We start from the raw sequence: 230,686 nt of genomic DNA, 5'->3' as shown, positions 1-230,686 counted from the left end.
TTTAAGCGTCTTATTACATTTGCAGAAGGATTAAAATCGTATTCTGAGGCGGAGTTGTCAAGTCCGATTGCACCAGGGAAGTGGTCTCCTAAGGAGATCATGGCTCATATTATGGTTTGGGATCAATATTATTTCGAATACGCGATTACTCCAGTAGCAGCGCGTCAGGAAAAAGCGGTCATTACATCAAGTGATTTAATAGAAGTCGACAGTTTTAATCACAACTCTATGCAAATTGCCAAGGAGCGAGCTGCTAATGAGCTTTTTGAGCTTGTAATTGAAACAAGAGAGCTGTTCATACAAAAGCTGAACCAAATTTCAGAGCAAAGTCTAAGGCATTCTTTCGTGGACGCAGATGGGACAACCTTTGTTATTTTTGATTTTGTGGTTGGTTTAATTGAGCATGATCAGCATCATATGGACCAGATTGAAAATTTATTAACGTCAAACACAAGCCACTTGAAATAGCTGTCCCTAATTTCTATCTTATTCCCCGTGGGTTGTGGCGAGGGATGTGAATATAGATTAAGGCCCAATTGTTCATCCGTGCGTTAAGAAACTGGAAAGGCATCGACGCGTGTCCGTTTCAATAGGATGCATCGCGGAATGAAGTTTTTGTTTCTTATTTATCCCTTTTTTTATATAATGTAATTAATTTACTAGTTATTCCATCGACGAGCGCGCTGATTTCTTTATGATTACCCTTCACAGAGAGGAGGTGAGAATAATGAAAAAGGTAATATTAATGGTCCTCATTGCTATGTTTGCTTTCTCCAGCTCGGCTTCTGCCGCTTATACTGCAGAATCAGTAGATACAAGATATGGGCTGCCAGATCACTCTAAGTATTCCTATTCAGTGACTCTTTCGGGAGAACCGAATACTCAAGTGACCGTCACTTTGATGTACAAAGGACCTTGGGGGCAGCGCGAACCTGTCTACGGCTCCACCCTTACCGTCACGCTCAACGCCGGCGGATACGCTACGGTTAACAGTCCCGATCTTTATTGCTGTTCAGCAACTCATACTTTTCCCTATGGTAATCCTGTAGTTATACAAGCCCAATTCCAAGGTAGCTATGGATCTGTTCCTATGTTTTATTTACAGCCAAAATATTAATATTGTCGTTGCATCATATGCGAGTTTGGGGCTGCGACAGGCTGCTGAGAGGCAGGCTGTTGCAGTCCTCTTTGTTGTTCCTTTTTCAAGTGCCTAGCAGTTCCAAAGGCATAAAAGCGTAGTCCCCATTTTTAATGGATACCTTATGAGGAGAATCCGGTTTCGGTAGGGGACGAAGAGAAGCGTTAATCGTTGCTGTTACATCTGCATATGAATCGCTCCCCTCAATATGAATGAAAAAATGCCGCCAAAGGATGGCGGCAACAAGTAGGTTTATAGTAAAGAAGCGAACAAGTATGACTATAACTCATATAACGAAGATCAGCGTTTAGAAGGTTATACTAATGTCGGCTAATTTCCTTTTTAATCTCATTGTCAGCTTTAATAATGCCATACACTTTGGCTGTTTCAACGACTTTTCTAAACAAGTCTATGGAGACAGATGGTTCGACGATAAGCATACCAACGACCTTGAGATTAAGTTTCTGGTCTTGCTTTAAAAGGGATTCAAGGTGGTCATTGGTTAGAACCTGAACACCAATAGTTATGGCTTTTTGTTGAGTCATTTGCTTAATTTCATGGGCATGCAAGTTGATTTGGTTGCGTATTCCAGTTCTTATCAAATCTGTTCGATTAGTATAAAAGCCTTGCTCCACCAGTAGGTCAATCTGACCTAAATCAACAGCACCTAGATTTAGCGTAATTTTCTCGGTCTCCGACATGAAAGCACATCCTTCCAAATATCATCTATATACCATCCATATGGATGGTATCATGGTATTAATTGGATGTCAAACCTTTTTGGTGCAGACAACTATCAACAAGCCGCAAACAATACGTCGCCAGCAATTCATCGCTCTCCCTTCCATGTACACAGAGAAGGCCGGTTAGCCCCTTCACTGGAGAGAGGCTGTAACCGGCCTTTCATATTAAAAAGTCAACCTATCAGCATTTTTCTGAACTGTCTTTTCTCTTTGGACGTATCGATTCATTGCTTAATTGGATTTCTCATAGTTGATCAAAGGAGATGCAATGTCGATCAGATGTTCGCGAGACAATTTTTCCACAGAAAGGTCATCAAGGCGATAGTAACTTTGGTTATCATTTTCTCCCCAAATAAGACGTTGAGCGGAACTATGGAGTCCTTTTAAATAAAAGGCTTCTGTTACGCCGATTTTGATCTTCTCCACCTCTAAATCATTCATTTCGGTCGAAAAAATGGTCTGGTCAGGTACATGAAACCATACTTTTAGAGATACTTGTTTTCCGTAATCATTTTTGTAGTTTGCTTGATAGCCGACCGCTTCACCAAGCACCTTCAATTGATAACTAATTTCACCTATGGTGATTGAATTTTTCCATGAAGTTACGTTTGGTATCTCATCGTTCAAATCATGGAACAACAAACCCGATTGAAATACAAAGCTGTCTCCAATCTCATTTAATGGTGCTCGGTCGCCAATTTGCGAGGAAAAAGGTTTATAATCTGTATAGAGTCGTTCGTTTGCCAGGCTGATGTAACGATTTTGGTCCTTTATGTAGAATGTAGCTGCTTCACCTTCGGCAAGCATATTTTGCAATGCAGCGATATCTAATGTAGAATCAGACTCTTCGTTATGAAGAAGACTTCTAAGCTCTACAGTAACCGCGCCATCCGGAGTGAATAGTTTCCAGGATTGTGCCGCCGCGAAGCCAAAGCCGCATGCAAACAACATCGTTGCCCCAATCAAGGAGATATACCATACTTTTTTTCTGTTCAGGCTTTTGATCGAAGTACTCGTATGCCGTTGCCCGCTTTGGCTATTATATCGAATCGCAGCCATAATGCTTTCTGTTCTATCGATCTGGGGTAATTGCTCTTCCAATAATGTCAGATTCGTGTGCCAATCTGCGTGTGTGCGGTTCTTCAATTTCTACTCCCTCCAGTTCCTTCCAAATTTTCTTTAGCTTCGATAAGGATCGTCCTGCTTTTTTGCGTAGTGCCGTGGGCGACTGGGGAAAACTCTGGCTAATCTCGTCATAGGATTGTCTCTCTATCACTCTGAGCACAATTAGCGATCTTTCTACTAACGTTAGTTGCTGTAGCGCAAACTCCATTTGGGTTAATACTTCCTTTTGCCTTGCTATTGCATATCCATCATCTACATTTTCATTACCAAGTGGTTTAAGCAGCTTCATCATCAAGGTGGTCACTTTCCGTTTTCTAAGCAAGTTAAGGCAATGATAATAAGCAATCTTATATAGCCATGCTGAAAAAGATTGATTGTACGTATACAAAGACAGCTTCTCATACCCCTTAATAAGTACGTCCTGCACAGCATCTTCTGCTTCCTCTCTTTGCATAAGCAGATGATAGCAGTATACATATAATCGCTGCTGATATCTTTTAATGAGCGCAGCATATTGCTCTAATTGTCCGTCTCGAACTGCACGAATTAATGCTTCATCAGAGTCTTCGTATGGTTGCTCTTGCACTAGCATTGACTCTCCTTTCTTTTTGATTCTATTTATTAAACACCGCAATGTATGTTTTGTGACAGCTCGTATTAAAATGCAGTAAGTATGGTTGCTTGTAGCCTATTATTTAATGCTTTAATAGTAGAATCAGCTGCAAGTTCCGTCCACTCTAAGTATTATTATGCTGGAGCGATGGGATCTCGTATAGAGAGAATCTGGTAGCGACAGGGGAAGAGTAGAGGGCATAAGGACGCGTCGGACGCGGGTTGGAGGGCTGTGACAGGTTGTTGAATGGCATCGTACGTTTCCGATATTTTTCTAGAATGTCGTTAACAACTCATTAATTTTATTTAGTTCATCCGTTATTCTATGTAAAAGTGCAAAGATGGTCTCAATGTACATTTTGTGAAAGATGAAGTAGATAACCATATGTATAACGATTGCTGCAACTATAGTTATATATTTTATTATTCGCTCATCCCCGAAAAACTCATTAAATCGATTAAGCCCAAGGTCATTTATTTTTATTGCAGTGTATAAAGTTGCAATAAGGCTTACTACTCTTAGTAAGAATTGTTGCATGTTACTAATAGTAAGACCTTGGTTAAGATGGTCGAATATAAATAAAAAATCAATTAAAGTGAGTAGCTCCCCCAAAACGGGGATGTTACTTACAACACTGTTGCCTACTAAACCAACATTAATAAATTGTAGTATAATCGCAACTACAATGATTCCGCCAAAAATAATAAATTTTTTATTCAAATCAATCGCTCCTAGTGTGATGGGAAATATTTAGATTATTAGAAGTGTTTACGCTTGGAGCATCATATCCGTTTCAAAGCAATTTATCTCCAAGTGGGAGCCAGAACAGATCACTGCCGTCAAGCAGGCATGGGCTGCTGTTATAATTGTTCTAAAGCTTCAGTTGCTGAAGATATTTATTTGGGAAATAGGAGGCGGATTTCTTGCATTCGAATGAAGACAGCGAGACGCGGAATCAAATGTCTGCTGATTCTGGGATAGGAGAGAGAACTTATCTGATTGGTGAAGTAGCTAAAATGATTGGATCTAAAGTTAGAACGATTCGTTACTACGATGAGATTGGGTTAGTAAAGCCGACCAGTCATACCGAAGGAGGGCATCGGCTATATACGGGGGAGGATACTTGGCGTTTAGAGCTTACGTCAACGTTGCGATATCTGGATTTCAGCATTGAAGAAATCAGTAAGCTCTTATCCGGAGTTTTATCCGTCGATAAAGCGCTTGACTGGCAGATTGAATCTCTTTCCATACAGGTAAGTGCGCTTACCAATATGATCTCTATTTTACAACAAGCCAAGCAGCAACAAGGGGATTCCATGCGACACCTCTATGATTTTGTCCAAGCTAAAGCATCAAATGTCGAAAAACGAAACCAGTTTATTGCCGAGAAGGTGGTGGCAACAGGTCTCTTTGACGAAGTTCCTTCAGAATGGCAAGATCCTATGCTGCATTACTTTAACAAATATATTGTCAATCAAGAAAAAACGACAGCTCAACAAATAGCAGCCTGGAATGAACTGCAAGAGATCATAAACGACACTCAATTCATTCAGGATGTAAAAAACACCAATTTTTCATACTTTACTAAGGAGCTTCAACCCCGCTATGACGCAGCTACATGGATCAAGAAGCTGGATCATATCTATGCTCGATTGACACAAGCGTTGGAGGCCAAAAAGTCTGCCGACAGTCCTGAGGTTCAGGCAATTATTGAAGAGACAGTCTCGTTATATGCAATTACCGAGCAAACCATCTATAACGCTGATTTTCTTAAAGCTTTTTTCGAGCATGCCGAGCAGACTCGGTCGCCTCTTATTGAGCGCATCAATAGGCTGTGTGCCATTATGAGTCCGCAATTAAACTTGCTCTCAGAAGGAAATCACGTTTTTTTCGAAAACCTGCAAAGGAAGTTGAATTCGTAACCTAAATATGTGAGCAGCCCAAAGGCTAAGGCCTTTGGGCTGTTCACATGTTTATTCAGTCTTTTATAAGTGTAAAATCCGAATTTTCTCCAATATGTTGCTCGATTAGCCGGAATGGCTGTTGTTTTAAATAATGATCAAAGAAGTCCTGCGAATAATCGTTAATGAGGTTAAAGCCCTCTTGAATATCACGTCCCTGCATCAATTGGAACAGGGGGGAGAACAGAACAAAGTCGGTGAAGCTGATGTGTGTCGTCTCTTTTAGGATCATCCAGTAGTTGCCGCCTTTGGTGATATGATCGAACCGTGGCAGCACTTCCTTCGTCATATCAATTGGGCTGCCTTCTGTGGTTTTCTTCATATTCTCTACACTGGAATCAGCACTCATCATCATAAAAGGTTTGTTCAGCCCTTCTTCGGGAATACGCAGTTCACCATATAATGCGCCATCCATATTGAGCGCTGCCTTTACTCTTGAATCCCTCATTAATACTTGCATGCTTGTCGCCCCGCCGAAGGAATGACCGAACATCCCCACATGATCCATATCCATTCGGCCGGTAAAACGCTGGTCCGGGTCATTCGCTGCCAGCTCCTCGATCTGATCCAGTACGAATTGGATATCTTCTACCCATTGTGCATTAGCCTTATCCAAGTCGGCGATGGACGTAATGTCTGGCATCATTAAAGGGGCTACACGTCCATCCGGGAAAATGGAGGCGGTGCTGCTATAGGTATGGTCGATGCCGACTACGATGTAACCCTGGCTGACCAATTGTTCGACCTGGAAGGTGTTTTGCATTTTATTCCCCGTGAGGCCGTGTGAAAAAAGAAGCACCGGATAGGACGGCTCCTCCTTGGAGATATCTACATTTACTATAGCGTGTGTCTTGACGTAGCCGATAGAACTGAACAACAGCTTAGGGAAATTGAGCATCTGGCTATAGCCCTCGGCAAACACATTGATGTCGGAATGATAGGCTTGCGTCTTTCCTTTTGCCTTTGCGTCAGCAGGATACCAGATTTGTACCATTAATTGACGCTTATCGTTTGTATCAGGTGTAAAGATTTCGTCCCTTTCTTGATCGGTCCAGTCATAGGTGACGGTGCCGATTTTGTAGGGACCTGCTGGCTTCTCAAAAGTGAATACCGGAAGCAAGAGCGGCAATGCTACAGCGACGGCTGAATAAATAACGGTCATTGTCGTCGCTAGAATGCGCTTCAACAGCTGGACTTTTCGTCCCGTCCGTTTCTCATCTTTTTTGTCTCTGCGCACCCATATGGAAGCGGCGATCAGAAGCGGCAGTGCCGTTATAATATAAGCAGGAATCATCGGCCAGCGCATCCCATCTATGACTCCATGCAGCAGCATCATAATGGAAGAAACGCCGAAACCGATGAGAAGGGAGCGCCGCCGCTTGTTTTTGGCGAACAGAATCCACCCCAGCATTACAATATTGAAGACTAGTAACAACATTTCTAAAGACCTCATCATCATTAAACCTCCATGTTCAGTTAACTGCTAGCTGCTAGCTATTTCAAAGCTTACAACCTCCAGTAGGTGAAGATTCAAGTCCTAGTCGTACAACTATTTCTTCCATACGAAAAAAAGGCATATCAAGCTGTTGTCATGACTGCTTGATATGCCCTCGCTTATTGTTTATCCAGATGTTTCATTACTATTTTCTTCGCTTGTTTATGACGGATAATTTATGCCATTTATCCTTCTCACGAAGGTAGGCAGCTTTATTGGTTACGAACAAATTTTCCTTCTTCAATTGCAAGTAGCGCTGCCAACGATCCTCATTAAGCGCACCGTTTTGCATAGATTGCTTGACTGCGCAGCCTGGCTCTCTCTCATGTGTGCAATCAGCAAATTTGCATTGTTGGAACAGTGCTTCCACATCAGAGAACGTCTCGCTAATTCCGCTATCGGCATCCCACAGCCCTAGCTCACGCATGCCGGGTGTGTCGATCACCATCACGCGATTGTTCAGCAGTGTGAGCTGGCGGTGGGTCGTGGTATGGCGGCCTTTGGAGTCTTCCTCACGAATGCCGGATACCTTCATAATTTCTTCCTCGGCTAGTGCATTAACCAGGCTGGATTTGCCGACACCGGATGAGCCAAGAAATACAATAGTTTTGCGCGGCTGCAAATAGCCTTTCAACTCGTCAAGTCCGTCGCCAGTCTTGGAGCTAATGGCAAATACGTCTGCACCGATTGCAATCTCTCTGACCTGCTGAAGCTGTTCGGATACTTGATGGGACAGATCGGCCTTGGTCAGCACAATAACAGGCTGAGCTCCACTTTGCCAGGCCATCGTCAGATAACGTTCAATCCGTTTCACGTTAAAATCATAATTGAGCGAAGCCATAATAAATACATAATCGAAGTTTGCCGCAACCAGTTGTTCCAGTATGCTCTTCGCATAGGCTGCACCGTGACCGGAATAATCACTGCGGGAAAAAGATGACTTGCGTTCACCGGTTTTTACAATCAGGCTGTCACCGCCGGAATTATATTGAAGCAGGACATAATCTCCAACTGTAGGAAACCGTTCATCTGCAGTCCCGCTAAAGTAAATACCGGATTTGAGCCTTGCTCCAATTTCTCCATGCTGACAGACAACCTCATAGCGCTCCCTGTGGACAGCGGTAATTCGTCCCGGAATGAGACCGGAGGAAGCTGTTGTTTCATCAATAGGGGAGATACCGTAATCTTCAACGTTCGTGTTCATGTTTTTTTGCCTCCACATCGTTAATTTCGTATTCATGCGTAAGTGCTCATGGTTGGTTTCATACAAATTCATGGCCATGCTTTAAGGAAAAAAGCATGACAAAAAAGCGCAGCAAGCAGCCATTCCTATGCATAGGCTGCTCTGCTGCGCTTCATTGGGAAAAACAAAAAACACACCTCAACGAGTGTGCCTGCAGTTAACAGTATTCACGAAAGGTTACTTTGACAACGTGGGCATACATGCAAGCTCAAATAGACGCACACACAACTCCTGAAAAACTAGCTGGAGCCGGAACGCAAAGATGCTGCCTAAAGGCGCATGCTGCCCGTATTCGGTTTTAAGAGTTTATCACCATTACATGAATTGTCATTTGAGAAACAGCTCCCTTCAATAACTATAAAAAGTATGGAAAAACGGTGCAGACAGGTAAAATCTTCTGCTATTCAAAGGTATCATATGTTTCCAAAGTTGGGAATAAAAATCCGAGCCGACACATGGTTTAAACCAAACTTTACCATGCAACTGACATTTGCAAAATAAGAGTCGATCGAACGTATGAAGAGCAGAGGGTAGAGCTCAATTCAAATGAAGGCGAATATGGATCTGAACTCCATTCAGCCGCACTTGTTAAGGGAAAGCTGCAGAACGAAACCTTGGATGTTCTTATCTACAATGTAGTCATTTGGGAGAGGGAAGGTTTTGAGGATCACTATACCTTCGATAACGATGAGCTGTGACGTGTATAAATCCCGGTGAACTGGCAGCCGAAATTCCGTATGAAGACGGGGCTGACCACGACAATTTTATTCTCTAATAAATTCCCCGTCTATGTATCGTCCCCGAGTACTTTCGCCATTCACGTAATTTGCGACTACAATGCCCTCAGCAGTATGTTCGTACCATTCACCATACCATTGCCCTGTGTAGGTTGTGCGATTTATGTCTGTCAGCGTTCCTTCTCCGTTTTTCTTGCCTGCCATCCAGACTCCGTCGAATAGAGTGCCATTCCGATAAGTATAAATGCCCTTTCCGTCAAACAGCCCGGATTTATATTCACCGACATAATGATCGCCGTCCTCAAAAAATTCCTTGCCCGATCCGGATTTCTCCCCGTCTTCCCAATATCCGGAGTAGATGCTTCCGTCTTCGTAGATATAAGTGCCATAACCGTTTCGTTGACCGTCATTCCAAGTACCGATATATGCATCATTGCTCGTTAAAAAGAGGGCACCCTGACCGCTTTCTTGCCCTCGCGAAAATTCTCCATAGTAGAAGTTTCCTCTCATGTCCCGGCGTATGCCGACCTCATCATGTTTGCCTTCCGACCACTTTCCGATATAGTAGGCTCCATTTGGGGAGAGCGCTTGTCCAAATCCGCTGATGGCATCGTTCTTCCATGTGCCTGTGAACGTTTTTCCATCCGGATATTGTTTTTCTCCGATACCGTTAGCCTGCTGCTCGCGTATTTGGCCAGTATAGATAGATCCGTCAGGATAAGCTTTGGTGTAATCGGCAATATGTATATTATCATTCATGTTAACTTGAAATGGAACCAACCATATTTCTTGCCGTCTTGCATATGTTTATGCTATATTTGGTCTACTTCAAGTATAAGGAGGGTTGTTCTAATGTTGGGTGCTTTGACTAGAAGAATTCGTTTTGTTCCTTTGTCCCACTAAATTTCATAGTGAGCAAAGGCTCTGCCTGCGTGCGGAGTAAAACGGAATCAGTCTGCCCATTTTAGGACATCCCCGATCGTATCGGAGAACAAGGGACAGCCAGTCTGTCTCTTTTTTGCGTGTGTAAAAGTGTATAGGTGCATGGGAAACGTCTGCCCATTTTCGTATTGTGCCTTACGTTTGTTTACATGCGCACTATTTAACTTTTTTCTTCCGTTTTTTCGCCGCAGGCATATGCCTGCGTTTTTTTTGTTTTGCGAAAAATTAACGAAACGGGAGAATCATATGCGAAAACAAAATAAGAAGCAAGGTAACGCAAGAGCACATAAATCCGGCCCCAATTTCTCTGCACAGCATTTGCTGCATCATCCAGAGACGATTCGGCAATTCATTCGTTCTGCCCGATTAAGCTCATCCGACACTGTGCTTGATATCGGCGCAGGCAAAGGAAGCTTGACCTTCCCGCTTGCTGATCAAGCGGGGAAAGTGATTGCAGTGGAGATGGATGCGGAATTTGTTCGCTTTCTCCGCGCAAAAGCGGAAGGAGATCCCCGCATACGGATTATCCAAGGGGACATCAGATTGCTGCGGCTGCCGAAGGAAGCATTTCATGTGGTAGCGAACATTCCGTTTTCCATCACAACGCCTATTCTTGAGAAGCTGCTCGGTCCCGAGGGAAGGGCGTTTCAACGGGGAATGTTGATTATAGAAAAAGGAGCAGCACGCAGGTTAACGCAGACCGAGATGGTGGATCCTCGTTTGTTATTGTGGAGAATGCATTTTGTATTGGAAATGCGATCGGTTATTCCCCGCACTCACTTTGCTCCGCCGCCGCGGGTGGATGCTGCCGTGTTGCGAATTGAGCGAAGAGAGCGTCCGCTGATTCCCATCCAGCAAGGTGCCAGGTTTGTGGGATTTGCCAAGCTCTTGCTGCGCGAGCCCCGAATTGCAGCGGTTCATGCGTTAAAGGGGATTTTCACGCCTGCGCAGATCAAAGCTTCTTTGAAACTGGCAAACGTTGACCGAGAGCAAACCGTTCTTTCATTATCCATGGAACAGTGGGCATCCCTTTTTTGCAGTATGCTGCAGCATGTCACGCCTCATCGTTGGCCGAAAGGATAGAAAGAAGAATAACTCGTCATGTCACTAAACTGATTCTGGGCATGCACAACACACCAGTACTACGAAAAGATGGAACTACCTGTACAGCGCCTCATCAGCGATTATGGATGATATATCCATAACCTATAGGAGGTGTGCAGGATGAACGACGTTTATGTGACAAGCATGGGGAAGTTTCTGCCGGGTGAGCCTATCGGAAATGAAGAGATTGAAGATTACTTGGGCCGAATTAACGGCAAGAGCTCCAAGTCCATGCGACGCATCCTTGAGCAAAATAAAATTCGCTATCGCCATTATGCTATCGATAAGGAGCAGCGCAGCTTGTACAGCAACGCCGAGATGGCGGCTCTAGCGATCCGCGATGCGCTGAATCGCAATTCGAATGTAGAGGAGAACGATATCGACTTCCTGGCGGTGGGCACGACACAGGGTGACCTGCTTGTTCCCGGCTTCGCGAGTATGGTTCATGCCGAGACCGGCTTGCCTGTCATGGAAATCGCAACCCATCACGGCGTATGCGCCAGCGGCATGCAGGCGATGAAGAATGCCTACCTGCAAGTGCTGTCAGGCGAGAGCCGCATAGCCATATCCTGCGCAAGCGAGTTTCCCAGCCGCACTTTCAAGCATACGAGATTCGAAGCGCAACAGGCCTACCGGGATAGCGCGGTACCATTCGATACTGACTTTCTCCGCTTCATGTTGTCGGATGGCGCAGGAGCGGCCATTTTGCAAAATAGCCCTGCTCCTAGCGGCTTGTCGCTTCGCATCGAGTGGATCGACAACAAGTCTTATGCGAACAGCTATGACGTATGCATGTACGCAGGGTTTAACAAGAACAACAAAGAGCATGCCAATTGGCATGAATACCAGTCGGTACATGACGCAGCCGACGACGGCGCAATTAATCTGAAGCAGGATATCCGGCTCGTGAACGAAATGCCGAAGGTCGGAGTTGATCGCTTCTTCGAGCTTGTAGAGGAAGGCGTGGTCGATCCGTCTTCGATTGATTGGATGGTATGCCACTATTCCTCGCACTTCTTCCGTGATGAAATATTCCGCCTGCTGAAGCTTGGAGGCTTAACGATTCCGGAGGAGAAATGGTTCACCAATCTGTATACGCGAGGCAATACGGGAGCGGCATCGATCTACATTATGCTGGAGGAACTGCTTGTCAGCGGCAAGCTGTCGCCCGGTGAACGCGTATTGTGCATGGTGCCGGAGAGTGGCCGATTCCAGACATCGTATATGATGATGACCGTTGTTGGCTCTAAGGATGAAGTGCCTCGGGTTTCTATCGAGGAGCGGGTGCCAGAAGCGCCGAAATTGAAGTACGACAGCACAGATGATGTACAGGCCCAACTGGTTCGCCAGCTTGTGCGCGTATGGATCGACTTCGAGCAGAAGCTTGCCCGTGTTCCCGTTATTCATAAGCTATACCAAGGGAAATTCACAATAAACGATTATAAGTCGCTAATGGAAAATATTCGCCAGCAAGTCATCGACGGCTCGCAATGGATCGCGCGCGCAGCGTCCTACATACCGATTGAGCATATCGATCTGCGTTCGATGTTCATTGCCCATGCCAGCGACGAACACCGCGATTTTCAAATTTTGGAGCGCAATTACGTTTCAGTCGGGGGTGATCTGGCAGCCATTCAGGCAGGGGAGAAAAATATCGGCAGCGAGGCGTTGTCCGCTTACCTATTCCAGCGTGCGAGCCGCGATAATCCCGTCGACCTTATCGGCGCTATGTGGATTATCGAGGGACTGGGCTGCCGGATGGCCCGTTATTGGGGCGAAATGATTCGCGATCAGCTTGGGCTGAACGACGAGCAGGTGTCTTTCTTGCTTTATCATAGCGATTCCGACGAGCTGCACTTCGAACGGTTGGAGGCTGTTGTACAGCACCCGCTGTTGACGGCAGAGATTGCCGCCCGAATCGTCAAGACGGCCAAGACGACCGCACGGCTGTATTTACTGCAATTAGAGGAGTTGAACTCTGTATGAGCGAGTCGGACTACTTTCGCAATATGACGCATGATCGGGATGACCCGAATCCTTTTCTCGCCATTTATCTCGATCAGAGCATTCCGTTCAATGAAGAAGCAAAAGCGGCCTATTTGAAGGATTGCTCCAGCCGGTCACGGCAGTTTCTGCTTCCGCTGCTTCGTCCGCTTGCCCGTCTCATGATCATTTTACTGCAAGTCTATAAGATCATCGTACCAAAGGCGTTCACCTCTTCCCGATTGCTGCACCGAGTGCTGCATGGGGGCATGAAAACATTCGTCAGTCCGAGCGCCAACTATATGATCCTGCGTCACTTCTACCTTGGATCGGAGGTGCTGCAGTTCATCCGTGACAATGTGCCGGGCGTGACTATTACGATGAATCCGCTTAAACCTACGAATCTGGAGCCAGTGAAGGATGATCTGTTCCTTATCCATGACTTGAACTTATACAACTTCGTTATCAATTTGAACAAGGAATTGCGGGAGAAAGGAGTAGAGGTCACCAAGCAAGAACGTCTGAACTTCGCAGCCATTACGTCTACGCCTCTGCCTATGGAGCCTATGCCGAAGCGGTGGACGAACTTCATGGACCTCACGACGGCAATCGAATGCTTCACGCCGGTGTACCAGTTGTTTCTGTCCGACAACGACTTCTGGCGTGCTACGAATTCCTTGCAATTAGACGAAACGATTGGCATTCTCGCTTCGAAAATCATCGGCAGCAACGACCGGCTCGCGCTCATTAACAACAAGCATCCGATGGTGCCGATGACGACGCTGAGCGCAGGCTTCCGGCTTGTGCTGCATGGACTCGCGACGGAGCAATTACACGCGCTGCTCGTCGAGCTGAAGCACAAGCAGGAGCTTGCTGCTTGATGCATGGCTCACTGCTAGGGTTGAAGAACTAACGTTAAACTTTATATGAGAGAATTAAGATAATATGGAAAGATGACGACTAACTTCTGAACGAACGATATCTCATTAAAAAATGATGAGGAATGTGAATCGGAAATGGTTAAAGCAGTCGATAGTCCCTCCTAAAATACAAACATTTTAGGAGGGTGAACCATGAAAACCCTATTTTGAATACTATTTGAATCAGGTAAGATGCACCTACAGCATGACCGCTAATATCGACATTACAGTACTGCGCGCAGAACTCAGCAACAGGGGAATGAAGGTATATCCAGCCCTGATCCAAGCGAACCGCTGAATACGTTCCCGATTTCCAGCATTCCTTGGGTTCACTTTACGGGATTTAATCTGAATGTTTATAGCGTGGGAACCTACTTGCTGCCCATATTTACGATGAGAATATTCGATCAACGGGACGGAAAGGTACTGCTGCCTTTATCCGTACACCTCCATCATGCGGTCTGCGATGGCTACCATGCCGGCAGGAGAAAACTGATCGTCGTGTACGGGCTTCTTGTTTAACCGCTGCGTAAGCAAGGGCGGGTAATAAATGAATGCTAAATACAGAGCACAGCTAGTTAAAGGCTGCGGCTCTGTATTTTTTTTATTTATTTAAGAGACTATACGACTAAAGACTTCAATGTTGATAAGACAGATAACCTCAATTCCTTCCAGCCTCTGTCCACGCATATCTATCGGCTATTTACACATGATTTCATTGAGAACTATTATCATTTATGATAGGATGTAGAAGGAATTAGAAGGAGCGAGGACAACATGAGGGTAGATGAGTATACGACGATATGGAACCATATAGCTGTCAAAATATCTGATATTCGCCACATAAGGATGAACGATGGGGAAGTGATGGAGGGCTACCGTCTACCAGCAAGCTGTTTCATATACAGTACGCGCGGTTCTGCTAGTGTGGCACTTAATGATGTGACGCACCAGGCTGAGCCATTCTATTTATTGCATGGCGCCAAAGGCATGAGGCTGGATATAGAAGCGAAGGAAGCATTCCATTATTATTTGCTTTTCTATAGAACAACTCTCGTATTCTCACGCTGGAAGGAAATAGGAAGACTGCTTGAGCGCAGCAACCCATTCAACATGCAATACGGATTCCGACCTGATGAGCCCCTTGGCTTGTATAGCTGCCTGAGTTCGTTGGAGTGTGCATGGAAGAATGGAGATAAGCTTGGCAGAATTCAAGCTACAGGGTTGTTCTATCAATTCGTACATGAGCTGTTGTGGCTGCTGAAAAATAATGAAGGAAAACTCGTCAAACCGGATTTCGTTACAATCGCAACCCGTTATATGCATGATCATTATCAGGATGTCATTACGCTTCAATCCCTTGCTGAGCAATTGAACTATAGCGTTCGGCATTTAGCGGTCAGCTTCAAGCAGCAAATCGGCATAAGCCCGATTGAATATTTGATCCGAATTCGAATCAGCCATGCGTGTAAGCTGCTGGTAGAGACGGACGCATCGCTGCGGGAGATTGCGTCGCAGGTTGGTTATCCCGACGTGTACTATTTTAGCCGAATCTTCAAGAAACAAACCGGCTTGTCACCCGCTCGTTATCAGACGCAAGAGCGCCAGCAGCCAGGAGCAAAGGATCGTCCATTTATTGTATCAGAATTGCACATTGGCACAAAGAGAACTCTGCGTTACACTAATCGTGGTAATGATAATCATTATCAATATAACGCTGGAGGGTCTATTTACATGAAAAGGAATTCTAAATCAGCCATACTGCTCAGTATGCTTATAAGCTTGACGGTGGTGCTTAGTGCCTGTATGTCAGGGGGAGGAGCCGGAAACAGCACGAACTCAGCTGCGATCACTCCGTCTGCGTCACCAACCGCCGTCGTAGAAAACGCAATAACAAACAAGACTACGGTGAGAGTCATCTCAACTGAAAAAGGCGATGTGGAAGTTCCTCTTAATCCTAAACGGGTAGTTGTTATGTATTTGATTGGCGATATTGCAGCTCTTGGCATTAAACCAGTCGGTATTTCCGAAATCTACGAAGGCGCTGCGTTTACGGAACATTTGGCCGATGCGGATTCCCTTGGGCCCGAATATGAGGTTAATCCTGAATCCGTTATGGCGATGAAACCGGATTTAATTATTGTGGCAACCGAGTTTACCTATGATAAGTTGAAATCGATCGCCCCTACAGTATACGTCCCTTACGATAAGCTAACTACGGAACAACGTATCGAGATGCTGGGTAAAGTATTTGGCAAGGAACAAGAGGCAAAGGCTCTACTTGAGGATTTTCAATCTAAGGTCGAAGCAAGCAAGCAGAAGCTGAAGGAAGCGGGCTTAATGGATAAAACGGTTACGATTTTGGAGGGAGGAGCCAAGGAAATGTTCGTTACTCAATCGACACATTTCGGACGGGGTTCCCAGGTGCTCTATGAATATCTCGGCATGAAAGCTCCAGACATTATTCAGAAGAATATGAACGCTTCAGAAACTGAAGCTGGTAAATCTGTATCTATGGAAGTGCTTCCTGAGTATGCTGGTGATTTCGTAGTTCGTTCTTCATGGGAAGGGATGGACGATTTATCGAATAATAATATCTGGAATAGCATAGATGCGGTGAAAGCGGGTCGTGTTATTGAAGCAGAGTTCGGCTTGTTCTTCTATACCGATCCATTGTCGCTCAATAAGCAGCTTGATGTGTTGGCCGAGAAAATGTTGGAAACAGCAGGGAAGTAAGGATGAATACGATGATGAAGGACAAATCTGCCTCGGTTAACCGGGGCAGTTTCATTTATATGCTGTTTCTACTACTCGGATTTGTACTGCTGCTTCTATGTGCAGCCGCCTCGATTTCGTTTGGAGCCGCCCGAATTAATATAGTTACGGCATGGGAGGCTGTCTTCGCATTTGACCCTGCCTTAACGGAGCATCAGATTATTCAATCTGCGCGAATCCCCCGTACAATTGCAGACGTTATGGTGGGTGTAAGTCTCGCCATAGCAGGAGCGATTATGCAAGGTACTACCCGAAATGCACTCGCTGATTCTGGATTGATGGGTGTCAATTCGGGCGCTGCATTTGCAGTTGCGCTTGCTTTTGCGTTCTTACCTGGAAGCAGTCACACGCAGATGCTGCTCATTGGTTTTGCTGGGGCTGGACTTGGAGCGGGCACGACCTATTTGGCTGCGGCACTCAATCGACGGGGCATGACACCGGAGCGGCTTGTCCTTGCAGGCATATCAATTACTATGCTGTTCTCCGCTCTTGGTACGTTCGTATCCATGAAATTCAATATAGGCAAGGCACTTGTTTACTGGACTTCGGGCAGCGTAGCAGGAGCTTCATGGGAAGAGCTTCTTTTTGTCTTTCCATGGTTTGTTGCAGGTGTTGTTCTCGCACTCTGCTTATCTCCATCAATAGCCATTCTAAGTCTTGGAGACGATATTGCGGTCAGTGTCGGACAACGTACAAAACTAGTGAAGCTATTGTCCCTACTCGCCGTGTTGTTGTTGGCTGGCTTGTCCACCTCGCTCGTCGGGCCTGTCAGCTTCGTCGGACTCATTGTCCCTCATATGATGCGATTCATCGTCGGCATTGACTACAGACGAATTGTTCCGGCATCGGCCATCTATGGCGGAGTATTCATGCTGTTGGCAGATGTGACAGGACGGATTCTTGCTCGTCCGAATGAACTGGCGCTCGGCATTATATTTGCCATTATCGGAGTGCCATTCTTTCTGTTCATTTCCCGTAGAGAGAAGAGGGCATTTTAATGAGAAACTCATCCATATCCATTATAAGCGGACTATTAGTATTACTAATAGCTGGTGCCATTATCAGTATTAATCTGGGCAAAATGGCGCTTAGTCCGATTGAAGTTATCACAACCTTATTCGGACAGGGGACAGCCGATAATCAACTGGTGCTGTTCGAATTTCGCTTGCCGCGCATCGCGTTAGCTGTGCTGGTTGGGATAGGAATGGCAACGTCAGGCACGGTACTCCAAGGGCTTCTCCGCAATGATCTTGCTGATCCCGGCATTCTAGGCATTAGCGCGGGATCTGGCCTTGTAGTGCTCACGTTTATATCGGTAGCGGGGGTGGGGAGTCTATCCTCTTCCATCATGCTCCCGCTGCTGGCATTTATCGGAGGGTTGTTTGCGGCACTCTTAATCTATTTGTTCTCATACCGAAAAGGAAAATTTCCATCCTCTACTCGACTCATTTTGACCGGTGTGGCGATTAATGTAGGTTTAGGTGCAGTGTCGCTATTTTTGACACTTAAGCTTGATGAGAATCAATATGCGTTCGCCCAAAAGTGGCAGGCAGGTTACTTATGGGGCGATAAATGGATTTACATTGCGATTCTCGCGCCATGGGTTCTGCTGTTATTCGGCTATGTCTGGTATAAATCGCGCACACTGAACACGATAGGAATGGGTTATGAAATTGCGACAGGCGTCGGTGTACCCGTAAATCGATCGTTTGTCGGTCTTACGCTCGCCGCTGTGGCAATTGCCTCTGGAAGCGTAGCGCTCGGCGGCTCGATTTTTTTCATCGGACTAATTAGTCCGCATATGGCGCGCAAGCTAGTGGGTCCCGATCACAAATTACTGCTGCCTACAGCCGGAATTATCGGGGGGATGATCCTTCTGGCATCGGATACGATTGTCCGTACAGCAAGCTTTTTCATGGGCATACCGGCTGGCGTGATCGTGACCATTGTAAGTGTGCCTTATTTCATCTATTTGTTGATGCGATCTTCTTAGTACTCGTCTGTAGAAATGTCTTATACCCCTATAAACTCCTCTTTAATCATGCTTTGAAGCATGTGTACGGAAGATTCAGCCGCGTATTCTCGGTGTCGAAGCTGCAGAAGGCCGATTGGAATACGCGGCAAATCCAGCTTTACTTCAATTCGCTTGACTTCAGGAATCAAAGGAGTAGACTCCAGCACGAGGCCGATAGCGAGCGTTTGTTTGAGGAAATAGGGGATGGTTGGAATTCGATTAACGATATGGTGCAGAAGGGGCTCCCCCTTGAACCGGGATAGATATTTGGAGAATTGAAGATGATACAGGCAAGTGCTCCCCCCTGTAGCAATCGGATACGCCAAGATGTCCTCAAAAGAGACCAGGCTTCTTTGGCACAACGGGTGATTGTGATCCGCGATGAGAACGGTATGCTCATGATAAAAAGGCTCGAAGTAGAAGGCCGTATGATCAGAGGGTTCTCCGCAGATGGCAAAATCCAGCTCGTCATTCAGAAGTGACTTGGCCAAGGAGTCGGTATTACCTGTGACGATCTGGCAAGCCATGCGTGGCTTTTGCTGCTGGAATCGGCGTACAGAATCAGCAATCACGGTCTCCATTACAGATTCAATTCCTCCCGCGCGCACAAGCCCGACTTCATCGTGTTGAAGTGCTCGTGCTAGCCCAGCAACATCGTTCCAATGCCGAATCAGGTTATCCACCTGCGACGCGAATAACCGCCCGGCACTTGTCAGTTGTACATCCCATCGTCTGTCAAACAACTGCACGCCCAGCTCCTTCTCTAACCGCTGAATCTGATTCGTTACCGTCGATTGGGCATAGTTTAATTTTTCTGCTGCTCGAGAGAAAGTTCCTTCCTGAACAATGGTTTGAAAGGCGGTCAGTTCTTTTAAATCCATTTACATCACCTCAATCGAATAATTTGATTAAGTTCATCATCTTATTCCATTATACAGATGGAGAATGGAGAGGTACAATGAGACCAACACAAGCAAGGAGTGGTTCTGATGCCTTTCATTCGAGTCAGCTATATGGAACAGCAGTATGAATCCCGTCAGTTGGAGCAGATTAGTCAAACTATCATGGAGGCCTTGATTCAACATTTTCATGTGCCGGAGGATGATTTGTTCCAAGTCTTTCATGCTCACAAACGAGAGGAATTCTTCTACAACAGAAACTATTTGAATATAGAGCGGAGCAACGGTTTGTTGTTCATTCAAATCACTTGCAAGTCCGGTCGAACAGTCGAACAAAAGAGGAGTCTCTACGACACGTTAGCAACAAAGCTGTCAACGGCTGTTCCGATGAGAAAAGAAGATGTGTTTATTGTGCTACTCGAGACGGAATTCGAGGATTGGTCGTTCGGGAATGGAGTCGCCCAGATGCTTCAGAGAAGGGAAGGGAGAGAAGTAAGCGATGGAGCATCGGAAGATTGAATCTAACGCAAGGAAAGCGTATGGAGATTTCGCTTCGGCATTCGTCCGCTATTCGGAAGAGATGTTATTCGGGGACGTGTGGCGAAGAGAGGAACTCTCTCTGCGAGATCGCAGTCTGATTACCGTGGCGGCTTTGGTCGCGGGGGGCATGACTGAGCAACTTCCGTATCACCTTCGTTTAGCTGAGGAAAATGGACTGAAACCAGAAGAAATGGTGGAAGCCATCACGCACTTGGCATTTTACACGGGGTGGCCGCGTGCAGCCTCTGCGATATCGGTTGCAAAGAGCGTCTTTGAATAAAGAATAGTTGGGTTCAAAAGCATTCTATACACCTACAGATGAATGAGATATAGTAACAATCGTATCATCCACAACAAACCGTCAGGGAATGTAAGTTTCCTTGACGGTTTGTTTTGCTGTAGGGGACTCCCTATGTCTCTTAAGAGGCCGAAGTTTTGAAAGCTATCAAAAAATAACAATCGTAGGTATAAATCCACGCAAAGTAAGCATATTCGGCATTTCATATGTAAAGGAAACTATTTAATAAAGGAGTTGCTCTGCATATGGGATGCAAGAGTTCTTCATCCTCACTGTATTGTTGCCCCGACAGGAAGTATGTGCAAGACAAAGTGTGCAACCCCTGGAATGGAAGCGGCGCAGCGGCAAACGATGTAGTCGTTTATTCCAATAACATCAATCGCAATATTGTCGGAACAGGATATCTTCAGTATAATACCGGACCCGCTAATATCACTCTCGAAATTCTCGATAGCGCAGGCACGGCTTTGGAAACGTTTATTCTTTCTCCCGGACAGAGTACTTCTTTTACGAGTCGCCGTTTCACGTCTATACAGGTTGCTATTCCGGCTACGGCCGGAGATTACCAGGGAGAGTTTTGCATCACGACTCGGTACCCCGTCGCTTAGTTTTTATATCTGACTAAAATGTTAGGGAGTGGATTTTAAGATGGCATGCAACTGTTCAAGCGGATCATTGACATGTTGTAAGGATCAGGAATATGTGCAAGACAAGGTGTGTATGCCTTGGGCGGGGGAGGTCCCCACTGGTGCGGCGGCAGTCGTTACGGTTAGCGTGTATACCAATAATTTCGGTCAGAATTTGGTTGCCACCGGGTATTTGCAATATGATTCTGGCCCGGAACCCATTACGGTTCAAGCGATCGGAGCAAATAATACTGTTATTGGCACTCCCATAACGCTTACACCGGGCACGAGCACTTCATTTACCTTCCGTAGATTTAATGAATTGCAAGTCATACTCCCCGTGGCTGCTGCTGGCGAAGGACCCTTTGCAGGCGAGTTCTGCGCGACGGTCCGTTATCCGCTTGCTTAACGGCTTAGCCTTGCTACGCTTAAAACGCAATAGGGGCACGCTTTCGCCTAAGCGGCATCTTCCGTTATTTTTGAACGGCTTAGCATGATCGGCCCCTTTTGTGAGCTCTAAGCTTGAAAAATGAGGTAATCAAATATTTTCCTTCAATTTGGTCAGAAGGGTTGTTTGGCGCTGATACTTGAATCGAGCTGACATTACGTGCGGTCAAGGTTCCGGTATTGCCGGGGTGGACCTGCATGCTGGATTTATTCTGTCCCGTTACGACGACCTCCATATACCCGGAACTTGATCGCTCATTATAAACTGACACTTGCGTAAGCGCCGCCTGAACAAGGGGGGCGCTTTTCCATATTTGCTGCGGGACATACTGGTTTTCCTGAAACAAGAGATTGCCGCAGCATTCCTTTTCGAGTAATCGACTTGACGGAGCAGCTTGCTCAATAGGCGGGTCGACTGGAGGGAGTGTCCAAGCCGGGGGATCGAAAGGGTGCTGGCGGCAGGGTACCTTTTTGGTGCAGCGGCGCCTTGGCGTTTTTTTTACGGGTACAAACATAGGCCAATGGGAAGTCTGGTTTCTTTTTCTGCGTCTGGCAGATATGCGAGATCTCCTCGACTCCAGCAGGGATAATAAAATGATGAGATAAACAAGGTTTTTTTTTGGAGAGCGCCCGAATTGTTTCAAGCCTATTCACTTCCTTTCCTGCCCGATTTGCAGTATCCCTGACTATATTAGATGTTTGGATGGGGTAATTGGTTATTCGTTTAAAGGATAATGGTCATAATTGTGTCATCCGCCTATTCTATTAAATTACGGCTGAAGGAGGTCAATGGCATAAGCAACATGTCAAGTTTCAACATGTAATGATAATGGCTGTCCATGTGACTTGAAAGAAGGAGGGTCGCATATGAAATCATGCGGGTGCAAGACGGGCTGCAGCTCTGGATGCGGTCCGGGCTGTGAATATGGTGTCGAGGGGATTGCGGATGGGACCAGTAAAAGACATAACAATTGTTGCCCTTTATATTGCGATGGAACGGACGAAAAGGTTTGTCCGACCGGCCCGACGGGTCCGACAGGAGCAACGGGAGCAACAGGTGAGACAGGTGCAACGGGACCGACGGGTCCAACGGGAGTAACAGGAGCGACAGGTGCAACCGGCCCCACGGGTCCGACAGGTGCAACCGGCCCTACGGGTCCAACAGGAGCAACAGGAGCAACGGGAGCAACGGGAGCAACAGGCCCAACAGGCCCGACAGGTGCAACCGGTGCAACGGGCCCGACAGGTCCGACAGGTGCAACCGGTGCAACGGGCCCGACAGGTCCGACAGGTGCAACCGGTGCAACTGGCCCCACGGGTCCGACAGGTGCAACCGGCCCTACGGGTCCGACAGGTTCGACCGGTGCCACAGGAGCAACAGGCCCCACTGGCCCGACGGGTCCAACCGGTGCAACCGGCGCCACAGGAGCAACAGGCCCCACTGGCCCGACGGGTCCAACCGGTGCAACCGGCGCCACAGGAGCAACAGGTGCAACAGGACCGACAGGTCCGAGTGGTGCAACCGGCCCAACAGGCCCGACAGGAGCAACAGGCCCCACTGGCCCGACGGGAGCAACCGGGGCCACAGGAGCAACGGGCCCGACAGGTCCAACCGGAGCAACAGGTGCAACGGGAGCGACCGGCCCGACAGGTCCGACCGGTGCCACAGGAGCAACAGGCCCCACTGGCCCGACAGGAGCAACCGGTGCAACGGGAGCAACCGGCCCCACTGGCCCGACGGGTCCAACCGGCGCCACAGGCGCAACAGGACCGACAGGTCCGAGTGGTGCAACGGGAGCAACCGGGCCGACGGGCCCAACAGGCCCGACAGGTGCAACGGGAGCAACCGGCCCAACAGGCCCGACAGGTGCAACGGGAGCAACAGGCCCCACTGGCCCGACAGGTCCAACAGGAGCAACCGGCCCCACTGGCCCGACAGGAGCAACCGGTGCAACGGGAGCAACAGGTCCCACTGGCCCGACGGGAGCAACCGGGGCCACAGGAGCAACCGGCCCGACAGGTCCAACCGGTGCAACGGGTCCCACAGGTCCCACCGGCGAAACAGGAGCAACCGGACCTAATTTTGCCACGACGGGTTTTTCGGCGCTAATTACGAGCCTGACTGTGAACAACACTACGGTGTTAAATAATTGGTCTGTAGCAAGTCCATACTATGGAAATGCAAGCTTTAACCCAGTTACCGGCATATTTACCGTTCCGAATACGGGAAGATATTCTATTAAAGCTACGATTAACTATGCAACAACAGCCACTATTAATGTGCAGTTGGGAGCAGGGATTTTTCCGTCCTTCCGTATAAGACGAACCGCTCCGGGCCCTGTCATTACGGATGTTCTTAACGGAGCGTTGTCTATAGTGGATGTAACCTTATTGATTTTGACACTTAGAGTTATTCTTGCTTCCGGAGATGTTGCGCTTGCTGGCGATCTCGCATTGAACGCTGGCGATCAGATTACTTTAGTGTATGTTACCGGCGGTCTCACCTTGAATTTGAACTTGGGTGGTCCTTCAGGTCTAGGTATTGTATGGTCTATCCACCAAATCGCCTGAATGGCTCACGAATGCTCCGAGCATATGATTCACTGCTTGTCGAGACGATACGCTGATTCTTGCCTGCTGGCAAACATACATTCCCTGCGCTTTCTTTAAGCGGTCAGGGATATTTTTTTTCAGTCTCCTCACAATGTTGCATGCATTCAATTTGAGAAGCTCCGCTTCATTACAAAGATACGCTAACAGGCTATGGGCAAGCGACCTATCATGGTCTTTTTTGTTTTCTGTTAAAGCCTTCCGTTGTAATTGATAATAGTTATCAATTATAATTTACTAGGATGGAGAAGGTGAAACCAGCGATGAAAACAGGAGGATTGCCTGAGATGCTTATCAGCAGAAGGGCTGCAAAATGTCGAATACCGTAAAGGGACTGAAATTGGCAGCAGGATCTTCTTTTTAACGTTTCGGATGAATTTTCTCACACGCTGGAGATCTGAGAAGACGTGACTGATGTAAGGATAGGGGCTGTGACAGGTTAAGAGCAGAGGCCTGCTGCGGCCCTCTTTGAGCATATGAAAGTTGGATTAAAGGAGGTTATGCATGTTGAACGTGGGAGAACCGCAGCTGAATGCGGGACAATGGATTGCCCAATGGGAGTCGACTGCACCACTAACGGGTAAATGGATGACTGTGGGCGCTATTCATCATATGCCCAGTCCCACATTGGTCTTAATTACCGATGGTCAAGCGATCTGGAATATAAATGGGCAACATGTTCATGTGGCACCTGGACATTTAATCGCGATGGAGAGGGATTTGGTTATCGAAGTAGTAGAAGGGGGAGATTTGGATTTAGCGGGCTGGCAAATTCAGTTTCATACTTATACGTTATTTCATAAAGAAGGAGGAGGCCAGAGCTTCGAATGGCGTGTACCCGATGGAAATATGGTTATGAAAATCGGGCTGACAGGCGGTTTCTTATCCAGCATCAGTGATCGGTTGAATGAAGAATGGCTTGAGGATAGCAGCGGCAGGATGGTTGAAAACCAGCATTTTCTCTATGGATTATTAAATCAATTATATCAAAAGCAACCTAGCGAGCAGCAAACGATCGAAAAAGGTATGATGCGTTCAATCGCTTATATGCAAGAGCATTACGATAGGGTGATTACCCGCAAACAATTGGCCCAAATCGCGGGAATCAGCCAGTGGCATTACTCTCGAAAGTTTAATGAGCGATACGGCAAGCCGCCCTTGGATTATTTGGCTAACTATAGGATTTATCGCGCACAGGAGGAACTGCTGCTAACCTCAGCGAGAACGCAAGAAATCGCGAAAAAAGCAGGTTTTGAAGACGCTCCTTATTTCAGTCGTCGTTTCAAACAATTGGCGGGCGTATCGCCGAGAAATTACGCTCGAACGTTGAGCGAGCGCAGACTGATCTCTCTTTCACCACTTTGCGCTGAAGTGTTGATCGGACTCGGCGTCATTCCACATGCTGTAGTTGTAACGCCCTTGCTATTAGCTGATCATCAACGACAGCTCTTTCATGAACATCGTATTAAGCTGCTGGAAGTTCCGCAATATGTCATTCATTTCGAATGCATGGAGCAAGAACAGCCTGAATTAATTATTGGGCATTTTGTAACGGAAGCCATGAAGAAGAAGCTGCGCACAATCGCACCGGTTATAACGGGATTATCCCGGGATATCGAAGTTCTGCTGAATCAACTTGCGACTTTATTTAATAAAGAAGAACAAGCAGCCATGCTCCAAGCTCAAGTCGGTCATGAATTGGATACGGCACGGGATCAGCTAAAAGCTTTGGCGGATTCCTCTGCTACCGTCATGGTGTTGCGAGTAGAGCCTTTCGGGTACCGGTACTTAGGCGGGAACTCAAGCGGCATGTCTCAATTGCTTTATAAAAAGTTGAACTTGTCGCTTCCAGTGCCCTTGCAGACGGGGGAGGCGTGGTTTAACCCTTGTCCCATCGAGTTGCTGGAGAGGGCCAATCCCGATTATTTATTCATAGAAAAACGCGTGATGGAACATTTTAACTCAGACGACTATATGGATAAACTGTTAGAGAGTCATCACTGGAAAAAGTTAAAGGCGGTACATCATGATCGAGTTTTCTACATGGATACGCGCCTTTGGGTGGATGGCTGCGGAGTCATCGGGCATACGAAGATGCTAGGCCAAGTGATTAGCAGCTTACTAGGACGTCAGAATGAGTGAGCACAATAATGCAATCGAATATGCACCATCCGCTATGGAACGTTGTCCTCTTATTTGATAGTATTTGATAATGATAATTATTTTCAATAAGAGGAGAGAAAGCAAGATGGTTAAACGATTGATTATTTTATTGGGGACGGTAGTGCTGGCTGTTATCCTTGCGGCTTGTTCCAGCTCATCGAATACGAAAGAGGGAACTTCGGCGATAGAGGGGGATAAAGGGAGCAGTGCAACAAAAGTGGTGACAGATCTATTTGGAGAGGTGACCATTCCTGCGGAACCTAAAAACCTGTTCGTAACAAGCTCCACCTATGCGGAGTATTTAATCGAGATGGGAATTAAGCCAAAGTATGTTCTGGTCGTGCCTGAGCTTGAACCTGCCTACCGAGCATCGTATTTTGAGGAAAACGGCGTTGAAATGATTCCGACTGCGCAGTATATCTACAATTTTGAGCAAATCCTCAGTTTGGCGCCAGACATGATAATTGTGCCGGGAGGAGGCTTGGAAGCCACAGCGTATGAAGGGTTGTCCAAAACCGCGCCGACTGTTGCCTTGAAAGGAAGCAATGCCATGCACAGCGAGATGCATGAGTTGGCTATCCTTTTCGATAAAAAGGAAGAGGCTAATAAGATATTGGCTGCATTTGACGAAAAGGCGAAAGCGGCAAAAGAGAAAATAGCCGAAGCCATCGGGGACAAATCCGTGCTTGTGCTAAGAGTAGAGCCGGAACGTTACCGTTACTTAGGGCCAAAAGCGGATGACGAAATCAGCAGATTCTTCTACGAAACGCTTGGACTGAAGAGTCCCGAAATTTTCAAAGATTCGACAGATTGGTTCACACCGTTCTCACTCGAGATCTTGCCGGATATTAAGGCGGACTATATTTTCCTGGAGAAAAGAGCGATGGAGAACTATGACAGCACCGATTCCTTGAAGCAATTGGAAGGGAATTCGTTGTGGAGAAATATGGCCGCGGTTAAAAACAAGCATGTATTCCCGCTGAATACGAATGATTATGTTCAAGCGAAAGGTCCAATTGGAACCAGCCTGCTCATTGACTACATTGTAGAAAAGTTGGTGTCTTAAATGGAGGCGAACGAAAGGGATATCTATGATGTCACCATCATTGGCGGAGGACCTGCCGGGATGTATGCCGCGTTCTATAGCGGAATGAGAGCGATGCGAACCAAATTAATCGAGGCGAAAGAGGAGCTAGGGGGATTCATGCGTACCTATCCTGAAAAGATGATTTGGGATGTTGGCGCAGTGGGGCCGGTTCGTTGCGAGAAGATGATTGAGATATTGGAGGAGCAAGCGAGAACATTCGATCCTACCATTGTACTGGGTCAGGAGATGGCTCATGTCAATCGCCAGGAGGATGGCATCTTCGAATTGACATCCAAAACGGGCGAGCGCCACTACACGCGCACGATTCTTTTATGCGCAGGCAGAGGCATGACGCAAGTTCAGAAGCTGGATATTGAAGGCGCGAATCGGTACGAATTGACGAACCTTCATTATACGATTACGAGTTTGGCGAGATTCAAGGATAAGCGCGTCCTGATTTCCGGCGGAGGAGATTCTGCGGTAGATTGGGCCAACGAAATTGCGAAGTTAGCGAAACAAGTTATCGTCGTTCATAGGCGTAATGAATTTTCGGCACACGAGCAGCCTGTCGAGCAAATGAAAGCAACCGCTACAATTATGACTCCTTATCGAATCTTCCGTCTGCACGGCGCTGGGGATCAGCTTGAAAGCATCACGCTGGAACATGCAGAGACCGGTGAGCTTGTACGTATCGAAGCTGACGAAGTGGTCGTGAATCATGGATTTGATCGTGATTTTGGCGCTTTGCTGAACTGGGGATTAGCCAAGGAAGACTATGGGCTGACGGTTGATCAGCGAATGCGGACCAACATTTCTGGTATTTTCGGAGCGGGAGATTTCATCACTTATGGCAGTAAAGTACGATTGATCGCTGGCGCATTCAACGATGCGGTGTTGGCCGTGAACAGCGCGAAGCTCTATCTGGACCCGGCTGCTTCGGATATGGCCGGCGTGTCTTCTCATAATGAACGGTTTAATGAAAAGAACAAAAAGATTACACAAGAGCAAATGAAATAGATTGGCTCTGCCACACACTGAAAGTCCGCTCCTTATTGAACTGCACCTCCAATTTTCAATCTAAAGGAGCAGTTCATAAGGAGCGGCTTTTGTTGTTGTACGGTTAACCAACACCATCGCTCTCCAGCAAGTCATAGAAGTTATCGCGGTCTTCATTATCGAATTTGCCCAACGTCTTCACCTTGATTACTTCATGTCCGCCATTCATGTCCAGTTCCTCGCCATGCTTATTAAAGAGCGCAATCAATTGGCCATCCGAGTTCATCTCCATATACCCGTAACAAGGTTCCTCAAGCGGTTTGCCGAAAAAGAGCACAAATTTGATCTTGTCCACTCGGTGCATCTTCATTCTCCTTTTGAATAAAGTCATATCTAATGCAAATTTTACGTGAAACCATGTGGATTGGAAAATGCGGTATGGCTCCTTATACGGGCATATACATGCTCCTCTCGAAGAAAAAGAGGGGCTCCTCCCGCATTGTCGCATATTTGCAAAAAATCTCTTGACGGGATGAGATTTGGGCATTATGATAGCGTGCCGGTCAATTGAGCGTGGATAATCCATTAAAATACTCTTATTTCCTATTGTTTTACTGGGGAATATAGAGTATTTTTTATTTGAGATACTCTGCTCCTTTCAAGGGTTATGAGTCGGCGATAAGGCAAAGGGAGAGTGCGGAATGAACATAAGAATAAGGCATAAGCTGGTACTGTTTGTACTGATCGGTGTTCTGTTCACGAGCAGCATTAGCCTTTTATACGTGCAAAAGACGCATAAGCTGTATGAGCAGCTTGTCTATGAGCAAACAAGCGAGAAGCTGTACTTATATGCCGAACGGATCGAGGATAAGCTGGCAGCGATTGACCGAATGACGCAAGCGATCGCAAGCGATATTGACATTCAGCAAGAGCTGGAGAAGATCAAGAAAGGCACGAATAGCAGTGAAACCTATTATGCGATTAAGGCCATCGAAGAGAAGCTGTTCTCGTATCGGATCTTTAATTATACGATTCGCTCTGTGGCGATTATCGATTATTGGGGCAATGACTATTGGCTCGGCACTACGAAGGATGCGGCTGCGCCAGCCTATATTAAGCAATTTATTGATATGGCGACTGAGAAGGAGGGCGGAAGTCTGTGGAAGGGCGGGGAACGCGACTCCAAAATTTTCACTTCTTTAAGGGAGATTAGAGGGCTCAAAAGCATGGATTTCCCTAGACTAGGGACGTTCATTGTTCGAGTAAATGCTGATGATTTGATAGATTCCATCGGCTCTAATCCGCCTTCTTCAAGCTCCAACAATTCATTGATTATCTATGAAGATCATGTGCCCATCTACTGGAATGATGAGCAATGGAAGCAGGAAATGATGCCAAGCTCGCTAATTCAGAATGAACGGTCAGGTCAACGCTATGAGATGCTGACATTGGATCATCATAAGTATTTGACCACCTTATCGACGATGAGCTTCACAGGCTGGACCTTAGTGAATCTAGTACCCTATGAATCCTTATTCCAGAAAGCCATTCTGATGAAAAATGTATTGCTGCTTCTCTATACGTTCATTTTGGTATCGCTTATATGGATCGGCTTTATTTTTGCCAGAAGCATTACGCGTCCGCTTGAGAAGCTGGCTAACCGGATGAGCAAAGTGGAGCAAGGAGATTTTGTTATCCATCGTGAACTGCCAGCGAAAAATATGGATGAAATCGGCTGGTTGACGAACAACTTCGATAAGATGACAGCTTCATTGGACCGGCTGATTAAGGATAACTATATTAAGCAAATTCATATCAAGGAGTCTCAATATGAGGCGCTCAAGGCCAAGCTTAATCCTCATTTTCTCTACAACACACTGGATTCGATTAATTGGCTGGCTCGGCGCAACAGGCAGGAGCGCATCTCCAGCATGGTCAAAGCGCTGGGCGATATGCTGAGAAGCACAACTAGCAAGAAGGAAATGGTCATGCTCCAGGAAGAAATTCAGCATGTGGACAATTATTTGCTGATTCAGAAATACCGTTTTGAAGAACGGTTGCACTGTGAGATTAATATCCCCGATGAGCTTACGAGCTGCTATATTCCAACGATGATTCTGCAGCCGATTGTGGAGAATGCCATTAAGTACGGCATGGATGAGCGGACAGGAGAATGCCATATTACGCTTAGTGGAGAACGCTTCGGAGAGCAGCTCGATATATGGATCGCAGATCAAGGCCCGGGGATGGACACGCATTACTTGGAGCAAGACTCTGGAGACGGGATTGGTCTCAGAAGCATTCATGAACGGCTTCAATTGCTCTATGGCGAGCCGTATGGCATTGCCATATTGGAAGGCATCGATCAAGGAACGATTATCCGAATTCGAATTCCTGTTTTATTAAAGGGGGAAGATCATCATGAGTAGCTATCGGGTATTAATTGTGGACGATGAACGAATGGCGAGAGAGGGGATTGCGGAAGCGATTAACTGGACTTCTCTTGGCATGATATTAGCCGGAACTGCTGTTAATGGGCAGCAAGCTTTGGAGATGCTTCAAGAGCTTCAGCCTGATGTGGTTATTACGGATATTAAGATGCCGATTATGAATGGACTTCAATTGATCGAGCAGGGGTTACAGCTTTACCCCCATACCGTGTTTATTGTGTTGTCCGGATTTGGTGAATTCGAGTTGGCTACGCAGGCGATGCGCTTTGGGGTACGCCGATATTTGCTCAAGCCAAGCGACGAAAATGAGATTACAGAGGCGCTGCAGTGGTCCAAGCAAGAGGTAGACGCTGCCCGCAGCCATTATAAGCATCAAACACAGCCCGTCAAAGCAACAAAAGCAGCACAAGCAGATCAACAAGCCATCATTTCTTCTTCCGTACCTAGTGATTTGCTGCAGGCCATTGTTCAAGCGGATGAAGCTCAATTAATAAAGGTATCGAGAAGCTGGATCGAGCAATTGCTGAGCGAAGGCGTGCCAATGAGTGCCATCCAGGTAAATAGTAACGATGTTCTGGCCTATATCTGCCATCAGTTGAATGCAGAATATAGCGTCCGCATCGCACATACGGATGTAGAAGGACAGGACCTGCAAGCGTTCCAGCAGGAACTCGGCAGGCTGTATGCAAGCTATCATTTCCGCAAAGTGGATAAAAAAGCGATGCTCGTTCTCAAAATAAAACAGTTAACCGTAGAGCATATTCAGAATAGGCAGCTTTCCTTGCAGTGGCTTGCCCAGCATTATTTGTTCCTGAACTCCGAGTATTTGGGGAAGCTGTTTCGTCAGGATACAGGAGAGAAGTATACCCAGTTTCTGACCTCTGTGCGGATGAAAAAGGCAAAGGAGCTGCTGCGTTCATATCCTGCATTAAAGATCTATGAAGTCGCGGATCAATGCGGCTTTGACCAAGATCCGCAGTACTTCTCCAATGTATTTAAAAAGTTTTCCGGATGTACTCCTAATGATTATCGCAAACAGCAATGTGGCGAGGACTAGTTCGGTTTTTTACAATAAAAAGCTCGGTTTTTTTATCTTTTATTAGGAATGGAATGCGATTACTATAAAACAAAGTAAACCAATGAGGTTTATAAGAAAGGCGTTGTTCATGGTGACATACTCTGATCCTTCTGATCGCTTTATACGAAATGAACGGGAAGCAAGCATTGCAGCGAGAGCAGATCGTTTAGCGGCGATATTTGCAGAGCGGGCTCCTAAGCATGATCTTGAAGGAGCATTTCCCTTCGAGAATTTCGATGATTTAAGAGATTCCGGCTATCTGGCTCTTACCGTACCGAGGGCATATGGAGGAGAGGAAGCATCCATCTATGAACTCGTTCTATCTCAAGAACGTCTGGCTAGAGGAGACGGCTCCACAGCACTGGCGATCGGCTGGCATATTGGTTTATTGAAGCAGCTTCATCTATCGGGCGCTTGTCCGGAGGAGTTGTTCCGCGAGCTATGCCGCGAAGTTGTACAGGATGGACTTATTCTGAATGAATTGGCAAGCGAGCGGGCAACAGGCAGCCCATCTCGCGGCGGAAAGCCTCAGACGAAAGCGGAAAAGGTGGACGGAGGCTGGTTGATTTCAGGCCAGAAATCGTTCTGTACATTAAGTCCGATTCTGAGGAAGTTTATTATTTCTGCAACGATGACAGATAGCGATACGGTGGGCTCTTTTCTCATCGAAGCGGGAGAAGGGGTTCAGATTCTGGAGACATGGAACACGCTTGGCATGCGTTCTACCGGCAGTCATGACATCGTCATGGACGGGGTATTTGTCCCGGATCGGCATCTGATTCGCGGCGGAGCCAATAGCCAGTTGCGCAAACCGGTGCCAACGGATGGGAATATGCTTCATATTCCGGCTTGTTATCTGGGGATTGCGCATGGCGCCCGGGATTTCGCGATTGCCTTCGCAGCCAAGCATAAGCCTAATTCGTTGCAAGTTCCTATCGCGGAGCTTCCTCATATTCAGCGGCAAATCGGCGAGATGGAGCTTGATCTCATTACGGCAAGAACTTACCTGTACCATACGGCGGAGCGCTGGGATAAGGAAGTAGAGCATCGAGCGGAGTTGAAAACTGAGCTGGGGGTTGCGAAGTATATTGCGACGAATGCAGCCGTGCGTATCGTAGATCAAGCTATGAGAATTGTAGGAGGGTTAAGCCTGTCGCGGTCTTTTCCGCTTGAGCGCATGTATCGCGATGTTCGGGCTGGGCTTCATAATCCGCCAATGGACGATGTGGTCATTACGAATTTGGCTAATCGTGCATTAGGGAGATAAGCGTTATAGGTGCAAATAAACAGCTTAAAGTCAGGGGAGATAGGGATGAAAAGAAGAACAAAACTATCCATTATAGCGGTATTGCTTGCTTCATTGGTGATGACCGCTTGCGGCAAAGAAAGCACGCCGTCTAATAGCGATAACGGCAAGGGCGATGTGGTCAAAATTGAATTTTTCCAGCAGCAGGGTGAAGAAGCGATTCAGAGCGCCTATCGCGAGGTTATTGCCGACTTCTCCAAGGAATATCCCAATATTGTGATCGATATGAATACCGTGCCGGATCCCGTTAAAGTGTTAACCGCTCGCTTTGCGACGAACGATATTCCGCCCCTCTTCACGGATTTTCCGACGCAGCTTCAGTTCAAGGAAAAAGTGAAAAACGGATTTATCGAAAACCTGAGCGATCAACCATTCATTAAAAACGTTAATCAAAAATATTTGGATATGACACCGGCAGATGACGGCGGCTACTATTCTCTGCCCTATGCTCGCAACTACATGGCCGTCTACTATAATGTCGATCTATTTGAGCAAAACAGTGTAGAAATTCCAACAACCTATGCCGAGTTTATTGAGGCGAGTAAAGTGTTCCAAAGCAAGGGCATTACGCCGCTGTACCTTCCGCTGAAGGATGTAGGCCATATTTTCCAAGCGACGAACATTGCCTTTGCGCCTGGCGGCGTTGAAGAGATGGCCAAAGTAGCCAAAGGCGAAGGGCAAATTGAAGGCAACACGGTGTTTCTGGAGTTTGCGAAAAAGCTGAGAGAGCTAACGGAGTATGCCAACAAGGATGCATTTGGCGTGAGCGCTCAGATGATGCAAGAAGCATTCGCGAATGGACAAGCTGCCATGATTATTTCCGGCTCCTACGGCCGCGGCAATATTAAGCTGGCTAATCCTAATTTGAAGTTCGGCGCATTCCCGCTGCCGAATGATACAGCAGATACGACAACAGCTCTGTCGGGCGTTAATGCTTCTCTATCCATCTCTGCGAAAGCTAAGCCTGAGGAGAAGGAAGCTGCGCTTACGTTCCTGAAGTATTTGGCCCGCCCAGAGGTGGCTCAGAAGTGGTCGGATCTATCCGGTGAACCGTCGATCATTAATGGTACAACCTATGAGGATAAGTATCTGCAGCCGCTGCTGGATTTTATCGATAATGGCAATGTCCATGACTGGATGTCTTCTACGCTTCCAAGCGCCATCGTCACTGAATTGTATGGTACGACTCAAGGTTATCTGATCAATAACGAGACACCTGAGCAGTATTTGAAAAACATAGATGAGACGATCAAGCTTAACGCAGTTAAGTAAATTCAATAGCATGAATCTGAACGGCAATTTGAGTCCATCAAGTTGTCGTTCAGCTTTGTCCCCCGTTCAAGGCATTATGAGAGGAGGAAGGTGCAGCATGGCAAGCAAATTTCTGGAACGCTCGACTTACTTCTTATTCACTCTTCCTGCTGTCATTCTGTATACATTGTTTTTTGCTTATGCAGTTTTTGTAGGTATTCAATATAGCTTCACGGATTGGAATGGGATCAGTTCTGGCTATAATTATGTAGGCTTCAGCAACTATGTGGATCTATGGAACAACCCCAACTTCAAGCAGTCCTTAATCGTCACTGGCCAATATGCCATTATGCTTGTAGCCGGCGTCATGATTCTATCGCTCATTCTGGCGCTAAGCCTAAACTCGTTAAAGAAGCTTCAAACTTTCGCCAAATCGGTGTATTTCTTGCCGGCTATGATTAGTGCAGTCACGATTTCATTAATTTGGGATCAGCTATTCGTCCGGGTTGTTCCTCTCATTGGCGAGGCGTTCGATATAGCAGCATTTTATCAAAGTCCTCTAGCTCATCCGAAGTATGCTCTGATTGCGGTCGTGATCGTCAACATCTGGCAGGCTGTGGCACTGCCAACTCTTATTTTTATCGCGGGTCTGCAATCGGTTCCTTCTGAGCTGTACGAAGCGGGAAGGATTGATGGAGCGAGCACCTTCAACCGTTTTCGTTATATTACGTTTCCGTTTCTCATTCCTACGATTACCGTGAATATGGTGCTTGCGATTAAAGCAGGCATTACCTCCTTCGACTATGCCTATACGCTGACAGGCGGAGGGCCGGTGAAATCTACGAATGTGATTGGCATTATGATCTATAATGATGCGTTTCAGAACTTGAGATTTGCGATGGCGAATGCGGAAGCCGTCATCTTGTTTGTCATTATCGCAGTGCTTTCCTTCGTTCAAATCAAGCTAGGTCGCAAAGGCGGTGTTCATTAAGGATGAATGTATCGATACGACAAGAAGGACTCGGCTGGCGCATTCTTCGAAACCTTATTTTGCTTATTGGCATCATCATCATATTGGGACCGATGTATCTGGTTGTCATTAATTCCCTTAAGTCATTGGAGGAAGCGGGTCAAGGCTTCTTCAACCTGCCTCGAGCTCTAGATTTCTCCAATTACGCAGAACTGTTGTCCAAAGGCAACTACTGGAGATATGTATGGAATACGACGTTCATTACGATTGGATCGATCGTGATGGTTCTGCTTATTAATCCTACCGTCGCTTATGCGATTGCCCGCAATCGGCACAAAAAATATTACAACTTTGTATACCTTTATATTTTGTTAGGACTGTTTGTCCCGTTCCAGGTCATTATGCTTCCTCTGACGAAAATCATGACCAATCTCAGCCTGCTTAATCCTGTGGGCCTGATCTTATTGTATGGTGCGTTGAGCTTAACGAGAGGGGTATTCCTGCTTGTCAATTATATTGAAGGCATGCCGATGGAGATCGAAGAGGCGGCTAGAATTGACGGCTGCAGCACCTTCCAAATCTATTATTCTATTATTTTGCGATTAATTATGCCGATGCTAGTGACGCTCATTATTATGGATGCGTTATGGTTTTGGAATGATTTTATGCTGCCATTGCTCATTTTGAATAAATCGAAGGAATTTTGGACGCTGCCGTTGTTTCAATATAACTTCAAGACGGAGTATTCCTTTAACTATACAATGGCGTTCACTTCTTACTTGATGGCGATGCTTCCCATCATTGTGGTGTATGCTGCGGGACAGAAGTACATTATTGCTGGATTGACTGAAGGGGCTATTAAAGGCTAAGCCGGAGTTCGGGACAGGAGGATCAAGATGAGTGACATCGTGATTGATGAGAAGATTGGGCAATGGATCCAGGAGCATAAGAGCGCGTTGCTAGAGGATATTGCCGGATTCGTGAACATTCCAAGTGTAGCTAGCTATGATCCATCCTCTCCTTATCCGTTCGGAGAACGTTGCGCGGAAGCGATTCAATATGTATTGAATTTAGGTCAACGCTTTGGCTTCCAAACCATTAACCGTGAGTATTATTGTGCAGAAATTAGCCTAGGAGATGCAGCGAAGCGCTCGGTTGGCATATGGGGCCACGCGGATGTCGTGCCAGCAGGAGAGGGCTGGATATATCCTCCCTTTGCTTGTACAGTCAGGGATGACTTTCTGATTGGCAGAGGGGTGCAGGACAATAAAGGGGCAGTGATTGCTGTGCTCTATGCTCTCAGATTCATTAAGGAGCTAGGCATCCCCTTGAACTATCATCTTCGGCATATGATCGGCAGCGGTGAGGAAATCGGCATGCATGATGTTGCGTACTATCGCAAGCATTATACGACTCCCGACTTTAATATAGTTGCGGATAGCGGCTTTCCGGTGTGCTATGGAGAGAAGGGAATGCTCTCGGTAACGTTAGGCTGTGACCTATCTGATCCTTCAATTCTTCGAATGCAGGGAGGAGAAGCCTCCAATAGCGTGCCTGGTTACGCTGAGCTTGTAGTATCACGTGATGGTGATGCGACGGCAAAGCTAAGCGCTCTGCCGGCTTCTATTCCTTACAGCGAGAGCGAAGAGACGATTATATTATCCGCTGTCGGCAAAGCGGGGCATGCGGCCTTTCCTGAGGGCACTCAAAATGCGATAGCGGTCCTTCTGGAGCCTTTGCTCCACGGTGCATGGTTTGGGGAGCCTGCACGCAAGCAGCTTGAGCGAATTTATGAAATTTGCAAGTATCATGATGGCCGGGCATTAGGCATACAGTGCGAGGATACGATCTCTGGAGCGTTAACATGTATAGGGACGAAGCTGCAAGGACAAGAGGGGAGACTCGAGCTGGAATTAAATATTCGTTATCCGATTCAACAGTCCTCCGAGATCTTGCTGAAGCAGTTGGAGAAGAGCGGATTTACACTGTCTCATGTGCATGTCAGTGAGCCGAACTACTATAATCCCGATACACCAGAAGTTGGCCGACTCACGAACGTCTACCGGGACGTTACAGGAGAGCAAGCGGAGCCTTTTGTCATGGGTGGCGGTACGTATGCCAGAAAGCTGTCTCATGCGGTTGGCTTTGGACCGGGATTGCCGACGGACTTGTCACCGCTCCAATTGCCCCAAGGTCATGGACATATTCACGGACCCGATGAGGTGCAGTCCATTCCGAATTTATTAACCGCGTTAAAGATATATATTAAAGCCTTATTAGAGCTTAATGAGCTGTATCAGTCGGCGGATTACGCGTCTTAACGTTGCATACACTGGCATCTCTGCCCATGATCTCATGAATGCTTGCCATAAGCTCGGCAGATGCCTTCCCATAGGAACGGCAAGAACAGCCAATTACCAGAAAGCCGCCTCCATGGCTGGAGGCGGCTTGATGCTGAACTTCGATTAGTCTTTACTATCGACATAGAAATTGTTATCACCAATCTGAATACTGCCCAGCTCTCCCCGTTTCTTATCCTCATGAAGGAAGAACAACCGATTGGCGACTTTACCGTCGCTATAAGCAAGGACGATCGTATTGCCTGTAATACGGTATGACCCGGAAAGGTTTTTGCTGGATGTGCCCGTAGTCGTACCTCCCCCTTGGACCGTGCCGAGCATCAAACGATTGCTTTTGAATGTGCCATTGGCATAGAAAGTGATTTTTTCGGTCCAGGAGGTTGAGCCACCGGTAATGCCGATCAATCCCCAATAACCTCTGTAGACATATTCTTTGGAAAGCTTCAGATTATTTGTTGATGTCTTCACCCTTAATAAGACAACATCGTCGATGACCAGGTTTCCATCTTTCTTACTGATGCTATAGGTATCACCATTGTCGAGTGTCAAAACATTATTCTTGATCGTATAGCTATTGCATTTGTCCTTCGTACAATCAATCGTCTCCGGTCCGCCATTGCTTGGCTCGCCGATTAATAACTTGCTGTTAGGCAGAAACGTGTACAGATCCCAGCAGATTCCACCGCAATCATAGCCGCCATAATCTGAACGGAATCCATAGTACATCCCTTGCAGTTTGCTTAAATCAACCGTATCCGAAGCGGCGGGCTTGTATTCACCACTTCCCTTGGGAACAGGGGGGACGGTTACCGGCTTCACAGGAGCATTGGCTTCCTGCTCAGCTTCATACTCGGCTTTGATCCGTTCCAGTTCTTTATCAATTGCGGCTTGGACCTGTTCTTTCGACAAGCCGACGGAATCCAGGAAAGAGGCTGTATAAATCAAAATTTGGGGCTTATACGGATTCCAGGCGACCAGAGCATCGGTCGCTTCGCTAACAAAACGAAGCGGTACCATCGTATGACCATTCTGAATTTGTGGTGCTTGCAGCAACGTAACGGGTGTCCCATTTACAGTCGCTTGAGTGCTGCCAATTTTCAAAACAATGGCTAGACCGTCTTTTGTCCCGGTAACCATCCGATTGGCACTGTCCCACTCCACGTCCATCCCCAATGCTTCAAATAGTGGGCGGAACTGAACAAGTGTGGTTCCCTCGATTTTGAAGGGGTCTTTTTCGAACGTAATCACTTTTTCATCCAGTTGAACTTGTATGGGATTAGCAGTTGCTTCAGCCGCTGCACGGCCTTGCCATGCGACGAGAGAAATTATAATTACGAGCAGTGCTATGGTTCCCATCCATAGACGGGATACGCCAGCCGAGTGCTTGTAAGCTGTCATCGTCTTGATCAAGCCTCCTTATTGTGCAGTTTTTAAGAATATAAACGATATCGCTATTTTGAAACAGGGTCATATGGAATAAATTTAAAATCAATACTTTAGACCTGTTTATGGACATTAATCCATTTAGCGAAAGTTGTGATTGTAGATCTGAATGTCGGCAACTCGAATGATGCCACAGGTTGAATATACTTGATTTGTAACAACTTCACGAAAGTGAAGCTGTATGCGGGTAGTTGAAACGATCGGAGTTCTAATAAGAGCGGAAAAGCGAATAGTATTGTGTGAATTCTTATACAGAGCACGGTAAGAGTAATGCCAATGCTCTGTATTTTTATGCGTAGAAAGTCAACGTAGAGTCAACATATGTATTTAAAATTTATATTAGTATTATATTATAACTATCACTAATTGAAGAACATAAACAAAATAGTTTGAAGTAGATATCTCTAAGTTTGAGTAGGAAAAGAAAACCTTTAAAGGTAAACGAAATAAAATTATGTAATCATTTTATTTATGATTATAATTATATTGAAAATTTATGGTATGTAAATATACAGAATTGAGTATGCTGAACCCGCTGTCAAAACTCTAATTATTTAATAATAAATTGTCAGTTTACCAATTCAAATGATATATTATATTGTATAAATTTTGGAGATTGAGGGTGGAGTACTAATGGATATGATTACAAAAGGCTTTGTTAACGAGTTTATTAAATTAAATGAGCTTAATTCTGTAAACGAATCCACTGATTTCGAAAAATTCGGAACTCATTGTGTGATTATGAAAGAGTATAATGCCCTTTTTGATGTAGAAGACTGCTTAACAGATCCTGGAACTATCGGAATTGACGCGGTTGGTATTATTGTTAATGGCAAACTAGTTGATTCTATTGATATAATTAATGATTTAGTTCGCAGCAATAACACGATTGAAGCTACATTTGCCTTTGTTCAAACAAAGACCTCAGGCAAATTTGAAGCGACAGAGATTGGACTATTTATAGAAACGGTAAAAGCTTTTTTTTCGGGGGATACTACCATTTTCAAAGGCGAACGTATGAAAGCATTTATTAATTTGATGACATACATCTTTGAAAACTCAGCTTTCATGACAAAGGGAAACCCTATATGTAAGCTTTACTATGTGACAACGGGTAATTGGCAAGATGACACAACACTTACTTCTATTGTTCAGCGAAGGGTGGATGAACTCGTTGAAACAAATCTGTTTTCTGACGTTGTGTTTGAACCATGTGATGCAAGAGTGATTCAAAAGTATTATCGGAAAACAAAAGAAAGTGTCCAAACAACATTTCAATTCGAAAAAAGAGTTACTATACCTACAATTGATGGTATTCAAGAGGCATATTTTGGTATAACACCATATAATGAATTTTTAAAGATTGTTTCATCAGAAAACGATGTGATCAGAAACATCCTATTTTACGAGAATATCCGAGATTACTTAGGGGAGAATGATGTAAACACGAGCATTGACCAAACGCTGAAAGAAGGGAAATATGATTTTTTTAGTGTCCTAAATAATGGCGTTACGATCGTTGCTGACAAACTTGGGGCTACAGGTGACCGGTTTACAATTTTTAATTATCAGGTGGTTAATGGTTGCCAAACAAGCAATGTACTCTTTAATAACCGTAATTTAACGGGAATTGACAAAGTAAATGTACCGTTACGGTTAATTGTAACTGAGAATGATGATATTAAAAATGAAATAACAAAAGCTACTAATAATCAGACTGAGGTAAAGCAAGAGCAACTTGAGTCGCTTTCGGATTTTCAGAAAAGCCTAGAGAAACACTACAATACAATTGAAGGTGATAGCAAGCTTTTTTATGAACGACGTACCAATCAGTTTAATTCTGATAGCACAATTATTAAAACAAAAATCATATCGATTCCAATACAAATCAAAGTTTTTTCGGCAATGTTTCTTGAAAATCCACACGCAGTTACAGGATATTATGGAACTATAGCTAGCAGATTGAGCGATAGAATCTTTAAGAAAGATCATAAATTCTCCCCATATTATGCTAGTGGATTGGCGTATTATAGACTTGAAACCTTGTACCGTACTGGTGGCTTGCCAAGCAAGTATAAACAGGCAAGGTACCATCTCTTGATGATGTTCAAATTGCTTGTTGACAATGGGATTCAACCAGAACTGGGAAGTAGACAGATTGAAAGATATGCGAATGCCATCATATCTGCACTGAATAATCCAACTAAATGTTTGGAGATATTCACTAAAGCAACTGAACTTATTGATAAGTCTGGAATTGATGTGAGTGATAGAGACCAATTAAAGCGGAAGGAAGTTACTGATAGCATAATTGCGATTGTCCGCACTGTCGGCGGTCGTTAGTAGGGAAGGCGAATTACTTGACACGCCGAGTAGAAGGTTTGATTGATCTAGAAGCAATCTGACAACTGGAGCGATTGGATTTCGTTATCGGTGATAACACCGTTGGCTATGATAGCGCAGAAGCTATACAAGGAGGGCTAGGACTGATCGACCCATAAGCGAGTTCGCACTTCAATTTAAGAAAAATTTTAGGTTTGACCCCATTTCTTTTTTAACAGTTTTCTTTATCCTTCAATCATACGAAGGATAAGGAGGAAGCTGGAGCATGAAGAAATGGGTTTTTTGTCTTTTTGTTTTGTTGCTGATGGGCTTTGGATTGACAAAGTTGAAGACGGGTATGACTCTGCCCGATGAACTGAAGCTTCGCACGGAGAGCATAGAAGTGCCAGAAGCGACATCGCACGCGGACGGGCTTACGATAAAAGTAACGAAAGACATGATAGAACAGGGGGATCTGCTGCTAGTCAACAAGGACCATCCCGTCCCGGATAGTCTAAAGCCTGAATTGGAAGCTGTGAGTTTGGTCCGGAACTCCGAGCTGATTGATGGTTTCAGCGTGCTGGATAATACGGTTCTGTTATCGCCTCGATTAGTAGACAAATTCCGTACCATGATTAAGGACGCGGCAAAGGAAGGAGTCGTCCAATTCATGATCAGCAGCGGTTATCGGAACAAGGAAAAGCAAGAAGAGCTGTATCGTACGATGGGAGCAAAGCTTGCCCTGCCAGCGGGATATAGCGAGCATAACCTTGGGTTATCGATGGATATCGGCTCCTCACAGGCCGAGATGAATCGCGCCCCGGAAGGAAAGTGGCTGAAAGATCATTCTTGGAAGTATGGGTTTATTCTGCGTTATCCCGAGGACAAAACAGCGGTGACGGGCATTCAATATGAACCATGGCATTTCCGTTACGTCGGTTTGCCGCATAGCGCGATCATGTGGGAGAAGAACCTCGTTCTGGAGCAGTACCTGGATTTTTTGAGACAGCAGAAGTCGGTTCGTACAACAATTGGCAAGGAGAAGTACCAAGTCTTTTACTTTCCAGTAACCGAAAATCACACGATCGATGTGCCGGCACAAGGACAATATGAGATATCCGGAAATAATCAGGACGGCGTTATTGTTACGGTACGCGAATAAGCGGGACAAGGAGGGTGACGAGGCAGAATGAATACAAAAATAGGGACGGTGACATCAACCGAGATAAAGAGGAATGTAAACGACAAGATAAACGATAGGGAAGGGAAGCAGTGGGGGCATCTGAGCAATCTTAGCCTCAGAGCTCTTCTCGTCCTTTATGTATATATGTTAGTCAAAATCATTTTATTGAAGTTTCATTCTGTAGATTTGGCTTTTCTTTGGGGACGACTGATGTCTGGTCTGCAGCAGCCCAGCTTGCTCTCCCAGTGGCTGGATACAGGCAATTTGGTTCCATTCCGGGAAATCTCCAGATCGCTGCATTCATTAAACGACCACAATCTCTATAATCTGCTTGGCAATGTGGCGATTTTTATGCCGCTTGGTATTTTGCTGGGACTGATGTTCAATCATGAGGGGATGTCAGGGCTGAAAATAGGGGGCTATGCGTTCTTCCTAAGTCTGGGCCTCGAGACCGCACAGCTTCTGTTCATGATCGGTCAATTTGACGTTGATGATATTTTGCTCAATACCTTGGGAGGATGTCTCGGCTTCATCATATACCGAATAATGATCGTCCCCTTCCTCAGGACTTCGAGTTGAACAAGCATTTGAAATCGCAAGCGGAACTCGGTTATGCTTGTCCTTGAAAAGGAGAGAATGTCATGAAATCGATCACCATTCTAATTGCGGATGACGAGGCCGAAATTGCCGATCTGATCGAGCTGCATCTGGTCAAAGAGGGCTATCGTTGCCTAAAAGCTGTTGACGGACAAGAAGCACTCGGCATGATCTGGACACAATCCGTGGATTTGGCGATATTGGATATTATGATGCCCAAGATCGACGGATACGAGCTGACTCGGATAATCCGAGAGAAGTTTCATCTGCCGATTATTTTTCTAAGTGCCAAGACGACCGATCTGGATAAAATCACCGGTCTGGTTCGCGGTGCTGATGATTATATGACCAAGCCGTTTAACCCTATGGAGCTGGTAGCTAGAGTGAACGCTCAACTGCGTCGCTTCATTCAGCTGAATCCGTCGATGGCTGCTCCAACTGCGGATACGTCCATGCTGGAGGCCGGAGGGCTTGTGATCTATCCCGAGCAGCGTAATGTGTTCTTGTACGGTAATCCGGTCGAGCTTACGCCCAAGGAGTTCGACATATTGGTACTGCTGGCCAGTCATCCGAAGAAGGTATTCAGCTCGGAGCATATTTTTCAGCGAGTGTGGGGCGAGGCGTATTATGAAAGCGGGAATACGGTGATGGTGCATATCCGAACGTTGCGTAAGAAGCTTGGGGAGGACCAGCATAAGAACAAGTTGATCAGGACGGTTTGGGGAGTAGGTTATGCGTTCAATGGCTAAACCCAATTTCCGAAGTTTCCGTTTCCAAATGATCCGTCTATTCGGGCTCAGCATGCTGCTGTCCGCCGCTACAACCTTTCTGATCTACTTGGTGCTGCAGCAATATTATTATACGCTCCCGCGCGAAAACCCGATGTTCCAAATCCGCGAAGTGATGAGAGATATCGGCGATATTAACGCATTCCTGATCCTCTTTTTCCCGATTTCGTTTTTCTACTTCTATCTGTTTACCCGGCGCTACGTTGCATATTTCCGAGAGATTTCTCGCGGGATTAATCAATTGGCCGGGGGCGACTTCTCCCATCGGGTCCATATTCCATCCAAGGATGAAATCGGCGACATTGCTCGGGACATCAACTTAGCCAGCGAAGGGCTGAGGCAGGCGGTGGAACGGGGGGATTTCGCGGAGAATAGCAAGGAGCAGCTGGTGCTTAACCTTGCCCATGATTTGCGCACTCCGCTGACTTCCGTCATCGGGTATTTGGATTTTATCCTTCAAGGCAAGGATTTGACTGCCGATCAAATGAAGCACTACACGATGATCGCCTATACGAAATCGCAGCGGCTAGAGAAGCTGATCGACGAGCTATTCGAAATTACACGGTTGAATTACGGCAAGCTGAATATCTACCGCAGGCCCCTCGACCTGAGTGAGCTGCTGACTCAATTAACGGAAGAGATGTACCCGGTATTCGAAAAAAGTGAGCTGACCGCACGACTTGACATTAATCCAAATCTGATGATTTCCGGTGACGGAGACTTGCTCGCACGCGTGTTCGAGAACCTGCTGTCCAATGCCGTCCGTTACGGCCAAGACGGCGAATACATCGATATTCGCGGCAGTCGGGAGGAGGGGCACGTCGTCATTCAAGTCATCAATTATGGCAGACTCATCCCTCCTGATGAGGCTCCTCATGTGTTTGATATGTTTTTTACCGGGGATCGTTCGCGAACCCATCAGGAAGGGAGTACGGGGCTTGGCCTGTTTATCGCCAAAAATATCGTAGAACAGCATGAAGGTGTCATATCCGTGCAAAGCGATATCATCCGTACCGAATTCGAAGTGCGTTTGCCTTATTTGTCATAAACGAAAACAATCCATTTTAGGAAAAGTTAAGAATTACCCTACTTCTTATTTTAACAGTCTCGCCTATGCTTAGAGCATCAACGGCAGGAGGACTGGAAGATGAAGAAGTGGGGTTTTTTGTGTGTTCCGCTGGGCTGGGCCCGGTGGATGCGCCGGGACGCTGCGGCGGCATGGCTGTTTCTCGCTCCAAGCGCAGCAGGGTTTGCCGTGTTTTATTTGATCCCCTTTGTCATGGGGGTGATGTATTCGTTCATGAGCAACACCTCCGGAGGACAATTCGCGGGTCTAGCGAATTACCGGGAGCTGCTGGCCAGTGATTCCTTCCGGAAAGCGGCTTACAACACCTTTTATTTCAGTGCGGTAAGCGTTCCGCTTATGTTGGCGTTGTCCCTGGGGCTAGCGTTATTGCTGAATCGGCAAATCTACTTCCGGAAATGGTTGCGCACCTCTTATGTATTGCCGCTTGTTGTTCCAGTGGCCTCTGTCATTATCATCTGGCAGATGATCTTTGATTGGAATGGGGCTTTGAACTACATACTCAGTTGGTTCGGCATCGATCGGGTGGACTGGATGAAGACGGAATCGGCACGGAATGTGGTGATAGCGGTGTATCTATGGAAAAACATCGGGTACAACGTCATCTTGTTCCTGGCGGGACTCCAGCAAATCCCGAAGGATTATTATGAAACCGCTCAGATCGAGGGTGCCGGGCGCTTCCGTCAGTTCTTTGGAGTTACGCTGGTCTATTTGACTACAACTACGTTCTTCGTGGTCATCATGTCAATCATTAATTCCTTCAAAGTGTTCAGGGAGACGTATTTGATGGCTGGTGATTATCCGCACGACAGCATCTACATGCTGCAGCATTACATGAACAACATGTTCATATCGCTGGATATACAGAAGCTGACAGCGGCGGCCGCTTTGATGGTGTGCGGCATTATGGTGATTGTCTTCGGACTGTTCGGACTGGAACGTCGGTACCGGCAGTTTATGGAGTAGGAGGTGGCGTCTTGCGAGTCATAAGGATGATACAAAAAGGTCTGCTAACAGCGTTGATGGGGGTCTTTGGATTGCTGCTCCTGTTCCCGATTGTTATTACTTTCACCAATTCGCTGATGACCGAACAGGAATTAACCATCAACTACGGGGTAATCGGAAAGCTCACAGAGGTGACGTCTTCGGGTGCCGAAACGTTCGTCAATCTGAAATGGCTGCCGGATAAGGTGACCCTGGAGCAATACGGCGAGTTGCTGGTGTATTCTCCTAATTATTTGCTGCTATTTTGGAACTCGGCAGGTCTGGTTGTACCGATTATCATCGGACAAACGGTGGTCGCGGCGCTGGCGGCCTATGCGTTTGCGAAGCTGAATTTCCGCGGTCGCGATTCCCTGTTTCTGGTGTACCTGTTGACGATGCTGATGCCTTTTCAGGTCACTCTGGTTCCTAACTATATCATGGCAGATAAGCTCGGCTTGCTGCATAGTACGGGGGCTGTAATCCTTCCGGGCGTCTTTGCTGCTTTCGGTGTATTTATGCTGCGTCAATTCATGTTGCATATTCCGTACGCCTATATAGAGGCAGCCAAAATGGACGGGGCCGGTCATTTTAGGATCTTCTTGACGATTATCCTTCCGATGGTCAAATCGGGTCTTGCTGCACTGGTTATTTTGTTATTCGTCGATTATTGGAATATGGTCGAGCAGCCGCTGATTTTCATAAACGATCCGTTCAAGCAGCCGCTATCGGTGTTTCTGTCGAGATTAAGCGGCGAATGGGATACGGTTTTTGCAGCATCCATGCTATACATGGCTCCGATGGTGCTGTTGTTTCTGTATGCGGAGACGTATTTCATCGAAGGCGTTCAATTGTCCGGGATCAAGGGGTAGGAGGAAAAGTGAAGGATATGGAGCTGTCAAAGGAGCAGGTTGATCGTAAACGAAAAAAATGGATATCCGCCGTGTTATTGCTGTTGATCGGATTGCTGTTGTTCTTTACGTTATTCAGCAATACGCTGCAGTCGGTTACTTTGCCGAAGGTAAGGGCAGAGCCGGCCGCGAGCGGAGGAGTCACTTATAAATTGGAGCGCAGCGGCGTATTGCAGCCGGTCAATCAGGCGGATCTGCTGAATCTGGCCGGCTGGAGGATTCAGAAAGTTCTTGTGAAGGAAGGGGAGGCAGTCAAGAAAGGACAGAAGCTCGTCCTGTACGACAGTTCATCTGCTGAGAGGGAACTGGAGGACGAGATTGCACAATTGAAAAAGCAATCCATCGCGTTGGAGAACATACAGGACCAATTTAAACTATCGATGGTCGACGGGGATGAGTCTGCTATCCGGTCGGTTAGACGTGAATTGGCAACGCGGAATATCGATATATCGATGCAGCAACGCAAAATCGACGGGCTGCGGGAGCAGTTGAACCGGCAAAAGGAACTCACTGCTCCGTTTAACGGAATTGTGATGAAATTGAACGCAGTAGAAGGTCTTGCTTCCAATGGTCAGCCGGATATAGTGGTCTCGAATCTCGACTTAGGTTATCAGCTGACTTTCGTGGCCGATGGGGAGCTTGTTGACCGCTTCACGCTTGTGGTCAGGCAGCCTATTGAGCTAAGAGTTGCATCGGAGGAGGGGAATCAACCGGCTCGTTCGCTGGAGGGTACAATCGTTGAGATTACTGATGCGGACTCGCGAATGGTAGACTCGCCGGAGGGAGGCGCGGGAGCAACAGCGACAGTTCGGCAGAAGCAGCTGCGCATCCATGTAGCCGATGCTGACCTGAAAGGGGGTGAGCAGGTTACGGTCAAGCTGGAGCGGGCATCGTCCGGGAGGGGATGGCTTGTCCCGAACGAGGCGATTCATCGGGAAGGCGAGAGGCGGTTTATACTCAAAGTGGAACAGCAGCGGGGGGCATTGGGCAATGTATTTGTAGCCCGTAAGGTTCTAATCGAGGCAATTGAGGCAACGGAATGGGAGACGATGATTCCGGCGGATCGGCTGTACGAAGGGGATCTGATCATTCTGGAAAGCAGTGAGCCGCTGCAGAACGGGAACCGAATTCGTCTGCAATAAAAAACAAAACAAAATGGAGAGGTATGGAGGTACAATCTATGTTCAAAAGATCAGGTATGACAATGGTAGTGGCAGTTCTCATATTAATGGCTATGTCCGCATGCAGTACCGGAGGCAGCGGGGCCGAGACGGGAGGGAAAATAGTAACGGAAGACGGAAAAACCGTCCTCACTTTGTCTATTATGCAATCCACGCCCTATTATGAAGCGTTGGAGAAAAAATTCGAGGCCAAGTATCCGGACATCGATTTACAGATTCAGGCTTATAAGCAGGCTGGGGAAGAGACGAAATACGAGGATTGGGAGGAATACCGGAAGTCGATGAACACCGCTTTATTATCCGGAAAAGGTTCGGATGTTCTCGAATTGCAGGACGGATTGCCTGCTGACGAATATGTCAAGAAGGGGCTTCTTCTTAACATGGATCATTTGCTGAGCCAAGATGACACGTTGAAGCAAGACAATATGCACATGAATGTATTACAGGCTATGAAGCAAACAAGCGGAACGTATGTGATTCCATCCGGATTTTACTTAAGGGCGTTCATTGGGGATGGAGATCTGCTCAAGGATGCTGCCATTAATGAGCAGACCTGGACGTGGCAGCACTTTGCAGACATGGCTAAGGGGTTGACGCAAGGCAAGGATGGCTTGTATGCGATGGCTGATTATACGCCGGATATGCTCATGCAGGAAATGACGGTCGACAATTACAGCTTATATGTGGATAAGGCAGCAAAAAGAGCAAAGTTCGATTCCCCAGAGTTTGTGGCCTTGCTGAAACAAGTGAAGAACATGTACGATGACGGCGTGATGACCGCAGAGTCGGCGGAGCTTGATAAGCAATTATTTTATTCTGCCGTATTGCGCGAGCCGGCCGACGTCATTAATGTAACGCATATGGTATTTGACCGTCCTCGGCTAATGCAAAAGCCGCATAGCGCAGAGCAGTCCGGCATGATGCGGATTATCCCGTCCGCCAAGTTCGCCATTCGGGCGAATGCGCCCGCGCAGGAGGAGGCATGGAAGCTGCTGAGCTTCCTCCTATCCGAAGAGGGACAGTCGATGCCGGAACGCGGGGGATTTTCGCTGCTCAAATCGGTGAACGAACAGAAGCTGGACGAGATTAGGGGGCAAATTAAAACGGGTACCTATCAGCTGCCTGACGGTCAATCCGTCCAGGCGGAGGATGAAGAATTTACCCGGTTTACGCAGCTTCTGGACATGGCAGATCAATACTCGGTTCTCGACGGGAAAGTGATTGCGATCGTGGGGGAGGAATCCCTCGCTTACTTCAGCGGCCAGAAGTCTGCGGAGGAAGCAGCCAAGCTGATCCAAAACCGAACCACTACCTTTTTGAACGAATAAGACATGCTTCACAGCTATGGTTATAAGAAAGTCCTGTCTCCTTTCGAGACAGGACTTATTGTGCGTTGGCTGATCATTTTTCTGGACAGGTTTATCTGAGCTTTATATGCGCGGAGACGAAACCTTGCAGCAGAGAAAAAGCAAGTCTATTGATTTTCACTCTGTTTTTGCTAAGCTGTCTACGACAAATTTAAGCTGGGCTTCCAACGAAATGGGGTCACTAAATACGAAGCCGCGGCTGTTCTCGCGATAAACGTGATTATTTTGGACAGCAGGGAGGTTATCCCAGATACTGCCTTCAAAAACCGAAGCCGCGTTTTGATCGCCAGTCCACCCACTAATAAAGATATAATCTCCTGCGAATTCCGGCAACAACTCAAGCGATAACTTGGCCCAGCCCTGGCCGCTGTCGATGGCTTCCTTCTGAATAATGGGCGGTGCCTTCAGACCGAATTCGCCATAAATAATATCTCCTCCTCTGCCAAAGCTGCCGTAGGCATAAAGCTCCTTGGCACTTCCCGAATCGAAGATCGAAACGGTGCGATCACCTACTGCTTGCTTCACGAGTGGTTTGTATTCGGCAATTTTAGCGTCCCACTCTGCGATCCAGGCTTTCGCCTGCTCTTCTCTGCCTGTCATTTTACCGAAATCCATTAATTGCTCCCGTAGAGGGACTCCGTATTCAACAGCTACGGTCGGTGCGATTTTGGACAGATTTTCGATAGTGGCAGAGTCGTTCCAGACTACAATTAAATCCGGCTGCAGCTCCATGATTCTCTCGTAGGGTACATCGTTGCCGATGTTGACAACGTCGTCCAGTATTCCTTCTGTATAGTTGTTAAAGGACTCATCACCGGTTCCGACAGGTTTTAGGCCTAGTGCTAGCAAATGCCCAGTGAAGGCTCCTGCCACCATGACGATCCTTTGAGGGTTTTTGGGGATTTGCACCTCGCCGTTAACAGCGGAATAGGTTACCATCTCCGAGCTGCCGGTTGTATTTCCAATTGCTGCATTGCCGGAATTGTTGGCATTACTCTCCGTGCCTACAGTTGGGCTTAACGCAGTTCTTCCGTTCGTGTTCGTTGGTCCGGAGCACGCGCTAAGTAATAGAGTCAGGCACAACAGCAACGTAATTCCAACAGGTAATTTGCTTCTATACATCTGTAAATCTCCTTTTTCGCCATATTGATAATGATTATCATCTCTGATATCAATATAACGACGAAGCCTGCGCGGAACAAGGGATGATCGAAGCCTAATGATAGGACGATGAGAGCTTCTTGCTGCTTCTAAAGACTTATCCTTGAATTGTTTGGGTGTCACTCCGGTTTGCTTTTTGAACATTCTGATGAAATAGGATACGTCTGCATATCCGACGCTTGCTGCTATTTCTTGCAGAGATAAATCGGTCTGTTGCAGCAGCACTTCTGCTCTGTTCATCCTAATGCGGATTAAGTAATCGATAATACTTGCGCCAGTTTCGCGTCGGAAATGTTTGGACAGATAGGGCACGCTGTAATGGAACGTGCGCGCCAGTGATTCCCGGGTCAGCGGCTCTGCATAGTGCTCCTGTAAATAGCGAGTAAGCTGAGAGCTAAGGTTAGGCCTAACGATGCTGACCTGCTGTTGATCCATTTGTCGAAGCAGCTCATATACAAATTGATAGAATAGTGTTTTGGTATGGAGTCGCTCCAATCGTCCCTCTACAAGCCATTCGCCCAGCATTCGTTCAGCCAGTTCGTAGAGGATGGCAGGGTGAAGCGGAATAAAACCGTACTGGAGATGGAAGGGCAATGATTGATCCATATGTCGAAGTGTGTGCTGCTTACCAGTCTGCGGCAAGGAGGCTTTATAGAGGATCAGGTAATAATGAAAGGATTCGTCCGTTAGGATAATGTCCAGACGGGTACCTTTGCCACCATGAAGGATATAGAATCCTTTTGCAGCATGCTTATTTCCGTCCAACAGAAGAGTTGCACTGCCATGCGTTACGTACAGAAAGGCACTCGTTGGAAACAAGTAAGGAGGCACGCACTCGCCGGCTTGTATGTCGATATGTCGTACATCTATGATGTGGAGTGTAGCATCATTCCAGATCAGTATGTGCTCTTGTACATTCACGGTTGCTTTCAATGGAGAGTTGTCTTCCTTCCGTGAGCTGCTGAAGCCAGCCTATTATGTGGTGAAGATATTATAATAATATTACTTGGCTTTTGCAAAAGCTTTGTCATAGAGAATGACTTGGTAATACAATTGGCAGGAGACATAATAGCGGTGTTGTCTGATGATGATGTATGAAGTATTGAACTCAACGTATTAGAAGTGAGGCTATTACGCATATAAGGGAGCGATCTATATTAAAATCCGCATTATTGGGGCTTGTGGGAGTGGGAAGTCTTATATTGCAAAACAATTATCGAAGACGTACGGCATAAAATACTATGAGATGGATAACTTTGTTTGGGATAGAACGGTAGAGAATACAAGATATCCGGTTGAAGTTCGAGACCTCAAATTGAATGAAGCAGTACTGACAGAAGCATGGATTATAGAAGGCGTACATTATAATTGGGGAGTGGAAAGCTTTAAGCAAGCTGATTGCATATTTTTAATTAACCCTAATAAATATGTAAGAAATATGAGGGTAATAGCAAGGTTCATTAGGACAAGACTAGGATTAGAGCCAAGCAATTATAAGCAAACATTCAAGAATTTATACGACATGCTGTTCATATGGAACAGAGGATTCGATAACGAAGGAATTAAAGAAATCTTGAAATTAACAGAGGAAGATTCAGAAAAAAGAACAATCGTCAAAAATAATAAAGAAATTATGACATTTATGCAGAAGTATCTTTAAGCAGCCGGTTGCCGATTTTAATCAGAGTCCGGTTTTCCAATAATAATCTAGATAAACAATAGAAAAAAACCTTTTCGCTTGATTCGGGCCCAATTATACTACAAGTAGTATAATTATTTAGCGCCTTATGATGAAGGGCGCTTGTCGATGCTTCTGCCAGTTCATCTACGACCGAGGAGAATTCGCATGGTGCATAAGCTAAAGGTTTTTTTGACACGCATTCAAACAAAGCTCTTGTTGTCCTTCCTAATCTTAATTATGATCCCAATCCTAATTGCGGTCATGTTGTATTATGAATCCTCCAATCGCCTCTTAATGACGGAAGTTCATCAATCTAGCGCCGAGATGCTGGCTAAGTTAGCCGATCGGGTGAATACGACTGCTGAACGGATGTACCAAGCCTCGCATTTGATGATTAATGATCCAGAAATGATTGAGTTCCTGCAATTACCGGATAAAAGCTGGTTAGTCGAGTACGACACCTTTCAAAAATATAAAGCCTTTTCAAAAAAAATGATCAACATTAGAGACTTTTTATTGGAAACGGAAGCCTATGTGGCTGTTTTCGATTTCAGAGGTCATTTGACCTCAACCTGGACGATGCAGCAATCTAATCAAATCTATGAGCAGATGCAGCTGGAACCATGGTTCGAGGCTACGAAAGCTATGCAAGGCGTACCGCTATGGAATATCTTTAACGAGCAGGATATGAGTATTGTACAAGGCTCTAAGACGGAAACCTATTTAACGATGACAAGACTGGTAGCGGGCAGTACAGGCAAGGGTTACGGCATTGTTTTGATAGCGGTTCCAATTTCTTCGATGCTGCCTGAGATGATAGCGGAGCTGCCTGCTGAGGAAGGGACCGGCATTAAGCTGTTTTTAGTGAAGGATCAGGAACTGCTGCTAGGGAACAAAGGGGCATATGCGGCGCTGGACCAACGTTTTTTGATCAATGAGCAGCACATCAATCAGTTGGGCTGGAGCTTGATTGAAGCTACACCGAGCAATCTGTTTTCCGAAAAGCTACAATCCTTGCGCAATCAATCTATGTTTTGGCTTGTTCTGTTGTTAGTGTGCTGTTGCTTTATCTTTATCATGATCATGCTGCGAATTATGAAGCGGTTAAAGATGCTGCATAGCTCGATGAGCAAGGTAGGCATCGGGAATTTTACTCCGATTCCAATCGGTGCAGGCGATGATGAGCTTGTATTGCTTAGCCGTAAATTCAATGATATGGTCTCGAATTTAAGTGTACTAGTCAAAAATGTCGCGGAAGAACAGAAGAAAAAAGAAGAGGCTAAGTTTCAAGCGCTACAGGCCCAAGTGAAGCCGCATTTTTTGTTTAATACCTTAACATCGATCAAATGGTCGGCCAAGTTATCAGGCGCAGAGCATGTTAGTGAGATGATTACTTCTCTAGGAAAGCTATTAAGCTACTCGATGAAAAATGATAAGGAGCAAGCTTTGCTGTCAGAAGAGATCGATTTTCTCAGCAGTTATGTATCCTTGCAAAATCTTAGATTCAATAACAGTGTGCGCCTGGAGGTAGATCTCTCATCGGAGCTTCTGGCGGTGCCCATCTTGAAGTTTACTTTGCAGCCCATTGTAGAGAACAGCATTATTCATGGGCGAAACGACCCGTTATTGATTTCGATTCATGGGGGCATTAAAGATGGGATAGTTACGATCTCGATTCGAGATAACGGCGGGGGAAGTCTTAGCGCAGGGGATGGAACCGGCGAAAACAGTGTGGAACATCATGCATCGATTACAGTTTCCAAGTTTAGCGGCATTGGACTGAAAAATATCCATGAACGCATCAAATTGCATTTTGGAGTAGCCTATGGTTTAACCGTTCGGAACATCAAGAATGAGGGATTTGAAGTGACACTTCAATTGCCTTTGCAGAGAGGAGAACAATAAGGTGATCAAGGTGCTCATAATTGAAGACGAATTCTTAGTTAGAGTAGGCTTGAAAACGTTAATAGCTTGGGAAGAGGAAGGGTTTGAATTAATCGCGGAGGCAGCCAACGGGGTGGAGGCGCTTGGCATCTTGGAGCGTGAGGAATGTGACTTGTTGCTAACGGATATTCAAATGCCGCAAATGGATGGGTTGACGTTATTGCGCCGAGTGAAGGAATTGTATCCTTCTATTAAAAGCATCATTTTATCCAATCACGATGACTTTGAAATGGTACGAACAGCGCTTCAGCTTGGGGCGATGGATTATGTCCTGAAGCTGACTATGGAGCCGCAAGAGCTTATCCATAAGCTTCGCGCGGTACAGGCGCAAATTGAACAGGAACGCTCTGAACTAAGCCAAGTGAAGCGATTGAACTTCAAAATCGAAATGTTTCAAAAGGAAATTCGCGAAAAAAGATTTTATGACATCATTACGAAAGCTTGCAGTAAACGAGAAATTGCGGAGGTTCTGCAGGAATTTCAATTCCCTGAGAGTGAAAGCTACCGCAACGTGGTGCTTCAAATCGACAACTATCAGGGGGTGCTGGAAACGAATACATTAAAGAGCGAGAAGCTCCTTGTTCAATCCGTAGCCAATATCATGATGGAGCTCATGAGAGGCAGAGGAGGCGGGGAGCTGATTCTGCTGGAATCAGGGAGATTCTCCCTGCTGTTAGGGAGCTTTTCTGAGAAGCTGCTGGAAGAAATCAGAGATAGCATGAAAAGGTATTTGAAGCTGGCCATAAGCTGCGGCGTCTCGGCATCTTTTTCCGATATTTATAAGGTGCATAAAGCTTTCACTGAAGGCGAATATGCGCTGAGCTTTAACTTTTATGGTGGTGACGACAAGATTATTTATGTGGATTCGCTAGCTGTGTCGGGGGAAAGCCCAGAAAGAATAAGCTGGAGCGATGAAGAGCTGTCGAGATTGCTGGAGCAACGCAATCAGGATGCCGTTCAGATGTTTATTAACGGGATCGGTGTGCGAATGTCGCAGTATCGAGCGGTGGAGCCAAGCGAGGTTAAGGAGCAGTGGATCAAGATTATTCATACGTTCTCACAATCGCTAAGCGAAGTTGGCGGGGATATCTATTCGATTGCGCCGTACCAAGGCAAATTTCCATTCCAGGCTATTCGCAATGCAGAAACGATGGATGAAATCGTGTCTTGGCTGAAGGGGTGGATTGACGTTTATTTTCAATATCTGAATCATTGTGTGAATCATCAATGGCGTCCGGAGATCAAGCTAGTGGCGCAGACGATCAAGGAACAATACGCGACTAATATTAAATTGATGGATTTGGCAAAAGCCGTGGGCTACTCGGAATCGTACTTAAGTGTACTGTATAAGAAGGAAACCGGTGAAACGATTATGGATTCCATTACTAGATATCGGCTGAAAAAGGCGAAGGAGCTGCTAAAGGATAAAACGTTGAAAATCTATGAAATTTCCGAGGCGGTAGGCTATACGGATTCCAATTATTTCGGTAAATTTTTCAGGAAAATAGAGGGGATTTATCCTCAAGAATATAGAAAAATCTATTTTAATATATAAGTGAAAGAGACGGATTTATAGGGGAATATTCCCTTCAAAGAAGGAAACCGGCTTGGTATTCTTGACATGTCGATGGACGACAACCAATACAGCCATATGGAGGGGACTAACTTTGAGAAAAAGCATGTTGTTAATGATGCTTGTTGGTGTGCTCGCACTAAGTACGATATTGAGCGCATGCTCGAGTAGCGGTAATGGGAAAACAAATACAGGCAGCAATGGATCGGGCACTAAGGAACAGACGACGGAAAATGGTACGGATAAGGTTGTAAAGCTGAAAATTTGGGGCGGCGTACCAGAGGAAAGCGGCCCAGGCGATGTCGTTGCGAACTGGAATGCCAACAATCCAGGGATCCAAGTCGAGTATGTACGCTATGTAAATGATGATAGTGGGAATACGAAGCTGGATACGGCTTTGATTAGCAGTACCGATGCGCCAGATATCTTTATCAGCTATGGCGAAACGTATTTCAACCGCAGAATGCATGCGGGCATGACGGCTTCCATGGATGAGCTGATCCAGAAGACAGGTTTTGATGTAGAAGCAGTCATTGGTGAAGATAATGTCATTAAGCATGATGGTCAAATCTTCTATTTGCCGGCTATGAAACAAATTGCGATGGTGCTAATGAATCAATCAGCCTTGACATCGGCGGGAGAGGAATTGCCGGTAGATTGGACATGGGATGATTATGTGGCGCTTGCGGGCAAGCTGACTACGGGGAATGTATTTGGCAGCTTTATTGAAGCGCCGGGAGAAATTTTGCCGAAAATTTTGTTGACGTTAAGCCAGCCACAGGACTCTTATTATGACGCAGATGGCTTATCAAGCTTTGGCAGCGCCGCTGTTGAGAAAGGCATGCAGCTTCAAAAACAGCTTTATGACGAGAAGTCGATGATTAGCTGGCCCGAGTCGATCTCCAATAATCTTAAACCATATAGTGAATTATTTACTGGCCAAGCCAACATGATTCTGGGCGGCACGCATTTGATGCGTTATGTGAAAAACACGGAAGAGTTCCCGCGTGACTTTAAGGTCGCTTTTGCGCCAAACCCTCAATTTGAGAAGGGTGGAAACGTAAATATTGCGGGCTTCAATGATCTAATGTCCATCAACAGCAAGAGTGCGAATAAGGAAGAAGCGATGTCATTTATCTCTTGGTATTTGACAGAGGGCAATACGGCGATGATTCCAGGCGGACGTATTCCGACCAATAAGCAAGCGGATATGGACAAACTGGTGGAGTTGTTCGTAGGCGAAGCAGAGGACTTGATTGATGTGGAGTCATTAAAGCAAGTACTGAGCATAGATTATGTGTTCCCTAAGCAAGTGAAATCGGTAGCTTATGCGGAGTTGACGAAAATCTTGTCGGAAGAATCAGAGAAATATATGATGAATGCACAGCCGCTGGATAAAACGATGGAACGAGTGAAAGCGCGAGCGGATCAAGCGATTCAAGCTGAAAGTAAATAATTCATCCCTTAATGAAAAAAAAGCATCTGCTTTGACAATTGTCATAAGCAGGTGTTTTTTTATGCTCGAACTTTCATGTACTAGCTAAAAAAAAGACGGAAAACCCCTAAAATACTACGTTTCATTACAGGATCGAAGTCATTAGTATAAAGCCTATATTCAACATGAGGAGTGGATAGGCATGCTTAATAAAGCAACAGCGAGGCTGTTCAGAGAGGATATGAAGGAAAATATCGCGGGATATTTATTTATATTGCCTAATCTATTAGGGGTATTCTTTTTCATCGTATTGCCTTTGCTGTTCAGTCTGTATCTCGTATTTATGGATTGGGACTACTTAAAGGGATTTGGCGGGCTTACGTTCGCCGGACTCGACAATATTATTAGAATGGCAAAGGATGAATATTTGGCTAGAGCATTGATCAATAATGCGATATTTACAGCGGTTACCGTTCCATTAGCTATGGTGATGGGGCTGATGCTGGCAGTCGTCATTAATCGGTTTGTGTATTTGAAAAATATGCTAAGGACGATCTTTTTCCTGCCGTATGTGAGCAGCTTAGTGGCGGTATCCATCGTATGGAGCGTGCTCTACAATTCCAGAAGCGGTCCGATCAATTCCTTTCTTCGCGATATCGGCATCGAGAATCCGCCAGGCTGGCTAGCCAGCCCGCAATGGGCATTGATCGCTATCATCATTCTCGTCGCATGGACGTATATCGGCTATACGCTCGTTCTGTATATGGCGGGATTACAAGGAATTCCTAAGGATTTGTATGAGGCTGCTTCTATTGACGGGGCGAATCGCACGACTCAATTTTTCAAAATTACGGTGCCTATGCTGAAGCCTACAAGCTTCCTTATCGCCATAACGCTGATCATATCCACCTTCCAAGTATTTGCGGTCATTAATGTAATGACGCAAGGCGGACCGCTTAATTCAACGATGGTGATGGCTTACCATATTTACCTGCAGGCGTTCCAATATTACAAGATGGGCTATGCCGCAACCTTATCCTGGCTATTGTTCTGTATGATCTTCATCGTAACTCTCGTGCAATGGAGAAGTCAGAAAAAATGGCAGCAGCATTTTTAATGAAGGAGTGAACTAACGACAATGACAAAACTACGACTGAACTCCATGTTTGTGAAAACGGTCATAACTTCCGCCATGCTGCTGTTAGCCGTTGTCATACTATCACCATTTCTATGGATGCTGTCCGCATCCTTCAAAATTCAGGCGGATGTATTCAATTATCCAATCGAGTGGATACCGAAAACATTCAATTTGCGCAACTATGCGACGGTGTGGGGAGAGAAATATCAATTCGCCCAATACTATTGGAACACGATCAAAATTACGGTGATCACTGTAATCGGCTCATTGCTGACCAGTTCGCTTGCGGGCTTTGCTTTTGCCAAGCTGAAGTTCAAAGGCAGAGATGTCCTGTTCCTGCTTTATTTGGCCACGATGATTATTCCATCACAAATTTTGCTTGTTCCGCGCTTTATCGTATTTGACTATGTAGGTCTGGTGAATACACATCTATCTATCATTTTGCCGGGTATCTTTTCGGTTATTGGCACCTTCCTGATGCGGCAATTTTTCATGACGATTCCTGGTGAGCTGCTGGAAGCGGGCAAGGTAGACGGAGCGGGGTATTGGCGGATCTATTGGCAAATCTTTATACCGCTCGCGAAGCCGGCATTAGTTTCCCTGTTGATATTAACGTTCACATGGACATGGAATGAGTATGAGAATCCGCTGATTTTCCTGCGCGATACAAGCTTGTACACCTTGCCGCTGGGGCTAACCAACTTTGTGGATGAGAACGGAACAGATTATACCTTGATGATGGCTGCTTCCGTATCGGCGCTCGTTCCACTCATTCTGATCGTCGCCTTCTTCCAAAAGTGGTTTGTGGAAGGCATCTCGAATACTGGCTTGAAATAAATTTCCCGAAGGAGTGTGCGAGTTATGTTCATTAGAGTTCCTGAGCAATCTATTGAAGTGATAAGAGAGGCGGAGGTTGTTGTTGCGGGGGGCGGGCCTGCCGGATATGCTGCCGCCTTGGCAGCAGCCAGAAGCGGGGCCAAGACGCTGCTGATTGAGCGCTACGGTTATTTGGGCGGGGTAGGCACGAACAGTCTTGTCTCCGGATTTTCCAGCGGGTTTCATGATGGGGAGCGAATGATCATCGGTGGACTCTATCAGGAGATGAGAGAGAAGCTGTATCAGCAAGGCGCGTTAGTGAAGACAAATAATTATGAGCCGTTCGATCCCGAAGCGTTAGCTTTTTATTATATGAAATCCTTGCTGGATGCCGGTGTAGAGCTATTGCTTCATACCTGGGTGGTGGATGCGGTGATGAAAGGGGATCGCGTGGAGGCGCTTATCGTAGAGAGCAAATCCGGTCGGCAAGCCATTCGGGCCACGACTTATATTGATGCAACGGGCGATGCGGATGTGTGCGCGCGTGCGGGTGTTCCCTATGATATTGGCAGAGCTTCGGACGGCTTGATGCAGCCGGTTTCCTTGATGTTTGCCGTCGGAGGCGTGAATGCGGACCGTCTCATTCGAGAGATTGAGCAAATTGAGGGAGCGCCGTTTGATGGTCATATCTCAGGTATGCATCATGTTATTTTCGGCGGTCAGGAGGAGAGAGTGGCAAAGGCGAAGGCAGATGGCTTCCTGTTCAATGTACCTCGGCAATCGATTGCCATCGCTTGGACGTTGCCTGGCAGACCGGATGTGGTGTATTTGAATATGACTCGCATTCAGGGAGTGAACGGCACGAAGACGGATGACCTGACCCGGGCAGAAATCGAAGGACGCTATCAAATTGAAGAATGCGTGAAGTTTCTGAAGGCGTATATTCCTGGGTTTGAGCAAAGCTACTTGCTAAGGGTCGCCACACAGGTAGGCATTCGCGAAAGCCGCAGAATAAGAGGAAGCTACACCTTAACCGAGATAGATGTTGTTCAGTTGAAGCAATTCGACGATGTGATAGCTCAAGCGCATTATATGATCGATATTCATGATCCGACCGGTCAAGGAACTCATTATGTAGAGCTAAGCAAGGGAACCTCCTACGATATTCCGCTTCGCTGCTTGCTGCAGGATAAGGTAAGCAATCTGATCACCGCAGGCAGATGTATTTCCGCTACGCATGAAGCGTTCAGTTCCCTGCGGGTTATGTCTATATCGATAGCGCTGGGCGAGGCAGCAGGCGTTACGGCCGCGTTGTCCGTCAAGCAATCAATGTCGCCGGGTGAGGTGAAGGCAGGACTTGTTCAGGAAGAGCTGTTGAAGCGTGGCGCCATCTTATACTAACAAGTATAAGATGGACTTTGTTCAAGGGGGTGAGTGTGGGATCAGGAGCAAGCTATAGCCTCAATAGCAACGTAAAATGATCATAAGGAGGAACATAAGCCATGGTTAAACGCAAGGTTATTTCTGTGGTACTCGCCGTATGCTTACTGTTTGGATTCGAGAGCTGGGGAATCGTTTCGACAGGGAATGTAGCGCATGCGGATTCTTTGCAGATTGTCCAGAAGGTTACGGGCAATATCTTTTACAGCACGGATGTGAAGAGCTTCGAAATCAACACCTCAGGAGATGAAATAGATTGGGTTTATTATGACTACTGGGGAGTCAAGGTGGAGGACGGCCAGCTGGCGGTTACCGGTGGAACGGCTGAGCTGACGGTTGATCCGGCACGCAACGGCTGGTTTCGATTGATCATTACGTCCAAGCAAAGCGGCGTTGTGTTGACGAGCAAGGAAACGTCATTTGCAGTCGTGGCTCCTTTCGATATCAGTACGATTGAACAATCGCCATTTTCGATTCAAACTCATGCCGCACGTACCGACATCATTGCTCAAAGCTCGGAGGCTCTGGTTCCAATTGCGGCTAAGCTGGGTGTAAAATATTTGCGTGATGCCTTTCGTTGGGAAGACGTAGAGCTGTCGAGGGATGTGCATGTGTTTCAAGACTTTCACGACAAGTATCTCAGCCTGTTAGAAGCTTATGGCATTAAGCCTTTTATGACTCTGGCTTTATACAATGCTCTCTATGATAACGGCTTGTCGCCTACCAGTGAGGAAGCTAGACTGGCATTTGCCAACTATGCGAAGGCACTGCTGCAGAATTATCCTGAAGTAACGTGGGTCGAGGTATGGAATGAGCCGGATATCCCATCATTCAGCAAAGGTCTGACGACAGATGAAGAGAGAACGGAATTTTACTTTAATCTGCTCAAAACAACGTATGAAGAGTTGAAACCCCTGTACCCGGATGTTATTTTCTCCGGTATTGATATCGGCGAGTTTGGCGACGGTGCATTTTTGGAGGACTTGTACGAGAAGGGCTCGCTTGATTATATGGATGAGTATTCCTTCCATTCCTATGTTCGAGTGCCTGAGCAAATTATAACCGAAATTGAGAAGCATAAAGATTTGATGAAACAATACAACAATGATCAGGTCATTCCACTGAATCTATCGGAAACCGGGTTTACCAATTTCAATTTCGATGAATATGTTCAAGCCAATTATACAGCTCGCAGAGTGGCGTCAGCTCTGACACAAGGCATTAAATCCATCAACATTTATAATTTGCAAAATCGATCGACGATTCCGAATGACTTTGAAGGATCCTTCGGTATGATCCGTCATCCGAATGATGTGAAGGGCGCTTATGTGCCTAAGCCGTCATTTGTTTCGTATGCTTCAATCATTAGACAATTGTCGGATGCACAGTTTGTTGAAATCGAGGATGTTGCTCCTGGCATCGCTTACGTGTACAAGTTCAATAACGGCACTGACGATATTCGCGTCATGTATGCGCCATCCGGCACAGGGGTTGAGCTGCATACGACAGAAGCTATTCAAGTAACGGATATGATGGGGAACAGTACACAAGTGGAGCCAGTAGATGGCGTAGTCACCCTTTCTTTGACGCAGGATCCCCTCTATGTGAAGGGGCAAGTGACGGAAATCAATGACGTTGTGCCTGAAATGGAAGAGCCTGTTTCTTTGCTTTACAGTTTCTTTGACGGTGGTTATGCCGAGGTGAATGGCACGCTAGGCACAAATACAAACAAATGGGTCACTTCTTCTGTATTGAAGGGATATGACGGGCGCGGTTCGAGGGCGGTTACACACCCAACCGGCGCTTCGGTGAAGTGGCTGCCGGCCATCTCCGTACCTGGACCTTATCGGATATCTGTCTATTTGCCAGGCAATCCCGCAGCGCCTGCACATACGACTCAACAAGCGATGTATTCGATATATGTGAATGACGTGAAGGTTGATGAAGTCGAAATCAATCAATTTAAAGAACAAGGGAAATGGCTGGAGCTTGGCATTTATGATATGCCGCGGGGAGCAAACAGCTATATCGTTCTCGAAGATAGCAGTCAACTGCATGATAGACCGTTACGTGCGGATGCGTTAAAGCTTGATTTGATTCCGGCTACAGACATAGAGCTAGAGGTACAGTCTCTTACTATTCAAGCTGGAGAAGAATATAGCTTCTTGCCGATCTTTACTCCGGTTGATGCAACGAATAGGGATGTCGTGTGGACAAGCTCTCATCCAGAAGTAGCAGCCATTGATGCTGCAGGTAAATTGAAAGCGCTTCAATCCGGCGAGACGACGATTCTTGTTGTCCATCCTGCAACAGGCAAGTCTGCTGAAGCAGCCGTTAAAGTAGTCGATCATCCCATTATTTCTCCAGTCACCATAGACAGCCACTTCAATACTACCGGGTATTCGGAGCAAAATGGCAGCTTGGGTACACCGACGAATAAATGGGTCACTTCTACTGTATTAAAAGGTTATCATGGGGGTATTTCGCGAGCAGTTACCCATCCTACTGATGCATCTGCAAAATGGACTCCAGAGCTGACACAGGCGGGCGACTATCGGATTTCTGTGTATTTGCCAGGCAATCCAGGAACGCCGGCACATACAACGACGGCAGCCCGATATTCGATTTACTCGAATGATGAGTTGATCGATCAGGTAGAGCTGAATCAATTCTCGCTTCAAGGATCATGGCAGGAGCTGGGCATTTATCAATTGCCGGCTGGATCCGCTAGCTATGTGATACTGGAGGATGCTAATCCGGCTCATGATCGTCCGTTGCGGGCCGACGCAGCTAGATTCGAATTAACGCCAATAACAGAAATCGATATAGAACCAGAGCAAGTAAAGCTATCGATTGGTCAAAGCTCCGTGTTGCAAGCGACTTTCGCACCAGTACATGCAACGGACATTGGACTAGTGTGGAGCAGCAGTGACTCCGCTATTGCAACGGTTAATGAAGCAGGTGAAGTAAAAGCGCTGAAAGCGGGCGAGGTAAAGATTCGTGCCTTGAACGCTCTGACAGGTCTATATGCGGAAACGGTCGTGATCGTTCAGGCCCCGGTTGTAGTCCGCCCTAATCCAAATCCGTCTGATGACAACGAGCAAACAAATAGCGAAGAAGAAAAAGTGGACGAAGAGGAAGTGGATACAGAACAAGGTAATGAGAACCAGACAGATACGTTCAAGCCTACAGATATTACTGCACACTGGGCTGCAGCCTCCATTAAGCGGGCTATCGAGCAGCGCATCGTGAGTGGATATCCGGATGGAACGTTTCGCCCTGACAGAACGGTGACTCGAGCGGAGTTTGTTCATATGCTCATGAATCTGCTACAGAAGAAGGAAACCAGCGATGCTTTGCAGGTTGCGTTTTCGGATGAAGCTGCGATTGGGACATGGGCTAAAGCTTCTATAGCACAAGCTGTTCAACTTGGTATCGTGAACGGCAATGAGAATGGCAGCTTCCGTCCACAAACGCAGATTAAACGAGCAGAGATGGCAACCATGATCGCAAGAGCGCTTAAGCTAGCTTCTCCAGGGGAGACAACTCCGTTCGCTGATGAGCAGGACATTCCAGCCTGGGCTCAGCAAGCGGTACACGCGCTGCGAGAGTTGGGCATTGTTGAAGGACGGAATGGCAATCAGTTCGCGCCTAATGGAGCGATGACTAGAGCGGAAGCTGCGGTAGTCATGTTGCGAATAAAAGAGCAATAAGCGATAAGTATTTCATATAATCCCCTTTGAGTAGACAAGTGCTTAAGAAGAGCACTAACGTTTGCTTGGAGGGGGTTTTTCTCATGGACAAATAGGGTTGATAATATCTGGTAAATTAATGCTGCAGGCACCCTGTCAAAATGATACGATTGGGAAAAATCCATATGAAGAGGTGAACTAAGTATATGAGTTATACAAGTCCGAATTGGAGCACTTCTGTGTTGATTACGATTGACACGCAGAATGATTTCACCTTGCCGAACGCTCCTGCCCGAATCGAAGGAACTGCTGAGGTATTACCGAGAATGAAGAGTCTGTTAGAAGCGTATCGTGCACAAGGTCTGCCGATCATCCATGTCATTCGCTTGTACAAAGAAGATGGCTCAAATGTTGATATCTGCAGGAGAGAAGTTATTGAGCAAGGCGCCAAGATTGTTGCTCCAAATACGATTGGTGCCGAGTTGGTCAGCGCAATCCACTCATCTAATTATAGTTTATTGGATGCTGACAAGTTGCTAAATGGTGAGTTTCAGTTGGTTGGAGAAAATGAGTGGATTATGTATAAATCACGGTGGGGTGCTTTTTATAAAACCAGTTTAGAATGGTTTCTCCAAGAGCGTAACATCGACACTACTGTATTTATAGGGTGCAACTTTCCGAACTGTCCACGAACGTCCATGTACGAAGCCAGCGAACGTGATTTCCGTGTAGTGATGGTAGCTGATTCGATGTCGCAAGTTTACGAAAAAGGTATTCAAGAAATGAAAAATATTGGTGTTCATGTTTGTAATGCAGAGGAACTAATGAGTGACATCATATAGTTCCGGGTTGAACTCTTTGATGATTCAATGGGATGGTTGCGTTCGGTTGGACTAGCTTTCACGTGCTTAAGTTGCGCAACAACAACGATGCAAATAACCATATAAATATTGAAGAACATATCGCTTTGTAGGCTTGCGTGCCTTGGGCGATGTGTTTTTTTGTTATGAATAACTTGAGAGTTCATCCTGCACTCACGCGAAATCAGAGATCCATACGTGCTTCAACAATTTTGCACTTAAAAAAATAATGTATGAACCATTATATTGTGTTATTTACAATAGTGTGCGACACACAGTATAATGTTGTCAGGAGTTGATCATATGACGGAAGTAAACGAGGTTCTAGGCGGTCTGTTGCAGGAGCTTCGGCGGGGCACTCTTATTATTAGCGTGTTAAGCCAACTGTCTGAACCGCAATATGGCTATTCACTTGTCACAATGCTGGAGTCAAAGGGTATAACGATTGATCCGGGAACTCTATATCCGCTATTGCGCAGACTTGAGAAGCAGGGACTTCTACAGAGCGAGTGGGATACCCAGGAGACACGCCCCCGCAAATATTATTTGCTCAGTCCATTGGGGACTGAGGTATACGATCAGCTTTGCAAGGAATGGAGAGCAATGGTGGCAAGCATGGATCAAATGATCCGTTCAGAGTGAGCTGATCTTAATAGGGATGAACCAAGGCAAAGGGGGAGAAGCATATGGAATTGGTAGCAAGGTATGTACATGCGGTGATCAGCAAATTGCCTTCAGAGCAGCGTGATGAGATTGAGAAGGAGCTGCACGGGCTGATCGAGGATATGCTGGAGGAGCGGACGGGGCTAGACAGCCGGTCGGCAGACGCTGAACAGATTGAAGCTGTACTGATTGAATTAGGTTCTCCAGCGGAATTGGCAGCCAAATACAATGGCGGCGGACGTTATTTGATTGGACCGGGGTTATTTGATACGTATATTCGCGTGCTAAAGGTTGTAGGCATGGCCATCTTTATTGCGATGAGCGTTGTATTGATGATTGGCCTGTTGAAGCCGGATGGCACCGACGTTGCCGTGTCATTCGGCAGCATATTCACTAGTTGGATTGGTTCGCTGATCGAAGCGGGAATGCAGGGTTTTGTGTGGGTTACCGTTATTTTTGGCTTGCTCGAATATAAAGGAATTAGAGAAGATGGACTATCCTCGGGCAAAAAGGCTTGGCGTCCATCGGATTTAGCGCCGATCCCCCATTCTGAGTTGCAGATCAAACGGTTGGAGCCCGTCTTCAGCATTATATTTACTGTACTGTTTGGCATCGTGTTGATTAGCTCTCCTGAATGGATAAGTATATATGTTTCGTATTATTATTCCCATCCTATCCCAATCTTTGATGTAGAGATATTAGCGTCTTATGCTCCGCTAATTTGGGGCTGCATAGCCCTTGTAGTATTGAGAGAAAGTCCGAAGTTTGTTTCTGGGAAGTGGTCGAAACAGCTAATGACTTCCCACATCATCATCAACGTACTTCTGTTTATTGCGGCTTTAGTCATGTTTTCTGACGGTACAATTTGGAATGAACAATTGACTGTTCAATTGCAAGGGATTGCTGAGCAACTGGCGAACGGCAAAGATTTCAATACGGTTCTGTCGATGTGGAACAACGTAACCAGCTATTTTATTTATCTCATTGTATTGATCTTTCTTTTTGAACTGGTTCTGTTTTTATTCAAAGTTTACAAGCTTCGAAAGTATTTATAGGAGATTCATTGGAACGAGAGAAGCGTAGACTCAACAGAACGAAGTACCGAATAGGCAGTTGGAATACATCGTTACAAGGGTCCTTTACCTTGGGCGGTGTATTTTTTGCGTGAAAACCAACAGAGAATCTAAAGGAATGACACCAAGTACCAATTGACAAAAAAGGCAACCTGCCTAATACTAGGGAGTATAAATGATAATCATTATCAATTATAGGGGTCATAGAATAACCCCTTGGGATTGTGGAGTAGATCGGAGTGGTATGGAAAGATGAGACTGGAAGATCATATAGCTGCATGGAATCATGCCGCTGTTAAAGTGCTGGATATCCGGCACGCTGTGATGAATCCTGGAGACAAGCTGCATGCCTATGTACTGCCGGCAAGCGGGTTTATCTATGGTGTGCGCGGTTCGGCTAGTGTGAATCTGGATGGCATAGATTATGATGCTGACCGTCATTATATTCTGCATGGCGGCAAAGGCATGCGTCTGAACATAGAGGCGAAGGAGATGTTTGAATACTTTCTGCTATTCTACAGAACCTCTCTGCCAGGCAGAAAGGATATAGCAAGGCTGATAGAACGAAGCAATCCCTTTCGGATGCAATATGGCTTTGAGCCATCGGAGCCTTTGCCGCTGCATTATCATCTCATTGCAATGGAGCAGTTTTGGGCACAGGCGAGTCCGCTGGAGAGAATCCAAGTAAAAGGCTTGTTCTACCAATTCATACATGAGTTGATGAAGCAGTTCAAAAACGACAGAGTCCATTCTCGCAAGCCGGATGTCATCCAGCAGGTCGTCCGCCATATACATGAACATTATCGCCAGAATCTATCATTGGAGTCGATTGCGGAGCAATTCAATTACAGTCCTCGTCATTTGTCGATGCTCTTCAAGGGGCACACGGGATCGAGTCTGATCGAATATTTGATTCGTTTTCGGCTTCATCATGCAGAAGAGCTGTTGCGTAATACGGACGCCTCCCTGCGGGATATCGCAGCAGAGGTTGGATATACGGATGTGTATTACTTCAGTCGAATGTTCCGCAAATATATGGGGCAGTCTCCAATCCGATACCGGAAGGCAAGCAGACAACAGGGTAAGTCGGACAATTCTCCATTTAGCATCTCCAGATTCTCCATTGGCGAAAGCAGGGTCCCTCGTTATAATGTTGTTGAGTATGATAATCATTATCAAAACAAAACAGTCGGAGGGTCTTCACCAATGCAAATAACAAAGAAATCAAGTTTTATCCTAGCCATGATGCTCAGCCTTGCTTTACTTTTAAGTGCCTGCGGGTCAGCGAATGTAAGCTCACCTTCTGTAGTCACATCAGAACCAACCAGTTCGTCGTCCGTAGAGGGCGGTGCCAATAAGGAGAGTGGGACGAGAACAGTGTCTACCGTCAAAGGAGATGTGGTCGTTCCAGCTAACCCGGAACGTGTAGTCGTTCTTTATTTGCAAGGGGATCTTATCGCACTTGGTATCAAGCCGATAGGCACTTCTGATGTGTATGAAGGAGCAGCCTTCGCAGGAGCCCTGGAGGGAATAGAAGATTTGGGCGTTTGGTTCGAGCCTAATCCGGAAGAAGTCATGGCATTAAAGCCGGATTTGATACTGGTTCCTTCCGAGGAGACTTACGAGAAGCTCAAGGACATTGCACCAACGGTGTTGGTTCCATTCGACAAGATGGCGACCGATGAGCGTGTGATGATGATTGGCAAAGTATTTGGCAAGGAGCAGGAGGCAACAGCGCTGCTGGACAACTTCCACGCGAAAGTGGAAGATAGCAAGAAGAAGCTTGCAGAGCAGGGAATTCTGGATAAGACCGTAACCATTATCGAGGGCGGTAAGAAAGAGATGTCGGTCATAGAGAGCAAGCTGTACGGACGGGGCTCTCAAATTATCTATGAATATTTGGAGCTGAAGGCGCCGGAAGTCATTCAGAAAAAGATGGATTCATCCAAAGAGGCGACAGGCAACACCGTTTCCTTGGAAGTGCTCTCTGATTATATAGGCGACTTTGTATTCCGCTCGGTATGGGATGGGGCGGATGACCTGTCGGAAAACCCAGTCTGGAATAGTATTCCGGCTATTAAGGAAGGCAGATTGATCGAGATTGGATTTGATTTCTCGTATTACTCCGATATCTATTCTCTCGATAAACAGCTGGATTTTATAGTCGAGAAGTTGCTGGAAGCCAATGGGAAGAACTAAGGAGAATAGCAATCTGGACGACAGGGAAGCCGTTATACGTCCTTTAGGCAGCAGGTCATACTTTGGTCTGTTTATGGTAATCGGGGTGCTGTTGCTGCTGCTTGCGGCAGCAGCTTCTCTTTCTTATGGAGCTGCTCGCATGAACTTGGCAACAGCGTGGACTGCCGTATTCCATTTTGACCCTAATCTAACGGAGCATCAAATCATTCAGTCTCTTCGTATTCCGCGCACGGCGGCAGATATGATTGCTGGCATGTGCTTAGCGGTAGCTGGGGCCGTTATGCAAGGTTATACGCGAAATCCGCTGGCTGATTCGGGATTAATGGGCGTAAACGCAGGAGCAGCTTTTGCCATGGCCATCGCACTGGCCTTCCTGCCGGGCCAATTGCAAACGTCAACCCTGCTCATTAGCTTCGCCGGCGCGGGATTGGGAGCAGGGCTGACTTATCTTGCTGTGTCCATGAGCCGCCGGGGGATGACACCCCAACGTCTTGTACTGGCTGGGCTGTCGATTACGATGCTATTTGGTGCTCTAGGTACATTTATATCGCTGAATTATGGGATTGGACATGCCCTTGCTTACTGGACATCGGGCAGCGTAGCAGGAGCGACATGGACGGAAATCAAACTCGTGATCCCTTGGTTCTTAGGCGGTCTTGGGCTATCGCTATTTATCGCGCGATCGATCACCGCGTTAAGTTTGGGCGAGGAGCTGGCGAAGGGCTTTGGACAACGTATCGTTCTTGTGAAATTGCTAGCTACGCTGGCCGTGCTCTTGCTTGCAGGAGTGTCTGTTGCATTGGTAGGCCCTATAGGGTTTGTAGGACTTATCGTGCCCCATATGATGCGTTTTTTCGTTGGCGTAGATTATCGCTATATTATTCCGGCATCAGCCCTTTACGGAGGCGTACTCATGGTGGTGGCGGATCTAGCGGGCAGGTTGATTAATCGTCCGTCTGAGACAGCACTTGGCATTATCTTCGCCATTATTGGCGTTCCCTTCTTCTTGCTGATTGCCAGCAGAGAGAGGAGAGCCTTCAAATGATTATGTTTCGAGCTTACAAAGCGAGGCTGCTGATTCTATTGCTTTTCGCTCTGCTTATCGCTGGTGCTATCCTCAGTCTTAACATGGGGAAAATGTCACTGCGACCGATGGAAGTGCTTCAGGTGCTGCTGGGACAAGGTCCGGAGGATCATCATCTCGTCGTCTATAAGTTCCGTCTTCCTCGAATTGTACTGGCTGCTCTTGTTGGCTTCGGGATGGCCCTAGCAGGCTCTGTTATGCAGGCTTTGCTTCGTAATGATCTGGCTGATCCTGGTATGCTTGGCATAAGTGCAGGCTCCGGTCTCATGGTGTTGGTGTTTATCACAACAATAGGTATTCAAGGTGCTGCCATAGCTTTCCTTCTGCCCTTAATGGCATTCGGCGGCGGCTTGCTGGCGGCTGTCCTGATTTACCTTCTGGCCTACAGAAGGAACCGTATACTGTCCTCGACCCGATTAGTGTTAACTGGTGTTGCCATTAATGTCGGATTAAGCGCACTGACGTTATTTTTAACGTTAAAGCTGGATAGTGACAAATATGAGTTTGCACAGAGATGGCAAGCGGGTTACTTATGGGGTGACAAATGGTCCTATATCGGCTTATTGGCTCCTTGGGTTTTGTTGCTGTTTATCGTTATTGTGAGCCATGCCCGGACATTGAACACGCTGGAATTGGGACACGAGATATCAACGAGCTTAGGAGTGGCCGTTAAACGAAAATTCCTGTTGCTGGCTATTGCGGCTGTGGCGATAGCTTCTGGCTGCGTAGCACTCGGAGGATCTATCTTCTTTATAGGACTCATTAGTCCGCATGTGGCACGCAAGCTGGTTGGTTCCGACTATAAGGTGCTGCTGCCGACTTCAGCGCTAATTGGCGCACTGCTGCTGCTGGCAGCGGATACGATAGCCCGCACAGTCAGCTTTAAGGCGGATATCCCGGCAGGTGTTATTGTAACTATGCTGAGCGTACCGTATTTTTTATACCTGTTGATGCGTTCGAAGTGAGGGATATGGAAAAATTAATTATAGTGAAAAAGTATAAATACGATATAGGTTTTATTAAGTAAAATGGAGTCATGTCGATTCAGTTCCAAGGCAGGTTGCTTAGAAAGGGGAACCAACATGATCTCAATTGAAGAAGTGGGTTACGAACAAAAAAGTGTTTTGCAAAATTTGCTTGAACTCTATAAATATGATTTCAGTGAGTTTGATTCTGATGACGATATAAATTCAAATGGTTTATATGGTTACATGTTCTTAGATCATTATTGGACGGAGGACGGCAGGTATCCATTCTTCATTAAGGTAGACGGGAAACTAGCGGGTTTTGCGCTTATTAGAAATATGGGAGCCGCCGAAGAGAATAACGTCGTATATTCCATGGCAGAGTTTTTTGTGTTGAAGAAATACAGAAGGTTGAAAGTCGGGCAGACGGCTGCCCATCAATTGTTTGATCAATTTCCTGGCTCCTGGAAAGTGGCCCAAATGGAAACGAATATACCCGCACAAGCTTTCTGGAGAAAGACTATTGATAGGTATACACATGGCAATTACAATGAAGCAACAGAAGATGGCTGGGAAGGCCCGATTCAAGTCTTTTTTTCAGCATCTAGAGGATGAGCTAGAACACAGGCAGGAACATATATTGAATTGGAGAACATCGCCAAGTTGCGGGGGTAACTTGGCGATGTTTATTGCCTAAAGTTAAAAAATTAAAAAGAAAGGGTTTACAAATGAATGTATCCGTCATATACTTCGATAAACAGGTTAATTTAGGTTGTCAGTAAAGAATAATTGCTGATTTTTTTACTAAATATTATTTCGAAATCGATTTCGATTTACTTCTGGGGGAATTCGTGTGGTAACGATTTATGATATTGCTAAAGCATGCGGATTTTCTCCGACAACAGTGTCTAAGGCGCTAAATGGATATTCGGATGTTAAAGAGAAGACAAGAAGGCTTATCAAACAAACGGCAGATGAGATGGGCTATTACCCTAACTCTCAAGCCAAAGCATTAATCAAAAGAAAAGCATGGAACATTGGTGTTTTATTTCAAGATGGCGAGAATATTGGGATAACGCATCCGCTGTTTGCGGAGATTTTGGAGAGCTTCAAAAAAGTGGCTGAATCTCATGGCTACGATGTCACGTTTATTTCAAACAAAATAGGTGATACAAGGCTATCTTATCTAGGTCACTGCAAATACAGACAAGTAGATGGGCTGGTCATTGCTTGTACTGATTTTTATAGTGATGAGATTAATGAGTTATTGGATAGCGACTTGCCGATCATAGCGATTGATTACTCCGACGAGAGGGTGAGTTGTGTAACCACAGACAGTATGGCAGGAATGACTTTGCTTTATGACCATCTTTATGATTTGGGGCATCGGGATATCGTTTACTTGCATGGTGAGTTGACCTACATTACATTGGATAGAATTAAAGCCTTAAAGAAAGCAGCAGAAAAAAGAGGAGAGAGCTTCAATGATGAGCAACTAATCGAAGCCAAATATTATTCTGTAAAAACAGGCTACAGTGTAATGAAGGAACTGTTGCAGCGTGATGAAAGACCGACAGCGGTCATGGTATGTGATGACTTCACAGCATTAGGAGCTATTAACGCATCCATTGATAGCGGTTTGAGTATTCCAGAAGATATTTCAATCGTTGGTTATGATGGCATACAAATTTCTCAATTATTAAGACCGAGGGTTACAACAGTCAAACAAGACGCTGAGAAAATGGGTGCGTTGGCGGCAGAGAAGCTGGTTCGTTTGATTGAGCAAAAGGACGAGGAAAGGGAAACATTAGTCATGCTTCCTAGTATCATCATAGGGGATAGTTGCAAAAATAAAGAGTAAATTGCTTTATATTCAAAATCGAAATCGATTTCGATTTTCAAAAACTATTCGTTGCGGGGGTCATTGTATATGAAAAGAACCAAAAAAATGAGTCTTCTTATTCTAGCTTTGATCATGTCAGTATCCATTTTTGCAGGCTGCGGCAAAAAGAACGAGAAAAAAGAACTGGTTGTCTGGACATTTACAGACGAGATCGAAAAGATTGTAAACAACTACTATAAGAAGGATCATCCGGACCTTCCTTATGACATTGTTGTTCGAGTTATTCCGAACGAGCAATACCAGACGAAGCTTGATCCTGTGTTCAGTACAGGAAAAGGTGCTCCTGATGTGTTTGCGCTTGAAGGCGCTTACGCAAAGAAATATATAAACTCCGGTCACCTCGCAAGCTTGTCGGCCGACGGTTTGAATCTTGAAGGTGAGCTTGTTGAAGAGCAATATCCTTATGTAGTGGACATGATGAGGGGCAAGGACGGTGTTCTTCGAGGTGCTACCTTCCAGGCTACTCCGGGAGCATTCTATTACAGAAGGAGCTTGGCTGAACAATACTTGGGGACTTCCGATCCGGCAGGGGTTCAACAGTATGTGAAGGATTTCAGTACTTTTATTGCTACTGGCGAACAATTAAATATTCAATCCAACGGGAAAGTGAAAATTGTCTCCTCCTTCTCTGATCTGTACAAAGTGTTCTATGCAGCCAGAACTAGCCCTTGGATCGTTGATAACAAGCTGGTTATTGATCCGAAAATCGATGAACTCATGGAGACAACCAAAGCGTTGCAAGAGAAAAAATTAACAAACGAAACAGTCGAGTGGTCTGAAGGATGGTTTGCAGACATGTCCGGTGATTCGGCTTTCGGATATTTCCTTCCGACTTGGGGACTTAGCTATGTGTTGAAACCAAATGCCAAGAAGGCTGATGGCTCGACAACATCTGAAAATGATTGGGCAGTAACCCAAGGGCCCGCACCTTATTTTAGCGGTGGAACATGGCTCAGTGTGTATGATAAGTCCAATATGAAAGAAGAAGCAAAGGCACTGGTAGAATACATTACTAGCAATGAGGGTTTCTTAAAAAGCTGGGCAAAAGACACCGGGGATTTCCTGTCCAATAAGAAGGTAGTAGAACAAATCAAGGGTGACTTCAAAGAGGACTTCCTTGGCGGACAAAATCACTATGAGCTCTTCGCGAGCCATGCAGGCGATATTGATGCATCGATTGTTAGCGGTGATGATGGAACGATAGGCGGGCTATTATCTGAACAGGTAATTGCTTATGCACTGGGCGAAAAACAGAAAGAACAAGCGATTGAAGATTTCAAATTAGCGGTCAAAAACGCATTTCCAGATTATCAGGTGGAGTAGCGTTAGGAGGTAAAAGTTCATGAAGTCGCGCAGTTCAAAGCTTAATTATGATCGTTACGGCTATTTCTTCATCGCTCCTTTCTTTATCGTGTTTCTTGTATTTGGATTATATTCAATGGTCTACACGTTTAATTTGAGCTTTACGGATTTAAAGGGCTGGAACAGGGATTACAATTACGTTGGATTCAAAAACTTCGTGGATTTATTTCATAATCCATTGTTTATGAAGTCATTCTATAACACCTTCATTATCTGGATTATGAACTTTGTTCCTCAAATTACATTAGCGATTATTTTGGCGGCGATGTTTACGAATCCTCGACTGAAGCTTAGAGGACAGGGAATATTCAAAGTGCTTTTCTACCTGCCCAATATCATTACCGCCGCATCAGTGTCTGTACTGTTCTATGTATTGTTTAATCATCCTACCGGGCCAATCAATCAATTGCTTGTGAACTTCGGCATTTTGGAGGAGCCTTATAACTTCTTTAGAGATAAGCTGGCGTCTCGCTCCATTGTAGCCTTCATTCAATTTTGGATGTGGTATGGAAGCAATATGTTGATTCTGATTGCTGCGATGCTTGGCATTAGTCCTTCTCTCTATGAGTCGGCAATGGTTGACGGTGCGTCAAATACAAAAATCTTCTTCAAAATAACATTGCCGTTAATCAAACCGATCTTATTGTACAACTTGATTACTTCGTTAATCGGGGGAACACAAATGTTTGATATCCCGTTCCTATTGCTGGGAGGAGCTCCGGACTACAGCACAGAGACCATAGCTATGTTTATTTACAAACAAGCCTTTACAGGCGCTAACAACTATTACATTGCTTCTGCTGCCTCTGTTGTTCTATTCCTTGTTGTAATTCTGTTAAGTGCCATTATATTTAAGTTCTTTCACATGGAACCCGAGAGAAAAAGGAAGGGCGTCAAATGAACAATAACCTGACCGCACGAAGCCTGTTCATTTATCTGTTGTGTTTGGTACTTTGCGCCGCAAGCCTAATGCCATTCTGGATCATGATTGTTAACGCTACCCGATCAACGGAGCAAATTCAGCAATCTTTTTCTTTAATCCCCAGCCACTATCTATTAACCAATTGGGATGTGCTGGTCGGTAAAGGGTTTAATGTCATCACTGGTTTTTTAAACAGCGCATTTATTGCTTTCTCTAGTGCATTGTTAACGATTTATTTCTCAGCGATGACTGCATATGGATTTGTCACCTATCGTTTCAAAGGAAATCGTTTTTTGTTCGCGGTTGTTCTTGGTATTATCATGATCCCCGGACAGCTGGGGATGATCGGTTTCTACCAGTTTATGCTCAGATTGAATTTGACGGACAGCTTTATTCCGCTCATTGTACCTGCTATCTCTACAGCAACAGCTGTATTCTTTTTCAAGCAGTATCTGGATGCTACCTTACAACCGGAGATCATTCAAGCGGCAAGAATGGATGGCGCATCGGAATTGGCGATCTTCCATCGAATCAATCTCCCTTTAATGAAGCCGGCGCTTGCTACAATCGCTATCTTTAGCGTTGTCGGTTCTTGGAATAACTATCTTATGCCTTTGATCCTGATTAACTCGCAAGAAAAATATACCTTGCCGATGATGGTTCAACTATTAAAAACAGACATCTATCGAACGGAACTGGGAAGCATGTATCTTGGAATTATGCTGACGGTATTGCCTCTGCTAATCGTATACTTCAGCTTGTCTAAATATATTATATCCGGTGTTGCTTTAGGTGGAGTGAAGGAGTAGACAACATGCTTAAAATAACTAACCCAATCTTACGAGGCTTTAATCCAGACCCCTCTTTCTTGCTAGTTGGAGATACGTACTATATTGCGACCTCTACGTTTGAGTGGTTTCCTGGTGTACAGATTCATGCATCCACAGATTTAGTGAATTGGGAAGTCGTTGCCAGACCGTTAAATAGACCGGCTCATTTGGATATGAGGGGAAATCCGGCATCAGGAGGCATTTGGGCGCCATGCTTATCGTATGCCGATGGAAAATTTTATTTGATCTATACGGATGTAAAGGCATGGGGCAGCCATCCGTTTAAGGATACGCATAATTATCTTGTTACCTCTGAGAGTGTGGAGGGGCCGTGGAGCGATCCGGTTTACTTGAACAGCAGTGGATTTGACCCTTCGCTTTTTCATGATGAGGACGGAAGAAAATGGTTTTTGAATATGGAATGGGATTATAGATATGCAGGCGGGGATCAATTCTCGGGTATTCTATTGCAAGAGTACTGCGAAAGAGAGCAGCAGCTAGTAGGGCCTGTTCATAAAATATTTAAAGGTTCTGAGCTGAGCTTGGTGGAAGGCCCTCATATTTACAAAGTGGGGGATTATTATTATCTGTTTACTGCCGAGGGGGGAACCTCCTATGATCATGCAGAAACGGTTGCAAGAAGTAAGAATCTTACAGGCCCTTATGAGATGCATCCCAACACGCATCTGATTACTTCCAAAGGATATTCGGGCAAGATCCAAAAAGCAGGACATGGCAGTCTGTGTCAAGGAAAAGACGGTAAATGGTATTTTGCGCATTTATGCGGTAGACCTGTTAATGCCAATTTACGATGTGTACTGGGACGTGAAACGAGCCTTCAGGAGGTTGTATGGAGAGAGGGTTGGCCATACCTGGCTAATGGAACTCTGTTCCCAAGTGATGAAATCGAAATCGATATCGACGCGCAACCGTTACCCCGGAATCCGGAGACGCTCTACCCATTTCACAATGATGATTATTTGAGAGATTTCCAAACCTTAAGAATCCCGCTTGGTGCTGAGATTATGAATACAACGGAGAGACCAGGGTATTTGCGATTGCATGGCAGGGAATCCGTTGTTTCGATGCATACGCAAAGCATGGTCTGCAGAAGACAGGACACTTTCGTATTCCAGGCCGAGACCAAGCTTGATTTCCACCCGACAAGCTTTCAACACATGGCTGGACTCATCTATCGATATAACGAAGATAATCTTTACTACCTGTATGCATCCTATGATGAAGGGGCTTCTAGCAAGGTACTCCATGTCATGTCGATGGACAATGGGAATTATCGTGTATTAACCCCGGAGCATTCCGTTCATTTCAATTCCGATATTTATCTCCGACTTGAAGTCAATTATGAATCCGGTCAGTTCTACTATTCGACCGATGCAACGAATTGGAATAAGGTAGGGGAGCAGTTCGACACTACCATTCTTTCGGATGAGTATGCGAATCCATTGGGTTTTACAGGAGCATTCGTCGGAATGTGCTGTCAGGATCTGAACAATCAAACGATGTATGCTGACTTTGAATACTTCAAGTATAGCGGTGATTAAGGAGGAGGAATGAAATGACTAGACAATCAGGCTTACTCATCATACTTGCCCTTATGCTCGTAATCACTGCATGCTCGGACAGCTCTAAAAGCCCGACTAGCTATAAGACCTCAGGCGACTTGAAACGGTTGGAGCCAGCAGGCAACAAGGTGCTTCATGGTGCAGGTCAGGACATGGGAGCATTTGCCGAGTACAACATGGCCATGGGGGACGATATTAAGCCTATCCTCAGTATGTATTACGTAGGACTGAAGGATAAGCTGGACCACTTTTTCAAAGGTGTCCAGAGTGATCTGTATGATTATGGCGATGACGTTATTCCACAGATTGGCTTATATATGACTATGGATGGTCATCCGGAGAAAGCTTTTGATCACGAAGTCGCGGAAGGCAAGGTTGACTATAACATTGAGATATTGGTAAATGAGCTGAAGGCGCTGAACAGACCCGTATTCTTAAGAATTGGCTATGAATTTAATGGCGAGTGGAATGGCTACAAGCCGGAATCCTACAAGCAGGCATTCATCCGAATTACGAAGGCGATCAGAGAAGCAGGGCTGGATCAAGTAGCAACGGTGTGGAACTATTCGCCAGATGCGAATAACAAGGACTTTATGTCCTTTTATCCAGGTGACGAATATGTCGACTGGTGGGGCGTTGATATCTTTGAAATTCAGAGAACGACCCAGCAAGATACCATCGACTATATGAATGAGGCTGAAAAACGTGGGTATCCGGTTATGATCGGCGAGGTTACTCCAAGATTTGTGGGAGTTACAGATGGCATGAAGAGCTGGGATACTTTCTTTAAGCCATTCTTTGAATGGGTAGATGCCCATAAGGGGATTAAAGCCATTTGTTATATCAATTGGCAATGGAGTAAGTATCCGAACTGGAGCAACTGGGGAGATGCCCGCTTACAAACCAATGAGGTTGTTCTGACCAATTATTTGAAGGAAATGCAGAAGGACAAATATATACATTCCAGATCCAAGTAGTCATCCAAAATCATGGACGGGGGTTTTGATCTATGAAAAATTCACTATCTTTGATGATGATACTGTTACTGTCTTTGGGCCTGAGTATGAATAGTTTTGCTGCTGCTGAAAGTGTGAATGGATTTACTCCGCTTGAACAGGGAGGATTTTTGAACGGAACTTATTTTGAACAAAGCGTAGAACAAGCAGGGGATACCGCGGTCCAGGTAACAGGCAAAGGAGGCCTCAGTTGGCCGGATACTGGAAACATAGCGGAGCCTTCTGCAGTTGGAGTTAAGAGTGTTCATCCCTATGACCTGAAGGGTCTGAAGTGGAAGTTCTCTATTGATTCTCCTATGGAGTATGCGAGTGATCGCTGGATCGTTGTTTCTTTTGCTGATCAACCTAGATTGTTCAACAACTGGGACGGTCAAGATCCGGTGAAGGCAGGCTTTATTCTGTTCTTCTATAACCAGGCAAGCCATACCCTCCAAATTATGCCGCATACACATGCTGCACCAGGGGATTGGACCTTTATTGGCAATGCTGAGATTTCGTATAACGTTGGAGACGAGTTGAAGTTTACATTTACTAAAGTCAACACGGGGTATGAACTCAGCTTGAACGGCCAAAAGCTTGTTTTCAATCGTAATGGACAAGACATTACAACGATCAACTGGAGCGCTTTGCTACCGAATGATGAAGCCTATATCGTAACTGGAGCGAACATCGGGAATCCCGGAAGTATTCTTTATGAAGAAGAATTTGCTTATACCATTGGTACTGTACCACAAAAGCGATTGGAGCCGGTGGGGGACAAGGTGCTGCATGGTGCAGGTCAAGACACGGAAGCCTTTGCCGAGTATAACATGGCCATGGGGGATGATGTTAAGCCGATCATCAGTATGTATTACGTAGGACTTAAGGATAATCTGGAGCACTTCTTCGAGTGGCTCCAGATTGACTTAAACCAATATGGCGACGATGTTATTCCACAGATTGGTTTATACATGACGAAGGACGGTTACCCGGAGGAGGCCTATGAACAAGAGGTCGCAGAGGGTAGGGTGGATGCTAACATTGAGGTATTGGTGAATAAACTGAAAGCGCTTAACAGGCCGGTATTTCTGCGAATTGGCTATGAATTTAATGGCGAGTGGAATGGCTATAGTCCTGAATCCTACAAGCAGGCATTCATCCGGATTACGGAAGCCATTAGGGAAGCGGAGCTGGACCAAGTGGCAACGGTGTGGACCTATTCACCGGATGCGAATAACAAGGACTTTATGTCCTTTTATCCAGGCGATGAATATGTCGATTGGTGGGGAGTGGATATCTTTGAAATTCATAAAACGACCCAGCAAGATACGATCAGCTATATGAATGAGGCTAGAAAAAGAGGTTACCCGGTCATGATCGGGGAGGTTACCCCCAGATTTGTCGGAGTCACGAACGGTATACACAGCTGGAATGCCTTCTTTAAGCCTTTCTTTGAGTGGGTAGACGCCCATAAGGAAATTAAAGCAATCTGTTATATCAATTGGCAATGGAGTAAGTATCCCCATTGGAGCAACTGGGGAGATGCCCGCTTACAAGAAAATGAGATTGTACTGAATCATTACATGATGGAAATGCAGAGGGATAAATATATACATTCGACTGCTAATGAGAATGAATAAAGGGGTTTTGATCTATGAAAAAATTATTATCTTTGATGGTAATACTGTTATTGTCTTTAGGTCTGAGTATGAGTAGTTTTGCTGCTGCTGAAAGCGTGAATGGATTTACTCCGCATATGAAGGGAGGATTTTTGAATGGCTCTTATATTGAACAGAGTGTACAACAAGTAGGGGATAGTGCGGTCAAGGTAACAGGCAAAGGAGGCCTGGATTGGCCGGATACCGGAAATATACCGGAGCCTTCAGCAGTTGGAGTTAAGAGTGTTCAAAAATATGATCTGAACGGCTTAAAGTGGCAGTTCGCTATTGATTCACCTATGGAATATGCGGATGATCGCTGGATTGTTGTTTCTTTTGCTGATCAACCTAGATTGTTCAACAACTGGGACGGTCAAGATCCTGTGAAAGCGGGTTTTATCCTATTCTTCTACAATCAGGAAAGCCATACTCTCCAGATTATGCCGCATACCCATGCTGTGCCAGGGGACTGGACTTTTATAGGAAATGCTGAGATTCCGTATAACATTGGAGACGAGTTGAAGTTTGAATTTACAAAAGCCGACACGGGGTACGAGCTAAGCCTGGATGGTCAGAAGCTTGTTTTCAATCATAATGAGCAAGAGATTACGACGATCAACTGGGATACGTTTTTAACGAACGATGAAGCTTATATTGTAACTGGAGCGAACATCGGAAATCCTGACAGCACTCTTTATACCGGTGAGTTTGCTTATACGATTGGCTCACTGGCAGCTGCTGTAGTTGAGCAACCAGAGGAAAATGCTACTAATCATTCAGATGACGCTGGATCGGAAGAGCCTACTAAACCTTCGCCTAATCCTACAGAATCTTCAAATAAAGAAGATAATAGCAGCAGCGGTTCTAGCAGCTGGATGATGTATGTTGGAGCTGCAATTGTTTTGTTGTTAGTCGTAGCAGCTTTTTTAGTAAGGAAAAAGAGAGCTTAGCTAGATTTAAAGCAAGATAAAAAGGAGGTTGGACATGAATTCAATGTGGATTTGGATGAAATCCAAGCTAGGCCTCTCCATTATGATTTCAATGGCTGTCATTATTTCAATATTTTCAGTTGTTACGATCATGTCCCGCGATAATAGCAATAATATTGAGCCAGCCGTTTCTGAAGTCAATACGGATAATAAACAGATTCCGCAGCCTGTGCCTGTATCAGCAACGGCGCCTCCACTCGAAGAGGAGGTTCCCTTAACGGAGCAACATGTTGGCGAATGGATTAATGAGGCGGTATGGACAGGGTATCATTTATCTCCATCTGAAGAGGGAGAAGTTTCGATCAAGTTTGATCATACAGCAGATTATGCAAGCGTACGGCGGAAAATGAATATAGGAAATGAAAATCAGTTAGCTCTTCAGTTTGTGAATCTGAATCAGAGCATTACACATTTGGAGTTATATCTTAGAGGCGATAAAAAGCAATTTGTAGATGATGCTAACGGCGGGTACTGGCTTTATCATGAAGCATTTGTAGGCGACTATAAGGCAGAGGGTAGTCAGAAAGAGACAGTCCGACTCACTTATGATATTTCGGGAGCGCTATCAGAATTGCATGGCAATCTGTCCGATGGTGTTCAACTCGTCATGATGATAGAATCGCATCCGAATTCTACGGCTAGTTATGACAGAAAAGGCGAAATGATCGTACAATCCGTAACTTTAACAACAAAAGCAAACGAAGCGAAAAGGACAGTATTTCATGAGAATACCATTATGCCATGGCGTACAGATGGCGGATACAAATTGTCTGTCCAAAATGGACGAACGCTAATTTCTTATGACAATCCTACGGATTACGCTAACGTCAGCGCTGAAATCAAGAATCACAATAAAGCCTATTCATTCTTAAAGCTTGTTCTGGAGCGGGGTGATAGAAGCACAGAGAACATCACAGTTAAGCTTTTAGGAACTAATGGACAAGAGGGCTACGATGTTATTGATCTTACAAAGATCAACACCGATACTTTCGTTTACGAGGTGGATACGATAGCTGTTAATACGATGATCGGTAAGCTTGCGAGAGTTGAATTATTTATTGATAGTAATCCGCTTAATGAGCCGACCAATCGGAAAGGGAAACTAACCATTGCCTCTGCTTCTCTTATGAAGGCTGCTACACAGCAAGCTGCCGAAGTATCAGTACCACCTTCTAAAGGGAAAGGTGTCACTATTGATGCTTGGAACACGGCTGGCGGATATACGATACAGCAGAAGGATGGCTCGACACATGTCAGCTATAAAAACGATGGGCTCAGTGATTATGCCAATATTTATACGACTGTAAATCATCATGCGAAAGAGTATGGCAACCTGACCATTACGTTTGATCGTCTGGATCACAGTGCTGAGAATGTATTGGTTAAATTATTGGGTGCTAATGGCGAAGAGGGATATGGAGTAATCAATCTCATGGACTACAAAGAGTCAGTTGTAAACTATGAGATGGATATATACGCGACAAATCCGAGAATCGACAGGGTTGTAAAAATGGAATTATTCATTGATTCCAGTCCTCTGCTTCCAACCAAAGATCGAACAGGGGAACTGAAGATTATCTCCGTATCTTTTAGTAAAGTAGGCTCGCAACCACCTAAGAAACCGCAGCCTTCAGATGAAGAAATGGAAAGCAACGAGGAAATGATAGGAATATGGAAGACAGATGGAAGCTATACATTAAATCCAAGGAAAGATGGAACAATCGAAATTTCTTATAAAAATATGGGACGCAGCACTTATGAGAATGTGTACAGTACGATTAGCGGACATTCTGCGGAGAAAAAATATCTCCGGTTCACGCTGAAGAACTTGGACAGTGCGTCCAAGCATGTATTAATTAAGACGATTGGCAAGAACGGTCAAGAAGGCTATGGCTTAATGGTATTAAAGCCGAATGCAACAACAGATTATGAAATGGATGTGTATAGCGCTAACCCTGATATTGATGTTATTTCTAGAATCGAGCTGTTTATTGATACCTCGAGTGAGGCAGGGGCAGATTTAAATGAAGGAAAGCTTGAGATTTTAGACGTGAGCTTTGACGAGAATTCTAGAAATGACAATGAAGAAGAAGTCAAAGAGCTGACAATCGGCGAATGGAAAACAGATGGAGAATACACGCTAAACGCAGGGAAAGACGGCTCAATCGACATTTCTTATGAAAGCATTGGTCGCAATACGTATCAGAATGTATACAGTGCAATTAGCGGCCATTCGAAGGAGAAAAAGTATCTTCATTTTACGATGAAGAACTTGGACGGTACCTCCAAGTATGTATTAATTAAGATCATTGGCAAGAATGGAAAAGAAGGCTATGGCTTAATGGTCTTAAAGCCGAATGCAACAACCGATTATGAAATGGACATCTATGGAGCTAATCCCGATATGGATATCATTGCTAAAATCGAGCTGTTCATTGATTCATCTGGGGAAGCTGGTGCAGACGTTAACAGGGGCAAGTTGGAATTGCTTGCTGTGACCTTTGCTAATCATTCGTCCTTAGAGGAGGAGGAAGTGCCAAGCACTGATCTAGAGCAGCACCATCCTGGGCCAGGTACGTCTAACCCACCGATAGTAGATTTAAAAGGATGGGGTACTGACGGGAAATATGCTCTGAAAGCAAATTCGTCAGGACATATTACAGTCACTTATTCGAACGTTGCCAAGAACTCGTACGCCAATATTAATAGATCCATCGACAATCATACGGCTGCCAAAAAATATTTACAGTTCTCCATTCGCAATAAAGACCATACCTCCAAACATATTCTGGTCAAGTTAATTGGAGCCAATAATCAAGAGGGCTACGATGTGATGACCTTGGAGCCTGATGCTGTGACTGATCATGAGATTGACGTATATGCAACTAATTCAGATATGGATACTTTGAAAAGAATTGAATTGTTTATCGATTCTTCCGGCGATGCAACGGCCGATACGAATGCGGGATCATTAGTTATCGAGTCATATGCGCTTGCAGAAGTTTCGAATACGACCCCGCCTGTCGTTCAGCCAGGACTGGATTTGGGAGACTGGGCAACACCAGGAGGCTACATCATAACTAATGGTGAGAACGGCTCTGCCAGTGTATCCTATAGTAATGTTGGCAAGAACACGTATGCCAATATCTACAGCACAATTACAGGACATTCAGAGACATTCAAATATTTGCAGCTCTCCATTCATAATCACGACAGCAGCACCAAGCATATTCTGATTAAGTTAATTGGAGAGAACGGACAGGAGGGCTATGGCGTTATCCGTCTGGAGCCTAATTTGATTACAGACTATGAATTGGACATATATGCTGCGAATCCTGGTATAGACAGGCTGCGTAGAATCGAGTTCTTTATTGATTCTTCAGGAGATGCAACGGCTGATGCCAATAGTGGTTCGTTAGAGATTGTTTCCTATGCCATCTCAGAGGACTCTAACACCCCGCCTCAAGTCGATCCATTGGAAATGGACTCAGCACAATTAGCGGATTAGATAAATGCAAAAGGCTTTTACTGAACACATGCAGCACAGCATGTACAGTAAAAGCCTTTTTTGTCCTGTCTGGTTACTCTTGTGAGGGAGGGTCAGTTTGATTTCATTTTTGTGAAAAAATGATGGATGGCATAATAAGCAGCTCCCCGCACGGCGGATTGTTCTTGAAGCTCAGCAAATAGAATTCTCAGCTTGTTGCGATGGTGTGGCAGTGTCCGACGAGCGACTGACGCTTGAATGGCCTCCTCCAGCCAAAGCTTGGCGCGACTCATTCGGTTGCCGATGATGACTAGCTCGGGATTGAATATATTCACGATGCTGGAGATGCCTATTCCCAGAAAATCGCCAACGGAACTAAAGAGCGCGCGTACTTCTTCGTTTCCTTCTTGGGCTGCTTGCAGCATGTCATCCAAGCTATCAAAGCCGAGGGGCTCGGCCATTTGGAGAAGGGCGTTTTCCGAAGCGTACAGCTCCCAACAGCCATCATTTCCGCAGCTGCATCGTTTTCCTTTATATTCAATGGAGAGATGTCCTAGTTCCCCGGAGAATCCGGACGCACCCTTATACAACTCGTTGTTCAAAATGATACCCGTACCGATTCCGATTCCTACGCTCACATAAATTTGATGCGCTACACCGCGGCCTGCGCCATAATTTTGCTCACCTTGTGCTCCAGCATTGGCTTCGTTGTCGATAGTGACTGGCAAGTTAAACTTATCCTCCAGCATGCGCTGTAGCTCAAGTTGTCCCCATTTCAAATTAGGGGCGAAAAACATCGTTCCATGGTCGTCCACAATACCAGGCACGCCCACGCCTATACCAACAATGCCATATGCGCTTTCGGGCGCTTTATCGATTAAAGTGGAAATGCAGTGAACAAGCTTGTCGAGAACAAAATCTTGTTGTTGATTCTTGAGAGTCAGATTAGTCTCGGCTATGAGCGCTCCCTCTAGATCCGTTAACACTCCTCGAATATAATTGACGCCCAGATCAATGCCAATTGCATATCCTGCTTGTCCGTTAAATAGTAACATGACTGGTTTGCGGCCGCCGCTTGATTCGCCTGTGCCAATCTCCAGCGCGAGGTTGCTGTTGATCAAATCTTGAACCAAATTGGACACGGTCGCTTTATTAAGGCCTGTTAGTTCGGATATTTTCGCTCGGGAAAGAGGAGCGTTCTTCACTAATGCTTCCAACACAATAGCTGTATTTATCTTTTTAATTAGCGTTAGATCGCCTGTCGTTGTCACTTTCAAAAGCTGCAGCCTCCGTCAACTTTATTCTTGTACAGTCATTTTACCATGATTAGAGCGTTTAAATCATAGAAGCAAGCATAACACACCTAAACTTAGTTTGTTTATTAGACAAACTAAGTTTAGGTGTGTTATGCTTGGGGTGAGCGTTTTCATTTGAACTATTTCCCTACTATTAAGGAGGCTATTCAACATGAGTTATTTCGCAAATATCGGTAAGATTCAATTCGAAGGTAAGGGCTCGGACAATCCGCTGGCATTCAAACATTATGATCCAACCCAAGTCATTATGGGCAAAACCATGGAAGAGCATCTTCGCTTCGCGGTTGCTTACTGGCATACCTTTAACGCAAACGGTACAGACCCATTCGGAGCACCTACAATGGTACGGGGATGGGATCAGTATAGTGGACTTGACCGTGCGAAAGCGCGTGTTGAAGCCAACTTTGAATTTTTGGATAAATTGAATGTTCCTTACTTCGCGTTCCACGATGTCGACATCGCTCCAGAAGGAGAAACGCTGCAAGAAACGAATAAAAATCTTGATGTTATCGTTGCTCTTATAAAGGAGAACATGAAATCGTCTGGCAAAAAACTGCTTTGGAATACGGCTAACATGTTCTCGAATCCGCGCTTCGTACATGGTGCAGGAACGGCAGTACATGCTGATGTGTATGCTTATGCAGGCGCACAAGTGAAAAAAGGTCTTGAGGTCGGTAAAGAGCTTGGCGCGGAAAACTATGTGTTCTGGGGAGGCCGCGAAGGATATGAAACCCTTCTGAACACAGACATGGGCTTCGAACTGGACAACCTTGCTCGCCTATACCATATGGCGATTGCTTACGCGAAAGAAATTGGCTTTGATGCACAGTTCCTGATTGAGCCAAAACCGAAAGAGCCAACGAAGCATCAATATGACTTTGATGCGGCCACTACGATCTCTTTCTTGCAAAAATATGACTTGAAAGATTACTTCAAGCTAAACCTTGAAGCCAACCATGCTACGCTTGCAGGCCATACGTTTGAGCACGAAATTCGTACGGCTGCGATTAACGGCATGTTGGGCTCGCTTGATGCGAACCAAGGGGATCTGTTGCTCGGTTGGGATACAGATGAATTCCCGGTTAACCTGTACTCCACTACACTAACGATGTTTGAAGTATTGAAAGCTGGCGGTATCGGCCGCGGTGGTATCAACTTTGATGCGAAATTACGTCGTGGATCCTTCGAATTGGAAGATCTGTTCTTGGGCCACATTGCAGGTATGGACAGCTTCGCATGGGGGTTGAAAGCGGCTGCGAAATTGACGGAAGAGAAAATACTCGACAGCATCGTAGAAAATCGTTACCGCAGCTTCAAAGAAGGCATTGGCGCGGACATTGTTTCGGGCAAGGCTACCCTTGCTTCGCTGGAGCAATACGCACTGCAAAACAATCCGATCAAAAATGAATCGGGTCGCCAAGAGCGAATTAGCCTTATCTTGTCCGAAGTTATATTCAGCGTTTAAGTCCGGGAGGATGGCAGGCAAATGAGCTATGTTATTGGTGTGGATTTAGGAACAAGCGCCGTCAAGGTACTGCTCGTGGATAAGAACGGTACAGTAGCGGCAGAAGCAACGCGCAGCTACCCGATGTTTCATGAACAGACAGGCTGGAGCGAGCAGCGAGCGGATGACTGGGTAGACGGAACAATTGCTGCGCTTCGCGAGCTTACTGAAGCAGAAGGCATGGATGCTGCTGTGATTGAAGGGATCAGCTTCTCTGGACAAATGCATGGACTTGTATTGCTGAATGGCGAAGGCAATCCGATCCGCAATGCCATTCTATGGAATGACACTCGTACAACGGAGCAATGCCGTGAGATTGAGCGGACGCTTGGAGAGAAACTGCTGAGCATTACACGAAACCCGGCGCTTGAGGGCTTTACACTTCCCAAGATTTTGTGGGTTCGTGAGAATGAGCCAGAAGTTTTCGCCCAGGCAGAGCTATTCTTACTGCCGAAGGATTATGTCCGTTACCGCCTCACGGGCGAGCTCCATATGGATTATTCCGATGCAGCCGGCACATTGCTGCTCGATGTGGCAGGCAAAGCGTGGAGCGGAGAAGTGCTGGATGCATTCGAGCTTCAGGCTAGCTTCTGCCCATCGCTCGTAGAATCGCATAGTCTTGTCGGCATGCTGTTGCCGCAATATGCGGAACGCACAGGCTTATCGGCTGCAACAAAAGTATTTGCAGGCGGGGCTGACAATGCTTGCGGAGCAATCGGCTCCGGGATCTTGTCCGAAGGGCTAACGCTATGTAGCATCGGTACTTCGGGAGTCATTCTCGCATATGAGAACGATAAGTCGAAGGACTACGCAGGCAAGGTGCATTTCTTTAACCACGGGCAAGAAAACTCCTTTTATGCGATGGGGGTAACGCTTGCGGCGGGCTACAGTCTGAGCTGGTTCAAAAAAACATTTGCGGCTAATGAGTCGTTTGACGAGCTGCTTGCAGGTGTTGGCGAAGTGAGGCCTGGAGCCGGCGGTCTGCTGTTCACCCCTTATCTGGTTGGCGAACGTACGCCATATGCGGATGCGGCCATTCGCGCGAGCTTTATCGGTGTTGATGGAGCGCATGAGCGTGTTCATTTTGTCCGAGCCATTATGGAAGGAATCACGTTCTCATTGAATGAGTCTGTTGATTTATTAAGAAGCTCCGGAAAGCAGATCCACACGATTGTATCCATAGGCGGAGGTGCGCAAAGTCCGGAATGGCTGCAAATGCAAGCCGATATCTTTAACACAACCGTTGTAGCACTGGAGAATGAGCAAGGTCCGGGCTTAGGCGCAGCTATGCTCGCTGCCTACGGTTGTGGGTGGTTCGATAGCTTGTCAGAGTGTGCGGAGGTATTCGTCAAGCATGCGGAATCATATGCGCCGCAAGCAGATGCGGTTCAGACGTACAAAGGGCTGTTTCGAGTCTATCAACAAGTTTATACTCAAACACGTGAATTAAATCAAGATTTGATGCCTTACCGTCTCTAAGATTGGCGACAACGACATATTTAAAAATGATTAAGCAGTCTTAGCTCGAGCTTCCATCGGGCTAAGGCTGTTTCATTTTTTCTGTAGCCGCACGTTAATCCCCTTTAAGTGAACGAAACTATGTTTTAGAAATGGGACAATTTTGGTTAAACGATACAGACAGAAAAAAAGACTGGACAAGCCTATGCTTGCCCAGTCTTTTTGCAAAAGCTATTGCGAGAAAGAGGCTTCGTTTATAGCACGCCATCCGGTATTTTTTCGTAGGCAATTTTTTTAATGACTTCGTGATGCTCAGGGTATTGAGCCAGCAATTGTTCCTGTGTAAATAGTTCGAAATCCTGAAAATCAAATCCGGGTGCTACCATACATCCGACAAGCGAGAAGGTGTCTGGCTCTAGAACGGAAGAGCCGAAGATGGAGTTTTTCGGAACCAAATATTGAAGGGTTTCGTTGTTTTCTAAATTCGTTCCTAGTTTGACTTCTTCATAGGAGCCGTCTTCGTGAATGACATGGACCGTTAACGGACTTCCTGCGTGATAGTACCATAGTTCATCCGATTTCAAGCGATGGAAATGCGAAATATCCTGTGAGCGCAATAGAAAATAGATGCTGGTGTAGAGCCAACGATGTCCATCGAATTGAACGGATAGTTCCTGGTCCGTAATTTTTTCCTCGCCTTGGTAGGTCCTTTTATAATATCCACCCTCGGGATGAGCGTTTAATTGAAGTTTAGAAATCCAGTATTCAGCACTAGTTGGCAGCATGTGATCATTCCTTTTTCATTATTTTGAATTTATTTATAATACCACTGTTTCGATGGTTTGGCGATATTGGGGGTTGTGATAGGTAGGGACAAAGGTTAGACAATTCCGAACTCCTTAGCGAGCTTTGTGTCCGGTGTTTGTGATCGTAAGTACACAACTATTGCATGCAGAGGATTTTGATCTTGAGGCTTATCTTAAGTTGAAGGAACAGCTGTCTTTATTTGTGGAAGAACTGCCAGGTGGATATAAAAAAAGGGAGCAGATTAGCTCCCTTTTTAGCTCACCGAATTTTCGTGAGTAGCCCAGCCCTCATGAGCGAAGCTTAGTCTTCCTTCACCTTCATGTTTCTCGCCAAGTATAGTACCGGCGTGGCCAGGAAGGAAATGAGCAGCTTGAGCAAATAAGTGGTCAGGAAGATTTGAATCCAGATATCGAATGTATGCACCTTGTAGAAAGCAATCGTGCAAAACACAAGGGAATCGAGAAGCTGGCTGACAAGCGAGCTGCCGTTAATCCGAATCCAGAACTGATTGCGCACTGGGAACTTTTTCTTCAGATAGCTGAATACCCGTACATCCAGGAACTGACTGACAAAATAAGCGCATAAGCTTCCTGCCGCAACCTGCGGTAGAAAACCGAAGATGGCTGTCAGCGGCTCATGGGCAAAGTCCTCTGCTTGCGGAATGAACCCAAGCGTCATCTGCATCAATATATTCGAAGCGATGAGCGTGAAGAAGCCGAACCAGACGGCTTGTTTGGCCGCTTGCTGGCCGTACCTTTCATTCAGCAGGTCCGTCGTCATATAGATGGACGTGTAGATCGTATTGCCCAGCGTCATCACAATAGCAAATGTGCCGATGGACATCTCAATCGTTTTGGTAACCTGGATGTTGGCGATAACCGTCGCAAAGCCGATCCAGGCGTACAGCCCTTTTTTGCCAAACATGCGATAGCACAGCAAAAAGAGGCCGAAGTGGACGAGCATAAATAGCACGCCCCACAGCAAATTAAACATAACAAAAAATCCTCCTTAGTTTTGGTAACGCGGGATGGTTACGAACCGCGGCTGCCGATACAGACAGCCATTATCATAACAGCTTTTCCTTTTGGTGAAAAGTTAAATCTAAGATTAGCGCAAGGAAATATGTCCGAATGATTCAGATAGATGTCCAGATCACGCATGTTCGATCAGTGATCAATCTGCTATACTAGCTTAATTGGGAATGATTATCATTATAAATTAAAGGAGTAAGCACATCATGAGATTTCATTTTTTCCGTATAGCCGTTTTAATTATGTCCGTAACATTGGTGTTAGCCGCTTGCGGAAACACTGGGAATACACAAGGCAATGGAAATCAACCAGGGAATGAAACAAAGCAAAGGGAGGAAGCCGCAACCACACGGAAGTGGACGGATGGCAGTGGCCGTGAAGTGGAAATCCCGGTTAATCCGCAACGTGTTATTACGACACAATATTTGCCGGAGATGCTTGCTCTGGGTGTAAAACCGATTGCTGCCCCTAGACACTTGCTTACCAATTTTGCATCTGTACGTGATAAAATTGATGGTATTGAGGATCTGGGTGCGGTAAACGAACTAAATGTGGAGAAGGCATTGGCACTGAATCCGGACCTAATCTTGACGATGGAAGATGATCAGGAGCTTATTGATAAGCTAAGCAAAATTGCCCCGACCGTTGTCGTTACATGGAATGGCAAGGACGCATTTGATCATCTCAAAGATACTGCCGATGTATTGGGCCTGTCTGATCAGGCAGAGCAGTGGATCGCAGATTACAAGAAGAAAGTGGCAGAAACAAAAGAGAAGCTTGCTCCGTCTGTATCTTCAGATGAAACATTCGGCACGGTTGTGATCGGCGGGTACAAAGAAGCACAGCTTCGGGTTTATGCGGATCAGAACGTAGGTTACACTTTCTTCCATGCACTAGGATTTCCAATGCTTGATTCCGTGAAATCCGAGTGGGAGAAGGAGAAGCGTCCATTAGGCATGGATATTTCCATGGAATTGCTTCCGGAATACGCATCCGCAGATCGACTATTCGTCGTGAAATTTGATAATGACCCTGGCTTCTTGGATCAGGTATTGGAAAGCAGCTTGTGGAAGAACCTTCCCGCTGTCAAAAACAACAGGGTGTACGTATTGGAAAGTGCACTGTGGTTCCCGCTTGATGCATTGTCGCTTGATCAACAGTTGGATGATGTAGTTAAATTGTTGACACAAGAGTAAGGGTTCGGGTTAAAGGAGTTTCAGGTATGATGGTGCACCGTATATATGTATGGACGGATATTGCTCTTGTTAAGGAAGGGGAATATCGCTGCCCTGACTCTCCAGCGCTGCTCTTGCCTCTATCAGGAAAAGCTTGCTGGCAGTTGAACGGGCAGGATTCAGAAAAGATGTTGGCAGATGCATATGTACTGCCTTCTCATACCACAATGAGCTTCGAGAACGCTTCAGGACATTCCTGGAGCGCTTTTCTCATTTCTTTTAGAAGTGTGGCTATAGTCGATCATGAGGGTCAACATTTGGACGATTGTTTAACGGCAGATGGGGTGCATGAGCTCTATACGTCATCCGGCAGCAGAATGATTCGTCTGGCAGAGCAATTATATGAGCGACGTCATGAGACGAATGAGCCTGAGGCTTATAGACTGCATACCCTTTTTCAGAAAATGATGCATTTGGTGCTCTTAGCGGTAAGTACGAGCGATGAGAGTCACGATGATGGGGCGATGTCGGGTGTGAGAAGAAGCATTGCCTATATCAATCATGCGTATGCTGAGCCGATCGATTATGTTGATTTGGCGAATAATTGCCGACTTTCTCCGAGACATTACTCACGACTATTCAGGAAGCTGACAGGTTTAAGTCCAATGAATTATATTATTCGCAGTCGGATTACGGCGGCCAAGAAGCTGCTAACCTCTACTTCGGAATCTGTTCAGCAGGTTGCGGTAAAAAGCGGCTTTACCGATCCGTTTCATTTTAGTCGTACCTTTAAGCGGCATGTAGGCATGTCCCCTCGTCTGTATGTGAACCTTCACAGAGAGCAGAGTCGTGTGGCGGTCTATCAGTATCTGGGCGAGCTGCTGGCATTGGGCGTGAAACCGGTCGGCGCTCCTAAGCTGTTATTGTCCGGCAAATATGTGCGTCACTTGGTGGATGGTATCGTCGAGACAGGAAGTACGGTCGTTATGCCGGATATGGAGCGGCTCAGGGGAGTAACGCCTGATGCCATCTTTACATTTGACGGTTATCACTTTGATCAATATAGCCAAATTGCGCCAACCTTGAATATTGAGTGGTCGCAGCCGGCTTTTAGCCGCTTCAAGCAAGTTGCATCTCTAATGGGAAGGGAGCGGCAGGCTGATGAATGGATTCAGCTCTACGCGGATCACGTTCAGGATGTGCGCCGTCAGTTGAAGAAGTCGTTAGGTGCGGAGAAGACCGTGTCCTTCTGGTACATTCGAGAGTTTCCGAATCAATTTGATGTGTATTATGATCGGGAAATGATGTATGACGATCTGGGACTAAATCCCCCTCCTGCTATTGAGCGAGCGAGGAAGGAGCAGCCGAAGCTTCCTTTTAAGCAGAGCAAGGATGTCTCGGAAATGCCTTTATATGCAGGTGATCATATGTTTGTCGTGGTTGATAGCAAGGCTAGGCGGCTGTTCGAACAGTTGCGTCAAAGCTTCATTTGGCGAAATTTGCAAGCGGTACAGGCAGGGCGCGTCTATCTGCTGACAACAGACTGGCTGTACGTAGACCCGATCTCAAGATTAGGACAGCTTAAGGAGCTGCCGCAAATGATAAAGGCATGAGCAAAGCCTATTAGCTAGATGTGATAGTTGGAGCGATTGGAGTAGCAGTGAGGAGAACCGGGTGGCAGTGGGGGACGAGGAGAAGGCGTAAACGGGGAAATAGTCTGTGACTTGAAGTACATCGGAAGTGTGGCGATGTACTTCTTTGCGTTGTGCTTAAGGACGACGAAGTCAACAGGGAGTCCATGCTCGACTTTTGAAAACATGTTTATGCGGCCCCGAACCGAGTCCGGGCCGAGCTTTAGCTCGACCTTGCTCGATACATTGCGCAGACCACCAGGACATGAGCTTCCTTGACGCTGTATGCACACAGAGAAGGCCGGCAGTTTTCGCTTTGAAGCGACTGTCGGCCTTTGTGTATCTGGTGAGAAAATATATGTCGAATGCAATGATGTACTAGACTCAAATCCCATTAAGGGCTTAATAGATAGGAGCCATACAGCTATCACGGAACGGCTCCTATAATTCCATACGAAATTCATTCATTTAACCTATCAATCTTAGCGGCAATTTCATTGACTTTCTTCTCAATGCGTTACTTTTTGGAAATATAATTGTATCAAAGAAAATCTGTCAATGACACTTGCATACCAGAGAAATTAAAATAAAGAAAGAAGTGAGTAAGCTATCAAAAATGATCGCCTACTCACTTCATCCTATATTTATTTGTATACGATCGAACGCACTGTAAACGTGATAGTTCCGCCACAGCATACTATGTGCTTGTATTGCGAGAAGCGTGGAGCCACTTTGAATGAAGCCAGAACCTGGATTTCCGCCTCGCATTGCCCCCTGAAATCGGCAAAATTTGACGAATCTATATAAAAGTTATATAGAAGGAGTGAATCACGATAGTGAATAAATATAAACGCTTCATTCAGAGTCAATACGAAAAAGCGAAGTCTACCGCTTCCGGATTCATAGCTTCAAGAAATGAAGAAGAAGAGGGTACTATAGAGCTCAATTCGCAATATTATGTTGAGTTGAAAGCAATCGCCGATAAGCAAGGTACGAACGTGCAAGCTATCGTAAATGAAATCATTGTCCAGTACCTGGTAAGCGTAAACACCCAGAATAAATCAACCCCCATCACACTGGAGCAAAAGGAAGATAATCCGCTTCTGTATTTGGATGGTATTTGCAAACTAGAGGATTAAGGAGTACTGACATATGAATAACCATTTGAACGTTCAGAATATCATTTTTCTGGATGAATCAGCTTTAGCGGCTTTTATGAACCCTGAAGACCCCCGCTATATGAAAGCTCGTTCCCTGTTTCTGGATTTGCATGATCTTGAACGTAATTTTGTGACGACCAACGCCATTATATTCGATCTTCACGAATGGCTCTGCAATGAATACAGCTATCAGCAGGCGGAATTTTTTCTGAATGCAATTGATAAAGCAGTGAGTAATGGCAAGCTTGAAGTCATCTCCAGCGGTCCCGAATTTGTGAGGGAATCACGCAGACTGCTTATAGACAGACCTGAGCTTCGTTTCTCTCTCGGTGAGGCATTAACAGCTGTCACTATGTCCTATTATCAGGTAAAACGCATCTTTACGTTCAATCGCAATTACATGATGCTTGTTAATTTGGATAAGGATATTCGAATTATTCCATCCAATTAAAAGTTTGTTAAAATGAAACTATTCCCAAAATCGTGAAAGGCGACCCCGATAGGGTCGCCTTCTTGTGTATTTCGGATTTGCAGGATTATGAATGTGGAGCTAGGAACCGTACCGGCGTCCATTCATGTAGAAGTTGTCCTCGCGGCCAACCCGGAAGGAGAGCTCCAGATCGGGTATGCCGAGTGACCGGACATGCCTATCGATGGCCTCGGCCATCTTATCGCGCACTTCGTCCCCGCGTTCAAACCACCATACGTCGATGAAAGGGTACGAATCGGTATATTTTCCGTCAAATATAGCGGTGACATGCAAGCACTCTAAGGTGAAATTATCCGTTCCGCATTGACAGATTGCGGCCATCTCCTCTACGAGAGGTATGCTGATTGCACGTATGCCTTCGGCTGGAATTCCTCTAAAAATTAATTGCGGCATCTAATATCCTCCTGTCGATATGACTTTAGCCTTTGATATTTTCTTATTGTATATGTACAAGTCTATCTATGGCAAACGGAGAGTAAGTTTCTCGGGATAAGATTACTTGATTCTGAGGAAGGTTGGATACCAAAAGAAAACTTAAAACCGATAGACGAGTAAGACTTTCCAGATAGCGACTCATATCGGGTTGAGAGAAATATTTGAAAACAGGGAATAGGGAGCCCACCGAGGTCGAATACTTGCTTATAGCCAAACCAACGAGAACGAGGCCATCCTTTCCTTGATGGCCTTTTCGCATGGATAAGAAGGCGAAACCGATCAAATCTTCCTGGCTACAATGTAATACTCCTGTGAGCTTTTCCGCAAGCCATTTGTTTCGATAATGGAGAAATGGCCTCCCTCAATGGTATCGATCAAATGGGGGAGTTTAAATGATTGTATTTTCGGCGCAAAGCCAACTCTGCCTGCAAAGGACAATAAGCTTTTTAGAAATATCTTTTCTCCGACGCAAGGAGTTGCCGTAATCAGTAATCCGCCCGGTTTCAACAGTTCATTCATTCTTTGTAGAGCGATAGGTGCATCGTCCAGCAAATGCAGAACATGAAAGACTAGGATCACATCAAATGTGCCTTCCTTATACCGTTCATCGAAAATAGTTGTATGAGCATAGTTAATATTCGTAATGTTGCTTTCTTTTGCTTTATTTTCCGCAATTCCGATCATATTAGCTGAGGTATCAATCCCGTGAATCTCGGTCACATACTTCGCCATTTCGTTGGATATCCGTCCAGTTGCACAGCCGAAATCCAAGACTACATCGCTTGTTTTGAGATGGGTTTTCGTACTTTCAATAATATGGATGTAAGTCTGTTCATCCTTCTTCTCTAATTGATCATAGTTACTCGCTGTTTTGTCCCAAAACTTTTCAGATGTACTCATTTCTGTTGCACCTCTTTTCTTGAGCATTCATCTTAAGTTAGATGAGGAATTCTTTGTCGTAGAATTGAATCCTTTCCAGATTAGCCATATGGCCAATACCAATTGGTGGAGGGCTATCAGAAGGTTCAACATCATATAGGTCGCATTCAGATCAATGAAGCGAATCATAAATAGAAGGCTAGCCAAAATGGACAATGCAGATCCAATAAGACCCCAAAGCGACAACCAACGTGGAACTAATTTAGCTTGATAAAATTGGAAGTTGAATAAGAACATAGCTACAGCAAAGGCCAGTGTCGTTGCCACATGGTTCACCAGATCGCGTCCTTCTCGTAACAATCCACCCAGTGTCTGAAAATACGATGCATCGAGAACACCAAACTTCGCAAATTCATGAGTTAATGTCAGTAACAGAAGAAGAAGGATTACGCCGATTATAATGAACACACCCGCTATGATGCCGAAAGCAACAGATCCAAGAGCGAAACCTTTATTATGCCTGCTTAATATCGGATACATCAAAACGGGAATGCCAACATACGAAACCACCATCAATAACTGGAACAACGCTCCTAGCAGCACCTGATATTCATTTGTAGAAGCCTGCATAAGGTAATCTGCTCCATCGATGACAGGCACGACACTAAAGATACCTGTAACTAATCCGGCTATTAATAATAAGCCAGTGGCTGTTGCAGACATTCTATCTACGTTGACACTCTTCCTCATCCTGACCCACCTCATTGCTTATCATCGTATTGAAAGACTTCTTCAAGAGGCTTTCCGAAAACACGTGCGATGCGAAAAGCGAGCTCCAATGAAGGTGAATAATTGCCTTTTTCGATAGCAACAATCGTTTGTCTGGTTACTCCAGCCTTATCCGCTAATTGCTGCTGGGTCATCTCATTATGATGAAAGCGAAGATTTCGTATTTGATTGCTGATCGCATCTTTTCCCATGTCAAACTCCTTTTCTGTAAAAGTATAATTGAGCGATTCGTCCCATGAGATCGGATAAAAAACCGAAGCAGATTAACAACAGAAACGTGAAGTACGTTGGGAAATCGGTCACGAGAGGGATCATGGCAAGGATAAACCCGATAGAAAATACATAAAGCGAAATGCGGTCTGCCTTCAACTCGACCATTTTATCAAACTCATCTTCAATAGAGGGCTCATCTTCATTGGTGGCTATTTTATTGGAAATGACAAAGACGATATGAATGATAATCTTAGCTACAATGGACACCGGGAGCAACACTAGAATAAAGGAACCCCAAAAACTAAAGTCGTTAGCCGAAGTGATACTGCCTTCCTCGGCATTATTAATTGCATATAACGTGTAGAGGGTAAAGATGAGTATACCGCTGATAATGGACACGATCACTTTTTTCTCTTGATAAGACATACGGACCTCCTAATGAATATGTGATTCACAACATGTAAAATAAACTATACATAATGTAATGAAAAATAGATCCATTGTCAAGTTTATTTTACATAGAGGCTGTCCATATCTAAATATAGAAAAAGGGAGCCGTTTGGCTCCCCTAGTCTAGCTTAGCGGCCGGCTAAAATCGCCTCGGCCAGAATTTCCACCTGATTTTCAATTGCGATAGGGTCATCATTATACAAATAATTATAGTCAATGACATGGACATTTCCTTTTTTGACCGCATCAAGATTGTTCCAGATCGCACTATTTTCAAGATCTTGCAACACGGTCGAGGTGCCCTCTGGATCGTAGGTAGTCAAGATGATATGATCACCAGCGTATTCGGACAGAACCTCGAATGAAACTTCGCGATACCACTCCTCCGAATTGCGGAACTCCTTGTCTACCTTCGGAGCGGGCGTTACTTGCAGCGCTTCATATAGAGCATAGCCGCCCATATTAACGAATCCGTATACGCGCAATTTATCTTTCCAGATGTTAAAGATGGTGAAGGTTTCTTCTTTACTGATTTTGCTGGCCACCTTTTCCCGAGCAGCTTCTACTTTTTGATCAAATTGCGTAATCCATTGCTCGGCTTCAGTCTCCCGGCCAAGAATATCGCCAAAGATGCGGACGGAATCTTTTGGCCCTCCGCTTAGCTCAAGTGGAATCGTGGGTGCGATTTGGGAGAAGCTATCATATTTTGAGGCCCCCCACGAAATGATCAGATCGGGCTGAAGATCAATGACCTTCTCCAACGATTGCCCAATGCTCTCCGTTCCGGCTTTTTCGATGAAAGGATGGTTGTTCAGTACATAATCGTCAGTCCCTATCGGCTTAAGTCCAAGGGCGACAAGCTGGCCATAATACCAATCCGTTACGACACGCTCTGCCTTGACGGGAATCTCTGAACTGCCTGTCATATGTTCATATAAGCGAGTAGCTGCTTCCTTACTCGGTTTATCCGTTTCTGTGCTTACGGGTGTGTTGCTGGCTGCCGATGTTTCTTCTTTCTTGTCTGTTTCCTCAGTATTGCTGCAAGCAACCATTCCTACAAGCATTATGATTGCCATGAAGCATACCAGTATCCTTCTCTTTCTATCCATTCTTAATTGCCCTCCCGAATATAATGATTCTCATTATCAGTAACAATGATAACAAGTTCATTTATCCATGTACATGTCAGATTGAACGATGTTTCTTTGGATATTTGGGCAGAAGGCAATTCATCACATCATCCAACTGCGCATCTAATGCAGCGGGACCGTAGCCATACCATTTAGTCATATCAACCTGATACACACATTGCTGCTTTACGGCAGTTCGGGCAAGCCATTCTGGACTGTTCATCATCGTCATGGCACGTAGTCTGGCTGCTTGATTATTTTCAATGGATACAAAATAATGATCCGCATCATAATGGACCAACTCGGGAATAGAAAATTCCGGGTGCTCTAACCCTTGAATGCGCATGGATGTAACGGCCTGAGGGGGTGTGAGCTGCAAAGTATCGTAGAGCAAATCAGCTCCCATGTAGCCATAAGCATAGATAAGCGTGCGGTCACTGCGGACATTAATAATGGCAACTGTAGCGCGCGGGTGCAGCGTTCGACGGAGTGCTTCCCGTACCTGTCCGGATCTATGATCGAAATAGTCCAGCCAATTGCGGGCTTGCTGTTCCATGCCCGTTATGTCAGCTATACTCATAAAATGCTGCTTCCAATGAATGCCGCGCCACGGAATTTGGATAACCAAGCCCACATGGCGATATGGCTCAATTTGTTGGTACTCATCATCCTCTACCATAGGATGAAGAATAATATCAGGTTTGATATGCTGAAGTATTTGCAGTCTTCTGGAAGGCTCTGTCTGCCAATAGAGGGGTTGGAACGAACTTGCCGATTGTGGCAATCGAAACCGATTATTCACCCAAGTATCTGTAATAGCCGCACATGGTGTAACACCCAGCGAGAGTAAATCCAGAGTATACGCATGATCCATGGAGGCAATTTTATGGGGCTTTCGCAAATAAATAGTAGGGGACATGCCCGTGACTTGCTTGAACTTGCGGCTTAAATAAAACTCATCGGAATATCCTACCTGGCGCGCAACCTCGTTTAGCGAACTTCGGGATTGCAGCATAATAGCCTTCACCTTATCGATCCGTATGCGATTGAGATATTCGTTAAATGTAAAGCCGGTGCGCTGCTTGAAGCTTGCTGTGAATTGTCGAAGGCTTAATCCAGATATGTCTACTGCATCATCTCTCCCAATTTTACGATCATAATGATTATGCAAATAAGTAATGACCTGCTCCATGCCGTCTAGCTGCGGGACAAAAGAAACAGACTGGGGTTGTTCCAGTTCCCAGCTTGCATCCGCAAACAGGGTCAAGAATTGTGCTTGGATAGGGAGACGCTGAGAGAGGCTGTTATATAACTTATTGTCGTATGCATCAAATAGGGCTGATGCCCGGTCAAACAGATTGGAATGGCTAAGTTCAGCTAGCACTGGCCCGGGAGGAGTATCCGTAGACGCTTCCTCGCAGATCCATTCGTAGCTGCAGGCATATAGACAAAGCGGTTCCAGAGTTACTGGCTGATTGTTGGTTATATCCCATTGAATCGTTACGGTTGTACTTTGCGGCAGAAACAAACAACCGAAATTCTTTAGTGCGTGGGTCTGGTCGTTTATCGTGAGAGTCACCGCATGTGCATGTATGAATACTAAACTAGGTGTAGCTTGGTGATAGCTATAGTGCCCGGTTTCCATTGAGTCCGCATATATAGACATGTTTTTGAGAACAGGATAGCCGGAATGGTTCATGTGAGTGTCAGCTCCTTCTACGATGCCTTTCTACATTAAAGTATAAAGGAGAGGCGTTTGTTCAGGCAAAGGGATTTGTTTTTAGAATGCTGTATAGTTTCCATCTAACTGAACAGCCTTGGAGCATATATCTGCATGCAAAAAGGAGCCATTTGGCTCCTCTGTCAGGCCTATCATTCTATTGGCCTTCTCTCTTCTCACACCACATCTCATACACGATATCCAACTCATCGCATATTAGCTCATAATTGTCCCAAGTATCCGGAACATGATAAACGGATTCGACTTCTTCTAGATTCAGAACGTAGAGATAGTCGCTCATATAGCTGTCGTATTTGCTTTCGGCAAATGCATTTCCTACCTCATTCAGCATATCGGAGGCTAGTACGCCAGCCGCTTTTTTAAAGAGCTGTGAGCTTAGTAACTTCCTTGCTTTGAAGTCTTTGATCTCTTCTTCATAATCCTCCAGAAATTCTTCGCTGCAAAGATTTCTATCAATTAACCACCCTAAGAAAAAACCGCTATGCACATAAGCTTGATCTCGAGATAATTCTTTAGGGAAGTCGTTATCATAGTGATATTTTGCTTTATCATAGACTGCCATCGTATATCTCCTTTGTCTTTGATCACACCTATCATTTTACTGACCACCAGTTTTTCTGTCCAATCAAATGGGGGTCAAGCTTCCTCTAGTCACTAAATGATTTGGTGAAACCTGCAATAATTTGTAGTATTATGTAGTTGAGATAATAAGGAATAATTCACCATTGATGTTGAGGAGATAATATGAAAATACTAGAAAAAAATCTTGAGATTCTGAACAGCCTCACTTACGATAACCTGACGAAAACTTTAAAAAAGCTGAACAAACGAATTCATATTAAGCTGTATGCGCTAGTATATGACAATAATCAAGCTTTGGTTGAGAGAATCCGTATTAAAAAGACTGTTTCTAATGGGGAAAACATACTTTCGACATCTCAGGATCAGCTACAAACAATAATGAATGTTTTTGCGGAGCTTAAAATCGATACTGCGGATGCTGGCGATACCTATGAATCTATTAAAGATTATGTGAACAAAGTTTGGTACAAGCAGCAGCTAAAGTCAGAATTAATTCATAGCGAAGTTACCTCAGCGTCTACTCCTGCTGATTCCAAGGGGCAGACATTAAGCGTTAAAAATCAAGTTAACGATAACCGTTTGCTATACGTGAATCAATTCCCTTTTCATGTTAATCAAACTTCTTATTCTGTCGTGTACATACTAGAAATGCGAAATATTGAGCACGAGACCCGGAAGCTGTTTTACACAAAGCCAGAAATCTCTTTTTTGAGAATGGCATTGGACTATTTCTTCAGAGACTATTTTGCGACAACCACTAATGGGGTTGAGATAAATAAAGACGATACGATTACGCGAAAATACAACGAGGACAGCATCCAGTTCAACAGAAGGCTAACAAGGCTGTTTTTCGGGAAAATGCAAACATTACTCCAGAACAACACCAAATTTGATGATTTTGGAGATGAATTTGATAATGAGCAACGCAATGAATATTACGTCAATAGTTTGCTCGAAAAATTGGACGATATCTCTTGCCTGACTTATGAAAATGCCAGCCCCTTTGGTTCAATCTTATTCATTAATAAAGACATCATAGCGGAGCGGACATTAATTCACTTTACAATTACATTTACAGAAGAGGATCGCATACGATTAGAGGATGCTAAGCGGATACGAAAGTTGTTAGAGCTTACGAATGTGGATAAGGACTTGTATCTGATAGCAGATGAAAACGAAATATACGGTTTAGGCGAAGTGAACTGGAATATGCAAAGAGATGCACTAGCGCTGAGGTTCGATTTCACGGGACTGTCAAAATATAATTTCGTTCTTGTGCGGACAGAGGCTGAGCCTTTGAGTGGCGGCAAGCTCTTTATTCAAAATGACAAGAAGTATTATCGTTCTGATCTTAACTTCGTCGAGTTGAAGCTCGTATCCGTCAACTTCAAGGATCCCAGAATGGGAGAGGAAGGCTACAGTGCTGAGAAATTCACACACCTCTTAAAGAAGACATTTTGGGAAAACGATGCAGATGACCATCAGGTTAATCGAAAAATAGAAAGGCTCGAAAAAATTGTAAGCAAAGCCCGGGAGCAAAAGCACGGTACAATGGTGGTTATCACCGAAGAGTCGGTAGCCAAGCAAGAATTGAAATTGCTAAGTAAACAGTCAACGCTCATAGAGCCCGAAGTTATAAACTCAGAATATATCAAATTTTTAACGGCAATTGATGGTGCGATCTATTTCGACACGGATGGAAATTGCCGCGCCATTGGGGTGATTTTGGACGGCATAGCCAAGGAGGATGTTGGAGATGCTAGCCGAGGGGCAAGGTATAATTCCGCACACCGTTATTTGCATAAGCTAAAAGACGATAATGAAGAAGAAAAGAAATGCGTCATTGTCATCATTTCAGAGGATGGTATGGTAGATCTGATTCCGGAATCCGAGCACGAAGATATGCTGTTAGCGATAGCGGAATATATTATCGATACGATTAATGAAGAAAATCCTGATTCTGACAAGCTGGAAGGGAAGGAGAATTTTATTCTAAATTCCAAAATTGTCGACTGCGATTGGTTGTTTAACATTGCTGAAGAGTACGTTAATAATGGGAACTACGAAAGAGCGATCGATTTCTTCGAATATGGAAGAATACGAGCGGAAAACAGCTACATTCTTCCCCGAAATTATTATATGTTAGGGGATTGCTACAATGGTATAGAGAAATATGAAGATGCCATTAAGATTTATGAGACAGCTCTTAAAGCAGAAGGAAATGATAAAGTTAAATGTAATTATATGGGTAGAATAGGGATGAGCTACCGTTCGCATGCATTGCAATTGAATGAAGAGAATGAATTTAGAAAAGCAATAGAATGGATGTCCCAAGGGATTGAACTAGCAAAAACCTGCTCTTATAACTCGAAAGCTTTCTACAATAATAGAGGCTTATGTTACATGGAATTAAGCGATTTAAAGAAGAGTCAAAATAAAACAAACCTATTAGAACAAGCGATAGAGGAGTTTAATCAATCTATTTCAATAGAACACAATAATATATATTATTGGAACAGACATTTATCCTACAATAGACTAGGCCGTGCAAAGGAAAGTATCGAGGATTTAATTCAAGCCGAATTTATAGAACATACTGATCACTATATTGAAAACATAACTGTCTTTTTAAAGAAACAGCCAAGTATTATTACTGAAGCGATCGAGTTTTATAAAAGGCTATGTGAACAAGAAGAAGGGCCGCCACAGCTGGCTGAATTGCTTAATAAGTATATGGCGAAGAGTGAAGCAACCAAACAGGCTGAAGCTGCAGCAGGTGAAGAATCTGATGTGGACAAAAACAAGAAATAAGGAACTTCATATAGGATTGTTAACTTGATTTTTTTGAAAGAAGCGCACAGAGTCATTCCATGCAAAATAAAGGGAGCCTAGTTTAGCTGAGACGTAGCTACATTAGGCTCCCTTTTTATCGTTTAGCGACTGCGATCTTACATCTCGTTTTAAACTAACGATGCCAAATCAATCGAAAGCTGATGGACCGGCCGTTGAACTTGAGCTTCCAACTGATAGAGAAATGAAGGGCGAGGTTCCTCTAAAAGCTGCTTGCAGATTAACCTGTCATTGTGAAACTCTTGCAAACGCATGGATAATATTCGTGGTGTGATACCGTCCAGCGATTGACGAATTTCTTGAAATCGGCCGTGTTCAAAGCTTAGTGTCAGCAGGATTGGCATCCCCCATGTCTTGTCGGAAAGCCTTCCGTGCCCAATCTGCTCTTCACTTAGTTGAACAGCTCGGGCTGCTTGGCGGTGGAGCTGCCCTTTTTCTGTCAATACATACTCGGGCAAGAGTGGGTGTCGTCGTTCTTGTGGTGTAAGATGGATGAGTAAACCATCAGACACCATTTTCTTCAGATTAGCGCTAAGTCGAGAGGGGGCTATGTCAAGTTTGTTCTGAAGAGGTGTGAACCGTCCGCCTTTTTCGTCGAGCGATAACAGGATGGGAAGAGTCCATTGTCCGTCCAGCTCCCGACTCAATCTCAACACTCGTTCTTCTTTGTTCAAAGCTCAGTAATGGATTCAGCTAACATCAGATTATGCCCATCAGGATCCACAAATGTAGCTAATTTGACCATGTCAGGAATATGTTCTACCTCTCCAATAAATGACACGCCTTTCTCCTCCAACTGCTTCATTGCTTCTTCAATATTATGTACTTCAAATACAGTTGAAGAAGTTGAGGCTTCAACCGCCTCTGCCTCTGAAAATCCAAGAACACAATCCTGGGTATTGGTATTCACCATTGCCATCCCGCTTGACGAATCATGAAAAATGACCTCAAAACTAAGTTTCTCTGAATAGAATTTCAACGTTTGCTCTAAGTTCGTCACACTGTACCATACGGTTAAGCCTGTTTTGTACATGGAAAATCCTCCTTTGTTAAGTAAGGTTACCTCTTTACTACCGATAATATACTACATATACTATCGGTAGTAAAGAGGTGGAGCGTACTGATTTTGTTGATTGGTTAGCTATGGAAAGTGGTATTATAAAGTTCGCTATAGAGAGATGTCCCAAATTCGATGGTTTGATTGTTGTATATACGAAAACAGGTTGATACGAGAAAGGGGGAACGAAGTGGAACCCGCGGAGGTGGAACAGCTCGTACGAGCGGTAAAGGCAGGAAACCGGAAACAGTATGGACCACTGGTTCAACAATACCAGCAGCGCATCTATCGCTACTGCTTCCATATGCTCGGTCAGTTGCAGGAAGCGGAGGATGTGACGCAGGATGTATTTGTCAAAGGGCTGGAGAGGCTGGGGCAATATCGTGAGAACACCTCTTACGAGGCATGGCTGTATCGCATCGCGTATCATGAATGCTTGAACAAGCTGAAGCGAATGCAGACCTATTCTCGGCTCCTCCGCATATTTAGCCGGACAGTGCCCGTGATGCATATCGATCAAGCAGCAGGAGGAGTAGAGTACAATGCTGAACTATGTGAGGCGCTGCTGCGGCTGCGTCCCGTGGATCGGCATATTATTTTACAGCGTATTGTGGAGGAGAGACCGTTCGAAGAGATTGCCCAGCAGCTGGATATGAGCTATGCGGCAGTGCGAAAACGTTATGAGCGGGCGAAAAATCAATTGAAGCGGGATTTGATCCAAAAGGAGGAAGCAGCGGATGAGCGGCGGTTTTCATACTGATGAATTGGAACTGAAGAAGAGATTTAATGAAACCAGGTTGCCTCACATTCATTTGGAGGCCCGAGTGCTTGCGCAAACGGGAGAAACAACAATTGAAAACAAGAAGAAGCCAATCTATCGCAACAGGTTGCTTGCTGCGGTTTATTCCTTTATCGCTGCGGCTCTTCTGCTCGGCGGGCTGTCTATCTTCCCGGCTTCGGCAGAGCATATCAGAAAATTACCGGGTGTAGGCAAGCTGTTTGAGGGTAATATTTTTTCATTCGCGGGCGATACCGGCATTGCGAGTAGCCCTGATGCAGGACTTATTAACAAGGAAGCGAGCGACCAAGGGGTTACGATAAAGCTGCAGGATGTCATCTACGATGGCGCAAGACTGTCTATCGGGTATGAAATTCATGCTGAACAGCCCGATAATCTTATGTTTTTAGGCGAAGTTGCTGTGGCGATTAACGGAGTGCGGCATTCAGAGATTACATATAGTGCGAAGCCGCATCGTATCAATGCCAATCAATCTATTGGCATTATGACTTTCGATATCGGTGATGATACCGAGCCAATGGACAGCTTCGAGATGGATCTTACGATCCGTGAAGTGACAGGCTTTAAGTCGGAATACTCCGCTGAGCAAAATGGGGTAGCGGGCGAATGGAACTTCAGCTTTGCTGTCACCAACCATGAATCGGAAGATAGCCGCTACCACTCCCTTGCAGACGGATTTACCGCAGCGTCCAAGAACAGGAAGCTTCAACTAACCGGCTACCTCCTTACAGCGCAAACGACAAAGCTTGATTTTCGCATGGTCGGCAGTACGAATGGGCTAGACTTTCAGCTCAGGGACGATCAGGGTATGCTGATCGAAAAGCTAGATACGAGGTTTAGAACGGATAATAATGGGATGACGAGTGGAACCGTCCGTTTCGTTCCTCTTCCTAACGGTACGAAGGAAGTGAGCATAACTCCATACATTTCACTTGCAGGGAAAGGAGACAGTAAGAAAATATCAGAGAATGTAAGCGACTCATTTCCTATTGTTTTATCACAAGGGGATATCGGAGAAGTTATGGTGAAAGACATCATTTTTCATAACGATAAGACTCTGATTTACTATGAGGTGAAAGGCAAGGACCCTTATAACCAGTTAACCTCATTATGGTTGGAAACGGCTGACGGTGAAAGGATCATTATCGATAATGGGAAGCGATCCCGAATAAGCGACAATACCTATGATTATGTGCTGGAGTATCCCGCACTTGATTCGCATAAGCAATACGTGGCTGCTACAATGACCAGAGAGGATATTCAATTGCTGGACGAGTTGACTGTAAAACTTATGATAAATGAGTAAATAGAGAGACTGAAGCGGGAAGGAATATAGAAAGGGGAAGGATATACATGCTATAATTAGATTTATTTTACTGGAAGGTGCGAAGCGACATGAGAGGGAGCGCAATCACCGCAGGAATCCTGTTCCTTTTGTTGATTTTCGTGACTGCTTGCACGGGGCATGATCCCAATCGAGGATTGTCGCTCATCAAGGAAACGGACCATAGCCGATTCTTTAGTCCGGAGGAGCATGCTGGAGATGGGGACGCAATATCTAAGCTGGCAGAAGCATTCGAAGCCAATTACTCTCGAATAACGAACTTTTTTCAATATGAATCTGCGGACAAGATGAGCATCCACGTATATACGAATAAAGCTGATTTTCAGAAAATGATAGGTCGGGATACGGAAGGGACTTACGTAGCCTCAGAAAATATCATTAAAGTGTATACGCCTGCAAATCTAACTTCTCCAGAAGCCGAAGCTCTATTTACCGATCAAGTCGTTCATGAATTTGTTCATGCGGTCATTCAAAGCATCAATCCTGATGTTGGCAGGGTAAAATGGCTTGATGAAGGCATCGCCTATTATGCGTCGGGACAGCTTGAAAAGGAGCTTCAAATGAAGACAGTCTTCTATGACCAGCCTACATTTGAGCAGTTTTCAAGTCCCAACTATTTCGAAAATGCGGGTGGCAGAGCCTACTTCTATAGCGGAACAATCATTCAATACATTATAGATCAATATGGGATAGATGCATTAAACGAAATGATTCGGAATCCTGAACAGAAGCAACTGGAGCGGGTGCTGAATACGACGATTAATCAATTGTTTATAGATTGGACAGTCTATTTGCTAAAGGTTGAGCAATAAGAGAAAAAGCAGTCCTTCCTAAGAACAGGATAGACTGCTTTTGTTTTTGTAGGACTCCCTAGCTAGATTTTATTTAGATGCAGCATTTTGAAGCAACTGAATGATAGAGGCATCTTCAGCCTGTTTGGCATAATCCAGCGCTTTTGCATCTTGAGGATTTGCGCCGTATGTAAGCAACAGCTCGATGATCTCTTTATTAGGCCTCTTCACAGTTTTTTGAACGATTTGACCATTGACTTCACCAAGTCCAAACAGCTCCATACAGGCATAGGCCAGTGCGCTTAATGGACCGAAGCCTGGGTGTTGGTACGTAATATTAGCATTTGCACCATAGTCTAAAAGCAGCTTCACCATGTCGGGGTATCCTTTTGGATCACCTGTATGATTAAAAATGGCTTCAAACAAAGCGGGGGAACCCGTTTCGCTTCTTGTTTCAATTCGCGCACCCGCATCCAATAAAGCTTTTACAGTGGCAGTATGTCCAACGCTTACCGGACCTCTGATGGCTAGGGATAAGTCGGCTATTTTGCCAAGTTTGTTGACATCGGCCCCGTGTTCCAACAAAATGCTGATCAATTCAAGATCCTGTTCCTCGGTAGCATTTAATCGTTTATTGTCTTTGTCAAAGAATTGAAGCTCCGGCGTTACGGCATAGAACAAATCCGAGGCAGAATGCTGCTTTACGCGAAGATGCTTATACTTAATGTAGTCATGATATGAAGTATACATTTGACCCTTTTTATTATGGGAGGCAATGCCCCGCCAATCGTTGCCTATTTGATGCTGAGGAAATATGGTAAAGTGACTGGATTCAAAGCTTTTATGAAGATCGCTTTTGATGTAAAAAAACCATTTGCGGTGTATATCCTCGTTTTCATATTAATAGCTGCGTACTTTGGAATACCTGCACTTATGGGTAGCATTACATATGATTTTCCGATCTATATAGCCGTTCTGTCTATCCCTGTGCTGATTATTGGGGGAGGATTAGAGGAGCTGGGCTGGCGGTACATTCTGCAGCCTTTTTTGGAAACGCGCTTTAGCTCTATCACGTCGGCTCTGCTAACATCCTGCATCTGGGCACTCTGGCATTTGCCGCTGTTTTTCATTCCCGGCACAAGTCAATTCAACTGGAGCTTTGGACTATTTTGTATTTCGATAGTGGGCATGTCGTTCGCTCTTGCCGTCATCTATCGGATTAGCAGAAGCATATGGCTGTGTATTTTTTCCACACATTAATTAATGCGTTCTCTGCTTCTTGGGTAATGGATGAGAACGTAACAAAAGCAAAGAGTATATGAAGCGAGGAAGGTCAATGAAGACAGGGGATCGTCCCAATATTCATGAACTGGCTGTTTATACTGTACGAGTGAATACGGTTCTGGATTATATCCACGAACATCTGGACGAGTCGCTATCCTTAGAGCGGCTTGCCGAGATTGCTGGATTCTCACCCTATCATTTTCATCGAATATTTAAGCTGATCGTGAAAGAGACTCTCAATAGGTATGTGAGCCGAGTTCGTATCGAAAAAGCCTCCAGGCACCTTATTTTCCATGAAAACATGTCGCTTACTGAGATTGGATTGGAATGCGGCTACTCGTCCATAGCGGGGTTCTCTCGATCGTTCAAAATATTTTACGGTATGACCCCTACCTGCTACCGTCAACGGTTTCATCTGTTCAAGCCCCGAGCCGCCACAATGGCGGAGGAGCGATTTAGGCTCAAGATGCAGGCGGATTCCTATTCCTCCAGGGATATAGATAACATGATCGCTTGGGCACTCGACTATATTCATAAGGTCCGAATTATCCATATGGTTCCGGTCAAAGTGCTTGCCGTGCGTCATAGCGGTATATCCGATAAGGGATTGAGCAGGGAGCTGTCACATGCCTTTGACGAGGCTTATCGACAGGCTCATCATCATGGCTTGCTCCACTCCGAGCCGGAGATGATTGGTATGTCATACGACGATCCCTACATAACTCCACAACCCTTATGCCGATATGATGCCTGCGTGACTCTTTCGCCTCATGCGGAGTCGAGGGACGGTCTGGACATTGCAGTCTTGCCCGGCGGCAAGTATGCCGTAATAGATGTTAGAGGAAGCATTCCTCTCTTCTGGCTGCTCTGTGAATTGCTTGTTCAATATTGGCTGCCGCAGAGCGGATATGTGCTGGACAATCGTCCTGTCATTGAAAAGCATCTTAACAATCCGCTTACAGATCCCGAACGTCATTATCGCGGGCAATGGTGCCTGCCAATTAAGAGCAAATAGTTTGTTTGTTGCATAATAGCAAGATTCGTTAAACGATGGGGAATGGGTTTGTTTAAAATAGGTGCAGGGAAATTTTCCCGAATTCATAGATAGGGGGATTACAAATGACAACTTTTGTGCTGCCTCCATTATATTTTGATGGATCGGTTGTCGACGTGCTTTGGGATAATCATGAAGAGGCCATTCGTTGGTATGAGCGATTTATGATGTGGGAAGTAGGTCAACAGGAGAACTGGAAGCCTGATCCTAGATGCACACATGGCAAAATGACTCGATTGAACTGGGGCACTTGGTTGATCTCCAGCTTGTCGTCCGTAAGATTGCCCCATCATTTTGCCGAACGCGGGACGGTAGAGTCCAACATTCGATTGTGCTGGAGGACAAAAAACCTCAAGCGGCTTCATAGTCACTATCAATCAAACGGAGTTCGGGTTACTGCTATTTATAAAGGGCCTGGCCACACGTCTTATTTTGACTTCTGGGCAACAGGCGAGGGCATTCGATTTACGGCTCAGGAGGACAAAGGTATACAGGAGGAGGGATTCGTCCACTCTTGGATTCGAATAGGCGTTAGTAATCTGTCCGCATCAGTCCAGTGGTACTGCAGTTACTTGGGGATGGAGGTGGAGAACGACTCCAGCCAAGATGGTTATGCCATCATGAGCCTTCGTCTCAACCATCAGCCCAATCATAAGTCCTTATGGGTATTGGAACAAGTAACGGATGATGCCTACATAGGCAAGGTAGATGGTCCTGTTCGGCCAGTTTGCTGGGTTGGTGATCGGGAAGCGTTTTTCCATTACCGTACTTTCTTATCCGAAAGCGGTATTGAAACCTCGGATGTAGGCGGATTTTTAACCAGAGGGTTGGTCAGCTTTCATGCGTATGATCCTGACGGCAATCGGCTCAATTTCAGCAGTATGTAACTATATTGTTAAAAGAAATTCATGTTGAGCTTAAAGCCTGCACAATTATAATGGTGCAGGCCGTTTTTTCATGCTTCAATGGGAATCGCGGGCGGATTTATTTTAGTTCACCTAAAAAGCGGTTTTTGGAAATGTGGTGTAACTTTTTCATTTCTGAGACGTGAGTATAACAGAGAATGGCGCCATCAGCTTGCAGAAAAGGGGGATGCACGGTCGAGACACACGCACTGGATCATATTTATCGTCAATATGGACAAGATTTGTACCGCTATCTATGCTCACTCGCCGCCAGCCCCCAGGTGGCCGAGGATCTGATGCAGGATACTTTTTACAAAGCCTATGTCTATCTGGACAGCTATGACAATGAACGAATCAAACCTTGGCTATTTAAAGTCGCTTATCACGCCTTTATCGACTGGCAGCGCAAGGAGCGGCGAAGCACGCCCTTTGAGCCTGAATGGATGGAGCAGAGGGTTGCCTCCAGCGAGACGGCACGGAGCGCCGAGCAAGAGGTGCTGGCGCGTGAAGCGGAAGAGAGTTGGATGAGCCTGCTGGGCAGGCTCGCGATGAACAAGCGGCATGTCGTACTGCTGCGCGACCATTATCAGCTATCCTACCAGGAGATTGCCGATATTACAGGCTTGTCGATCTCCAGTGTCAAAATAAACATTCATCGCGGACGCGAGGAACTGCGGCGTCTGATCCAGCACATTTACGGAGGAGGGGATGACCTATGACCAAGCGATTATGTAAAGAGATGGAGCCGCTCTGGGATCGATACCTGAGAGGAGAATGTACACCGGAGGAAGAGCGTCTGGCCGAAGCGCATCTGGAGCAATGTCCGACGTGCCAGGAAAGACTGGACGGGGCCATGGCTGGCCAAACGCCGCTAGTTCCTTCGATGCCGTCTGAACCGGCTGCCCCATCAGCTGGCAAGCAGCAGCGTTGGATGAGAAGAGCCAAGTGGAGGAATCGTGTAAGCACGGCAGTTAATCTGCTTTGCGCATTTATCTTGCTGTCCATCCTCTCCGGTATCGCGACCGGGTTGCTCTATGGCGTAGGCGGTTCATCGAGTACCAACGATCGATTGCCCCGAGTATTGGGAACAGCCGTCGGCATGACCGTGCCCAATCTGAATGTGGAGAGCGGTGTAGTCAACACGGGCTTTTACTTCAATCTCTCGATGAATTATAAGATGAGTAAGAGAGTTGGATATGGAAATGAGCTGCTGGGCAACTTGCGCGGGGAGATGCGATTCAATTTGCTCAATGTGAAGCGGGAATGGTTCGCTGGAGGACATCAGAGTTCCCTATACTTTGCCTATCCCGATGCTAAACAGACGGTTACAGAAGAGAAACGACAAAATCAAGGGATTTCAGATGACGGTGTATGGAAAGCTCTGGAGATGCTTCCGGAAGGCACAGTGTCAGAACTGGCCATCTCGCTGGATGCGACTTATTCGCTGGAAGAAATCTATGCCATGTTCAACAATTATGACATGGATGTTGTCTGGTATGCGTTCGATACCGGGCTTGAGCAGACGAGTGAGAAGAGAGGCAACGTACTATCTGGATGGAGCGGGGAGTTATGGGGCATGAGTGACAGCCTAATGCTCCAGTATGTTAAACGTAACGGGCTGCAAGTATGGGGCGATGGCCCAGCCAAGGAGCAGGCCTTCCTGCAGGGTCTTAAAGAACTGCAAAAGCATGAACGCTGGGTCCTCAAAATGGTTTACACCGATCCCAAGCTTCAGGAACGCATCGATTATGTAAGCGAGCATGGAGCCAGAAGCTACGGTCTTGTTGTTACTGGTCCTACAAAAGAGTTGCTTAAACTGCGGGAGCATGAGCATGTCACGCGTCCTGCTCTAGGTGAGACTGATTGGTGGAACTGGTACCGGCCAAACTATAGCAGCGTGCATTATTAGTCTATAGGAGAACATTCGTGTTCATGGATGCTACCATCCGCTTAAGCGTATAACGGCAGTCGAACCTAAGCGTTCGGTTGTCGTTTTCTATAGGTTCCGCCTGTCCTTTAGTCCAAAGCATACTGGGCTCATGGCCGGGGGCAAAACTAGGCCTTAGTATGTTCTGATGGGATTGAAGGAGTTGCTATACTTCTACATGGCAATACATACTTTGATCAGAAGGGGCTACAACCATGAGAACAAACTTTAGCAGCACCCCTGCCATAGGGTTAAATGAGGAGAAGGAGCGCATTCGCTTGGCGAGGCGGGGGCTTCTCGTATTTTTCGCCCTGCTCGTTCCGCTTACGGTACTTGGCTATGTGCTTGCGATGAAAATCGAGATCTTTATTCTGCTCTTGATGTGGGCACCGGGCTTGGCTTCTATCTTCACCAGATTGGTATTGCACGAGGGTTTTAAGGATATTTCTTTGCGGTTCGGAGGGCGGCGAACGCTGAAGACATGGCCCGTCATTCTTTTGCTTCCTATCGTAATTGGACTGATCGCTTACGGCTTAGCCTGGATAACAGGGCTAGTGGATTATGTCACGCCGGACACGCTCATGAAGGCTCATCCAGCGGTTATCTTTTTAGGAGTCTTGCTCTTGCAACTGGTTGTAGGCTCGTTGGAAGGTTTGATCGGCGGCGCCGGAGAGGAGATCGGCTGGCGGGGTTATATGCTGACACGGATGATCGATGCCAAGATTCCGAACCCGATGCTGATCAGCGGGATCATCTGGGGAGTATGGCATCTGCCGGTCATGATATTCGGAGCCTATTATTCCGGCCCGATCCTCGCTTTATCCATTGTGTTATTTATGATATCGGTGACCTCCTTTAGTTGCATTCTTGGGCGTTTGCGTCTCACGACCGGCAGCGTATGGCCTGCGATCTTCCTGCATGCGACGTGGAATGCCGTCATTCAAGATGTCTTCGACGCTTTCTCCAAGGGCGAGAATGCGCTGCTTTGGACAGGAGAATCCGGAATATTTGTAGCGCTTGCCTTGCTTGGAGCGGCATTGTTTATGGCAAGGAAACCGATGAATGTGAGGCAATTGTAGACAAACCGGACACGAGAAACTGCACTTCGATTGCTGAAGGCTTGATTGGCAATTGAAGCTGCCGTTTTTGATATGGAATGTTCTGTAGTATGATCGAGTGGGCGGGAAACCGGGAACAACTGCTTCATATATCAGATCGTGTTGCCGATACAACATTACGTATAACGTTAGAAGGCAATCCTTTGCTGAGAGGAGAGAGAAGATGTATTCTCAGTTCATTTTATTAGCGGTTATTATGATTTTTGTAATCGGCCGATTGATTGGGACCAAGATCAGTTTTAAGAAACAAGTGATGGCCTCGCTGCTTAGTGTCATCGTAACGTCTACGGTCTACTATTATGGGTACATGCCAATTTACGAGGCCGATGAATTCGGAGTGGCCGGATGGCTGTGGCTGCTTAGCATGGTGATTGTCTCGCTCCTCTTTTATTTATTTTTCGAGATGTTCGATCCCCTTCCGATCGGGGAGAGGGGAGAGCGGCTTGCCGATACCCAAAATCCGTTCAAACGACTATCTGCCTGGTGGAATCGGCAGCGTAGATACGTCCAGGTGCTGATTATCGCAATTCGATACGGCGTAGGCAAAAATTTGGCGCTCAAGCGAACCCCTGCTTCGGATCAAAAGCTGGCGGTATCGCTCCGCAAAACCCTTGAGGCTTGCGGCGGGTTTTTCATTAAATTCGGTCAGGTGCTATCGACGCGCTCGGATCTCTTGCCTCCGGCCATCGTGGAAGAGTTGTCGCATTTGCAAGAGAATGTCGTCCGTCTAACGACGGCTCAAGTGGAAGACCTATTGACCAAGGAGCTGGATCGTCCCAAAGATGAAATCTTCGAGACATTTGAGATGGAGCCGCTTGCTGCGGCGTCGATTGGACAAGTCCATCGCGCTACTTTGCGCGAGGGCAGGAAGCAAGTAGTCGTCAAGCTGCTTCGTCCGGATATATCTTCTAAGCTACAGCGCGATCTGGATATTCTGGTCCGTTTCGCAGCCTGGGCGGCGGGCAAATCCGCCTGGGCCAGAAATATCGGCTTCCTTGAGCTGGCAAAGGGATTTTCTGCAGCTATGAAAGAAGAGACCGATTTTCGAATTGAGGCCCGTAATTTCGCACAAGTGACGGCATCGCTCGTGAATAGTCCTTCTAAAGTGAAAATCCCGCATGTATACCGCGAACATAGCAATGCGAAGGTGCTTGTGATGGAATATATGGAGGGGGCAAGCGTTAAGAGCGGTACTGCCATATTGGATGAACGTGGCATAGATCGCTTAGAAGTCCAGAGGCGAATCTTCGATTGCATGCTGGAACAAATCTTTTTCAAAGGCATCTTTCATGCCGATCCTCATCCCGGCAACGTCTATATTCTGAGTGACGGAACGCCAGCTCTGCTTGACTTTGGCTCGGTTGGGCGGCTGGGAACGCTACAGCTTGATGCGCTGAAGCGATTGCTAATCGGGTTTGAGAAACGAAGCCCTTATATGATCAAGGATGCGCTTCTGCAACTAGTGGAGACGAAGCAGGAGATTGATCAGGATGATCTGGAGCAAGCGCTCAGCCAACTGCTCGTTCAGACCGCTTATGATGCGTCGGGCGGCTCGGATGCGTTCATTCAAGGGCTGTTCCGTATGATCGGGGAGTTCGGACTATCGTTTTACCCGAATGTAGCAGGCGCGTTCCGCTCGCTCATTACGCTTGAGGGGACGATGATGCAGCTGAATCCATCCTTCAGCCTGATGGACGAATCGCGGCGTTTTGCGAGAGAGCATACTGCGCAATTTCTTCCGATCAGCTCCACCGCCGACTTGAAAGAGACAGCGACAAATGAACTGCTTGAATTGCTGCCCGTCATGCGCAGGCTGCCGCGGCGGCTCGATCATCTTGGCTCCATGCTGGAGAAGGGCGAGTTTTCCGTAAAAGTGGGCTTTTTCTCCGACAAGGCGAACACGTCCTTTGTGACTAAATGGATTTCGCAAGCGCTGCTTGCTTTTGTCGGAACGGCGTTCGGGGGAATTTCCATCGGGTTGTTGAGCTTGGGCGGGCGTTCCACGGGGGATGAATTCAATATGGTGACCATGTTCGGATATACGGGCATCTTAATTAGCGCAGTTCTGCTCATTCGTGTGGCCATTCATGCGGTGCGTCATTTGAAGCAAGTGAAGGATTAGAAGAGTAGAGGAAATGGACGGAATACTCCAGACAAAAACGGCCACTCCCTGTTTTGTAGTGGGAATGGCCGTTTTATTTTTACGTCAAGATTGGGTTCAAATGTTCAATTGCGATGGAACGGATGCGGTCGGATTCCGGAATGTGATCGTATAGAAGGGAGCCTTTGCCTCCTTTTTCTAGTTGCTGGATCATGGCTGCACTACGTTTCTTGCCGGTATCGATAAAGCGGAAGTCTATTTGCCGCAGACTCTCCATATCCTTCAAGGGATCGAAGGCGTCTGCTTTGATGGCGGTATGGATATCCTTCAGACTAAGAACCTCAAGCTGCTTGGCCGTCCAGAGATTTTCAATGTCCTTTAACGCTTTCATATAGTCCAGCTCCAACTGCTTGAGCTTGTCCATCCCGGAGAAGTCGCACAAACGCTCAACCTTGGGCAACGATAGTTGAAGAAATACCAAGTTGCGAAGCTTTCCTAGTGCTGCGATATCCGTCAGATTGCGCACAACTGACAGTCTCAGTATACTGACATTGGATTCGGCTATCGCATCGAGTGGCCCCAACAAGTCACAGCTGTCGATGGACAGATACTTGATGAGCGGAAGTTCGTTTACGAAATTCAACTGCTCTACTGTGCAGTTGAGTACAAGCGTCTCCAGGCGAATGCACTCTGCAATCGGTGCTAGATCATTGAATTTTCCGTGCAGCTCAAGATAGTTTAGCTGCTTATAGTTTTGAATGAATGCCAGGTTAATCGCCTTTTTGGGCGAGCTTATGTTCAAAAATTGCATATGAGTCATCGCGCCCAGCAGGGTTAAATCTTGTTGTTCACGGAGGTCCAGTCGCAAAGCGGCTACGTGCTTCAAAGAAGCGAGTGTCTTCAGGAACTCCTCCGTGTAGCGGGTTTTCTGATCCATAGTTGAAATAAACAGAATCAGATCGGGCCGCTTGGCAAATACCTTCGTGTCCAGTTCAATCAAATCATCTATTGTGTCCGCGCCAACTCTGAAGCTTACGGTTGCCCGGTTTCGCAAATGATTAACAGCATGAATCATCTTCTCTGCATCCCAAGGAACTCCTTGTATAGAAGCATGCCAGATAGCACTCATAATCGGTCACCTCGTCTATTGATCAACATTTCCGCTAATTGTAAATCAATACGTATAGATGGAGAAGAAGTTTCCTCGTTGCCACTGCTATGTTGCTAATGAACTATGATTTGTGTTTATGATTGGAAGATATGCCTTGTGTATATAAGCTTGTTCAAATAAAAACGAAGTATAAGGAGATATGTATGAGATTTGAACGTGTTACGGCGGAGACGCTAGATACTGTCCTCGATATTGTCAATTCCAATCCGGCTTACAATACGATGGAAAATGATAACCCCTCCAGAACATTGGAAGAGGTTAAGAGTGAATTTCTGAACGAAGAGAGCGAAAGCTATTTCATTATCGAGGGCGATAAGCCAATAGGGCTTATCGATTTTCTAAGAAATAATCCAAGAGACAACTGCCCATGGCTCGGTCTGCTGATGATTCATGGCGATTATCATGCTTCTGGATATGGGAGAGAGGCGTACGCCTCTTTCGAAGAAACCTTTATCCATCAACAATTTCCTAAGCTGCGTATTGGCGTTTTTCACGATAACGTTAAAGCACTGGCCTTTTGGAAGTCATTCCACTTCCACCAATACGGAACTAGTTCTTGGAGAGGGAAGGGCGTTGATTGTTTGGAGAAACAATTAACGTAATGATAGATTGGACAGGAAAGACATCGCTTCAGATCTGAAGCGATGCCTTTTCTGCTGCGTGTTATACAAGACTGGAGTCGGATGAATGCTTTGCATATGAGCTAGCAATAAAATAGTGCAGACTACTCGGGGGCAAGGGAATAAGTCGGCCAGACCGCCTTAAAAGCGTCGTCCCCCTCTATAAAGGGAATTAAGTCGTTGAGATCGCCTTAGAGTGGTCGCTATCCCTCTTTAGAGAGAAATAAGTCGTTGAGACCACCTTAAAAGCGTCGTCCCCCTCTATAAAGGGAATTAAGTCGGCGAGACCGCCTTAGAGTGGTCGCTATCCCTCTTTAGAGAGAAATAAGTCGTTGAGATCGCCTTAAAAGTGTCGTCCCCCCTCTATAAAAGGAATTAAGTCGTTGAGATCGCCTTAGAGTGGTCGCTATCCCTCTTTAGAGAGAAATAAGTCGTTGAGACCGCCTTAAAAGAGTCGTCCCCCTCTATAAAGGGAATTAAGTCGGCGAGACCGCCTTATTAACGTGCTTTCTAGGGGACAGCTCCTTGCTATCCTGTATTCTTCGGTCGACTAGCCTTCACATGCTTCAGCTGCGCCACAATGATGACGCTAATGATGACAAGAAGAAACCACGAGCTGATTTTGCTGAAGCTGACGAGCTGCCAGGTTTCGTGCTGGTCCGGGTACTTCCAGGCATTGAAGAAGGTGGCGATATTTTCGGCCAGCCAGATGAAGAAGCCAACAAGGATAAAGGCAAGCGACAGAGGCATGCGATAAGTCGCATCCCGCACCCGGTATATAATCCGTGTTTTCCAGAACACGATGAACACCAGCCCCGTCAGCCACCAACGAAAATCAGGAATAAAGTGATGGGTGAAAAAGTTCAGATAGATGGCCGCACCCAGCAGCATAGAAGGTGCGATTCCGGGCCAGCCTGTCATATCCATCCGCAGCCTCCGCCATACCTGACACAAAAAGCTTGCTACGCTGGCATACATAAACCCGCTGTAGAGCGGAACTCCGAACAGCTTCGTATATCCCGGGTCTGGGTATGCCCATGATCCCATATGCACCTTATACAACTCCAGCGCAAGTCCAATTACGTGAAAGAGACAGATGACTTTAATCTCATCCAGCGTCTCCAGTCCAGTGCGGTACATGAGGTATTGCACGCCAAGCAAGATAAGCAAAATGGCATCATAACGATGAATGAAAGGGATATCTACGACACTGGAGATCGCCAAGGTTCCGAAGATCGCAACAGGAAAGATACAGCTCATCGCCTGGTGATAGCCAAAATGCAACAGTTGAATAACAGGTTTCATTGGGTGTTCTCCCCACACATGAATTTAAAAGGCTTTGGTCATTCCTTATCATAAGGGGGCGGACTGTTCGGAAAAAGAGAAATTAACAGACTGAAAATTGCTTATTTTTCGGTAGGCGCTGGCACTGTGGGTAGTATGCGAAATGGATGAAGATTTTTCATATAAGACAAAGGAAGAATCTTCTCTCACATATTGTCATCTAGCAACAACATCGCGAAGATGCTATGATTTTGTAGGAAGCTTTGTCGAACGGAGTCGCTAACAGCCCGTTTATTATGCGTACAGGAGGCCTCAGGCGTGGATACCAGACAATGGATGTCGATCTTGCTATTTCTATCGGCGGGACTGATGGTGGTAGTTGCTTGTTTATCTTACCGAAAACGGCATCTCCCGGTTGCCAAAACCATGATTCTGATCATGCTGGGAGCGGCATGTTATGCCTCCGGCTATGCAATAGAGCTAATGAGCCGAAGCTTGAGCGAGGTCAAGCTGTCTCTGCATATTCAGTATGTTGGCATTCCGTTTGTAACCACACTCTGGCTCCTTCAGATCATCCAATTCACCGGGACAGCGACTCGTTACCGGAAGCAGCTTACGCTTGCGCTGTTTATCATTCCATGCTCTGTCTTCATCGTCCATCTGACGAATGACTGGCATCATCTCCTCTACGAACGTTATGTACCCAATGCAGCAGGTCAAATTCCCTTATATTTAACGGTCAAAGGACCATGGTATGGACTGCACACCGTATACAATTATGCTGTGCTTCTGTGCGGGATTTTGTTGTCCGTGCAGATGTTTCTCCGCGCGTTGCCGATGGTTCGCAAGCAGATCGCGATTCTGTTGTTAGGTGCGCTTGCGCCGATGGTGCTTAATCTTTGTTTTTGGCTTGGAGTTACCGTCGACCTGACGCCATTCGGGTTTGTCATTTCGGGTGTCGCTTATATGTGGGGCATTCTGCGATTTAACCTGTTGCGATTAACACCGCTCGCCCTTGCCAAAGTATTCGAGACCATTCGGGACGGAATTGTTCTGCTAGATTATGAGAACCGGGTCGTGAGCTACAATGGCGCGGCCGAGACTGTATTGCCCGAGCTTGGTACAGCTAGGCGCTACCCCTCGCTAGTAACAGAGGTTTTGCCGGATCGAGCAGAACTGCTGGCCCGTATTGAAGCAGCCGGCACAAACGATGATCGCTTTCCGTTCGAAAGGCAGCATGCCGGCAGAACCAGCTATTATCATTGCAGCTTATCGTTTATCTACGATGCAGGCAAGGTACCGATCGGGAAAATTCTGATGTTCAGCGATATTACGGAAATGAAGGAGAACGAGGCCCGGCTGCGTGAGAATGCTCGACAGCTGTCAGAGCTTAATGCGTTCAAGGACAAGCTGTTTACGGTTATGGCGCATGAAATCCGAGATCCGATCGCACTCCTGGTCAGTCTGACCGAGCTTCTTGGAGATGAACTGACCGCTGCGGATACGGAGCATGCAGAGCTGATGCGGGAGTTGAGAGGACAAGTGCAGAGCACCTTCTACCTTGTCGATAATCTGTTGGACTGGTATCGCAGCCAGAAGGGAAGAGTTGCGTTTCGCCCGGTAGGCTGGAATTTGCAGCAGGTTGTCCGTCAGGCCGTGACGCTTGCAGGAACGAAAGCAGGCATGAAGCAGATTCAGCTGAGTGAGCAGGTAGGCGATCAACTGACCGTTGTTGCGGATAAAGAGATGCTGGATCTTATTTTGCGAAATTTACTCTCGAATGCGATCAAATATACAGACATTGGCGGCGAGATTAGAATCAGCGCCGTGCTGGAGGGCGATTCGGTCATTGTTCATGTAAGCGACAATGGATCGGGAATTGATGAGCAGACGGCGGAGATGCTGCGCATGGAGGAACCGTTCTTTAAGGTGAAGGCGAATGGGGATGATACTGGAGATACGAGATTCGGGCTGGTGCTGACTCGCGAGTTTGTTCGTATTCAAGGCGGCAGCCTGTGGTTTGACAGTATGCCCGGCAAGGGAACAACATTCTCCTTTACTTTACCTTGCACTGCTAGTGGACAACGAGAGATAGAGTATATTGAGAACGAAGCGGCAGCAGCAGGTAAGATCGAATCATAGTTTAGAAAAAATATAAAACTACTAAAAACCCGTGACGCCTTGTGCTGAACGGGTTTTCGATATTTTACGACACTTTTTTTCATAATTCTTTTATTAGACCCCGGTAGAGTAATAGTTGAACATTATTCTTCAATGGACAAAACCAAGTCTTGGGATGCAGCGATCGTAGCCTGTTCACTCATTTGAGCGGGCATGCAGCAGTCTAAGACCAGTTTTTATGAAAAGGGGTAATAGATAGTGGGAAAAATATGGTTTGGTAAGCGGGCGTTTCCCGTTCTCAGCTGGCTTCTTATTATGAGCCTGATCTGCGGACTGATTCAGCCCGGCATCGTCATAGCAAGTGAGAACGCCGGAAGGGAGAACGTGTTCCGGGTTCCATCGGATCTGAAGGGCCATTGGGCTGAGAAGCAGATAACCGATTGGATGAAGAGAGGACTTATTCAAGGGTATAGCGACGGAACTGTCCGTCCAGACAACCTCATTAACCGAATTGAATTCGTCACTCTGGCGAACAGGCTGTTCGGCTACTCAGGAACGGCTGATACAGCCTTTAAGGATGTGCCTGCGGATTCATGGTTTGCTGCTCAGGTAGAGGCAGCTGTGAAGGATGGCTACGTTCAAGGCTACGCCGACAATACCTTTCGTCCGGATAAGCCGCTTCTGCGTGTAGAGGCTGCTGTCATGCTGTCAAAGCTGGTTCCTTTGATCGTGAACGATTCCACGGGTGTTTCTCATGCATTCAAGGATTGGGACAAGGTGCCGGAATATGGGCGCATCCCGCTCATTGCTGTACTGGAAGCGGGTTACATACAAGGCTACAATGACGGGACGATTCGTCCTTCTAAGGCGTTGACACGGGCCGAAGCGGTCGTTCTGCTGGATCGGGCCACGAAGCAAGCATCTGCCGGCGAGAGCGGGGGGATCGTGCCTGAGGCCAAGACATTGGATACTGCAGGTACATACGGACCAGCGGATGGGACATTCACCGTTGCAGGTGACCTGATTATCAATGCGCCTGGCACCACTCTTCGCAATGTAATGGTGAAGGGAAATCTGATCATCGGCAAATCGGTCGGAGATGGTGATGTCTTCCTCCAGCAGGTGACGGTTCGCGGAACTACGACGATCAACGGCGGCGGAGAGCATAGTGTGCACATCGATAACTCACAGCTTGATACGGTTATTGTCGACCGAAAAGATGGCGTCATCCGAGTGTCTGTCGGCGGGACAACTATTATCCGACATATGAGTGTCCTGACGGATGCCCGTATTGAATCGGATACCCAGACAACCGGCGGGATTGAAGGGATTACAATTACGACGAGCGGAGAGGTTATACTATCCGGCACATTCGGCAAGGTGGAGATTGAAAGCGATGTGAAGCTGAACGTCACCTCAGGTACGGTGAATTCAATCATCGTGAGAGAGGGTGTTAAGTCCTCTGTTATTACATTGAACCAGGAAGTTAACGTAGAGAAAATGGAGCTGTACGGCTCTTCCCATGTAAAGGGAACGGGCAAAATTGTCTTGGCACTTGTAGACGCCAAGGATGTCCTGTTCGAGACGCAGCCGGACTCCGTCATCACGAAGGAGCGAGACGAACCTTCAGGCGATCCGGGAGGCGGCGGACCCGTGATACCTTCACCGGGCGGCACAAATACGAAGGTGAATGTGAGAGCTAGCCAGCCGACTGTTACTGGATTCAGGCTGGAACTTAGCCCGGCTGTTCCGAATCTGACTGCAGCTTCTGTAATGGTGAGAACGGCTGCTGGTACATCCATAGCTGTCGAATCGGTAGCAACACTGACGGACGGTGCTTCTTACCGGATTACGGCCTCCTTGCTGGAGGGAGAAATCTATACCGTCACGCTTGCGAAAACCGGTTTTGATTTTGGTTCGGCAGTCCCTCTTCAAGTTCCAGTCACGCCGATGCCGGATATCAACGTCGTACCGACAGCAGATACCATTGATGCTGCTGGTTTCCGTGTAAGCTTGGACCAACCGGTAGCCGGTTTGTCAGCGGCAAATTTTTCGTTAACACAGAGCGGTACGGGGAATAGCGTCGCGATTGCATCAGCAGAAACAACGGATAACGGAGCTTCCTATCTATTGTCAGCCGCTCTCACAGAGGGTATAACGTATGTCCTGACGATTACTAAGACAGGCTACAGCTTCGGGAGCCCGCTTACGGTCTATGTGGAGGTAACGACACCGGAGATTATTCAGGTTACGTCAGTTGTTAGCGACATAAGCGAAACAAGCTTCACCGTCACATTTAGCGAGCCGGTAACGGGATTAAGCAAGGGGAATTTCAATCTGACAGACCAAAGCAACTCTAAAGTTGGGATTAGCGAGGCTATCACCGATGACGATGGCGTCTCCTATAGCATTACGACGCTGCTTGCAGCAGGCAAAGTCTATACGTTTGCGATTGTCAAAGAGGGATACAGCTTTGGAGCGGCACAGCAAATCGTTATACCTGGCGAGTCGATTGAGGTTATCGTCCCGACAGTCAGCTACGTGACACGGAACGGATTCATCCTGTTGATTGATCCGTCGGTTGCGGATTTGGACCCCTTGCATCTGGATTTGAGAAACAGCAACAACGATATGGTGGGCATCGACATGCTTAGCGCTGTTGTTGCAGGCAGAGAATATGAGGTTTGGGCCGGACTGGATAAGAATGATACGTACATCCTGTCCTTGAGCAAGGAAGGGTATGTGTTCGCCGAGCCTGTATCGTTGAAGGTAGAGCCTATTCTTATACACACAGAGACGGACTGGATTGCCCGTCAAGAGCTCCAGCTTCGATTCGAGCATACAGTAAACAGTCTATCTAAGGAAGATATCACCTTAACGGATCCATCCGGCAATGATGTTGAGGTAGAGGACGTTACCCTGGACGAGAGGGGCCGCGTTGCTGTTTTGGAAGCCGATTTATCTGTCGCAGGCATCTACCAATACCGCCTGGAGACGGAAGACGACCGTTATGCGGAAGGTACGATTGATGTCCCGTCAGCAATCTTCGTCGACAAGTATACAACCTTTAACGGACCGTTTGGCGGGATTACCGGATTGACCGTTCATTTTGCACATCCGGTACGCGGCCTTGAGGCCAGCGCATTCCAATTAAAGAGGACGGACGGCAATCCGGCTTTACTGGATGCTGTAACAGCCAGCGATGACGGCAAAAGCTACAGCTTAATATCGTCTGCGTTGAATTCGGGCGGCCCTTATGTGCTGGCTATTACGGCAGACGGCTATGACTTTGGCGCTCCCGCAAGGCTGGTGAACGCGACAATCAACCGCTGGGGCGGCGGCAAGATTACACAATTTATGGCTGGGTTTAACCCTGCTGTCCCGGATATGGATAAAGAAAACTTTACAGTTAAAGATAGAGCAGGCCAAGAGGTTGCGGTCGTAGATGTCCAATGGGACAGCCGACAGCGCATCTATGTGGTGGGTTTCGACGGCAAGCCAGGGCACAGCTATAGGGTATCGGCTCACGCCTCCGGCTATGATTTCGGCGAGCCGCGGACCATTCAGATTTATGCCCGCAATGAAATCATTAACGCTACATCTTCCGGATTTACGCTAGGGCTTAATCCGCCTGCAGCTATTAATACCGAACATGGATTTAAGCTTATCCGTGATGACGGCACTCCGGTCTCGATCCACTCAGTGGTAACGGATGACGGGGGAGGCAGCTACCAGATTGCAGCAAGCCTGAAGCCGGGCGGCTATCAATTGACCGTAGATGCCGATATCGATGTGAACGTGTTTTCCTTTTCGGTTCCGGTGATTGCCACATTATCCGTCGAAGCAGTCACGAATAAGGGGGTAACCGCGAAGCTGAGCAATCCGGTTAACGGACTTAGCACAGATCGATTTATCCTGGTGGATAGCGGCACGGGTGATCCGGTGCATATTCAATCCGCCGTAACTACAGATCAAGGAGGCTCGTACCGGCTGGAGGCAATTCTTTCCGGGGGACGATACAATCTGAAGCTGAGCGGACATCTGCCGGAGGCGGGAGTCGATTTCGTGGCAGAGGCAGCCATTGTTGCGGGGGAAACTCTGGTTTCGAATGTATCTAATACGGGCTTTGACCTGATGTTTGAGAATGCTGTTCCAGGCTTGCTTCCCGCTAATCTGAGTATTCGCGATGCCAACAACAACCGTTTAACGGGTATCACGATGACTACCGAAGACAGCGGCGAAAGCTATCATGTCAAAGTGAACCTGAAGAGCCAACAGGATTATACCCTGAAGCTCCAGATGGATTACGTGATTTTCGGCGAGGCCGTTACCTTTCATGTCGGTCGGTTTGTGAAGGGTAGCATCGCGAATGTCGAGCTTGACGGTCATATGACACTAAGGTTCTCACCAGCCTTGCCTGAAATCGAAAATTACTTGGGCTTGTCGTTAAAGGATCTGGATGGCCATGTATATTATCCTAATTTATTCGAGTCTACCGACGGCGGGGCCAGCTATCGCCTCTACTTCCCTAGTCGGCTAGAGCCGGGAGCCGCGTATACCTTTACATTAAGTTTGGATGACTTCGTCATGAGTCCGGTATCGTTTGTATTGCCGCCGTCACTGATCGTGATGGAAGCGTCTGCTTCCGGCTTGAAGGTTAAGCTTGCGGGACCGATTCCGGGATTGACTAGAAATCACTTTATAGTTCGAAGCGCATCCGGTGAAAACATTGCGCTGTCGTCAGCGGCAACGGATGATGCCGGTGCCAGCTATACGCTTGCGGGCACGCTTGCATCAGGCAAGTATTACACCGTGCAGTACAAGCCGGATGTCTCGTATCAATTGAATCATCCCGTATCGTTCTCCGTTATGAAAACCATTACGGCGACTCCAAGCCAAGTGACATGGAGAGGGATGAAGGTTCAGTTCAGTGAGAGGGTAGCGGGATTAAAGTACGATCAGATCGTACTCCGTAGTCCGGATGGCAGTATCATCCCGAATGCTCACTATGAAATGAAGACAACGGATCAGGGACTTAGCTATACGTTTAGCTTTGGATTCAGCGCTGTGCCTGGTCCGGGATATACGCTTGATTTGGTTCGGGATGACTTCAGGCTGGCCGCTCCGGTTACATTCGATATTCCAGTCTCGGTTCAAGTCAGTTTGGAGGACACAAGACCCGGCTTGATCATGATTCACGTGACGCAAGGTCCGCCGGATCTGACCGAGGAGCAGTTCACTTTGTATGACAGCCAGGGCAGAAAGGTGCCGTTTACCGTTGTTAAGGCGGGAGCAGGTCTCTATCATCTGTCAGGGAGCTTCAATTTGTCCGATACGTATATGCTCGAAACGGTCTATCCGGGTTTCGATTTCGGTGAGCCTCTCAAGATTGGTCTGGAGCTGCGTGCCGATGCTTATGTATTCGCCGCTAAGCAAACAGGCTTCCGCATGGCGCTTACACCGGCTATTCCCAATTTGGCAGCATCGGACATTATCGTACAAGACAATGAGGGAACCCGAATTCCGGTACAGAGTCTTGCTACAGCAGATGCCGGCAGAATATATGATGTCATGGTTCCGCTTGCCGGCGGCAAAACATACACGGTCACATTGAGCAAAGACCGCTACCGATTCGGCACTCCAGCGACAATTACATTAAACACCGGACAAGCTTCGATCAGTGAGCTTTCCGTAAAGGGCTTTATGCTGCATTTTGCATCTCCGATATCGATGGACAGCTTAAGCATGGTCGATGATCAAGGCCGGCAAACAAAGCTGTATTACGCTTCTGGAGATGGCGGATTAACCTATCATGTCTCTGCTACGTTAGCCGCGGGAGTACGCTATACATTGAATGTCAACAAATGGGGTTATGATTTTGGACAGCCGATCCCGATTTATATCAAACCCGTTATCGCATCGTTCGAGGGTACGGAGAGCGGCAATAATCATGCATTTACGCTGCGATTCACAGAGCCGGTGCCCGGTATGCGGGTCAGCGATTTCAAAATCAGGCGCAGCGGGAACCACACGGATATCCCTATTCATCAAGTAACGACAACCGATGGCGGTTATAGTTACAAAATCGAATCCAGCTTCTGGGGAGGCGAGACTTATACCGTGTTGCCGCTTAAGAGCGGCTATGATTTCGGTGAGCCGGTTAAGATGGACATTCCGGTCATTGTGAATACGGCAGTCATACGCGCTGGCGGCACGTATACGGATATCGGATTATCTCCGCCAGTGCCGGGCCTGAACGCCGGTAACTTCAAAGTAGAGGACAGCGCTGGTCGCTTGCTGTCGGCGGTATCAGCCGTGACGACAGATGGCGGAGCAACGTACCGCCTAACGTCTTCTTTTGCGGGCGGCCAGACCTATACAGTAGCGATAGAGAAGACCGGTTATGATTTGGGCGAAAAGCTATCCGTGTTCTTCCCGAGCGAGATTGCTGCTGTTATAGGTGATGTTAATGCCGAGCGTCTGACTGTGCAGTTTGCTCCAGCGGTCAGCGGCTTGTCCACGGCCAACTTTACGCTTCGTGATGCTAGTGGCAAGAATATAACCGTCACTGCTATTGAACTTAATGGCGGAGCGGCATATACATTATCAGCTGCGCTGAATGAAGGTGAATCTTATACGCTTGCGCTGACTGCTCCTGGTTATACCTTTGGACCATCGCTGACTGCGGATGTAGCAGTCACGGTAGAGCAGATCATTGCAGAGATTCGCAAAACAGGTTTTACGGTGAACATGAGCAAGGCAGTGACAGGGTTAAACGAGACAAGCTTCCTGTTGAAGAACCATAAGGGAGAGCCCGTTGCGCTTCAATCAGCGATCAGCCTGGATGGAGGGCTGTCTTATCAAGTGCAAGCTCTACTGGCAGAAGGACAAGCGTATACGTTGTCGGTCTCACGCAACGGGTTTGATTTCGGTATGAGTAAGCAGGTAGTTGTTCCAGTTCAGCTTACGGCTGTTTTAACAGCACTTACAAGCAAAGGCTTTACGCTGCAGCTGCCGACTGCTGTTGTCGGTTTGACAGCAACCAATCTCTCACTGGTTAACCAGGATGGGGTGGAAATCGCAATCGGTAGTGTGACCACGGCAGATGGAGGCCTGAAGTATTCCGCCGCCGCCGACCTAACTGGCGGGGATAGCTACAAGCTCGCTATTAAGGCACAGGGCTATGATTTTGGAGTGCCTTTGCAGCTCCATGTGCGACGTCTGTCGGCTGCCGACATCAGACCAAACGGATTCACGCTGAAGCTGAGCATAGCTATTCCGAAATTGAGTCCAGCGCAGGTAGAACTGAAGGACGAGGCGGGCAACACAGTTGCGCTTAATCCGTCTACTTTCTTCGATAGTGACGCTAATCATGCCAATGCTGGCAAAGGGTATACCGTTTCTGTTCCCCTTGCACCCGGCACCCTCTATACGATGATTGTGAATCATCCATCTTACCCTGTAGAAGGGCCGCTGGAAGTGGTTGTGCCGCTTGCCGTCCGCAGTCAGGTGATAAGCGCAGACAGGGAAGGTATTACTTTATCGCTATCGTCGTCCATCTCTTTGCAAGCCGATATGGTACAGCTGAAGCGAGAAGATGGCGAAATCGTTGCAGTAAGTGAGATTATTCCAGGAGAGTCTGCTGGAACTTACAAGATTGCAGTCGTCTTGGCAGAGGGAAGCACCTATACGCTGCAGCTAGACAATAAGAAGTATGCGTTTGGACATACACTCGACGTATACGTACCTATTCAAGTGGATGCGGCGATTGCCACTGTGAACGAAAACGGGTTGACGATTTCCTTGTCCGCTCCGGTACAGGATTTGAAATTTACACTGATGCAGGGAGGCAATCCGGTCACGATAAAGTCGGTGACAGCCTCCGATAACGGCTTGACGTACCGTATTGAAGCGGGTCTTGGCTACAACAGGGAGCATACCTTGAAGCTGGACAAGCCCGGGCATGATTTCGGGGCTGACCTGAAAGCAAATCATGTCAGTACGCCTCCAATGCTGCTCTCTGCAGTAACTAGCGAGAGCGGGGCACAGGTCATCCTGACCTTTGACAAATCGCTGACAGAAGTGCCCCTTTCTTCTGGATTCGGTGTCAAGATCAACGGAAAATGGCAGACGGGCGTACACTCTGCGCTGGGAGCCGATCCAACTCAAATCATCTTGACGTGGAATGCCAATGGGCAGACGATTGATTCCAAGTCGGCTGTGGGTGTGGCATTTAGCGGCATTAATCGTATTAAGGCGCGCAATGAACAGTTTTTGGCTGTCTTTGAAGAGACGCCTGTAGCGAACACAGCTACCGCAACCGGATTTGTGATGGGCTATGCAACTACCAGTAATGCCAGATATGTGGCAGAGGTGCTTCATAACCAATACGGCAAGTCTGCGCTGGAGACGGCACGACTACTGACAGCCGGCGGCTTTAAGACGGCAAATCTCTATAGTGCGGTCTACTACGAATATCGCGTGGACAATTGGTCGGAATATGCAAGACTTCTTCATGCGATGGATATGGATGCTTTGACGCTATATGATGCGCTTAACGCTGTAGGTTTCCGTTATTTTGCTTTTATGAGTGAAGGAGTCGGGGCGCTGATTTCAGCCGGCTTTACTGCAGAAGAGATCGGACCAGCACTGCGCAAGTTCGGCGTAGGCAGCAATCAGTTGACACACGTGTTCCAACGTGTTGGTATCTCAGCCCAGGATACCGCTAGCGTACTGAGCTCCGTCTATCGCGAGCCTTCGGAGAAAACGGTGGAATGGCTGAAGGCGATTCAGGTGAGCACGAAGGATATTGCTTTGATCATACAGCCTCTCTACAAACTGACGAATGAGGGCGTTGTCGAGGCGCTGGCGGAAGGCAAGCAATCCGCGGCCGAGATCGTGGCGGTTATCAAAGAGCTGTACCACGCAGATGCGACTGAAAGCCTCTATTGGCTCTCTCAAGCGGGCTTTACAGCCAGTGATTCAGGGGCAGCGGTCAAGCAGCATTATAGCTTCGACAACGCAACCGCGTTTACAAAGCTTTTCCTTGATGCCGACTTCTCTGCCGCTGAGGTTTATGCGATTGCACGAGGCGCGTATTCTCAGAAGGATGCAGCAACAGCGTTGCTCAAGGCGGGCTTTGGCCCGATAGAGACAGGTGCTGCCGTGATCGCGTCCGGCGACAAGCCGGGGGTAATCATTAGCGCTATGAACCATGAAAAATATGATCTTCATGACATAGCCAAAGTTGTGAAAGAGCTATGGGGCAGCACCGGAACAGCCTTATCCGAAGTGATGCAGCAATTTGGGACGAATGGCTATGATCTGGTGAAGCAGGCGATGCTGCTGCGTGAAGTATACGAAGCAGACATTGCAACGGCTGCAGGAGTATTAAATGAAAAAGCGACACAGAGTCAAAGAAACGGCATGCTTCAATATTTGTTGAGGGGCGGATATGAGCCTGACGGGCTTGCGCTTTATTTTATGAACGACACGGCGCAGTTAGGTAGGCGCATTGAAGTGTTCAGGCAGCTTAAGCTGGCGGGATTGACCAACGCACAGGCGATGTCGGCGCTGCGAGACGCTCTGATCAAAGACGAGATGCCATTCACGATGATAGATGCTGTTCTCATCTTCAACAAAGATACAATGAACCGTTATGAAGCGAACGAGGTTCTGGAGGCATTGCGGATAGTTTTTGCCCAGGATGCAGGGGTAACGTTGAACGCCACTACTCTTGCCACGGCGATGAATAGCGTCCATATGTTTGATAAATTTGCGATTGCCAAAGCTTTGCAAGCACAAATCGGCATGACCATGGAGCAATGGGTGGAGTTAGAGCGTACGGATGCCTTTAAACCCGTATTTAATTGTCCGTGCGCGGTTTCTGACATTGTCAGGGATACGCAATATGTATTCCCGGGAACGACTATTGAAGCCATTACGGTAGCAATGAGCATGTCCAAGCTGTTTACGCTGGATGAAATTATTGAGGGGACGATTAACTTCTACCCTACAGGCGGCGTTAGAGCTAAGGGACTGCCTTATCTGACGGCAGCGCTCAAAAACGGAGGATACCCGTTCGAGCAGGTAGCCGCAGTATTCGATCAAAAAGGGTGGACGGATTGGATTGAGGCCTTCAGCAAACATAGTATTGCGGCAAGTGATGTGACGGCCTATCTGCAAAGCATCCGGGTTGATATGGAGGAAGTTATCGTACGCCTGGCTCCGTATCCGTTGAAGGACAGAGCGCTGGTACTGCGTGAAAGCTATGAATTGGATCAAGCGGCAGCTGTATCGCTGCTCGTCCAACTAACGAATGAAGACAAGGAAGATATTAGCCAGGCCGTAGCTTGGGCGTACGGAGGCGATCCGATCCCGCTCTGGATTCAATCGCTTCGTGCTCAGGGCGCAACAGCGGCCTCGGTCATCAACACGCTTGGCGCCAGATATCCTTCCTACTGGCAAGCGGATAAAGTGGGCCGCGCATTGATGCAGGGCGGATTCGGGCAGGAAGAGGTTATGGGGGCGCTGATCTCCCGTTCCTCAGCGGGCAATTTGAAGGAAACCGTCAGATTGCTGCAGCAAATGTACGGTCAACAGCAAATCAGCATTTCGCAACTGCTGGACAGTTCGTCCAGCGAATCGCCGCAAGCCGGAATTATTTTCTTGAAAAATGCAGGTTATAAGCTGGCAGATGTTGCCGGTGCTTTGAAGAACCATTACGGTCTATCCGCAGGGGAATCGGCGCAATTGCTGCTGGCCGCTTATCCGTACGATCAGAAGCTTATTCTGACAGGGCTGGCTAATCTCTACGGCCAGAAGCTGGAGACGACAATTGCGGAGGCACTTGATAAGGCCGGCATTACAACGGTGGATGCCGCGATCGATTTCTTGCGCAGTGAAGGCTATGCCCTGCAGGATGTCGCGAATCTGGCCAAGGAGCGTTTCGGCCTGACAGCGGGCCAGACTGCGGCGCTATTTGCCCAAAAGCGTATGACAAGCAGCAACAATGCGTTGGTGACCGCTGTTGCCGCGGCATACGGATTATCTGTGGAGCCTGTCATTCACGGCATGCTGACCGAGCAGGGCAAGACATCTTACGCCGATGCCATTGTGTTCGTCTACCAGTCGCAATTCATGCTGGCAACAAGTATTAAGGTAGCGAAGAACGGATACGGTCTATCGGCAGGGGAAGCAATGCAGAATCTGCTTGCATCCAATCTGTACCGTCAGTCCGATATTGTTACTCTGATTGCAGAAATCTATGGAAGCACACAAAGAGACAGCATCGTGGATTCGTTGAAGGCCAATCATCTGGATACGCTCGGCGATGCGGTACTGTATTTGCAAAAAATGAGTTTTGGCTTACGGGATATCATTCGCGTAGGCAAAGAGCATTATGGCCTGACCGCTGGGGAGGCTACAACAGAGTTAATGGCAACGGGCTATTTCGGCCAGTCGGATGTCGAAGCAGGCGTCGCCTCTATCTATGGACAGACACTTGCGCAGACTATGCTGGATGCGCTGACTGCAATGGGGATTACGACATTTGCCGATGTGATCTCCGAATTGGAAAAAAGACAGTTTGCGTTAGGCGATATCGTGCTGGCAGCCAAAGACTACTATAAGGAGTCCCCTGGTGAAGCCACTTATGCCTTAATGCAATCCGGCCGTTACAAAAGCACGGATATTGTGGAAGCGGTCGGCCGTGTGTACGGCAAGCCGATCACACAAAGCTTGGAGGAACTGCTTCAGCAAAGCGGCATGACCCAGTTCATCGACGCAGCACCGTTGCTCCGCTCCATGGGTTATGGACTGGAGGATGTCATTGGCGTCGCCAAAAATTATTACGGCAGCACTGCTGCTGCCACGATTGAAGCGCTGAAAAGCCAGCAGCTCGAAAGCGAGAGCATCATTACGTTGGCCGTCCAGCATATTTACGGAGAGGGCGGAGATCAGCTATCGGGGATGAAAGCTGTGATCCAGGCGCTGGAGGAAGGCGGTGTTGCAACTGCCGCGGCTGCCGTACCTTATTTGTGGAATAAAGGCTTTACTATGCTTGAAATTGCGGCAACGCTGAAGAGCCATTACAGCCAATCCGCAGCAGAAGCAGTTCAATTGATTATGGCAAGTGGTGTTAAGGATACAAGCATCCTACTCAGTGCCATGAACGCAGTCTACGGAGGGACTGTCGATGACAGCATGATGACGGCTTTCAAATCGGCAGGACTTCTGCTTTCAGCGGAGGATGCAGCAAGAGTATTCAGTGCAGGAGGCTATCGCCTGGATGCCATTGTCCAGCTGTTAAAAACGAGCTACGGCAAGAAATCAGCAGAGGCGAAGGAGATTTTGGCGGGGCTTGGCAAATATGCTGAAGCAGCCATTCAGTCCACTGTCGAGCAGGTATATGGTTCGGTCGATACCTCATCCTATATTCTGGAGGAAGCACTGCGGCTGTATGGCGTCAAGACTGCGGAAGGGGCTGTCTCCGTCTTGCATCAGCAGGGCTTCCCGCTCAAGGATATCCTGCAGTATTTGAAGGATCATCATCAGCTCAGCGCTGATGAAGCAACAACGCTGGTCATGCCTTATTATGCTGCACTTGATGTAGGTTGGGCTATTATTGCCGTCTATTACAGCAGTCAAAATATCGGCAACCTGATTCGATTGATTCCGCCGGGCTATGTCTCGTCAGGGACTGGCGTGGTGGGATACATGAAGGGAACATTCAAAGCGACGGATATCGTACTTGCTTTGAGAGTGCTGTTCCAAATGGATGCACTGGAGATAACGAATGTGATGTCAGGCGCATTGCCGGATGAGCAGATTCGCGCCGCGGTTACCGAAGTATTCGGAACCGATCCGTTGTTTGCTTATCTGAAACAGATGAAGGATAACGGAGCGAATGCAGCTTCTATTGCCGCAGAGCTTGATAGGCGAGGATTGTTGGAGACGGCCCCAGATACCAATTATCTGGTAGATACCTTGCTTAATCTCGGTTTTGATCATGGAAGCATTTTGACTGCAAGATATTTATACTACAATTCTTATCTGCAAAATGCAGGGAGCGCGTCCGAGCAGGCAGCGCAACTGGTTCGTCTGGGAGCGAATACCCCGTCTGCCATCGTGCAGTACATGAGGTCGAGAAGTCGTCCACATGCGATTCAGGTTATTGAGGTAGTAAGAATCGCATTGCCGAATGCGTCGATGGCGGATACAGCGCTGACCATGCGCGACCAAGGCTATGACAAGGCTGCAATTATGGGGGCGCTCAGCTACTGGGACCTGAACGGTGATGATGTCGCTGCCGTTCTTAAGAAGCTTGGTTTAAACGGAATGGAAGCTCTGTATTATTTGAAGAACCGGTCAGAAGAGGAGCAGGTGCGTTGGCTCATTCATAACGGTTACACGCTGATGGAGTATTTGAAATACTTTAACTTCTCATCGGGCCGTGTCATTACCGTATTGAGAGAAAGCGGCTATTCTGCAGACGATCTTGCGATCACGCTTTCCAAAAGTACAACGATGAGTTATTACTCGATTGCCCTATCTCTGTACAATGGAGGATTTACGGAGGTTGCTGATGTGGCAGGTGCACTGATCGCAGCGAGAGATCGTCCGCATTGGGTTCTTGGCGAGTTGCAAGAGATTGGCGGATGGACGCTCAAGGATGTGGCAAAGGGCATGCTGGATTCGGGACTCATCTCGCTTGTCGAGCTGGTTCAAGCGCTGCAGATGGCTAACGGAAATAATTTGAAGGAAACTTATCTAATTATCAAAGAAATTTCTGTACGCGAGAGGCAGGCGCTTTACGATGAGCTAAGCTCAGTGGAGCGCAGGCTGCTCAGCAATAACGAAATCGCCATTATGATTACGATTTCCGCTCTCCGCAACGCTGGCATTAAGATCGATCAAGTGACGGGGCAATTGAGAAGGACCGAGGCCATCATGTTTGAACCTGCGATCAAGCTAATGATATTGTCCGGCTTTAATATCGGTGATACGATGGATAGTGTGTGGGATGTCTATCGCGATATTATCGGAATTATGATCATTCAGAAAATGCTGGATAAGGTTGTAGGGAACTATCTCTCCGAATTTAATAATTATTACAAGCTGGGCAAAATGATCGCTACGATTATTGCGAGAGCGAATTCGTAACCTTATAGGGGGAGACGGATGAAGGTTATATTAGTGGATGATGAATTGGCCATGCATTTGATTATGCGGAGGATGCTGGATAAGCTGCCTGGGGTGGAAGTTTCCGCAGCGTTTACAGATACGCAATCGGCAGCGGCATTTTTGCAGGAGCACCACGATATTGATCTTGCATTTGTCGATATCTCTATGCCCGGTGAAGATGGAATGGCGTTTGCCGCGAGGGCTGAAGCGGGAGAATTCAGAGCGCAAATTGTATTCGTTACCTCGCATAAAGATTATGCGTTGCAAGCATACGATCTATCCGTCATCGATTATCTGGTCAAGCCGGTATCTCAGGAGCGGCTGGAGCGGACGGTAAACCGGGTGCTGGCTGGACGTCAAAAGTTGCCGCAGTCACCTCGCGTGCATCAGAAGGAAGGGAATGCTGCGGCTGCTGTCGTAACCGTGCTTGGAGACGTCTTCGTGCAAAGCGGAGAATGCCGCGTGAAGTGGATTTCTCGCAAAAGCGCTGAGTTGTTCGCGTATTTGCTGCTGTACAAGGGCAGACGGGTTCCACGTTCACGTCTGCTGGCAGATATATTCGGCGGTATGACACCAGCCAATGCGGAAAATTATCTGAATACAACCGTATACCAGCTTCGTAAATCGTTAGAGCCGCTTCAGTTGCGCGAGGCCGTCCGCTCCGAGAATGACGGCTATGCGCTTGAGCTGAACGACGTGGTCATTGACTATGAGAGGTTCGTCTACCAGGCAGAACGAATCAAGTTTGTGGATGCAACAAACCTGGCAGAGGCGCAGCATGTAGAGCGCATGTATACGGGGGAGCTGTTTGGGGACCGTGCTTACGTATGGGCGATTCGTGAGACAGAGCGACTAGCGGAGCTTTACACTTCATTTGTGCTAAAGCTGGCGGATGCGATGTTGGGCACTATGGATACTGCCGGCGCTATGAAGCTGCTGCTCAACCTGCATGATCGCAACCCGCTGAACGAATCCGCCGTTCGGCTGCTCATGAAGGGCCATGTGCTCGCAGCTGACAAAAAAGCGCTGACAGCACAGTACACTAGTTATGTTCGTTTGCTCGCAAAAGAGCTGAGCATTAAGCCGTCTAGCGAGTTGGTATTTTATTATGATGATCTCCTTAGCGGCTTAACGGATAAAAAATAAGGGGAAGAGCAGAACCGCCCTCGTACAGTATGCAGCTGTACGAGGGCGGTTTTTTGCGTTGGAGCTGGAGAGATTAGAAACAAGTAATAGGGGCTATTAAGAGTCAAAGAAAAAATGTACAATATTTTAAAATATTACAAACGGGATTTACATCTGAGCGAGGGATTTCGGCAATTCTAAGGCGCTCCGGAAGAGCTCTCCTTTTTCGGACGCAAGTTGCATTCTAATTGTATCTGAACTAATGGAATTTGCTAGGTTGGTCAGGGTTATAGAGTCTCATTCGCGAACCATTTGGTTATACGCTTTGTTTTCGTAAAGCCCAAATACGTAAATCGAATTGTCATTTCCTGAATGGCTTCTTGATCGTAACGAACGACGATCCCGTAATGGATGGGCGTATGTTTTTTCACTTCACTTGCAATAATCGCCCCAATCTCTTGTACCGGCAGTTGCGGTAAAATAGATGCGTCATGCAAATTCATCATTTTGGTTGCGGGATACGTTTCGTCTCCCAAATATTGAACAAGGCGACCGGAATCAAAAGTGATGCCAAGCTGAACGTTATCTGGTATCTTTTCACCATTAACCGTTACCCTTTGAATATCAATAGTAGAATTACTTTTGTTCACAATCATCATCGTATAAAACTTAATCTTGCTGTCAGGATTCTGATATACGGTCAAACCGTCATCCATCAAGGGTTCAGTGCGCTGATACCAAATGATAGTCGCAATTATGGCAAGGATAAGTAAAGCCCCAACCGCCGAAAGCAGCTTTAAACGACCGCTAACTTGTTTCAATGAGACCACCGCCTTTATGAGTAATCACGTTCCTAATATACCATAATCAGGGGATGGTCGATGCTGTTAACTCAATAAAGAATACATGACATTAAGGTCAATTCATGAAGAGCGGTAAGGGGGAGCCTATGACTAAAGATTATGTTTGGGGAATTTTTGTTGCCAACAGCTCAAGTCATTTTCCGAACTTTTTTCCGATAGGTATGTATACAACACGTGAATTAGCGATGAAACAGATCAAAGCATTGCCAAGAGAACACCACTATCAATTGCTTCAAATGCCGCTAAACAACAGCTTCGCCTATTATCACAAAAAAAGCGGAGAACTGGTTGGGATGGATGCCATCCATCATGAACATTTTCATTTTGGTGATGGGAGTTGAATGGATAGGTATGCTGGCTCTAGTCGTTATGGCGGCCGCTGGATCGTTCTGTTGTAATAGATAATAGATATCAATTTTAGACGATAATGATAACCTAGCGGGAGGTTGGATGAATGGATATTTCTTTAAGTAAATCCGATCTAAAAGATGCTGAATTGATCCATGACATGCAAATTCGATCGTTTATGCCTTTATTGGAGAAATATCAAGACTATGAAACTAGCCCTGCCAATGAAACGTTAGACAGAATTGTAACTCGAATGAATCAATCCGTTACCGATTATTACATTATTAAAAAGTCGAATACGGCTGTCGGCGGCATTCGAATCGTAAAGAGGGGAAATAAGGTGTATCGTGTAAGTCCTATTTTCATTCTGCCAGAGCATCAAGGGAAAGGAATTGCACAGCGCGTTTTTGCACTAATTGAACTAATCTATAACGATGCAAAAATGTGGGAGTTGGATACGATTTTACAGGAACGCGGGAACTGCTATTTATACGAAAAGCTGGGCTATCAAAAAACAGGGGAGACGAAAGTCATTAACGAGAACATGACAATCGTTTTTTATGAAAAGCATCGCCGAGACATATAAATCCAAAGATCCAGAGATGCGGTCAGGGGCCATCCCATTAAAATGAGTTGGTTGTGGCAGCGTAGTAATCGTTCATTTATTATAAATATAATTTTTGGAAATCGAAAGTGGCATTCGCTATACAAATTATTAAAAGCGGGGAAACGTATGAATATCGTTTTAATCGGAATGTCCGGGGCGGGTAAAAGCACATTAGGCCTATTGCTGGCACAAGCGCTGAAAATGGATTTTGTAGATACAGATCTCGTTATTGAACAGCAGGAAGATAGATTACTGCAAGACATCATGGATCAGGATGGTATTGACCATTTTATGGCTGTGGAAGAAGCTGTTTTGTCTAAGTTGCAGCTAAACAATTGCATGATATCAACGGGGGGAAGTGCGATCTATTCAGAACAAGCGATGAAAGCTCTCAAGCAGAACGGGCTGGTCCTATATTTGCATGTCTCTTTTGAGGAGATTAGCAGAAGATTAACAAACATAGCGACAAGAGGCATAGTGATGAAGAATGCACTTAGTCTTAAGGATGTTTATGAAGAACGACTACCTCTCTACATCAAATATAGTGACCACAAGATCGATTGTTCCAACAGGGATGTTGAGCAATGTGTTCGTGAAATACTTCAAGTGGTTGAATCGAAACGTTCAATGTGAGGAGTTGAACAACGATCTCTTGAACATTGCGATTAACTAACGGAATGAAGGAATAGCGGGAGGAAGATGCAGTGATTCCCAAACATATTGTGTCGGCGGCGGCCGTTGTGCTGAATGAGCGGAATGAGATCCTGCTGATTCGAGGTCCAAAGCAGGACTGCACCCTTGACGATAGGGCTCGCTTCATGAATAAAGCAAAAAATGGCGATATCAAGGAGGTTTATCCCTGACATCGCCATTTCTCGTATTCGCTCGATTGTCGCCACCTTGAGTAAGTTGCATGCGAGCGAAACAGAGTAAATGAAGTAGCGAACGAACCTCTCTAATGATGACTGCTGGTACTGCCATCTATTGCGCGATAATGCGATTAGCAGTGTGTGGCGACACTAATTCGCCTTTCGAGACTATTCTTATTGCAAGCTGGCTTTTGGTCAAAGTAAAGTCCAATGTCGCTGTCTCTCTCACGCTTCGGTCAGCAAGATGTTCGGCAGTAGCTCACTGCACGTAAGGCTTGCCGACCTTCTTCTCTAGCGCACCCTGGAGCTTGCCGAAAAAGAGGGCGACGATGAGGTAGAGCAGGCTGACGGAGAGGAAGGCTTCCATCACCTTTAACGTGTCGGCGGCCATCAGCTTTGCTTGGCCCATCATTTCGGTTAAGCCCAGCGTGAAGCCTAGCGATGTTTCCTTGATAATGATGAGAAAAGTATTGCCGAGCGAGGGCAAGGCAATCCGGTATGCCTGCGGAAAGACGATGCGCCGGAACGTCTGCAGCCGGGTCATGCCGATGGATTGCGCGGCCTCCGCCTGACCGCGATCCACCGAATCGATGGCTCCCCGGAATATCTCCGCCAGATAAGCTCCGTTGTTCAAGCTGATCCCGATCACTGTAGCCTGGAACGCATTCATCGCGCTAAGCTCCGGAATGATTTGCGGCAGACCGTAATAGAGCAGGAAGAGCTGGACGAGCAGCGGCGTAGAGCGGAAGAATAAGATATAGGCATTCGCTCCGGCATTCACTGCTCTAATCCGCGAGCGAATCATCGACTCAATGATAATGCCAAGCATGACGGAAAACACCATGGACAGCACGGACAGCATCAGTGTAATAGGCAGATAGCTCAGCAACTGCGGAAGGCTTCTTATAAAATAAGAAAGGTCGAAGTTCATCGCCTTACTCCGCCGGCTTGCTTATGTCTTCGCCATACCACTTTTCCGCAATTTGTTTGATCGTACCGTTATCACGAAGTTTCTTGAGAGTGGTATTCACCTCTTGTACGAAAGCTTTGTTGTCGTCGTTGATGAGAAACGGGCTCCCGGCCGGAATAACCACGAATTGCTCTCCAGCGAGACGAATAGGCTGTCCGGTTTTTTTAATTTGAGCAAGCGCGGCCGCTTTGGTAGAGAAGGTAGCGTCTAATCGGCCGAGCAGCACATCGCGGAATGCGCCTTCTCCTGTCTCGTAAGTGACGACTTCTATTTTTCCTTCGGGATCGGCTTCTTTGATGTAGTTCAGCATAATTTTATTGCCTGCGACGAGACCGATTTTTTTGCCCTTCAAATCTTCCAGCGAGTTAACCGTCGTATTCTCTTCTTTGACGACGAGCTGCGCGCCGGAATATACGTAAGGATCAGTGAACAAATATTTCGTTTTCCGCTCCTCTGATAGCGCGATCGAATTGACGATGGTGTCGATCTTCTTGGATTCCAGCGCACCGAATAAACTTGCAAAATCGGTTAATACGTATTCGATTGTGAAATCCAGCTCCTCTGCGATCTTTTCCCAAATCTCGATTTCATAGCCTTCCAGCTTATCTCCATTTTCCGTGTTTTTGAAGGAGTAGGGATAGAACGCTCCGTTTGTTCCAATGCGAACGACCTTCTGTTCTTTCGCTGAGCCGGAAGCCGGTTTTCCCGCACTGGCCCCACAAGCGGCCAGCAGTGAAGCGGCAACAACCGCTAGCACTGCTCCTGCGAGCATTCTTTTGAATAGATACCATTTACTCTTTTTTATCGACACCATGATTACCGCCTTTTTTATCGTATAGTAGTGGATGTTACTTAGGTTTAGGCTCCGTTCTGGATGGAGTAGAGCTGCTTGCCGAGCAGCCGTCCTGCGAAATCCGGATCTTCCAGCATAGGCCGCCCAATCGCCACGAAATCCGCGAGCTGCTCGGTGACGACACGTTCCGCCAGAGTCCTTTGATGAATGCCGCCTACAGCGATGACGGGCAACGTAGTCTCGGATTTCAGAATGGCCGCATAAGGAATCTGATAGCCGGGATGGACATCCTGCGGACGGGCGGGCGTTATGCCGCCGGAGCTGACATGTACAGCATCCAGCAGGGGCTCCAGCCTCTTGACGATGTTCGCAACATGGAGCGGGATAAGGCCGTCCGGACTGTAATCCGACGCGGATACCCGAATTTGGACGGGATAATCCGGGCCTACCGCCTCGCGTACGGCAATCGCGACTTGAAGGACAAATTGCAATCTTCGATTCACACTCCCGCCATAGGAATCCGTACGAAGGTTAGTGATTGGCGATAGAAATTGATGCAGCAAGTAGCCGTGCGCCGCATGGAGCTCAATGCCGTCGAACCCGGCCTCTTGGCTGCGAAGCGCTGCCTCGCGATAACGGCCGACCAACTGTTCCAGTTCTTCATTGCTGGCTTCGAAGGGCAGTCCATATTCGTCGTTGAACGCAATCGAGCTTGGAGCGAGCACTCTCTCTCCTGGCAGGAGATGAGACTTGCGTCCCCCATGCGATAGCTGGATAAATACGCGCGCGTCCTTCGCATGAACAGCCTTCACCACCTCGCTTAGCGGCTTAATGTGGGAATCGGAATAGATGCCGATATCATCCTGATACAGACGGCCCTCTGGCGATACGGCGGTGGATTCAATCACAACCAGGCCGACATCGGCCGCGCGCCGTCCGTAATGTTCGACATGATAATCCGTCGCATGCCCGTCCGGCGTACCCTTATGCTGCTGCATCGGCGCAAGAATAAGCCGGTTTTTGAGTTGGAGCTTGTTGATTCGACCGGGTGTATGCAAAGAAACGGTCATTGCGGAAACCCCTTTCCTTTTATTCTTATAGGTTTAATTGGTTTATGGGTGTAATTATAGGTCTATCCTCGTAAATAAATCCAATATTAAGATCGCTATTGCTTTCATTGGCCTAGCCTATTAATTCGATATGAAAATTGATATTGGTGTTCACGCGCAGCCTCCCATTAAGATGAATGGGGTGAGAGAAATCTATTTTATGGGTAGTGATAGGGAGGAACAATCATTGAGCTTTGAGTTTGGAGTGTACACATTCGGTGATTTGACGAATGATCCGCATAGCGGTCGTCCGATCAATGCGAAGCAGAGGCTGGAGGAGATTGTGGCCGCGGCACAGCTTGCCGAGGAAGTCGGTCTTGACGTATTTGGACTAGGCGAGCATCATACGCCGAATTTTGCAGTGACGGCGCCGCCTGTTGTATTAGCTGCAATCGCCCGGCATACGAAGCGCATTAAGCTGACAAGCGCAACAACGGTATTAAGCACTGCGGACCCTGTGAGGCTGTATGAAGATTTTGCGACGCTGGATCTGCTGTCGGACGGTAGAGCGGAGATTATCGCGGGACGCGGGGCGATGGCGTTTTTGGATACGTACAGCTTGTTCGGATATGAGCTGGCTGATTATGATGAGCTGTTCCAAGAGAAGATCGGACTGCTGCTTCACATTAATGAGAATGAGAGATTGTCATGGAACGGACGTTTTCGTCCCGAGCTTATCGAGGCGGGGGTTGCGCCCCGGCCTCTTGGAGGCAAGCTGCCTCTATGGATTGGCGTGGGAAGAACGCTGGAGAGCGCAGAGAGGGCGGGGAGATTGGGGACAGGGCTGACATTCGCACAGCTCAGCGGCGATCCCAGCCGGCTGAAGCCGTTGGCGGATGCTTATCGGGCCGCAGGCAAGGCCGCTGGATATACGCCGGAGCAGCTTCCGATCGCGATATGCGGGCATGGCTATATTGCGCCTACACCGCGCCAGGCGCTGGACGAATATTTTCCGTATCATGCCAACTACTTCGAGCATATTATGCAAAAACGCAATCCGGCGGAGCGTCTGTCCCGTGAAGAGTTCGAGCTGTCGACTGGCGCGAGCTTTGCACTGGCTGTCGGCAGTCCCGAGCAAATTGTGGAGAAGATCCTATACCAGCATGAACAGATTGGTCATAGTCGCTATATACTCCAATTGGATATCGGAGGCGTGCCGTACGCTGGGGTGGCTCGTTCCATTGAGCTGCTGGCCACGAAAGTGATGCCGGTCGTCCGGCGAGAGCTGAATCAAGCGACCACGGTGGGGAAGACGGATGGATCGCTTCGCTAACCGCTAACCTGTCTATCCAATCCAGTTACAATCGACGTTTGGCCTACTCGCTACAAGCGTGCGGAACAAGCGTCATCGTCATTTCTATTTGTGTCGCAACGAGATTGTATTGACCAATCCTGTTATCGCGTCTAGAATGGAATTAATCATCAAGATCATACAATTGATTCCATATTCAAGTCGAACAGACATCTGTAGGCTCGAAGCAACCCGCTTCGGCTTTTTTTGCTTTTTGCGGATGATTTAAAGAGAGAGGTGAAGGAGAATGGACCTGCTGCAATTGAAATATTTTCAAACGGTTGCCCGTCGGGAGCATATTACACAAGCGGCCAAAGAGCTGAATATTGCGCAGCCGTCCCTAAGTCAGACGATAGCCAGGCTGGAGGACGATTTGGGTGTATCCTTGTTCGATCGACTCGGACGCAATATTCGGCTGAATGAGGCAGGGAGAATCTTCTTGCAGCATGTAGAGCGCGCATTCGCAGAGCTAGAGAAGGGGAAACGGGAGGCAATCCGGATTACAGGAAAGTATGAGGAAGTAATCACGGTGGCTTCGATTCATTTGCCGTTTGTGTCGGAGATGCTGGCTTCGTTCGTAGCGAAGAATCCGGAGACGAGATTTCGGTTTCAGCAAGGCTGCTATAGCTCCATGAAGCAGCTTCTGAAGGATAAGGACATCGACTTATGCGTATCCGCGCCTCCTATCGAGCTGCCGAATACAACTAGCATCACTCTGCTGACGGAAGAGCTTAGACTTCTGGTACCGATTGGTCATCGTCTTGCTTCCCGGGAGTCGGTGCATTTGATCGAGGCAGAGAAAGAGGCCTTTATCGGACTGAAGGCTGGTTTCGGACTGCGGGATGCGACGGATGGAATGAGCCGTAGGGCAGGTTTTACGCCAAATGTGATTTTTGAGGTGGAGGACCCTGCCCTGCTTCACAAGCTTGTTCGCGCCGGTATTGGCATTGCGTTTATTCCCGCCCTATGGGATATGGATAATTCTGATCCTGCGACTGTATCTGTACGGATCGCGGACCCGAACTGCTTCCGGACACTCAGTCTGACCTGGTCGGAGCGGCAGGAGCTATCGCCAGGCTTTGAACGCTTCCGTATCTATGTCATCGAATACTTTCATAAGCTGCAGCAGCGATTGGTGGATGCTGCTCCCGCAGTTGCAGAGAACTCACGCTCCATTATAGGCTTGGAACGATTAATATAATATCGATTTTGGTATTGGATAGGAAATGACGGGCAACCTTATAATCATTTTGTAGCCAAAATACCCATTAAATTCATAGGTTAACTATGGTAATAGGGGATGCCCTATCCGTTGAAGCAGTCTGGCAAGCAGGTGTTCATTGGGCGGCACGCGGATAGGGGCGACAAAATGACAGATGAGGGAGTGTTCGATCATGTACAGAAAAACGCGTGGAACTCAAAAGGCAGTTGCGCTGGCCATGCTTGCTTTTGTCTTGCTGCTGACGGCGTGCGGAGAGAAGAAACCGGTAGAGGGGGAATCGGCAAAGGTACCATCAAAGGCAACGACGAAGGCCGCGGAGGAGGCTCCGGCCAAAAAGCTGGTGATTGGTTCAACGGGAGGCTTCTACCCTTACGTGTTCCAGAATAGCGACACGAATAAGCTGGAAGGCTTCGAGGTGGATCTGTGGACCGAGATCGCCAAGCTGACAGGTTATGAAGTGGAATGGACAACATCAGAATTCAGCGGCCTGTTCGGTCTGCTGGACACAGGGAAGATCGATACGATTGCCAATTCCATCGCTGTGACGGAGGAGAGGAAGAAAAAGTATCTGTTCAGCGAGCCTTACGTCTATTCCGGCGCTCAACTGGTGGTTAAGGAAGGGAATGACTCGATACAGTCTCTGGAGGATTTGAAAGGTAAAAAAATCGGTATCCAGCTGGGAACCAACTTCGCGAATTTGGTCAAGGACTTCGATAAGAACGGCGAGATCGAAATCGTAAACTACGAGTCGGCGGAAGCAGGCTTTCAAGATGTGTCCATCGGACGTATTGATGCGACCTTCGCGACGAAGGCTTCTGCACTCGGCACGATTCAGAAGACGAAGCTGCCTCTGCAGCTAGGAGGCAAGCAGCTGACGACCATACCAGCCGCCAATCCGTTCCTGAACAAGGAAGAGAATAAGGAATTAATCAACGCAGTGAATGATGCTCTGAAGCAACTTCGCGAGAATGGGAAGCTGGCCGAGATTTCGACCAAGTGGTTTACGCAGGATTTGACGAATCCGGATAACTGACGCAGGTAGCGCGTTGGAAGGGGCGAGAGGCCATTCATGTTTGATTTGGGATATTTGCTGTCGGCGCTTCCCCGGCTGCTGCAATTTATGTATCTGACGATTACGATCGCCGTGCTTTCCATGCTGTTTGGGTTGATACTCGGGCTGCTGCTGGAGACGGCGATCAGGCGAAAGGTGTTTCTGCTGTCTACCCTCTCGAAGGTGTACATTTCGTTCTTTCGGGCGACGCCTTTGCTTGTGCAATTATTTATTTTGTACTATGGGATTCCGCAAGTCATTCCCGCGTTTGGCGAGATCAATGCGTATTGGGCAACCGTGATTGGCATCAGCATGAATTGCGCGGCTTACTTGGCGGAAATAATTCGGGGAGCAATCCGATCCATCGATTACGGACAGTGGGAGGCTTGCCAGTCGATTGGCATGACTCGCTGGCAGAGCATGCGGCGGGTCATCCTGCCGCAGGCGCTCCGCATCGCGCTGCCTTCCTTCGGCAATCAATTCGTGACCGTGGTGAAGGAGACGTCGCTTGGCTTCACCCTCGGCTTAACGGAGACCATGGCGCAGGCTAAGCTGATGGCGGCCGATACCTACAAGTTTCTGGAATCGTTCCTGGCGGCGGCAATTTTATATTGGCTGGCAGCCATTGTGTACGGCTATATTCAAGCTGCCATGGAGAAGAGGGTCAATCGTCCTTACGGCCATGAAGTATAACCGATGATGCGGAATACAAGGAGTGGAATGAAATGAGCAGGTTAAATGATTATTTGCTGGATAAAAAGTCGGCGCTGGACGCCCGCAAGCAGAAATTGGCGCAGGAGAGCGAAGTCGTCCCGCAGAAGCTGAAGGCGGGTATTCGGGTTGCCGGACGAAGCGGCGTGCGTGAAATCCGCATACGTGATTTTCAAGTCATCAGCGACAGCGGACCTGAGCTTGCGGGACATGGGCTCGGTCCTAGCTCCCCCGAGCTTCAGCTTGGTGTCTTGGGAAGCTGCCTGTCGCACATTACGCTGATTCAAGCAGCGGAGCGCGGCGTGCCGCTGGAGGCTGTGGAGGTCGAGATTACGGGAGAGCTACATCCTCTGGCAGGCAAGCCGGGATATGAGGATATCCCGGTCTATCCTCATAATATCGGCTATACGCTGCGCATTGAATCCAGCGCCACGTCGAAGGAGCTTGCGGAGCTGCATGAGGCGATCGAGCTGGCTTGCCCGATATTGAACCTGTTGCAGCAACCGCAGCAAATATCCGGGACGCTTGTACGAACAAAAGGGAAGCGAAGCAAGCGGGCATAAGGGATAGGCGAATGATCGGTGTCAGGGCAAGACGCGGCAAAGTAGATAAGACGGTAATGATAGAGTTGGTAAAGACAAAGACGGTAATGATAGAGTTGGTAAAGACAAAGACGGTAATAACAAGTTGGCAATAACATAGACGTCAATGACAAAGAAGGAAGCGTGCATCATGCACGCTTCCTTCTTTCAGCCTGTTGAGAAAGTCACAACACACAATAACATGAGAATACCAGTAGTGGTCTTACATAACCTGGAAGTGGATTAGGCGAAGGCAACTGTCACTGACTGTCACTGGCGTCGATTGAGATTGTGCTATCTTTATGAGGTTAGTTGTGTCTTTTTTAATCGGTTTCAACGCCTTAATCACCTTGATGCGCGCTCTGAGGACACTCTAAGTCGGTTTCAACGCCTTAATCTCCTTGATACGCGCCCTGAGGACACTTTAAGTCGGTTTCAACGCCTTAATCACCTTGATGCGCGCTCTGAGGGCACTCTAAGTCGGTTTCAACGCCTTAATCTCCTTGATACACGCTCTGAGGACACTCTAAGTCGGTTTCAACGCCTTAATCTCCTTGATACGCTCTCTGAGGACACTCTAAGTCGGTTTCAACGCCTTAATCTCCTTGATACACGCTCTGAGGACAATTTAAGTCGGTTTCAACGCCTTAATCTCCTTGATGCGCGCCCTGAGGACACTCTAAGTCGGTTTCAACGCCTTAAGTCTGGTGAGTAGCTATTTTTTTATCAAATGAGAGAAATAAAAATTTGTTATACGTTTCGTTATCAGAGCTTCGTTATTAAAGATTAATTCTCAGCACTTCGTTCCCAGAGTGGTTTAAATCGATTTTCCTTTGCAAGCGGAGTTCTATTACATAAAAATAAAGTGTCGAAAAGTCCATATGACTTTATCGACACTCTGAAAGAAGGAAGCGTGCATCATACACGCTTCCTTCTTTGCTGTTCTCCCTCATAGGGGGCTGCTTAACCAGCATGTCATGCCCTGCTGAACGCTTATCCTGCGGCTGCCTCCAGCTCTCTCTGCTGCTCGCGCTCGATCACTTCCAGAAACTGATGCTTGAATGCCATGCCGCGAATAATCGTCTCCCCAATAATGAAGCTGGGAGCCGAATTGATGTTGGCGACATAGTAAGCATGATGCAGCGCTTCGCGATGCTTCTCGCGGTAGGTGCGATCCTCCAACGCTTTGCGGTAAGCGGCGCGATCCAGGCCGATTTCTCCGGCAAGCTCAGTGAGAACGTCGATTTCTCCGATGTTTTTGCTCTCCAGGAAAAAGGCTTCGTACATCCGCTTGTTGTATTCCTTTGCCTTGCCATGCTCAATGGCGAACTGATAGCCCTCAAAGGCCAAATGCGTATACGGCTGGGGAGAGAAGGGCGGTTTTACAATCGGAATGCCCAGCTCTGCCGCGATAGGAAAAACCCGCTCTCTCCAATCCTTCGTAATATATTCGCCCTCGGGGCGAAGGGTAGGTGTTGGGTAGGGGCGAAGCTCGAACGGTAAGTACTCCACCTCGATTCCTTTTTCGGCGGCGGCCGCCTCCAGTTCGCCTTCGGCAAGAATGCAATAAGGGCACACAAAATCGGAATACACTTGAAGTTTCAAGGTCATGAATAATAGCTCCTCTCCAAAAATTTAAGAACAGCCGTCAATGGTGCAGCTCATGCCTGTGCTCCATTGTTCCAGCCTCTGTTGCTTTAACTCTGCATCGATTGCTTCGAGAAATTGTTCCTTGTAGAGAAGCCACTTGATGGATGTCTTCCCGATGACATAAGTGGGCGCTGCGGTAATATGGGCTTCATATAGCGCATGATGGAGCGCTCCCTTGTGCGCCTCCCGGTAGGTGCCAGCTTCTAACGCCTCCTGGTATGCACGGCCGTCCAGACCCAGCTCCTCTGCAAGCTCCGTCAACACGCTAATGTCGCCGATATCGAGGCCGTCTTGGAAGAAAGCCTTGTACATGCGAGAATGATAGGTTTCACCAATACCCGCTTGCTTGGCGAATTGATAGCCTTCGAAGGCAAGGTGGGTATAGGGCTGAGGGGAGATCGTCGGCATGTGAATTGGAACGCCAAGCTGCTCCGCGATGGGAGAGACCTTCTCTCTCCAACTGGTTTGCATATAGCCGTCCTCGGGACGGAGAGTCGGCGTGGGATAAGGTCTCAGCTCGAAGGGCAGATGCTCGATGATCACATCTCGTTCCGCTGCCGCTGCCCTTAGTTGGCCATCGGCCAACAAGCAGAATGGACAGACATAATCAGAGTACACTTTGATCGTTAACGGCATGGCCGGTGCTCCTTTCGATAGGGGGATGCTTGTGTCTCCAAGGGCCGAATCCGGAGCCGGAGGAGAGAGCATCCTTCCACTGCCAAGCCTGCTCCAGCAGAATAGATGCTAGAACGCCGACAACTAATCCATTGTTCAAGATGGGCTTTAGCACATCAGGCAGTACCGCGAGGCTCCCAGCGGGAATGAACATGCTGCCGACTCCGGCGAACAACGAGAACGCTACAATGGTCAGCTTCTTCTCGTCATGCAGAACTGCGCCAAGCTCCTTAAGACCGGCTGACAACAGATGCGCGAAGGAGCAGAAGATAACGGCAAACGCGACAGGTACGGGCACAGATGCAAGCGCTGCGGTCAGAAACGGAAATAATCCGGCCACGATCAGCAGCAGACAGCCGATTATAAAGGGCAGTCGTCTCGTCATTCGGGTCGACGCGACAAAGCCGGCGGAATGGGAATTGGACACACAACCTACAGCAGAGAAGGCGCCCGATAACAGCTGATTAATGCCCATGACGATGCCGGATCGCCGATAGCGGTCCTCTGGCTTAAGTCCAATCGTCTTCTCCATGACGACGATAGCTGCGATCATGTTGATAAGAAGCGGAAGTGTAATAACGAGCGTCGTAAGCGCAATGCCTGAATCGAATAGAGGCGCTCCCCAGGCGAATAGCTGAGGAATGAGCACGACTGTATCCGGAAGCTTGGGCAATGCGGGAATATGGCCAAGGAGCAGGAACAGGCCGTAGCCTGCGGCAATCCCAATCAGAGCAGAATAATTGCGCAGCCAGGCGGTCTTGCTTCGACCGCACAGAAACGTTAGCAGAAGAGTTGCTATAGCGGGAACGGCGATGCCCGCATGGATGTAAGAGTCGGTGTAACCGATGCCCAGAATGCCTTTCACAATGGGAGAGCTGAACTGAAAGATGAGCAGCAGCAAATAAGTGCCGGTGACCACCGGCGTGAACAGCTTCTTCAGATGGCGGAGGATATGAAACACGCTCAGAAGCAAAATAATGACCCCGCCCAGCAGCAAGCCCATCTCCATCTGCCTTAGCAGCTCGGTCCCGGATGCTCCCGGCGACAAGTTGGCTGCAAGCAGGATGAAGACGCCCCACCATACACCGGCAGGGCCCTCCAGAATCGGCAGCTTATGACCGAGCGTCACTTGCAGCAAGGACGATATGCCGATGACAGTCAGCGTTCTTTGCAAAAGACTGATGGTGTCGGCATCTGACAGCCCGAAAGCTGCCGCGACGACAATCGGCGCCACAAGGCCGCCCGTAAGAAGAAAGAAAGCCCATTGAAGTGAATCAAGCAGCGTTCTCAAGGGCCATGAGCTCCTTTATGGGGCAATTGGCGGCCGTGCTCATACACTCGCTTCCGTCTTCAGTGCGGATGCCAGGTCAAGGACAAGCGCCTGAAGCGCCTGAACCCCGGCTTCGTCGATAAAGATGCCGTGCTGGTCGATTTGATTCGGGTCGGCGACGTATTGAGTGGACAGTACGTTTGCCTGAACGCCGCGCAGAACAAGGCGCAGGTTGTTCAGCGCATTGATGCCGCCTTTACCGCCCCCGGCTGCGGCCGCAATGGCCACCGGCTTGCCTTGGAAGTAGTCGCTGTTCAGGAAGTCCAGCGCGTTTTTCAGCGCGCCGCTAATGCCGTTATGATACTCCGGCGTCACGATAAAGAAAGCGTCGGCCTCTTTGGCAAGCTTCCGGAGCTGCACGACAGTATCCAGCTCCTGCTGGGCAGGATCGCCGTTGAACAGCGGCAGTACATGGCGGTGAAGATCCAGCAGTTGGGAGTTGCCTTGCTTATCCCTCAGCAAACGGTACACGACATTGACAACGGCTTTGGTATTGGCTCCGGCGCGAGGGCTTCCGCTAATGAACAAAACATTTTTACTCATTTTTTACACGCTCCATATCAAGATTAGTTGTCCTCTAAAACCACCTATTCCGGGTTTATTAGTATTATAACGAGCGAATGAAAATAACTTCCAATACCAAAATCACAATAGGTTTGATAGACCGCAGATTATGAGCATATTGCTCCCAAACTATCGTTTATATTTTTGATTGACAGAATCAATTATTCCCCTTTATGATAATTGACAATTCATATTGGAAAAGGAGGAATTACATGGCTGAATTGCGAATACGCGGCGTTTCGGAGAAGGTAAGGGATTCTCTGCTGCGCCCTTTCCTTGAAGAGCAAGGCGTCTATTACGAGAGATGGGAGAAGAGCCTCACCCCGTTGTCCTATGAGGATCAGCTGTTGTTGTCGGGGGAGGAAAAGGCGGAGCTACTGCGCATCTATGAAGATTCGATAGCGGATTTCGCGAAGCGAAGGGGCTACAAGCAGTGGGATATTGTGATCTTGTCGGAGCAGACTCCCGATATGCTGCAGAAGTTCGGCTCGCTGCATTATCATCTGGATGATGAAGTGAGGATCGTGCTGGGAGGAGGAGGCATTTTTACGATTAAAGGGGAGGGGGACACGGGCTACTTCGAGCTGAAGGCATTGCCCGGCGACGTCGTTGTGGTGCCTGCCCGGAGGCCACATGCCTTCCGCTTGTCAGAGCGACCGCAATTCATCGTTGTCCGATTGTTCGAAGGCGAAGCCTCGTCGATCACTTATAAGGTAGAAGATCCGACCTATGATGTCACTTAATGTCGGAATGATAGCTTTCTCGTAATGCGATTGATTGGATAAGTAATATTGGACGGCTCGGGAAGAGGGGGAGTACAGTCTAATTACAAAACCTTCTTGGGAAAATGACTAATTATTAACATTTTGTGAAGTTTTATATGAGAAAGGGGGTGAAGCCCGAATTGATAGATTGGAGTGGATAAAGCAGATAGGGAGTGGTAAATGATGTGCCGAATATTCGGGTATATCGGTAATGATGACGTCGATCCGGGGCGATTGAAGGCGGTCTCCGATTTGCAACTGGCAGGCGGACCCGATCAGCAGTCGGTATTGGCGGAGAGAAACTGGGCGATCGGCAACAACCGGCTTGCAATTGTCGGGCTTGATGGAGGCGAACAGCCGTATAGCCTGGGCGAATCCATACGTATCGTATTGAATGGTGAAATCTATAACCATCGTGAGCTTAGGAACAAGCTTGAAGCGAAAGGCTACACGTTCAGGGACCATTGTGACGGTTCGATTTTGCCCGCTCTGTATGCGGAATACGGGCTGGATTTTGTCCGCTACCTGGACGGCATGTTTGCCATTGCGGTCATCGATTTGCGGGAAAAGACCACACTGACCTTGGCGACGGATCCGTCTGGCATTAAATCCTTGTATTACTATTGGGATGAAAGGAATGAAACGCTGTATTTCTCGTCGGAGCTGCCGTCCTTGCTGGCATTTGGGCGTGTTCCTTCGAGCCTGTGGCTGCCGGGAGTGGACTTTTATTTGACGACAAAGGTTGTGTTCGGCGAGCGGACGCTGTTCGACGGCGTCTATGCGCTACCGCCTTCGTCACTGCTGCAAGCCAGGTTGGGAGAGCGGCCTTCCCTTCGCCGCTGGAAAACACTGCTGGCATCGGAATCGCTGGGCGATGATCCTGCTGCCGCTGCTTCATCGCTGAGGGAGCAGCTTGATTACGAAGTGAGGGCGTTGCTGCTTGCCGATGTTCCCGTATCGACGATCAATAGCGGCGGACTGGATTCAAGCCTTGTGACCGCACTGGCAAGCAGGAGACAAGCTGGCATTCATTCCTTTAATTTATCCTACGTTGGCGACTGGCCGCTGGATGAGAAGATATACGCCAGAGAAGTTTCCGAGCGATACGGAACAACACATCATGAGGTGCTGGTTGATCCGCGTGACTTCGAGAGGCTGCTGCCGCTTGTGGCGGAGCGGCTAGGGCAGCCCAATGCCGATCCTATTACGCTGAGCAGCTACGCCCTGTTCGAAGCGATTCATCAAGCAGGCTTCAAGGTCACGATCTCCGGCGACGGCGCCGACGAGATGTTCGCCGGCTACGACCGCTTCCTGGAGGCGTTCGAGGCGGCAGACGATTGGATTAAGCCTTATGTGAACGCGCTGGGCGTCGCTTCACCGGAGCTGCGCAACGAGTTGTACAGCGATGATTACCGTGCCTTTATTCACGATAACGGCTCTATCGGGGATCAGATTGCGGATAGTCTGCGTACGGCCCATCACCGGAAGGGACGACTGGATGCTATCCTGGACTTCGAGCGGGAATACCGGCTGCCTTCGTATCACTTAAGGCGCGTTGATCATCTCAGCATGGCGCATTCCGTTGAAGTGAGAGTGCCTTATTGCCAGCCGCGCATTCTGGACTTGGCGGGCAAGCTGCCCGTCGACTGGCGAATTGGGGAAGGCAAGGTGAAGCGTCTGCTGTATCGAGCAGCGGAAGGTCAACTGCCGGAGTCGATTCTGAACCGGAAGAAGCAGCCCTTCACCCTTCCCATTGATGCCATGATGCGCAAAGGACTACCGCTGTACGAGGCGGTGAAGCGGGTGCTTGATGGGGATACGCTGCGCAGGCACAATCTGTTCAACCCCGCAGCGGTAGAGAAGCTGCTGCACAAACAGGCGACGCAGCCTGATGGCAAGACGGCATTGACGCTCTGGTCGCTCGTCATATTCCAGTTATGGATTAGTCAATACAACGTTCATATCGGTGCTTCCAAACAATATCAGTTTGAGGGGTGATTCACATGCAAACGTATTTGGCACATGCCGAAGGGAGTGTGTCTTCATCCATCATTATTGATGGAACGGAGTTGCCTGCTTCGCCTGATGCCATCATTCCAATCTTAAGGGGAATTAATGACGATCTGGATCATGAGGAGAGGCCGTATGGCCTGATCTCCAAATTTGTCGTCATCCGGCCGTCCAAGCATCCCATGTACGACTTAAACTATTTGTTTTTTCAGCTTGTGCCGGGCAATCCGGTAACGTTCGATTATTCTGGAAGCTGCGGGCATTCCATACTGGCTGCCATACAAGTTGCGATGAAGTGGGGCTGGTTGCCGAGCGCAAGCCCGGGACTCCGTGTTCGGGTCTATGTGGAGAATGTCGGGGACTCTCTCGTCTGTGAAGTGGATCATGCAGTGCGTTCCGGCATGAATTGCACGGCACACTTCATCGTGGAAGGCGGCACGTCACTCGCTAGTCTGCTGCCATCCGGCGCACTGAGGGATCGGCTTGCTACGGAATTCGGAGAGTATGACATATCGCTTGTCTCCTCTGGCAATCCGTATATGTTTGTGAATGCCTCGGAGCTGGATATCCATACAGAACAGGCGTTGTTTGGGGCAGGGGAGGACACGCTGGTGCGGCTGAATGCCATTCGCCGGGCAGCAGCGCAGCTGCTGGGATGGAATCCGGATGGTGTCTTTCCGAAGGCGGCAGCTATCGCCAGCTATGAACCGGGGACGATTGCGTTCAGAGCGATTTCGATTCCGTCCTGGCATCCCACAATTGCGCTTACAGGCGCGGCATGCATTGGCGCAGCCGCAGCGATAGAGGGCACCGTCGTTCATAGGCTGATTGGGGACACGCTAGCTGCAGGATACCGTTTAAGAGTGAATACGAAAGGCGGGACCACCTATATCTCGACCGCTACGACAGGCGGCAAGCTCTCGGATGATTTACTGTACAGCAGCATTTCTGAAAAGAACGTGCGTCTGCTGGGAGCGTTACCTTTTAAGAAAGGAGCAACTTACGAATGGGAGTGGCAACGCAAGGTATACGCATAGAGACGTTGCTGGAGGAGTTGGACCGTTTTGCCGCTCTTGCGGACGAGACGGGCCGAACACAGCAAGGGTCGCTTGACGCGCTTAAGGCATCGGGGTTGCTCGGCAGCCTGGTGCCGGAGGAATATGGAGGTCTTGGCTACGATTCCTTATTTGCAGGAAGATTAATCGCTTCGATTGCAGAGGCAGATCCTTCGATCGCTATTATCGTCTTTCAGCATTTTTCGGTCGTATCCCGGATTCTGGAATGGGGCAGTCTCAAGCAAAGAAGCGATTATTTGCCAAAACTCGCGAATGGACAATGGCTGGCTGCATCGGCTTGGTCGGAGACTGGTGCTGGAGCTAATAAACAGAATATTTCGACAATGGCAGATCGAACTGCGAACGGCAATTGGATCATTAAAGGCGTGAAGTCGTTCACGACCGGGGCTGGGCTGGCTGACTTGTATCTGGTGCTTGTCCAGACGGGGACGGGTGACAGCGGTTCGCTGTACGGCAATTCGGGTCAATCTTTTTTTCTAATTGAGACGACGCAAGGGATTACCGCTGATGCAGATACGAATTTGTCCGGGATGCGGGGCTCCTCGACCGGCTTTATTAACCTGCATCAATGTGAAGTAGCCAGTGAACAGTTAATCGGGCCACTGGGAGGAGCGCCGACCGTCATTAACGGCATTCGGGAATGCGGACTGACGCTGGGTTCCGTGTCGCTTGGCATTAGCGAAGCGGCCTATAGACTGGCGCTGGAGCAAGTGCTTGCAAGAGGGCAGCAGGGCAATCCGTTGCTGCAAGCGGCATTGTCCGAGCTGCATATGCAGCTAGAAGCGGTGCGCGCACTGGTGGAGAAGGTCGCGGCGAAGGAAGGGGGCGACCGGCTTAGCCAGATTGCCTACCAGTCTAAAATCTTCGCATCGGAATTCAGCGAAAGGATCGTCCGTGAAGCGCAGCAAATTGTCGGCGGCTCAGGTTATGTGCGGGGGAAGAAAATCGAGCGTTTGCTGCGCGACGCCAGAGCTGTCTCGCTGATGGGGCCCGTGAACCGGCTGGCCCGGGAAATTATCGGAAGGGAGCTGATCTCATGAGTGGGGCGGCGTATGATCTTGTCATTGCGAACGCCCGCATCGTCTATCGTGATCGCATTTTGAACGGCGGGATCGCTATTCAGGACGGGAAGATTGCGAAGCTGCTGCATCAGAATGAAGCAGCGGCTGCGGAGCTTGTGATCGATGCAGAAGGGCGATATGTACTGCCGGGACTGATTGATTCGCATGTTCACTTCCGGACGCCGGGATACGAGCATAAGGAGAATTGGCATTCAGCCTCGAAGGCTGCAGCAGCTGGAGGAGTAACGACGGTGCTGGATATGCCCAATACGAATCCGTATACGGACACGGTGGACAGACTGCGGCAAAAAGCGGCGCTGGTGCACGGACAGTCCTATGTCGATTATGGCTTTCATATCGGCGTTGCACCGGGGAAGGCAGGAGCGCTTCAGGCACTGACTCGCGGGGAAGCGGCTAGCATTAAGCTTTTCCTTACCGGCCATCGCACCGCCAAACACATTATTGACGATGAAGCGGAGCTGGATTATATTTTCCGACTGGCAGCGGACAAATCCATTCTATTGACGCTGCATGCAGAGGATGATTTTGTGCTGCGGCTGTTTCGCCAATCACGCGGCGAACCTGCTAATCTAACGGATTATGAAGCGGCATACCCGCGCATTGGAGCCATTGCGGCGGTTGCGCGAGCGCTCCGGCTCGTCCGCAAGTATGGCACTTCTGTACATGTGCTGCATGTATCGTCGGCGGAGGAAGCAGATCTGCTGGACGCTGCTTCGGCAGGGGGGTATCCCGTCACGTACGAGACGACCGCGCATCAATTATGGTTCGATCATGCAAGCGCCCAGCCGCTGGGCACGAAGGTTAAGCTCAGTCCCGCCATCCGGGAGCCGCGCGATCGGGACAGGCTGTGGCAGTCTATCGTTCGCGGCACGCTGACGGCAGTAGGGAGCGATCATGCGCCTCATTCCAGCGAGGAGAAGAGCTTTGAATTTCATGATGCACCGCCCGGCCTGCCGGGTGTACAGGAGCTATTGCCCGCGCTGCTGACGGGACTGAAGCGTCATCTTCCCGAGTTGACGAGAGAAGAGAGATTGCTTGCCGTAGCGAGATTGCTTGCCGCTGGGCCTGCCGTCCGATTCGGTCTCGATCATCGGAAGGGGAGCATCGAAGCGGGTCTTGATGCCGACCTGCTGATCATAGACGACGAGAAGAAGTGGACGCTAACCGGAGATCGCGTGTTGTCAGCCAGCGGCTGGTCGGCTTATGAAGGGCTTGAGCTTGAGGGAGAAGCGCTGGTGACGATTGTAAGAGGACAAGTGGTGTACGACAGAGGACAGTTTGGCGAGGAAATCGGGCAACGAATCACCCTTCGGCGGGAGTTGGCGGATGTCTTCCAGCGAACGGCGGGAAGCCCTTATCGTGTATTGGCGTAACCATCATTATGGAGGAGGAATGACAATGACAACTGCGGCAAAACCGTTAACAACCGGCGCGGTCATCAGATGGTCGGAATTGAATTGGGAGGATCGGGGCCAATTGCTGGTCGCCATTCCAGTAAGCGAAGAAAAGGGGGCGGCGTTAGTCAAAGGGCTGGTCGTTCGCATCAAGCCCGGTGGCGTCTGGAGCAGCTGCGAGAAAGGCAAGGCCCAGGAAGTAGTAGGCGTCATATGGAAAGGGCAGGGCAGCGCGCGCGTAGGCGATGAGACGAGCGACCTGGAGCCTTCCTCTGCGCTGTATGCCCCATCCGGCGCCGATTATGAGGTGAAGGCGGACAAGGGGGAGGAGATTACGCTGTACATTTGGCAGTCGGTCCTGCCGGAAGGGTCGCCAGTCGCCTCGAAGCCACGATTGTTCAATCATCTGTACAACGACGAAACCCAGCTCAAGGGCTTCACGGGCAACGATCCTTCGCAAACGATCACCAATCCGGCCAATATGAACTTCTTATTCTGGCCGGGCACCGGCAGCGCCAGACTATCGCTGCATTGCGGCATACAGGAACCGGGACAGAGTTTTGCCGTTCACCAGCATCCGCATTCCAGCGAGTTGTTCATCGGCGTGGAGGGCAGAGGTGAGATTCATTTGAACGGAGAATGGCATCCGTTCGAAGCGGGCGATTTGCTGTATGTGCCGCAGGGCATCTTCCACGGTACGCGTAATCTCTATACGGGTGAAGGAGCGGCAAGATTCGTAACGACAGGCGGGCCAACGCCGTTCGACGCAAGCTTCTATACCTTTGCCGGAGTGTCTCCGGAAGTTGTCGATCCAGCATAAGACTAGGACATGTCTATCGCATGCAATAATCTTCATCATTGAAAAGAACCTTCAACTCTGCCTATGAGGCAGCGGTGAAGGTTCTTTGTTTGGGCCGCCGCTTAAGGAATCGTAACCAGTTCCGAAGCTACGGCTTTCAAATAGGTTGAGTTAATAAACGTTTTGAAATCCGGCACTTCTTTAATCTTCTCGTTGTCCAGCAGAAACTTGGAGATGCTCTCCAAGGCGCCGACCAGCTCAGGCGTCAGATCGAGCGCGTATTGGTTGAGCGCGATCAAGGTTTTAATATCGGCCGCTTCTTGGCCTAATGTCTTGCCGATATGGGCGGAAGCCCCGTCAGGGTTCGATTTAATAAAGGCGACGGATTTGTTGAGCGCTCGCAGCACCGCTTTGACCGTCTCCGGATGTTTGTCCACGAAGTCGTTATGGCCGACCAGAATGGAGTAGGAGTTGATCAACTGCTGAGGCCCTTCCTCGCCAGGGACATGAGATTCCCTGCCAGTCAGAAGTGCGACGCCACCGTTTTTGACGCCGTTCAGGGCAACAGGCTGCCAGATAGCAAATGCGTCGATATTGCCTGCCTGGAAAGCGGGAACCAGCTCCGTCGGGCCGATTTTGAACGGTTCAATCGATTTCGCATCAAGGCCGTATTTCTCGACAATGCGCAGGAAGAACGCTTCAGATACTGTGCCTGGCACGTAGGCGACCTTTTTCCCGTTCAAATCGCTTGGCGTTTTGATCTTGTCGGGATTGACGACCAGCGTTTGCACGCCGGATATGTCGGCCTGTTGAGCGATGATGGTGATTGGAAGGCCGGACGCCTTGGCGATAATCGGGGGAATGTCGCCGGATGAGCCAAGCTGGATGCTCTTCGAGCCTAGTGCTGCGGTCACATCAGGACCGGCCGGGAACAGCTCAAGCTTGACCTCCAGCCCTTCCTCTTTGAAGTAGCCTTCCTCAAGCGCAATAACAATAAGCGGTGACAATTGTGTATCGCGTGCTGACCCGATGGATAAGCTGGTCGTTTCCAGCGCCGGCGCAGGCGGCTCGGACGGCTCGATTGTGGCGGCAGGTGTTCCTTCCGCAGTGGGAGCAGGCGAAGCCGAGGGCTGCGGCGAAGGGGCTGCGGCTGGTTTGTTGCCCCCTCCGCAAGCGGCGAGCAGCAAGGTTAAGGCGACAAACAGAATAAGAAGAGATGAGTGCGATGTGCGATTCTTGGACATAGGGTTAGCCTCCAAAATAGTTTATTTCCAGCGCAGCAGAATCTTCTCCAGCGTGGTAAGCAGCAAATTAATTAAATAACCGATGATGCCAATCGTGATCATGCCGACAAGCACTTGATCGGTTTTAAACATGTATCGTCCTTCCTGGATAAGGAAGCCAAGCCCTTCGTTCGCAGCGATCAGCTCAGATCCGACCAGGCAAATAAAGGCCATGCCCATGCCCGAGCGAATGCCGATCATCATGTTCGGAATAGCGGCGCGAAGCGTGACGTACCAAAAAATATGCAGTTTGCGTGCCCCGAGCGATTGCGCCGCCCGAATATGCACGGGATCGACTTGACTGATCCCTCCTGTAATGTTCAGAAGGAGGGGGAAGAAAGCTCCGTAAATAATAATGGATATTTTGGACCATTCGTCGATACCGAGCCACAAGATGGCCAAGGAAATAAAGGCGAGCGGCGGTATCGGACGAAGCAGCTCAATGACAGGATTAATCGCATCCCGAAGCAAGCGGGAGGAGCCAAGCATCAGTCCCAGCGGGAGTGCAATCGCAAAGGCAACGCCGAAGCCGAAGAAGACACGCTTTAAGCTGGACAGCGCATGAAGGACAAGTGAGCCGTCTCCAAGCATATGCGACATCGTTTCCAGCGTGGCAACTGGACTGGGCAGTTGGGCGGGAGCGACATAGCCGAGGCCGGTGATCAGTCCCCAAGCAAGCAGCAGCAGGGATAGGCCGGACAGTCTAATTAGAAGCCGCAACCACGCCTTGCCTTGTATGGGCAGAAAACGCCGGATAAGGGAAGGACGTACTCGCTTATGCGGTAATGACGGAAAGGTGTTCTCCATACTCGCGCTCTCCTTCTCGCAATGCTTCGCTAATTCGTGCTTGATACTGAAGCAGCTTCTCGTCATGGCGATTCCGCAATCTCGGCAGATCAATGCGAAGGTCCAGAGCAATATGCGCGGGATTCGGCTGCAGGACGATCACTCGATCAGCCAAATAAACCGCCTCCTGTATGCTATGGGTGACAAACAGGCAGGTTTTGCGCTGTTTTTCCCATATGCCCAGCAATTCCGTCTGCAGCTTCTCGCGGGTCTGCTCATCAAGTGCCGCGAACGGCTCATCCATCAACAACATGCTCGGTTCATTGGCGAGCACCCTTGCCAGTCCAGCGCGCTGCTTCATGCCGCCCGACAGCTTGCCGGGATAGTGCTTCTCGAAGCCGGCCAAGCCAACCATCCTAATATAATGCCGGGCTTGCTCCTTGCGCTCCGCTGCCGGAACTCCGTTCACTCGCAGACCGAACTCCACGTTTTGCTCAACCGTAAACCAAGGAAACAGAGCATATTCCTGAAAGACGACTCCGCGCTCCTTCCCGGGCTTCTCAATTTTTGCACCGTTAAAATAGATATGGCCTTCATAAGGCTGAAATCCGGCTACGCAATTCAGCAGCGTCGTTTTTCCGCAGCCGCTGGGGCCGAGCAGACATATGAACTGTCCGGCTTCCACAGAGAGCTTTAGCCGATTCAAGACATGCCTGTCCGCAGCTTGACCGGGACTTTTGAATGCTACGGTGACGCCGTCAACCGACAAAATGGGAGCATGTTCATGCAACATTAGGTCCACTCCTTTCTTTAAATTCATACTATTCCACTATGATATGTCGCATATTGGTACTACTGTACCAGTGATGAATCAACCAATCCAATACCAAATTGGCTATATAATTGATAGCTTGCGTGCAATGCATCATGGGAGTTATACAGATTTCAATTAGTCTTCTTTGCCTCAGCTGTGGCTGCCTGCGGGCAACAAAAAGAGCCTGACCAGCGTTCCATCGAACGGCCGACTCGGCTCTTATTTAAAGTGATTTTTTGGAGTAACAAGTATAATGTTTCGTTATCGCATAGTTGCGGCAAGCCTTTCCTGTCCCATCATAGATTTCTTGTCCGATCGTAAGGACGATGCTCTGATCTCCTCCGCCCAAGTGCCTGATTGCAAGCTGATCATCATTTAACCAATGGATATGAAAGTAAGAGTTGGCATCGCTGAAATATACGGTTCTCACAGCGTCGTCCTCCAAATGAGAGACGATATTGACGAAAAGATTAACGCCCCCTGCGGCGCCTCCGTACATCTGGTCATAATATTGCGCAGTATAGCGGCCGGAAGGCGAGGTGACCTCTTCCCGCAATTCTCCCTCTTCGTATTTGAATTCATATGGAAGATTCATATAAATGAAACAAGCGCTCAACCCTAGCAACAATGAACCTAGTAGGATGAACCATTTCTTCAAAGTGGTACCTCCCTAGTTAAATCGATTATGACTTACATTATATCTATTTTAATAGAGTGATCCATAAATATCCAATTGTGTTCATATTTACGATGATTTTGCCGATCTATACGATGAAGGTTTTGGAATGATATAGCTGATTTTTACAGGATTCAGATGCCAAGATTGTATTTGAGAGGAGATTTGAAGTGAGCAACTACTATTATTCTATGATTGGCCGCTTGTTGGACGGAAGAACGCCGGTGGCGAGTACGGGCTATTACATGCTAGATGAAGATGGTCAGGTTAGTTATAGTACAATTCGTCCTTCTGTAGAAGTCACAACGTTAGAGAGCTTCACAGATGCCTTGGTCGAGGAGTGCAAGCGAATAATTCAAGAATTCGCCGACAGCGCTGATAACAAAGAAGTTTATGCGTTTAACTTATATACTGATGAACATCGGGGTTTATATGTCTATATGAATACGGAGAGCTGCTTTAAGGAAACGCTGAGCTCCTATCAAAACGAAAAAGAGGATGAATATGATAGAGATCGAACCATTCAGCTTAAATATAATTCCGGGGATTTCGACTTTCAGTTTTGGTTTGACACAGCAAGCGAGTCAGGCAGGCATATCGATCATTTCGTGAAGGTCCATAGTGCTGTCTCTTATGAGTCTAAGGAGACAATCGAAGAGGCGGTCATCGGAGTTCCTGTTGCGGCAATTGAGTCAGGGGTTATAGATGATGGCTATTATGTATGTGTGTTAAACACAGTGAAACGGCTCATCGCTGATCAAGCGTTTGGTCTTCTTAATACCACAAGCGATTTTATTGCGTTTGCGGCATGCGGTGATGATTATGTCGATTATAGCATTACCATGAGAAAGACCATTGATGAGGATTTGTTCTACCAAGTGTTCCCTGATGTGAAAGAGTTGGATTCCAAATTCGAGGAAGTTATGAAAGGCAACGAAAACTTGTCTTTAGCCGAATCTATAGCCTATTGGTCCGATGGCATTCTAAGAGAATCTTTAGGTTCCGAACCCTATTCATTCCAGAAACCGTTTATGGAAATCTTTGTGCAGCTTAGCCGTTTTGGGAACGAGCTGGCGCAAGAGAGTATCGAGCGGCTGACAGAGATAGCTGCCGATTTGCAAGGTTTTGATGGGGAGGTCCGGGAGAAAATGAGTTTCTATCTGGAAGCCCTGCATTTCTCGGGAAAACTAACCCCAGAGCAGGCCGAGCAGTGCGATGCCATTGCGGATCGATTGGAAGATGCCGATGAGGCATTTAGAGATGAGGCCAATATGTTGAGGACATTTGTCAGCTAGATTACAAGCCGTGCACCATAGTTCTTCCCGGGCGAGCCGTTCATAGAGATATATCAACCGGGAAGGGCTACGCGCAGCTCGGAATCAATTTGTATAAAACAAAACAACCGATTTCAAAATGTCCATTGATGAAAAATGAATCCCCGTCTATACTGACAAAGTGATAATGATTATCATTAACATTGACAGAAGAAAAGGGGATTTAACATGAATAAGCAAAAAAACCGCCTTACTCAACCTTGGAAGCTCATGATGCTGGCGGCTGTCGCGGCGCTTGCCTTAAGCGCATGCGGCAACGAAACAAATTCGGTAACTAAACCATCTGCTTCGCCAGAGGTTGCTTCCAATGGGGGAAAAGCAGAGGTAACTGAAAATGAAGGTTCGGCTGTGCGTATGTTCAAGGACTGGGGGGGACATGACGTCGAGGTACCGAATGATCCAAAACGAATCGTCTTCCATGGAGAGACAACTGGAGATTTGCTGGCGCTTGGCATCATGCCAGTTGGTATAATGCAAGCTAGCATTAGTGGCGCCGTATTCGAAGAACGTATGGCCAATGTCGAAGACGTCGGATTCCCGTTAAATGTAGAAAAGGCAATTGAACTCGACGCGGACTTAATTATCGTGGCCAACAATGACGAGGAGCAGTACCAGAAGTTGTCCAAAGTTGCGCCGACGGTGACGTTCGATACGTTCGCAACGCTGCCCGAGCGGATGGCTACGCTTGGTGAATTGCTGGGCAAAGAGAAGGAAGCTCAGGAATGGCTGGAGAAGTACAAGCAACAGGAAACGGAAATGTGGAAGTCTCTTCGCGCAAGTGGCGTAAGTGAAGACGAGACGGCTTCGGTTATTACGTTTTATCCAGGCAATCGCCTATTCATCATGTTAGCTGCTGGATTGCCGCAACTGCTCTATAGCGAAGGCGGCTTCAAGATGACGGAACCGATCAAGAGCTCGATAAGCGAAGGAGTCGGATTCGTCGAAATTTCGATGGAGAAGCTTCCTGAATTTGTAGGAGACCGCATATTCGTCCTGACGCCGGAGTCAGAAGAGGCTAAGGGAGATACAAAAGCATTGATAGACAGTGCATTGTGGAAAGGGCTTCCGGCAGTGAAGAACGGCTATGTGTATGAGTTGCCGATTAACAAAGCATCAAGCGATGCCACTTCCCGGCAATTGCTATTGGATGAACTGCCTCAGCTTCTAATGAAGCCATAATAGAACCTAATATCTGCTAAATGAAGCAAGAAGCTTTCGACTAACGTTGAAAAGCTTCTTTTTTTTCGTTAAAATCAATTTATTGATAATGATTATCACTGACAAGAGGCGGAGAGACATGAGAGCTAGCCATTCATCGATACCGATCGGTTCGTTATTATTCCAATTAACAGACAGCACCCTTATACATAGCGTGGAGATAGAGAGAATCGAACGGAGCGTATCCGATTCTTATCTTCTGCTCGTATTCCGGAAGGGCGAAGGGCAGCTAATCATAGGTGACGATTTGTACCGCATTCAGGCGAAACAGTCGTTTTGCCTGCTTCCCGGGATGAACTTTAGCATTGAAAATAAAGGGAGATCCGTTTTGCAGTACTTCCAATTATCCTTTCGGGTGATTTATTCGGAAGAAGGCAGGATGGATCCATATGCGGGTCCATTGTGGTCGGATCAGGGTCCGCTCAAGGCCTACCCCTTCACTCGAATGATGCAAATTGCAGAGCAATTAGTGGAGTGTGTGGTAGAGATGGACGGCATTGAGCGATTCAAGAGAAACCAATTATTTCAGGAGCTGATTGGTTTTCTGCTGGAGCAACATCATGATTCGAAGGGGACGGATTCTCCGCTGCATGCGGTGGAGTCGTCCATTCAATATGTCAATCATCATTTCACGGATTCGCTCACCGTTAGAGAGCTTGCCAGCAGGGCGGAATTGCCTTATTGGCAATACTCCTCTATCTTCAGGGAACTTACCGGAGTGAAGCCAAATGATTATATCGCAGAGCTGCGCATGACGCGGGCGAAGGAGATGCTGCTCAGAACGGATGCGCCTCTCAGGGAGATTGCTAGTCAGACGGGTTTTGTGGATGAATACTATTTTAGCAGAAGGTTCCGGCAGTCGACAGGGTTTGCTCCAAGGCAATATGTAGCGGCGATGAGGAAAAAAATATCCGTTCGAGACTGGACAGGTCATGAGGTGCATATTCCCGCTCATCCTAATCGCATCGTCTTTTATGGGGAAACCATTGGCGATCTGCTTTCCCTTGGCATCAAGCCGGTGGGGTGCAGTTACAGCTTGAAAGGTACTTGGTACGAAGAAGAATTGCAAGCCATTGTAAATGTGGGGACCCCGCTTGAACTCGGCACCGTCGAGGAGCTTAGTCCTGATCTGATTATTTATGCGAACACGGATGAGGGACAATATAAGGACGTTGCCAAGATTGCGCCGACGGTTACTTTTGATAGTTTTCAGCCACTGGAGGACCGGTTGATTACGCTTGGTCATTGGTTTGGCAAGCGCCGGGAAGCAGAGACATGGCTTCATCGGTTTGAGCATCAATCGGAGGAGATGTGGAGAGAACTGGAGCCTGCTATCCGGAATGATGAGACTGCATCCGTATTCACCTATCATCGGGGGAATCGTTTATTCGTCATGGGAACAATCGGATTAACCGAAACGCTTTATCATCCGCTTGGATTTAGACCAACCAAACGCGTTCAATCGCTCCGCAATCAGCACCGGGCTTATCAGGAAATTAGCGAATCCCAAATTCGGGACTATGCGGGAAATCGCGTATTTTTGATTTTGCCTGCTGATCCCACATCGAGAGAATCGACGGAAGCGTTGTGGAGCAGCTCGCTATGGAATAGCTTGGAGGCCGTGCAGGAAGGACATGCCTATCTCGTAGAGGAATCGAAATGGAATATCGGAGACGCCTTTACGAGAGAGAAGTTGTTGGAAAGGCTGCCGGCTTTGCTTACAGAAAGCAGTTGATGAGCAATACCGGACTCTTTCGAAAGCGTGAACTGACATGAATGCCAAGCAGAAGGTGTATTCCCCCAAAAAGAAGATAGAAACGAGCATAACTTGCATAGTTTAACCACTTCATTCCCTATTCCGAGTTTGGAAGAATTAAGGTATCGGCATCCAATTAATAGGGTTGGGGAGGAATGAACGTTGCGAGCTAAAAGGGTATACTTGGCTGTTTTAGGTCTTGCCGTATTGACGATCTTAGCCGTTGTATTCGGTTCGCTTGGAGGAGCGGGACGCGGCGATGGGAGGGAAGAGGCGATGAATCCTCAGGAAACGGGTAAGCCAATGAACTCAGAGCATCAGGAAGACTGGCTGTTGGAACCCCTTTATAAGGTGAACTCGCACAAAGATTTGGTCTATGCGACCAAAGAGAACGAGCATGGCAGACAGGAATCGCTGGCATTGGATATTTATGAGCCGCTTCAAGAGGAAGCTGCGTCACGGCCGCTTATCTTGTTCATTCATGGCGGAGGCTTCAACTCTGGAGATAAGAGGGATGCAGAAGCGATTGCCGAGGAATGGGTTAGCCGCGGATATGTGGTAGCATCGGCCAATTATCGATTGCGTGTCAGTCCGCAGGCCGATATGAAAGGAACGATTGCGGACGCGATAGAAGATATGGGGGATGCCTTGGCATGGCTTAAGGACAACCAGGAATCGTATCGAATCGATACCCGTTATACAGCTGTTGGCGGCGATTCGGCGGGCGGGCAGCTCGCAGTTACGTTTGCCAGCCGATACAAGGCTGTGGAGGAAGAGGATGCCCCCCGATTATTTGCCGTGATTGATATTTATGGTCCGCTCTTCAGGGGGGAGATTACGGAGAACTATCCTTCTACTCTGATCATTCACGGCACGGAGGATCAGCTGGTTCCTTATGAGCAGAGCGTGCGGCTGTTCGACATGCTGGGAGCGGCCAATGTCTATCGTCAGTTGGTCACGATGGAAGGTGGAGGGCATAGCTATCAGGATCCTAAAGTGTGGGAGCAGGTAGTGCAGTCTACAACTCACTTCTTGAGAAATGCGATAACCGCCTCGCAGCAGATCTTTTTACCGGAGGATACGGAGCTTGGTGCATTTGCCGGAGAGTACGCTCAGCTTCAGCTGTTGAGACAAGCGTTTTTCGTTGAGACATCGGGCCAACTCCAGGCGAAGCTGCCAAAGGGCTGGGAATTGGTAGGTCAGACAGCCTTCTCTTCCGGTGAAAATGCGGAGGTGCAAGTGGCGATCCCGGAGGATGCGGCGTCGGGGGTCTATCCGGTTCGAATCGGGACAGATCAGTCTGGCTCGTTGCCATTAACGCTGTATATAAAGGTGAAGGATCGGCTGAGCTATGAGCGAACGGTGTTTTACAATGCGGGGGAACAACAGCTACACACCAATCTCTCAATTAAGAATAGCTATCCGACCGCATTGCAAGGAAAGGTTACGATTCGCTATCAGGATTCGGAAGGAAGCCGTGTCGAGTCTTACGAGCTGAAGTCGATTCAGCCTGGCGCAGTCAAGAAGCTGACGATGCCATTCTATTCGGAAGAAGCGCCAGTGGTTGTCTATGAGAATTCGGCTGGTGCCGTTCTTCAAGAAACGTCGCTGATGACCTATGTATATGCTGCTGAAAAAAGGACCGGTCCGCTCACCATCGATGGCTCTCTGGAGGATTGGAGAAGAGACTACCCGTTTCCGCTGAACGGCGAATCTCAATTGCATATGAAAGAATACGCGGGAGCTGATGATCTGAGCGGGCAAGGCTATGTCGCATGGGATGAAGAATATGTATATTTGGCTCTGGAAATGAAGGATGACCGGCATGTGCAGCAGGAAACGGCTTTCGGCATTTATATGGGGGACAGTGTGCAGTTCTCGTTACGACTTGTCGATCAGTCGGGCACACCGCAGGGCGTTCATGAGTTTGGCGTTGCGCTGCATGAGAACGGCTCACCTGCCAACTTCCGTTGGCTCGCACCGCCGGAATTTAGGCCGGGTAAAGTACATGCGATGAAGACCGGCATTAGCCGCTCCAATGATCAGACGGTATACGAGATCGCATTGCCATGGGCTGAACTGGGGGTAGCGGCTCCGACAGAAGGGATGCATTTGAAGTTTTCGCTGCTTGTGAATGATAACGACGGTCAGGGTCGCAAGGGCTGGATTGAGTACAACAGCGGCATCGGCTACAAGGACGCAAACGCATTCGGCGACCTGTTTTTAGTGAACAAACGCAACTAAAGATAGAAGGCTGTGACTGGCTGCCGTCTGGCAGCTCGTCGTGGCCTTTTCCTTTGGCAGACCAATAATCCGATTACGGAATTTCGTTAAACTAAAACCGAATAAATCGGTATTCTACCGTTGGCACTATCAGGCCGCCGTATTCACGGTGGCTTATAGTCATTTATTCCTTCCCTAGGCGCAGCTCCCGCCTCACTTCATGGTCGTCACGGCTCACTTCTGCAAATCCCAGAGCTTCGTATAATTTGGCAGCTTGCCTATTCTCGATCCGGTGCCCCAGCACGATCGTGTCGCAGCCATGCTTCTCGCTGATATGACAGATAAGCTCCTTCATGCCGCTTAATCCCAAGCCCTTTCGTTGATGTCGATGATCAATCAAATAAGCCATGATCCAATAGCTTCCGTCTTCCGGATCGATAGCATATACCGCCAAGCCTATAAGCTGCTCGGAATGGTACATAGCCAGAGGCGTAAAGCCGCAATAAGCCGACTCCGCAAGCCAATAAACCGTCGGGACAGGGAAAACGTTTGTTTGTTCTGCTGTGACTTCCAACTGAGTGCATGCATACCAGTTATGCTGAGTGATTGGCTGAAGTTCTACCGAAGGACTGAACCGTTCCCTCATTCGATCGGAAGCCTTAAAGTGCATCTTCTTAGTCATCATTTCCGTTTTGCCTCCCATTGCCTAACGAGTATAATCGATCGTAAACACATATCATCACTCCTTCGGATAATAGTAGGGACGGAGCTGCTGCATGTTGATTTGGAAAAGGTATGTGATAGAGAGACGACAGCGGTATTGGGATTGGTACAGCTGCATCTTGAGTAGTACAATCAAAGTATATCCGAATTATGCAGTCCTCAAGACAAGCATAATCGTTGTTCATAGGAGGCATCATGATTCATCCCGTTTCATTTATTATCGAGTGCATGGGCGCCAGCGGAGAGGGCGCAGAAATACAGCGGATACAGACCGAACACCGTTTGAAGCTTGCCGGGATATGGGGCATTAGGGAGGGAGAACGGGTCCTTGAGATTGGCTGCGGGCAAGGAGACACGACGGCTGTTCTGGCTTATTTGACCGGAGAGAGCGGATTTATTCACGGTATTGACATTGCACCGCCCGACTACGGCGCTCCCGTTACATTAGGTGAAGCGGCACTGCGATTGAAGAGCTCTCCGCTGGGCAGCCGGATACAGATTGATTTCGAGAAGGATGTGCTTCATTCCGGGGTGGAATTTCCTCCTGATTCTTTCGATGTAATCGTGTTGTCGCATTGCTCCTGGTATTTTCAATCGGCCGCTCAGCTAGGCAGCTTGTTAGCCAAGGTCCGTCCTTGGGCCAGGCGGCTGTGCTTCGCCGAATGGGATGCGCGGATCAGCAGCCAGCAGCAGTATGCGCATTTTCTTGCGGTACTGATTCAAGCGCAATACGAAGTGTACAAGACATCCAGCAGCTCTAATGTGCGGACGCTGTTCACGCCTCCCCAGATCAACGCAATAGCTGAAAAGGCGGGCTGGAGCGTCAGCGAGGAGCAGTCGATTCTGTCATCGGAGTTACAGGATGGGAAGTGGGAGGCTGAATATACGTTGGCCGAGCACCGTCATGAGCTGGAGGCTATCTCCCATTTGCCCGAAAAGCTGCGTGATTTGATCGAAGCGCAAGTCTATCTGTTGGAGGAGACTGTGGAGCGGCATGGAGTCGGACCGATGGCAACTTATGTCATGGCTGCTTTATAAACGTTGAATGTGCCGGGAGCAGACCATTCGAGCCCTAAAATTCACTGCTTGCGGTTCTAACTTCCAGGTTTAAAGCTAGTGTATAATTTGTTATGATCATAGGGAGAAGATTAGAGGAGCAAGATGAGATGGACACCTTTAGAGACATTATCGCCGAACGGCGTACCTATACCGCTAACAAACATACCCATAGCCATGGCTACGGACAGCTGATTATTCCGCTCCAGGGGGAGCTCCAGATTACGGCCGGTCCCAGCAGCATGATGATGAACACGGACACGCTGCTCTACGTGCCGCCAGCCTGCGAGCATACGTATCACTCCGTCGTTCGCAACGAGTTTTTGGTGCTGGACATTCCTCATTTCATGCTGTCTTCGATTGAATTGGGGGACCGGGGGATTTCATGTCCGGTGAATAATCAGTGGAAGGGCATCCGCTACCTTATTTTAAGCGAGTTGGAACGTCAGTCGGAGCATGGGCCGGCGTTGAAGGAGCTGTTCCCTTATATCTCGCATTGTTTGGTTCAGGAGCAGAAGCCAAGATCCATTCAATATATTCATGAGCATTATGATGAACCGTTAACGGTGCAAAAGCTGGCTGAGATGGAGCATTACAACCGATCGTATTATTCCGACTGGTTTTTGAAGGAGACAGGCAAGACGCCTTCGGCTTATATCCAGGAAGTTCGCCTGAGCAAAGCAAAGGAGCTGCTGAGGGACACGAATCTGTCGATTCTGAATATTGCGGTTCAGGTCGGTCTGGAGCATCAATCCTCCTTGACGAGATTGTTCCAGCAGTACGAACGAGTCACGCCAAGTCAATTCCGGAAATTGAATCCCGCTCGCTTGTCCTAATCGGCAGGCGGGCTTTTTTTGTGCTTTTCAACCAACCTGGCGACATCCGGTAAAAAGTGTCCGGCAATCGGTCAAAACCGATTTTTGCAGAGGGATACAATGAAATAGATCCCGGTTTGACGGGAACCTCTTTGATAACTGTGAGGAAAGCGCCACGGTTATTTTTTATATGGGAGGGTGCTGAATGCGATTGCCGGAACCGGTCTACGCAGCAGCGAACATTGTATCTGCACATGTAAAGGAGTAAGACATGGAAACGGTATTAGGCTTATTATTTTCATTGTTATGGTCGTCAGCTTCGATTGCGATCAAGTTCGGCCTGCAATCTACGACGCCGCTTGCGCTCGCCTCGATTCGATTTATACTAGCGGGCACGTTGATGTTGATATTTGTTTATGGGATTAGCCGCAAATATCCTTGGCCGAGTCGGAAGGAATTCGGACCGCTTATTGTATTGGGATTACTTAATACGACCATATATATAGGAGCGACTTTATGGGCGCTGAACTATGTGTCTGCTGGATTATTTAATTTGTTTGTGGCTGTCAATCCATTCCTCGTTGCTTTTCTGTCCTACATATGGTTGAAGCGCAGCATCTCCATCAAAGAATGGATAGGAATGGGTGTCGCCGCATTTGGATTATTGATTGCGGTCTGGCCAGCTCTTGCAAGCGCGGAAGGCAAGCTGATCGGCTTCCTGCTGATCGGTATCGGTATGACCTCTATGGCGCTCGGCAGCGTGTATTTCAAGAAAGCGAATTTGCAGCTTCCGGGCATTGTCATTAATACATGGCAGCTATCTATTGGTGGGGCGGTGTCTGTACCGCTGGCTTATTTCATAGAGAAGGATCAATTTTTCTTAAAACTGGACTTGAATCTGGCAGGTTCGCTGCTGTGGCTAGTGCTCGTGATTTCAATTGGGAGTATGCTTCTCTGGTTCTACATGCTGAAGCGGGATGCGGTCAAGGCAAATAATTGGTTGTTCATGACACCGATCTTTGGCTATATGTTGGCAGCGGTACTGTTGCATGAGAAGATTACAGCTTTCGATATAGTGGCGACGATGTTTGTCGTGACGGGGTTATTCATGTCAGGCAATATTCAGTTGAATCCGATGAAGCTGTTCCAGACTGGCATCCGGCAGGGCTCCTTATCCAGAAAGTAACATGGGGATAGATTGATGGCTCGCTTGCGGAATGAGGTCATTCGGAAGCGTAGACAGGAAAAACCTGAAGCAGGAGGTATGGAAAAATGGCTGAGATTGAGGATTTCATGAAGTTGGATATTCGGATAGGAACGATTGTTGAGGCGGAGCCTTTCCCGGAAGCGCGGAATCCGGCGATTAAACTAAGGATTGACTTTGGCCCGCTTGGCATCAAGCAGTCTTCCGCTCAGATTACACGGCGATATGAACCGGAGGGGCTGATTGGACGTCAGGTTACAGCCGTTGTGAACTTTCCAGTGCGGCGAATTGCCGGCTTCAAGTCGGAAGTGCTGGTGCTGGGCGGCATGCCGGAGGAAGGCGACGTGGTTCTGTTAAGGCCGGATGCGCCTGTTCCGAACGGAACGCCTATTGCCTAACCGGCGGCGGTTCGTGTACGTATGAATTGAGATCGGTGCATTCGTTGTAGAATGAGAAGGTTGCGATAAGTCGTGTTGGCGACTGGCGCAGCCTTTTTGGATTTTTTGTTAGTCTACGATTACCACGACACTGCATACCGGGGGCAACGTGCGGAATTGGCGATGTTGCGAGCAACAGACTGAATGATTGGGCAAAGCGGGACTATTCAACTTTTACTCCAATAAAAAGGAAACCGTTTCTTCTTGTCGAACGTTGTTTTAGGAATGAAGCTATTTTTTGCCTCTTATACTTGATTTTTTGACGTTTGATTTGAAACAAATATATAGTTAGTTGCGCAGAAGTTTCCGGTACTTTCATAGCCGAAAACTTTTTGTGAAATAGGTGTTGACCTTGCCCCAAGGGCAAGGCAGTACGATGTGATTACCGGCCACGATGAAAGGAAGTTATGGATATGCTAACGATTGGACTTGTCGCGCGTTTGTATGGCATCACGGCGAAGACGCTCCGGCATTATGATGCGATAGGGCTTTTTACACCTGCTCAAGTAGGGGCGGATAACCTCTATCGTCTGTATGCGCCTGAGCAATTGCCGGAATTGCGCACAATTCTATTTTTACGGTCGATGGGCTTAAGCATCGATTCTATTCAGGAGATGAAGCGCAACGGTACGCTGAAGGACGCCGATTACATCAAAAGGCTCCTGCAACAGCGGGCGGATGCTATTCAAGACGAGGTGGGTTCCCTGAATAGGCAGCTCCATGATATTCATCGCATGGTCGAGTATATGACGAGTACGGGAGGAATACCTATGGAACCAAAAGTAGTGGAGAAAGAAGCGTTTACCGTTGTGGGAATTGCTTGGAACAGCCAGTCCCGTGAAGGGGATATCCCTACAATGTGGGGAAGTTTTATTCAGCGGGAACATGAGATCGAGGGCAAACGTGAACCGAAGGTGAGCTACGGCATCTGCATTCCGATGGATGAGTGTGAAGATTTCACTTATGTCGCAAGCTATGAAGCATATGGGGAGCAGCCTCCTGCAGGTATGACAAAGGTGGATGTACCTGCTCAGCGCTATGCGGTGTTCACCCATAAAGGAAAGACAGAAAGCATGGGTGAAACATATGAGCTGATCTACGGAAAATGGCTGTCGCTGCAAGGACTTAAGTTGACCAAGGGCATCGACTTTGAGCGTTACGATGAGCGGTTCCATGGACCAGAGTCCGACAGCTCGGAAGTCGACATTTATATTCCGATTGAGTAGGGGAACAGGAAGCTAAGGAGAGCTTTAAGCGGAAGATGCCGCTCGAGTGCTTGAGCAGGAGGCACACGCCGACCTTCACGCAGCATAGGCTGTGTGAAGGTCGGCGTTAGCATTGAGAGGCAATGCTGATGCTCTCTAATGAGAGAAAATCGGATTAGTGTTGCGAGTCAAAGCTTATTGCTTGGCAGCACACCAAATCCCCAATCATGTTCTGTGAGAATGCGATTGCGGGATTTTTTTTATGAAATGAAACAATTACGTCGTGGCTATCGTAAAATATAGTTAAATATGTCATTCAAAAGGGGAGCTGTGAATGCATAGAGAGAGATGGAAGCTGAGAAGCTCGGCATGCGGTAAAAGTGAGGTAGCAGCATGAAAGAGGCAAGCGGTAGAAGAGTGACAAGCAGCAGAAGAGAGCCATATAACTCATTACAGCTACAACGCACAAGAATGAACAGAGAGGCGGTGACGGAATGAACCAGTTTTGGATGTTGGTCATGTTGGCCGTAGGGCTGTTGTCGGCATTATATTATATCTGGGCTGTACGTCCGGAGGTCCCAAGGAAGTTTGTTTGGATCCCTTCACTTGTTATTGTGGCAGGCCTGGCGGGTACTGGAATCAAATTTGCCTTCTTCCAGAAAGGATACAGCGGTATTGCCGATATTGTCACCTTCATGCTGTTAGGCATACTGCTGGCTATCCATTTGCTCATTGCAGGCGTTGTCCATTGGAGAACCAGAGTATCGGCTTAAGCAAACTAAACATATCATCTACTTAAACGATTGCAACGAACAACAATCCCAGAGGGGATCGAGGTTTCACGAATATCCCTCTATATATATTTGTATCACAGCCTAGAAAGCTGGTTTCGGCACTTTGCCGGAATCGGCTTTTTTTGGTTGATCCCCGCCATATCGACAAACACTACGAATCAAACAATCGATCATCCACCCATAATTTGATGTAACATATAGTAACGCAAAACGTGAAGAGTTTCGAATTTTAGATGATTGTGTTGAATAATAGGATTTTAATGCGCTTACATTCGGATTAGAATGAACCTACATTCAAATAAGGGGTGAAGGAATAATGAAAAAGTGGTTGAGCACGTCAATTATTCTTACAATGTTAGTGGCTATGCTTGCGGCATGCGGCGGCGGCAATTCGGGCAACGGCTCATCGGGCGGATCGAATAAGCTGGTCATCTATACGCCGAACAGTGAAGCTATGCTGAATGCACTTATTCCAACGTTTGAGAAACAAACAGGCATTACTGTAGAGCTGGTATCTGCAGGTAGCGGTGAGTTGATCAAGCGTATCCAGTCTGAAAAAGCGAATCCTTACGCAGACGTTATGTTCGGTGGCGCATTTGCATTGTTCAGCGATAACGCCGATCTGTTCGAGAACTATGTATCGGCGAACGACAAAGACTTGCTTGAAGGCCATCGGAATTCGACGGGCTTTATGACACCTTATGTATCGGACGGAAGCGTAATGCTGGTGAACACGAACCTGGCGGGCGACCTTGAAATCAACGGTTATGAGGACTTGCTCAATCCGGCGCTGAAAGGCAAAATCGCGATGGCAGACCCTGCGAACTCCAGCTCCGCGTTTGCCCAACTGACCAACATGCTGAAAGCAATTGGCGGCGATTACACATCCGACGCTGGTTGGGACTATGTAGCGAAATTGCTTGAGAATCTGGACGGCAAAATCGCCGGCAGCTCCAGCAAAGCGCATAAGAGCGTAGCCGACGGCGAATATGTTGTAGCTTTGACTTATGAAGACCCAGCTGTCAGCTATGTGAAAGACGGCGCTCCGGTGAAGGTAGTGTATCCGAAGGAAGGCGCGGTATTCCTGGATGCAGGCGCTGGAGTCGTGAAAGGCTCCAAAAACCAAGAGAACGCCAAGAAGTTTCTCGACTTCCTGACATCTAAAGAAGGACAAGATGCGCTTGGACAGCAAACGACGAATCGTCCGCTTCACTCTGAAGCAGCAATCGGCGACTTCATGACGCCAATCGATCAAATTAAAGTCATTCAAGAAGACGTAGCTTACGTTGCTGAAAACAAAGCGTCCATTGTAGAGCGCTATACGGACCTCTTCACAAAAATCGCGAAATAATAGAAATACAAACGAATTAAGGGAAAGCGGGTGCATAACATGAGCGTTGCGATATCCTTCCAAGACATCGTAAAAAAATATGGCGACACTACCGTTATCCCCGAGCTGAATTTGGACATTAAGAAGGGTGAGTTCTTCACCCTTCTGGGTCCTTCGGGTTGCGGGAAAACAACGTTGCTTCGCATGGTAGCGGGTTTCAATAGCATTGAAGGCGGGGCTCTCGCTTTTAATGACAAGGTGATGAATGATGTTGCTCCGGGAAAACGGAATATCGGCATGGTATTCCAGAATTATGCGATCTTCCCTCACTTGAGCGTATCCGAGAATGTCGCATTTGGTTTGCAAAACCGTAAAGTAGCCAAAGCGGAACAGCAGCGCAGAGTAAGCGAAATGTTGTATACCGTGCAAATCGATCAATATAAAAACAGAATGCCGAAAAACTTGTCCGGCGGTCAGCAGCAGCGTGTAGCGCTGGCAAGAGCGATTGTCATCAATCCTGACGTTCTGCTGATGGATGAGCCGCTCTCCAATCTGGATGCGAAGCTTCGCGTAGATATGCGTAATGCGATCAAGTCCATTCAACGAGAAGTAGGCATTACAACTGTGTATGTAACGCATGACCAAGAAGAGGCGATGGCCGTTTCCGATCGTATTGCCATCATGAATTCGGGAGTTATCCAGCAGATCGGCACGCCTAGGGATATTTATCAGCGTCCAGCCAATCTGTTCGTAGCGACTTTCATTGGACGGACGAACGTGATCGACGCTAAACTTGAGAGCGTAGAGGGGGGCGGCGCAGTAGTCCACGTCGGTCGTGATTATACGCTGTCGATGCCGGTGCTAAGCTCAAAGGCGAAGCCAGGACAGTCCTTAGATGTCCGACTTTCTGTTCGACCGGAGGAGCTTGTGTTGTCCGAGGACGGCAAAGGACTTGCGGGCAAAGTGATCAACAATGTCTTCCTGGGTCTGAACACGCACTTGATCGTTCTGCTTGATAACGGACAAGAGGTCGAGATTATTCAGCAGTCGACCGCGGCTGAGACGGCGGATATCGGGCAGACTGTAAGGCTGGCGATCCTGTCAGACACGATCAATGTATACGATGCAACCGGTGAGCGTAATTTGAATCGGGGGACGGGACAATGATCGGCCGGATGAAACGCTGGGACATTTGGTCCCTGATTACGTTTGTCATTTTTGCCGGGTATTTAATCTTTTTAGCTTTGCCTTTGTTCATGCTTCTGATCAAAAGCTTTTTTGACGGATCTACAGGCGAGTTTTCTCTTGCATACTTCACGAAATTTTTCAGTAAAGCCTACTATATGAACGCTGTTTGGAACAGTATAAAGGTAACGGTAAGTGTTACTCTGCTTTCTGTTATAGTAGCTGGCCCGCTCGCTTACATTATGACGATTGCCAAAATCAAGGGCAGCGGTACGGTGCGCATTTTGATTCTGATTTCGTCGATGTCTGCTCCGTTTATCGGAGCGTATGCTTGGATTCTGCTGCTTGGACGCAATGGCGTCATCACTAACTTCATCTTTGATGTTTTTGGTTTCCGCTTGCCAGACATTTATGGATTTACAGGTATTCTGCTTGTACTGACGCTTCAATTGTCACCGCTCATCTTCATGTATGTGTCGGGAGCGCTCAAGAATGTTGATAACTCTCTTATGGAAGCCGCAGAAAGCATGAATTGCACAGGTCTTAAAAAAATGTGGAAAATTCTCGTGCCGTTGATCACGCCGACGCTTCTGGCAGGCGGCTTGCTCGTCTTCATGAGAGCATTCGCAGACTTCGGAACGCCGATGCTGATCGGCGAAGGATTCCGTACAGTGCCGGTGTTGATCTTCAACGAATTTATAAGCGAGGTCGGCGGCGATGATGGCTTTGCTGCTGCGATAAGCGTCATCGTTGTGGTGTTCGCGACTGCTGTGTTCCTGTTGCAGAAGTTTGTAGCGAACCGGAAGTCCTACAGCATGAGTGCCTTGAATCCGATCGAGCCCAAGAAGCTGAAGGGCGCTGCGAACGTAGCGGCTCATATCTACGTCTACTTGTTTACGATTCTGGCAATGATGCCGCAAGCGTATGTCGCCTATACGTCCTTCCAGAAGACGTCAGGCAAAATCTTTGTAGACGGTTATTCCCTGGATAGTTACCGGGCTGCCTTCTCCAAGGTAGGCGATTCCATTTACAATACCTTTTTGATCGCAGGTATTACTATTGTGATCATTACGATGGCAGCGATGCTCATTGCATATGTGACAGTGAAGCGTAAAGGTGCGGTTGCCAATCTGTTGGACACGTTCACGATGCTTCCGTACATTGTGCCAGGCTCCATTCTCGGTATTGCGTTGCTTGTCACATTCAACAAGCCTCCGCTGGTGCTAAGCGGGACGATTGTCATCCTGATTGCGGCATTCGTCATCCGGCGTCTGCCTTATACGATCCGTTCTAGCGCAGCTGTGCTGCATCAGGTGAACGATAGCATTGAGGAAGCGGCGATTAGCCTGGGTTCCTCGACGATGAGAACATTCTTCAAGATTACCGTTCCGATGATGATCTCCGGCGTCTTCGCTGGTGCGATCATCAGTTGGATCAGCATTATAACCGAACTCAGCACTTCGATTATTCTCTACACCGGGAATACTCGAACGATGACTGTTGCAGTCTATACGGAAGTCGTGCGCGGCAATTACGGCGTTGCAGCCGCATTGTCTACGATGCTGACAGTTATTACGGTCATCTCACTGCTCCTGTTCTTCAAGCTGTCGGGTAAAAAAGAAGTAACCATGTAAGTCCGGACCGGGACTCGCGGAAGCGAGTTCCGGCCTTTTGTCCATTTGGGATGAAAGAGAGCATGGACTTTTTCGGTGTATCGTATATCATATTAGAACAACCAGACTAGGGGAGGGGCGGAAGTGGCCAAAGGGAGTTTCAAAGATTCGCTTCGGCGAATGTTTCTGCTTCATACTCTTGTACCGATTTCGATTCTGTTTGTGTTGTTTCTGTTGTTTATGATGATTAATTCGCGGCTGATCTTGATGAGTCAAACGACGGATGCGGGCAAAAAGATCAAAACGGCCATGGAGGACGTATACAGCTCCTATCAAAATGAAATGAAGGAAGCAGCTGAACTGGAATCGGTTATTTCCTTCGTCAAGACTCGGCAGGACAGACCGGAAGTGTTTGAACGCTTTTACACTTTCAATAACCGTCAGTCAGTCAAGAGTATAATGCATATCCTGGGCTCGGATGGGAATATGTTAGCCTCCTCCGCCAATTACGGTTCGGAATCGACAGATATCGCCCTGCAAGCCATTGCCAGACGGATGTATCGCCAAGGCTTACCCGCATTGGCGGAGACCAACCATCTGCGCTTCTCCCATGATCGTTTTACGGCGTATACCTTTGCCCAAGAAATTCGAGACGCCAGGGGAATAGTCGGTTACCTGATTTACCAGTTGTATGAGGAAGACCTGCAGAAGTTAATATTTGTGCAAAATAATGAAATCGCTGTCGTAACGGATCCTTACCACAACATCATTGCCAGCACAAACAATTTGACGCGGGGGCTGATGAACAAATATAGCCTGGCCGGACAATCACAAGGCTATGTCTGGATCGACAAAGGCAGCAGATATTATAGTAAGGAAACGTATGTGCCTTTGACGCAATGGCGAATCTATACGTTAAGCGCTGCTCAATGGAATCATGCCGCTTATTTGTCACTAGCCGTATTTTTTGCACTCGCCAGCTTGCTGCTGTGGGTGCTCATTCGGTATTCTGCACGTTTGATCTCGACTCGTCAGTCGCGTGCGATGGACAAGCTGACCTATGCCGTCAGGGAGCTGCAGTCCGGCAACATGGATTCGTATGTCTATATCGGGACCGGTGATGAATTCGATACGCTTGCGAATCAATACAATCTGATGCTAAGGCGGCTGAATGAGTTGGTCGCCAAAAACGAGGAACTTTCAGATTTGCGCAGAGTCATTGAAGTGAAGCACCTGCAGTCGCAGTTTCACCCCCATTTTATTTTTAACGTGCTGGAGATGTTGAGGTATGCCATTGTCGTGGATGACAAGCTCGCTCAAGATATTGTGTTGACGCTTTCTCGGCATTTGCGCTATAGCATCGGCAATGAAAGAGATCAGGTTGTGCTTGGTACCGATCTGGAATATATCGCAGGGTATATGAAGCTGCAGCAGATGAGATTCAAGGACAGGCTGCAATACCGAGAGAAGGTTGGGGAAGCGGCCAAGGCTGCGTTGGTTCCCCGGCTCATGCTGCAACCAGTCATTGAAAACGCAATCAAATACGGGTATCGCCGGCGTCAATCCGTCTCGATCTCGGTGGTCGGCTATGTGAAGGACGATGATCTGATCATTGAAGTGAAGGATGATGGCGGCGGGATGAGCAAGGAGCGACTGGAGGAAGTACGGACGATCATGCTGTCGCAGGATAATCGCGCTCCTCATATTGGCCTTCATAATTTGCATAGAAGATTAGTGCTGATGTACGGGGAACGGTACGGCATCTGCATCGATAGCATCGAGGGGGAAGGGACGGCGGTTACCTTTGTGCTGCCATACCGGAAGGAGGAAGCGGATGTTCAAGGTGCTTCTAGTGGAAGATGAGGAGATGATTCGCAAAGGACTGCGCTTTACCTTTGACTGGGTGGGTGCAGGCTGTGTCGTCGTGGGGGAAGCGGAGAATGGCGAAGAAGGATTGCGCCAGATTGCTGCGCTTCGGCCGGATATCGTCATTGTCGATGTGAATATGCCGCTGATGGATGGAATCGCCATGATCGAACAAAGCGTAGAAGGAGCGTCTTGCAGCTATATCATTCTATCGGGCTACGATGAATTCCGGCTTGCCAAGGCTGCCATTCGGCTAGGCGTGACGGAATACTTGCTCAAACCGCTGGAGCAGGAGCAGTTGCTGGCCGCTCTGGAGCGAGCCAAAAGCCAGGTGGAGTTGAAGCGACAGTACGCCGCCATGATAACATCCGGTGCAGGAAGCGGGGAAGCCCAGCAGGCTTCAGTCGTGAAGCTGCCAGGCAAGTCGTCGTCCCGTTACGTGTCAAAGATGATTCAATACGTACAGGAGCATTATGCAGAGAAGATCAGCATTAAGGATTTGGTGGAGAAGCTGGAGGTCAGCGCGACGTACCTGAACCAGAAGTTCAAGAGCGAGACGACCTACACCTTCAACGATTTCCTGAACCGATACCGTATTCAAAAAGCGATGGAGATGCTTCAGCGCAGCAATGAAAAAGTGTACGCAATTGCCGCCGATGTCGGCTTTAAGGATTATAAATATTTTATAGCCATATTCAAAAAATACGCGGGCTGCACGCCTAGCTACTATCAGGAGACGTACGGACACGGAGCGAAGGAGGACAATGACGTAAACGGTTAGAACTGGATGGCGAGTTTGCCGAAGTACGATCCTTTCGCCAAATGGCTAAGTGCTTCGAGAGCCTGCGTGAATGGATAGACGGTATCAACGACAGGGCGAAGCTGATGATAAGCGATGGCGGCATTCATACGTTCGAACATGTCCCTGCTGCCTACGTTGATGGCTTGAAGTCTTGCCCTTCTCAGGATGGCGGGGACGATGGCGAGGCTATCGACGCTCGCTCCCGACAATATCCCGATCATGCTGATCTGGCCGCCAACCCTCAATGCGGAGATGGAGCGATTGAGCGTTGTCCCGCCGCCGAGATCAACGATATGATCGGCTCCTCGTCCTTCTGTGTAAGTCAACACGGCCTCGTCCCATTGCTCCGTATCCTTGTAATGAATACCGTAATCGGCGCCTAAGGCTTTCGCCCGAGCTAATTTGATATCGCTGCTTGAAGTGACAATGACTTTGGCACCTTGAAGCTTGGCGAATTGAAGGGCGAATAGGGAGACGCCACCGGTTCCTTGTACGACGATAGTATCTCCCTCCTTAACCTTGCCTTCCTCGACAATAGCATGCCAGGCGGTAACTCCGGCGCAGGGCAGCGTCGCCGCTTCGATATCGGTCAAATGCTCTGGGACGCGAACCAGACCTTCCTCGGGAAACACCACATATTCCGCAAGTAGTCCTTGAAGAGGACTTCCTAACGAAGTGATCCAGTTCTCTCGGGTAGCCTCGCCGGACTTCCAGCTTTGGGTGAAAATCGGACTTACTCGTTCGCCTACCTGAAACTTGCCGGCCTGTTCCCCTAATGCGATAACCTCGCCTACTCCATCCGACACCGGAATAAGCGGCTCGCTCAGCTCAGGGTTGTAGAACCCGTCGATGACACCGATATCGCGCGCATTCAGTGAAACGGCTTTCATTCGAATGAGCACTTCACCCCGTGCAGGGGACGGGATTGGCAGGTCCGCTTCTGTGACGTGATCGAGGCCAAAACCTCCTTGAATAACGTATGCCTTCATGGTACAACACTCCTTATACGGTTGTAGACACACCATAATCCATAGACTAAGATGTAGCTAGACGGCACTTTAAGGTCGGTTACGAACCTGAAGGTGCGTAAGGAGGCGGAGCTTATGAAGCCTGCGGATATTTCGTTGACAGCTTGCAGCTATACCCATGTGCTTGAGATCATCTCGAATAAATGGACTGCGCTTGTTATCTACTCTCTGGAGGAAGGCACCATTCGGTATGGAGAGATCAAGAAACGTATCGAGGGCATCTCGCAAAAAATGCTGACGCAAACGCTTAGACAACTGGAGCGGGACGGTCTGGTCACACGGAAGGTGACGCCATCTGTTCCGCCTATCGTAGACTATACGCTAACCCCGCTTGGGAAAACGCTGATTCCTTGTATGAAAATGTTGAAGGAATGGGCTGCCGAACATTATCCATCCGTACAGCAGGCAAGAGTGAGCTATGAGCTAAGCGAAGAAAATGGTGAGGTTCGTCAGTTGGAGAGCTGAGATTCTGTCATTGCGCAGATAGGACGTGCGCTGCTAATCGCGCCAGAGGAGCAGTAATCTGCAGGGCAACACTAAATGCTCGGAATCGCTCAAAAAGGTAAAAAAGGCGGTAACCAACGGGAAGGCAGAAATAGCGATGCAGGGATAACCATCCCGCATCGCTATTTCTTTGTTTTTCGTATGATTTTCATCAAGCGAGCTGTTTCCTTAAGCAAGCATATCTACTTTTGGGATGGATTCACTAGTATAACGAGCGAGCGGCCCAGTCTTCATGGAGCAGCGCGCTTCCTGGGACAGGCAGCCGGAGCGCTTCCATCGCCTCGTACAAATATTCGAAGCGGTACTGGATGCCGTGACCGGCAGTGAGCCAGCCGTTATTCCGAGATTGTTCCTGATTCAGCCGGTTCAAGCTATGCAGCTCCTTCTCGTACAGGGTCGAATCCCAGCGCACGCTGGAGACGATGGATGCAGCGACTTCGGCGGGAATGCCCTGAAGGCGGGAGATGATGCCGGCTGCTTGTATCGGGTACGTTCGCACATATTGATGAACGCGTATATGCGCCTTGAGATAAGCCACAATGACGGCAGGATGACGATTAGCCCAATCTTCATCAACGACAATACCGGTCAGAAAGTCATCCCCTTGCTCTTCCTGTACCAGTACACGTCCCAGTCCATGATGTCTGGCGAGGCTGATGTAAGGTTCATTCAATACACTTCCCGAAATTTCCCCCCTCATCATGCTGACTATACTGTCATCCAGTTCCTTATGCAAAACCTGGCTGTCTTCAATGCCGAAAGCTTGCAAGATGTTAGCCATGCGTCCTCCGGAGCTGGATTGGGCGACTGCTGATATCGTCAAGCTTTCGAAGTGGGAAGCGGTTTTCAGCTGAATGCCATTGCGGATGACGAGCGCAATCCCTTGACCAGCCCCAGTCTTGCCGTCGCAAGCCAGCAGGACTGGGCGAAAGGAGGGGAGCACTTGGCCGAGCGAAGAGCATAGCGCAATAGGATAATCGCCAAGCGAGGCGATATGAATACGCCCGCCGATCATGCCCTGAACAAGCTCCGGCCCGTTTGGCGCATCCGTCCATTGCACTTGAATGGCCTTACCCGGCATGGTATGGGACAATTCTTCCTCGAACCAACCGAGTTCTTTCATGATCAGGGAAGTCCAAATTTGTGCGGAACGGCTCTGAAAACCTACTTCAACGACCAACGGCGGCTCGTCATAGGCACCGTGTCGTCCATGTGAAACGGTCTCACTTTCAGGGAAAGGCTGTTGCCCGCTCGACATGTTCCTCACGCTTTCCTTCAACAAAGCTGCGTTATGAAGAATGGTGGCATGCCGATGAATCCAGAGCTCCAGCTCCGTCTTGTCAATCCAGATTTCTTTGCCGATCTTGCGAAAGGGAAGCTGCTTCTGTCTCCGCCAACGGTCGAAGGTGGATCTGCTGATACCAAGCAAATCCATCGCCTCGTGCAGAGTAAGCAAATTAAACTGCTGTAATGACATCGGATACGCCCTCCTTCAAGCAACTTGCCGCCGCTTCAATTGATCGTTTGTGGTCATTCATGGTCATACGTGGTCACTTGCGCTTGCTTCGTTGACAGAAGAAATTTGGAATCATATAGTCAATTATAAGAAATTAAACATAGTAAGTATATAGGAATATAAGTATATATGTGATTGTTGAAAAACGTCGCTTATAGACCATGCAGGCTGAGGGGGAGAGAGCCGATGACGAGTAAGCAGAGAAGTCCCGGCTGGGAAGTGATGTGGGATTTCTATTGTTGTCTGGCATGCTGAAGCACGCAGAGACAGTGACTGCGGGTGCACATGGGAAGAGCTTTACAACAAATAGACAGAATAATATGACAAATAGGGTGGGGATTCAAGTATGAAGAAAAGGGTTCAGAACCATACAGGCGCAAGTTCTATTTGGCTATTTCTAGTGCTGCTTGCAGCAGCAGTGACGCTCAGCGCATGCGGCGGCAAATCAGATTCTGCTGTATCAGCTTCGACCAGTGGCGAGAAGCTGGAGGTGACGGAGCTTCGTTATCAAGGCAGCGTAGGGGCGGTAACTTTTCCAGAGCTGGCGGAGGATCTGGGTTATCTGGCGCCGCTGAAGCTGAAATTTATAGGCAATACGATCAGCGGTCCGCAAGATATTCAAGCCGTTGTCACCGGTGACACGGAGTTTGGCGGGGCGTTTAATGGAGCTATTGTGAAGCTTATTGCCGCCAAAGCGCCAATTAAGTCGGTCATCAGCTACTATGGTGTCGATGACAACACCTGGACGGGATATTACGTGCTTGATGACAGTCCGATCAAGTCGGCGCGGGATTTGATAGGCAAGCGAATCGCAGTCAATACGCTTGGTGCTCATCATGAATTTGTCATTAAGGAATATTTGCACCGGGAAGGACTGACGGCAGAGGAAATCAAGCAAGTAGCGCTTGTGGTCGTGCCTCCGGTTACTTCGGAGCAGACGCTGCGGGCCAAGCAGATCGATGTGGCGACGTTAGGCGGTCTATTGCGCGACAAGGCGCTGGAGCGGGGCGATATCCGGCCGCTATTCACAGATAAGGAGCTGTTCGGCAACTTCAGCGCGGGAAGCTACGTGCTAACGAACAAATTTATCGAGGAGAATCCCAATACCGCCCGCAAGTTCGTAGAAGCGACAGCCAAAGCAATCGAATGGGCGCGTCTTACTCCGAGAGATGAAGTGATTGCACGATACGAAAGTATCGTCCAGAAGCGGGATCGCAAGGAAGACAAGGATACCGTCAAGTATTGGAAAAGCACCGGCGTAGCAGGTGAAGGTGGTCTAATTGCGGAGAAGGAATTTGGAACCTGGATCGACTGGCTAGTCAACGAAGGAGAGTTGAAGGCAGGAGAATACAACTCGTCTGACCTGTACACGAATGAGCTAAATCCTTTCCATAAATGAGAGCTAGTAGAAGGGGGAGCAAGCAATGACCGTCAAGATAAGTATAGAGCATGTGCAGAAATCATTTCGGATCAAGCGGAATATGGGGGCACTGAAGGAGGACGCTCAGCCGTTGTCAGCCTTGCATGATATTAATCTTGAAGTCCGGCAAGGGGAGTTTATGGTCATCGTAGGTCCGAGCGGCTGCGGCAAATCAACTTTGCTTGATCTATTAGCAGGATTGACCACACCCAATAGCGGTCGCATTCTGCTAGACGGCAAGCCGATTACCGGCCCTAATCTGGATAGGGGAATCGTATTTCAACAATATGCCTTGTTCCCGTGGAAGACCGCGCTTGGCAATGTGGAGTTTGGTCTGGAAGCGAAAGGCGTTGGGCGCGAGGAGCGCAGGAAAAAGGCCAGAGCCTATATCGATCTGGTGGGACTCTCCGGCTTCGAGCATCGCTATCCTCATGAGCTGTCGGGCGGCATGAAGCAGCGCGTGGCGATTGCGCGCAGTCTGGCATACGATCCTGAAGTGCTGCTGATGGATGAGCCGTTCGCGGCGCTGGATGCCCAGACAAGGGAAACGCTGCAGAGCGAGCTGCTGCGCATTTGGGAGACGACGAAGAAGACGATCATTTTTATTACGCATGGCATTGAAGAAGCGGTATATCTCGGCCAGCGAGTGGCGGTCATGTCCTCTCGTCCGGGGAGGATCAAGCAAGTGATTGATATTCCATTCGAATCCCGCAGCAAGGAAGAGGATTTGCGCGCAAATCCGGAGTTCGTCCGACTGCGCCACGAGATATGGGAGCTGCTGAAGGATGAGGTAGTCCGCGCACAGGAGCAGGAGAAGACAAAGACACTGGACAGCTTCAAGTCGTCAGCGGGCTCGAGGAAAGGAGTGGTTGGACATGGCTAATGGAAGAGTGGGAGAGCTGGCCTGGCCTAAAGCAAAAAATGTAGACGCTGTGCGCTGGTCATTCGCCGCTCTGCGCAAGCTGTTCAAAAAATCGATTGTGATTGTAGTCCTACTGGCGATCTGGGAAATTACGCCGAGGCTTGGCATTATCAATATTACGTTTTTTCCGCCTATCTCCAAGGTACTCGCGACATGGTGGCAACTGCTGCTGTCGGGTGATCTGCTTGACCATACGGTTGCCAGTCTGACGCGCTCCATCGGCGGCCTCTTGCTCGCTATTGCGGTCAGCATTCCGCTTGGTCTTGCCATCGGATGGTGGAGGCCGGTCGCTGAATATTTGAATCCGTTCCTGGAATTGATGCGCAATACAGCTGCACTGGCTATTCTGCCGGTATTCATCTTGCTGCTCGGTCTTGGCGAGACGTCGAAGGTGGCAATCGTGTTCTACGCATGTATCTTCCCGTTGCTGCTCAATACGATTAGCGGGGTGAAGAACGTCGATCCGCTGCTTATCAAGTCGGCCCGTTCCATGGGGCTGAATGCTATCAGTCTTTTCCGCAAAGTGATTGTTCCGGCTTCGATCCCTACGATCTTCGTCGGCATTAGACAGGCGGGAGCCAGCTCCATTCTGGTGCTGGTGGCGGCTGAGATGGTAGGCGCGACCTCGGGGCTGGGTTATTTGATCCAATACGCTCAGTTCAGCTTTTTGATCACCGAGATGTACGCGGGCATTATTACGATTTCTGTTATTGGCCTCATTGTGAACTATTTGCTGGTGACGTTGGAGAAACGGCTGACTGGCTGGAAGCAGAACGTAAGAGATTAGATTCAGCGATATGCTGGCAAATGGAAGGGGTAGAGGGAGAATGGGAAAGACACAACGGCAATTGCATTTGAACCTGTTTATTATGAATGTCGGTCATCATGAGGCGGCCTGGAGATATAAGGGAACCGAGCCGGAGCGGATTACCGATCTGAAGCATTATCAGCGGCTGGCCCAGACGGCGGAGGCGGCAAAGTTCGATTCTGTCTTCTTAGCCGATGGACTGGCGATCAACAAACATGTGAAGCACGGGGCTTTTGTCGGATTGGAGCCGTTCACTTTGTTGTCGGCTTTAGCTGCGGTAACGGAGCATATCGGCCTGATCGGCACCGTATCGACGACATACAATGAACCCTTCCATGTGGCACGAAAGTTCGCTTCGCTTGATCATATCAGCAATGGCCGCGCGGGCTGGAATATCGTAACGTCAGGCAGTATCCACGAGGCGCATAACTTCAATCGCGATACGCATCCGGAGCATGCGAAGCGTTATGAACGGGCCAAAGAGTTCCTCGATGTGACGACGGCGCTGTGGGACAGCTGGCAGGACGATGCGCTAATTATCGACCGGGACTCTGGCGTCTTCGCCGATCCGCAAAAGGTAGGGCCGATCTCGCATAATGGCGAGCACTTCCAAGTTCGGGGGCCGCTCAATATTCCCCGTCCACCTCAAGGATATCCTGTGCTTGTTCAGGCAGGCTCCTCCGATGACGGCAAGGAATTCGCTGCGCAGTATGCGGAGGCAATCTTCACGGCGCAGCAGACGCTGGTGGAAGCGCAGCAATTCTATGGAGATGTGAAAGGCAGGCTGCTGCGCTACGGCAGAACGCCGGATCAGCTGCTCATTCTGCCGGGCATCTGCCCGATTATCGGTGTGACGGAGAGCGAAGCGAAAGAGAAGGAGCAGGAGATCAACGAGCTGACGGTGCCGGAATACGGGCTGAATCAGCTGTCTAATATGCTGGGCGTTGATTTATACACTTATCCGCTGGACGGACCATTGCCAGAACTGCCGAAGCTGGAAGACATCAACGGAAATAAAAGCCGCTTCCAACTGGTTGTGGATTTGGCCGAGCGGGAGCAGCTCACGATTCGCCAACTGCTTCACCGGCTTGCGGGAGGTCGGGGCCACCGTACGTATGCCGGCACGGCAACGCAGATCGCTGATCAGCTTGAGGAATGGTTCGTATCGGACGGCGCGGACGGCTTCAATGTCATGCCGCCATACTTGCCGGGCGGTCTGGATGAATTCGCCGAAAGCGTCATACCGGAGTTGCAGCGCCGAGGATTATTCCGCACCGAGTATGAAGGCAATACGCTGCGTGGAAACCTGGGCTTGCAGCGGCCGAACCATCCTGTTATTCCTGCTGCGACGGCTGCCGCCATCTCGCAATAAGCGTAAAGCTTACAGGGTAAATGTATAACGGAAGAACGTATCGTTGAAGGAGTTCAGTCATTAACCCTTGCTGAAGGGAACACAAATGGAGGTAATGAGATGAGCAAAGCAGAGCAATCGATTCAGAAACAAGAAGCGCAATTATCGATTCATCCGGTAGCAGGTCGTATTGGAGCGGAGATTAGAGGCGTTCGACTTGGGGCCGAACTTTCCCAGGAGACACTGACGGAGCTTCGCGAAGCGCTGCTGAAGTATAAGGTTATCTTCTTGCGAGATCAGCAGCATCTGGACGATGCTGGACAAGAGGCCTTCGCCCAGCAGCTTGGCGACCCAGTCGCTCATCCTACCGTTCCGATCAAGCAGGGCACCGAATACGTGCTGGAGCTGAACTCCGCTCATGGCGGCAGAGCTGATTCCTGGCATACCGACGTTTCCTTTGTTGATGCTTATCCGCAGGCGTCGGTGTTGCGGGCAGTTGTTATACCCCAATCCGGAGGGGATACGGTCTGGGCGAATACAGCGGCAGCTTATGAAGGGCTGCCGGATGATTTGAAGCAATTGGTGAACGGATTATGGGCCGTTCATAGCAATGACTACGATTATGCGGCACAGCGCAACCATGTCTCTGAGGAAGCTCAGCGCTATCATAGGGAAGTGTTCAGGTCCACGCTTTATGAGACGGAGCATCCGGTCGTCCGCGTCCATCCGGAGACAGGAGAGCGGACCTTGTTACTGGGGCACTTCGTGAAGCAAATTATCGGCTTGTCCAAGGCGGACTCCGCCCAGCTCTTCAACCTGCTGCAAAACCATGTGACCAAGCTGGAAAACACCGTTCGCTGGCGGTGGTCCGCAGGCGATGTGGTTATCTGGGATAACCGGGCGACACAGCATTACGCCGTTAATGATTATGGCGATCAACATCGTGTAGTACGCCGCGTGACGGTAGACGGCGATGTTCCGGTGAGCATCGATGGACGACGCAGCGTTGCCCTTTATAAGTCGGCTGAACAGCAGTCATCCGAAGCGGAATCAGCTTAAGCTTGTAAGTTGGTGTGAGACGCAGGAGACGCCCACTATGAAAAAGAGGTTGTGGCGGTTAGCTCTATGGCTAGCTCTCGCAGCCTCTTTTAGCAGTCTAGGGACGAGTTCAATAAACTATTCTGGAATGGCGGGATTGCCATTCAAAGGGCGTTGATCGTTGGATTCATCGCTATGTTAGCGTGTACTTTAGAAGCATCGATTGTCCTTTTGAGGCTCTGCAGAGGTTTGGGAAGAGCAATGGGATCAGATCCTATTTGCGATATTCATTTTGCTGAGAAACATGGAGTGGAAAGCGGGGGAATTATTTCTGGTCATACGCAATCAGAAGAAAAGGATTGATCCAATAATTATATGAACCAAAGCATCCTATCGAACTGGATGCTTTTTTTAATGGCCGGGGAAGGGGACAAGCTACTGTTCCATCAGGCAGAGTTAGCGCTTTTCATTACAACCGATCATAATGGAAGGAAAATATTGATTTCCAGTTATCAGAAAATGTTCAAATATTACGGTCGAACGGAAAACCATTTGGCCTCTTGTATCGTGTTAAGGGGGAAAGGAGGAGAACAGGGTGAAAATATCCTCGTTAGTCGTACACCATAACCATGTTGATAATAACCAGACTGATGGTATGGAAAGAGCAATTCCTGATGTGTATGACCGGCACATCGATACGGTGTACAGGGTATGCTATTCGCTTATGGGCAACAAGCAGGATGCGGAAGATGCGGCGCAGTCGGTGTTCGTCAAGTTGATGGAAAGCGGAAAGCCATTCGCCGACGCCGAGCATGAGAAAGCATGGTTGATCGTGACCGCCCGGAATCATTGTCGTGATTTGCATCGCAAATGGTGGAAGAAAAAAGTCGTAGACCTCGATCCGAGCACGCTGGAACTGGTTGGGGCAACCCCCCTTGAGAGCCGTGAGCTCGAGGACAACCTGCGTAAGTTGCCATCATCGTACAGATTGATCCTGTACCTGCATTATTACGAAGGTTATAAAGTAGCCGAAATCGCTGTTATGTTAAAGCTGAATCCTAACACGGTGAAGTCACAGATGAGAAGCGCGCGGAAACGTCTGAAATTGCAGATGGGGGATGAGGGGTATGAGTAAAGAAGAATTGAATTCATTATTTGAAAATATGTCGCCAGACGAGATTCAGAAGAAGAGGATGAGGAGTTATCTCGTGAACCACAAGCAATCTTCGGTTGCTAACGAGGCGCGGCCTGTAAGGCGTCGATACATATGGTGGGCTGCGCCTGCGGCGTGCTTTGTACTGGCTTTGGCCGTTTTTTTGAGCGGTTCTTTTGGAGGAGCAGCGCCAGCATACGCCATTTATCTTAAAGTCGGTGAAGAAGCACATAGCTTCAAGCTTGCGGATCGTCAGAACAGCCGGGATCAATTCAGTACAACGGTTAGCAACGTCGATTCTCGTCCGGGGTTAGAATTTTATATCGAAGGCGACAATATCGCCAAAATCGAAATATCTGCCGAAAACGAGTACTTGTACGCCGCTGATTGGACGAAAACACAGCATGAGAAATATTGGAATGACGAATATTATCAAACTTTTGATGAGGAGCGGCAGATTTCCATTGCCGATTTCAGTCTACTGTACGATAAGAAGATGACGATGACCTTTGATGAAGATTTTACGGATTACGGTGAGATATGGTATCGCTGGACCGCGTGGAATATGCATCAGTGGGCTTCAGAAAATAATTTTTCACGTTTTCTCGGGGCTGGAATGGCACCGCCGCCTAAAGGAACAGCAGAAGAAAGGGAAATGGCAGCGGGCAGTCTGTCGGGGATAGGTCATATTCAACTGGATGACTACCCGGAAGAACTGACGGAGGATACCGTTACAATCATCATTACAGATCGCGATGGCAATATCACGACGAGATTTATTCATATCAAAGTCAGCAATAATGAGTTGTCTCAAACGGTCGTTACGGCCAGTTTGACGGATAAATAACGGGGTTGTGTCCCTTCTTCATAGCAGAGTCATCAACATCATGGACATCGCTGTCCGTTAGAAGCGGAAATGTATCGAATGGAGATTGTAACTGTCACGTATGTCCCTTACAGGCTGAAAATGGGGCGATTAAGGGGGAAACGCCTTCTAATGGCCGGGGATGTCCTTTAGAATCGAGAATAGGTAAAAATCAGCCTCTAATGGTCAGTAGTGACCGTTAGGACAGGTTCTCTCCGTATCTGGAAGCAATCTTTCATCGTTATCGCAGGCTGATTCCACATTGGTCTATCGTTAGGAACTGATTTTACCGAAGGCATCGCCAGCAAAGTGATCGTTGAATCTGCTTCATAATATTTTGATTATAGAAGAAACTGGAATACTTGCAAGTGGAAAAATATATCGACATAAGCATTACAGGGAGGGAACCGGATGATCGACATTCGAAGGCTGACGATGGACGATGGCGATACGTGGAAGGATATCGATGACCGCTTTACGGTGAATTCGGCTCTCCTTCTCTCCATGAAGGATGGGGAAATTAGCTATACCGTGCAAGAAATACCGAGTTATGTGAAAAGCTATGCAGAGGTCTCGGCAAAAGAAGCGACGGAAGAAGAGGATATGGCGGACTATATCGATCATGCCGATAAGACTCTATATGTGGCTTACGCCGGGAATCAAGCTGTCGGACGCATCATACTGAAGCGGAATTGGAATCGGTATGCGCTAATCGAGGATATTGCGGTGGATGCAAATCATAGGGGCGGCGGCATCGGACGGCGGCTGGTGGAGCAGGCTATTCAATGGGCAAAAGACGGTGGAATGCCCGGTATTATGCTGGAGACGCAAAATCATAATGTGCGCGCTTGCCGCTTGTACGAAAGCTGCGGCTTTATCATCGGCGGATTCGATACACGCGTTTATCGCGGTCTGCATAAGGATAGTACAGAGGTTGCGATCTACTGGTATTTGATCTTCCACTAATGGATTACACAAAAATTTTTACTTTTTTGAAAAAGAAGGTTTACCTGCGGCCTGATACTTGATAAGATAAATCACAAGAAATGCGATGAAGAGACGAGTAGATGATGGACCATTCTTTCGCAGAGAGCTCCGGCAGCTGAAAAGGAGTAAAGAAACCATGATCGAAAAAAGACTCAGAGCAGCGCATCGGAACCTGTAATCGTTACAGGGGGTGGTGTGCCAGGAGCTCCTGTTACAGAGCTAGAGTATAAGCATGGTCCGTTCATGCCGTACTTGAAGAGGCGGATATGGCGACATATACGCGAATCTAGGGTGGTACCGCGAGAATCCAATCTCGTCCCTGAGACTGATAGCAGTCTTGGGGGTGGGATTTTTTTTATTGTTCCGAAAGTATAGCGGATGACATGTAATAATAAGACAGACATGACGAGTGGATACTACTTAGGAGGAGATAAATCTTATGGCACAATTACTGAAAGTTGGCATTGTCGGTGGTACGGGAATGGTTGGGCAGCGCTTCGTACAGCTGCTGGATGGACATCCTTGGTTTAAAGTAACGGCGATCGCCGCTAGTGCAAGCTCGGCGGGCAAGACATATGAGCAATCCGTACAGGGCAGATGGAAGCTGGACACGCCGATTCCGGAAGAGGTAAAGTCCATCGTCGTACAGGATGCTTCCAAAGTAGAAGAAGTCGCGGCTGACGTCGACTTTATCTTCTGTGCGGTAGATATGAAGAAGGATGAAATCAAGGCGCTGGAAGAAGCGTATGCGAAGACAGGAACGCCTGTCGTCTCGAATAACTCCGCTCACCGCTGGACAGCGGATGTGCCGATGGTGATTCCAGAGATTAACCCGGGTCATCTGGACGTAATTGCTGCTCAGCGCAAACGTCTGGGCACAGAGACTGGCTTCATCGCCGTAAAACCGAACTGCTCGATCCAAAGCTACGTACCGATGCTGCATGCGCTGCAAGCGTTCAAGCCAAAGACGGTTGTCGCTTCGACTTATCAAGCGATCTCCGGCGCAGGCAAAAACTTCACGGACTGGCCGGAAATGCTCGACAACGTGATTCCATACATCGGCGGCGAGGAAGAGAAGAGCGAGCAGGAGCCGCTTCGCATCTGGGGCAGCGTAGAGGACGGCGCGATTGTGAAAGCAAGTGAGCCGCATATTACAACCCAGTGTATTCGCGTTCCTGTAACGGACGGACACTTGGCTACCGTATTCGTATCATTCGAGAACAAACCTTCGAAAGAACAAATTTTGGAACTGTGGAAATCCTTCAAAGGCCGCCCGCAGGAGCTGGAGCTTCCAAGCGCGCCTAAGCAGTTCATCACCTACTTCGAGGAAGAGAACAGACCGCAGACGAACCAGGACCGCAACATCGAAGGCGGCATGGGCGTATCCGCAGGCAGACTGCGCGAAGATTCCTTGTACGATTTCAAGTTCGTCGGACTTTCGCACAACACGCTTCGCGGCGCGGCAGGCGGCGCGGTATTGATCGCCGAGCTGCTGAAAGCTGAAGGTTATATTCAGCCTAAAGCGTAATAGAAGGAGCAGGAGCTATTCTTTCGGGAATAGCTCCTGCTTTTTGTGAGAATTGGAGTGTCCCACGGAGTTGTAGCACTCCGTGCAAACATGAAACTATACTTCGTTTTTATGTCATTTTATGGTATAATAGAGATGTTGAAAATAGAAAATTCACGGGATCGCCACAATTTCAGGTCTTTTTTATATATATTTTGAAGATGCCTGCCCATCTGCGGCTTTAGAAATTGCCATGCGCCTTTTAGACTAGGAAACCTAGGCTGAGAGACGTTTTCTGTGCGTAATAGGTTATAATGATTGGATTCTGCTTTGATATCGTTGAGATTGAAGCGACGTATCAAGGCGTTCGTTATCTTTTGCAGGAACAGGGAGTGGCGCTGGAATCGTTCATTCTGACGACTTGAGTGTCATACGGGCAAAGCCCAGGATACCTGAATTAGTCACTTTGTACCTGATAATGGACGGTAGAGATGGCCTATAATCTTGTGAGAAGGAAATATATGCCTGCAGAAATATAGGAGGAGCTATGAAAATCATACGTATTATTATGGCAGCCAGCTTGATGCTTATGGCTGCGGCTTGCAGCAATGCGACCAACGACAGTATTAAAGAACCGGTGAACAGTCCGGTTGTAACCGAATCGGCACCACCTGTGGAGAGTCCAGTTGCATCTGAATCGACACCGCCTTCGGACGGCGATTCTGAGGCAAAGAGCGGCGTTATCACGAAGGAGCAATACAGCAACATCGAGAACGGCATGACCTATGAGGAAATCATTGAGATTGTGGGCAGTGAAGGGGAGATTATGGCGGAAAGCGGTGAGAAAGGCAGCGATCTCTATGTATTCATTGTAACGTATGAAGGTACTGGAGAGATGGGCTCCTCCGCCAGTCTTACATTTTTAAACAATAAGCTGCAGACTAAGGCCCAATTCGGGCTGCAATAGTCCTCGTTCATCATAATTGCGAATAAGCCGTCGATGTTACTCGGAAACGAGAGCATTGGCGGCTTTTTATTGCCTAATCGGTAGTCAAACTGTCCTCATTCAGAAGTAGCAAAAAGGTATTTTGTCCTTTTCTAACAGCTTTTTCTACATTTCTAATTGACAATTCATACATAACCAATAAGAATTATATAGAAATATAGTTTTTATGAAATGGGGTTCAACACGATGATTGTCATTGACCACGTGAGTAAGCAGTTTCAGCAGCGTGACGGGAACCGCTTTAAGGCTATCGATGATGTGAGTATCACCATTAAAGAAGGCGAATTCGTCTCGTTGCTTGGTCCGTCCGGCTGCGGGAAATCGACAATTCTGAATTTGATCGCCGGTTTCGATCGGCAATACGAAGGCACCATCGGGGTGAACGGCGAGAGTATCAAGACTCCTGGACCTGACCGGGTCGTCGTGTTTCAAGAGCATGGACTATTTCCATGGCTGACGGTGCTGGAAAATGTAGCTTTTGGACTGAAGCAGCAGGGAGTTGGAAAGAAGGAACGGCTGGAGCGGGCGAGAGAGCAGATCCGCTATGTCCATCTGGGCAAATTCGCCGATCGTTATCCGCATGAGCTCTCCGGCGGGATGAAGCAACGCGCCGCAATTGCACGGGCACTTATTATGAATCCGAAGATTTTGCTCATGGACGAGCCCTTTGCTGCGCTTGACGAGCAGACTCGGCTTGTGCTGCACAAGGAGCTTGAAGATATATGGATGAGGACAGGCAAGACGATCCTGTTTATTACGCATAACATTCGGGAAGCTGTGATGTTGTCCGATCGAGTACTCGTAATGTCCACTCGGCCTGGCACGATCAAGAAGGAATTTACGGTACAAGCCGCAAGACCTAGAGACAGCGCCGACCCGCTCATTCATCATGTGGAACGGTCAGTTATGGATTGCTTGGCGGATGAGATGGAGAAAGTGATCAAGGAGGAAATGGACGATGACAACTACAGCTTTAAGAAGAACGATTTTCATAATCGTGATATTAGTGACATGGGAGGCGGCATATAGGCTAATCGGCTGGGAATCGTGGAAGTTCCCTTCCCTGTTCCAGACGGTGGAGTCGTTCTACTCCGGCTTCGTTCACGGCCAATTGCTGGATGCCATCTACAACTCGCTTAGAAGGCTGTTCATTGCCTTTGCGATCTCCCTCTCCATCGGGATGGTGCTTGGACTTATGTTTGCCAAGTTTAAAGCCGTTGACGATACGATAGGATTTCTAGTTATTGCGCTACAGACAGTGCCTAGTATCGCGTGGCTTCCATTTGCGATTATTTGGTTCGGGTTCAATGACGTGTCCGTCATCTTCATTACAGCGCTGGGCGCGACCTGGACGATGTCGATTGCGACCAGAACGGGGATCAAGAACATTCCTCCGATCTATCTGAGAGCAGCTCAAACGTTGGGCACCGGCAACGGCTGGCGTATGTTCACCCAAATCCTGATTCCAGGGGCATTTCCGCATCTGATGACTGGCGTGCGGGTATCGTGGGCTTTTGCTTGGCGCGCACTTGTAGCGGGTGAGCTTATTGCTAATGGTGCAGGCCTTGGACAATTGCTGCAAGACGGCAGAGGTTTGGGAGATACTGCCTTAATGTTGAACGTTGTTATTATTATCGCCGTATTGGGTACGTTGTCCGATCACTTCTGCTTTAAGAAGTTGGAGGACCGTCTGCTCGTCAGGTATGGATTGGAAAGTAATAGTAAGAGTTGACATTTTGAAGTAATCATATATAATTAGTCGGAATAAGATAGTTTGATAGATTATAGGGAGAGAGAAGGGGTTGTCTATGAGAAAAATCGGTATACTGGTTATGGCATTTGTTCTGGTATTCACGCTGGCAGCTTGTGGCGGGAAATCGGGAGGTTCGGGCTCCAAGGATCAAGTAACGGTGAAACTCGGCATTTTCAAAAACGTAACGCATGCAGCGGGCTACATCGGCCTGGAGAAGGAGTTTTTCCAGAAGCAGCTTGGTGATAACGTAAAGATAGAGGTTCAAGCCTTTGATAACGGTTCCGACTTTTCGACGGCTATTGCGACAGGTCAGATCGATATCGGTTATGTAGGCCCTGGTCCATCGACGAACCAGTTCTTGAAGAGCAGCAACTTCCGTGTCATCTCCGGCGCGGATAACGGCGGTGCCGTTCTTGTCGCAGGCAAGGATTCCGGCGTAGAGACGGTCAAGGATCTCGTAGGCAAAACCATCGCAATTCCGACTAAAGGCAGCACCAACGAAATTTCGCTGCGTCTATTGCTGGAGCAAGAGGGTGTCCCGGTTACAACGGACAGCTCAGGCGCTCAGATCGTAGCGCGCGCACCTTCCGATACATTAGTCGCTCTTCGTCAAAACGAAGTGCATGCGACGCTAATCCCGGAGCCATGGGGTACGCAAATTGAGCAGGAAGGCATCGGCAAGGTCATCGTGCCTTGGGATCAAATTCCGCCGAACAACGGCGATTACCCGCTAGTTATTCTGGTAGCCAGCGATAAGTTCATTAGCGAGCATAGAGACCTTGCCAAAGCGATTGTGAAAGGCAACCTGGAAGCCATCGAATTTATCGGAGCCAATCCGGACGAGTCGTATGAGCTGATCAATAAACGCCTGAGCGATCTTAGCGGCAAAGGACTTGATGTAGCTCTGATCAAGGCGGCTCTGTCGCATATGAGACTGACATCCGACGTAAGCCAGGAAGCGATTGAAGAAATGGCAAGAGTATCGATCGAGGCAGGCTATATCAAGGATGTAACGGTAGATACGCTTGATCTGAGCAAGTTCCTGGATCTCTCCATTCTGGATGAGGCTAAGAACGGAAAATAACAATGGAGCATGCGCTCCTTTCAAAAACATCGCCCTAGCGGCGATGTTTTTTTATGCGCTTTTTAGGTTGCGTTGTGACGAATGGCTCAAATATTGTTTCTATAGTTCGACATATTTTGTGACTTCCGTCACAGTGCTTGGCCCGGAGAAGGGTCATAATGGATCAGGGTAAGTAGCAAGGCGAGTACAATATTCACTTGCGGAGGGCTGTCAGATGAAGAGGTCAACAAGCTTGGTTACCAAAATTGTGGCAGGGATCAGTCTCGTGGCAACAGCTACGTATGGGACAAGCGCATTTTTTATTTTCGTACTGAAGGATTATTTGGCTCCGAATATGGAAGCATGGCTTTTTACAAGTTTGACCTTTGGGTTAGGCGTATTCTGGACCGGGTTTCTAGGGTGGTTGACCGCAAAATGGCTGGTCAAGCCGCTTAATGACCTGCACAAGGCGGCGGATATTGCGGCCAAGGGAGATTTGAAGGCTGGCGTGTCGATTCCGAAGTCGGGCGATGAATTGTCGCAGCTGGCAACCTCGTTTAACCAGATGATTACGAGCCTTAGGGGCATTATTGCAAATATCGATACGCATTCCAAAGCAACAGGCACCGAAGTGGAGCATTTGAGACTTGCTCTGGAGCAGGTGGCGACGCTGCTGACTGTGGTGACGGAGCGCGTAGGGGAGATTTCCTCCAATACGGACACGCAGGCCCAATTGTCGGATGCGATGTACGCGTCCATTCAAGACATCGCGGGACTGTCAGCTGATGCATCTGCTTGTACGGAGACTGCCCAGCAGGATGCCCAGCACATGTCGCTTGCCATGATTAGAAGCAGCGAGTCGGTCGATGACTTGTCGTCCACAATGAATCGGCTTGCTGCGGAGGGTGAAGAGACGGCCATTATTATGACGAAGCTCAAGGAGCATGCGGATCAAATCGGCAATATCATTCATGCCGTAGAAGAGATTTCATCTAGAACGAATTTGCTTGCATTGAATGCTTCGATTGAAGCGGCTCATGCAGGGGAGCATGGCCAAGGCTTCCAGGTGGTCGCGATTGAAATCAGAAAGCTGGCTAACCATACATCGTGGGAAGTGAAGCATATCGGCAATCTGATTGAAGCTATTCACGCCGACCTCAGCAATGCGGTGAGCCGGATGGAGTCGCAAGCTTTGCATACACATGCGGGAGCGGCCAAAACGACAGAGACGATTGGACATCTGCAGCTCATTTCGCAATCTGTTGATCGTACCGTTACAGCGATTGATCGTGTTGCCGGGCTTATGGATATACAGTCCGCGAAGATGGGAACGATGCTTCTCGATGCGGAGCAGGTTGCGGATGCCGCCAGAGAAAATGCGGACAAACTGGGCAAGATTTCAGCTTCGGTACAGGAGCAAAACGCGATGGTAGAGGAGGTTGCGGCAGCCTCGAATGAATTGCAAAACATGACTGTTGCCCTGCAAAGCGGAATTGAGCAGTTCCAGTACAAGTAGAAATAGACTGGGTAGCGGTAACCCCAGCCTGATGCAGTTTCTTGCAAGGTGTCTTTATGGCACCTTGTTTTTTATGTGTGAACGATGAGGGTTTCGCTCTTCAAGCATTATGCCTCTTCGATTTTTGGTTGTATCGGAATATAGATATCCATCTCCAGCAGTTCGTTGCGGTCCGGCCAGCAGCGCTCGTCATAGTATTCGAATTCAGCTGTCCCTCCGTGCACATAAGGGGCATGAGGGAGCCATTCCTCCATGATAAAGCCCCATGTGCGCTGAATGGAATCGGAAAATTGCTGGGGTGTGCTCTTCGGAATAGTGAACACCGCATAAGTTTGCTCCGGGTAATGGCAGCGAACCGTACCTTCAGGCGCTTCTGCGCCTTCTCTGGCTTCGACGCCAATAATATAGCTGAATTCGCCTGTCTCCATATCGAAATTGTCGCAGATGCCATATTCAGCCGTAGATATAGCTTGCTCGTACAAGGTCTCGTCTAGTTTTTCCTTTTTGTAGCCCTGCCAGAATGCCGGGATGTCACGATGGTTCTGTCCGTCCGCTATACGGGTACGAATCGCGTAGCCGATTACATCAAAGCCTGGTTTGGTCACGATACGAAATTCCATTCGATTTCCTCCTGATAGGGGGTTAGTCCTCCGGATTCGGCAGAACGGCCGTAAGAGAGGCTTGGTAATTCTATTCCATTATAACTCAATGAGATCGTACGTTCTAGTTTTTTCTTGGAAAGGACTGTTGATTTGGGCAGGAGACAGGAGTATGATGATGGATGTAATGGCTCGAAAAGCCCACATGTGAACTTACAGCAAGGAGTCCTGCACCATGCAACAACTGTCCAAGACGAACACGGCTTTGCTCATTGTGTTCCTCGTTCTCGTATGGGGAATCAATTGGCCTTTATCCAAGTTTGCGCTATCTTACATGCCGCCGGTGCTATTCTCGGGAACGAGAACGCTCTTAGGCGGTATTCTGCTTCTTATGTTCGCTATTCCGAGGTACAAGAAGCTTAACTTTGGCCAGACTTGGCCAGTATATGTTATCTCCGCTATCGTCAATGTCATTTTATATTATGGCCTTCAGACGATTGGCTTGAACTATTTGCCATCAGGCTTATTCTCTGCGATTGTGTTTCTCCAGCCAGTGCTGGTGGGACTATTCTCCTGGATGTGGCTGGGTGAGACGATGAATGGTATGAAACTGACAGGCCTGCTTCTCGGTTTTGCCGGAGTTGGTTTGATCAGCAGCGGGGCAGGGGGAATGTCCGGCCATATATCGGTTGAAGGCGTACTGCTTGCTCTTGGCTCAGCGCTGAGCTGGGCACTCGGAACGGTCTACGTCAAGCGAAAAAGCGGCAGTGTCGATCCGATCTGGCTTGTCACGCTCCAGCTCCTGATTGGCGGCGTGTTTATGACAGCGACAGGCAGCGGATTGGAGAGTTGGGGAGATGTGCATTGGGATACCGCCTTTATCGGCAGCCTGCTATTCATCTCGATCTTTGTCATTGTTCTGGGTTGGCTGGTCTTCTACAAATTAATGGATTCCGGCGAAGCGGGCAAGATAGCTTCCTTCACGTTCCTTATTCCAGTTGTGGCGATCCTGATCGGTACTGTATTCTTGCATGAGCCTCTTACGCTAACATTGGTGATGGGATTGGCTTGCATATTGGTTAGCATCTATTTTGTGAATCGCAAGAGCCGCAGCAGCCAATCCCGTTAATCAACAGCTTTCACTTCTTAGCCCCCTTCCGAGGGGGCTTTTTGGCATAATTAAACCATCGCCACGAAACCAACAAGTACTATGCAGCGTTATTATTGTCAGGGTGATTAGGAATATACTGGATGTTCTGATAAAAGGGTGTAAGGAGTGATGAGATGTTTTCCGAGACAAGTTTTAAAAAGATGGCCGCAGCCTGTACAGTGATCAGTATCGTCATCATCGTGTTTTCTTGTTATGGATTTATTCTGTTATTTGACCGCCACATAGACTCAGAAGTCATCTTCTTCGGCGCCTTCTCCATCCTATCCGTTAGCGCGCTGACTATCTTAATAACGCTGTTGACTCGCAAGACAAGAGAGGCGCTGGAGGATGAAGTGACTTTTCTGAGAAACCGAATTATGGAGTTGGAGAAAGTCGTCAATAAGAAATAAAAAAGCGACGATGCAAAATACGAATTTGGAATGGGCACTAGCGGCTCGGGAAAAACAACCTTGCTCCATATAATTGCCTGATTGCTTTTGTACAAAGTCGCAAAAGAAAGATGGCAGTATACATAAGTATGGGGCTGAGGGCCAAGCAAGTGAGGAACATGCTGGCGATTCAAATGTTCTGGTTTTGTGCCATAGCCAGTTTTAAGTTTGATTTATTGTTTACCAATATGACACTGTCATATTAATCTGCTGACTGCTGTGAATACCGCCACTATCCGTTGATCCATACAATAAAGGTATTAACGGAACGAAGAGGGGATTGCCATGGCGGAGAAAAGCGGAAGATTGCGGTTGCTCGACATATTGAGGGGATTTGCGGTAATGGGGACGCTGGGTACGAATATATGGCTATTCGCATATTTAGGCGATTTGAATGTCATGTTCACCTTTCATGCCGATGCGTGGTGGACGTCCTTTGGGGAGTTTGTAAAAGTATTCGTACTATTTTTGATGAACGGGAAACTTTTGAGCTTGCTGACGATCATGTTTGGTGTCGGGCTGGAGATGAAGTATCAGCAGTCTTTAAGACACGGCAATGCGTGGCCCGGCGTCTATATCTGGACAGCCGTTATTCTGATGGCAGAGGGCTTTATTCACTTTACATTGGTCATGGAGTATGACATCTTGATGAGCTATGGCATAACAGCTATTATTGCAGCTTTTATCATCAAAGGCGGAGACAAAGCTATTCGGAGAGCGATGAAAGTCTTCGGAGGATTTCATATTGTTGTTATGCTGTTTATACTAATTAGCGGCATCTTGCTCGGCTTGAGCGGGGGAAATGTGAGTTTAGGCGATATGAAAGAAACAGTGTTATTATACAAGGATGGAAGCTGGCTGCAGCAAGTAGAGTATCGCTTGTCTCATTTCATCATATTCCGAATGGAAGCTCTGTTCGTTATTCCGATGAATATCTTCTTGTTCCTGCTCGGCATACGGCTCATGCGATCCGGTTATTTTGCAGTGGATGAAGAGGGAAAGAAGAAGAGACAGAAGCTTCTGCAGTGGGGGCTATGCCTGGGTCTTCCGCTTAATATGCTAATATTCGTCCCTGGCGGCTACTTCGATCTGCCGGTACGTTATTTGTTCGCGCCGATTCTTGCGCTCGGCTATATGGGATTGATTGCTAGAATGGTAGAGGGTAGCGAGAAGCTATGGCTATGGACGAGATTAGAACAGGTCGGTCAAATGTCGCTCAGCTGCTACGTACTGCAAAATGTAATCTCCAGCGTCATATTCTACGGATGGGGAATGGGATTTGGCAACAAGCTGAACCCGACTGCCGTAGTTGGCGTATGGATTATGATTAGCTGCGTTCAAATGTTGTTCGCTTATGTATGGCTGGGACGCTTCAAGCTTGGTCCGATGGAGTCGGCGCGGAGATTCGCTACGGTCTTGATTACAAAGTCGAAAGTGTAAACCGAAACAGATAAGGTGTGTTGGGGAACCATGTGGAAAAAGATTTATCCCCGGGATCAGATTGAGAAATATTTGATTTTCGACGTGCTGGTTGTAGTCTTATTCATCTATCAGGTGTTCATAGTGAGTAATTCAATCCAGCCCGTCGGGAAGATAGCGGCATTTCTGTTATTTTTAGCAACCTTTTATGTTGGCTTATGGTATCGGGACTGGCGATTGCTTGCTGCCAGTCTCGTTTGGTGTGTCCTTTTTGCGTGGCTTGGCCTTTATATCGACAAATGGATGCTGCTCAATGGATTTGTATTTGCCGATCTGCTAGGCCGTACTAAGCGCTTGTGGGTCATAATGGGCGGGATGGCCGGCATTGTAGTGATGTATCTGGTGCATAGTTGGCTGGATACGGGAAGTTTCTTTGCGCTATTTAAGGACCTGTTCTTCGCGAGTATGATCATGCAGCTGACAACAACAATCGTAGTACATACTAAGGAAAAGACGAAGCATATGAAGGAAAAGCTGGATATCGCCAGCGCGCAGCTGGAGCATTATATTCAAGAAGAGGAACGTAACCGGATCGCCAGGGATCTTCACGATACACTGGGACAGACGCTGACGATGATAAAATTGAAGAGTGAGCTGACGATCAGATTGGTAGAGAAGCATCCGGAGAAGGCGAAGGTTGAACTGAACGATATATTGGACACGTCACGCTACGCGCTGAGGCAAGTGCGGGAGTTGGTGACCGATATGAGGTTTGTCTCTCTGGCGAAGGAGATCGTACGATCCAGGGAGCTGCTGAGAGCTGCTGATATCGACATGTCCGTAATAGGCGAAGGTCCGAGGTCCTTAACCGATGTAGCTGAGACGATGGTGGCGCTCTCCCTTCGGGAGGCGGTAACCAATATGATCAAACATAGTGAAGCTACTATATGTACCCTTACCCATTACGAGCAAGGGGAGCACTATTATATTCAAATCATCGATAATGGCAAAGGCTTGAATCAGCAGGGCCAAGGGAACGGACTGCAATCCATGAGAGAACGAATGGCTATGCTGCATGGGGAAGCGTACATGACGGCTAACCCGGACAAAGGCGCGGTCGTGACGTTGAAGCTTCCGTTCATGAACAATGGGAGGGTTTAAGAGTGATCCGAATCGTAATTGCTGAAGATCAGAAGCTGCTTAGAGGGACACTTAGGTCGCTATTATCCCTGGAAGACGATATCGAAGTAGTAGGGGAAGCGGAGGATGGGATAGAAGCTTTGGAGGTCATTCGGGGATGCGAGCCCGATCTCTGTCTGCTGGACATTGAGATTCCGTTTCTATCCGGTCTCGAAATTGCGGAGAAGTTGAAGCAAGAGGGAGCTGCATCCAAGATTATTATGGTTACCACCTTCGCTCGTCCCGGGTTTTTGCAAAAGGCCAGAGATTTGAAGGTAGAGGGCTATTTGCTCAAGGATGAACCGATTGAATGTCTAATCGATGCGATACGGAAGGTCATGAGTGGCGGGCATGTCATTAGTAAGGAGCTGGCAACGGCTCTTTTTGTGAAAGAAGAGAATCCGCTGACCGATAGAGAAAGCGATGTACTCCGGCTGTCCAGAGCGGGAATGTCCACGAGCGAGATAGCGAAGCAGCTTTATTTGACCAATGGCACAGTCCGCAATTATTTGTCTACAGCTATTCAGAAGCTGGGGGTAGAGACGAGACAACAGGCGACAGAGAAGGCGCATGAACGTGGATGGATTTAGAATAGAGCAGACAAGGCCGGCACCCTCTGATGGGTTGCCGGCCTTGTGCATGTAGAGAAATGACAGGGTTTTGCAGTGATCCGAATTATAGAAGTGGCGGAGGTACTAACCGAAGTTCCTCTTCTGTCGTCAGATTGCGTTCCAGCGATTCTTTGCGCAATGCAAGATAAAGCTCCGCTTTCGTAGCATTAATATAAGGCAGTACGAACAAAACACCTATGCCGCAAGCCAGTAGGCCTAGGAATATCCAGCCAAGAAAGCTGAGATCCAATACAAAGATGCGGAACTTATGCCCTCTAGTCATTTGATTGCTCAAATCAACGGCTCGCTTGTATCCGATATTCGGGTTGTTCGCCAGTATGAACGGAACCATGCTATAGGCGTAGGATTTCACGATGCCTGGAATAATGAGCAACAGATACCATAGGAAATTAAGGAACCCTCGCCAAAGCATCGCCACTACAATATCCATGTAACGCTGCCCATTGAACGCATAACCCAGATGATTGAGGTTTACATCCTGTTCCGCAGCTCCTTTGAAATACTTCATTGAACCCACTTCAAGAGGACACCCTACGAAAATTCTGAACGCTAGCGCGAGTAGAATGATAAAGATGAATACACCAGTTAAGAGGGCAAGAATAGGTGCTAATAACCCCCAGTCAAGTCCGGCTTGAGAATCAAACGATGAGTCCGACGATCCGAAATTGAAGTTTAAATCAGGCGCATTAATTCCTCCGCCCACAAAGGCTAGAATAAGGCTGACCAGAAAAGCTTTCCAATACGATGTTCTAAGCACATATTTGGCATTAGCCTTTAATTCCTTGCGTTCCCACATGGTTGTTCCTCCCTTTGTCCACTATATCTTTTATCGTACGAAATGCCTTGCGGTTATAGTCCATTTAAATGCAAGGTCAACCGTCATGAAGAGACTATACCGCTATGAAGCGGTATAGTCTTATTCTTTACTCTATGATGTGCCGCAGGACCTTCCATTCCGTAGCTGGCGGCTGAATGATGAATTTGGAGAGATGTCCGTCACGATCTTCAATCGCTAACAATAATCCGTCCGGGACGGGAAGAATATGATGGATTTCGCCATCCTGTACAAGGTCCCCTGCCATAGCACTTAATACAGGAATTAAACTGTTTTCCAGCCAGGTCCTCTCATGAAACCATCTTGGTGGCGGCAACGGGGGAGGATATCCACCCAGCGGCGCGCCTAGCTGCATAGCCAGTTCCTTGGGGGTGCTGGATAACGAGCGGTCTTCTCCGATCGCAGCAACGAAACGAAGGCAAAGCTCCACGGTTGCTAGAATTTCTTCATAGGCCAATGAAGCATTCGGATAACGGATTTCAACGGTTCCCATATCGAACCAGGCAGCCGTATTGATGCCGCATCGATGAGATTGAGGACGTCCGAATAGACGGACGGATTCCTCCTCAGGCGAGGTCTCGTAGCGATCTCGCATCTCCTGCGTGACAGGCGGACAGAAGATCAAGCGATGAGGACTCGTTGCGAGCAGCTTTTGAATGGCATCCTGATATTGAAGTGCTGCATTCAGCAGTGGAGGGACGATATTTTGTCCCCATGGCTTCAGTCCAACATGGACATGAAGGCCGCAGCTCCAATTCACTGTCGCACCTTGCGCTTGAAGACGATTCAGCATGATGCCGATTTGCTCCCGCTCTGCCCATAGCAATGGGGGAGGCTTCAGTTCGCTGCCAGACTCCAGACCGCTCTCATCCAACTGCCGCTCATCCAGCGACATGATCCAGCCAGGCAACAGCTCTAGCTGCTCGGGCTGGCCCCCTGCAAATTCGATTTCTACACCAAAGGTTAAGTTTTTCCAGTCTACTAATTTAGGCCACATGTTCGTCATCCTCTCGATTCTGTTTAGGTTAGTTGGCGCGTATGAAGCGAGAGGTGGCGGGGCACGGGCTTACCAAGGGATTTTCTCTTTGAGCATGGAATTCCTCCTGTGGTCGTTTTATGGTGATTATATACAATTTTGGTTGTACGGCACAATATATGATTCTACTTGTACTCAAGCGAAAACGTTGCGTATTTACGAAAAAAGTGAGCTTAATGGTCTTCTTCATCTTTACATGATCTAAAAAATTCAGCTATCGATCTAAATTATCCCACCTGTCTACGGGCAGCACATCCTACTATGATAAATGTAAGCGTTTTCGTTTGTTTGTGCTATTGATTACGGAAATGGACGAAGACGCTGTCTCGTTTACCCATTATGCGGGAAAGGAGGAGCAGGCAAGCAGCAATGGCATGATTCCGTTTTGAGCCGATTGATACTACACAACAATTGGAGGGAATTAATTTGAAGAAATGGATAGCTATAATTGCAACATTAGCGCTTCTTGTCAGTACGTATGCCGTGTCTCCCGACCGCTCCGAAGCGGCACCGCCGCCTTCGACCGCCAATCAGACGATATTTGGGCCGAACGTTTATGTTTTTGATCCATCGATGCCGGCAGCCGACATTCAAGCCGTTACGAGTGCTGTGTTTAATGAACAGGAAAGTAATGAGTTCAGCAATCAGAGATATGCGCTTCTCTTCAAGCCGGGCACGTACAACATTGATATGAAAGTAGGCTTTTTCACTCATGTAGCGGGGCTCGGGCAAAATCCTGGGCAGGTGAATCTGACAGGCGGCGCACTTAATGTAGACGCCAAGTGGGATAACGGCAACGCTACACGCAACTTCTGGCGGGCGATTGAGAACTTGTCGATCACCCCGGCAAGCGGCATGACGCGTATCGCTGTATCGCAGGCAGCGCCGCTGCGCCGGCTGAACATTAACGGCGAGCTTCAATTGTTCGACTTCGATAATAACTGGAACGCAGGCTGGGCGAGCGGCGGATTGCTGGCTGATTCCGTGGTCAACGGCACTATCGTTCCGGGCTCTCAGCAGCAGTGGTTCTCGCGCAACAGCCAATACGGCAACTGGACGAACGGCGTATGGAATATGGTATTCGTCGGAGATACGAATCCACCGACTGGTCAGTTCCCAGACCCTCCGTATACGGTCGTCGACGAGGCGCCGGTTCTACGGGAGAAGCCATATCTGTATGTTGATGGTTCAGGACAATATCGCGTATTCGTGCCTTCCCTGCAGCATGATCGGAAGGGCGTCAGCTGGGTGGGCGGCTCCACGTCAGGCGAATCGCTATCGATCGATACGTTCCATATTGCACGTCCGGAGACTGCGACATCTGCCAATATCAATGCGGCGCTGAGCCAAGGGAAAAACTTGATCTTTACCCCGGGCATTTATCATTTGAGCGAAACGATTCAAGTGAACCGGGCCAATACGGTTGTGCTCGGCATTGGATTGCCTACGATCATTCCTACCAACGGTCAAGTGACGATGAAGGTCGCGGATGTAGATGGAGTGAAGGTAGCGGGTCTTGTATTGGACGCAGGTCCGGTTAATTCCACTTCCTTGCTGGAAGTTGGCCCAAGCGGCAGCAATGGCAATCATGCCGCCAATCCGACGTCGCTACATGATCTGTTCTTCCGGATCGGCGGAGCAGCCATTGGCAAAAACGACGCGAGTTTAATAATAAACAGCAACCATGTTATCGGCGATCACTTCTGGATCTGGCGCGCCGACCATGGCGCAGGTGTAGGCTGGACGGAGAATATATCGAAGAATGGTCTGATCGTGAACGGTAATCAGGTTACGATCTACGGCCTGTTCAACGAGCATCATCATGAATACCAGACCTTATGGAACGGCAATGGCGGACGGGTCTACTTCTATCAATCCGAGATTCCTTATGATGTGCCGAGTCAGGCCGGATGGATGAGTCAGAACGGAACAGTGAACGGCTACGCCTCCTATAAGGTGGCCGACCATGTTACAGACCATGAGGTATGGGGACTTGGCGTTTATTCCTTCTTCAGAGATGCGCCTGTGAAGCTGGAGAGCGGTATTGAAGTGCCGGATACGGCGGGCGTCAAGGTTCATCATGCGACGTCGATATGGCTCGCGGGCACCCCAGGCAGTGAAATTACGCATGTTATCAATAAGCTGGGAGGCCGCGTCTATGCTAACTCGCCTGCTGAGGGCATGAGGCAGACGGTGAACGAATTTATCGGTACGGGTACAGGCGGACCGGGAGTTCCCGGAGGACCGGAGACTGCGCTGGATCGTACGGGCTGGACGGCATCATCTTCACCTTCAAGTGGCGATGTAGCGGCAAATCTGTTGGATGGCAGCATGGCAACACGCTGGAGCGCAGGCACAGCGATGGCACCGGGACAGTCGCTGACGATCGACATGAAAGCGGCCAAGAGCTTCAATAAAGTCGTCATGAACTCTACAGGCAGCAATGACGACTACGCTCGCGGCTACGATATTTATGTATCGAGCGACGGTGTAAATTATGGCAGTGCGGTAGCAAGCGGAACAGGCAGCGGACCGATTGTGGATGCTGCCTTCCCCGTACAGTCGGCACGCTATATCAAGATCGTACAGACCGGTACAGCTTCCAACTGGTGGTCGATCCGGGAGCTGAACGTGTATACAAACGGCAACGGAGGCAACAATGGCGGAGGTACTGGTGCGGAGTTGTCGCGAAGCGGCTGGGTTGCAGCTTCATCGCCGTCGAGCGGAGACGTTGCGGCCAATTTGCTTGACGGTAACATGGCGACACGCTGGAGTACAGGCGCAGCGATGGCACCAGGCCAATCACTGACGATTGACATGGGCTCTTCGCAAAGCTTCAGCAAGATTGTTATGGACTCTACAGGCAGCAATGACGACTACGCGCGTGGCTATGAGGTGTACGTCTCGCAAGATGGCGTGACCTATGGCAGCGCCATTGCGAGCGGCACGGGGGACGGCCCAGTGGTGACGGCCCAATTCTCGCAGACGAACGCGAGATATATCAAAGTTGTACAGACGGGAACGGTATCCAACTGGTGGTCCATTCGCGAGTTCAAAGTATACAACTAGCAGCCAGTGAACACGGGGCCGGGGAATTTTTCCTCGGTCTCGTTGCTTTAAGAGGATATGCATAAGACAAGGGAGGATACGAAAATGATAGGGAAGCCCATGATAAAGACTCGCAGAACAGTCTCAATATGGACGTTGCTATGTCTACTGGTAAGCTGCTTGACCCTTACTCCGGCAGCGGCGGCACCCGAGCCTTATTTGTTATCCCAGAATAGGCCCGCTTATGCCTCTACTTCATTGGGGGCGAACGGCCCTGAGCTGGCCGTGGACGGCAATCCTACAGACACCCGTTGGGAGACGCAGTTTGGCCAAAACAATCAATGGATGTATGTGGATCTTGGAGCGGTAGCTTCGATTTCCCGAATACTTATTAAATGGGAAGGTGCTTATGCGAAGCATTTTCGCGTAGAAGTATCCAATGACGAATATACATGGACACCGATCTATACCAATACGAATTTTGGCGGGGGGACGACAGATGTAGCGGTGAGCGGCATCGGCCGCTATGTCCGGCTTTATGTGGTAGAACGTGCGCTGACGAGCTACGGCGTGTCGGTCTATGAATTTGAAGTGTATGGCACAGGCGGCGTCAACGCGCCTCCGAAGCCCCCGGTCGCCAATATTGCGCTGAACAAGCCGGCAGTCTCCTCCTCCGAGCAGAATGACGCCTGGTACCTGCAGCCCAAAGATTACGAGACGCGGAATGTGACGGACGGCAACCGCTCTACGCGCTGGTCTTCGCTGCACTCGGACCCGCAGTGGGTGTATGTCGATCTCGGAGGAACCACCACGATTGGCAAGGTGATCCTGCGCTGGGAAGCGGCCTTCGGCAGAGCTTATGATATTCAAGTATCGAATGACGCAAGCAACTGGACTACCGTCTATCGCGAGCTGCACGGCTCCGGAGGTACGGATGAAATATCGCTATATGCGGAGGGGAGATATGTTAGATTACTCGGCATCGGCAGGGGCACCGGATTCGGTTATTCCTTGTTCGAATTTGAGGTATTTCCTTATCGCGCCGGAGATCTGCAGCCCATCTACTCCATCCCGGTCATCCCGGCCATCTCTCGCGTGACGGTCGGCAGCGGCAGCTATGAAATCAACGATATCCGGCAGCTTGAGCCTCTGTATCCGCGCAATCGGACCGCCAATATCCAATCGCCCATTCCATCCAATGACTGGTGGCAAAATCTGCTCGTGGAGCATTTGGGCAATGGTACAGGAATTATCACTCTGCCGCTTAAGAGCAAATATACGAAAAACGGCTTGGGCTTGATGAATCCCGGAGCGGGCTTCATTAACGGCGACGGCGGTGCGGTCAATGCCGACGGACCGCCCGATCTCTTCGTTATGGCAAGCAACATCACCGATATGAGTACGATTGAGAGCAAGGTCGACGGCTACGGTGACTACTCCGTTGACGTCATTCTAAGTGACGACAACTCTCCTAAGATGCGTTCTACACTAGTAAAGGGCTCACCGTACACCTATCACACCTTTTCTAATCCTTCCAGCGTGGAGTTGTATTCTCCTGGCATTACCAGACTTTTTAATCGCAACAATGAGACCATTACGCTTGCGGATGGCCAGAGCATAACGGGAGACCATCTCGGTCTGGAGATTACGAATACGGATGGAGCATCGCCGCCGCAAACCTTCCTACGGCCCTACGGCGTGTTCGCGCCGCCAGGCACCATATTTACGAAGGCTGGGAACAAGCTCAAGATTGGGCTGGGCAGCGGGCAGAACTATATGTCCATCGCGGCTTTGCCAACCAGTACAGATTTGAATCTGTTTTACCAGCACGGCTATGCTTTCATAACCGATACGCTCGTCAGTTACAACTATGACATGCCGCAGGCATCAGTCACAACGACATTCCAATCAGTGACGGAGGTCAAACGAGGCGGATTCTCCGGGGATACGCTTATGGCTATGCTGCCGCATCAGTGGAAGGCGTCGAACGCATCCGCGACGGGGAGGACCTATCCCTCGATAAGAGGAACGCTTAGGGTGCATGAAGGCAATGCCTTTACGACTGTTGATCGATTTAACGGGATATTGCCTCAGTTCGCCGAGCCGAATAACGCTGCTTATTCAAGGGACAGCTTGAGCACTTATCTGACAGTTCTGGAGAATGAACTGAACAATGAAGGCGGCCTAATGAACCAAGACCCTTATTGGCAGGGCAAAGTGCTGCATCCTGCAGCGCTGGCGGCTATGATCAGCGACAGCATGGGCGATACGGAGCGTAGAGATTTTTTCCTTGGCAAGCTGCGGAAGGTGCTCGTTGATTGGTATACCTACTCGGAGGAAGATGCGCTTCACACGTATTATTTCCACTATTCGCCGGACTGGGGTTCGATTTTCCCTTGGGCAGCGGGATGGGGCATCAATACAGGACTGACCGACCATCATTATACGTATGGTTATTTCGTCTATGCGTCTGCGATACTGGCGGCTTTTGATCCCTCTTTTGAACGTGAATACGGAGGGATGGTTGAGCATTTGATTCGAGACTATGCCAACCCGTCCAGAACGGACAGCATGTATCCTTGGTTTCGCAGTTTTGATCCCTATGAAGGACATTCATGGGCGGGCGCTTATGCGGACAATAACAACGGCAATAATCAGGAAGCGGCGGGCGAGGCGTTGAATGGCTGGGCAGGGCTTTATCTGTGGGGAGTGGTAACAGGAAATGATGCATACCGGGATGCCGGAGCATGGGGCTTCACGACGGAGCTGAAGGCGATCGAGCAATACTGGTTCAATTATGACGGCGATAACTGGATACCGGAGTATGAGCATGGCGTCGCGGGCCAAGTATGGGGAAGCGCTTATCTGTACGGGACCTACTTCTCTGGCGCTCCCGAAAATATTTACGGTATTCACTGGCTGCCGACTGCGGAGTGGATGAGCTACTACGGCAAGGAACCGCAGAAGGCAGCGATGCTGTATGGCGCGTTCCTTCAGGATAATGACGGGCCGGAAGAGGGCTGGGAGCATATCATATGGCCTTATCAGGCGCTTAGCGATCCGGGAGCGGTCATTGCCAAATGGAATCCGGGCGTTATGCAGCAAAATGAAGTATTTAATGCCTACTGGTTCATTCATAACATGGAGAGCTACGGACATCGTACGACCGATGTCTGGGCCGACAACTGGTCTTCGGTCGGCGTATACAAGAAGGGCAATCTGTATACGGCGCAAGTCTGGAATCCAACATCGGCGCCTATCACCGTACAGTTCCGCAATGCGTCCGGTGTGACTGGTTCAGTGGTCGTCGATCCGTTAAGTCTGATCAAGACAAATCCGATGGAGCATACAGGAGAGAATGGTCCTGGTGGTCCCGTAGGAGGGGAGACCGCTCTGAACCGCACCGGCTGGACGGCCTCTTCATCTCCTTCGAGCGGCGATGAGGCTCTGAATCTGCTGGACGGAAGCATGCAGACGCGCTGGAGCGCAGGTACAGCGATGGCTCCGGGCCAATCGCTAATCATCGATATGAAGGCGGCGAAGAGCTTCAACAAGATCGTCATGGATTCCACAGGGAGCAATGACGATTATGCTCGCAGCTACGAGGTCTATGTATCGAATGACGGCGTGAACTATGGCAGTGCGGTCGTCAGCGGTACAGGCAGCGGCCCGGTTGTGGCAGCCGTCTTCCCTGTACAGTCAGCACGCTATATCAAGATTGTGCAGACCGGAACGGCGTCCAACTGGTGGTCGATCAGGGAGCTGAACGTGTATACGAATGGCAGCGGAGGCAACAATGGCGGCAGTTCAGGCGCTGAATTGTCTCGTTCCGGATGGGCAGCAGCTTCATCGCCATCAAGCGGCGATGCTGCGGTCAATCTGCTCGACGGAGATATGTCGACTCGCTGGAGCACAGGAGCGGCGATGGCTCCGGGCCAATCGCTGACGGTCGATATGGGTTCCCCGCAACGTTTCAGCAAGATTATTATGGACTCCACAGGCAGTAATGATGACTTTGCTAGAGGATACGAGTTGTATGTGTCGCAAGATGGCGTGAGCTATGGCAACGTCATTGCGAGCGGCCTAGGAAGCGGGCCGCTTGTAACCGTACAATTCCCGCAAATGGGGGCACGGTATATCAAGATTGTGCAGACGGGAACAGCATCCAACTGGTGGTCGATTAGGGAATTTAAGGTGTACAACTAATGGGACTTGTTATATTCTGAGAATAATACGAGAAAAAGGCAGGGGTTGCGTTTTTGCAATCCCTGCAACGGTTGGGGGAGAGAGTAACTGGAGAAAGCCAATGTTGCGGTGAGATGGGCTGGGGTCATAGATGCAGCAGGACTGGCTGCTCTGAACGATGATTTCAATGGGGAATTGCGTAGAGTTGCAGACATTGAACAGAGTCTCCTTGAAGGGAGTGAGCTGGTGGCGGTTGTCGTAGTGAAGGGGGAACTGGTTGGTTTCGCATGTGCTCAAATCTTTCGATCGTTCTGCTATAGTCATGCCCAAGGCGAAATAACCGAAATGTACATGAAAGAAAACTTCCGAGGCAATGGACACGCAAAGATGTTGCTCGCATTTTTGGAGACAGAGCTGTATGAGCAGGGGGTTGAAGAAGTGAAGATTATAACCGGTAAATCTAATGTACATGCGCAAAAATTTTATGAACGGTCGAAGTATGTCCCGAAAGAATATATTGCCTTTCAGAAAAACCGGCAAGAGCAAATGTAGGACGATGATGAATGAAGGTTATTTGGTCTAATGTAAAGCCCGCATGCTGCTGGAGCATAGAAAGGGGATATCCATGGAAGATAAAATACGCGAGCTGTTAAGCTATTATTTTAAGGACTATTCCCATTGCAAGGTGGAGCCGGTGCCCTTCGGGCTTACGAATCTGACTCAATTGATTGAAGTTAATGATGTGAAGTATATCGCCCGAATCTATAATCGCTATACCAAAAACAAAGAAAGCCTGGAGCTGGAGGCGAGAGTTACTTCCTATCTGAATCATGCCAACCTTTCCTTCCAGGTGCCGGCTTTCCTGTCTACCAACAAAGGGGATGAGTATGTACAGTTGCCCGACGGAACGCTTGGCGCAATGGTTTCCTTTATCGAGGGGAGCGTGCCGCCGCTATCTGAGGAGAGGCATGCAGCCGAATTTGGGCGTGTGGTCGGCGAAATCTCCGCTGTGCTCAGTACCGTTGCAACCGAGAAGCTCGCCTATAAGGGACAACCCTTCTCCCGTTTCTACAGCCTGCATCCGCTTGCAGATTGGGATAGGATCCAATCATTTTTCGAACAGCCGCCCTTTCCGATAGATGACGCAGACTTGGCATTCTATACAGAAATGGTAGTGTCGGTACAATCATCCCCGTCTATCTTGAACGAATTGCCTTCGCAATTAGTGCATCATGATTTGCTTATATTCAACCTATTGGCAAAGGATCACTCAATTTGCGGGGTATTGGACTTTGACTTTATCGCAATGGATGTCAGGTGCATGGAGCTTGCGATCTGTCTGAATCATGTTCTGCAGGAGTCGGATGGTTCCTGGCGGTTGCTGGAGGCTTTCGTTAAGAGCTACTCCATATTCTGCAGAAGCTCCTCTCAAGAGATTGCCCAGCTTCGCTACATGACTCGAATCTACCATATTGCGGTTCTTCATATTTACATTGGCCAGCATTATGCAGGGAGCAATGTTGAACCCAATTTCACTTATATGATGCGTCAGTTCCGTGATAGAGATCGCTGGCTCGGAGAGAATGACCAGTCTTTCAAGACGTTGCTGGAGACTTATTTGCTCTAAGAAGCGGAGGGGTGAAAATCAATAAATTAATTATTGTACCGGTATTGGTTGGATTGCTGGCAGGCTGTTCTTCAGCTTCAAACTATCAGGATCCTGGAAATCACACAAAATTTCAAACCGATGAAACGAGCGCCACTTTTGTGCAACTGCATGAAGAGAACGAAATACTGCTGACATGGGAATACAGCATACAAAACGTAGGCATAGAAAAAACGAATCCAATGTATCCCACAATACGAATTTATGATGAAGATGTATCTTCCGTCCTAGGTTTTAAACAATACCCGGAGCATGGAATTCAAGCGAATCTTATCGTTTTAGAGCTAGACAATGTCCAAAAAGACGGTCAGTTAATCTCCATCCAGATGGTCGAAGAACAATCAATCGACATGCTAACTGATTTAATTGTAAATAAGAAGGGGTTAGATTGAGCACGAAAGTGAGAACGTACTGGACAGCAGTTGGATTCGTCATGTTTCATATGTAAAAGAATGAGTTCGCAAGCGTTGGTTGGCAAAGATGCTATACTCGGCAGAAGCCTTACGATAAAATGGTGAATGGCAGAGCTAATCTGTTTGCCAAATGCACCATGAAGTGAGGCTTATGTACATGTTCAACTCCAGGCTTCTGTACAAGCTAGTCATTGCAGCTGCTATCGGCGCTGTGTTGTATGCTGTAGTCGTTAACTATATCTATGATCCGTCCGCATCCCGATTTCTCAGTCATAAGATTGATCTGAAGCGTACGCTCCAGCCCCCTATTTGGCTGAATGTCATGTATGTTCATGTCGCTTTCGCTTGTATCGCGTTATTGGCAGGGGCGGTCAACTTTTCAAATGCAGTGCTGAGGAAACACAAGAAGTTCCATCGAATGAATGGATACTTGTATCTGATTGCAATCCTCATTGTAGATATCACGTCGGGCTACATGGCCCCTTATTCTACTGGTGGCAAGGCCACGAGTATTCCGTTCAATCTATTAAATATTGCCTGGCCGATTATTACGGTTATCGCAATATCCAAAATTAGAAAGAAACAGACGAACAGCCATCGGCAGTGGATGGTGCGAAGCTATGTATTTTGCTTTACCAATGCGGTCACTCACCTATCCTTGACGTTGCTCCAGAAAGCATTCAGTCTATCCTTTACGACCAGTTACACGGTCTCGGTCTATATTTCGATTCTGGGATTATGGCTCGTGGCGGAAGTGATCAATCGAACAGTGTTCAAAGAGTCGCCTCAGCTATCATAAGTGGAAGCACCGATAGGGGAGCGTTCGGTCGGAAGCCATCCTATCGCTAAGCAGGAGGTACCGAAGATGATGAATCAAATAGCGAAATACGTGGGCTTGCTAATCGCGATTTTTGGTCTTATGCATCTTTTTACCTATATCTCCAATCTAAGCGCGACAGTTCAGTACCACCCGTTTTTCCCTATAGGAGGAAAGAGGCAGCTGAAGCATTTCGCAGCGGCCGCTGTTCCTGTACTACTGCCGGTTATGTTAGGGCTGTTGCTTGGTGTGATTCGCATTGTTCAACTTCGTGCAAAGCTAGGGAAGTGGAAGTTCAATTGGGCCTTGTTCCTGATCGTTGTGCTCCCGTTGTTGCTGCTCCCAGTACCTGCTATGCTCTTCCGGTTGCATTACAACGTTGCTCCCTTGATTAATGCAGTGGACCAATTGTTACCGGCATCGAGCCCACAGTCTCCATTAAGCCTGGAATCTTTTAGTGTTGCGGTTGGACTGCTCTTCATGTATTGCTTTCAAAAGAAAGACTCATAGAATCAGGTAATGTAAGTTATAAAGGTCGGATAAGGACGGAAGGTCGTCCTATTATCCGGCCTTTTATTGTGGCTCGACATTTACATTTCATTTAAATATCCGTTAAATAGTGCAGGTTTATGGTTGAAATGGCTGAGATCATAGGCGCGATAGCATGTAGGATTAAGTGGATTGATGTTTCTGATTTCAAGAATTGAAAAGAAGGAGGAAGACGATTCATGAAGCTTAGACGCAAATGGACAACATTAGTTGTATCCGCTTTCACGACGGTGGCACTTCTTATGCCGCTAACAGCAATGGCGGAGGAGGCGGCGCCGGAGGTTCTCGGTACGAACTTTGAGGATCACCTCGACAAGAAGGATACGGACCGTTTTTACTCGTCGAATGGATGGGGCAATGGAGGGACTTTCTTAAACGGGTGGAGAGACGACCATGTCGTATTCGAGGACGGCAAGATGAAGCTGCTGCTCGACGATAAGCCTTGTGTGGACGATCAAGCCCTATGCTCTGGTCAGCCCTATGCAGCAGGAGAATATGCGACGACCAAGCGGTACGGTTACGGCAAATTCGAAGTAAGAATGAAAGCGGTTAAAGGAGAAGGTGTTGTAACAGGCTTCTTCACGTATGGCACCGATCCGGACGGCACAGCACATGAGATTGACGTTGAGATTTTGGGCAAAGACACAACAAAGCTGGAAACGAACTATTTTACGAAAAGCGTAGGCATGCACTCCACGATAATTCCGCTGGGCTTCGATGCGGCAGATGACTTCCACGATTATGCCTTTGAATGGTCGCCGGATTACATCAAGTGGTATGTGGATGGCAAGCTGGTTCACACCGAGACGGGCGAGAGAGGCACATTGCCTTCTACACCGGGCCATATCATTGCCAATGTGTGGCCGGCAACGAAGACGAACGGTTGGGCGGGTGACTATACGCATCAAGGTCAGACACTAGTTGCCGAGTTCGACCGGATCGCTTATACAAAAGCGGAGCAGCCGCAAGGCGGCGTGCAGTCGGTCGAGCTGCAAGTAGAAGATCCGAACAAACCGCAGATCTACCGCATTGGTCAGACCGAGATGGCACCGCTTCGCTATCTGATGGAGTCCTTGAATGCAAAGATAGAGTGGAACGGTGCGAAACAGGAAATTCACGTTATCGATGAAGCTACAGATACAACGCTGATCTTCAAGGCAGGCTCCAAGTCTGCGACGGTGAATGGTAAAAAAATTACGCTGGCTGAACCTGTTACGCTAAGGAATGGTCATGCATACGTGCCGCTCCAAGCGCTTGCGGATGCCATCGGCGCGAAGATTGACAGGGACGCTCAGAAGCAATTTATTAAGATTTCCAGAAGCTTGGCTTAACTTGCGCTTGTTATCCATCGATTACATTCCATGAAAGAGGTGTGTAGGTATGAACAACAAGGTGATGTCTATCAGAAAAAGAATGACAGTTTGGCTTACGGCTGCTGCAATGCTTGCCGTTTTGCTCCTGCCGAAACCCATATCGGCTGCTGATGTTGCATTTCTTGAACCGCTGAACGGGACGAATCCAAGTATGTTTTACACTTCGGACGGCTGGGCCAATGGCGTCGACTTCGGCGTCGGATGGAAAGCGGTCAACCAGGAATTTTCGAATGGCATTATGGCCTTGCGATTGGATAATGCGGGATGTCCCGCTAGCTGCTCGGGCAAGAGCTACGCCTCAGCCGAATACGCCACAAATGTGAAGTATGGCTATGGCAGAGTGGAAGCGCGGATGAAAGCAGCGAAAGGAACCGGGCTGGTAACGAGTCTCTTTACGTATTCCGGTCAAGCGCCAGGCTCATCCAATGACGAGATCGATATTGAGATTTTGGGCAAAGACACCACCAAGCTGGAGACAAACTACTTCACGAACGGCGTCGGCAATCACAGCACGATCATCGATCTGGGCTTCGATGCTTCGCTTGATTTCCATGATTATGCATTCGAGTGGTCGCCTACCTACATTAAGTGGTACGTAGACGGAACTCTGGTGCATACGGAGAACGGATCAAGAGGCGCGCTGCCGACCAATCCTGGACACATCATGGTTAATCTTTGGTCGGGTTCGGGCCCGGCAGAGATATGGACGGGTAAGTTCAACTATCCGGGAGCGCCGGTTCGCGCTTACTACGACTGGATCAAGTTCACGCCGGCAAGCCAGCTTCCGGCGGACAACGGAACCGGGCTGACAGGCCAATATTACGACAACATGAATTTCACTTCCTTGAAGACAACAAGAGTAGACGCGACGGTAAACTTCAATTGGGGCTACGGAGCGCCGATTTCTTCAATGGGCGCAGACACCTTCTCTGTTCGCTGGACGGGCAAAGTGAAGCCGCAGTATACAGGAACCTATACCTTCCATACGAGTACGGATGACGGTGTCAGATTATGGGTGAACAATCAGCTTATTATCGACAAGTGGATGGATCAGGCAGAAACTGAATGGTCAGGTACTATCTATCTGACGGCTGGTCAGAAGTATGATATCAAGCTGGAGTATTATGATAATACCGAAGATGCCATAGCCAAGCTGTCCTGGTCATCGGCCTCCCAGCCGAAGCAAATTATTCCGCAAAACAGGCTTTATCCGAGCTGATGAAGTGAGTTAAATTCGCATCTGATTGTGTCATAAAGCTGTCCTTGCCCCAGATTGTGGCCGGGGCAGCTGTTCCTGTTAGAAGAGACGAAAGACGGGGGACTTGCGATGCCAGCGATTATGAGGGAAGAAGCTATTCCGAAGGAAAAAGTGATTTTGGACAAAAACTATCCTGTATTCGTCATTGATACGATTGGCGTAACGCATCTGTATCAGAAGCTGCATTGGCATGACGTGCTGGAGATTAATTATATTAAGTCCGGAACGGGCTACTACATGATTAACGGACAGAAGTATGAATTTCAGCAGGGGGATATCCTGCTAATCAATTCCAACGATCTGCACTGTGCCTACGAAAGCAAAGATCTTGTTATGACGGTTATTACATTCGATCCTACCTGGTTCGTCCGCAATCTCAGATTCGACCCTGAGCTGCTTAGCCCATTCCGGGATGTCGGCAAATGTTTTTCGAATTTAATTGACCGCGAGCATCCGTCCATGGGCAAGCTGCGCAGTATTCTGATGGAGCTTCAGCAAGAGCATGAACGGGAGCAGCGCTCTTACGGATCGATTGTCTATTCGCTGCTGCTTCGATTTCTTGCCACCGTTAATCGGGAATGCCGGGCTGTTGGCGCTCTCCTGCAGGAGCCCAGCATTAGTGAGCAGCAACTGGAGAAGATGCGTCAGGTTATAATGACGATGGAGAACAACTTTTCCCACCCCTGGACGCTGGAGGAGCTTGCCGCCTTGGTGTACTTAAGCCCGTCACGCTTCAGCGAAATCTTCAAGCGGGCTGTCGGTATTCCTCCTCTGCTGTACCTCATCCATATTCGGCTGGAGCAGGCGGTGGCGATGCTGGAGGGAGGCGGTATGAAGGTGACCGATGTCGCCATGGAATGCGGCTTCCGCTCGCTCACCAATTTCAATCGGCTATTCAAGAAGCATGTCGGCATGACGCCGAAGGCTTCGCGCAAGCAACCGGTGCAAAACCAGTGAACGCCACTGGTTTTTTTATTTGTCGGATTGATATAAATCGAACAGATTTCCGTATAAATCCTGGAATCCTACACCTCTGCCGCCGGGAACAGATTGTGGTTGTCCATGGAAGTTCACGCCGCGTTCCTTCAAACGCCGGTAATCGGCATCGATATCATCCGATGCGAACATGATATGAACTTGATCGGCAGCCTGTCTTCCGATGAGCGCCTCTCTCTCGGGAGTGTCTGCCTTAACTAATTCAAGTACCGTCTCGTTGTTAGGGCTTGGTGCAACGGTAAGATAGGACCATCCAGGTGAAAATATTTCTTCAGCACAATTGGCATTGGTTTATCTTTCTTACCGATTGCTATTATGTATCTCTTTGATCCAGACGTTATACCTGTTAAACTTAGTATAGTAATAGAGTGACTTGACTACTCATGATTCCACCGACAGAAAACATTCGATAAAATGTTGGGCGCGCCTCGATAAGCGCTGATCTTTCAGCCATAGAATGCCTACTTCGGATTGGAAATCGGCATCGCGTATAGCGAGCATTGTCACAGTTTCCAGAGGAAACGAAGACAGCGTGGATTTCGGGAAGACGGTGGCTCCGATCCCGGCGGCGACGAGCGACATAATAATAGCGACGCTGGAGCATTCGCATATGATCGTAGGCTCGATGCCATGACGTCTGAACTCATTGACCACCTGTTCATGCATGCGCGTGGTCTTGTCCGTCTTTAGTGTCAGCAGAGGATAGGTCGCAAGCTCTTCCATGCTGATGCTTTTGTCCTCGATAGACGGAGCCCACGAAGATGGCATAAGGGCTACGTAGGGATCGGATGGCAGCGGAAGAACCTCTAATTTGCCTGGCAAAATATTCGTTTCGAACGGAAGCCGCGAGATGACCAGCTCTACCGATCGTTTCTCCAGCAGTTGCCCCATAATAAAGTGGTCGCCTTCAGAGATTTTGAAGGTGATTTGAGGATAGGTCTCACGCAGCAGCTGGATTGGCTTCGGCAGAATGGAGACGCAGGATACGACGGCACCGATCGATAGAGTGCCGCGCACGCCGGATTCGATCTCCTTTACTTCCTTTATGGTCTCGTCGAGCTGCAGCAGCAGCTGTTCCGCGCGCTCCTGGAGCACTTCTCCGGCAGCGGTCAGCGTAAGCTGCTTGCGACTGCGCTCGAACAATTGGGTCCCAAGCTCCTCCTCCATCAGCATAAGCTGTCTGCTCAAGGGAGGCTGCTCCATATGCAGCAGTTTTGCTGCGCGTGTAATTTGCTTTTCCTGCGCGATCGCGAGGAAATATTTCAATTGCCGGATGTCCATCGTCATGCTCTCCTTTAACATACTCTAAAGGTATGGATGATGAATAGTTTAGATATTTTATATATACCTCAGAAGATGGTAGTATTCAATCACAATGTATGGAACGAAGGAGTTGGACTCTCATGATTCAAAGCCAATCGATAGCCGTTGAAACGACACTACAGAAGAAAGCAAAGCCGCCGCAGGATGGGCTTGGCTTCGGCATTCATTTCACGGATCATATGTTTATACTGGACTACAGCGTGGAGCAGGAGTGGCATAATCCGCGTATTGTTCCGTACCAGCCGATCGTGTTGGACCCCGCTGCCAAAGTCTTTCATTACGGTCAAACGATCTTCGAAGGGCTGAAGGCATACAAGACCGCTGATGGCCGGATTCGCTTATTCCGCCCTCGCGATAACTTTGCCCGCATGAATCGTTCCAACGATCGTATGAGTGTGCCTGAGCTTGATATTGATACCGCTATTACTGCACTCGAGCGACTGATCGAAGTCGATGCCGATTGGGTTCCGACGGAGCCTGGCACATCGCTCTATATCCGCCCCTATGTGTTCGCTACCCAAGCAACGCTGGGCGTCGCTCCCTCTGAGAACTATCAATTTATTATCATCATGTCTCCGGTGGGAGCGTACTATCCGGAAGGCATGAATCCCGTGAAAATTTACGTAGAGTCCGATTATGTTCGCGCGATGGTCGGTGGTGTGGGTGAGGCGAAGACAGCCGGCAACTATGCCGCAGCTTTGAAATCCCAGCAGATCGCGAAGGAGCAGGGCTATACGCAAGTGCTATGGCTGGACGGCGCAGAGCACAAGTACATTGAAGAAGTCGGCAGCATGAACGTGTTCTTCAAGATCGGCGGCAAGGTCATTACTCCGGCGCTGAATGGCAGCATCTTGGCTGGTATTACGCGCAACTCCGTTCTTCAATTATTGAAGCACTGGGGCATCTCGGTAGAGGAAAGAAGATTGTCCATCGACGAAATTTATGAGGCGGCCGAGCAAGGCTTGCTGGAGGAAGCATTCGGCACAGGAACGGCTGCCGTTATTTCTCCGATTGGCGAAGTGAACTGGGGCGGTCAGAAGCTTGTTATCGGCGAGGGCCGGACAGGCGAGTTGACGAACAAGCTGTACGATACGCTTACGGGCATTCAGTACGGAACGGTAGAGGACCCGTTCGGCTGGACTCGCGAAGTAGGCGCGGGCAAGACTGAATCTGTACGTTAATGAAAAATCACTTCAAGGAGCGGCGGCTTGGAGGGTATAATGGGTATGTAACCATCTTCCACAGATAGGATGAATTCACATGCTCAGGTTGCTCGGCAGAAGTATTCGCGATTTCCGCACTTCCTATACTAAGCTGCTGCTCTTTGAATACTTGTACATGCTGCTTACGAGCGTCATTATCATTCCTGTTATTACGTTTATCTTCAACCGAATATTAACCGTAGTCGGCTCTGGCTCGCTGCTCAACAGCGAGGTATACCGGCTGGGCTACACCTACGAAGGAGTGCTCGGGCTTATCATGATTGGCCTGGTCGCTTCTTTTGCGCTGTTCATCGAATTGTGCGTCCTCGTCATTCTCGTTCAGCAACGGTACTTCGGCAAGCAGGTCAATATCGCGGATGCGCTCTTGACCACGCTGCGCCAGACACCGAGGCTGCTTGGCTTCGGTATTATCCAGTTGTTCGTCTTCCTGCTGATTTTGATCCCCTTTATCGATTCGCCCTTATCGGCTTCTTTTTATGCGCTTTTTAATTTTCCGATCTTCATGCAGAGCAGAGTGCTAGACGCTTCCTATACGATGACCATCGTCTATGTGCTGTTGCTTGCAGTTGTACTTTACACTGTGCTGCGGTGGATATTTGTACTCCATTTTATCGTGCTGGACGGCAAGTCTATTACGGAAGCGATCCGCAGCAGTCAGGCTTTGACACGGGGGAGAAGGCTCCAGCTCTTCTTTTGGCTGTTCGTGCTGAATGCGGTCGTATTCGGCACCGGTTTTCTGGTCATTTCGTCGCTCTCTTATTTGCCGGCGTGGATGGATATGAACGTGCTTAAGGCGTTTTCGAATCACTATTCCTTGACGTTGTCTACGATACTGACTTATATGTTTGCGCTGTTGCTTATGCCGATCAACATCATCTTCTTGACGCGCCTGTTCTATTCTTTTGGCCATACCAAAGGAGGGAAGCCTAAGGATCGCCTGCATATCTATCGGAGCAGGCTGGGCAGGCTGGAGCAGCGAATCGTATCCCTTCTAAAGGGAAGGAAACGGACGAATCTTATCTATGCATCCCTTGCGGTGATCTATATCGGATTGGCTGTATTTGTAGGGATTAGAGCTAATGACAGTCTCGTCTACGCGAAGTGGAATGTACTGATCTCGGCTCATCGCGGCGATGCGGAGAGCGCCCCGGAGAACTCGATTCCTTCCATTATCGCTGCGATCGACAAGGGGATTCAGTCGGTAGAAGTAGACGTGCAATTGACCAAAGACGGCATAGCCGTGCTGCATCATGATTATAATCTGCGCCGGATGGCTGGCGTGTCCCACCGCGTGTCCGACCTGACCTACGAGGAGCTAAGCCGCCTCGCTATCGGGCAGGATGAGCACATGGAATCCATCCCTATCCCGACGCTGGCTTACGCGCTGGCGGAGGCGCAAGGACGCATTAAGCTGCTGCTTGACTTGAAGCCTTACGGGCCGGGCGACGAGCTTGTCAGGGAGGTAGTCAGTCTGGTCCAGGCTTATGGGATGGAGGGGGAGGTCTACATCCAGTCCTTTGATAGCTACTCGCTGAAGCTGATTCGAGAGCTTGCGCCGGATATTAAGATCGGCCAGATCTTATATTTTGCGCTGGGCAATCTGTCCGCGCTGGACGTAGACTTCTACACGATTGAGCAAGTCATGCTGACGGATCAACTGGTAAAGCAAGCGCATGCCTCCGGACGCGAGGTGTGGGTGTGGACGGTCAACACGAGGCGCAATATGAAGGAAGTGTTGAAATTCCAGATCGATGGCATCATTACCGACTATCCTGTGATGGCGCAGTCGATAGTGGAGTTTAACTTGTGACAACAATGGCCGCTTCCTGATCGATCAGGAAGCGGCCATTTGCCTTTATAAAAGGATATTGCTTTGAGTAGTCTCGGATTAGAAGTCAAAGTTGTCAGGGTCTGGACCCACGCGGCGATTCTCGTTCAGCGCGTCAATGCGCTCCATATCTTCAGGGCTCAGCTCGAAGTCAAAGATGGAGGCATTTTCGATGATGCGATGCTCCTTGATCGATTTTGGAATCGTGACGATGCCATGTTGTACATCCCAGCGCAAAATAACTTGCGCCACCGACTTGCCGTATTTCGCTCCGATTTCCGACAATACTTCGTTACCCAGCAGCTCACCTTGCATAAGCGGCGACCATGCCTCGAGCTGAATGCCCTGCTCTCTCGTAAAGTTCAGCAGTTCCTTCTGTGTTAGACGCGGATGAAGCTCCACTTGATTGACCATCGGCTTGATCTTTGCATCAGCTATCACATCCTGAAGATGATGGATCTGGAAGTTGCTGACGCCGATGGCTTTCACTTTGCCAGCTTCATATAGGGTCTCTAGAGCTCTCCATGCGTCTTTATATTTACCTTGTACAGGCCAGTGAATGAGGTAGAGATCAAGGTAGTCGAGCCCAAGCTTCTGAAGGCTCGTCTCGTAAGCGGCCAAGGTTGCTTCGTAACCCAGATCTGCATTCCACACCTTGGATGTCACGAAGATGTCTTCTCTAGTCAGATGGTTTTCTGCCAACGCTTCTTGGATGCCTTGGCCTACGGTTTGTTCGTTGCCATAGATCGCAGCTGTATCGATGCTTCGGTAGCCATTCGCGATAGCTGCCTTCACCGCTTGAACGACCGTCGGACCTTCTTCCACCTTAAATACGCCAAGTCCAAAGCCCGGCATAGCTACGCCATTGTGCAAAGTAACAGTATCTTGCAAATGATTCAACATCATGATAGTCCTCCAATAGGGTTTAGTTGGTTAAAAGTAATGATAGATAGGGTGATTTGTTAGCTTTACGCTACTTGTTGGGATGCAGACACAGTGCCTTCATCCCGTTTGTCCAGCACACGGGCCCAGCCCGTCAGCAAGACGGCGGCTCCCACCATGATGGCTCCGATCCATGTAGTATGGATCAAGCCGATGGAATCGGTAATGATGCCCCCCAAGTAAGCGCCGATTGCAATACCGGCGTTAAAGGCGGCGATATTGACTGCGGAAGCTACGTCTTTCCCTTCCGGGGCGAATCGCTCGGCGAGCATCACGACATATACTTGCAGCCCGGGAACGTTCATAAAGGCGAACAAGCCCATAAAAAATATGGTGATCAGCCCGGCGACCTTGTATGGTGCGGTAAATGCCAGGATAACCAGAACGACCGCCTGAATGGCGAACATATAGAATAGCGCTTGAGTCGGCTTGCGGTTGGCCGCTTTGCCACCGATGATGTTGCCGATGGCAATGGCGATACCGTACAGCAGCAGTAAAACAGCCACAGTCCCCTCGTTGAATCCTGTAATATCATGAAGCAGAGGAGATAAATAGGTAAAGACGACAAACGTTCCTCCGTAGCCTAACGCTGTAATTGCAAAGGCAAGGAGCAGCCGACCATTCGTCACCAGCTTCCATTGGTCTCCGAGACGAACTTTAACCCCTTTCTGAAGGTTGGAAGGCACTAGCAGCATATTCGCGAAAAGTGCGACCAAGCCGACAGCGACGATTGCGACGAATGCGGCGCGCCAGCCAAGCTGCTGGCCGATGAAGGTGCCGAGCGGCACGCCGGTTACGGTGGCGATGGTCAGGCCAGAGAACATAATGGAAATCGCGCTTGCCCGGCGGTTCTCCGGCACGAGATCCGCAGCGATCGTGGAGCCGATCGACATAAAAACACCATGCGACAGCGCCGATATGATGCGGGCAGTCAGCAGGACAGCCACGCTGCCTGCGAAGGCAGCGAGTATATTCCCTGCGATAAATACGATCATAATCCAGAAGAGCAGCGTCTTCCGTGGAACCTGAGAGGTCATGGACGTGAGCACCGGTGCTCCGAACATGACGCCCAGCGCATATAGGGTCACGGTTAGACCAGCGGTGGTAACGGATATATGAAGGTCATCGGCAATGAGCGGAAGCAGTCCCACGCTGATAAACTCGGTTGTTCCGATTGCAAAGGCGCTGACAGCCAAAGCGAGCAGCGCCAGCGTACTTCTTTTTTTGTCTGTTGTCATGAGTCGACCCCTTCTCTGTCGTATTGTGATATCCGGCCGGTAAGTGCTATTATCAATGACACAGACCAAATTGAACAGTACGTACTTTTAAGTAATATAGGCACTGAAAAGTACCCATAGCGTATGGCAAGGAGGAAGCGATGATGGCCAAAGAAGCGGCACTTAAGAAAAAATATAATATATCGGTCGAAGCGACGCTGGAGGTCATTGGGGGTAAGTGGAAGTGCGTCATCTTATGCCATCTTACGCATGGCAAGAGACGGACAAGCGATCTTAAACGACTTATGCCTGGCATTACTCAAAAGATGCTGACGCAGCAGCTAAGAGAACTGGAGGATGACGGCATCGTGAACCGGATTGTCTACAACCAGGTGCCTCCCAAGGTTGAATATGAGCTTAGCGAATATGGCAACAGTCTCCGGACCATACTGGATGCTTTATGCAATTGGGGTGAGCACCATATTATTCGGGAATATGGCGACAAGTTTGCCGTTCTTGAGGACAATATATTAAACAATAAAGATAAGAACAACGTATAGCGGACGAGATGCAAATGATTTAATGACGCCAACAGGCGCCGAACGTTGACTTGCAACGCTTCACCAGTCTACTGTCGTTATTTTTGGATAAAGCGCCATTAGATATGTACCAGTCATGGGAGGGGAATGATTGATGAAGTTTCGTACGGAAATTATATTGGGAGGCAAGACGGCGACGGGCTTCGAGGTGCCTCGTGAAGTAGTGGAGGCTATGGGCCCAACCAAGAAGCCTCGCGTTGTCGTGAAGATTGGCGACTATACGTACCGAAGCACCGTTGCTGTGATGGACGGCAAATTCATGCTGCCGCTTAGCGCGGAGAATCGCCAAGGCGCGGGCGTTGCGGCAGGCGATCAGGTAGAGGTAGAGCTAACGCTGGATACGGAGCCAAGGGAGATCGTAGTGCCCCATGATCTTGCGGCAGCGCTGGCTCAAGAGGAAGCGGCGGCATCGTTTTTTGCAGGTTTGAATTACAGCAATAAGAACCGAATCGTGTACCAAATCGGGCAAGCGAAGACAGCCGAGACACGCGAGCGCCGCATTCACAAAGCGGTGGAATCGCTGAAAGAAGGCAAAGTGTAAGAAGCGAGCCGTGAATAGATCGGTATCATCGATAGGATGGTGTTATAGATTCAATCTATGACTGCTATAGGAAATTGTGATTTCATTAATTTCAATTCATTCTCTACAATGAGAGTAAGATCATAAATTTAACGAGGTGAATCAGTATGGCGGGAAGTACATTCGGAGAACGTTTCAAAATTACTACGTTTGGCGAATCCCATGGCGTTGCGGTCGGTGTTATTGTCGACGGGGTAACGCCGGGAATGGAAATAGATGAAGCCTATATACAGGTGCAGATGGACCGCAGAAAGCCGGGTCAATCCTCCGTTACGACTCCGCGGAAGGAATACGACAAGATCCGTATTCTGTCCGGCGTGTTCGAAGGCAAGACGACGGGAGC

The 230,686-nt window shown here is 47.9% G+C and carries 193 protein-coding genes, 2 pseudogenes and 1 other annotated feature (2 of these 196 only partly in view); of the genes and pseudogenes, 145 read left to right on the top strand and 50 right to left on the bottom strand.

The window, feature by feature from the left end:
* Together DX130_RS16310 and DX130_RS16305 are read left to right on the top strand one after the other, a co-directional pair.
* Positions 1–468, top strand: partial view of a DinB family protein gene (locus DX130_RS16310; protein WP_116047123.1) — the 3' portion only. It extends 30 nt beyond the left edge of the window; only the last 468 of its 498 coding nucleotides appear in the window; its start codon lies beyond the left edge, outside the window; the stop codon is at positions 466–468.
* Between the two features lie 259 nt (positions 469–727).
* On the top strand, positions 728–1,117 hold the full coding sequence (locus DX130_RS16305; RefSeq protein WP_116047122.1) for a hypothetical protein: 390 nt from the start codon (positions 728–730) through the stop codon (positions 1,115–1,117).
* Between the two features lie 341 nt (positions 1,118–1,458).
* Here DX130_RS16305 and DX130_RS16300 read toward each other — a convergent pair whose 3' ends face one another.
* The 4 genes from DX130_RS16300 to DX130_RS16285 form a co-directional block, all read right to left on the bottom strand.
* Entirely contained in the window at positions 1,459–1,839 is a 381-nt protein-coding gene (locus DX130_RS16300) for a CopG family transcriptional regulator (protein WP_116047120.1), read from the bottom strand.
* A gap of 273 nt (positions 1,840–2,112) precedes the next feature.
* Entirely contained in the window at positions 2,113–3,027 is a 915-nt protein-coding gene (locus DX130_RS16295) for a hypothetical protein (protein WP_133297940.1), read from the bottom strand.
* Positions 2,954–3,592 carry an RNA polymerase sigma factor gene (locus tag DX130_RS16290; protein ID WP_165861319.1) on the bottom strand — a complete coding sequence of 213 codons (639 nt, stop codon included), beginning with the start codon at positions 3,590–3,592 and terminating at the stop codon, positions 2,954–2,956. The genes DX130_RS16295 and DX130_RS16290 overlap by 74 nt, the downstream gene beginning before the upstream one ends.
* Positions 3,593–3,892: 300 nt before the next feature.
* Entirely contained in the window at positions 3,893–4,339 is a 447-nt protein-coding gene (locus tag DX130_RS16285; protein ID WP_116047116.1) for a hypothetical protein, read from the bottom strand.
* Positions 4,340–4,542: 203 nt separating this feature from the next.
* Between DX130_RS16285 and DX130_RS16280 the strand changes: the two genes are divergently transcribed.
* Complete coding sequence (locus DX130_RS16280; RefSeq protein WP_116047114.1) at positions 4,543–5,541, top strand: MerR family transcriptional regulator; 999 nt, start codon at positions 4,543–4,545, stop codon at positions 5,539–5,541.
* 55 nt (positions 5,542–5,596) lie between these two features.
* Here DX130_RS16280 and DX130_RS16275 read toward each other — a convergent pair whose 3' ends face one another.
* From DX130_RS16275 to DX130_RS16260, 3 genes are all read right to left on the bottom strand, one after another.
* Entirely contained in the window at positions 5,597–7,018 is a 1,422-nt protein-coding gene (locus DX130_RS16275; protein ID WP_240644535.1) for an alpha/beta hydrolase, read from the bottom strand.
* Between the two features lie 202 nt (positions 7,019–7,220).
* Positions 7,221–8,279, bottom strand: coding sequence for a ribosome small subunit-dependent GTPase A (rsgA, locus tag DX130_RS16270; RefSeq protein ID WP_116047112.1), 1,059 nt, complete (start codon positions 8,277–8,279; stop codon positions 7,221–7,223).
* Positions 8,280–9,082: 803 nt separating this feature from the next.
* Positions 9,083–9,814, bottom strand: coding sequence for an MORN repeat-containing protein (locus DX130_RS16260; protein ID WP_133297939.1), 732 nt, complete (start codon positions 9,812–9,814; stop codon positions 9,083–9,085).
* Between the two features lie 429 nt (positions 9,815–10,243).
* Here DX130_RS16260 and erm point away from each other — a divergent pair, with 429 nt between their 5' ends.
* From erm to DX130_RS16225, 7 genes and pseudogenes are all read left to right on the top strand, one after another.
* Positions 10,244–11,080, top strand: coding sequence for a 23S ribosomal RNA methyltransferase Erm (gene erm / locus DX130_RS16255; RefSeq protein WP_165861318.1), 837 nt, complete (start codon positions 10,244–10,246; stop codon positions 11,078–11,080).
* Between the two features lie 141 nt (positions 11,081–11,221).
* Complete coding sequence (locus DX130_RS16250) at positions 11,222–13,087, top strand: StlD/DarB family beta-ketosynthase (protein ID WP_116047107.1); 1,866 nt, start codon at positions 11,222–11,224, stop codon at positions 13,085–13,087.
* A complete protein-coding gene (locus DX130_RS16245) occupies positions 13,084–13,965 on the top strand; it encodes a DUF6999 family protein (RefSeq protein WP_116047106.1) in 882 nt (293 codons plus the stop codon). The genes DX130_RS16250 and DX130_RS16245 overlap by 4 nt, the downstream gene beginning before the upstream one ends.
* Positions 13,966–14,182: 217 nt before the next feature.
* Positions 14,183–14,526 (top strand): annotated as a pseudogene (locus DX130_RS16240) (CatA-like O-acetyltransferase).
* A gap of 255 nt (positions 14,527–14,781) precedes the next feature.
* Positions 14,782–16,740: an AraC family transcriptional regulator gene (locus tag DX130_RS16235; protein ID WP_116047104.1), complete on the top strand. Its 1,959-nt coding sequence runs from the start codon at positions 14,782–14,784 to the stop codon at positions 16,738–16,740.
* A gap of 2 nt (positions 16,741–16,742) precedes the next feature.
* Positions 16,743–17,777, top strand: coding sequence for a FecCD family ABC transporter permease (locus DX130_RS16230; protein ID WP_240644534.1), 1,035 nt, complete (start codon positions 16,743–16,745; stop codon positions 17,775–17,777).
* Entirely contained in the window at positions 17,777–18,772 is a 996-nt protein-coding gene (locus DX130_RS16225; protein WP_116047102.1) for a FecCD family ABC transporter permease, read from the top strand. Before DX130_RS16230 ends, DX130_RS16225 begins: the two co-directional genes overlap by 1 nt.
* Positions 18,773–18,792: 20 nt before the next feature.
* Here the strand turns inward: DX130_RS16225 and DX130_RS16220 are convergent, their stop codons facing one another.
* Positions 18,793–19,674 (bottom strand): LysR family transcriptional regulator, encoded by an 882-nt coding sequence (locus DX130_RS16220; RefSeq protein ID WP_116047101.1) that lies wholly within the window; start codon positions 19,672–19,674, stop codon positions 18,793–18,795.
* A 108-nt stretch (positions 19,675–19,782) separates the two neighbouring features.
* Between DX130_RS16220 and DX130_RS16215 the strand changes: the two genes are divergently transcribed.
* From DX130_RS16215 to DX130_RS16200, 4 genes are all read left to right on the top strand, one after another.
* Positions 19,783–20,211, top strand: coding sequence for a tautomerase family protein (locus DX130_RS16215; RefSeq protein ID WP_116047099.1), 429 nt, complete (start codon positions 19,783–19,785; stop codon positions 20,209–20,211).
* On the top strand, positions 20,192–20,512 hold the full coding sequence (locus DX130_RS16210) for a carboxymuconolactone decarboxylase family protein (protein WP_116047097.1): 321 nt from the start codon (positions 20,192–20,194) through the stop codon (positions 20,510–20,512). Before DX130_RS16215 ends, DX130_RS16210 begins: the two co-directional genes overlap by 20 nt.
* 263 nt (positions 20,513–20,775) lie before the next feature.
* Positions 20,776–21,138 carry a DUF3992 domain-containing protein gene (locus DX130_RS16205; RefSeq protein WP_116047096.1) on the top strand — a complete coding sequence of 121 codons (363 nt, stop codon included), beginning with the start codon at positions 20,776–20,778 and terminating at the stop codon, positions 21,136–21,138.
* A gap of 40 nt (positions 21,139–21,178) precedes the next feature.
* Positions 21,179–21,565, top strand: a complete 387-nt coding sequence (locus tag DX130_RS16200; RefSeq protein ID WP_116047094.1) for a DUF3992 domain-containing protein — start codon at positions 21,179–21,181, stop codon at positions 21,563–21,565.
* A gap of 79 nt (positions 21,566–21,644) precedes the next feature.
* Here DX130_RS16200 and DX130_RS27465 read toward each other — a convergent pair whose 3' ends face one another.
* Positions 21,645–22,118, bottom strand: coding sequence for an S-Ena type endospore appendage (locus DX130_RS27465; protein WP_420818531.1), 474 nt, complete (start codon positions 22,116–22,118; stop codon positions 21,645–21,647).
* A 352-nt stretch (positions 22,119–22,470) separates the two neighbouring features.
* Here DX130_RS27465 and DX130_RS16195 point away from each other — a divergent pair, with 352 nt between their 5' ends.
* From DX130_RS16195 to DX130_RS16180, 4 genes are all read left to right on the top strand, one after another.
* Positions 22,471–24,174, top strand: a complete 1,704-nt coding sequence (locus tag DX130_RS16195; RefSeq protein ID WP_133297938.1) for a collagen-like triple helix repeat-containing protein — start codon at positions 22,471–22,473, stop codon at positions 24,172–24,174.
* Positions 24,175–24,717: 543 nt separating this feature from the next.
* On the top strand, positions 24,718–26,355 hold the full coding sequence (locus DX130_RS16190) for a helix-turn-helix domain-containing protein (protein WP_116047092.1): 1,638 nt from the start codon (positions 24,718–24,720) through the stop codon (positions 26,353–26,355).
* Between the two features lie 106 nt (positions 26,356–26,461).
* A complete protein-coding gene (locus DX130_RS16185) occupies positions 26,462–27,442 on the top strand; it encodes an ABC transporter substrate-binding protein (RefSeq protein WP_116047091.1) in 981 nt (326 codons plus the stop codon).
* Positions 27,443–28,480, top strand: coding sequence for an NAD(P)/FAD-dependent oxidoreductase (locus DX130_RS16180; RefSeq protein ID WP_116047089.1), 1,038 nt, complete (start codon positions 27,443–27,445; stop codon positions 28,478–28,480).
* Positions 28,481–28,583: 103 nt separating this feature from the next.
* On the opposite strand, the gene DX130_RS16175 is transcribed toward DX130_RS16180, so the two are convergent.
* On the bottom strand, positions 28,584–28,823 hold the full coding sequence (locus DX130_RS16175; protein WP_116047087.1) for a hypothetical protein: 240 nt from the start codon (positions 28,821–28,823) through the stop codon (positions 28,584–28,586).
* A 337-nt stretch (positions 28,824–29,160) separates the two neighbouring features.
* Here DX130_RS16175 and DX130_RS16170 point away from each other — a divergent pair, with 337 nt between their 5' ends.
* From DX130_RS16170 to DX130_RS16140, 7 genes are all read left to right on the top strand, one after another.
* The gene (locus DX130_RS16170) at positions 29,161–30,888 is read left to right on the top strand and encodes a sensor histidine kinase (RefSeq protein WP_116047086.1); all 1,728 of its coding nucleotides are present in this window, start codon (positions 29,161–29,163) and stop codon (positions 30,886–30,888) included.
* Positions 30,881–31,966 (top strand): response regulator transcription factor, encoded by a 1,086-nt coding sequence (locus DX130_RS16165; RefSeq protein ID WP_116047084.1) that lies wholly within the window; start codon positions 30,881–30,883, stop codon positions 31,964–31,966. The genes DX130_RS16170 and DX130_RS16165 overlap by 8 nt, the downstream gene beginning before the upstream one ends.
* A gap of 109 nt (positions 31,967–32,075) precedes the next feature.
* Entirely contained in the window at positions 32,076–33,254 is a 1,179-nt protein-coding gene (locus DX130_RS16160) for an acyl-CoA dehydrogenase family protein (protein ID WP_116047082.1), read from the top strand.
* Positions 33,255–33,299: 45 nt separating this feature from the next.
* The gene (locus DX130_RS16155; RefSeq protein ID WP_116047080.1) at positions 33,300–34,565 is read left to right on the top strand and encodes an ABC transporter substrate-binding protein; all 1,266 of its coding nucleotides are present in this window, start codon (positions 33,300–33,302) and stop codon (positions 34,563–34,565) included.
* Between the two features lie 97 nt (positions 34,566–34,662).
* Entirely contained in the window at positions 34,663–35,535 is an 873-nt protein-coding gene (locus DX130_RS16150; RefSeq protein WP_116047078.1) for a carbohydrate ABC transporter permease, read from the top strand.
* Between the two features lie 2 nt (positions 35,536–35,537).
* Complete coding sequence (locus DX130_RS16145) at positions 35,538–36,383, top strand: carbohydrate ABC transporter permease (protein WP_116047077.1); 846 nt, start codon at positions 35,538–35,540, stop codon at positions 36,381–36,383.
* Positions 36,384–36,410: 27 nt separating this feature from the next.
* Positions 36,411–37,835 carry a Sapep family Mn(2+)-dependent dipeptidase gene (locus DX130_RS16140; RefSeq protein ID WP_116047075.1) on the top strand — a complete coding sequence of 475 codons (1,425 nt, stop codon included), beginning with the start codon at positions 36,411–36,413 and terminating at the stop codon, positions 37,833–37,835.
* 144 nt (positions 37,836–37,979) lie between these two features.
* Here the strand turns inward: DX130_RS16140 and DX130_RS16135 are convergent, their stop codons facing one another.
* Positions 37,980–39,272, bottom strand: a complete 1,293-nt coding sequence (locus DX130_RS16135; protein ID WP_116047074.1) for a copper amine oxidase N-terminal domain-containing protein — start codon at positions 39,270–39,272, stop codon at positions 37,980–37,982.
* Positions 39,273–39,950: 678 nt separating this feature from the next.
* Here DX130_RS16135 and DX130_RS16130 point away from each other — a divergent pair.
* From DX130_RS16130 to DX130_RS16090, 9 genes are all read left to right on the top strand, one after another.
* The gene (locus DX130_RS16130; protein WP_116047072.1) at positions 39,951–41,660 is read left to right on the top strand and encodes an AIPR family protein; all 1,710 of its coding nucleotides are present in this window, start codon (positions 39,951–39,953) and stop codon (positions 41,658–41,660) included.
* A 265-nt stretch (positions 41,661–41,925) separates the two neighbouring features.
* Positions 41,926–42,801, top strand: a complete 876-nt coding sequence (locus DX130_RS16125) for a M15 family metallopeptidase (RefSeq protein ID WP_116047070.1) — start codon at positions 41,926–41,928, stop codon at positions 42,799–42,801.
* 27 nt (positions 42,802–42,828) lie between these two features.
* Positions 42,829–43,401: a VanZ family protein gene (locus DX130_RS16120; RefSeq protein WP_116047067.1), complete on the top strand. Its 573-nt coding sequence runs from the start codon at positions 42,829–42,831 to the stop codon at positions 43,399–43,401.
* Positions 43,402–43,463: 62 nt separating this feature from the next.
* Complete coding sequence (locus DX130_RS16115; protein WP_116047065.1) at positions 43,464–44,168, top strand: response regulator transcription factor; 705 nt, start codon at positions 43,464–43,466, stop codon at positions 44,166–44,168.
* On the top strand, positions 44,161–45,255 hold the full coding sequence (locus DX130_RS16110; protein WP_116047063.1) for a sensor histidine kinase: 1,095 nt from the start codon (positions 44,161–44,163) through the stop codon (positions 45,253–45,255). Before DX130_RS16115 ends, DX130_RS16110 begins: the two co-directional genes overlap by 8 nt.
* Positions 45,256–45,402: 147 nt before the next feature.
* Positions 45,403–46,257 (top strand): carbohydrate ABC transporter permease, encoded by an 855-nt coding sequence (locus DX130_RS16105; RefSeq protein WP_420818530.1) that lies wholly within the window; start codon positions 45,403–45,405, stop codon positions 46,255–46,257.
* Between the two features lie 26 nt (positions 46,258–46,283).
* Positions 46,284–47,144, top strand: coding sequence for a carbohydrate ABC transporter permease (locus DX130_RS16100; protein WP_116047060.1), 861 nt, complete (start codon positions 46,284–46,286; stop codon positions 47,142–47,144).
* Positions 47,145–47,161: 17 nt separating this feature from the next.
* Entirely contained in the window at positions 47,162–48,325 is a 1,164-nt protein-coding gene (locus DX130_RS16095) for an efflux RND transporter periplasmic adaptor subunit (RefSeq protein WP_116047058.1), read from the top strand.
* Between the two features lie 38 nt (positions 48,326–48,363).
* On the top strand, positions 48,364–49,692 hold the full coding sequence (locus DX130_RS16090; protein WP_116047056.1) for an ABC transporter substrate-binding protein: 1,329 nt from the start codon (positions 48,364–48,366) through the stop codon (positions 49,690–49,692).
* A gap of 156 nt (positions 49,693–49,848) precedes the next feature.
* On the opposite strand, the gene DX130_RS16085 is transcribed toward DX130_RS16090, so the two are convergent.
* Entirely contained in the window at positions 49,849–51,825 is a 1,977-nt protein-coding gene (locus DX130_RS16085) for an AraC family transcriptional regulator (RefSeq protein ID WP_116047054.1), read from the bottom strand.
* Between the two features lie 382 nt (positions 51,826–52,207).
* On the opposite strand from DX130_RS16085, the gene DX130_RS16080 reads away from it, so the two are divergent.
* The 24 genes from DX130_RS16080 (at position 52,208) to DX130_RS15965 (ending at position 85,205) form a co-directional block, all read left to right on the top strand.
* Positions 52,208–52,552 carry a P-loop NTPase family protein gene (locus DX130_RS16080; protein WP_240644532.1) on the top strand — a complete coding sequence of 115 codons (345 nt, stop codon included), beginning with the start codon at positions 52,208–52,210 and terminating at the stop codon, positions 52,550–52,552.
* Between the two features lie 186 nt (positions 52,553–52,738).
* On the top strand, positions 52,739–54,478 hold the full coding sequence (locus tag DX130_RS16075) for a sensor histidine kinase (RefSeq protein ID WP_165861316.1): 1,740 nt from the start codon (positions 52,739–52,741) through the stop codon (positions 54,476–54,478).
* A gap of 1 nt (position 54,479) precedes the next feature.
* Positions 54,480–56,072: a response regulator gene (locus DX130_RS16070; protein WP_116047049.1), complete on the top strand. Its 1,593-nt coding sequence runs from the start codon at positions 54,480–54,482 to the stop codon at positions 56,070–56,072.
* A 112-nt stretch (positions 56,073–56,184) separates the two neighbouring features.
* Positions 56,185–57,546 carry an ABC transporter substrate-binding protein gene (locus DX130_RS16065; RefSeq protein ID WP_116047047.1) on the top strand — a complete coding sequence of 454 codons (1,362 nt, stop codon included), beginning with the start codon at positions 56,185–56,187 and terminating at the stop codon, positions 57,544–57,546.
* A 181-nt stretch (positions 57,547–57,727) separates the two neighbouring features.
* Positions 57,728–58,642, top strand: coding sequence for a carbohydrate ABC transporter permease (locus tag DX130_RS16060; RefSeq protein ID WP_240644531.1), 915 nt, complete (start codon positions 57,728–57,730; stop codon positions 58,640–58,642).
* Between the two features lie 21 nt (positions 58,643–58,663).
* Positions 58,664–59,500, top strand: a complete 837-nt coding sequence (locus DX130_RS16055) for a carbohydrate ABC transporter permease (RefSeq protein ID WP_206098830.1) — start codon at positions 58,664–58,666, stop codon at positions 59,498–59,500.
* A gap of 24 nt (positions 59,501–59,524) precedes the next feature.
* The gene (locus DX130_RS16050) at positions 59,525–60,880 is read left to right on the top strand and encodes an FAD-dependent oxidoreductase (protein WP_116047046.1); all 1,356 of its coding nucleotides are present in this window, start codon (positions 59,525–59,527) and stop codon (positions 60,878–60,880) included.
* A gap of 101 nt (positions 60,881–60,981) precedes the next feature.
* Positions 60,982–64,632 (top strand): S-layer homology domain-containing protein, encoded by a 3,651-nt coding sequence (locus DX130_RS16045; RefSeq protein ID WP_116047044.1) that lies wholly within the window; start codon positions 60,982–60,984, stop codon positions 64,630–64,632.
* A gap of 218 nt (positions 64,633–64,850) precedes the next feature.
* Positions 64,851–65,453 (top strand): cysteine hydrolase family protein, encoded by a 603-nt coding sequence (locus tag DX130_RS16040; RefSeq protein WP_240644530.1) that lies wholly within the window; start codon positions 64,851–64,853, stop codon positions 65,451–65,453.
* 321 nt (positions 65,454–65,774) lie between these two features.
* Positions 65,775–66,113, top strand: coding sequence for a PadR family transcriptional regulator (locus tag DX130_RS16035; protein ID WP_116047041.1), 339 nt, complete (start codon positions 65,775–65,777; stop codon positions 66,111–66,113).
* A gap of 44 nt (positions 66,114–66,157) precedes the next feature.
* A complete protein-coding gene (locus DX130_RS16030; RefSeq protein ID WP_116047039.1) occupies positions 66,158–67,189 on the top strand; it encodes an HAAS signaling domain-containing protein in 1,032 nt (343 codons plus the stop codon).
* Between the two features lie 270 nt (positions 67,190–67,459).
* On the top strand, positions 67,460–69,406 hold the full coding sequence (locus DX130_RS16025) for an AraC family transcriptional regulator (RefSeq protein WP_116047038.1): 1,947 nt from the start codon (positions 67,460–67,462) through the stop codon (positions 69,404–69,406).
* The gene (locus DX130_RS16020; RefSeq protein ID WP_116047036.1) at positions 69,393–70,451 is read left to right on the top strand and encodes a FecCD family ABC transporter permease; all 1,059 of its coding nucleotides are present in this window, start codon (positions 69,393–69,395) and stop codon (positions 70,449–70,451) included. The genes DX130_RS16025 and DX130_RS16020 overlap by 14 nt, the downstream gene beginning before the upstream one ends.
* Positions 70,448–71,455: a FecCD family ABC transporter permease gene (locus DX130_RS16015; RefSeq protein ID WP_116047034.1), complete on the top strand. Its 1,008-nt coding sequence runs from the start codon at positions 70,448–70,450 to the stop codon at positions 71,453–71,455. The genes DX130_RS16020 and DX130_RS16015 overlap by 4 nt, the downstream gene beginning before the upstream one ends.
* Positions 71,456–71,572: 117 nt before the next feature.
* Positions 71,573–72,070 (top strand): GNAT family N-acetyltransferase, encoded by a 498-nt coding sequence (locus DX130_RS16010; RefSeq protein WP_116047032.1) that lies wholly within the window; start codon positions 71,573–71,575, stop codon positions 72,068–72,070.
* A gap of 238 nt (positions 72,071–72,308) precedes the next feature.
* On the top strand, positions 72,309–73,316 hold the full coding sequence (locus DX130_RS16005; RefSeq protein WP_116047030.1) for a LacI family DNA-binding transcriptional regulator: 1,008 nt from the start codon (positions 72,309–72,311) through the stop codon (positions 73,314–73,316).
* A gap of 69 nt (positions 73,317–73,385) precedes the next feature.
* Complete coding sequence (locus DX130_RS16000; protein WP_116047028.1) at positions 73,386–74,681, top strand: ABC transporter substrate-binding protein; 1,296 nt, start codon at positions 73,386–73,388, stop codon at positions 74,679–74,681.
* Between the two features lie 19 nt (positions 74,682–74,700).
* The gene (locus DX130_RS15995) at positions 74,701–75,621 is read left to right on the top strand and encodes a carbohydrate ABC transporter permease (protein WP_116047026.1); all 921 of its coding nucleotides are present in this window, start codon (positions 74,701–74,703) and stop codon (positions 75,619–75,621) included.
* Complete coding sequence (locus DX130_RS15990; RefSeq protein WP_116047024.1) at positions 75,618–76,451, top strand: carbohydrate ABC transporter permease; 834 nt, start codon at positions 75,618–75,620, stop codon at positions 76,449–76,451. Before DX130_RS15995 ends, DX130_RS15990 begins: the two co-directional genes overlap by 4 nt.
* A 5-nt stretch (positions 76,452–76,456) precedes the next feature.
* Positions 76,457–78,034, top strand: a complete 1,578-nt coding sequence (locus tag DX130_RS15985; protein WP_116047022.1) for a glycoside hydrolase family 43 protein — start codon at positions 76,457–76,459, stop codon at positions 78,032–78,034.
* Between the two features lie 14 nt (positions 78,035–78,048).
* The gene (locus DX130_RS15980) at positions 78,049–79,032 is read left to right on the top strand and encodes a glycosyl hydrolase (protein ID WP_116047020.1); all 984 of its coding nucleotides are present in this window, start codon (positions 78,049–78,051) and stop codon (positions 79,030–79,032) included.
* A gap of 32 nt (positions 79,033–79,064) precedes the next feature.
* The gene (locus DX130_RS15975) at positions 79,065–80,690 is read left to right on the top strand and encodes a glycosyl hydrolase (protein WP_116047019.1); all 1,626 of its coding nucleotides are present in this window, start codon (positions 79,065–79,067) and stop codon (positions 80,688–80,690) included.
* Between the two features lie 14 nt (positions 80,691–80,704).
* On the top strand, positions 80,705–81,658 hold the full coding sequence (locus DX130_RS15970) for a hypothetical protein (protein WP_116047017.1): 954 nt from the start codon (positions 80,705–80,707) through the stop codon (positions 81,656–81,658).
* Between the two features lie 82 nt (positions 81,659–81,740).
* Entirely contained in the window at positions 81,741–85,205 is a 3,465-nt protein-coding gene (locus DX130_RS15965) for a hypothetical protein (RefSeq protein WP_133297937.1), read from the top strand.
* Between the two features lie 92 nt (positions 85,206–85,297).
* On the opposite strand, the gene DX130_RS15960 is transcribed toward DX130_RS15965, so the two are convergent.
* Positions 85,298–86,461, bottom strand: a complete 1,164-nt coding sequence (locus DX130_RS15960; RefSeq protein WP_116047014.1) for an ROK family transcriptional regulator — start codon at positions 86,459–86,461, stop codon at positions 85,298–85,300.
* Positions 86,462–86,651: 190 nt separating this feature from the next.
* Here DX130_RS15960 and xylA point away from each other — a divergent pair, with 190 nt between their 5' ends.
* Both xylA and xylB read left to right on the top strand, forming a co-directional pair.
* Positions 86,652–87,965 (top strand): xylose isomerase, encoded by a 1,314-nt coding sequence (xylA, locus tag DX130_RS15955; protein WP_116047012.1) that lies wholly within the window; start codon positions 86,652–86,654, stop codon positions 87,963–87,965.
* 21 nt (positions 87,966–87,986) lie between these two features.
* A complete protein-coding gene (gene xylB / locus DX130_RS15950) occupies positions 87,987–89,483 on the top strand; it encodes a xylulokinase (RefSeq protein ID WP_116047010.1) in 1,497 nt (498 codons plus the stop codon).
* Positions 89,484–89,716: 233 nt separating this feature from the next.
* Here the strand turns inward: xylB and DX130_RS15945 are convergent, their stop codons facing one another.
* Both DX130_RS15945 and DX130_RS15940 read right to left on the bottom strand, forming a co-directional pair.
* Positions 89,717–90,247, bottom strand: a complete 531-nt coding sequence (locus DX130_RS15945) for a cupin domain-containing protein (protein WP_116047008.1) — start codon at positions 90,245–90,247, stop codon at positions 89,717–89,719.
* A 322-nt stretch (positions 90,248–90,569) separates the two neighbouring features.
* Positions 90,570–91,262, bottom strand: coding sequence for a queuosine precursor transporter (locus DX130_RS15940; RefSeq protein WP_116047006.1), 693 nt, complete (start codon positions 91,260–91,262; stop codon positions 90,570–90,572).
* A gap of 244 nt (positions 91,263–91,506) precedes the next feature.
* On the opposite strand from DX130_RS15940, the gene DX130_RS15935 reads away from it, so the two are divergent.
* The 4 genes from DX130_RS15935 (at position 91,507) to DX130_RS15920 (ending at position 95,717) form a co-directional block, all read left to right on the top strand.
* The gene (locus DX130_RS15935; RefSeq protein WP_116047005.1) at positions 91,507–92,496 is read left to right on the top strand and encodes an ABC transporter substrate-binding protein; all 990 of its coding nucleotides are present in this window, start codon (positions 91,507–91,509) and stop codon (positions 92,494–92,496) included.
* Between the two features lie 26 nt (positions 92,497–92,522).
* On the top strand, positions 92,523–94,088 hold the full coding sequence (locus DX130_RS15930; RefSeq protein WP_116047003.1) for an AraC family transcriptional regulator: 1,566 nt from the start codon (positions 92,523–92,525) through the stop codon (positions 94,086–94,088).
* 854 nt (positions 94,089–94,942) lie between these two features.
* On the top strand, positions 94,943–95,245 hold the full coding sequence (locus DX130_RS15925; protein WP_116047001.1) for a hypothetical protein: 303 nt from the start codon (positions 94,943–94,945) through the stop codon (positions 95,243–95,245).
* A gap of 13 nt (positions 95,246–95,258) precedes the next feature.
* A complete protein-coding gene (locus DX130_RS15920; RefSeq protein ID WP_116046999.1) occupies positions 95,259–95,717 on the top strand; it encodes a type II toxin-antitoxin system VapC family toxin in 459 nt (152 codons plus the stop codon).
* Positions 95,718–95,816: 99 nt separating this feature from the next.
* Here the strand turns inward: DX130_RS15920 and DX130_RS15915 are convergent, their stop codons facing one another.
* From DX130_RS15915 to DX130_RS15880, 8 genes are all read right to left on the bottom strand, one after another.
* Positions 95,817–96,149 carry a DUF1904 family protein gene (locus DX130_RS15915; protein ID WP_116046997.1) on the bottom strand — a complete coding sequence of 111 codons (333 nt, stop codon included), beginning with the start codon at positions 96,147–96,149 and terminating at the stop codon, positions 95,817–95,819.
* Positions 96,150–96,470: 321 nt separating this feature from the next.
* Entirely contained in the window at positions 96,471–97,091 is a 621-nt protein-coding gene (locus tag DX130_RS15910; RefSeq protein WP_165861315.1) for a class I SAM-dependent methyltransferase, read from the bottom strand.
* A gap of 27 nt (positions 97,092–97,118) precedes the next feature.
* The gene (locus tag DX130_RS15905; RefSeq protein WP_116046993.1) at positions 97,119–97,820 is read right to left on the bottom strand and encodes a DUF4386 domain-containing protein; all 702 of its coding nucleotides are present in this window, start codon (positions 97,818–97,820) and stop codon (positions 97,119–97,121) included.
* An 11-nt stretch (positions 97,821–97,831) separates the two neighbouring features.
* On the bottom strand, positions 97,832–98,050 hold the full coding sequence (locus tag DX130_RS15900) for a helix-turn-helix transcriptional regulator (RefSeq protein WP_116046991.1): 219 nt from the start codon (positions 98,048–98,050) through the stop codon (positions 97,832–97,834).
* A gap of 1 nt (position 98,051) precedes the next feature.
* A complete protein-coding gene (locus DX130_RS15895; RefSeq protein ID WP_116046989.1) occupies positions 98,052–98,498 on the bottom strand; it encodes a DUF2178 domain-containing protein in 447 nt (148 codons plus the stop codon).
* 152 nt (positions 98,499–98,650) lie between these two features.
* Positions 98,651–99,631: an ABC transporter substrate-binding protein gene (locus DX130_RS15890; RefSeq protein ID WP_116046988.1), complete on the bottom strand. Its 981-nt coding sequence runs from the start codon at positions 99,629–99,631 to the stop codon at positions 98,651–98,653.
* A 76-nt stretch (positions 99,632–99,707) separates the two neighbouring features.
* Positions 99,708–101,351 (bottom strand): helix-turn-helix domain-containing protein, encoded by a 1,644-nt coding sequence (locus tag DX130_RS15885; RefSeq protein ID WP_116046986.1) that lies wholly within the window; start codon positions 101,349–101,351, stop codon positions 99,708–99,710.
* Positions 101,352–101,529: 178 nt separating this feature from the next.
* Positions 101,530–101,955, bottom strand: a complete 426-nt coding sequence (locus DX130_RS15880) for a DUF7832 domain-containing protein (RefSeq protein WP_116046984.1) — start codon at positions 101,953–101,955, stop codon at positions 101,530–101,532.
* A 182-nt stretch (positions 101,956–102,137) separates the two neighbouring features.
* Here DX130_RS15880 and DX130_RS15875 point away from each other — a divergent pair, with 182 nt between their 5' ends.
* Positions 102,138–104,786, top strand: a complete 2,649-nt coding sequence (locus DX130_RS15875; protein WP_116046983.1) for a tetratricopeptide repeat protein — start codon at positions 102,138–102,140, stop codon at positions 104,784–104,786.
* A gap of 149 nt (positions 104,787–104,935) precedes the next feature.
* Here the strand turns inward: DX130_RS15875 and DX130_RS15870 are convergent, their stop codons facing one another.
* Both DX130_RS15870 and DX130_RS15865 read right to left on the bottom strand, forming a co-directional pair.
* Positions 104,936–105,472, bottom strand: a complete 537-nt coding sequence (locus tag DX130_RS15870; protein ID WP_165861314.1) for a winged helix-turn-helix transcriptional regulator — start codon at positions 105,470–105,472, stop codon at positions 104,936–104,938.
* Between the two features lie 23 nt (positions 105,473–105,495).
* Complete coding sequence (locus DX130_RS15865; RefSeq protein WP_116046979.1) at positions 105,496–105,858, bottom strand: VOC family protein; 363 nt, start codon at positions 105,856–105,858, stop codon at positions 105,496–105,498.
* A 214-nt stretch (positions 105,859–106,072) separates the two neighbouring features.
* Here DX130_RS15865 and DX130_RS15860 point away from each other — a divergent pair, with 214 nt between their 5' ends.
* The 3 genes from DX130_RS15860 to DX130_RS15850 all read left to right on the top strand — a co-directional run bounded on the left by DX130_RS15860 (position 106,073) and on the right by DX130_RS15850 (position 108,838).
* A complete protein-coding gene (locus DX130_RS15860; RefSeq protein WP_165861313.1) occupies positions 106,073–106,642 on the top strand; it encodes an RNA polymerase sigma factor in 570 nt (189 codons plus the stop codon).
* A complete protein-coding gene (locus DX130_RS15855; RefSeq protein WP_116046975.1) occupies positions 106,620–107,987 on the top strand; it encodes a DUF4179 domain-containing protein in 1,368 nt (455 codons plus the stop codon). Before DX130_RS15860 ends, DX130_RS15855 begins: the two co-directional genes overlap by 23 nt.
* A gap of 89 nt (positions 107,988–108,076) precedes the next feature.
* Positions 108,077–108,838 (top strand): peptidase MA family metallohydrolase, encoded by a 762-nt coding sequence (locus DX130_RS15850; RefSeq protein WP_116046973.1) that lies wholly within the window; start codon positions 108,077–108,079, stop codon positions 108,836–108,838.
* 69 nt (positions 108,839–108,907) lie between these two features.
* Here the strand turns inward: DX130_RS15850 and DX130_RS15845 are convergent, their stop codons facing one another.
* Positions 108,908–109,567, bottom strand: a complete 660-nt coding sequence (locus DX130_RS15845) for an ankyrin repeat domain-containing protein (RefSeq protein WP_116046971.1) — start codon at positions 109,565–109,567, stop codon at positions 108,908–108,910.
* A gap of 183 nt (positions 109,568–109,750) precedes the next feature.
* On the opposite strand from DX130_RS15845, the gene DX130_RS26495 reads away from it, so the two are divergent.
* From DX130_RS26495 to DX130_RS15810, 7 genes are all read left to right on the top strand, one after another.
* On the top strand, positions 109,751–110,077 hold the full coding sequence (locus tag DX130_RS26495; RefSeq protein ID WP_165861312.1) for a CPBP family intramembrane glutamic endopeptidase: 327 nt from the start codon (positions 109,751–109,753) through the stop codon (positions 110,075–110,077).
* Between the two features lie 76 nt (positions 110,078–110,153).
* Positions 110,154–111,116, top strand: a complete 963-nt coding sequence (locus DX130_RS15835) for an AraC family transcriptional regulator (RefSeq protein WP_165861311.1) — start codon at positions 110,154–110,156, stop codon at positions 111,114–111,116.
* Positions 111,117–111,220: 104 nt separating this feature from the next.
* Entirely contained in the window at positions 111,221–112,042 is an 822-nt protein-coding gene (locus DX130_RS15830; protein WP_116046966.1) for a VOC family protein, read from the top strand.
* A 176-nt stretch (positions 112,043–112,218) separates the two neighbouring features.
* Positions 112,219–112,779, top strand: a complete 561-nt coding sequence (locus DX130_RS15825; RefSeq protein ID WP_116046964.1) for a sigma-70 family RNA polymerase sigma factor — start codon at positions 112,219–112,221, stop codon at positions 112,777–112,779.
* Entirely contained in the window at positions 112,776–113,969 is a 1,194-nt protein-coding gene (locus tag DX130_RS15820) for an anti sigma factor C-terminal domain-containing protein (protein ID WP_116046962.1), read from the top strand. Before DX130_RS15825 ends, DX130_RS15820 begins: the two co-directional genes overlap by 4 nt.
* A gap of 233 nt (positions 113,970–114,202) precedes the next feature.
* Positions 114,203–115,066, top strand: a complete 864-nt coding sequence (locus DX130_RS15815) for a type II CAAX endopeptidase family protein (RefSeq protein WP_116046961.1) — start codon at positions 114,203–114,205, stop codon at positions 115,064–115,066.
* Between the two features lie 202 nt (positions 115,067–115,268).
* Positions 115,269–117,227 (top strand): ABC1 kinase family protein, encoded by a 1,959-nt coding sequence (locus DX130_RS15810; protein ID WP_116046959.1) that lies wholly within the window; start codon positions 115,269–115,271, stop codon positions 117,225–117,227.
* Between the two features lie 79 nt (positions 117,228–117,306).
* Here DX130_RS15810 and DX130_RS15805 read toward each other — a convergent pair whose 3' ends face one another.
* Positions 117,307–118,335 (bottom strand): leucine-rich repeat domain-containing protein, encoded by a 1,029-nt coding sequence (locus DX130_RS15805; protein ID WP_116046957.1) that lies wholly within the window; start codon positions 118,333–118,335, stop codon positions 117,307–117,309.
* 185 nt (positions 118,336–118,520) lie between these two features.
* Between DX130_RS15805 and DX130_RS15800 the strand changes: the two genes are divergently transcribed.
* Positions 118,521–118,979 carry a GNAT family N-acetyltransferase gene (locus tag DX130_RS15800; protein ID WP_116046956.1) on the top strand — a complete coding sequence of 153 codons (459 nt, stop codon included), beginning with the start codon at positions 118,521–118,523 and terminating at the stop codon, positions 118,977–118,979.
* Between the two features lie 546 nt (positions 118,980–119,525).
* On the opposite strand, the gene DX130_RS15795 is transcribed toward DX130_RS15800, so the two are convergent.
* Positions 119,526–120,302: a DUF817 domain-containing protein gene (locus DX130_RS15795; protein WP_116046954.1), complete on the bottom strand. Its 777-nt coding sequence runs from the start codon at positions 120,300–120,302 to the stop codon at positions 119,526–119,528.
* A 297-nt stretch (positions 120,303–120,599) separates the two neighbouring features.
* On the opposite strand from DX130_RS15795, the gene DX130_RS15790 reads away from it, so the two are divergent.
* The 3 genes from DX130_RS15790 (at position 120,600) to DX130_RS15780 (ending at position 137,732) form a co-directional block, all read left to right on the top strand.
* A complete protein-coding gene (locus DX130_RS15790; protein ID WP_116046952.1) occupies positions 120,600–122,423 on the top strand; it encodes a sensor histidine kinase in 1,824 nt (607 codons plus the stop codon).
* Positions 122,424–122,717: 294 nt separating this feature from the next.
* On the top strand, positions 122,718–136,565 hold the full coding sequence (locus DX130_RS15785; RefSeq protein WP_420818529.1) for an S-layer homology domain-containing protein: 13,848 nt from the start codon (positions 122,718–122,720) through the stop codon (positions 136,563–136,565).
* Positions 136,566–136,583: 18 nt separating this feature from the next.
* Positions 136,584–137,732 carry a response regulator gene (locus DX130_RS15780; RefSeq protein ID WP_116046949.1) on the top strand — a complete coding sequence of 383 codons (1,149 nt, stop codon included), beginning with the start codon at positions 136,584–136,586 and terminating at the stop codon, positions 137,730–137,732.
* A gap of 266 nt (positions 137,733–137,998) precedes the next feature.
* On the opposite strand, the gene DX130_RS15775 is transcribed toward DX130_RS15780, so the two are convergent.
* Positions 137,999–138,532 (bottom strand): hypothetical protein, encoded by a 534-nt coding sequence (locus DX130_RS15775; protein WP_116046947.1) that lies wholly within the window; start codon positions 138,530–138,532, stop codon positions 137,999–138,001.
* Between the two features lie 128 nt (positions 138,533–138,660).
* On the opposite strand from DX130_RS15775, the gene DX130_RS15770 reads away from it, so the two are divergent.
* From DX130_RS15770 to DX130_RS15755, 4 genes and pseudogenes are all read left to right on the top strand, one after another.
* On the top strand, positions 138,661–138,915 hold the full coding sequence (locus DX130_RS15770; RefSeq protein WP_116046945.1) for a hypothetical protein: 255 nt from the start codon (positions 138,661–138,663) through the stop codon (positions 138,913–138,915).
* Positions 138,916–139,028: 113 nt separating this feature from the next.
* The gene (locus tag DX130_RS15765; RefSeq protein WP_116046943.1) at positions 139,029–139,508 is read left to right on the top strand and encodes a GNAT family N-acetyltransferase; all 480 of its coding nucleotides are present in this window, start codon (positions 139,029–139,031) and stop codon (positions 139,506–139,508) included.
* Positions 139,509–139,655: 147 nt separating this feature from the next.
* The gene (locus tag DX130_RS15760; protein WP_116047246.1) at positions 139,656–140,162 is read left to right on the top strand and encodes a shikimate kinase; all 507 of its coding nucleotides are present in this window, start codon (positions 139,656–139,658) and stop codon (positions 140,160–140,162) included.
* 71 nt (positions 140,163–140,233) lie between these two features.
* A pseudogene (locus DX130_RS15755) lies at positions 140,234–140,317 on the top strand (NUDIX hydrolase); the annotation flags it as partial.
* Positions 140,318–140,657: 340 nt separating this feature from the next.
* Here the strand turns inward: DX130_RS15755 and DX130_RS15750 are convergent.
* From DX130_RS15750 to DX130_RS15740, 3 genes are read right to left on the bottom strand one after another with little or no spacing between them, the layout of a single operon-like run.
* Positions 140,658–141,329 (bottom strand): amino acid ABC transporter permease, encoded by a 672-nt coding sequence (locus DX130_RS15750; RefSeq protein ID WP_116046941.1) that lies wholly within the window; start codon positions 141,327–141,329, stop codon positions 140,658–140,660.
* A gap of 4 nt (positions 141,330–141,333) precedes the next feature.
* A complete protein-coding gene (locus DX130_RS15745) occupies positions 141,334–142,182 on the bottom strand; it encodes a transporter substrate-binding domain-containing protein (RefSeq protein ID WP_116046939.1) in 849 nt (282 codons plus the stop codon).
* A 44-nt stretch (positions 142,183–142,226) separates the two neighbouring features.
* Complete coding sequence (locus tag DX130_RS15740) at positions 142,227–143,231, bottom strand: oxidoreductase (RefSeq protein WP_116046937.1); 1,005 nt, start codon at positions 143,229–143,231, stop codon at positions 142,227–142,229.
* A 226-nt stretch (positions 143,232–143,457) separates the two neighbouring features.
* On the opposite strand from DX130_RS15740, the gene DX130_RS15735 reads away from it, so the two are divergent.
* From DX130_RS15735 to DX130_RS15715, 5 genes are all read left to right on the top strand, one after another.
* Complete coding sequence (locus DX130_RS15735) at positions 143,458–144,543, top strand: LLM class flavin-dependent oxidoreductase (protein WP_240644529.1); 1,086 nt, start codon at positions 143,458–143,460, stop codon at positions 144,541–144,543.
* Positions 144,544–144,808: 265 nt separating this feature from the next.
* Positions 144,809–145,762, top strand: a complete 954-nt coding sequence (locus DX130_RS15730; RefSeq protein WP_116046933.1) for a LysR family transcriptional regulator — start codon at positions 144,809–144,811, stop codon at positions 145,760–145,762.
* Positions 145,763–145,955: 193 nt separating this feature from the next.
* Positions 145,956–146,816, top strand: a complete 861-nt coding sequence (locus DX130_RS15725) for an amino acid ABC transporter substrate-binding protein (RefSeq protein WP_165861310.1) — start codon at positions 145,956–145,958, stop codon at positions 146,814–146,816.
* A 36-nt stretch (positions 146,817–146,852) separates the two neighbouring features.
* Positions 146,853–147,527 (top strand): amino acid ABC transporter permease, encoded by a 675-nt coding sequence (locus DX130_RS15720; RefSeq protein WP_116046929.1) that lies wholly within the window; start codon positions 146,853–146,855, stop codon positions 147,525–147,527.
* A 32-nt stretch (positions 147,528–147,559) separates the two neighbouring features.
* The gene (locus DX130_RS15715) at positions 147,560–148,108 is read left to right on the top strand and encodes an OsmC family protein (protein ID WP_116046928.1); all 549 of its coding nucleotides are present in this window, start codon (positions 147,560–147,562) and stop codon (positions 148,106–148,108) included.
* Positions 148,109–149,119: 1,011 nt separating this feature from the next.
* Here the strand turns inward: DX130_RS15715 and DX130_RS15710 are convergent.
* The 4 genes from DX130_RS15710 to DX130_RS15695 are packed head-to-tail and all read right to left on the bottom strand — an operon-like array spanning position 149,120 to position 152,324.
* Positions 149,120–149,737 (bottom strand): DsbA family oxidoreductase, encoded by a 618-nt coding sequence (locus tag DX130_RS15710; protein WP_116046926.1) that lies wholly within the window; start codon positions 149,735–149,737, stop codon positions 149,120–149,122.
* Positions 149,738–149,761: 24 nt separating this feature from the next.
* The gene (locus DX130_RS15705) at positions 149,762–150,412 is read right to left on the bottom strand and encodes a DsbA family oxidoreductase (RefSeq protein WP_116047244.1); all 651 of its coding nucleotides are present in this window, start codon (positions 150,410–150,412) and stop codon (positions 149,762–149,764) included.
* Complete coding sequence (locus DX130_RS15700) at positions 150,384–151,742, bottom strand: purine/pyrimidine permease (RefSeq protein WP_116046924.1); 1,359 nt, start codon at positions 151,740–151,742, stop codon at positions 150,384–150,386. The genes DX130_RS15705 and DX130_RS15700 overlap by 29 nt, the downstream gene beginning before the upstream one ends.
* 39 nt (positions 151,743–151,781) lie before the next feature.
* Complete coding sequence (locus tag DX130_RS15695; RefSeq protein WP_116046923.1) at positions 151,782–152,324, bottom strand: NADPH-dependent FMN reductase; 543 nt, start codon at positions 152,322–152,324, stop codon at positions 151,782–151,784.
* Between the two features lie 233 nt (positions 152,325–152,557).
* On the opposite strand from DX130_RS15695, the gene DX130_RS15690 reads away from it, so the two are divergent.
* From DX130_RS15690 to DX130_RS15665, 6 genes are all read left to right on the top strand, one after another.
* Complete coding sequence (locus DX130_RS15690) at positions 152,558–153,088, top strand: cupin domain-containing protein (RefSeq protein WP_165861309.1); 531 nt, start codon at positions 152,558–152,560, stop codon at positions 153,086–153,088.
* 201 nt (positions 153,089–153,289) lie between these two features.
* The gene (gene asnB / locus DX130_RS15685) at positions 153,290–155,107 is read left to right on the top strand and encodes an asparagine synthase (glutamine-hydrolyzing) (RefSeq protein WP_206098829.1); all 1,818 of its coding nucleotides are present in this window, start codon (positions 153,290–153,292) and stop codon (positions 155,105–155,107) included.
* A 5-nt stretch (positions 155,108–155,112) separates the two neighbouring features.
* Entirely contained in the window at positions 155,113–156,156 is a 1,044-nt protein-coding gene (locus DX130_RS15680) for a PrpF domain-containing protein (RefSeq protein ID WP_116046917.1), read from the top strand.
* Positions 156,126–157,235 carry an acyl-CoA dehydrogenase family protein gene (locus DX130_RS15675; protein ID WP_206098828.1) on the top strand — a complete coding sequence of 370 codons (1,110 nt, stop codon included), beginning with the start codon at positions 156,126–156,128 and terminating at the stop codon, positions 157,233–157,235. The genes DX130_RS15680 and DX130_RS15675 overlap by 31 nt, the downstream gene beginning before the upstream one ends.
* Complete coding sequence (locus tag DX130_RS15670; RefSeq protein ID WP_116046916.1) at positions 157,232–158,650, top strand: dihydroorotase; 1,419 nt, start codon at positions 157,232–157,234, stop codon at positions 158,648–158,650. Before DX130_RS15675 ends, DX130_RS15670 begins: the two co-directional genes overlap by 4 nt.
* Before the next feature lie 25 nt (positions 158,651–158,675).
* Entirely contained in the window at positions 158,676–159,491 is an 816-nt protein-coding gene (locus tag DX130_RS15665) for a cupin domain-containing protein (protein WP_165861308.1), read from the top strand.
* Between the two features lie 101 nt (positions 159,492–159,592).
* On the opposite strand, the gene DX130_RS15660 is transcribed toward DX130_RS15665, so the two are convergent.
* From DX130_RS15660 to DX130_RS15645, 4 genes are all read right to left on the bottom strand, one after another.
* Positions 159,593–160,714 (bottom strand): ABC transporter substrate-binding protein, encoded by a 1,122-nt coding sequence (locus tag DX130_RS15660; RefSeq protein WP_116046912.1) that lies wholly within the window; start codon positions 160,712–160,714, stop codon positions 159,593–159,595.
* Between the two features lie 21 nt (positions 160,715–160,735).
* Positions 160,736–161,560 carry an ABC transporter permease gene (locus tag DX130_RS15655; RefSeq protein ID WP_165861307.1) on the bottom strand — a complete coding sequence of 275 codons (825 nt, stop codon included), beginning with the start codon at positions 161,558–161,560 and terminating at the stop codon, positions 160,736–160,738.
* On the bottom strand, positions 161,529–162,332 hold the full coding sequence (locus tag DX130_RS15650; RefSeq protein ID WP_116046908.1) for an ABC transporter ATP-binding protein: 804 nt from the start codon (positions 162,330–162,332) through the stop codon (positions 161,529–161,531). Before DX130_RS15650 ends, DX130_RS15655 begins: the two co-directional genes overlap by 32 nt.
* A gap of 244 nt (positions 162,333–162,576) precedes the next feature.
* Entirely contained in the window at positions 162,577–163,011 is a 435-nt protein-coding gene (locus DX130_RS15645) for a DUF5412 family protein (RefSeq protein WP_116046907.1), read from the bottom strand.
* Positions 163,012–163,199: 188 nt separating this feature from the next.
* Here DX130_RS15645 and DX130_RS15640 point away from each other — a divergent pair, with 188 nt between their 5' ends.
* The 4 genes from DX130_RS15640 to DX130_RS15625 all read left to right on the top strand — a co-directional run bounded on the left by DX130_RS15640 (position 163,200) and on the right by DX130_RS15625 (position 169,581).
* Positions 163,200–164,324 (top strand): DUF4303 domain-containing protein, encoded by a 1,125-nt coding sequence (locus tag DX130_RS15640; protein WP_116046905.1) that lies wholly within the window; start codon positions 163,200–163,202, stop codon positions 164,322–164,324.
* A 207-nt stretch (positions 164,325–164,531) separates the two neighbouring features.
* Positions 164,532–165,542, top strand: coding sequence for an ABC transporter substrate-binding protein (locus DX130_RS15635; protein WP_116046903.1), 1,011 nt, complete (start codon positions 164,532–164,534; stop codon positions 165,540–165,542).
* A gap of 118 nt (positions 165,543–165,660) precedes the next feature.
* On the top strand, positions 165,661–167,316 hold the full coding sequence (locus tag DX130_RS15630) for a helix-turn-helix domain-containing protein (protein WP_165861306.1): 1,656 nt from the start codon (positions 165,661–165,663) through the stop codon (positions 167,314–167,316).
* Positions 167,317–167,499: 183 nt separating this feature from the next.
* Entirely contained in the window at positions 167,500–169,581 is a 2,082-nt protein-coding gene (locus tag DX130_RS15625) for an alpha/beta hydrolase fold domain-containing protein (RefSeq protein WP_116046899.1), read from the top strand.
* Positions 169,582–169,744: 163 nt separating this feature from the next.
* On the opposite strand, the gene DX130_RS15620 is transcribed toward DX130_RS15625, so the two are convergent.
* Positions 169,745–170,245 carry a GNAT family N-acetyltransferase gene (locus DX130_RS15620; protein ID WP_240644528.1) on the bottom strand — a complete coding sequence of 167 codons (501 nt, stop codon included), beginning with the start codon at positions 170,243–170,245 and terminating at the stop codon, positions 169,745–169,747.
* A gap of 233 nt (positions 170,246–170,478) precedes the next feature.
* On the opposite strand from DX130_RS15620, the gene DX130_RS15615 reads away from it, so the two are divergent.
* The 11 genes from DX130_RS15615 to DX130_RS15565 all read left to right on the top strand — a co-directional run bounded on the left by DX130_RS15615 (position 170,479) and on the right by DX130_RS15565 (position 182,569).
* Positions 170,479–171,321 carry a class I SAM-dependent methyltransferase gene (locus tag DX130_RS15615; RefSeq protein WP_116046895.1) on the top strand — a complete coding sequence of 281 codons (843 nt, stop codon included), beginning with the start codon at positions 170,479–170,481 and terminating at the stop codon, positions 171,319–171,321.
* Between the two features lie 128 nt (positions 171,322–171,449).
* On the top strand, positions 171,450–172,175 hold the full coding sequence (locus DX130_RS15610) for a helix-turn-helix transcriptional regulator (protein ID WP_116046893.1): 726 nt from the start codon (positions 171,450–171,452) through the stop codon (positions 172,173–172,175).
* A 250-nt stretch (positions 172,176–172,425) separates the two neighbouring features.
* A complete protein-coding gene (locus DX130_RS15605; protein WP_116046891.1) occupies positions 172,426–173,340 on the top strand; it encodes a DMT family transporter in 915 nt (304 codons plus the stop codon).
* 86 nt (positions 173,341–173,426) lie between these two features.
* Entirely contained in the window at positions 173,427–173,756 is a 330-nt protein-coding gene (gene csaA, locus DX130_RS15600; RefSeq protein WP_116046889.1) for a chaperone CsaA, read from the top strand.
* 452 nt (positions 173,757–174,208) lie between these two features.
* Positions 174,209–175,021, top strand: a complete 813-nt coding sequence (locus DX130_RS15595; protein ID WP_165861305.1) for a GyrI-like domain-containing protein — start codon at positions 174,209–174,211, stop codon at positions 175,019–175,021.
* 473 nt (positions 175,022–175,494) lie between these two features.
* A complete protein-coding gene (locus DX130_RS15590; protein WP_116046884.1) occupies positions 175,495–175,773 on the top strand; it encodes a hypothetical protein in 279 nt (92 codons plus the stop codon).
* A 337-nt stretch (positions 175,774–176,110) separates the two neighbouring features.
* On the top strand, positions 176,111–177,145 hold the full coding sequence (locus DX130_RS15585; RefSeq protein ID WP_116046882.1) for an ABC transporter substrate-binding protein: 1,035 nt from the start codon (positions 176,111–176,113) through the stop codon (positions 177,143–177,145).
* Positions 177,146–177,184: 39 nt separating this feature from the next.
* Positions 177,185–178,291: an ABC transporter ATP-binding protein gene (locus tag DX130_RS15580; RefSeq protein WP_116046880.1), complete on the top strand. Its 1,107-nt coding sequence runs from the start codon at positions 177,185–177,187 to the stop codon at positions 178,289–178,291.
* Complete coding sequence (locus DX130_RS15575; RefSeq protein WP_116046877.1) at positions 178,288–179,943, top strand: ABC transporter permease; 1,656 nt, start codon at positions 178,288–178,290, stop codon at positions 179,941–179,943. Before DX130_RS15580 ends, DX130_RS15575 begins: the two co-directional genes overlap by 4 nt.
* A gap of 123 nt (positions 179,944–180,066) precedes the next feature.
* Positions 180,067–181,785 carry a sensor histidine kinase gene (locus DX130_RS15570; protein ID WP_116046875.1) on the top strand — a complete coding sequence of 573 codons (1,719 nt, stop codon included), beginning with the start codon at positions 180,067–180,069 and terminating at the stop codon, positions 181,783–181,785.
* Positions 181,757–182,569: a response regulator transcription factor gene (locus DX130_RS15565; protein WP_116046872.1), complete on the top strand. Its 813-nt coding sequence runs from the start codon at positions 181,757–181,759 to the stop codon at positions 182,567–182,569. The genes DX130_RS15570 and DX130_RS15565 overlap by 29 nt, the downstream gene beginning before the upstream one ends.
* Here DX130_RS15565 and DX130_RS15560 read toward each other — a convergent pair.
* Positions 182,566–183,579 (bottom strand): zinc-dependent alcohol dehydrogenase family protein, encoded by a 1,014-nt coding sequence (locus DX130_RS15560; protein ID WP_116046870.1) that lies wholly within the window; start codon positions 183,577–183,579, stop codon positions 182,566–182,568. The two genes, DX130_RS15565 and DX130_RS15560, sit on opposite strands and share 4 nt — an antisense overlap.
* Positions 183,580–183,693: 114 nt before the next feature.
* On the opposite strand from DX130_RS15560, the gene DX130_RS15555 reads away from it, so the two are divergent.
* Positions 183,694–184,083 (top strand): winged helix-turn-helix transcriptional regulator, encoded by a 390-nt coding sequence (locus tag DX130_RS15555; protein ID WP_116046868.1) that lies wholly within the window; start codon positions 183,694–183,696, stop codon positions 184,081–184,083.
* 241 nt (positions 184,084–184,324) lie between these two features.
* Here DX130_RS15555 and DX130_RS15550 read toward each other — a convergent pair whose 3' ends face one another.
* Positions 184,325–185,599, bottom strand: a complete 1,275-nt coding sequence (locus DX130_RS15550) for a helix-turn-helix domain-containing protein (protein WP_116046866.1) — start codon at positions 185,597–185,599, stop codon at positions 184,325–184,327.
* A 385-nt stretch (positions 185,600–185,984) separates the two neighbouring features.
* Between DX130_RS15550 and DX130_RS15545 the strand changes: the two genes are divergently transcribed.
* The 14 genes from DX130_RS15545 to DX130_RS15475 all read left to right on the top strand — a co-directional run bounded on the left by DX130_RS15545 (position 185,985) and on the right by DX130_RS15475 (position 201,027).
* Positions 185,985–187,037, top strand: a complete 1,053-nt coding sequence (locus tag DX130_RS15545) for an ABC transporter substrate-binding protein (protein WP_116046864.1) — start codon at positions 185,985–185,987, stop codon at positions 187,035–187,037.
* A gap of 25 nt (positions 187,038–187,062) precedes the next feature.
* Positions 187,063–187,941, top strand: a complete 879-nt coding sequence (locus DX130_RS15540) for an ABC transporter ATP-binding protein (RefSeq protein WP_116046862.1) — start codon at positions 187,063–187,065, stop codon at positions 187,939–187,941.
* Positions 187,934–188,767 carry an ABC transporter permease gene (locus tag DX130_RS15535; RefSeq protein ID WP_116046860.1) on the top strand — a complete coding sequence of 278 codons (834 nt, stop codon included), beginning with the start codon at positions 187,934–187,936 and terminating at the stop codon, positions 188,765–188,767. Before DX130_RS15540 ends, DX130_RS15535 begins: the two co-directional genes overlap by 8 nt.
* Before the next feature lie 40 nt (positions 188,768–188,807).
* Complete coding sequence (locus DX130_RS15530) at positions 188,808–190,160, top strand: LLM class flavin-dependent oxidoreductase (protein ID WP_116046858.1); 1,353 nt, start codon at positions 188,808–188,810, stop codon at positions 190,158–190,160.
* 99 nt (positions 190,161–190,259) lie between these two features.
* Positions 190,260–191,198 (top strand): TauD/TfdA dioxygenase family protein, encoded by a 939-nt coding sequence (locus tag DX130_RS15525; protein ID WP_116046856.1) that lies wholly within the window; start codon positions 190,260–190,262, stop codon positions 191,196–191,198.
* A 574-nt stretch (positions 191,199–191,772) separates the two neighbouring features.
* Positions 191,773–192,312, top strand: a complete 540-nt coding sequence (locus tag DX130_RS15515; protein WP_116046852.1) for an RNA polymerase sigma factor — start codon at positions 191,773–191,775, stop codon at positions 192,310–192,312.
* Positions 192,305–193,177, top strand: coding sequence for a hypothetical protein (locus DX130_RS15510; protein WP_116046850.1), 873 nt, complete (start codon positions 192,305–192,307; stop codon positions 193,175–193,177). Before DX130_RS15515 ends, DX130_RS15510 begins: the two co-directional genes overlap by 8 nt.
* A 429-nt stretch (positions 193,178–193,606) precedes the next feature.
* Positions 193,607–194,161 (top strand): GNAT family N-acetyltransferase, encoded by a 555-nt coding sequence (locus DX130_RS15505; protein ID WP_116046848.1) that lies wholly within the window; start codon positions 193,607–193,609, stop codon positions 194,159–194,161.
* 76 nt (positions 194,162–194,237) lie between these two features.
* Positions 194,238–194,506, top strand: a binding site (T-box leader).
* Positions 194,507–194,621: 115 nt separating this feature from the next.
* The gene (gene asd, locus DX130_RS15500; RefSeq protein ID WP_116046846.1) at positions 194,622–195,710 is read left to right on the top strand and encodes an aspartate-semialdehyde dehydrogenase; all 1,089 of its coding nucleotides are present in this window, start codon (positions 194,622–194,624) and stop codon (positions 195,708–195,710) included.
* Positions 195,711–196,236: 526 nt separating this feature from the next.
* Complete coding sequence (locus DX130_RS15495; protein WP_240644527.1) at positions 196,237–196,656, top strand: DUF3862 domain-containing protein; 420 nt, start codon at positions 196,237–196,239, stop codon at positions 196,654–196,656.
* Positions 196,657–196,881: 225 nt separating this feature from the next.
* A complete protein-coding gene (locus DX130_RS15490) occupies positions 196,882–197,724 on the top strand; it encodes an ABC transporter ATP-binding protein (protein ID WP_116046844.1) in 843 nt (280 codons plus the stop codon).
* Complete coding sequence (locus DX130_RS15485; protein ID WP_240644526.1) at positions 197,654–198,427, top strand: ABC transporter permease; 774 nt, start codon at positions 197,654–197,656, stop codon at positions 198,425–198,427. The genes DX130_RS15490 and DX130_RS15485 overlap by 71 nt, the downstream gene beginning before the upstream one ends.
* A gap of 76 nt (positions 198,428–198,503) precedes the next feature.
* Positions 198,504–199,532: an ABC transporter substrate-binding protein gene (locus DX130_RS15480; protein WP_116046842.1), complete on the top strand. Its 1,029-nt coding sequence runs from the start codon at positions 198,504–198,506 to the stop codon at positions 199,530–199,532.
* Positions 199,533–199,746: 214 nt separating this feature from the next.
* Positions 199,747–201,027: a methyl-accepting chemotaxis protein gene (locus DX130_RS15475; protein WP_116046840.1), complete on the top strand. Its 1,281-nt coding sequence runs from the start codon at positions 199,747–199,749 to the stop codon at positions 201,025–201,027.
* 107 nt (positions 201,028–201,134) lie between these two features.
* Here the strand turns inward: DX130_RS15475 and DX130_RS15470 are convergent, their stop codons facing one another.
* Positions 201,135–201,647, bottom strand: coding sequence for a GyrI-like domain-containing protein (locus tag DX130_RS15470; protein ID WP_116046838.1), 513 nt, complete (start codon positions 201,645–201,647; stop codon positions 201,135–201,137).
* Positions 201,648–201,861: 214 nt separating this feature from the next.
* Here DX130_RS15470 and DX130_RS15465 point away from each other — a divergent pair, with 214 nt between their 5' ends.
* The 6 genes from DX130_RS15465 (at position 201,862) to DX130_RS15445 (ending at position 206,413) form a co-directional block, all read left to right on the top strand.
* Positions 201,862–202,755 (top strand): DMT family transporter, encoded by an 894-nt coding sequence (locus DX130_RS15465; RefSeq protein WP_116046836.1) that lies wholly within the window; start codon positions 201,862–201,864, stop codon positions 202,753–202,755.
* A 155-nt stretch (positions 202,756–202,910) separates the two neighbouring features.
* On the top strand, positions 202,911–203,186 hold the full coding sequence (locus tag DX130_RS15460; RefSeq protein ID WP_116046834.1) for a hypothetical protein: 276 nt from the start codon (positions 202,911–202,913) through the stop codon (positions 203,184–203,186).
* Between the two features lie 77 nt (positions 203,187–203,263).
* Positions 203,264–203,431 carry an FtsX-like permease family protein gene (locus DX130_RS27460; protein WP_420818528.1) on the top strand — a complete coding sequence of 56 codons (168 nt, stop codon included), beginning with the start codon at positions 203,264–203,266 and terminating at the stop codon, positions 203,429–203,431.
* A gap of 79 nt (positions 203,432–203,510) precedes the next feature.
* On the top strand, positions 203,511–204,665 hold the full coding sequence (locus tag DX130_RS15455) for a DUF418 domain-containing protein (protein WP_116046833.1): 1,155 nt from the start codon (positions 203,511–203,513) through the stop codon (positions 204,663–204,665).
* 30 nt (positions 204,666–204,695) lie between these two features.
* Positions 204,696–205,805, top strand: a complete 1,110-nt coding sequence (locus DX130_RS15450) for a sensor histidine kinase (RefSeq protein ID WP_116046831.1) — start codon at positions 204,696–204,698, stop codon at positions 205,803–205,805.
* Between the two features lie 2 nt (positions 205,806–205,807).
* A complete protein-coding gene (locus tag DX130_RS15445; protein ID WP_116046829.1) occupies positions 205,808–206,413 on the top strand; it encodes a response regulator transcription factor in 606 nt (201 codons plus the stop codon).
* A gap of 85 nt (positions 206,414–206,498) precedes the next feature.
* On the opposite strand, the gene DX130_RS15440 is transcribed toward DX130_RS15445, so the two are convergent.
* Positions 206,499–207,251, bottom strand: a complete 753-nt coding sequence (locus DX130_RS15440) for a DUF975 family protein (RefSeq protein ID WP_116046828.1) — start codon at positions 207,249–207,251, stop codon at positions 206,499–206,501.
* A 127-nt stretch (positions 207,252–207,378) separates the two neighbouring features.
* Positions 207,379–208,287, bottom strand: coding sequence for an amidoligase family protein (locus tag DX130_RS15435; protein ID WP_165861304.1), 909 nt, complete (start codon positions 208,285–208,287; stop codon positions 207,379–207,381).
* 465 nt (positions 208,288–208,752) lie between these two features.
* Here DX130_RS15435 and DX130_RS15430 point away from each other — a divergent pair, with 465 nt between their 5' ends.
* The 10 genes from DX130_RS15430 (at position 208,753) to DX130_RS15385 (ending at position 222,592) form a co-directional block, all read left to right on the top strand.
* A complete protein-coding gene (locus DX130_RS15430) occupies positions 208,753–211,395 on the top strand; it encodes a discoidin domain-containing protein (RefSeq protein ID WP_240644525.1) in 2,643 nt (880 codons plus the stop codon).
* Between the two features lie 84 nt (positions 211,396–211,479).
* Positions 211,480–215,580, top strand: a complete 4,101-nt coding sequence (locus DX130_RS15425) for a discoidin domain-containing protein (RefSeq protein WP_116046824.1) — start codon at positions 211,480–211,482, stop codon at positions 215,578–215,580.
* A gap of 108 nt (positions 215,581–215,688) precedes the next feature.
* Positions 215,689–216,111 carry a GNAT family N-acetyltransferase gene (locus DX130_RS15420; protein ID WP_116046822.1) on the top strand — a complete coding sequence of 141 codons (423 nt, stop codon included), beginning with the start codon at positions 215,689–215,691 and terminating at the stop codon, positions 216,109–216,111.
* Positions 216,112–216,184: 73 nt separating this feature from the next.
* The gene (locus DX130_RS15415; RefSeq protein WP_165861303.1) at positions 216,185–217,186 is read left to right on the top strand and encodes a phosphotransferase enzyme family protein; all 1,002 of its coding nucleotides are present in this window, start codon (positions 216,185–216,187) and stop codon (positions 217,184–217,186) included.
* Between the two features lie 11 nt (positions 217,187–217,197).
* Positions 217,198–217,617, top strand: a complete 420-nt coding sequence (locus DX130_RS15410) for a hypothetical protein (RefSeq protein WP_116046819.1) — start codon at positions 217,198–217,200, stop codon at positions 217,615–217,617.
* Positions 217,618–217,795: 178 nt separating this feature from the next.
* Positions 217,796–218,437 (top strand): DUF2306 domain-containing protein, encoded by a 642-nt coding sequence (locus tag DX130_RS15405; RefSeq protein WP_116046817.1) that lies wholly within the window; start codon positions 217,796–217,798, stop codon positions 218,435–218,437.
* Between the two features lie 66 nt (positions 218,438–218,503).
* The gene (locus DX130_RS15400; protein WP_116046816.1) at positions 218,504–218,965 is read left to right on the top strand and encodes a hypothetical protein; all 462 of its coding nucleotides are present in this window, start codon (positions 218,504–218,506) and stop codon (positions 218,963–218,965) included.
* A gap of 218 nt (positions 218,966–219,183) precedes the next feature.
* Positions 219,184–220,335, top strand: a complete 1,152-nt coding sequence (locus DX130_RS15395; protein WP_116046814.1) for a family 16 glycosylhydrolase — start codon at positions 219,184–219,186, stop codon at positions 220,333–220,335.
* A gap of 49 nt (positions 220,336–220,384) precedes the next feature.
* Positions 220,385–221,596: a beta-glucanase gene (gene bglS / locus DX130_RS26705; RefSeq protein ID WP_206098827.1), complete on the top strand. Its 1,212-nt coding sequence runs from the start codon at positions 220,385–220,387 to the stop codon at positions 221,594–221,596.
* Between the two features lie 108 nt (positions 221,597–221,704).
* Complete coding sequence (locus DX130_RS15385; protein WP_116046812.1) at positions 221,705–222,592, top strand: AraC family transcriptional regulator; 888 nt, start codon at positions 221,705–221,707, stop codon at positions 222,590–222,592.
* A gap of 15 nt (positions 222,593–222,607) precedes the next feature.
* Here DX130_RS15385 and DX130_RS15380 read toward each other — a convergent pair whose 3' ends face one another.
* Complete coding sequence (locus DX130_RS15380; RefSeq protein WP_116046810.1) at positions 222,608–222,898, bottom strand: VOC family protein; 291 nt, start codon at positions 222,896–222,898, stop codon at positions 222,608–222,610.
* 114 nt (positions 222,899–223,012) lie between these two features.
* On the bottom strand, positions 223,013–223,912 hold the full coding sequence (locus DX130_RS15375) for a LysR family transcriptional regulator (protein ID WP_116046808.1): 900 nt from the start codon (positions 223,910–223,912) through the stop codon (positions 223,013–223,015).
* Between the two features lie 122 nt (positions 223,913–224,034).
* On the opposite strand from DX130_RS15375, the gene DX130_RS15370 reads away from it, so the two are divergent.
* Both DX130_RS15370 and DX130_RS15365 read left to right on the top strand, forming a co-directional pair.
* Complete coding sequence (locus DX130_RS15370) at positions 224,035–225,135, top strand: branched-chain amino acid aminotransferase (protein ID WP_116046806.1); 1,101 nt, start codon at positions 224,035–224,037, stop codon at positions 225,133–225,135.
* A gap of 79 nt (positions 225,136–225,214) precedes the next feature.
* The gene (locus DX130_RS15365) at positions 225,215–226,987 is read left to right on the top strand and encodes a glycerophosphodiester phosphodiesterase (protein WP_116046804.1); all 1,773 of its coding nucleotides are present in this window, start codon (positions 225,215–225,217) and stop codon (positions 226,985–226,987) included.
* Between the two features lie 78 nt (positions 226,988–227,065).
* On the opposite strand, the gene DX130_RS15360 is transcribed toward DX130_RS15365, so the two are convergent.
* On the bottom strand, positions 227,066–227,908 hold the full coding sequence (locus tag DX130_RS15360) for an aldo/keto reductase (RefSeq protein WP_116047235.1): 843 nt from the start codon (positions 227,906–227,908) through the stop codon (positions 227,066–227,068).
* A gap of 65 nt (positions 227,909–227,973) precedes the next feature.
* A complete protein-coding gene (locus tag DX130_RS15355) occupies positions 227,974–229,185 on the bottom strand; it encodes an MFS transporter (RefSeq protein ID WP_116046803.1) in 1,212 nt (403 codons plus the stop codon).
* Positions 229,186–229,328: 143 nt separating this feature from the next.
* On the opposite strand from DX130_RS15355, the gene DX130_RS15350 reads away from it, so the two are divergent.
* The 3 genes from DX130_RS15350 to aroC all read left to right on the top strand — a co-directional run.
* Complete coding sequence (locus tag DX130_RS15350) at positions 229,329–229,724, top strand: winged helix-turn-helix transcriptional regulator (RefSeq protein WP_116046801.1); 396 nt, start codon at positions 229,329–229,331, stop codon at positions 229,722–229,724.
* A gap of 133 nt (positions 229,725–229,857) precedes the next feature.
* The gene (locus DX130_RS15345) at positions 229,858–230,304 is read left to right on the top strand and encodes a YdeI/OmpD-associated family protein (protein ID WP_116046800.1); all 447 of its coding nucleotides are present in this window, start codon (positions 229,858–229,860) and stop codon (positions 230,302–230,304) included.
* A gap of 146 nt (positions 230,305–230,450) precedes the next feature.
* On the top strand, positions 230,451–230,686 hold the beginning of the coding sequence (gene aroC, locus DX130_RS15340; RefSeq protein WP_116046798.1) for a chorismate synthase. It continues 820 nt past the right edge of the window; the window shows 236 of its 1,056 coding nt (coding positions 1–236); it begins with the start codon at positions 230,451–230,453; its stop codon lies beyond the right edge, outside the window.

The sequence above is a fragment of the Paenibacillus paeoniae genome, assembly GCF_003388735.1.
GTDB classification, from domain to species: domain Bacteria; phylum Bacillota; class Bacilli; order Paenibacillales; family Paenibacillaceae; genus Pristimantibacillus; species Pristimantibacillus paeoniae.
The sequence above is the reverse complement of the archived record's forward strand: the minus strand, read 5'-3'. Positions and strand labels throughout refer to the sequence as shown.

Excerpts from the sequence above, each read along its gene's own strand:
- DX130_RS16305 (WP_116047122.1), top strand. The coding sequence starts at position 728 with ATGAAAAAGGTAATATTAATGGTCCTCATTGCTATGTTTGCTTTCTCC.
- DX130_RS16300 (WP_116047120.1), bottom strand. The coding sequence starts at position 1,839 with ATGTCGGAGACCGAGAAAATTACGCTAAATCTAGGTGCTGTTGATTTA.
- DX130_RS16275 (WP_240644535.1), bottom strand. The coding sequence starts at position 7,018 with ATGTTGTTACTAGTCTTCAATATTGTAATGCTGGGGTGGATTCTGTTC.
- rsgA (WP_116047112.1), bottom strand. The coding sequence starts at position 8,279 with ATGAACACGAACGTTGAAGATTACGGTATCTCCCCTATTGATGAAACA.
- DX130_RS16260 (WP_133297939.1), bottom strand. The coding sequence starts at position 9,814 with ATGAATGATAATATACATATTGCCGATTACACCAAAGCTTATCCTGAC.
- erm (WP_165861318.1), top strand. The coding sequence starts at position 10,244 with ATGCGAAAACAAAATAAGAAGCAAGGTAACGCAAGAGCACATAAATCC.
- DX130_RS16250 (WP_116047107.1), top strand. The coding sequence starts at position 11,222 with ATGAACGACGTTTATGTGACAAGCATGGGGAAGTTTCTGCCGGGTGAG.
- DX130_RS16245 (WP_116047106.1), top strand. The coding sequence starts at position 13,084 with ATGAGCGAGTCGGACTACTTTCGCAATATGACGCATGATCGGGATGAC.
- DX130_RS16235 (WP_116047104.1), top strand. The coding sequence starts at position 14,782 with ATGAGGGTAGATGAGTATACGACGATATGGAACCATATAGCTGTCAAA.
- DX130_RS16230 (WP_240644534.1), top strand. The coding sequence starts at position 16,743 with ATGAATACGATGATGAAGGACAAATCTGCCTCGGTTAACCGGGGCAGT.
- DX130_RS16225 (WP_116047102.1), top strand. The coding sequence starts at position 17,777 with ATGAGAAACTCATCCATATCCATTATAAGCGGACTATTAGTATTACTA.
- DX130_RS16220 (WP_116047101.1), bottom strand. The coding sequence starts at position 19,674 with ATGGATTTAAAAGAACTGACCGCCTTTCAAACCATTGTTCAGGAAGGA.
- DX130_RS16215 (WP_116047099.1), top strand. The coding sequence starts at position 19,783 with ATGCCTTTCATTCGAGTCAGCTATATGGAACAGCAGTATGAATCCCGT.
- DX130_RS16210 (WP_116047097.1), top strand. The coding sequence starts at position 20,192 with ATGGAGCATCGGAAGATTGAATCTAACGCAAGGAAAGCGTATGGAGAT.
- DX130_RS16205 (WP_116047096.1), top strand. The coding sequence starts at position 20,776 with ATGGGATGCAAGAGTTCTTCATCCTCACTGTATTGTTGCCCCGACAGG.
- DX130_RS16200 (WP_116047094.1), top strand. The coding sequence starts at position 21,179 with ATGGCATGCAACTGTTCAAGCGGATCATTGACATGTTGTAAGGATCAG.
- DX130_RS27465 (WP_420818531.1), bottom strand. The coding sequence starts at position 22,118 with ATGTTTGTACCCGTAAAAAAAACGCCAAGGCGCCGCTGCACCAAAAAG.
- DX130_RS16195 (WP_133297938.1), top strand. The coding sequence starts at position 22,471 with ATGAAATCATGCGGGTGCAAGACGGGCTGCAGCTCTGGATGCGGTCCG.
- DX130_RS16190 (WP_116047092.1), top strand. The coding sequence starts at position 24,718 with ATGTTGAACGTGGGAGAACCGCAGCTGAATGCGGGACAATGGATTGCC.
- DX130_RS16185 (WP_116047091.1), top strand. The coding sequence starts at position 26,462 with ATGGTTAAACGATTGATTATTTTATTGGGGACGGTAGTGCTGGCTGTT.
- DX130_RS16180 (WP_116047089.1), top strand. The coding sequence starts at position 27,443 with ATGGAGGCGAACGAAAGGGATATCTATGATGTCACCATCATTGGCGGA.
- DX130_RS16175 (WP_116047087.1), bottom strand. The coding sequence starts at position 28,823 with ATGCACCGAGTGGACAAGATCAAATTTGTGCTCTTTTTCGGCAAACCG.
- DX130_RS16170 (WP_116047086.1), top strand. The coding sequence starts at position 29,161 with ATGAACATAAGAATAAGGCATAAGCTGGTACTGTTTGTACTGATCGGT.
- DX130_RS16165 (WP_116047084.1), top strand. The coding sequence starts at position 30,881 with ATGAGTAGCTATCGGGTATTAATTGTGGACGATGAACGAATGGCGAGA.
- DX130_RS16160 (WP_116047082.1), top strand. The coding sequence starts at position 32,076 with ATGGTGACATACTCTGATCCTTCTGATCGCTTTATACGAAATGAACGG.
- DX130_RS16155 (WP_116047080.1), top strand. The coding sequence starts at position 33,300 with ATGAAAAGAAGAACAAAACTATCCATTATAGCGGTATTGCTTGCTTCA.
- DX130_RS16150 (WP_116047078.1), top strand. The coding sequence starts at position 34,663 with ATGGCAAGCAAATTTCTGGAACGCTCGACTTACTTCTTATTCACTCTT.
- DX130_RS16145 (WP_116047077.1), top strand. The coding sequence starts at position 35,538 with ATGAATGTATCGATACGACAAGAAGGACTCGGCTGGCGCATTCTTCGA.
- DX130_RS16140 (WP_116047075.1), top strand. The coding sequence starts at position 36,411 with ATGAGTGACATCGTGATTGATGAGAAGATTGGGCAATGGATCCAGGAG.
- DX130_RS16135 (WP_116047074.1), bottom strand. The coding sequence starts at position 39,272 with ATGACAGCTTACAAGCACTCGGCTGGCGTATCCCGTCTATGGATGGGA.
- DX130_RS16130 (WP_116047072.1), top strand. The coding sequence starts at position 39,951 with ATGGATATGATTACAAAAGGCTTTGTTAACGAGTTTATTAAATTAAAT.
- DX130_RS16125 (WP_116047070.1), top strand. The coding sequence starts at position 41,926 with ATGAAGAAATGGGTTTTTTGTCTTTTTGTTTTGTTGCTGATGGGCTTT.
- DX130_RS16120 (WP_116047067.1), top strand. The coding sequence starts at position 42,829 with ATGAATACAAAAATAGGGACGGTGACATCAACCGAGATAAAGAGGAAT.
- DX130_RS16115 (WP_116047065.1), top strand. The coding sequence starts at position 43,464 with ATGAAATCGATCACCATTCTAATTGCGGATGACGAGGCCGAAATTGCC.
- DX130_RS16110 (WP_116047063.1), top strand. The coding sequence starts at position 44,161 with ATGGCTAAACCCAATTTCCGAAGTTTCCGTTTCCAAATGATCCGTCTA.
- DX130_RS16105 (WP_420818530.1), top strand. The coding sequence starts at position 45,403 with ATGCGCCGGGACGCTGCGGCGGCATGGCTGTTTCTCGCTCCAAGCGCA.
- DX130_RS16100 (WP_116047060.1), top strand. The coding sequence starts at position 46,284 with ATGATACAAAAAGGTCTGCTAACAGCGTTGATGGGGGTCTTTGGATTG.
- DX130_RS16095 (WP_116047058.1), top strand. The coding sequence starts at position 47,162 with ATGGAGCTGTCAAAGGAGCAGGTTGATCGTAAACGAAAAAAATGGATA.
- DX130_RS16090 (WP_116047056.1), top strand. The coding sequence starts at position 48,364 with ATGTTCAAAAGATCAGGTATGACAATGGTAGTGGCAGTTCTCATATTA.
- DX130_RS16075 (WP_165861316.1), top strand. The coding sequence starts at position 52,739 with ATGGTGCATAAGCTAAAGGTTTTTTTGACACGCATTCAAACAAAGCTC.
- DX130_RS16060 (WP_240644531.1), top strand. The coding sequence starts at position 57,728 with ATGCTTAATAAAGCAACAGCGAGGCTGTTCAGAGAGGATATGAAGGAA.
- DX130_RS16055 (WP_206098830.1), top strand. The coding sequence starts at position 58,664 with ATGACAAAACTACGACTGAACTCCATGTTTGTGAAAACGGTCATAACT.
- DX130_RS16050 (WP_116047046.1), top strand. The coding sequence starts at position 59,525 with ATGTTCATTAGAGTTCCTGAGCAATCTATTGAAGTGATAAGAGAGGCG.
- DX130_RS16045 (WP_116047044.1), top strand. The coding sequence starts at position 60,982 with ATGGTTAAACGCAAGGTTATTTCTGTGGTACTCGCCGTATGCTTACTG.
- DX130_RS16035 (WP_116047041.1), top strand. The coding sequence starts at position 65,775 with ATGACGGAAGTAAACGAGGTTCTAGGCGGTCTGTTGCAGGAGCTTCGG.
- DX130_RS16030 (WP_116047039.1), top strand. The coding sequence starts at position 66,158 with ATGGAATTGGTAGCAAGGTATGTACATGCGGTGATCAGCAAATTGCCT.
- DX130_RS16025 (WP_116047038.1), top strand. The coding sequence starts at position 67,460 with ATGAGACTGGAAGATCATATAGCTGCATGGAATCATGCCGCTGTTAAA.
- DX130_RS16020 (WP_116047036.1), top strand. The coding sequence starts at position 69,393 with ATGGGAAGAACTAAGGAGAATAGCAATCTGGACGACAGGGAAGCCGTT.
- DX130_RS16015 (WP_116047034.1), top strand. The coding sequence starts at position 70,448 with ATGATTATGTTTCGAGCTTACAAAGCGAGGCTGCTGATTCTATTGCTT.
- DX130_RS16010 (WP_116047032.1), top strand. The coding sequence starts at position 71,573 with ATGATCTCAATTGAAGAAGTGGGTTACGAACAAAAAAGTGTTTTGCAA.
- DX130_RS16000 (WP_116047028.1), top strand. The coding sequence starts at position 73,386 with ATGAAAAGAACCAAAAAAATGAGTCTTCTTATTCTAGCTTTGATCATG.
- DX130_RS15995 (WP_116047026.1), top strand. The coding sequence starts at position 74,701 with ATGAAGTCGCGCAGTTCAAAGCTTAATTATGATCGTTACGGCTATTTC.
- DX130_RS15990 (WP_116047024.1), top strand. The coding sequence starts at position 75,618 with ATGAACAATAACCTGACCGCACGAAGCCTGTTCATTTATCTGTTGTGT.
- DX130_RS15985 (WP_116047022.1), top strand. The coding sequence starts at position 76,457 with ATGCTTAAAATAACTAACCCAATCTTACGAGGCTTTAATCCAGACCCC.
- DX130_RS15980 (WP_116047020.1), top strand. The coding sequence starts at position 78,049 with ATGACTAGACAATCAGGCTTACTCATCATACTTGCCCTTATGCTCGTA.
- DX130_RS15975 (WP_116047019.1), top strand. The coding sequence starts at position 79,065 with ATGAAAAATTCACTATCTTTGATGATGATACTGTTACTGTCTTTGGGC.
- DX130_RS15970 (WP_116047017.1), top strand. The coding sequence starts at position 80,705 with ATGAAAAAATTATTATCTTTGATGGTAATACTGTTATTGTCTTTAGGT.
- DX130_RS15965 (WP_133297937.1), top strand. The coding sequence starts at position 81,741 with ATGATTTCAATGGCTGTCATTATTTCAATATTTTCAGTTGTTACGATC.
- xylA (WP_116047012.1), top strand. The coding sequence starts at position 86,652 with ATGAGTTATTTCGCAAATATCGGTAAGATTCAATTCGAAGGTAAGGGC.
- xylB (WP_116047010.1), top strand. The coding sequence starts at position 87,987 with ATGAGCTATGTTATTGGTGTGGATTTAGGAACAAGCGCCGTCAAGGTA.
- DX130_RS15945 (WP_116047008.1), bottom strand. The coding sequence starts at position 90,247 with ATGCTGCCAACTAGTGCTGAATACTGGATTTCTAAACTTCAATTAAAC.
- DX130_RS15940 (WP_116047006.1), bottom strand. The coding sequence starts at position 91,262 with ATGTTTAATTTGCTGTGGGGCGTGCTATTTATGCTCGTCCACTTCGGC.
- DX130_RS15935 (WP_116047005.1), top strand. The coding sequence starts at position 91,507 with ATGAGATTTCATTTTTTCCGTATAGCCGTTTTAATTATGTCCGTAACA.
- DX130_RS15930 (WP_116047003.1), top strand. The coding sequence starts at position 92,523 with ATGATGGTGCACCGTATATATGTATGGACGGATATTGCTCTTGTTAAG.
- DX130_RS15920 (WP_116046999.1), top strand. The coding sequence starts at position 95,259 with ATGAATAACCATTTGAACGTTCAGAATATCATTTTTCTGGATGAATCA.
- DX130_RS15915 (WP_116046997.1), bottom strand. The coding sequence starts at position 96,149 with ATGCCGCAATTAATTTTTAGAGGAATTCCAGCCGAAGGCATACGTGCA.
- DX130_RS15910 (WP_165861315.1), bottom strand. The coding sequence starts at position 97,091 with ATGAGTACATCTGAAAAGTTTTGGGACAAAACAGCGAGTAACTATGAT.
- DX130_RS15905 (WP_116046993.1), bottom strand. The coding sequence starts at position 97,820 with ATGAGGAAGAGTGTCAACGTAGATAGAATGTCTGCAACAGCCACTGGC.
- DX130_RS15900 (WP_116046991.1), bottom strand. The coding sequence starts at position 98,050 with ATGGGAAAAGATGCGATCAGCAATCAAATACGAAATCTTCGCTTTCAT.
- DX130_RS15895 (WP_116046989.1), bottom strand. The coding sequence starts at position 98,498 with ATGTCTTATCAAGAGAAAAAAGTGATCGTGTCCATTATCAGCGGTATA.
- DX130_RS15890 (WP_116046988.1), bottom strand. The coding sequence starts at position 99,631 with ATGGATAGAAAGAGAAGGATACTGGTATGCTTCATGGCAATCATAATG.
- DX130_RS15885 (WP_116046986.1), bottom strand. The coding sequence starts at position 101,351 with ATGAACCATTCCGGCTATCCTGTTCTCAAAAACATGTCTATATATGCG.
- DX130_RS15880 (WP_116046984.1), bottom strand. The coding sequence starts at position 101,955 with ATGGCAGTCTATGATAAAGCAAAATATCACTATGATAACGACTTCCCT.
- DX130_RS15875 (WP_116046983.1), top strand. The coding sequence starts at position 102,138 with ATGAAAATACTAGAAAAAAATCTTGAGATTCTGAACAGCCTCACTTAC.
- DX130_RS15865 (WP_116046979.1), bottom strand. The coding sequence starts at position 105,858 with ATGTACAAAACAGGCTTAACCGTATGGTACAGTGTGACGAACTTAGAG.
- DX130_RS15855 (WP_116046975.1), top strand. The coding sequence starts at position 106,620 with ATGAGCGGCGGTTTTCATACTGATGAATTGGAACTGAAGAAGAGATTT.
- DX130_RS15850 (WP_116046973.1), top strand. The coding sequence starts at position 108,077 with ATGAGAGGGAGCGCAATCACCGCAGGAATCCTGTTCCTTTTGTTGATT.
- DX130_RS15845 (WP_116046971.1), bottom strand. The coding sequence starts at position 109,567 with ATGTATACTTCATATCATGACTACATTAAGTATAAGCATCTTCGCGTA.
- DX130_RS26495 (WP_165861312.1), top strand. The coding sequence starts at position 109,751 with ATGGGTAGCATTACATATGATTTTCCGATCTATATAGCCGTTCTGTCT.
- DX130_RS15835 (WP_165861311.1), top strand. The coding sequence starts at position 110,154 with ATGAAGACAGGGGATCGTCCCAATATTCATGAACTGGCTGTTTATACT.
- DX130_RS15830 (WP_116046966.1), top strand. The coding sequence starts at position 111,221 with ATGACAACTTTTGTGCTGCCTCCATTATATTTTGATGGATCGGTTGTC.
- DX130_RS15825 (WP_116046964.1), top strand. The coding sequence starts at position 112,219 with ATGGCGCCATCAGCTTGCAGAAAAGGGGGATGCACGGTCGAGACACAC.
- DX130_RS15820 (WP_116046962.1), top strand. The coding sequence starts at position 112,776 with ATGACCAAGCGATTATGTAAAGAGATGGAGCCGCTCTGGGATCGATAC.
- DX130_RS15815 (WP_116046961.1), top strand. The coding sequence starts at position 114,203 with ATGAGAACAAACTTTAGCAGCACCCCTGCCATAGGGTTAAATGAGGAG.
- DX130_RS15810 (WP_116046959.1), top strand. The coding sequence starts at position 115,269 with ATGTATTCTCAGTTCATTTTATTAGCGGTTATTATGATTTTTGTAATC.
- DX130_RS15805 (WP_116046957.1), bottom strand. The coding sequence starts at position 118,335 with ATGAGTGCTATCTGGCATGCTTCTATACAAGGAGTTCCTTGGGATGCA.
- DX130_RS15800 (WP_116046956.1), top strand. The coding sequence starts at position 118,521 with ATGAGATTTGAACGTGTTACGGCGGAGACGCTAGATACTGTCCTCGAT.
- DX130_RS15795 (WP_116046954.1), bottom strand. The coding sequence starts at position 120,302 with ATGAAACCTGTTATTCAACTGTTGCATTTTGGCTATCACCAGGCGATG.
- DX130_RS15785 (WP_420818529.1), top strand. The coding sequence starts at position 122,718 with ATGAGCCTGATCTGCGGACTGATTCAGCCCGGCATCGTCATAGCAAGT.
- DX130_RS15780 (WP_116046949.1), top strand. The coding sequence starts at position 136,584 with ATGAAGGTTATATTAGTGGATGATGAATTGGCCATGCATTTGATTATG.
- DX130_RS15770 (WP_116046945.1), top strand. The coding sequence starts at position 138,661 with ATGACTAAAGATTATGTTTGGGGAATTTTTGTTGCCAACAGCTCAAGT.
- DX130_RS15765 (WP_116046943.1), top strand. The coding sequence starts at position 139,029 with ATGGATATTTCTTTAAGTAAATCCGATCTAAAAGATGCTGAATTGATC.
- DX130_RS15760 (WP_116047246.1), top strand. The coding sequence starts at position 139,656 with ATGAATATCGTTTTAATCGGAATGTCCGGGGCGGGTAAAAGCACATTA.
- DX130_RS15750 (WP_116046941.1), bottom strand. The coding sequence starts at position 141,329 with ATGAACTTCGACCTTTCTTATTTTATAAGAAGCCTTCCGCAGTTGCTG.
- DX130_RS15745 (WP_116046939.1), bottom strand. The coding sequence starts at position 142,182 with ATGGTGTCGATAAAAAAGAGTAAATGGTATCTATTCAAAAGAATGCTC.
- DX130_RS15740 (WP_116046937.1), bottom strand. The coding sequence starts at position 143,231 with ATGACCGTTTCTTTGCATACACCCGGTCGAATCAACAAGCTCCAACTC.
- DX130_RS15730 (WP_116046933.1), top strand. The coding sequence starts at position 144,809 with ATGGACCTGCTGCAATTGAAATATTTTCAAACGGTTGCCCGTCGGGAG.
- DX130_RS15725 (WP_165861310.1), top strand. The coding sequence starts at position 145,956 with ATGTACAGAAAAACGCGTGGAACTCAAAAGGCAGTTGCGCTGGCCATG.
- DX130_RS15720 (WP_116046929.1), top strand. The coding sequence starts at position 146,853 with ATGTTTGATTTGGGATATTTGCTGTCGGCGCTTCCCCGGCTGCTGCAA.
- DX130_RS15715 (WP_116046928.1), top strand. The coding sequence starts at position 147,560 with ATGAGCAGGTTAAATGATTATTTGCTGGATAAAAAGTCGGCGCTGGAC.
- DX130_RS15710 (WP_116046926.1), bottom strand. The coding sequence starts at position 149,737 with ATGACCTTGAAACTTCAAGTGTATTCCGATTTTGTGTGCCCTTATTGC.
- DX130_RS15705 (WP_116047244.1), bottom strand. The coding sequence starts at position 150,412 with ATGCCGTTAACGATCAAAGTGTACTCTGATTATGTCTGTCCATTCTGC.
- DX130_RS15695 (WP_116046923.1), bottom strand. The coding sequence starts at position 152,324 with ATGAGTAAAAATGTTTTGTTCATTAGCGGAAGCCCTCGCGCCGGAGCC.
- DX130_RS15690 (WP_165861309.1), top strand. The coding sequence starts at position 152,558 with ATGGCTGAATTGCGAATACGCGGCGTTTCGGAGAAGGTAAGGGATTCT.
- asnB (WP_206098829.1), top strand. The coding sequence starts at position 153,290 with ATGATGTGCCGAATATTCGGGTATATCGGTAATGATGACGTCGATCCG.
- DX130_RS15680 (WP_116046917.1), top strand. The coding sequence starts at position 155,113 with ATGCAAACGTATTTGGCACATGCCGAAGGGAGTGTGTCTTCATCCATC.
- DX130_RS15675 (WP_206098828.1), top strand. The coding sequence starts at position 156,126 with ATGGGAGTGGCAACGCAAGGTATACGCATAGAGACGTTGCTGGAGGAG.
- DX130_RS15670 (WP_116046916.1), top strand. The coding sequence starts at position 157,232 with ATGAGTGGGGCGGCGTATGATCTTGTCATTGCGAACGCCCGCATCGTC.
- DX130_RS15665 (WP_165861308.1), top strand. The coding sequence starts at position 158,676 with ATGACAACTGCGGCAAAACCGTTAACAACCGGCGCGGTCATCAGATGG.
- DX130_RS15660 (WP_116046912.1), bottom strand. The coding sequence starts at position 160,714 with ATGTCCAAGAATCGCACATCGCACTCATCTCTTCTTATTCTGTTTGTC.
- DX130_RS15655 (WP_165861307.1), bottom strand. The coding sequence starts at position 161,560 with ATGGAGAACACCTTTCCGTCATTACCGCATAAGCGAGTACGTCCTTCC.
- DX130_RS15650 (WP_116046908.1), bottom strand. The coding sequence starts at position 162,332 with ATGTTGCATGAACATGCTCCCATTTTGTCGGTTGACGGCGTCACCGTA.
- DX130_RS15635 (WP_116046903.1), top strand. The coding sequence starts at position 164,532 with ATGAATAAGCAAAAAAACCGCCTTACTCAACCTTGGAAGCTCATGATG.
- DX130_RS15630 (WP_165861306.1), top strand. The coding sequence starts at position 165,661 with ATGAGAGCTAGCCATTCATCGATACCGATCGGTTCGTTATTATTCCAA.
- DX130_RS15620 (WP_240644528.1), bottom strand. The coding sequence starts at position 170,245 with ATGATGACTAAGAAGATGCACTTTAAGGCTTCCGATCGAATGAGGGAA.
- DX130_RS15615 (WP_116046895.1), top strand. The coding sequence starts at position 170,479 with ATGATTCATCCCGTTTCATTTATTATCGAGTGCATGGGCGCCAGCGGA.
- DX130_RS15610 (WP_116046893.1), top strand. The coding sequence starts at position 171,450 with ATGGACACCTTTAGAGACATTATCGCCGAACGGCGTACCTATACCGCT.
- DX130_RS15605 (WP_116046891.1), top strand. The coding sequence starts at position 172,426 with ATGGAAACGGTATTAGGCTTATTATTTTCATTGTTATGGTCGTCAGCT.
- csaA (WP_116046889.1), top strand. The coding sequence starts at position 173,427 with ATGGCTGAGATTGAGGATTTCATGAAGTTGGATATTCGGATAGGAACG.
- DX130_RS15595 (WP_165861305.1), top strand. The coding sequence starts at position 174,209 with ATGCTAACGATTGGACTTGTCGCGCGTTTGTATGGCATCACGGCGAAG.
- DX130_RS15590 (WP_116046884.1), top strand. The coding sequence starts at position 175,495 with ATGAACCAGTTTTGGATGTTGGTCATGTTGGCCGTAGGGCTGTTGTCG.
- DX130_RS15585 (WP_116046882.1), top strand. The coding sequence starts at position 176,111 with ATGAAAAAGTGGTTGAGCACGTCAATTATTCTTACAATGTTAGTGGCT.
- DX130_RS15580 (WP_116046880.1), top strand. The coding sequence starts at position 177,185 with ATGAGCGTTGCGATATCCTTCCAAGACATCGTAAAAAAATATGGCGAC.
- DX130_RS15575 (WP_116046877.1), top strand. The coding sequence starts at position 178,288 with ATGATCGGCCGGATGAAACGCTGGGACATTTGGTCCCTGATTACGTTT.
- DX130_RS15565 (WP_116046872.1), top strand. The coding sequence starts at position 181,757 with ATGTTCAAGGTGCTTCTAGTGGAAGATGAGGAGATGATTCGCAAAGGA.
- DX130_RS15560 (WP_116046870.1), bottom strand. The coding sequence starts at position 183,579 with ATGAAGGCATACGTTATTCAAGGAGGTTTTGGCCTCGATCACGTCACA.
- DX130_RS15555 (WP_116046868.1), top strand. The coding sequence starts at position 183,694 with ATGAAGCCTGCGGATATTTCGTTGACAGCTTGCAGCTATACCCATGTG.
- DX130_RS15550 (WP_116046866.1), bottom strand. The coding sequence starts at position 185,599 with ATGTCATTACAGCAGTTTAATTTGCTTACTCTGCACGAGGCGATGGAT.
- DX130_RS15545 (WP_116046864.1), top strand. The coding sequence starts at position 185,985 with ATGAAGAAAAGGGTTCAGAACCATACAGGCGCAAGTTCTATTTGGCTA.
- DX130_RS15540 (WP_116046862.1), top strand. The coding sequence starts at position 187,063 with ATGACCGTCAAGATAAGTATAGAGCATGTGCAGAAATCATTTCGGATC.
- DX130_RS15535 (WP_116046860.1), top strand. The coding sequence starts at position 187,934 with ATGGCTAATGGAAGAGTGGGAGAGCTGGCCTGGCCTAAAGCAAAAAAT.
- DX130_RS15530 (WP_116046858.1), top strand. The coding sequence starts at position 188,808 with ATGGGAAAGACACAACGGCAATTGCATTTGAACCTGTTTATTATGAAT.
- DX130_RS15525 (WP_116046856.1), top strand. The coding sequence starts at position 190,260 with ATGAGCAAAGCAGAGCAATCGATTCAGAAACAAGAAGCGCAATTATCG.
- DX130_RS15510 (WP_116046850.1), top strand. The coding sequence starts at position 192,305 with ATGAGTAAAGAAGAATTGAATTCATTATTTGAAAATATGTCGCCAGAC.
- DX130_RS15505 (WP_116046848.1), top strand. The coding sequence starts at position 193,607 with ATGATCGACATTCGAAGGCTGACGATGGACGATGGCGATACGTGGAAG.
- asd (WP_116046846.1), top strand. The coding sequence starts at position 194,622 with ATGGCACAATTACTGAAAGTTGGCATTGTCGGTGGTACGGGAATGGTT.
- DX130_RS15495 (WP_240644527.1), top strand. The coding sequence starts at position 196,237 with ATGAAAATCATACGTATTATTATGGCAGCCAGCTTGATGCTTATGGCT.
- DX130_RS15490 (WP_116046844.1), top strand. The coding sequence starts at position 196,882 with ATGATTGTCATTGACCACGTGAGTAAGCAGTTTCAGCAGCGTGACGGG.
- DX130_RS15485 (WP_240644526.1), top strand. The coding sequence starts at position 197,654 with ATGACAACTACAGCTTTAAGAAGAACGATTTTCATAATCGTGATATTA.
- DX130_RS15480 (WP_116046842.1), top strand. The coding sequence starts at position 198,504 with ATGAGAAAAATCGGTATACTGGTTATGGCATTTGTTCTGGTATTCACG.
- DX130_RS15475 (WP_116046840.1), top strand. The coding sequence starts at position 199,747 with ATGAAGAGGTCAACAAGCTTGGTTACCAAAATTGTGGCAGGGATCAGT.
- DX130_RS15470 (WP_116046838.1), bottom strand. The coding sequence starts at position 201,647 with ATGGAATTTCGTATCGTGACCAAACCAGGCTTTGATGTAATCGGCTAC.
- DX130_RS15465 (WP_116046836.1), top strand. The coding sequence starts at position 201,862 with ATGCAACAACTGTCCAAGACGAACACGGCTTTGCTCATTGTGTTCCTC.
- DX130_RS15460 (WP_116046834.1), top strand. The coding sequence starts at position 202,911 with ATGTTTTCCGAGACAAGTTTTAAAAAGATGGCCGCAGCCTGTACAGTG.
- DX130_RS15455 (WP_116046833.1), top strand. The coding sequence starts at position 203,511 with ATGGCGGAGAAAAGCGGAAGATTGCGGTTGCTCGACATATTGAGGGGA.
- DX130_RS15450 (WP_116046831.1), top strand. The coding sequence starts at position 204,696 with ATGTGGAAAAAGATTTATCCCCGGGATCAGATTGAGAAATATTTGATT.
- DX130_RS15440 (WP_116046828.1), bottom strand. The coding sequence starts at position 207,251 with ATGTGGGAACGCAAGGAATTAAAGGCTAATGCCAAATATGTGCTTAGA.
- DX130_RS15435 (WP_165861304.1), bottom strand. The coding sequence starts at position 208,287 with ATGTGGCCTAAATTAGTAGACTGGAAAAACTTAACCTTTGGTGTAGAA.
- DX130_RS15425 (WP_116046824.1), top strand. The coding sequence starts at position 211,480 with ATGATAGGGAAGCCCATGATAAAGACTCGCAGAACAGTCTCAATATGG.
- DX130_RS15415 (WP_165861303.1), top strand. The coding sequence starts at position 216,185 with ATGGAAGATAAAATACGCGAGCTGTTAAGCTATTATTTTAAGGACTAT.
- DX130_RS15405 (WP_116046817.1), top strand. The coding sequence starts at position 217,796 with ATGTTCAACTCCAGGCTTCTGTACAAGCTAGTCATTGCAGCTGCTATC.
- DX130_RS15400 (WP_116046816.1), top strand. The coding sequence starts at position 218,504 with ATGATGAATCAAATAGCGAAATACGTGGGCTTGCTAATCGCGATTTTT.
- DX130_RS15395 (WP_116046814.1), top strand. The coding sequence starts at position 219,184 with ATGAAGCTTAGACGCAAATGGACAACATTAGTTGTATCCGCTTTCACG.
- bglS (WP_206098827.1), top strand. The coding sequence starts at position 220,385 with ATGAACAACAAGGTGATGTCTATCAGAAAAAGAATGACAGTTTGGCTT.
- DX130_RS15385 (WP_116046812.1), top strand. The coding sequence starts at position 221,705 with ATGCCAGCGATTATGAGGGAAGAAGCTATTCCGAAGGAAAAAGTGATT.
- DX130_RS15375 (WP_116046808.1), bottom strand. The coding sequence starts at position 223,912 with ATGGACATCCGGCAATTGAAATATTTCCTCGCGATCGCGCAGGAAAAG.
- DX130_RS15370 (WP_116046806.1), top strand. The coding sequence starts at position 224,035 with ATGATTCAAAGCCAATCGATAGCCGTTGAAACGACACTACAGAAGAAA.
- DX130_RS15365 (WP_116046804.1), top strand. The coding sequence starts at position 225,215 with ATGCTCAGGTTGCTCGGCAGAAGTATTCGCGATTTCCGCACTTCCTAT.
- DX130_RS15360 (WP_116047235.1), bottom strand. The coding sequence starts at position 227,908 with ATGTTGAATCATTTGCAAGATACTGTTACTTTGCACAATGGCGTAGCT.
- DX130_RS15355 (WP_116046803.1), bottom strand. The coding sequence starts at position 229,185 with ATGACAACAGACAAAAAAAGAAGTACGCTGGCGCTGCTCGCTTTGGCT.
- DX130_RS15350 (WP_116046801.1), top strand. The coding sequence starts at position 229,329 with ATGGCCAAAGAAGCGGCACTTAAGAAAAAATATAATATATCGGTCGAA.
- DX130_RS15345 (WP_116046800.1), top strand. The coding sequence starts at position 229,858 with ATGAAGTTTCGTACGGAAATTATATTGGGAGGCAAGACGGCGACGGGC.